The 226,281-nt window shown below is 53.2% G+C and carries 228 protein-coding genes, 3 tRNA genes, 2 other RNA genes, 6 pseudogenes and 1 other annotated feature (2 of these 240 only partly in view); of the genes and pseudogenes, 147 read left to right on the top strand and 92 right to left on the bottom strand.

What is annotated here, in order from left to right; genetic code table 11:
• Both ychF and pth read right to left on the bottom strand, forming a co-directional pair.
• Window positions 1-1,060 carry the 5' portion of a redox-regulated ATPase YchF gene (gene ychF, locus AC0TN7_RS09290; protein WP_020690896.1) on the bottom strand. It extends 32 nt beyond the left edge of the window, so 1,060 of the gene's 1,092 nt are visible here — the first part of the coding sequence; it begins with the start codon at window positions 1,058-1,060; the stop codon falls past the left edge of the window.
• Window positions 1,061-1,186: 126 nt separating this feature from the next.
• Complete coding sequence (gene pth, locus AC0TN7_RS09285; protein ID WP_473702096.1) at window positions 1,187-1,771, bottom strand: aminoacyl-tRNA hydrolase; 585 nt, start codon at window positions 1,769-1,771, stop codon at window positions 1,187-1,189.
• Between the two features lie 274 nt (window positions 1,772-2,045).
• On the opposite strand from pth, the gene ychH reads away from it, so the two are divergent.
• Together ychH and AC0TN7_RS09275 are read left to right on the top strand one after the other, a co-directional pair.
• Window positions 2,046-2,321, top strand: a complete 276-nt coding sequence (gene ychH / locus AC0TN7_RS09280; protein WP_024907062.1) for a stress-induced protein YchH — start codon at window positions 2,046-2,048, stop codon at window positions 2,319-2,321.
• A gap of 120 nt (window positions 2,322-2,441) precedes the next feature.
• Window positions 2,442-3,500, top strand: a complete 1,059-nt coding sequence (locus AC0TN7_RS09275) for a MerR family transcriptional regulator (RefSeq protein ID WP_024907063.1) — start codon at window positions 2,442-2,444, stop codon at window positions 3,498-3,500.
• Here AC0TN7_RS09275 and dauA read toward each other — a convergent pair.
• The 4 genes from dauA to lolB all read right to left on the bottom strand — a co-directional run bounded on the left by dauA (window position 3,486) and on the right by lolB (window position 7,840).
• Window positions 3,486-5,165: a C4-dicarboxylic acid transporter DauA gene (dauA, locus tag AC0TN7_RS09270; protein WP_024907064.1), complete on the bottom strand. Its 1,680-nt coding sequence runs from the start codon at window positions 5,163-5,165 to the stop codon at window positions 3,486-3,488. The two genes, AC0TN7_RS09275 and dauA, sit on opposite strands and share 15 nt — an antisense overlap.
• A gap of 124 nt (window positions 5,166-5,289) precedes the next feature.
• Window positions 5,290-6,237 (bottom strand): ribose-phosphate diphosphokinase, encoded by a 948-nt coding sequence (gene prs / locus AC0TN7_RS09265; RefSeq protein ID WP_003856663.1) that lies wholly within the window; start codon window positions 6,235-6,237, stop codon window positions 5,290-5,292.
• 125 nt (window positions 6,238-6,362) lie between these two features.
• Window positions 6,363-7,232 carry a 4-(cytidine 5'-diphospho)-2-C-methyl-D-erythritol kinase gene (gene ispE, locus AC0TN7_RS09260; RefSeq protein ID WP_463726781.1) on the bottom strand — a complete coding sequence of 290 codons (870 nt, stop codon included), beginning with the start codon at window positions 7,230-7,232 and terminating at the stop codon, window positions 6,363-6,365.
• The gene (lolB, locus tag AC0TN7_RS09255; RefSeq protein WP_024907066.1) at window positions 7,229-7,840 is read right to left on the bottom strand and encodes a lipoprotein insertase outer membrane protein LolB; all 612 of its coding nucleotides are present in this window, start codon (window positions 7,838-7,840) and stop codon (window positions 7,229-7,231) included. The genes ispE and lolB overlap by 4 nt, the downstream gene beginning before the upstream one ends.
• Window positions 7,841-8,166: 326 nt before the next feature.
• Between lolB and hemA the strand changes: the two genes are divergently transcribed.
• The 6 genes and pseudogenes from hemA (at window position 8,167) to kdsA (ending at window position 13,211) form a co-directional block, all read left to right on the top strand.
• On the top strand, window positions 8,167-9,423 hold the full coding sequence (gene hemA / locus AC0TN7_RS09250) for a glutamyl-tRNA reductase (protein WP_024907067.1): 1,257 nt from the start codon (window positions 8,167-8,169) through the stop codon (window positions 9,421-9,423).
• A gap of 41 nt (window positions 9,424-9,464) precedes the next feature.
• Window positions 9,465-10,547: a peptide chain release factor 1 gene (gene prfA, locus AC0TN7_RS09245; RefSeq protein WP_021240360.1), complete on the top strand. Its 1,083-nt coding sequence runs from the start codon at window positions 9,465-9,467 to the stop codon at window positions 10,545-10,547.
• Window positions 10,547-11,377 carry a peptide chain release factor N(5)-glutamine methyltransferase gene (prmC, locus tag AC0TN7_RS09240; RefSeq protein ID WP_267216338.1) on the top strand — a complete coding sequence of 277 codons (831 nt, stop codon included), beginning with the start codon at window positions 10,547-10,549 and terminating at the stop codon, window positions 11,375-11,377. Before prfA ends, prmC begins: the two co-directional genes overlap by 1 nt.
• 8 nt (window positions 11,378-11,385) lie before the next feature.
• Window positions 11,386-11,469, top strand: a pseudogene (locus AC0TN7_RS09235) (siroheme synthase); the annotation flags it as partial.
• Window positions 11,470-11,510: 41 nt separating this feature from the next.
• Complete coding sequence (sirB1, locus tag AC0TN7_RS09230; protein ID WP_032647631.1) at window positions 11,511-12,320, top strand: invasion regulator SirB1; 810 nt, start codon at window positions 11,511-11,513, stop codon at window positions 12,318-12,320.
• A gap of 36 nt (window positions 12,321-12,356) precedes the next feature.
• Complete coding sequence (gene kdsA / locus AC0TN7_RS09225; protein ID WP_024907070.1) at window positions 12,357-13,211, top strand: 3-deoxy-8-phosphooctulonate synthase; 855 nt, start codon at window positions 12,357-12,359, stop codon at window positions 13,209-13,211.
• A 94-nt stretch (window positions 13,212-13,305) separates the two neighbouring features.
• On the opposite strand, the gene chaA is transcribed toward kdsA, so the two are convergent.
• The gene (gene chaA, locus AC0TN7_RS09220; RefSeq protein ID WP_024907071.1) at window positions 13,306-14,406 is read right to left on the bottom strand and encodes a sodium-potassium/proton antiporter ChaA; all 1,101 of its coding nucleotides are present in this window, start codon (window positions 14,404-14,406) and stop codon (window positions 13,306-13,308) included.
• Between the two features lie 270 nt (window positions 14,407-14,676).
• Between chaA and chaB the strand changes: the two genes are divergently transcribed.
• Together chaB and AC0TN7_RS09210 are read left to right on the top strand one after the other, a co-directional pair.
• Window positions 14,677-14,907: a putative cation transport regulator ChaB gene (chaB, locus tag AC0TN7_RS09215; protein ID WP_024907072.1), complete on the top strand. Its 231-nt coding sequence runs from the start codon at window positions 14,677-14,679 to the stop codon at window positions 14,905-14,907.
• 177 nt (window positions 14,908-15,084) lie between these two features.
• Entirely contained in the window at window positions 15,085-15,780 is a 696-nt protein-coding gene (locus AC0TN7_RS09210; RefSeq protein ID WP_032647627.1) for a gamma-glutamylcyclotransferase, read from the top strand.
• A gap of 30 nt (window positions 15,781-15,810) precedes the next feature.
• Here AC0TN7_RS09210 and AC0TN7_RS09205 read toward each other — a convergent pair whose 3' ends face one another.
• From AC0TN7_RS09205 to AC0TN7_RS09195, 3 genes are all read right to left on the bottom strand, one after another.
• Complete coding sequence (locus tag AC0TN7_RS09205; RefSeq protein WP_024907074.1) at window positions 15,811-16,050, bottom strand: DUF1883 domain-containing protein; 240 nt, start codon at window positions 16,048-16,050, stop codon at window positions 15,811-15,813.
• Window positions 16,051-16,245: 195 nt separating this feature from the next.
• A complete protein-coding gene (locus AC0TN7_RS09200; RefSeq protein ID WP_048989615.1) occupies window positions 16,246-18,030 on the bottom strand; it encodes a methyl-accepting chemotaxis protein in 1,785 nt (594 codons plus the stop codon).
• Between the two features lie 106 nt (window positions 18,031-18,136).
• Window positions 18,137-18,490 (bottom strand): DsrE/DsrF/TusD sulfur relay family protein, encoded by a 354-nt coding sequence (locus AC0TN7_RS09195; RefSeq protein WP_008499522.1) that lies wholly within the window; start codon window positions 18,488-18,490, stop codon window positions 18,137-18,139.
• 72 nt (window positions 18,491-18,562) lie between these two features.
• On the opposite strand from AC0TN7_RS09195, the gene nasR reads away from it, so the two are divergent.
• From nasR to AC0TN7_RS09160, 7 genes are all read left to right on the top strand, one after another.
• A complete protein-coding gene (gene nasR / locus AC0TN7_RS09190) occupies window positions 18,563-19,747 on the top strand; it encodes a nitrate regulatory protein NasR (RefSeq protein ID WP_024907076.1) in 1,185 nt (394 codons plus the stop codon).
• Between the two features lie 228 nt (window positions 19,748-19,975).
• Window positions 19,976-21,223 carry a CmpA/NrtA family ABC transporter substrate-binding protein gene (locus tag AC0TN7_RS09185; RefSeq protein ID WP_024907077.1) on the top strand — a complete coding sequence of 416 codons (1,248 nt, stop codon included), beginning with the start codon at window positions 19,976-19,978 and terminating at the stop codon, window positions 21,221-21,223.
• A gap of 2 nt (window positions 21,224-21,225) precedes the next feature.
• Window positions 21,226-22,104 (top strand): nitrate ABC transporter permease, encoded by an 879-nt coding sequence (ntrB, locus tag AC0TN7_RS09180; protein ID WP_024907078.1) that lies wholly within the window; start codon window positions 21,226-21,228, stop codon window positions 22,102-22,104.
• A gap of 9 nt (window positions 22,105-22,113) precedes the next feature.
• On the top strand, window positions 22,114-22,902 hold the full coding sequence (locus AC0TN7_RS09175; protein WP_463726779.1) for an ABC transporter ATP-binding protein: 789 nt from the start codon (window positions 22,114-22,116) through the stop codon (window positions 22,900-22,902).
• Window positions 22,903-22,915: 13 nt separating this feature from the next.
• Window positions 22,916-26,902 (top strand): nitrite reductase large subunit NirB, encoded by a 3,987-nt coding sequence (gene nirB, locus AC0TN7_RS09170; RefSeq protein WP_080690913.1) that lies wholly within the window; start codon window positions 22,916-22,918, stop codon window positions 26,900-26,902.
• Window positions 26,899-29,424 carry a nitrate reductase gene (locus tag AC0TN7_RS09165; protein WP_024907081.1) on the top strand — a complete coding sequence of 842 codons (2,526 nt, stop codon included), beginning with the start codon at window positions 26,899-26,901 and terminating at the stop codon, window positions 29,422-29,424. Before nirB ends, AC0TN7_RS09165 begins: the two co-directional genes overlap by 4 nt.
• Before the next feature lie 47 nt (window positions 29,425-29,471).
• Entirely contained in the window at window positions 29,472-30,878 is a 1,407-nt protein-coding gene (locus tag AC0TN7_RS09160) for a YchO/YchP family invasin (RefSeq protein ID WP_050597743.1), read from the top strand.
• 3 nt (window positions 30,879-30,881) lie between these two features.
• On the opposite strand, the gene narL is transcribed toward AC0TN7_RS09160, so the two are convergent.
• Together narL and narX are read right to left on the bottom strand one after the other, a co-directional pair.
• Window positions 30,882-31,532 (bottom strand): two-component system response regulator NarL, encoded by a 651-nt coding sequence (narL, locus tag AC0TN7_RS09155; protein WP_008499531.1) that lies wholly within the window; start codon window positions 31,530-31,532, stop codon window positions 30,882-30,884.
• The gene (gene narX, locus AC0TN7_RS09150; protein ID WP_061714961.1) at window positions 31,525-33,321 is read right to left on the bottom strand and encodes a nitrate/nitrite two-component system sensor histidine kinase NarX; all 1,797 of its coding nucleotides are present in this window, start codon (window positions 33,319-33,321) and stop codon (window positions 31,525-31,527) included. Before narX ends, narL begins: the two co-directional genes overlap by 8 nt.
• A gap of 309 nt (window positions 33,322-33,630) precedes the next feature.
• On the opposite strand from narX, the gene AC0TN7_RS09145 reads away from it, so the two are divergent.
• The 5 genes from AC0TN7_RS09145 (at window position 33,631) to narI (ending at window position 42,068) form a co-directional block, all read left to right on the top strand.
• Window positions 33,631-35,028 carry a NarK family nitrate/nitrite MFS transporter gene (locus AC0TN7_RS09145; RefSeq protein WP_024907084.1) on the top strand — a complete coding sequence of 466 codons (1,398 nt, stop codon included), beginning with the start codon at window positions 33,631-33,633 and terminating at the stop codon, window positions 35,026-35,028.
• Between the two features lie 380 nt (window positions 35,029-35,408).
• Window positions 35,409-39,152, top strand: coding sequence for a nitrate reductase subunit alpha (locus tag AC0TN7_RS09140; RefSeq protein WP_208762983.1), 3,744 nt, complete (start codon window positions 35,409-35,411; stop codon window positions 39,150-39,152).
• Window positions 39,149-40,684, top strand: a complete 1,536-nt coding sequence (narH, locus tag AC0TN7_RS09135; RefSeq protein WP_024907086.1) for a nitrate reductase subunit beta — start codon at window positions 39,149-39,151, stop codon at window positions 40,682-40,684. Before AC0TN7_RS09140 ends, narH begins: the two co-directional genes overlap by 4 nt.
• Window positions 40,681-41,391: a nitrate reductase molybdenum cofactor assembly chaperone gene (narJ, locus tag AC0TN7_RS09130; protein WP_407858676.1), complete on the top strand. Its 711-nt coding sequence runs from the start codon at window positions 40,681-40,683 to the stop codon at window positions 41,389-41,391. Before narH ends, narJ begins: the two co-directional genes overlap by 4 nt.
• Complete coding sequence (narI, locus tag AC0TN7_RS09125) at window positions 41,391-42,068, top strand: respiratory nitrate reductase subunit gamma (RefSeq protein WP_023312107.1); 678 nt, start codon at window positions 41,391-41,393, stop codon at window positions 42,066-42,068. Before narJ ends, narI begins: the two co-directional genes overlap by 1 nt.
• Here the strand turns inward: narI and AC0TN7_RS09120 are convergent.
• The gene (locus AC0TN7_RS09120) at window positions 42,065-42,961 is read right to left on the bottom strand and encodes a DMT family transporter (protein WP_473702095.1); all 897 of its coding nucleotides are present in this window, start codon (window positions 42,959-42,961) and stop codon (window positions 42,065-42,067) included. The genes narI and AC0TN7_RS09120 overlap by 4 nt on opposite strands.
• Before the next feature lie 107 nt (window positions 42,962-43,068).
• On the opposite strand from AC0TN7_RS09120, the gene AC0TN7_RS09115 reads away from it, so the two are divergent.
• Window positions 43,069-43,512, top strand: coding sequence for an Lrp/AsnC family transcriptional regulator (locus AC0TN7_RS09115; protein WP_024907089.1), 444 nt, complete (start codon window positions 43,069-43,071; stop codon window positions 43,510-43,512).
• A gap of 76 nt (window positions 43,513-43,588) precedes the next feature.
• Here the strand turns inward: AC0TN7_RS09115 and AC0TN7_RS09110 are convergent.
• From AC0TN7_RS09110 to AC0TN7_RS09085, 6 genes are all read right to left on the bottom strand, one after another.
• Window positions 43,589-43,719, bottom strand: a non-coding RNA gene (locus AC0TN7_RS09110) — RtT sRNA.
• A gap of 45 nt (window positions 43,720-43,764) precedes the next feature.
• A non-coding RNA gene (locus AC0TN7_RS09105) (RtT sRNA) lies at window positions 43,765-43,895 on the bottom strand.
• A 45-nt stretch (window positions 43,896-43,940) separates the two neighbouring features.
• Window positions 43,941-44,025, bottom strand: a tRNA-Tyr gene (locus tag AC0TN7_RS09100).
• Window positions 44,026-44,060: 35 nt separating this feature from the next.
• Window positions 44,061-44,145: transfer RNA gene (locus AC0TN7_RS09095), tRNA-Tyr, on the bottom strand.
• Window positions 44,146-44,303: 158 nt separating this feature from the next.
• The gene (gene purU, locus AC0TN7_RS09090) at window positions 44,304-45,146 is read right to left on the bottom strand and encodes a formyltetrahydrofolate deformylase (RefSeq protein WP_023312104.1); all 843 of its coding nucleotides are present in this window, start codon (window positions 45,144-45,146) and stop codon (window positions 44,304-44,306) included.
• Window positions 45,147-45,192: 46 nt separating this feature from the next.
• Window positions 45,193-45,651, bottom strand: coding sequence for a YchJ family protein (locus tag AC0TN7_RS09085; protein ID WP_024907090.1), 459 nt, complete (start codon window positions 45,649-45,651; stop codon window positions 45,193-45,195).
• A gap of 114 nt (window positions 45,652-45,765) precedes the next feature.
• Between AC0TN7_RS09085 and rssA the strand changes: the two genes are divergently transcribed.
• The 3 genes from rssA (at window position 45,766) to galU (ending at window position 48,882) form a co-directional block, all read left to right on the top strand.
• Window positions 45,766-46,668, top strand: coding sequence for a patatin-like phospholipase RssA (gene rssA / locus AC0TN7_RS09080; RefSeq protein WP_032647607.1), 903 nt, complete (start codon window positions 45,766-45,768; stop codon window positions 46,666-46,668).
• 91 nt (window positions 46,669-46,759) lie between these two features.
• Entirely contained in the window at window positions 46,760-47,773 is a 1,014-nt protein-coding gene (gene rssB / locus AC0TN7_RS09075; RefSeq protein ID WP_473702094.1) for a two-component system response regulator RssB, read from the top strand.
• A gap of 200 nt (window positions 47,774-47,973) precedes the next feature.
• Window positions 47,974-48,882, top strand: a complete 909-nt coding sequence (gene galU, locus AC0TN7_RS09070) for a UTP--glucose-1-phosphate uridylyltransferase GalU (protein WP_008502780.1) — start codon at window positions 47,974-47,976, stop codon at window positions 48,880-48,882.
• 202 nt (window positions 48,883-49,084) lie between these two features.
• On the opposite strand, the gene hns is transcribed toward galU, so the two are convergent.
• Window positions 49,085-49,498, bottom strand: a complete 414-nt coding sequence (gene hns, locus AC0TN7_RS09065) for a histone-like nucleoid-structuring protein H-NS (RefSeq protein ID WP_008502781.1) — start codon at window positions 49,496-49,498, stop codon at window positions 49,085-49,087.
• A 550-nt stretch (window positions 49,499-50,048) separates the two neighbouring features.
• Here hns and tdk point away from each other — a divergent pair.
• A complete protein-coding gene (gene tdk / locus AC0TN7_RS09060; RefSeq protein ID WP_024907093.1) occupies window positions 50,049-50,663 on the top strand; it encodes a thymidine kinase in 615 nt (204 codons plus the stop codon).
• Window positions 50,664-50,727: 64 nt separating this feature from the next.
• Here tdk and adhE read toward each other — a convergent pair whose 3' ends face one another.
• Entirely contained in the window at window positions 50,728-53,406 is a 2,679-nt protein-coding gene (gene adhE / locus AC0TN7_RS09055; protein WP_032647603.1) for a bifunctional acetaldehyde-CoA/alcohol dehydrogenase, read from the bottom strand.
• A 477-nt stretch (window positions 53,407-53,883) separates the two neighbouring features.
• On the opposite strand from adhE, the gene AC0TN7_RS09050 reads away from it, so the two are divergent.
• From AC0TN7_RS09050 to AC0TN7_RS09020, 7 genes are all read left to right on the top strand, one after another.
• Window positions 53,884-54,531, top strand: coding sequence for a YchE family NAAT transporter (locus AC0TN7_RS09050; protein WP_021240330.1), 648 nt, complete (start codon window positions 53,884-53,886; stop codon window positions 54,529-54,531).
• Window positions 54,532-55,300: 769 nt separating this feature from the next.
• The gene (oppA, locus tag AC0TN7_RS09045; RefSeq protein WP_024907095.1) at window positions 55,301-56,932 is read left to right on the top strand and encodes an oligopeptide ABC transporter substrate-binding protein OppA; all 1,632 of its coding nucleotides are present in this window, start codon (window positions 55,301-55,303) and stop codon (window positions 56,930-56,932) included.
• An 84-nt stretch (window positions 56,933-57,016) separates the two neighbouring features.
• Window positions 57,017-57,937: an oligopeptide ABC transporter permease OppB gene (gene oppB, locus AC0TN7_RS09040; RefSeq protein WP_008502786.1), complete on the top strand. Its 921-nt coding sequence runs from the start codon at window positions 57,017-57,019 to the stop codon at window positions 57,935-57,937.
• A 12-nt stretch (window positions 57,938-57,949) separates the two neighbouring features.
• Window positions 57,950-58,858, top strand: coding sequence for an oligopeptide ABC transporter permease OppC (oppC, locus tag AC0TN7_RS09035; protein WP_023312096.1), 909 nt, complete (start codon window positions 57,950-57,952; stop codon window positions 58,856-58,858).
• Between the two features lie 11 nt (window positions 58,859-58,869).
• Window positions 58,870-59,883, top strand: coding sequence for an ABC transporter ATP-binding protein (oppD, locus tag AC0TN7_RS09030; RefSeq protein WP_045404931.1), 1,014 nt, complete (start codon window positions 58,870-58,872; stop codon window positions 59,881-59,883).
• Window positions 59,880-60,884, top strand: coding sequence for a murein tripeptide/oligopeptide ABC transporter ATP-binding protein OppF (gene oppF, locus AC0TN7_RS09025; RefSeq protein ID WP_048990744.1), 1,005 nt, complete (start codon window positions 59,880-59,882; stop codon window positions 60,882-60,884). Before oppD ends, oppF begins: the two co-directional genes overlap by 4 nt.
• 14 nt (window positions 60,885-60,898) lie before the next feature.
• A complete protein-coding gene (locus AC0TN7_RS09020; RefSeq protein WP_229226030.1) occupies window positions 60,899-61,768 on the top strand; it encodes an ion transporter in 870 nt (289 codons plus the stop codon).
• A gap of 31 nt (window positions 61,769-61,799) precedes the next feature.
• Here AC0TN7_RS09020 and AC0TN7_RS09015 read toward each other — a convergent pair whose 3' ends face one another.
• A complete protein-coding gene (locus tag AC0TN7_RS09015; RefSeq protein ID WP_006810881.1) occupies window positions 61,800-62,129 on the bottom strand; it encodes an HI1450 family dsDNA-mimic protein in 330 nt (109 codons plus the stop codon).
• 33 nt (window positions 62,130-62,162) lie between these two features.
• Complete coding sequence (cls, locus tag AC0TN7_RS09010) at window positions 62,163-63,623, bottom strand: cardiolipin synthase (RefSeq protein WP_008502791.1); 1,461 nt, start codon at window positions 63,621-63,623, stop codon at window positions 62,163-62,165.
• 157 nt (window positions 63,624-63,780) lie between these two features.
• On the opposite strand from cls, the gene AC0TN7_RS09005 reads away from it, so the two are divergent.
• Both AC0TN7_RS09005 and leuE read left to right on the top strand, forming a co-directional pair.
• Window positions 63,781-63,954 carry a YciY family protein gene (locus AC0TN7_RS09005; RefSeq protein WP_021240326.1) on the top strand — a complete coding sequence of 58 codons (174 nt, stop codon included), beginning with the start codon at window positions 63,781-63,783 and terminating at the stop codon, window positions 63,952-63,954.
• A gap of 111 nt (window positions 63,955-64,065) precedes the next feature.
• Window positions 64,066-64,701 carry a leucine efflux protein LeuE gene (gene leuE, locus AC0TN7_RS09000; protein ID WP_023312092.1) on the top strand — a complete coding sequence of 212 codons (636 nt, stop codon included), beginning with the start codon at window positions 64,066-64,068 and terminating at the stop codon, window positions 64,699-64,701.
• 109 nt (window positions 64,702-64,810) lie between these two features.
• Here leuE and AC0TN7_RS08995 read toward each other — a convergent pair whose 3' ends face one another.
• Complete coding sequence (locus AC0TN7_RS08995; protein ID WP_088208317.1) at window positions 64,811-65,821, bottom strand: phage integrase; 1,011 nt, start codon at window positions 65,819-65,821, stop codon at window positions 64,811-64,813.
• Between the two features lie 96 nt (window positions 65,822-65,917).
• Window positions 65,918-66,217: a helix-turn-helix domain-containing protein gene (locus AC0TN7_RS08990; protein WP_000106733.1), complete on the bottom strand. Its 300-nt coding sequence runs from the start codon at window positions 66,215-66,217 to the stop codon at window positions 65,918-65,920.
• A gap of 121 nt (window positions 66,218-66,338) precedes the next feature.
• Between AC0TN7_RS08990 and AC0TN7_RS08985 the strand changes: the two genes are divergently transcribed.
• From AC0TN7_RS08985 to AC0TN7_RS08945, 9 genes and pseudogenes are all read left to right on the top strand, one after another.
• A complete protein-coding gene (locus tag AC0TN7_RS08985) occupies window positions 66,339-66,614 on the top strand; it encodes a regulatory phage cox family protein (RefSeq protein WP_062728682.1) in 276 nt (91 codons plus the stop codon).
• A 166-nt stretch (window positions 66,615-66,780) separates the two neighbouring features.
• Window positions 66,781-67,281: a replication protein B gene (locus tag AC0TN7_RS08980; RefSeq protein ID WP_180256425.1), complete on the top strand. Its 501-nt coding sequence runs from the start codon at window positions 66,781-66,783 to the stop codon at window positions 67,279-67,281.
• 66 nt (window positions 67,282-67,347) lie between these two features.
• On the top strand, window positions 67,348-67,566 hold the full coding sequence (locus tag AC0TN7_RS08975) for a DUF2732 family protein (protein ID WP_049010660.1): 219 nt from the start codon (window positions 67,348-67,350) through the stop codon (window positions 67,564-67,566).
• 22 nt (window positions 67,567-67,588) lie between these two features.
• Window positions 67,589-67,870: a DUF5405 family protein gene (locus tag AC0TN7_RS08970; protein WP_088208319.1), complete on the top strand. Its 282-nt coding sequence runs from the start codon at window positions 67,589-67,591 to the stop codon at window positions 67,868-67,870.
• A complete protein-coding gene (locus AC0TN7_RS08965) occupies window positions 67,867-68,874 on the top strand; it encodes a phosphoadenosine phosphosulfate reductase domain-containing protein (protein ID WP_049010663.1) in 1,008 nt (335 codons plus the stop codon). The genes AC0TN7_RS08970 and AC0TN7_RS08965 overlap by 4 nt, the downstream gene beginning before the upstream one ends.
• Complete coding sequence (locus tag AC0TN7_RS08960) at window positions 68,871-71,153, top strand: replication endonuclease (protein WP_473702093.1); 2,283 nt, start codon at window positions 68,871-68,873, stop codon at window positions 71,151-71,153. Before AC0TN7_RS08965 ends, AC0TN7_RS08960 begins: the two co-directional genes overlap by 4 nt.
• A 187-nt stretch (window positions 71,154-71,340) precedes the next feature.
• A pseudogene (locus AC0TN7_RS08955) lies at window positions 71,341-71,579 on the top strand (hypothetical protein).
• A 172-nt stretch (window positions 71,580-71,751) separates the two neighbouring features.
• The gene (locus tag AC0TN7_RS08950; protein WP_473702092.1) at window positions 71,752-72,276 is read left to right on the top strand and encodes a hypothetical protein; all 525 of its coding nucleotides are present in this window, start codon (window positions 71,752-71,754) and stop codon (window positions 72,274-72,276) included.
• Window positions 72,273-72,632 carry a hypothetical protein gene (locus tag AC0TN7_RS08945; protein WP_473702091.1) on the top strand — a complete coding sequence of 120 codons (360 nt, stop codon included), beginning with the start codon at window positions 72,273-72,275 and terminating at the stop codon, window positions 72,630-72,632. Before AC0TN7_RS08950 ends, AC0TN7_RS08945 begins: the two co-directional genes overlap by 4 nt.
• Before the next feature lie 350 nt (window positions 72,633-72,982).
• On the opposite strand, the gene AC0TN7_RS08940 is transcribed toward AC0TN7_RS08945, so the two are convergent.
• Together AC0TN7_RS08940 and AC0TN7_RS08935 are read right to left on the bottom strand one after the other, a co-directional pair.
• Window positions 72,983-74,008: a phage portal protein gene (locus AC0TN7_RS08940; RefSeq protein WP_473702090.1), complete on the bottom strand. Its 1,026-nt coding sequence runs from the start codon at window positions 74,006-74,008 to the stop codon at window positions 72,983-72,985.
• A 1-nt stretch (window position 74,009) separates the two neighbouring features.
• Window positions 74,010-75,779: a terminase ATPase subunit family protein gene (locus AC0TN7_RS08935; RefSeq protein ID WP_473702089.1), complete on the bottom strand. Its 1,770-nt coding sequence runs from the start codon at window positions 75,777-75,779 to the stop codon at window positions 74,010-74,012.
• A 166-nt stretch (window positions 75,780-75,945) separates the two neighbouring features.
• Between AC0TN7_RS08935 and AC0TN7_RS08930 the strand changes: the two genes are divergently transcribed.
• From AC0TN7_RS08930 to AC0TN7_RS08880, 11 genes are all read left to right on the top strand, one after another.
• Window positions 75,946-76,800, top strand: a complete 855-nt coding sequence (locus AC0TN7_RS08930; RefSeq protein WP_473702088.1) for a GPO family capsid scaffolding protein — start codon at window positions 75,946-75,948, stop codon at window positions 76,798-76,800.
• 55 nt (window positions 76,801-76,855) lie between these two features.
• Window positions 76,856-77,923 carry a phage major capsid protein, P2 family gene (locus tag AC0TN7_RS08925; RefSeq protein ID WP_473702087.1) on the top strand — a complete coding sequence of 356 codons (1,068 nt, stop codon included), beginning with the start codon at window positions 76,856-76,858 and terminating at the stop codon, window positions 77,921-77,923.
• Between the two features lie 3 nt (window positions 77,924-77,926).
• Window positions 77,927-78,676 carry a phage terminase small subunit gene (locus AC0TN7_RS08920; RefSeq protein WP_213327780.1) on the top strand — a complete coding sequence of 250 codons (750 nt, stop codon included), beginning with the start codon at window positions 77,927-77,929 and terminating at the stop codon, window positions 78,674-78,676.
• Between the two features lie 99 nt (window positions 78,677-78,775).
• Entirely contained in the window at window positions 78,776-79,282 is a 507-nt protein-coding gene (locus AC0TN7_RS08915; RefSeq protein ID WP_048979843.1) for a head completion/stabilization protein, read from the top strand.
• On the top strand, window positions 79,282-79,485 hold the full coding sequence (locus tag AC0TN7_RS08910) for a tail protein X (RefSeq protein ID WP_023209074.1): 204 nt from the start codon (window positions 79,282-79,284) through the stop codon (window positions 79,483-79,485). Before AC0TN7_RS08915 ends, AC0TN7_RS08910 begins: the two co-directional genes overlap by 1 nt.
• The gene (locus AC0TN7_RS08905) at window positions 79,476-79,697 is read left to right on the top strand and encodes a hypothetical protein (protein ID WP_001354073.1); all 222 of its coding nucleotides are present in this window, start codon (window positions 79,476-79,478) and stop codon (window positions 79,695-79,697) included. The genes AC0TN7_RS08910 and AC0TN7_RS08905 overlap by 10 nt, the downstream gene beginning before the upstream one ends.
• Window positions 79,681-80,190: a lysozyme gene (locus AC0TN7_RS08900; protein WP_473702086.1), complete on the top strand. Its 510-nt coding sequence runs from the start codon at window positions 79,681-79,683 to the stop codon at window positions 80,188-80,190. Before AC0TN7_RS08905 ends, AC0TN7_RS08900 begins: the two co-directional genes overlap by 17 nt.
• Entirely contained in the window at window positions 80,187-80,612 is a 426-nt protein-coding gene (lysB, locus tag AC0TN7_RS08895) for an Rz-like lysis system protein LysB (RefSeq protein ID WP_473702085.1), read from the top strand. The genes AC0TN7_RS08900 and lysB overlap by 4 nt, the downstream gene beginning before the upstream one ends.
• Entirely contained in the window at window positions 80,500-80,745 is a 246-nt protein-coding gene (lysC, locus tag AC0TN7_RS08890; RefSeq protein WP_473702084.1) for an Rz1-like lysis system protein LysC, read from the top strand. The genes lysB and lysC overlap by 113 nt, the downstream gene beginning before the upstream one ends.
• Window positions 80,708-81,175: a phage tail protein gene (locus AC0TN7_RS08885; protein ID WP_473702083.1), complete on the top strand. Its 468-nt coding sequence runs from the start codon at window positions 80,708-80,710 to the stop codon at window positions 81,173-81,175. Before lysC ends, AC0TN7_RS08885 begins: the two co-directional genes overlap by 38 nt.
• Window positions 81,168-81,614: a phage virion morphogenesis protein gene (locus AC0TN7_RS08880; RefSeq protein WP_473702082.1), complete on the top strand. Its 447-nt coding sequence runs from the start codon at window positions 81,168-81,170 to the stop codon at window positions 81,612-81,614. Before AC0TN7_RS08885 ends, AC0TN7_RS08880 begins: the two co-directional genes overlap by 8 nt.
• Window positions 81,615-81,689: 75 nt before the next feature.
• On the opposite strand, the gene AC0TN7_RS08875 is transcribed toward AC0TN7_RS08880, so the two are convergent.
• Entirely contained in the window at window positions 81,690-83,423 is a 1,734-nt protein-coding gene (locus tag AC0TN7_RS08875) for a HEPN domain-containing protein (RefSeq protein WP_473702081.1), read from the bottom strand.
• 275 nt (window positions 83,424-83,698) lie between these two features.
• On the opposite strand from AC0TN7_RS08875, the gene AC0TN7_RS08870 reads away from it, so the two are divergent.
• The 14 genes from AC0TN7_RS08870 to AC0TN7_RS08805 all read left to right on the top strand — a co-directional run bounded on the left by AC0TN7_RS08870 (window position 83,699) and on the right by AC0TN7_RS08805 (window position 94,550).
• Window positions 83,699-84,340: a phage baseplate assembly protein V gene (locus AC0TN7_RS08870; protein WP_473702080.1), complete on the top strand. Its 642-nt coding sequence runs from the start codon at window positions 83,699-83,701 to the stop codon at window positions 84,338-84,340.
• Entirely contained in the window at window positions 84,337-84,687 is a 351-nt protein-coding gene (locus tag AC0TN7_RS08865) for a GPW/gp25 family protein (RefSeq protein ID WP_473702079.1), read from the top strand. Before AC0TN7_RS08870 ends, AC0TN7_RS08865 begins: the two co-directional genes overlap by 4 nt.
• Before the next feature lie 5 nt (window positions 84,688-84,692).
• Complete coding sequence (locus tag AC0TN7_RS08860) at window positions 84,693-85,601, top strand: baseplate assembly protein (protein WP_370976774.1); 909 nt, start codon at window positions 84,693-84,695, stop codon at window positions 85,599-85,601.
• On the top strand, window positions 85,594-86,202 hold the full coding sequence (locus AC0TN7_RS08855) for a phage tail protein I (protein ID WP_473702078.1): 609 nt from the start codon (window positions 85,594-85,596) through the stop codon (window positions 86,200-86,202). The genes AC0TN7_RS08860 and AC0TN7_RS08855 overlap by 8 nt, the downstream gene beginning before the upstream one ends.
• Window positions 86,199-87,203 (top strand): phage tail-collar fiber domain-containing protein, encoded by a 1,005-nt coding sequence (locus AC0TN7_RS08850; RefSeq protein ID WP_370976776.1) that lies wholly within the window; start codon window positions 86,199-86,201, stop codon window positions 87,201-87,203. Before AC0TN7_RS08855 ends, AC0TN7_RS08850 begins: the two co-directional genes overlap by 4 nt.
• Window positions 87,203-87,799 carry a tail fiber assembly protein gene (locus tag AC0TN7_RS08845; protein WP_370976777.1) on the top strand — a complete coding sequence of 199 codons (597 nt, stop codon included), beginning with the start codon at window positions 87,203-87,205 and terminating at the stop codon, window positions 87,797-87,799. The genes AC0TN7_RS08850 and AC0TN7_RS08845 overlap by 1 nt, the downstream gene beginning before the upstream one ends.
• Window positions 87,800-87,923: 124 nt before the next feature.
• Entirely contained in the window at window positions 87,924-89,117 is a 1,194-nt protein-coding gene (locus AC0TN7_RS08840) for a phage tail sheath protein (protein WP_370976778.1), read from the top strand.
• A gap of 12 nt (window positions 89,118-89,129) precedes the next feature.
• The gene (locus AC0TN7_RS08835) at window positions 89,130-89,648 is read left to right on the top strand and encodes a phage major tail tube protein (protein WP_370976779.1); all 519 of its coding nucleotides are present in this window, start codon (window positions 89,130-89,132) and stop codon (window positions 89,646-89,648) included.
• A gap of 60 nt (window positions 89,649-89,708) precedes the next feature.
• A complete protein-coding gene (locus tag AC0TN7_RS08830) occupies window positions 89,709-90,017 on the top strand; it encodes a phage tail assembly protein (protein ID WP_473702077.1) in 309 nt (102 codons plus the stop codon).
• A complete protein-coding gene (locus AC0TN7_RS08825; protein ID WP_240326290.1) occupies window positions 90,014-90,172 on the top strand; it encodes a GpE family phage tail protein in 159 nt (52 codons plus the stop codon). The genes AC0TN7_RS08830 and AC0TN7_RS08825 overlap by 4 nt, the downstream gene beginning before the upstream one ends.
• The gene (locus AC0TN7_RS08820) at window positions 90,162-92,609 is read left to right on the top strand and encodes a phage tail tape measure protein (RefSeq protein WP_473702076.1); all 2,448 of its coding nucleotides are present in this window, start codon (window positions 90,162-90,164) and stop codon (window positions 92,607-92,609) included. Before AC0TN7_RS08825 ends, AC0TN7_RS08820 begins: the two co-directional genes overlap by 11 nt.
• A gap of 12 nt (window positions 92,610-92,621) precedes the next feature.
• A complete protein-coding gene (locus AC0TN7_RS08815; protein WP_232945670.1) occupies window positions 92,622-93,086 on the top strand; it encodes a phage tail protein in 465 nt (154 codons plus the stop codon).
• Window positions 93,083-94,252, top strand: coding sequence for a phage late control D family protein (locus AC0TN7_RS08810; RefSeq protein WP_473702075.1), 1,170 nt, complete (start codon window positions 93,083-93,085; stop codon window positions 94,250-94,252). The genes AC0TN7_RS08815 and AC0TN7_RS08810 overlap by 4 nt, the downstream gene beginning before the upstream one ends.
• Window positions 94,253-94,328: 76 nt before the next feature.
• Window positions 94,329-94,550, top strand: a complete 222-nt coding sequence (locus AC0TN7_RS08805; RefSeq protein WP_370976783.1) for a DNA-binding transcriptional regulator — start codon at window positions 94,329-94,331, stop codon at window positions 94,548-94,550.
• Window positions 94,551-94,653: 103 nt separating this feature from the next.
• Here AC0TN7_RS08805 and AC0TN7_RS08800 read toward each other — a convergent pair whose 3' ends face one another.
• On the bottom strand, window positions 94,654-98,469 hold the full coding sequence (locus AC0TN7_RS08800; RefSeq protein WP_473702074.1) for a YobI family P-loop NTPase: 3,816 nt from the start codon (window positions 98,467-98,469) through the stop codon (window positions 94,654-94,656).
• Between the two features lie 500 nt (window positions 98,470-98,969).
• Between AC0TN7_RS08800 and AC0TN7_RS08795 the strand changes: the two genes are divergently transcribed.
• On the top strand, window positions 98,970-99,935 hold the full coding sequence (locus AC0TN7_RS08795; protein WP_473702073.1) for a bifunctional helix-turn-helix transcriptional regulator/GNAT family N-acetyltransferase: 966 nt from the start codon (window positions 98,970-98,972) through the stop codon (window positions 99,933-99,935).
• Window positions 99,936-99,964: 29 nt separating this feature from the next.
• Here the strand turns inward: AC0TN7_RS08795 and AC0TN7_RS08790 are convergent, their stop codons facing one another.
• Window positions 99,965-100,261, bottom strand: coding sequence for a YciI family protein (locus AC0TN7_RS08790; RefSeq protein ID WP_024907101.1), 297 nt, complete (start codon window positions 100,259-100,261; stop codon window positions 99,965-99,967).
• A gap of 220 nt (window positions 100,262-100,481) precedes the next feature.
• On the opposite strand from AC0TN7_RS08790, the gene tonB reads away from it, so the two are divergent.
• The gene (gene tonB / locus AC0TN7_RS08785; protein WP_024907102.1) at window positions 100,482-101,204 is read left to right on the top strand and encodes a TonB system transport protein TonB; all 723 of its coding nucleotides are present in this window, start codon (window positions 100,482-100,484) and stop codon (window positions 101,202-101,204) included.
• Between the two features lie 38 nt (window positions 101,205-101,242).
• Here tonB and yciA read toward each other — a convergent pair whose 3' ends face one another.
• The 4 genes from yciA to AC0TN7_RS08765 all read right to left on the bottom strand — a co-directional run bounded on the left by yciA (window position 101,243) and on the right by AC0TN7_RS08765 (window position 103,512).
• Window positions 101,243-101,638: an acyl-CoA thioester hydrolase YciA gene (gene yciA / locus AC0TN7_RS08780; RefSeq protein WP_008502796.1), complete on the bottom strand. Its 396-nt coding sequence runs from the start codon at window positions 101,636-101,638 to the stop codon at window positions 101,243-101,245.
• A gap of 104 nt (window positions 101,639-101,742) precedes the next feature.
• Window positions 101,743-102,282, bottom strand: coding sequence for a septation protein A (locus tag AC0TN7_RS08775; protein ID WP_473702072.1), 540 nt, complete (start codon window positions 102,280-102,282; stop codon window positions 101,743-101,745).
• A 56-nt stretch (window positions 102,283-102,338) separates the two neighbouring features.
• Window positions 102,339-103,082, bottom strand: a complete 744-nt coding sequence (locus tag AC0TN7_RS08770) for a YciC family protein (RefSeq protein ID WP_248271887.1) — start codon at window positions 103,080-103,082, stop codon at window positions 102,339-102,341.
• Between the two features lie 25 nt (window positions 103,083-103,107).
• Window positions 103,108-103,512 carry a YkgJ family cysteine cluster protein gene (locus tag AC0TN7_RS08765; RefSeq protein WP_032645143.1) on the bottom strand — a complete coding sequence of 135 codons (405 nt, stop codon included), beginning with the start codon at window positions 103,510-103,512 and terminating at the stop codon, window positions 103,108-103,110.
• Between the two features lie 281 nt (window positions 103,513-103,793).
• Between AC0TN7_RS08765 and ompW the strand changes: the two genes are divergently transcribed.
• A complete protein-coding gene (gene ompW / locus AC0TN7_RS08760) occupies window positions 103,794-104,426 on the top strand; it encodes an outer membrane protein OmpW (RefSeq protein ID WP_024907105.1) in 633 nt (210 codons plus the stop codon).
• 46 nt (window positions 104,427-104,472) lie between these two features.
• Here the strand turns inward: ompW and AC0TN7_RS08755 are convergent, their stop codons facing one another.
• The 3 genes from AC0TN7_RS08755 to yedE all read right to left on the bottom strand — a co-directional run bounded on the left by AC0TN7_RS08755 (window position 104,473) and on the right by yedE (window position 106,379).
• Window positions 104,473-104,811: a hypothetical protein gene (locus AC0TN7_RS08755; protein WP_063621876.1), complete on the bottom strand. Its 339-nt coding sequence runs from the start codon at window positions 104,809-104,811 to the stop codon at window positions 104,473-104,475.
• 126 nt (window positions 104,812-104,937) lie between these two features.
• Window positions 104,938-105,171, bottom strand: a complete 234-nt coding sequence (yedF, locus tag AC0TN7_RS08750) for a sulfurtransferase-like selenium metabolism protein YedF (RefSeq protein ID WP_003856774.1) — start codon at window positions 105,169-105,171, stop codon at window positions 104,938-104,940.
• A complete protein-coding gene (gene yedE, locus AC0TN7_RS08745) occupies window positions 105,168-106,379 on the bottom strand; it encodes a selenium metabolism membrane protein YedE/FdhT (RefSeq protein ID WP_473702071.1) in 1,212 nt (403 codons plus the stop codon). The genes yedF and yedE overlap by 4 nt, the downstream gene beginning before the upstream one ends.
• A gap of 249 nt (window positions 106,380-106,628) precedes the next feature.
• On the opposite strand from yedE, the gene AC0TN7_RS08740 reads away from it, so the two are divergent.
• On the top strand, window positions 106,629-107,045 hold the full coding sequence (locus tag AC0TN7_RS08740) for a hypothetical protein (RefSeq protein WP_048990757.1): 417 nt from the start codon (window positions 106,629-106,631) through the stop codon (window positions 107,043-107,045).
• 76 nt (window positions 107,046-107,121) lie between these two features.
• Here AC0TN7_RS08740 and AC0TN7_RS08735 read toward each other — a convergent pair whose 3' ends face one another.
• The 7 genes from AC0TN7_RS08735 to trpL all read right to left on the bottom strand — a co-directional run bounded on the left by AC0TN7_RS08735 (window position 107,122) and on the right by trpL (window position 114,885).
• Window positions 107,122-107,997, bottom strand: coding sequence for a GNAT family protein (locus tag AC0TN7_RS08735; protein ID WP_473702070.1), 876 nt, complete (start codon window positions 107,995-107,997; stop codon window positions 107,122-107,124).
• Between the two features lie 215 nt (window positions 107,998-108,212).
• On the bottom strand, window positions 108,213-109,022 hold the full coding sequence (gene trpA / locus AC0TN7_RS08730; protein ID WP_090416689.1) for a tryptophan synthase subunit alpha: 810 nt from the start codon (window positions 109,020-109,022) through the stop codon (window positions 108,213-108,215).
• On the bottom strand, window positions 109,022-110,215 hold the full coding sequence (gene trpB, locus AC0TN7_RS08725) for a tryptophan synthase subunit beta (RefSeq protein ID WP_208762974.1): 1,194 nt from the start codon (window positions 110,213-110,215) through the stop codon (window positions 109,022-109,024). The genes trpA and trpB overlap by 1 nt, the downstream gene beginning before the upstream one ends.
• Window positions 110,216-110,225: 10 nt before the next feature.
• Window positions 110,226-111,584 carry a bifunctional indole-3-glycerol-phosphate synthase TrpC/phosphoribosylanthranilate isomerase TrpF gene (gene trpCF, locus AC0TN7_RS08720; protein ID WP_473702069.1) on the bottom strand — a complete coding sequence of 453 codons (1,359 nt, stop codon included), beginning with the start codon at window positions 111,582-111,584 and terminating at the stop codon, window positions 110,226-110,228.
• Window positions 111,585-111,587: 3 nt separating this feature from the next.
• Window positions 111,588-113,183, bottom strand: coding sequence for a bifunctional anthranilate synthase glutamate amidotransferase component TrpG/anthranilate phosphoribosyltransferase TrpD (gene trpD, locus AC0TN7_RS08715; RefSeq protein WP_032647582.1), 1,596 nt, complete (start codon window positions 113,181-113,183; stop codon window positions 111,588-111,590).
• Window positions 113,183-114,745, bottom strand: a complete 1,563-nt coding sequence (locus tag AC0TN7_RS08710) for an anthranilate synthase component 1 (RefSeq protein ID WP_024907114.1) — start codon at window positions 114,743-114,745, stop codon at window positions 113,183-113,185. The genes trpD and AC0TN7_RS08710 overlap by 1 nt, the downstream gene beginning before the upstream one ends.
• A 25-nt stretch (window positions 114,746-114,770) precedes the next feature.
• Window positions 114,771-114,864: a sequence feature (Trp leader region), on the bottom strand.
• On the bottom strand, window positions 114,841-114,885 hold the full coding sequence (gene trpL, locus AC0TN7_RS08705; RefSeq protein WP_106993556.1) for a trp operon leader peptide: 45 nt from the start codon (window positions 114,883-114,885) through the stop codon (window positions 114,841-114,843). It overlaps the preceding feature by 24 nt.
• A 139-nt stretch (window positions 114,886-115,024) precedes the next feature.
• On the opposite strand from trpL, the gene rnm reads away from it, so the two are divergent.
• From rnm to rluB, 3 genes are all read left to right on the top strand, one after another.
• Window positions 115,025-115,906, top strand: coding sequence for an RNase RNM (rnm, locus tag AC0TN7_RS08700; RefSeq protein WP_024907115.1), 882 nt, complete (start codon window positions 115,025-115,027; stop codon window positions 115,904-115,906).
• Window positions 115,903-116,523, top strand: coding sequence for an L-threonylcarbamoyladenylate synthase (locus AC0TN7_RS08695; RefSeq protein ID WP_003856793.1), 621 nt, complete (start codon window positions 115,903-115,905; stop codon window positions 116,521-116,523). The genes rnm and AC0TN7_RS08695 overlap by 4 nt, the downstream gene beginning before the upstream one ends.
• A 96-nt stretch (window positions 116,524-116,619) precedes the next feature.
• Window positions 116,620-117,495 (top strand): 23S rRNA pseudouridine(2605) synthase RluB, encoded by an 876-nt coding sequence (gene rluB / locus AC0TN7_RS08690; protein WP_023312076.1) that lies wholly within the window; start codon window positions 116,620-116,622, stop codon window positions 117,493-117,495.
• 35 nt (window positions 117,496-117,530) lie between these two features.
• On the opposite strand, the gene cobO is transcribed toward rluB, so the two are convergent.
• A complete protein-coding gene (gene cobO / locus AC0TN7_RS08685; RefSeq protein ID WP_024907116.1) occupies window positions 117,531-118,121 on the bottom strand; it encodes a cob(I)yrinic acid a,c-diamide adenosyltransferase in 591 nt (196 codons plus the stop codon).
• Window positions 118,118-118,879: a YciK family oxidoreductase gene (locus tag AC0TN7_RS08680; RefSeq protein WP_473702068.1), complete on the bottom strand. Its 762-nt coding sequence runs from the start codon at window positions 118,877-118,879 to the stop codon at window positions 118,118-118,120. Before AC0TN7_RS08680 ends, cobO begins: the two co-directional genes overlap by 4 nt.
• 251 nt (window positions 118,880-119,130) lie before the next feature.
• Here AC0TN7_RS08680 and sohB point away from each other — a divergent pair, with 251 nt between their 5' ends.
• Window positions 119,131-120,177: a protease SohB gene (gene sohB / locus AC0TN7_RS08675; protein WP_024907118.1), complete on the top strand. Its 1,047-nt coding sequence runs from the start codon at window positions 119,131-119,133 to the stop codon at window positions 120,175-120,177.
• A gap of 34 nt (window positions 120,178-120,211) precedes the next feature.
• Here the strand turns inward: sohB and AC0TN7_RS08670 are convergent, their stop codons facing one another.
• A complete protein-coding gene (locus AC0TN7_RS08670) occupies window positions 120,212-120,463 on the bottom strand; it encodes a YciN family protein (RefSeq protein WP_023312072.1) in 252 nt (83 codons plus the stop codon).
• 399 nt (window positions 120,464-120,862) lie between these two features.
• Between AC0TN7_RS08670 and topA the strand changes: the two genes are divergently transcribed.
• The 6 genes from topA to acnA all read left to right on the top strand — a co-directional run bounded on the left by topA (window position 120,863) and on the right by acnA (window position 128,348).
• Window positions 120,863-123,460: a type I DNA topoisomerase gene (gene topA, locus AC0TN7_RS08665; RefSeq protein ID WP_024907119.1), complete on the top strand. Its 2,598-nt coding sequence runs from the start codon at window positions 120,863-120,865 to the stop codon at window positions 123,458-123,460.
• Between the two features lie 187 nt (window positions 123,461-123,647).
• Window positions 123,648-124,622 carry an HTH-type transcriptional regulator CysB gene (gene cysB, locus AC0TN7_RS08660; RefSeq protein WP_024907120.1) on the top strand — a complete coding sequence of 325 codons (975 nt, stop codon included), beginning with the start codon at window positions 123,648-123,650 and terminating at the stop codon, window positions 124,620-124,622.
• Window positions 124,623-124,960: 338 nt separating this feature from the next.
• Window positions 124,961-125,101, top strand: coding sequence for a YmiA family putative membrane protein (locus AC0TN7_RS08655; protein ID WP_213327741.1), 141 nt, complete (start codon window positions 124,961-124,963; stop codon window positions 125,099-125,101).
• Between the two features lie 2 nt (window positions 125,102-125,103).
• Entirely contained in the window at window positions 125,104-125,274 is a 171-nt protein-coding gene (locus AC0TN7_RS08650; RefSeq protein WP_048991908.1) for a hypothetical protein, read from the top strand.
• Between the two features lie 138 nt (window positions 125,275-125,412).
• On the top strand, window positions 125,413-125,511 hold the full coding sequence (gene ymiC / locus AC0TN7_RS08645; RefSeq protein ID WP_032623144.1) for a small membrane protein YmiC: 99 nt from the start codon (window positions 125,413-125,415) through the stop codon (window positions 125,509-125,511).
• Window positions 125,512-125,672: 161 nt separating this feature from the next.
• Window positions 125,673-128,348: an aconitate hydratase AcnA gene (gene acnA / locus AC0TN7_RS08640; RefSeq protein WP_473702067.1), complete on the top strand. Its 2,676-nt coding sequence runs from the start codon at window positions 125,673-125,675 to the stop codon at window positions 128,346-128,348.
• Window positions 128,349-128,383: 35 nt separating this feature from the next.
• Here acnA and ribA read toward each other — a convergent pair whose 3' ends face one another.
• Window positions 128,384-128,974, bottom strand: a complete 591-nt coding sequence (gene ribA / locus AC0TN7_RS08635; protein ID WP_008501210.1) for a GTP cyclohydrolase II — start codon at window positions 128,972-128,974, stop codon at window positions 128,384-128,386.
• A gap of 197 nt (window positions 128,975-129,171) precedes the next feature.
• Between ribA and pgpB the strand changes: the two genes are divergently transcribed.
• The 5 genes from pgpB to yciH all read left to right on the top strand — a co-directional run bounded on the left by pgpB (window position 129,172) and on the right by yciH (window position 132,821).
• Window positions 129,172-129,939, top strand: coding sequence for a phosphatidylglycerophosphatase B (gene pgpB, locus AC0TN7_RS08630; RefSeq protein WP_473702066.1), 768 nt, complete (start codon window positions 129,172-129,174; stop codon window positions 129,937-129,939).
• Between the two features lie 148 nt (window positions 129,940-130,087).
• Window positions 130,088-130,396: a LapA family protein gene (locus AC0TN7_RS08625; RefSeq protein ID WP_023312067.1), complete on the top strand. Its 309-nt coding sequence runs from the start codon at window positions 130,088-130,090 to the stop codon at window positions 130,394-130,396.
• Window positions 130,397-130,402: 6 nt separating this feature from the next.
• The gene (gene lapB, locus AC0TN7_RS08620; protein WP_023335944.1) at window positions 130,403-131,572 is read left to right on the top strand and encodes a lipopolysaccharide assembly protein LapB; all 1,170 of its coding nucleotides are present in this window, start codon (window positions 130,403-130,405) and stop codon (window positions 131,570-131,572) included.
• Between the two features lie 185 nt (window positions 131,573-131,757).
• Window positions 131,758-132,495: an orotidine-5'-phosphate decarboxylase gene (gene pyrF, locus AC0TN7_RS08615; RefSeq protein ID WP_473702065.1), complete on the top strand. Its 738-nt coding sequence runs from the start codon at window positions 131,758-131,760 to the stop codon at window positions 132,493-132,495.
• A complete protein-coding gene (gene yciH, locus AC0TN7_RS08610) occupies window positions 132,495-132,821 on the top strand; it encodes a stress response translation initiation inhibitor YciH (protein ID WP_045908885.1) in 327 nt (108 codons plus the stop codon). Before pyrF ends, yciH begins: the two co-directional genes overlap by 1 nt.
• A gap of 105 nt (window positions 132,822-132,926) precedes the next feature.
• On the opposite strand, the gene osmB is transcribed toward yciH, so the two are convergent.
• The 3 genes from osmB to AC0TN7_RS08595 all read right to left on the bottom strand — a co-directional run bounded on the left by osmB (window position 132,927) and on the right by AC0TN7_RS08595 (window position 134,387).
• Window positions 132,927-133,145 (bottom strand): osmotically-inducible lipoprotein OsmB, encoded by a 219-nt coding sequence (gene osmB, locus AC0TN7_RS08605; protein ID WP_008501216.1) that lies wholly within the window; start codon window positions 133,143-133,145, stop codon window positions 132,927-132,929.
• A 263-nt stretch (window positions 133,146-133,408) separates the two neighbouring features.
• Window positions 133,409-134,161 (bottom strand): DNA-binding transcriptional regulator YciT, encoded by a 753-nt coding sequence (gene yciT / locus AC0TN7_RS08600; protein ID WP_048991911.1) that lies wholly within the window; start codon window positions 134,159-134,161, stop codon window positions 133,409-133,411.
• Between the two features lie 43 nt (window positions 134,162-134,204).
• Window positions 134,205-134,387 (bottom strand): YciZ family protein, encoded by a 183-nt coding sequence (locus AC0TN7_RS08595; RefSeq protein ID WP_024907126.1) that lies wholly within the window; start codon window positions 134,385-134,387, stop codon window positions 134,205-134,207.
• 193 nt (window positions 134,388-134,580) lie between these two features.
• On the opposite strand from AC0TN7_RS08595, the gene AC0TN7_RS08590 reads away from it, so the two are divergent.
• Window positions 134,581-135,450 carry a crotonase/enoyl-CoA hydratase family protein gene (locus AC0TN7_RS08590; RefSeq protein WP_048991912.1) on the top strand — a complete coding sequence of 290 codons (870 nt, stop codon included), beginning with the start codon at window positions 134,581-134,583 and terminating at the stop codon, window positions 135,448-135,450.
• Here the strand turns inward: AC0TN7_RS08590 and pdeR are convergent.
• The 6 genes from pdeR to crrC form a co-directional block, all read right to left on the bottom strand.
• Window positions 135,447-137,438 carry a cyclic di-GMP phosphodiesterase gene (gene pdeR, locus AC0TN7_RS08585; RefSeq protein ID WP_048992047.1) on the bottom strand — a complete coding sequence of 664 codons (1,992 nt, stop codon included), beginning with the start codon at window positions 137,436-137,438 and terminating at the stop codon, window positions 135,447-135,449. The genes AC0TN7_RS08590 and pdeR overlap by 4 nt on opposite strands.
• Window positions 137,439-137,760: 322 nt before the next feature.
• Window positions 137,761-139,695 (bottom strand): exoribonuclease II, encoded by a 1,935-nt coding sequence (locus tag AC0TN7_RS08580; RefSeq protein WP_473702064.1) that lies wholly within the window; start codon window positions 139,693-139,695, stop codon window positions 137,761-137,763.
• 88 nt (window positions 139,696-139,783) lie between these two features.
• Window positions 139,784-140,770, bottom strand: a complete 987-nt coding sequence (locus AC0TN7_RS08575) for a CMD domain-containing protein (protein WP_048991915.1) — start codon at window positions 140,768-140,770, stop codon at window positions 139,784-139,786.
• 152 nt (window positions 140,771-140,922) lie between these two features.
• Window positions 140,923-141,711: an enoyl-ACP reductase FabI gene (fabI, locus tag AC0TN7_RS08570; protein ID WP_003856831.1), complete on the bottom strand. Its 789-nt coding sequence runs from the start codon at window positions 141,709-141,711 to the stop codon at window positions 140,923-140,925.
• A 270-nt stretch (window positions 141,712-141,981) separates the two neighbouring features.
• Entirely contained in the window at window positions 141,982-145,077 is a 3,096-nt protein-coding gene (locus tag AC0TN7_RS08565) for a multidrug efflux RND transporter permease subunit (protein ID WP_473702063.1), read from the bottom strand.
• A gap of 95 nt (window positions 145,078-145,172) precedes the next feature.
• Window positions 145,173-145,559 carry a colistin resistant protein CrrC gene (gene crrC / locus AC0TN7_RS08560; protein WP_473702104.1) on the bottom strand — a complete coding sequence of 129 codons (387 nt, stop codon included), beginning with the start codon at window positions 145,557-145,559 and terminating at the stop codon, window positions 145,173-145,175.
• 271 nt (window positions 145,560-145,830) lie between these two features.
• On the opposite strand from crrC, the gene AC0TN7_RS08555 reads away from it, so the two are divergent.
• Window positions 145,831-146,535: a response regulator gene (locus AC0TN7_RS08555; RefSeq protein ID WP_024907133.1), complete on the top strand. Its 705-nt coding sequence runs from the start codon at window positions 145,831-145,833 to the stop codon at window positions 146,533-146,535.
• Window positions 146,532-147,596 carry an ATP-binding protein gene (locus AC0TN7_RS08550; protein WP_248271896.1) on the top strand — a complete coding sequence of 355 codons (1,065 nt, stop codon included), beginning with the start codon at window positions 146,532-146,534 and terminating at the stop codon, window positions 147,594-147,596. Before AC0TN7_RS08555 ends, AC0TN7_RS08550 begins: the two co-directional genes overlap by 4 nt.
• Here AC0TN7_RS08550 and AC0TN7_RS08545 read toward each other — a convergent pair.
• The 10 genes and pseudogenes from AC0TN7_RS08545 to pspF form a co-directional block, all read right to left on the bottom strand.
• On the bottom strand, window positions 147,577-148,518 hold the full coding sequence (locus AC0TN7_RS08545; protein WP_473702062.1) for an ATP-grasp fold amidoligase family protein: 942 nt from the start codon (window positions 148,516-148,518) through the stop codon (window positions 147,577-147,579). The two genes, AC0TN7_RS08550 and AC0TN7_RS08545, sit on opposite strands and share 20 nt — an antisense overlap.
• Window positions 148,519-148,666: 148 nt before the next feature.
• On the bottom strand, window positions 148,667-149,473 hold the full coding sequence (sapF, locus tag AC0TN7_RS08540; RefSeq protein ID WP_023312051.1) for a putrescine export ABC transporter ATP-binding protein SapF: 807 nt from the start codon (window positions 149,471-149,473) through the stop codon (window positions 148,667-148,669).
• Between the two features lies 1 nt (window position 149,474).
• Window positions 149,475-150,467, bottom strand: a complete 993-nt coding sequence (sapD, locus tag AC0TN7_RS08535) for a putrescine export ABC transporter ATP-binding protein SapD (protein WP_008501228.1) — start codon at window positions 150,465-150,467, stop codon at window positions 149,475-149,477.
• Entirely contained in the window at window positions 150,467-151,357 is an 891-nt protein-coding gene (sapC, locus tag AC0TN7_RS08530) for a putrescine export ABC transporter permease SapC (protein ID WP_024907136.1), read from the bottom strand. The genes sapD and sapC overlap by 1 nt, the downstream gene beginning before the upstream one ends.
• Complete coding sequence (gene sapB, locus AC0TN7_RS08525) at window positions 151,344-152,309, bottom strand: putrescine export ABC transporter permease SapB (RefSeq protein WP_024907137.1); 966 nt, start codon at window positions 152,307-152,309, stop codon at window positions 151,344-151,346. Before sapB ends, sapC begins: the two co-directional genes overlap by 14 nt.
• Window positions 152,306-153,946, bottom strand: coding sequence for an ABC transporter substrate-binding protein SapA (gene sapA, locus AC0TN7_RS08520; protein WP_023312048.1), 1,641 nt, complete (start codon window positions 153,944-153,946; stop codon window positions 152,306-152,308). Before sapA ends, sapB begins: the two co-directional genes overlap by 4 nt.
• Before the next feature lie 66 nt (window positions 153,947-154,012).
• Window positions 154,013-154,210 (bottom strand): annotated as a pseudogene (locus AC0TN7_RS08515) (site-specific integrase); the annotation flags it as partial.
• Window positions 154,211-154,405: 195 nt separating this feature from the next.
• Window positions 154,406-154,621 (bottom strand): hypothetical protein, encoded by a 216-nt coding sequence (locus AC0TN7_RS08510; protein ID WP_024907139.1) that lies wholly within the window; start codon window positions 154,619-154,621, stop codon window positions 154,406-154,408.
• Entirely contained in the window at window positions 154,618-155,157 is a 540-nt protein-coding gene (locus AC0TN7_RS08505; RefSeq protein ID WP_370883573.1) for a DUF2778 domain-containing protein, read from the bottom strand. Before AC0TN7_RS08505 ends, AC0TN7_RS08510 begins: the two co-directional genes overlap by 4 nt.
• 206 nt (window positions 155,158-155,363) lie before the next feature.
• Entirely contained in the window at window positions 155,364-156,341 is a 978-nt protein-coding gene (pspF, locus tag AC0TN7_RS08500; RefSeq protein ID WP_024907141.1) for a phage shock protein operon transcriptional activator, read from the bottom strand.
• 166 nt (window positions 156,342-156,507) lie between these two features.
• Here pspF and pspA point away from each other — a divergent pair, with 166 nt between their 5' ends.
• From pspA to AC0TN7_RS08425, 15 genes are all read left to right on the top strand, one after another.
• Window positions 156,508-157,176, top strand: a complete 669-nt coding sequence (gene pspA, locus AC0TN7_RS08495; RefSeq protein WP_021240283.1) for a phage shock protein PspA — start codon at window positions 156,508-156,510, stop codon at window positions 157,174-157,176.
• A 49-nt stretch (window positions 157,177-157,225) separates the two neighbouring features.
• A complete protein-coding gene (pspB, locus tag AC0TN7_RS08490; protein ID WP_023312045.1) occupies window positions 157,226-157,450 on the top strand; it encodes an envelope stress response membrane protein PspB in 225 nt (74 codons plus the stop codon).
• The gene (pspC, locus tag AC0TN7_RS08485; protein ID WP_008501237.1) at window positions 157,450-157,809 is read left to right on the top strand and encodes an envelope stress response membrane protein PspC; all 360 of its coding nucleotides are present in this window, start codon (window positions 157,450-157,452) and stop codon (window positions 157,807-157,809) included. Before pspB ends, pspC begins: the two co-directional genes overlap by 1 nt.
• 12 nt (window positions 157,810-157,821) lie before the next feature.
• A complete protein-coding gene (pspD, locus tag AC0TN7_RS08480) occupies window positions 157,822-158,046 on the top strand; it encodes a phage shock protein PspD (protein WP_023312043.1) in 225 nt (74 codons plus the stop codon).
• A 197-nt stretch (window positions 158,047-158,243) separates the two neighbouring features.
• On the top strand, window positions 158,244-159,941 hold the full coding sequence (locus tag AC0TN7_RS08475) for a sugar phosphorylase (RefSeq protein ID WP_473702061.1): 1,698 nt from the start codon (window positions 158,244-158,246) through the stop codon (window positions 159,939-159,941).
• A gap of 14 nt (window positions 159,942-159,955) precedes the next feature.
• Complete coding sequence (locus AC0TN7_RS08470; RefSeq protein WP_061714987.1) at window positions 159,956-161,248, top strand: ABC transporter substrate-binding protein; 1,293 nt, start codon at window positions 159,956-159,958, stop codon at window positions 161,246-161,248.
• A gap of 22 nt (window positions 161,249-161,270) precedes the next feature.
• Window positions 161,271-162,152 (top strand): carbohydrate ABC transporter permease, encoded by an 882-nt coding sequence (locus AC0TN7_RS08465; RefSeq protein ID WP_022648300.1) that lies wholly within the window; start codon window positions 161,271-161,273, stop codon window positions 162,150-162,152.
• Window positions 162,139-162,981: a carbohydrate ABC transporter permease gene (locus AC0TN7_RS08460; protein ID WP_023335920.1), complete on the top strand. Its 843-nt coding sequence runs from the start codon at window positions 162,139-162,141 to the stop codon at window positions 162,979-162,981. The genes AC0TN7_RS08465 and AC0TN7_RS08460 overlap by 14 nt, the downstream gene beginning before the upstream one ends.
• A gap of 28 nt (window positions 162,982-163,009) precedes the next feature.
• On the top strand, window positions 163,010-164,062 hold the full coding sequence (locus AC0TN7_RS08455) for a zinc-dependent alcohol dehydrogenase (protein ID WP_024907144.1): 1,053 nt from the start codon (window positions 163,010-163,012) through the stop codon (window positions 164,060-164,062).
• A gap of 17 nt (window positions 164,063-164,079) precedes the next feature.
• Window positions 164,080-164,868 (top strand): sugar phosphate isomerase/epimerase family protein, encoded by a 789-nt coding sequence (locus AC0TN7_RS08450; RefSeq protein ID WP_024907145.1) that lies wholly within the window; start codon window positions 164,080-164,082, stop codon window positions 164,866-164,868.
• Between the two features lie 14 nt (window positions 164,869-164,882).
• On the top strand, window positions 164,883-165,938 hold the full coding sequence (locus AC0TN7_RS08445; RefSeq protein ID WP_473702103.1) for a Gfo/Idh/MocA family protein: 1,056 nt from the start codon (window positions 164,883-164,885) through the stop codon (window positions 165,936-165,938).
• A complete protein-coding gene (locus AC0TN7_RS08440; RefSeq protein WP_473702060.1) occupies window positions 165,932-168,211 on the top strand; it encodes a glycoside hydrolase family 65 protein in 2,280 nt (759 codons plus the stop codon). Before AC0TN7_RS08445 ends, AC0TN7_RS08440 begins: the two co-directional genes overlap by 7 nt.
• A complete protein-coding gene (gene pgmB, locus AC0TN7_RS08435) occupies window positions 168,201-168,866 on the top strand; it encodes a beta-phosphoglucomutase (RefSeq protein ID WP_024907148.1) in 666 nt (221 codons plus the stop codon). Before AC0TN7_RS08440 ends, pgmB begins: the two co-directional genes overlap by 11 nt.
• Before the next feature lie 13 nt (window positions 168,867-168,879).
• Window positions 168,880-169,962, top strand: a complete 1,083-nt coding sequence (locus AC0TN7_RS08430; protein WP_024907149.1) for an ABC transporter ATP-binding protein — start codon at window positions 168,880-168,882, stop codon at window positions 169,960-169,962.
• 66 nt (window positions 169,963-170,028) lie between these two features.
• Window positions 170,029-170,943, top strand: a complete 915-nt coding sequence (locus AC0TN7_RS08425; RefSeq protein ID WP_024907150.1) for an OmpG family monomeric porin — start codon at window positions 170,029-170,031, stop codon at window positions 170,941-170,943.
• 34 nt (window positions 170,944-170,977) lie between these two features.
• Here AC0TN7_RS08425 and AC0TN7_RS08420 read toward each other — a convergent pair whose 3' ends face one another.
• Entirely contained in the window at window positions 170,978-171,988 is a 1,011-nt protein-coding gene (locus AC0TN7_RS08420; protein WP_024907151.1) for a LacI family DNA-binding transcriptional regulator, read from the bottom strand.
• Between the two features lie 155 nt (window positions 171,989-172,143).
• Here AC0TN7_RS08420 and AC0TN7_RS08415 point away from each other — a divergent pair, with 155 nt between their 5' ends.
• The 3 genes from AC0TN7_RS08415 (at window position 172,144) to tyrR (ending at window position 176,244) form a co-directional block, all read left to right on the top strand.
• The gene (locus AC0TN7_RS08415) at window positions 172,144-173,541 is read left to right on the top strand and encodes a YcjX family GTP-binding protein (RefSeq protein ID WP_024907152.1); all 1,398 of its coding nucleotides are present in this window, start codon (window positions 172,144-172,146) and stop codon (window positions 173,539-173,541) included.
• On the top strand, window positions 173,538-174,590 hold the full coding sequence (locus tag AC0TN7_RS08410) for a YcjF family protein (RefSeq protein WP_024907153.1): 1,053 nt from the start codon (window positions 173,538-173,540) through the stop codon (window positions 174,588-174,590). The genes AC0TN7_RS08415 and AC0TN7_RS08410 overlap by 4 nt, the downstream gene beginning before the upstream one ends.
• A 112-nt stretch (window positions 174,591-174,702) precedes the next feature.
• Complete coding sequence (gene tyrR / locus AC0TN7_RS08405) at window positions 174,703-176,244, top strand: transcriptional regulator TyrR (RefSeq protein WP_148768895.1); 1,542 nt, start codon at window positions 174,703-174,705, stop codon at window positions 176,242-176,244.
• A gap of 37 nt (window positions 176,245-176,281) precedes the next feature.
• Here the strand turns inward: tyrR and AC0TN7_RS08400 are convergent, their stop codons facing one another.
• Window positions 176,282-177,490: an aldose 1-epimerase family protein gene (locus AC0TN7_RS08400; protein ID WP_473702059.1), complete on the bottom strand. Its 1,209-nt coding sequence runs from the start codon at window positions 177,488-177,490 to the stop codon at window positions 176,282-176,284.
• A 275-nt stretch (window positions 177,491-177,765) separates the two neighbouring features.
• Window positions 177,766-178,272, bottom strand: coding sequence for a thiol peroxidase (tpx, locus tag AC0TN7_RS08395; protein WP_023335907.1), 507 nt, complete (start codon window positions 178,270-178,272; stop codon window positions 177,766-177,768).
• A gap of 107 nt (window positions 178,273-178,379) precedes the next feature.
• Here tpx and ycjG point away from each other — a divergent pair, with 107 nt between their 5' ends.
• A complete protein-coding gene (gene ycjG / locus AC0TN7_RS08390; protein ID WP_473702058.1) occupies window positions 178,380-179,345 on the top strand; it encodes an L-Ala-D/L-Glu epimerase in 966 nt (321 codons plus the stop codon).
• On the opposite strand, the gene mpaA is transcribed toward ycjG, so the two are convergent.
• On the bottom strand, window positions 179,336-180,049 hold the full coding sequence (gene mpaA / locus AC0TN7_RS08385; RefSeq protein WP_473702057.1) for a murein tripeptide amidase MpaA: 714 nt from the start codon (window positions 180,047-180,049) through the stop codon (window positions 179,336-179,338). The two genes, ycjG and mpaA, sit on opposite strands and share 10 nt — an antisense overlap.
• A gap of 185 nt (window positions 180,050-180,234) precedes the next feature.
• On the opposite strand from mpaA, the gene AC0TN7_RS08380 reads away from it, so the two are divergent.
• From AC0TN7_RS08380 to AC0TN7_RS08370, 3 genes are all read left to right on the top strand, one after another.
• Window positions 180,235-181,851: a peptide ABC transporter substrate-binding protein gene (locus AC0TN7_RS08380; protein WP_473702056.1), complete on the top strand. Its 1,617-nt coding sequence runs from the start codon at window positions 180,235-180,237 to the stop codon at window positions 181,849-181,851.
• Between the two features lie 260 nt (window positions 181,852-182,111).
• On the top strand, window positions 182,112-184,529 hold the full coding sequence (locus AC0TN7_RS08375) for a glycogen/starch/alpha-glucan phosphorylase (protein WP_473702055.1): 2,418 nt from the start codon (window positions 182,112-182,114) through the stop codon (window positions 184,527-184,529).
• Between the two features lie 89 nt (window positions 184,530-184,618).
• Complete coding sequence (locus AC0TN7_RS08370) at window positions 184,619-184,957, top strand: STAS domain-containing protein (RefSeq protein WP_157189288.1); 339 nt, start codon at window positions 184,619-184,621, stop codon at window positions 184,955-184,957.
• Between the two features lie 133 nt (window positions 184,958-185,090).
• Here AC0TN7_RS08370 and AC0TN7_RS08365 read toward each other — a convergent pair whose 3' ends face one another.
• The 4 genes from AC0TN7_RS08365 to AC0TN7_RS08350 all read right to left on the bottom strand — a co-directional run bounded on the left by AC0TN7_RS08365 (window position 185,091) and on the right by AC0TN7_RS08350 (window position 189,544).
• Window positions 185,091-185,657, bottom strand: coding sequence for a DJ-1/PfpI family protein (locus AC0TN7_RS08365; RefSeq protein WP_061714998.1), 567 nt, complete (start codon window positions 185,655-185,657; stop codon window positions 185,091-185,093).
• Window positions 185,658-185,874: 217 nt separating this feature from the next.
• Window positions 185,875-186,015, bottom strand: coding sequence for an Ecr family regulatory small membrane protein (locus AC0TN7_RS08360; RefSeq protein ID WP_061715006.1), 141 nt, complete (start codon window positions 186,013-186,015; stop codon window positions 185,875-185,877).
• 74 nt (window positions 186,016-186,089) lie between these two features.
• Window positions 186,090-187,322 (bottom strand): diguanylate cyclase, encoded by a 1,233-nt coding sequence (locus AC0TN7_RS08355; RefSeq protein WP_473702054.1) that lies wholly within the window; start codon window positions 187,320-187,322, stop codon window positions 186,090-186,092.
• A 92-nt stretch (window positions 187,323-187,414) separates the two neighbouring features.
• On the bottom strand, window positions 187,415-189,544 hold the full coding sequence (locus AC0TN7_RS08350; RefSeq protein ID WP_473702053.1) for a putative bifunctional diguanylate cyclase/phosphodiesterase: 2,130 nt from the start codon (window positions 189,542-189,544) through the stop codon (window positions 187,415-187,417).
• Window positions 189,545-190,000: 456 nt separating this feature from the next.
• On the opposite strand from AC0TN7_RS08350, the gene AC0TN7_RS08345 reads away from it, so the two are divergent.
• From AC0TN7_RS08345 to dbpA, 4 genes are all read left to right on the top strand, one after another.
• The gene (locus AC0TN7_RS08345; protein ID WP_473702052.1) at window positions 190,001-191,143 is read left to right on the top strand and encodes a methyl-accepting chemotaxis protein; all 1,143 of its coding nucleotides are present in this window, start codon (window positions 190,001-190,003) and stop codon (window positions 191,141-191,143) included.
• Window positions 191,144-191,298: 155 nt separating this feature from the next.
• The gene (gene zntB / locus AC0TN7_RS08340) at window positions 191,299-192,282 is read left to right on the top strand and encodes a zinc transporter ZntB (protein WP_024907164.1); all 984 of its coding nucleotides are present in this window, start codon (window positions 191,299-191,301) and stop codon (window positions 192,280-192,282) included.
• A gap of 273 nt (window positions 192,283-192,555) precedes the next feature.
• Entirely contained in the window at window positions 192,556-192,738 is a 183-nt protein-coding gene (gene ynaL, locus AC0TN7_RS08335) for a proline-rich small protein YnaL (RefSeq protein ID WP_071787463.1), read from the top strand.
• A gap of 27 nt (window positions 192,739-192,765) precedes the next feature.
• Complete coding sequence (dbpA, locus tag AC0TN7_RS08330) at window positions 192,766-194,139, top strand: ATP-dependent RNA helicase DbpA (protein WP_473702051.1); 1,374 nt, start codon at window positions 192,766-192,768, stop codon at window positions 194,137-194,139.
• A gap of 42 nt (window positions 194,140-194,181) precedes the next feature.
• Here dbpA and ttcA read toward each other — a convergent pair whose 3' ends face one another.
• The 12 genes and pseudogenes from ttcA to AC0TN7_RS08270 all read right to left on the bottom strand — a co-directional run bounded on the left by ttcA (window position 194,182) and on the right by AC0TN7_RS08270 (window position 204,328).
• Window positions 194,182-195,117, bottom strand: coding sequence for a tRNA 2-thiocytidine(32) synthetase TtcA (gene ttcA / locus AC0TN7_RS08325; protein ID WP_473702050.1), 936 nt, complete (start codon window positions 195,115-195,117; stop codon window positions 194,182-194,184).
• Window positions 195,118-195,166: 49 nt separating this feature from the next.
• Window positions 195,167-196,405, bottom strand: a complete 1,239-nt coding sequence (locus AC0TN7_RS08320; RefSeq protein ID WP_196344575.1) for a site-specific integrase — start codon at window positions 196,403-196,405, stop codon at window positions 195,167-195,169.
• Between the two features lies 1 nt (window position 196,406).
• On the bottom strand, window positions 196,407-196,619 hold the full coding sequence (gene xisR, locus AC0TN7_RS08315; RefSeq protein ID WP_072060267.1) for an excisionase family protein: 213 nt from the start codon (window positions 196,617-196,619) through the stop codon (window positions 196,407-196,409).
• Window positions 196,620-196,683: 64 nt separating this feature from the next.
• Complete coding sequence (locus AC0TN7_RS08310; RefSeq protein WP_069719083.1) at window positions 196,684-196,926, bottom strand: DUF4060 family protein; 243 nt, start codon at window positions 196,924-196,926, stop codon at window positions 196,684-196,686.
• 38 nt (window positions 196,927-196,964) lie between these two features.
• Window positions 196,965-198,050, bottom strand: a pseudogene (locus tag AC0TN7_RS08305) (RecT family recombinase).
• 9 nt (window positions 198,051-198,059) lie between these two features.
• Entirely contained in the window at window positions 198,060-201,221 is a 3,162-nt protein-coding gene (locus AC0TN7_RS08300; RefSeq protein WP_473702049.1) for a RecE family exodeoxyribonuclease, read from the bottom strand.
• A 140-nt stretch (window positions 201,222-201,361) separates the two neighbouring features.
• Window positions 201,362-201,526, bottom strand: coding sequence for a YdaE family protein (locus tag AC0TN7_RS08295; protein ID WP_473702048.1), 165 nt, complete (start codon window positions 201,524-201,526; stop codon window positions 201,362-201,364).
• Window positions 201,519-201,674 (bottom strand): annotated as a pseudogene (locus tag AC0TN7_RS08290) (hypothetical protein); the annotation flags it as partial. The gene AC0TN7_RS08295 and the pseudogene AC0TN7_RS08290, both read right to left, overlap by 8 nt.
• 418 nt (window positions 201,675-202,092) lie before the next feature.
• Window positions 202,093-202,569, bottom strand: coding sequence for a hypothetical protein (locus tag AC0TN7_RS08285; RefSeq protein ID WP_473702047.1), 477 nt, complete (start codon window positions 202,567-202,569; stop codon window positions 202,093-202,095).
• Window positions 202,566-203,183 (bottom strand): type II toxin-antitoxin system MqsA family antitoxin, encoded by a 618-nt coding sequence (locus tag AC0TN7_RS08280; protein ID WP_072206778.1) that lies wholly within the window; start codon window positions 203,181-203,183, stop codon window positions 202,566-202,568. The genes AC0TN7_RS08285 and AC0TN7_RS08280 overlap by 4 nt, the downstream gene beginning before the upstream one ends.
• Entirely contained in the window at window positions 203,180-203,620 is a 441-nt protein-coding gene (locus tag AC0TN7_RS08275) for a hypothetical protein (protein ID WP_473702046.1), read from the bottom strand. Before AC0TN7_RS08275 ends, AC0TN7_RS08280 begins: the two co-directional genes overlap by 4 nt.
• Before the next feature lie 321 nt (window positions 203,621-203,941).
• Window positions 203,942-204,328, bottom strand: coding sequence for a helix-turn-helix domain-containing protein (locus AC0TN7_RS08270; protein WP_058674968.1), 387 nt, complete (start codon window positions 204,326-204,328; stop codon window positions 203,942-203,944).
• Between the two features lie 104 nt (window positions 204,329-204,432).
• On the opposite strand from AC0TN7_RS08270, the gene AC0TN7_RS08265 reads away from it, so the two are divergent.
• The 5 genes from AC0TN7_RS08265 to AC0TN7_RS08245 all read left to right on the top strand — a co-directional run bounded on the left by AC0TN7_RS08265 (window position 204,433) and on the right by AC0TN7_RS08245 (window position 207,410).
• A complete protein-coding gene (locus tag AC0TN7_RS08265) occupies window positions 204,433-204,660 on the top strand; it encodes a YdaS family helix-turn-helix protein (RefSeq protein WP_473702045.1) in 228 nt (75 codons plus the stop codon).
• Window positions 204,661-204,662: 2 nt separating this feature from the next.
• Complete coding sequence (locus AC0TN7_RS08260) at window positions 204,663-205,214, top strand: toxin YdaT family protein (RefSeq protein ID WP_473702044.1); 552 nt, start codon at window positions 204,663-204,665, stop codon at window positions 205,212-205,214.
• A gap of 84 nt (window positions 205,215-205,298) precedes the next feature.
• Window positions 205,299-206,216, top strand: coding sequence for a replication protein (locus AC0TN7_RS08255; protein WP_473702043.1), 918 nt, complete (start codon window positions 205,299-205,301; stop codon window positions 206,214-206,216).
• Window positions 206,213-206,899: a replication protein P gene (locus AC0TN7_RS08250; RefSeq protein WP_473702042.1), complete on the top strand. Its 687-nt coding sequence runs from the start codon at window positions 206,213-206,215 to the stop codon at window positions 206,897-206,899. Before AC0TN7_RS08255 ends, AC0TN7_RS08250 begins: the two co-directional genes overlap by 4 nt.
• 97 nt (window positions 206,900-206,996) lie before the next feature.
• Window positions 206,997-207,410: a hypothetical protein gene (locus tag AC0TN7_RS08245; RefSeq protein WP_473702041.1), complete on the top strand. Its 414-nt coding sequence runs from the start codon at window positions 206,997-206,999 to the stop codon at window positions 207,408-207,410.
• A 1,084-nt stretch (window positions 207,411-208,494) separates the two neighbouring features.
• On the opposite strand, the gene AC0TN7_RS08240 is transcribed toward AC0TN7_RS08245, so the two are convergent.
• Window positions 208,495-209,091, bottom strand: coding sequence for a class I SAM-dependent methyltransferase (locus tag AC0TN7_RS08240; RefSeq protein WP_473702040.1), 597 nt, complete (start codon window positions 209,089-209,091; stop codon window positions 208,495-208,497).
• The gene (locus AC0TN7_RS08235) at window positions 209,088-209,765 is read right to left on the bottom strand and encodes a hypothetical protein (RefSeq protein ID WP_473702039.1); all 678 of its coding nucleotides are present in this window, start codon (window positions 209,763-209,765) and stop codon (window positions 209,088-209,090) included. The genes AC0TN7_RS08240 and AC0TN7_RS08235 overlap by 4 nt, the downstream gene beginning before the upstream one ends.
• 89 nt (window positions 209,766-209,854) lie before the next feature.
• Between AC0TN7_RS08235 and AC0TN7_RS08230 the strand changes: the two genes are divergently transcribed.
• The 9 genes from AC0TN7_RS08230 (at window position 209,855) to AC0TN7_RS08190 (ending at window position 214,564) form a co-directional block, all read left to right on the top strand.
• Window positions 209,855-210,097, top strand: a complete 243-nt coding sequence (locus AC0TN7_RS08230; RefSeq protein WP_335264991.1) for an HTH-like domain-containing protein — start codon at window positions 209,855-209,857, stop codon at window positions 210,095-210,097.
• 18 nt (window positions 210,098-210,115) lie between these two features.
• The gene (locus AC0TN7_RS08225) at window positions 210,116-210,697 is read left to right on the top strand and encodes a hypothetical protein (RefSeq protein ID WP_473702038.1); all 582 of its coding nucleotides are present in this window, start codon (window positions 210,116-210,118) and stop codon (window positions 210,695-210,697) included.
• Window positions 210,698-210,737: 40 nt separating this feature from the next.
• Window positions 210,738-211,310 carry a hypothetical protein gene (locus AC0TN7_RS08220; protein WP_473702037.1) on the top strand — a complete coding sequence of 191 codons (573 nt, stop codon included), beginning with the start codon at window positions 210,738-210,740 and terminating at the stop codon, window positions 211,308-211,310.
• Window positions 211,311-211,843: 533 nt separating this feature from the next.
• Window positions 211,844-212,068, top strand: a complete 225-nt coding sequence (locus AC0TN7_RS08215) for a DinI-like family protein (protein WP_473702036.1) — start codon at window positions 211,844-211,846, stop codon at window positions 212,066-212,068.
• A gap of 388 nt (window positions 212,069-212,456) precedes the next feature.
• Window positions 212,457-213,059, top strand: coding sequence for a DUF1367 family protein (locus tag AC0TN7_RS08210; protein ID WP_473702035.1), 603 nt, complete (start codon window positions 212,457-212,459; stop codon window positions 213,057-213,059).
• Window positions 213,059-213,265 (top strand): hypothetical protein, encoded by a 207-nt coding sequence (locus AC0TN7_RS08205; protein WP_473702034.1) that lies wholly within the window; start codon window positions 213,059-213,061, stop codon window positions 213,263-213,265. The genes AC0TN7_RS08210 and AC0TN7_RS08205 overlap by 1 nt, the downstream gene beginning before the upstream one ends.
• 2 nt (window positions 213,266-213,267) lie before the next feature.
• Complete coding sequence (gene rusA, locus AC0TN7_RS08200; protein ID WP_473702033.1) at window positions 213,268-213,630, top strand: crossover junction endodeoxyribonuclease RusA; 363 nt, start codon at window positions 213,268-213,270, stop codon at window positions 213,628-213,630.
• Window positions 213,627-213,764 (top strand): YlcG family protein, encoded by a 138-nt coding sequence (locus tag AC0TN7_RS08195; protein ID WP_024907185.1) that lies wholly within the window; start codon window positions 213,627-213,629, stop codon window positions 213,762-213,764. The genes rusA and AC0TN7_RS08195 overlap by 4 nt, the downstream gene beginning before the upstream one ends.
• The gene (locus AC0TN7_RS08190) at window positions 213,761-214,564 is read left to right on the top strand and encodes an antitermination protein (protein WP_473702032.1); all 804 of its coding nucleotides are present in this window, start codon (window positions 213,761-213,763) and stop codon (window positions 214,562-214,564) included. Before AC0TN7_RS08195 ends, AC0TN7_RS08190 begins: the two co-directional genes overlap by 4 nt.
• Before the next feature lie 121 nt (window positions 214,565-214,685).
• Here the strand turns inward: AC0TN7_RS08190 and AC0TN7_RS08185 are convergent, their stop codons facing one another.
• On the bottom strand, window positions 214,686-215,117 hold the full coding sequence (locus AC0TN7_RS08185; RefSeq protein WP_024907187.1) for a DUF6367 family protein: 432 nt from the start codon (window positions 215,115-215,117) through the stop codon (window positions 214,686-214,688).
• Between the two features lie 408 nt (window positions 215,118-215,525).
• Between AC0TN7_RS08185 and AC0TN7_RS08180 the strand changes: the two genes are divergently transcribed.
• From AC0TN7_RS08180 to AC0TN7_RS08165, 4 genes are all read left to right on the top strand, one after another.
• Window positions 215,526-215,600 (top strand) — tRNA-Thr (locus AC0TN7_RS08180).
• A 525-nt stretch (window positions 215,601-216,125) separates the two neighbouring features.
• Window positions 216,126-216,395: a phage holin gene (locus tag AC0TN7_RS08175; RefSeq protein ID WP_024907253.1), complete on the top strand. Its 270-nt coding sequence runs from the start codon at window positions 216,126-216,128 to the stop codon at window positions 216,393-216,395.
• Window positions 216,367-216,870: a lysozyme gene (locus AC0TN7_RS08170; RefSeq protein WP_473702031.1), complete on the top strand. Its 504-nt coding sequence runs from the start codon at window positions 216,367-216,369 to the stop codon at window positions 216,868-216,870. Before AC0TN7_RS08175 ends, AC0TN7_RS08170 begins: the two co-directional genes overlap by 29 nt.
• The gene (locus AC0TN7_RS08165) at window positions 216,867-217,328 is read left to right on the top strand and encodes a lysis protein (RefSeq protein WP_473702030.1); all 462 of its coding nucleotides are present in this window, start codon (window positions 216,867-216,869) and stop codon (window positions 217,326-217,328) included. Before AC0TN7_RS08170 ends, AC0TN7_RS08165 begins: the two co-directional genes overlap by 4 nt.
• A 3-nt stretch (window positions 217,329-217,331) precedes the next feature.
• Here the strand turns inward: AC0TN7_RS08165 and AC0TN7_RS08160 are convergent, their stop codons facing one another.
• Window positions 217,332-217,613 carry a hypothetical protein gene (locus tag AC0TN7_RS08160; protein WP_024907190.1) on the bottom strand — a complete coding sequence of 94 codons (282 nt, stop codon included), beginning with the start codon at window positions 217,611-217,613 and terminating at the stop codon, window positions 217,332-217,334.
• Between the two features lie 54 nt (window positions 217,614-217,667).
• Between AC0TN7_RS08160 and AC0TN7_RS08155 the strand changes: the two are divergent.
• The 3 genes and pseudogenes from AC0TN7_RS08155 to AC0TN7_RS08145 form a co-directional block, all read left to right on the top strand.
• Window positions 217,668-218,087, top strand: a pseudogene (locus AC0TN7_RS08155) (terminase small subunit); the annotation flags it as partial.
• Window positions 218,088-218,408: 321 nt separating this feature from the next.
• Window positions 218,409-218,675, top strand: a complete 267-nt coding sequence (locus AC0TN7_RS08150) for a hypothetical protein (RefSeq protein ID WP_042678262.1) — start codon at window positions 218,409-218,411, stop codon at window positions 218,673-218,675.
• A gap of 82 nt (window positions 218,676-218,757) precedes the next feature.
• A complete protein-coding gene (locus tag AC0TN7_RS08145) occupies window positions 218,758-218,961 on the top strand; it encodes a hypothetical protein (RefSeq protein WP_048244212.1) in 204 nt (67 codons plus the stop codon).
• Window positions 218,962-218,980: 19 nt separating this feature from the next.
• On the opposite strand, the gene AC0TN7_RS08140 is transcribed toward AC0TN7_RS08145, so the two are convergent.
• Complete coding sequence (locus AC0TN7_RS08140) at window positions 218,981-219,343, bottom strand: hypothetical protein (RefSeq protein ID WP_473702029.1); 363 nt, start codon at window positions 219,341-219,343, stop codon at window positions 218,981-218,983.
• Between the two features lie 403 nt (window positions 219,344-219,746).
• On the opposite strand from AC0TN7_RS08140, the gene AC0TN7_RS08135 reads away from it, so the two are divergent.
• The 8 genes from AC0TN7_RS08135 to AC0TN7_RS08100 form a co-directional block, all read left to right on the top strand.
• On the top strand, window positions 219,747-219,992 hold the full coding sequence (locus AC0TN7_RS08135) for a hypothetical protein (RefSeq protein ID WP_473702028.1): 246 nt from the start codon (window positions 219,747-219,749) through the stop codon (window positions 219,990-219,992).
• Window positions 219,993-220,050: 58 nt separating this feature from the next.
• Entirely contained in the window at window positions 220,051-220,254 is a 204-nt protein-coding gene (locus tag AC0TN7_RS08130; RefSeq protein ID WP_014832159.1) for a hypothetical protein, read from the top strand.
• A 68-nt stretch (window positions 220,255-220,322) separates the two neighbouring features.
• Window positions 220,323-221,315: a terminase small subunit gene (locus AC0TN7_RS08125; RefSeq protein WP_473702027.1), complete on the top strand. Its 993-nt coding sequence runs from the start codon at window positions 220,323-220,325 to the stop codon at window positions 221,313-221,315.
• Window positions 221,293-222,600 (top strand): terminase large subunit domain-containing protein, encoded by a 1,308-nt coding sequence (locus tag AC0TN7_RS08120; protein ID WP_473702026.1) that lies wholly within the window; start codon window positions 221,293-221,295, stop codon window positions 222,598-222,600. Before AC0TN7_RS08125 ends, AC0TN7_RS08120 begins: the two co-directional genes overlap by 23 nt.
• Before the next feature lies 1 nt (window position 222,601).
• Window positions 222,602-223,990, top strand: coding sequence for a DUF4055 domain-containing protein (locus AC0TN7_RS08115; RefSeq protein WP_473702025.1), 1,389 nt, complete (start codon window positions 222,602-222,604; stop codon window positions 223,988-223,990).
• Window position 223,991: 1 nt separating this feature from the next.
• The gene (locus AC0TN7_RS08110) at window positions 223,992-225,089 is read left to right on the top strand and encodes a phage minor head protein (protein ID WP_473702024.1); all 1,098 of its coding nucleotides are present in this window, start codon (window positions 223,992-223,994) and stop codon (window positions 225,087-225,089) included.
• Between the two features lie 80 nt (window positions 225,090-225,169).
• Window positions 225,170-225,940: a hypothetical protein gene (locus AC0TN7_RS08105; RefSeq protein WP_118283747.1), complete on the top strand. Its 771-nt coding sequence runs from the start codon at window positions 225,170-225,172 to the stop codon at window positions 225,938-225,940.
• Window positions 225,941-225,951: 11 nt separating this feature from the next.
• On the top strand, window positions 225,952-226,281 hold the beginning of the coding sequence (locus AC0TN7_RS08100; RefSeq protein ID WP_038419633.1) for a major capsid protein. 624 nt of this gene lie beyond the right edge of the window; 330 of the gene's 954 nt are visible here — the first part of the coding sequence; its start codon is at window positions 225,952-225,954; its stop codon lies off the right edge, out of view.

The following is a 226,281-nucleotide window of genomic DNA, read 5'->3' as shown; positions in this document are numbered from 1 at the left end:
CATCTTTAACGATGTATTCTTTCCCTTCCGCACGCATCTTGCCGGCTTCCTTCGCGCCTTGCTCACCCTTGTAGGTGATGAAATCTTCAAACGCGATGGTCTGCGCACGAATAAAGCCTTTCTCGAAGTCGGTGTGGATTTTACCCGCAGCCTGAGGCGCAGTTGCACCCACTGGAATGGTCCAGGCACGCACTTCTTTCACGCCAGCGGTGAAGTAGGTCTGCAGGTTGAGCAGGGCATAACCAGCACGGATAACGCGATTCAGCCCGGGCTCTTCCAGGCCCAGTTCTGCCATAAACTCATCACGCTCTTCGTCATCCAGTTCGGCGATATCGGCTTCTACTGCGGCACAAACCGGAACCACGACAGAACCTTCTTTCTCGGCGATAGCACGCACCTGATCGAGGTACGGGTTATTTTCAAAACCGTCTTCGTTCACGTTGGCAATGTACATGGTTGGCTTCAGCGTCAGGAAGCTCAGGTAGCGGATGAGCTCTTTCTCGTCTTTGCTCAGATCCAGAGAACGCAGCATGCCCGCGTTTTCCAGCTGTGGCAGACATTTTTCCAGCACCGCCAACTCGGCTTTGGCATCTTTATCGCCACCTTTGGCTTTCTTGGAGATACGGTGGATCGCACGCTCGCAGGTATCAAGATCCGACAGCGCCAGCTCGGTGTTGATGACATCAATATCTTCAGCCGGGTTTACTTTACCCGCTACGTGAATGATGTTGTCGTTCTCGAAGCAGCGTACAACGTGGCCGATCGCTTCGGTCTCACGGATGTTGGTCAGGAACTGGTTACCCAGGCCTTCACCTTTGGATGCGCCTTTTACCAGGCCCGCGATGTCCACGAACTCCATGGTGGTCGGCAGAATACGCTGCGGCTTCACGATTTCCGCAAGCTGGTCCAGACGCGGGTCCGGCATTGGCACAACGCCGGTGTTAGGTTCGATGGTACAGAACGGGAAGTTCGCCGCTTCGATACCCGCTTTGGTAAGCGCGTTAAACAGGGTGGATTTGCCCACGTTTGGCAGACCGACGATACCGCATTTGAATCCCATTTCTAAATCACCTTAATATCTTGATAATCAATCCGTTAACGATAACCGATTGATGAAAAGTAAATAACTACGCCTATTATACACGTAACCCGCATGACGCGCGGTAAAAAAGCCGGAACGGGCAGATTATTGCGCTTTGAAAGCGTGTAAGCGGTTTGTCGCTTTGGTTAGCCCGTCTTTCAGCCAGATTTCGGTGCAGCGCGCCGCTTCGTCTACCGCTTCGTCAATCAGTTTCTGCTCAGAAACCGGGGGCTTACCAAGTACGAAACCGACAACTTTGTTTTTATCGCCCGGATGGCCGATTCCCACGCGCAAACGGTGGAAATTCGGGTTATTGCCCAGCTTGCTGATGATGTCTTTAAGACCGTTGTGGCCGCCGTGCCCGCCGCCCAGTTTGAATTTTGCTACGCCAGGCGGGAGATCCAGCTCATCGTGAGCCACCAGAATTTCATCCGGGTTGATGCGATAAAACGTTGCCATTGCCGCCACGGCTTTACCGCTCAGGTTCATAAAGGTGGTAGGCACCAGTAAACGAACATCCGCGCCAGCAAGGTTGATACGTGAGGTATATCCGAAGAATTTAGGTTCTTCACGCAGGGGAGCACGTAACCGCTCGGCCAGCAGATCGATATACCATGCCCCGGCATTGTGGCGGGTAGCCGCATATTCTGCGCCCGGGTTGGCGAGGCCGACAATCAGTTTAATCGTCACGATTCAATTCCTAATGGGTTCCAGATCTGGCGCGTAGTTTACTGTCTGGCGCGCCGCTTGACAAAATTCTGCGATCGTCGAAGCGAAATACGAATAATTTCTGATTTGAACAATTAGAATTTCAAGCTGTTCAAAGTGTTATTTGTAAACTTTTGTTTGGGAGTTATCTGTAATTGTGATCATTCACGCAACTCATAAAAGGGGCGTTGTCTATACTTTACACACAAGGATTAGGGGCTTTTCCCCTGACAACCCAAAGTTCCGGAGGTGACACATGAAACGCAAAAACGCTTCGTTACTCGGTAACGTGCTGATGGGGTTGGGGCTGTTCGTGATGGTAGCCGGCGTGGGTTATTCAATTTTAAACCAGCTGCCGCAGCTTGATCTTCCGCAATACTTTGCGCATGGCGCGATATTGAGCATCTTCATTGGTGCAGTGTTGTGGCTGGCGGGAGCACGCGTGAGTGGCCATGAGGAAGTGTGTGACAAATACTGGTGGGTGCGCCACTACGATAAACGCTGTCGTCGCGACCAGCATAAGCACAGCTGACGCTACGTTAAAGAATACCGAAACGGCTCCTGAGGGAGTCGTTTTTTTTGCATCAAGGGTTGACCCTCACGTAACGTAAGGCTCCAGAGTGATGCCACTGGCAAAGAAAAAGGAGCAGTTATGTTGATTCAGGTGGGGGAGCTGGCGAAACGTGCCGGGATCACCGTGCGGACATTGCACCACTATGAGCAAACAGGGTTGTTGCTGCCTTCTGCCAGAAGCGCGGCAGGTTATCGGCTTTACAACCTGGCGGATGTCCAGCGTCTGCACATGATTCAGGCGCTGGCAAAAGCGGGGCTGGAACTTGCTGAAATCAGGGATTTCCTGGAACAGGAGTCGCTGTCGTTAACCGAGTTACTCGATGCGCAAATCACGCTGCTGGATAAACAGCTGCGCAGCATACATACGCTGCGCGACCGGCTGGTGGAGCTGCGGACCGGGCTTCTCGACGATGCGACTCCGGATCTGGAATCCTGGCTACAGACTCTGGAGTTAATGAATATGTACGATCGCTGGTTTAGCAAAGAAGAGTTACAGCAGCTCCCGTTTGCGGTGCAGAAGGATGCGCTGGCGGCTATCTGGTCAGGGCTGGTTGCAGAGGCAAACACGCTGTTGAAACAGCACCTACCCTTTACGGACCCGCGGGCCATGGACCTGGCGACGCGCTGGATGGAACGCCTGGAGCAGGATACGGCGGGCAAGCCGGAATTTCTCACCCGGCTGAACGAAATGCATAGCGTTGAACCGCAGATGCAGGTGCAGACCGGTATCACGCCGGAGATGACGGATTACATCACGCGCGCGTTTGCGGAATCAAAGCTCAACATATGGGAGAAGTATCTCACTGCCGAAGAGATGGCCTTTACCCGGGCACACTACTTTGACCGCATGATGGAGTGGCCGCCGCTGGTGGCAAAACTGCATCAGGCGCAGCGGGAAAATATCGACCCCGCCTCTGACGATGCGCAAAAGCTGGCTGAAAACTGGCTGACATTGTTCCAGTCTTACGCGGGCACCAGCCCGGAGACTCAGCAAAAGTTTCGCACGGCCATGCAGCAGGAGCCGCATCTGATGAAAGGAACATGGATGACGCCTGCCGTGCTTGCTTGGCTCCAGCAGGCGATCGGGGTAATGATGCAAAGACGTTTCTCTGCATCAGGTGGCTCACAGATCCGCTAATGCGGCTTCACGGTTAGGATAAAAGGCAAGGCGGCCAGGGATCGGCTGCACGCCCGCCCGCGCCATGGTGCGCAGTGGCTGAAACTCCAGGTTACTCACCCGCAGTTCACAGCCTTCCGGCAGACGTGCAACAAAGCGCTGGAAGGCATCCAGGCCGCCTGCATCCAGCACCGGTACGGCATCCCACTTCAGCACCACAATCCGTTTACCCGCGATGCGGGACTCCAGATCGCTGAACAGACCTTCCGCCGCGGCGAAGAACAGCGGGCCAATCACGCGCAGAACCAGCACATCGTCAGGCACCTCCACGTTAACCGGGGAAAGGCGCGTCATCTGCGCAATGCGGCGCATAAATAGCAGAGAAGCCAGCACGATCCCGACGCTGATGGCGATAACCATATCGAACAGCACGGTCAGCGACATGCAGATCAGCATCACGATGATGTCGTCTTTCGGCGCGCGACGCAGCAGGTTCACCACCTTATGCGCCTCACTCATGTTCCAGGCCACCATCAGCAGCAGGGCGGCCATGGCGGAAAGCGGTAGCCAGGAGAGCAGCGGGGCGAGGATCAGCAGGGCGAGGATCACCAGCACGGAGTGGATAACCGCCGAAACGGGTGAGGTTGCCCCCGCGCGCACGTTTGCAGCTGAACGGGCGATGGCTGCCGTTGCGGTAATTCCGCCGAAGAACGGCGCGACAAGGTTGCCTAATCCCTGACCGACCAGCTCGCTGTTGGCTTTGTGTTTGGTGCCGGTCATCCCGTCCAGAACGACGGCACAGAGCAGGGATTCAATCGCCCCCAGCATCGCCATAGAGAACGCGGCGGGAAGCAGGGCGCGCAGGGAATCCCAGCTTAGGGTAAAGCTGGAGCCGGGCATGTCCCACGGCAGCACCAGCTGCGGCAACAGCTGCGGAATGCCGCTACCCTGTGAACCGTCCGCCAGAACATAGTGGAACTGCGAGCCGATAGTCGCGACGTGACCACCGAACATATTGACGATGGCCATCACCGCGCAGCCCAGCAGCAGCGCGGGCAGGTGGCCCGGCAGACGGATCCCCAGACGGGGCCAGACGATCAGCGTGCCCAGCGTCACAATCCCAATGGCGGCATCGCCCAGGTTGGCCGTCGGCAGCGCCATAAACAGGGCCCCCACTTTTTGCAGGTAGTGTTCCGGTACGTGGGGCATCTGCAGGCCGAGGAAATCCTTAATCTGCATGGTTCCGATGGTGATCCCAATCCCCGAAGTGAACCCCAGCGTCACGGAAAGGGGGATGTACTCGATCAGCCGCCCAAAGCGGGCCAGGCCAAACAGAATTAAAAAGACCCCGGACATCAGGGTGGCGACCAGCAGGCCTGCCAGACCAAACTGTTGCGAAACGGGGTAGAGGATCACCACAAAGGCGGCGGTCGGGCCGGAGACGCTAAAGCGAGAGCCGCCCGTCAGGGCAATGACTATCCCGGCAACGGCCGAGGTGTACAGACCGTACTGCGGCGCAACGCCGCTGCCAATCGCCAGCGCCATCGCCAGCGGGATGGCAATAATGCCTACGGTGATCCCGGCAATCAAGTCACGCACAAAGCGTGAGGAGGTGTACTTCTCTTTCCAGCAGGCGTCGATGAGGGCGCGAAAGGGCAGAACATGTGAGGAGGTTACGTTTTTCACAATTATCTATCATCCGTATGCGCATCATCTGTCATGTGAATGGCAGGTGAAGGAGGCATTAATCATACAAATAAAACTCAGAGACAAAAAAACCCGCCGCAGCGGGTTTTTCGGCCGTGTTCGATTAGTGTTCGAACATTGCTGAGATAGATTCTTCGTTGCTGATACGACGAATCGCTTCGGCCAGCATCCCGGACAGGGTCAGGGTACGCACGTTTGGCAGTGCCTTGATCTCGTCGCTCAGTGGGATGGTATCGCATACCACAACTTCGTCAATAACGGAGTTGCGCAGGTTGTTTACGGCATTGCCGGAGAAGATCGGGTGGGTCGCGTAAGCGAATACGCGCTTAGCACCACGCTCTTTCAGCGCTTCAGCCGCTTTACACAGCGTACCGCCGGTATCGATCATGTCGTCGACCAGCACGCAGTCGCGGCCAGCCACGTCACCGATGATGTGCATCACCTGAGAAACGTTAGCGCGCGGACGACGTTTGTCGATGATCGCCATGTCGGTATCGTTCAGCAGCTTAGCGATAGCACGGGCACGTACCACGCCGCCGATGTCCGGAGAAACCACGATTGGGTTATCCAGGTTCAGCTGCAGCATGTCTTCCAGCAGAATTGGGCTGCCGAATACGTTATCAACCGGGACGTCGAAGAAGCCCTGGATCTGCTCTGCGTGCAGGTCAACGGTCAGTACGCGGTCAACGCCGACGCTGGACAGGAAGTCAGCGACAACTTTAGCGGTAATTGGCACACGCGCGGAACGGACGCGACGGTCCTGGCGGGCATAACCGAAGTAAGGGATTACAGCAGTGATACGGCCTGCGGAAGCGCGACGCAGGGCGTCGACCATAACAACCAGTTCCATCAGGTTGTCGTTCGTTGGAGCACAGGTGGACTGGATGATGAAAATATCACCACCGCGTACATTTTCGTTAATTTGTACGCTGACTTCGCCGTCGCTAAAGCGACCTACGGCGGCGTCGCCGAGGGAAGTGTACAGGCGGTTGGCAATACGTTGTGCTAGTTCCGGGGTGGCGTTACCAGCAAAAAGCTTCATATCAGGCACGAGAAGAACCTCAGGCATGCGTCCAGTGGTGGATAGCGTTCGCCGCAAACTGTGCGGGCCAGGCGAAGGCTATCCAGGCGGTGTATTAAAGAGCGCGATGCAACGTCTGGAACAGGGTGACGTTGTCACCGAAACTCAGTCTGCGCCAGAATGGCCTGCTGTAGGGGGGAAATGTTCATCCCACGCGCTACAAAACCATGCAGCCAAACCGGCGCTTGCTCAAGCACCTGACGAGCGGCGGATTCGGTGTCAAATTCAGCAAAGACACAGGCCCCTGTACCAGTCAGGCGCGACGGCGCGTATTCTAACAGCCAGGAAAGCACCGCATCAACCTCGCGAAAACGTTTTCTTGCGATATCCTCGCAATCGTTGCTGAATTCACAATTTAATAACGTTTCTATTGACCGAACCGGGGTATTCCTTTTCAGGTCAGGATCTTTAAAGATGACCGGAGTCGGAATGCTCACGCCAGGGTGAGCAACCAGATACCATTTCTCCGGCGGTTCAGCCGGGGAGAGGATCTCACCCACGCCCTCAGCAAAGGCCGCATGACCGCGCACAAACACCGGGACATCCGCCCCCAGCGTCAAGCCCAGAGTTGCTAGTTCGTCCTTCGACAGCCCGCAGCCCCAGAGGTGGTTCAGCGCAACCAGCACGGTGGCGGCGTTAGATGAGCCGCCGCCCAGACCGCCGCCCATCGGCAGGCGCTTCTCGATACGGATATCCGCACCGCTTCCTGCGGGCAGACGGCCTGATTCCGCCGCGGCTTTCATCAGCAGACGCGCGGCGCGCACGATGAGGTTGTCCTCATGCGCCACGCCATCGACCGGCGTCAGGAGGCAAATCTGCCCGTCCTGACGCAGTTCAATGGAGATCGTGTCGCCATAGTCAATAAACTGAAACAGCGTCTGCAGGGTGTGATAGCCGTCAGCGCGCTGGCCGGTGATGTACAAGAACAGGTTCAGCTTTGCCGGAGAGGGCCATTGGGTCATCATTTAACGATCCAGTTGTCCATTTTCAGCTTGATACGCTGGCTGCCCTGGGTCAGCTCCATATTCGATGGCAGCGACGGTTTACTCTTACTGTCATAGGCGCTGTACACCACTTTCCAGGTTTTACCGTTTTGGGTGTAGTTCACCTGGCTCAGACGATACTGATCGTCCAGGGTGTAGTCGGTGGCGTCACCCGGCAGGCCGAGGATCCACTGGCGCAGGCTGTTGAGCGGGATAGGCATCCCGGTCAGCTTGCCAATCATCTCTTCGGCATCGGTCGCGGTGTAGTGCTGGCCTTTGTTATCGGTGATCTGCGCTTCGCCCGGTTTAGCGATAAGCTCCAGCTCGGTGCTGCCCAGCGGGTTCAGCAGCAGCAGGCGATAGTGGTCCTGACCCGTCTGCTGCCAGAAGAAGCGGGCATAAACTTTTTGTTCGTCAGATAGATAAGCGAACGCGCCGCGGGTCTGGTACTGGTTCAAATTACGGACGTCCTGCTGGTGCTGACGCCACTGCGGTGAATCAGGGCTTTTGCCCGGGCCTTTTGGCTGGGTGACGGTACACGCGGTCAGAACCAGTGCTGCCAGCGGCAGCAGGCGAATCAGTCGGGTCATAATAAGGACAAATCCTTGAGATACGTTGCAGTTATAACTGTTAATGCTAGCGTCGAAGGGGGCTACCGTCTACGTTCAAATTATCTCAAAGCGTTGTATCTACCCTAAATAATTCAAGCTGCATGAAGGCGGCAAGAGAGTGAATCCCCATGAGCATAGATAACTATGTGATTGGGGTGAAAGAGCGCAGCCAACGCGCATGCAGCTTGAAGTATGACGGGTATAAGCTATTACTCCGAAAGGGGGCTGTCTCTTTTATTGATCTCGCGCATCCTGTATGATGCGTTCTGCTAACCTTATTAACGCTGGTACTACTCCCGCTCAACATGACCCTATTAGCACTCGGCATCAACCACAAAACAGCCCCGGTTTCGCTGCGAGAACGCGTAACGTTTTCGCCAGATACGCTCGACCTTGCGCTGGACAGCCTGCTTGCACAGCCGATGGTGCAGGGTGGCGTGGTGCTCTCGACGTGCAACCGTACCGAGCTCTATTTAAGCGTGGAAGAGCAGGACAACCTGCATGAAGCGCTTATCCGCTGGCTATGCGATTACCACAACCTCAACGAAGACGAGCTGCGCAATAGCCTGTACTGGCATCAGGACAACGATGCGGTCAGCCATCTGATGCGCGTCGCCAGCGGGCTGGATTCGCTGGTGCTCGGCGAACCGCAGATCCTGGGGCAGGTGAAAAAAGCGTTTGCGGATTCGCAAAAAGGGCATCTGAAGGCCAGCGAGCTGGAGCGCATGTTCCAGAAGTCGTTCTCCGTGGCGAAGCGTGTGCGAACCGAAACCGACATTGGTGCCAGTGCGGTTTCCGTTGCTTTCGCGGCCTGCACCCTTGCGCGCCAAATCTTTGAATCCCTCTCCACCGTCACCGTGATGCTGGTGGGCGCGGGCGAAACCATCGAACTTGTGGCGCGCCATCTGCGCGAGCATAAAGTGAAAAAGATGATTATCGCTAACCGCACCCGCGAACGCGCGCAGGTGCTGGCGGATGAAGTGGGCGCAGAGGTGGTTGCCCTGAGCGACATCGATGAACGTCTGAAAGAGGCGGACATTATTATCAGCTCGACCGCCAGCCCGCTGCCGATTATCGGAAAAGGGATGGTGGAGCGTGCGCTGAAGTCCCGTCGTAATCAGCCGATGCTGCTGGTGGATATTGCCGTCCCGCGCGATGTTGAGCCGGAAGTGGGCAAGCTGCCTAACGCCTACCTCTACAGCGTGGATGACCTGCAAAGCATCATTTCGCACAACCTCGCCCAGCGTAAAGCGGCGGCGGTGCAGGCGGAAACCATTGTTGAGCAGGAAACCAGTGAGTTTATGGCCTGGCTGCGCGCGCAAAGCGTCAGCGAGACCATCCGCGAGTATCGCGGACAGGCGGAGCAGGTGCGTGACGACCTGACAGCCAAAGCGTTAGCGGCCCTTGAACAGGGCGGCGACGCACATGCAATTATGCAGGATCTGGCATGGAAACTGACCAACCGCCTGATCCATGCACCAACCAAATCTCTTCAGCAGGCCGCCCGTGACGGGGATGATGAACGCCTGACTATTCTGCGCAACAGCCTCGGGCTGGAATAGCGCCCTATACCCATTTTCTAAGACAAGGTGCACTTACGCCTATGAAGCCTTCTATCGTCGCTAAACTGGAAGCTCTGCACGAGCGCCATGAAGAAGTCCAGGCGCTGCTCGGCGATGCCGGGACCATTGCGGACCAGGAGCGTTTTCGCGCGCTCTCACGTGAATACGCGCAGTTAAGTGATGTTTCTAAATGCTTTACCGACTGGCGACAGGTTCAGGAAGATATCGAAACCGCGCAGATGATGCTCGACGATCCTGAAATGCGCGAGATGGCGCAGGAAGAGTTGCAGGATGCGAAAGCGCGTTCTGAGGAGATGGAGCAGCAGCTTCAGGTGCTTCTGCTGCCAAAAGATCCAGACGACGAGCGTAACGCGTTCGTGGAAGTCCGCGCCGGGACCGGCGGTGACGAAGCGGCACTGTTTGCCGGAGATCTGTTCCGCATGTACAGCCGCTACGCCGAGTCGCGTCGCTGGCGCGTGGAGATCATGAGCGCCAACGAAGGCGAACATGGTGGCTACAAAGAGGTTATCGCCAAGATCAGCGGCGACGGCGTGTACGGTCGTCTCAAGTTTGAATCCGGCGGTCACCGCGTGCAGCGCGTACCGGCCACCGAATCCCAGGGCCGTATCCACACCTCCGCCTGTACGGTGGCGGTGATGCCGGAGCTGCCGGAAGCGGAACTGCCGGACATCAATCCTGCGGACCTGCGTATAGATACTTTCCGCTCCTCTGGCGCGGGTGGTCAGCACGTTAACACCACCGACTCCGCCATTCGTATTACCCACCTGCCAACCGGCATCGTCGTCGAATGTCAGGACGAGCGTTCACAGCACAAAAACAAAGCCAAAGCGCTGTCCGTGCTGGGCGCGCGTATCCACGCGGCCGAAATGGCGAAACGCCAGCAGGCGGAAGCGTCTACGCGTCGTAACCTGCTGGGGAGCGGCGATCGCAGCGACCGTAACCGCACCTACAACTTCCCGCAGGGCCGTGTAACCGACCACCGCATCAACCTGACGCTGTACCGTCTGGACGAGGTGATGGAAGGGAAGCTGGACATGCTGATTGAGCCTATCGTGCAGGAATACCAGGCCGACCAGCTGGCGGCGCTGTCCGAGCAGGAATAATGGATTTTCAGCGCTGGTTACGTGAGGCGGCCGGTGAGCTTTCCGAAAGCGAAAGCCCGAAACGCGATGCCGAAATTTTGCTTGAGCATGTGACGGGTAAAGCCCGCACGTATCTGCTGGCTTTTGGTGAAACCGAACTGACCGCGGAGCAGGAAGCGCAGCTCGCCGCGCTGCTTGCCCGTCGTAAAACCGGCGAGCCGGTGGCGCACCTTGTCGGTGAACGTGAGTTCTGGTCGTTACCCCTGTACGTCTCGGCGGCGACGCTAATCCCGCGTCCGGACACCGAATGTCTGGTGGAGCAGGCGCTGGCGCGTTTACCGGCGGCGGCCTGCAGTATTCTCGATCTCGGGACGGGAACAGGTGCTATCGCGCTGGCGCTCGCCACCGAGCGGCCCGACTGCGCGGTGACGGCGGTGGATGTCATGCCCGACGCGGTGGCGCTGGCGCAGCGTAACGTGGAACGTCTCGGGGTCCGCAACGTGACGGTGCTGCAAAGCAGCTGGTTTTCCGCGCTGGAGAATCGCACATTTGCGATGATTGTCAGCAATCCTCCTTACATCGACGAACATGACCCGCACCTTGCGCAGGGAGATGTTCGCTTCGAACCGCTGACGGCGCTCGTGGCCGCCAACGCGGGATTAGCCGATCTTGATCACATTGTGACAACGTCACGGGAACATTTACTTCCCGGCGGCTGGCTGCTCGTGGAGCATGGCTGGACGCAGGGAGAAGCCGTGCGGGCACTGTTTACGCAAGCAGGTTATGACGCTGTCGAAACCTGCCGCGACTACGGCGGCAACGAACGCCTGACGCTGGGGCGGTGGTCTTGAGTTCCGGGTATCTGCCATTTACTGATAAAGGCGTAAGGCTGACTGAAAGGCAGTTTGGCGTTATCATCTACATCGTTTTGAGTTTTATCGCGCCTGAGCGTCATTGTTCGCTCAGGCGTTACTGGGGTAAGTCATGAGGTCCTTAGCCGATTTCGAATTTAATAAAGTGCCGCTTTGCGATGGCATGATCCTGATTTCAGAGATGATTCGCGACGATTTTACGTCGCAGTTTGTCTATGATGAGCTGGAGAATCTGGTCAGCCTGGCGCGTGAAGAGATTAATCAGGCTCGCCCGCAAGACTGGCAACTAGAGAAGCTGCTGGAGCTTTTCTACGGCGAATGGGGTTTCTGCGACACGCGGGGTGTGTATCGCCTGTCTGACGCATTATGGCTGGACCAGGTCTTAAAAAATCGTCAGGGCAGCGCCGTGGCGCTGGGGTCTATTTTACTATGGGTCGCACAGCGTCTGGATATTCCGCTAGTCCCGGTCATTTTCCCGACGCAGATGATCCTGCGTGCAGAGTGGCTGGACGGCGAAATGTGGCTCATTAATCCCTTCAACGGCGACACGCTGGATGAACATACGCTGGACGTGTGGCTGAAAGGCAATATCAGCCCGGTGGCCGAACTCTTCAACGAAGATCTCGACGAGGCGGACAACGCAGAGGTCATTCGCAAGCTGCTGGATACGCTGAAGTCTGCATTAATGGAAGAGCGTCAGATGGAGCTGGCCTTGCGCGCCAGTGAAGTACTGCTGCAGTTCAACCCGGAAGACCCGTACGAAATTCGCGATCGCGGGCTGATCTATGCCCAGCTCGACTGTGAGCACGTGGCGCTGAATGATTTGAATTATTTCGTCGAGCAGTGTCCGGAAGATCCTATTAGCGAAATGATTCGTGCGCAGATCAACGCGATCTCGCACAAGCAAATTACACTGCATTAATCTTAATTCCGATTCACACCTGAATAAGGCGATCCTATGAAACAAAAAGTGGTTAGCATTGGTGATATCAAGGTAGCAAACGACCTGCCGTTCGTCCTGTTTGGCGGCATGAACGTGCTGGAATCCCGCGATCTCGCCATGCGTATCTGCGAACACTACGTGACCGTGACCCAGAAGCTGGGCATCCCGTACGTGTTTAAAGCCTCTTTTGACAAAGCCAACCGCTCCTCCATCAACTCTTACCGCGGCCCGGGCCTGGAAGAGGGGATGAAGATTTTCCAGGAGCTGAAGCAGACCTTTGGCGTGAAAGTGATCACCGACGTGCATGAAGCCTCTCAGGCGCAGCCGGTGGCAGACGTGGTTGACGTGATCCAGCTCCCGGCATTCCTGGCTCGCCAGACTGATCTGGTGGCGGCGATGGCGAAAACCGGTGCCGTGATTAACGTGAAAAAACCGCAGTTCGTGAGCCCAGGTCAGATGGGTAACATCGTTGATAAGTTTATCGAAGGCGGTAACGATCAGGTGATCCTGTGTGACCGTGGCGCTAACTTCGGTTACGACAACCTGGTTGTCGACATGCTGGGCTTCAGCGTGATGAAAAATGTCTCCGGCCAGTCTCCGGTGATTTTCGACGTGACGCACGCTCTGCAGTGCCGCGACCCGTTCGGTGCTGCGTCCGGTGGCCGTCGTGCCCAGGTGACCGAACTGGCGCGTGCCGGTATGGCAACCGGTCTGGCAGGTCTGTTCATTGAAGCGCACCCGGATCCGGATAACGCAAAATGCGACGGCCCATCCGCGCTGCCGCTGGATAAGCTGGAGCCGTTCCTGAAACAGATCAAAGCGATTGACGATCTGGTGAAGAGTTTCGACGAGCTGGATACCAGCAACTAATAAAAAAACCCGCTTCGGCGGGTTTTTTTATGTTTTCTCCCTCTCCCTGTGGGAGAGGGTTGGGGTGAGGGCATCAGGCCGCACCGGATCAATCTTACGCAAAAATCGTCATTAAGTACGCAATAAACAACGCCATATGCGCCGCGCCGTTCAGCACGTTGGTACGCCCGGTGGAGAACGAAATCTGGCACAGCAGCAACGAGGCCACCATCACAATCATTTCCGGCGCACCCAGCGCAAACTGCAGCTCGTTGCCCGTCATAAAGGCAATCAGCGTCACCACCGGAACGGTAAGTGAAATGGTCGCCAGCACGGAACCGAAGAACAGGTTCATTGCGCGCTGCACCTGATTGTTTAAGACGGCTTTCAGCGCGCCCAGCCCTTCAGGAGACAGGATCAGCAGCGCCACCAGGAAGCCGGTAAACGCTACCGGCGCGTTCAGCTCGGTTAACAGCGTTTCCAGCGGGTTGGCGTTCATCTTGGTGACGGCAATCACCGCAATCAGATGTACGATCAGCCAAACCGTATGCCACGCGCTGCTGTGGGCCGACGGCTTACCGTGGTGCGGGTCATCGTCGTCGCTGTCGTCTTCATGCTCATACACAAACAGGCTCTGGTGCGTTTTGGTCTGAATCAGCAGGAACACGCCGTACATGGCGGCGGAAATCAGTGCGACCAGCAGTGCCTGACCGGTAGAGAAATTCGCGCCCGGCAGCGCCATCGGGAAGACCAGCACGATAATGGCCAGCGGGAAGAGGGCAATCAGATACTGTTTAATGCCGAACAGGTTCATATACTGGGTCGCGAACTTGCGCCCGCCCAGCAGCAGAGAGAAGCCCACCAGGCCGCCCGTCACAATCATAATGATAGAGTAGAGCGTGTCGCGCATCAGCGTCGGCGCGGCATCGCCGGTCGCCATGAGCGCGGAAATCAGGCTGACTTCGAGAATAACGACGGAAAGGCTGAGAATTAACGATCCGTACGGCTCGCCCAGACGGTGGGCCAGGACGTCCGCATGGCGAACGACGCTAAATGCGCTGGTTAAGATGCCGACCAGGGCAAGAATATTGATACCAACCACCACTGGCAGTGACTGACTGCTTCCCCAGAAGAGCAGCACAGCCAGTGCCAGAACCGGGAAAATGAGTGACGTCTCCTTGTGGCGGGTCTTTACCGCCTCGTGTGTTGCTGTCATGTGCTTCTCCATCAATGCAGGTGCTTGTAATTATAGATAGATTTTTGAGGTCATTAAACTAACAGATCTCTGTTAAATACCCTTTATTTTTTACTTAATTTTACCCTTTGTCATAAATTTAATACCTGACTCCTGTAATTGATGGTTTTCATATAATACTTATTAAATAACAATAAATTACATTTGGTTTGAATCCATAAATTAAGGCTGGGTGGCACGCTGCCATATCGTCGTCCACACTTATCTCTTTAAGCAAAAGAGAGGTGAGTGATGCCATATAAAACGAAACGCGAATTACCCGACAACGTGCAAAACGTGCTGCCCGCTCACGCGCAGGATATCTACAAAGAGGCGTTTAACAGCGCCTGGGAACAATACAAAGATAAGGACGATCGCCGGGATGATGCCAGCCGTGAAGAGACGGCACACAAAGTCGCCTGGTCCGCCGTAAAACATGAATATGAAAAAGGAGACGACGATAAATGGCATAAAAAGAAATAGCCGTGAAATAATTCGCTGCCTTCATTTTGACTTTTCAGGCGGTTGAACTGCCGTTGTATTGCAACTGGTCCGCTAATTGCTTATCGTTATTTAACTGCTGGCAAAATGACCAGCACATAATGCCGGGAAGGCGAATTACAGATGTCGCAAGGAAGCATGCAGTGGCGGAGGTGTAAAGTGTTAACGCGTGATTTCTTAATGAAGGCAGATTGTAAGACGGCATTTGGTGCTATTGAGGAATCGCTTCTCTGGTCAGCTGAACAACGTGCGGCGTCACTTGCTGCCACGCTTGCCTGCCGCCCGGATGATGGCCCGGTATGGATTTTTGGCTACGGTTCCCTGATGTGGAACCCGGCTCTGGAATTTGTCGAATCGGCAACGGGAACGCTGCCTGGCTGGCATCGCGCATTTTGCCTGCGTCTGACGGCCGGACGCGGCAGCGCGTGCCAGCCGGGACGTATGCTTGCACTGAAAGAGGGCGGACGCACCACGGGCGTGGCGTATCGCCTCCCGGATGCCTCGCTGGAAGAGGAGCTTACGCTGCTCTGGAAGCGCGAGATGATTACCGGCTGCTATATGCCGAGCTGGTGCAAGCTGGAGCTGGACGACGGACGCACCGTCAATGCGCTGGTGTTTATTATGGACCCGCGTCATCCGCTGTATGAAGCGGACACTCGCACGCAGGTCATCGCCCCGTTGATTGCTGCCGCCAGCGGACCGCTGGGGACCAATGCACAATATCTCTTCTCCCTGGATCAGGAGCTGACCCGCCTCGGCATGAAAGACGATTGTCTGAATGAGCTGGTGGTAAAGGTGAAGGCTCTGCTGGAAGGAAACCCGCTCAACGGCACGCTGCGACCGGGCTTTGCCTGATGATACGCCCGGCTCGCCGGGCGTTTATTATTATGCAGCCACGTAGCTGACGGAATGCTCCAGCGACTGGCTGTGGCTGTCGATCAGCACATCCCACGTGCCGGTATACGGTACGGTAAGCCACGCTTTATCATCCTGCACGGTGAGAATATCCGCCTGGGATTGTTTATGTGCTTTCGCACTCATCAGGTGAATACGACAGCGCTCTGAGCAACGCACCACTACCGTATCCCCGCCAAACAGTTTCAAACTTGTTTTTACCAGTGCCATTTTTTTACCCCGTCGATTTTGCCCATCCCGAGCGTGATATTGTTCACAAATTACTCATTGCATAACACCAAAGCGGGGGGCGAGGGATGATGATTTTGATCAAAAAATGGCATAACGTTTAAACAAAAATGACAAAATTCCTGAAAGCATTCAGCTGGCGCGGGTTTTACCCGGTAAACCCGCGCCGGAATAAAATTAAATGCGGAAATGGCCGGCGGTTTCAGCAAGGTCCCCAGCCTGGCTCTGCAGGGCACCCGCAGCGGCGGCGGATTCCACCACCAGCTCGGCGTTCTGCTGGACCATCCTGTCGAGATGGGTCACCGCATGATTGATCTCATGAATGCCTTTCATCTGCTCGCTGGTGGCGATGGAGATTTCGCGCATGATGCCGGAGACGCTGCCGATGCTGGAGCGGATCTCGTCCATGCTTTCCCCGGCCAGATGCACGTAGCGGGAGCCGGTGGCCACGCTGTCGGTGGTGGAATCGATGAGCGATTTGATCTCTTTCGCCGCCTGGGCGCTACGGCTCGCCAGGTTACGCACTTCGCCTGCCACCACGGCAAACCCGCGACCCTGCTCCCCGGCACGGGCCGCCTCGACGGAGGCGTTCAGCGCCAGAATGTTGGTCTGGAAAGCAATGCCGTCAATCACGCTGGTGATATCGCCAATTTTAGCCGACGCGACTTCGATGGACTGCATGGTGCTGATCGCCTGGGATACCACCTCGCCGCCGCGCGCAGCGGCCGCTGAGGCCTTGCTCGCCTGATCGTTCGCTTCTGCCGCCGACTCGTTCGACTGCGTCACGGAGGCGGTGATCTGCTCCACGGCGCTGGCCGTCTCGCGCAGGCTGGACGCCGCCTGCTCGGTACGTCCGGAGAGATCCTGGTTACCTGCAGCAATCTCCTGGGCGGCGTTTTTCACCGATTCACTGGCATCCCGGAGCTGCACCATCACCACCGACAGCTTATCGCTGAAGGCGTTAAAGGCCTGCGCAATCTGCGCGACTTCGTCCTCGCCGCTGTCCGGCAAACGCTGGGACAGATCGTTAGTCCCGTTGGCAATGTTGTGCATCGCGTCGCGAATGTCGGACAGACGCTTCAGCAGGCGGGCAATCAGGAGGTGAACAATGGCCGCGCTCAGCAGTGCCAGGATCACCAGCGAAATCGCCGATGCTTTAAGCAGGGAACGCATGCCGGAGGTGGCGTCGCCGTTGTCGAGGGCGACGACTAGCAGCCAGTTTGTGCCCGGCACGGCTGTCGCCACGAAGGTTTTTTCAGCATCGTTCAGCGTTCCGTCGACCGGATTACCGCTTTTCAGCGCAGCAAAATCGATGCCTTTGATGGTCTCAGCAAACGGTTTAAGCGTCAGAGCCGGATCGTTAGCGGCAATCACGCTGCCGTCACTGTTCAGAAGCAACCCGCTGCTGGCCGGGGTTGGATGGATCCCGCGTACGTTCGCCACCACGCTGTCCATGGCTACATCGCCTGCCACCACCGCTTTCAGTGTGCCATTCTCTTTCACCGGTACGGCGAAGGTCACCACCAGTTTACCGGTCCCCGCGTCAACGTAGGGCGCGGTGACAACCGGACCGTCCGTACTGACTACCTGCTGATACCACGGGCGAATGGTCGGGTCATAATCTGCCGGAACGCCCGCCGGTTCAGAGAATTTCGCCGTTTTGCTGGCGTAGCCGACATAAACGTTGGTGAATCCACCCGCCTGTGCAAGCTGTTTAAACACCGGAACCGGATCGTCACTCAGTGCGACGGTCTGCGCGGAGGCAATCACCGTCATCTTGCTTTTGACCCAGTCGGCAATCGCCATGTTATGGCTGGCGCTGGTGCTGGTCAGGATATCGCGCTGTGACTGCTGGTTATCCTGGCGTGTGACCTGGAAGTTAATAACGGTATTGAGGAGAAGGGCGACGACCAGACAGCCTGCCGTCGCCGCGATGATGCGTGCACGAATCGATCTGAACATAAGTGAAATACCTGCTGTGTTGTTTCCATGCCTATCGGCAACCCCGCAGGTAAACTTGATGCTGAAACCGCGTCCATAAGAAAATAATATTTTTACGGGTTTATTATTAAAAAGTTAATACTTTATCCGCGGACAGCGTCCACTCGGCCAGCTCAACCAGCGTACCAATTTCTACGCCATCAATCAGCGGCAGCCCGGTGATACCGCGCCCGTCGGTGCAGGTTTTGCACAGCTTCACCGGCACGTTTTGCGCGGTCAGGATCTCCAGCATCTGCTGAATGTTATAGCCCTCGGCCGGTTTTTGTCCCTTCAGCCCGGCGGTGACCGCGTCCGACATTAAAAAGAGGCGTAACGCGAGGTCACTCTCTTTTTCGCGCAGCGCAATGGCCAGGCGCAGGCTGTTAAAAAGCGATTCACTCCCGTAGGCCGCACCGTTGGCGACGATCACAATCTTCTGCATGTTGACTCCTGTTCTTATAAAGGCACGAATATTGCTTAATTTCCCGGAGTTTCGCTGTCCGGGAGAGTAAGCATGATATTAATGGCAGGCATTTCGCCAGGCGCTGCCGAATGGCTCACGCGCGCAAAGATGATGCGCCAGGAGCAGTTCAGCAAGCTGGCACAGCTGGGTGTGCTTGTGCACGGCATTAGCCAACTGGTGCACATGTTACAGTGCGAGCGCGGGGCGTCCAACGTCTGGCTCTGCTCACAGGGCAAGCTGTACGCCCCCGAATGCAAAGCCAGCCGGGCGCTGGTGGATGAAAACCTCGCTGCCCTTTACGGCATTCTTGAAACACAGTCGCCGATCCCAGGAAGTGCCGTCTGTGAACGCATCGGCGGCGCGCTCCTGAGCCTGGATACACTTCCCGCGCTGCGTGACGGTGTGATTCAGCAGACTGTAACGGCACCCCAGGCGATGGAACACTACTCCCGTATGCTTCGCCATCTGCTCAGTATCGTGCCGCAGCTTAATGACAGCATTGACGATCCGCAAATCGCAGGACGTTTTGTCGCGCTTTATAGCCTGATGCAGGGAAAAGAGCTGGCAGGACAGGAGCGGGCGCTGGGGGCGATTGGCTTCACGCAGGGTTTTTTCGATGATGTGACTCGTCAGAGGCTGGTTGACCGCATTGACGGGCAGCAGGCCTGCTTTGAGATCTTTCTCTCGCACAGCTCCGCTGACGTTCAGACCACCTTTTCAATGCACTGTCAGCCCGATCGTGAAACGGAGCAACTCCGGCGCGTGGCCTGTACCCGCCAGCCTGCCGCCGATAACGGCCTTACCGCACTGGCCTGGTTTGCTCTGCAAACCGCGCGCCTTGAGCATCTGCGCACGCTGGAGGAGACGATCATCGCCGATCTGATGGTCGCGGTGGACGAATGCATTCACCGTGACGATGAGTACGCGCTCCCCGGCGATGAACAGGATGATCCGCCGATCCGCTATCCGGAAAAACCGTTGCTTACCTTGGTTCGCCAGCAGGCGCGCGAGATAGAGCAGCTCTCACGTCAGCTTGCGTCGCTGCGCGATACGCTTGAAGAGCGCAAAATCATTGATAAAGCGAAGAGCGTGCTGATGACCCACCAGAATATGAGTGAGGAACAGGCCTGGACGGCGCTGCGCAAAATGGCGATGGACAAGAACCAAAGGATGGTGGATATCGCCCGCGCGCTGCTCATGGTGAAGAATGTATGGCAGGTAACACCAAAGGAGTAGCTGCACGGTCAGTGGGCATTTTATGCCTGTTTGCGGTGCGTAAAGGCGAGGGAGGAACGGTAAGCACCGCAAGAAACAGTGTGTTAAAACCTGGCATTCACTTTGCATTATCAGATTAACCATTTTTGACGATGCGCCAACGGCGGTGCATCCGTCTTCGGGATAAAGGCGTCCACTGGTGCTTCGGCACCGTGGGCGCTTTTTTTTGGTTTTTTTTCAGGAGTGGTCATGGCGGATTTGTCGAGACGGCGTTTTTTGCAGGCCAGCATGCTGGCGAGTGGTGCAATTCTGTTGCCGGGTGTCATGCAGGCCGCATGGGCGGCAGGCTCGGATAAACCGGAGCAGGAAACAGTGCGCATCGGGTTTATCCCACTGACCGACTGTGCCCCGGTGGTTATCGCTGCGCTGAAAGGGTTTGATAAAAAATACGGTATTACCATCCTGCCCACCAAAGAGGCGAGTTGGGCGGCGGTGCGCGACAAGCTGGTGGCGGGCGAACTCGATGCCGCGCACATTCTTTACGGCCTGCTGTACGGACTGGAGCTGGGCATCGCTGGCAAGCCACAGCAGATGGCTAACCTGATGACCCTCAACCAGAACGGCCAGGCGATTACGCTCTCCAGCGATTTGGCAGAGAAGGGCGTTCGTGACCTTGACGGGCTGAAAAAGCTGATTGGGCAGCAGGCGCCTGGCACCTATACCTTCGCGCACACCTTCCCGACCGGGACGCACGCCATGTGGCTCTACTACTGGCTGGCCAGCGCGGGCATTCACCCCTTTGACGACGTGCGTACGGTGGTGGTGCCGCCGCCGCAGATGGTGATGAACATGCGCATTGGCAACATGGTCGGCTTTTGCGTCGGCGAGCCGTGGAACGCGCGTGCCATCAACGACCGCATCGGTTTTACGGCCGCCACGTCGCAGTCTATCTGGGCCGACCATCCGGAAAAAATCCTCGGGACGCGTCGCGACTGGGTGGAGAAAAATCCGCACACCGCCCGGGCGCTGGTGAGCGCAGTGCTGGAGGCGGCACGCTGGATTGAGTCCTCCCCGGAAAACAAACGCGAAACCGCGCAGATCCTCTCCCGCCGGGCGTGGCTCAACTGCAAAGAGCAGTATCTCACCGGACGCATGCTCGGCGAGTACGACAACGGCCTGGGCCAGCGCTGGCAGGACGCGCACCCGATCCGCTTCTTCAACGAGGGGGCCGTCAGCTACCCGTATCACTCCGACGGCATGTGGTTCTTAACCCAGTTCCGCCGCTGGGGCTTGCTCAAAGCCGCCCCGGACTATACGGGCATCGCACAGCGCATTAACCAGACGGCGGTCTGGCAGGATGCCGCCACGGCGGTGGGGGGCATTACCACACCGACTTCACCACTACGCAGCAGCACATTGATGGACGGCACCGTCTGGAACGGTACCGACCCGGAAGAATACGCCAGCCGTTTCGCCATTCACCGTAAAGGGGCCTGATTATGCAGCATCTGCAAAAGACAAAATCACACGAGACGCCGGAGAGTGGAGAGGTGATTCTCCTGCCTCCGGTGCAGGTTCGCCGCCGTACGCCGACGTTTGCGCGTCGTATTAACGCGATCCTTCAGCGCATCATTCCGGCTTTTCTGGGGCTGGGACTGCTGGTGGTGCTCTGGCAACTGGCGGCGATTAACAGCAAAGGTTTCCCGACGCCGCTCAGCACGCTCGATTCCGCTATTACCCTGTTTGCCGATCCGTTTTATCGCGACGGGCCTAACGACATGGGCATCGGCTGGAACGTGCTCGCCTCATTACAGCGCGTGGCGGTGGGGTTTGGCCTGGCCGCGTTCGCCGGGATCCCGCTTGGTTTCCTGATTGGCCGCTTCACCTTTTTTTCGCGCATGTTCGGCCCGCTGATCGCGCTATTACGCCCGGTTAGCCCGCTGGCCTGGCTGCCCATCGGCCTGCTGCTGTTCCAGAAAGCGGAGCCCGCGTCGAGCTGGACCATTTTTATCTGCTCCATCTGGCCGATGGTGATCAACACCGCCGAAGGCGTGCGGTGTATTCCGCAGGACTACCTTAACGTCGCCCGGGTGCTGCAGCTTTCAGAGTGGACCATCATGCGCCGCATTCTCTTCCCGGCGGTGCTGCCCGCGGTGCTGACCGGGGTGCGCCTCTCTATTGGCATCGCCTGGCTGGTGATTGTCGCCGCCGAGATGCTGACCGGCGGTTTAGGGATCGGTTTCTGGATCTGGAACGAGTGGAACAATCTCAACGTCGAAAACATTCTCATCGCCATCGTCATCATTGGCGTGGTCGGGCTGCTGCTGGAGCAGGGGCTGATGCTGATCGCCCGTCGCTTTAGCTGGCAGGAAAAATAAGGAGCGAACATGAAACCATTAATCCAGGTCCAGGCCGTGAGCCAGCGTTTTTCCACCGCCAGCGGCGAATTTCTGGCGCTGCAGAACGTCTCCTTTGATATCCATGAGGGCGAAACCGTCAGCCTGATTGGGCACTCCGGCTGCGGTAAATCGACGCTGCTTAACCTTATCGCTGGGATCACGCTGCCGACGGAAGGCGGGCTGATTTGCGACAACCGCGAAATTGCCGGGCCGGGTCCGGAGCGCGCGGTGGTATTCCAGAACCATTCGCTGCTACCGTGGCTCACCTGCTTCGACAACGTGGCCCTGGCGGTAGATCACGTGTTTCGCCACAGCATGAGCAAGGCGGAGCGCCGGGAGTGGATTGAGCACAACCTCGACCGCGTGCAGATGGGGCACGCCCTGCACAAGCGCCCGGGGGAGATCTCCGGCGGCATGAAGCAGCGCGTCGGGATTGCCCGCGCGCTGGCGATGAAGCCGAAAGTCCTGCTGATGGATGAACCCTTCGGCGCGCTGGATGCGCTGACGCGCGCCCATCTGCAGGACTCGGTGATGCAGATCCAGCAGGCGCTGAACACCACAATCGTGCTGATTACCCACGACGTGGACGAGGCGGTGCTGCTCTCCGATCGCGTGCTGATGATGACCAACGGCCCGGCGGCGACCATCGGGGAGATCCTGCACGTTAACCTGCCGCGCCCGCGTAACCGGGTGCAGCTGGCTGACGACAGCCGCTATCACCACATGCGCCAGCAGATCCTGCATTTCCTCTATGAAAAGCAGCCGAAAGCGGCGTAGCGAGGGGGCTTTGATGCGACTGGTCATTATCGGAAATGGCATGGCGGCCACGCGGCTGATTGCCTCGCTCACCGGGCGTGCTGCCGATCGTTTCGCAATTACCGTCATCGGCGACGAGCCGGAGCATGCCTATAACCGCATCCAGCTTTCGCCGGTGCTGGGCGGTGAAAAAACGGCGGCGGGCATCAGTCTTCAGAATGACGACTGGTACCAGGAACGGGGCGTGACGGTGCTGCGGGGCGAAAAGGCGCTCGCCGTGAATGTGGACACGCGGGAAGTGCAAACCACCGTCCGCACGCTGGGCTGGGATGCGCTGGTGTTTGCCACCGGATCAACGCCCTTTGTTCCGCCAATTCCCGGCTGCGATGCGCCGCATGTCTTCACGTTCCGTACCCTTGAGGATATCCGGGCCATAGGGGCGATCGCCGGTCCGGTGGTAGTGCTGGGCGGCGGCGTGCTCGGGGTTGAGACGGCGGCAGCGCTGGCGCGCTCAGGGGACAACGTCATCCTTGTTCATCGCGGTCTGTGGCTGATGGAGCAGCAACTGGATGAGCAGGCGGGCGTGCTGCTGGAAGAGGCGCTGGCGGCGCGGGGCGTGCGCTGTGAGCTCGCCTCTGGCATCGCGGCGATTGACGGGAATAGCGTGACGCTGCTGAACGGACGCAGCATCACCGCCGCGCGCGTGGTGCTGGCGACGGGCGTGCAGCCTAACGTCGTACTGGCGCAGGCCAGCGGCATTCGCTGCGCGCGCGGCATCGTGGTGGATCACCAAATGCAAACCTCCGTGCCGGACGTCTACGCCATTGGCGAATGCTGTGAAATTGACGACCAGACGTTTGGCCTGGTCGCCCCCTGTCTGGCGCAGGCGGATATCCTCGCCGCACGGCTGGCCGGAGACGTCACCGCGCCATTTGCCCTGACCGACAACGGCATGCGCCTCAAGGTGACCGGCGTGGAGTTGTTCAGCCTTGGTCGCGTGGCAGAGCAGAAGGGCGATGTGGTCTGGAGCGCATGGGATCCGCTGACCCGTCACTATCGTCGTTTACTGATCCATCAGGGGGCGCTGGCTGGCGTGCTGCTGATGGGGGACTGCCGCAGCGCGGCGACATTTACCGAATTACTGGCAACGGCTGCGCCCGCGCACGCGGACTGGCTGTTCGATCGTTTCACTACGCAACCGCAGGTTGCAGGACAGCACGCTATGACAAAACCTACTCTGGTGGTGGTTGGGCACGGTATGGTCGGCCATCATTTCCTCGAAGATTGCGTGAACCGCAATCTGCATCAGCAGTATCAGATCGTTGTCTTTGGCGAGGAGCGCTATGCCGCCTACGACCGCGTGCATCTGTCGGAATATTTTGGCGGCCGTAGCGCGGCGTCGCTTTCGCTGGTGGAAGGGGATTTCTTTGCCGACAACGGCATTGAGCTGCGCCTGTCGCAGCAGATTGTCGCTATCGATCGTGACGCGCGCGTGGTGCGTACCGCCAGCGGGCATGAGATCCACTGGGATAAACTGGTGCTGGCGACCGGGTCCTATCCGTTTGTCCCACCGGTGTCGGGCCACGATCTACCGGGCTGTTTTGTTTATCGCACGCTTGACGATCTGGACAAGATTGCGGCGCATGCGGCGGGCTCACGCCGGGGTGTAGTGATTGGCGGCGGGCTGCTGGGGCTGGAGGCGGCGAATGCCCTGAAGCAGCTCGGGCTGGAAACTCACGTGGTGGAGTTTGCGCCCAATCTGATGGCGGTCCAGCTCGACAACGACGGCGCGGCGATGCTGCGCAAGAAAATTGAGGCGCTAGGCGTCGGCGTTCACACCAGTAAAGCGACAACGGAGATCGCCACGGCGGACGGCGGGCTGGTGTTGCGCTTTGCCGATGGCGAACAGCTTGAAACAGACATGGTGGTCTTTTCTGCAGGCATTCGTCCGCAGGACGCGCTGGCGCGCAGCAGCGGGCTGGCTATCGGCGAGCGCGGCGGGATCGGCATTGACGACCGCTGTCAGACCTCCGATCCGGACGTGCTGGCCATTGGTGAATGCGCCCTGTGGGAAGGGAAAATCTTCGGGCTGGTTGCGCCCGGCTACCAGATGGCGCGGGTGGCCGCCGCCGCGCTGGCGGGAGAGGAGAACCTCTTCGCCGGCGCGGATATGAGCACCAAACTCAAGCTGCTGGGCGTGGACGTGGCCTCTTTCGGCGATGCTCACGGGCGCACGCCGGGGGCGCTGAGTTACCAGTGGACGCACGGCCCGCAGCAAATCTACAAGAAAATCGTGGTCAGCCACGACGGCAAAACGCTGCTCGGCGGCGTGCTGGTGGGTGATGCCAGTGAATACGCCACGCTGGTACAGATGATGCTCAACGGGATAGCCCTGCCAAAAGAGCCGGAAACGCTGATATTACCCGCGTCTTCAGGCAGTGCGCCAAAAGCGCTCGGCGTGGCAGCGCTGCCGGAAAGCGCACAAATCTGTTCGTGTCATAACGTCAGCAAAGGCGATATCTGTCAGGCGGTAAGTGCGGGCGCAACGGATATCGGCGCGATTAAGCAGTGCACCAAAGCGGCGACCGGTTGTGGAGGATGTAGCGCACTGGTGAAGCAGGTGATGGAGTTCCAGCTGGCGGCGCAGGGCGTGGAGGTGAAAAAGGACATCTGCGAACACTTCCCGTACTCGCGTCAGGAGATTTACCACCTCGTGCGCGTCAACCATATCCGCACCTTTGACCAGCTCATTAGCCGCTACGGTCAGGGACACGGGTGCGAAATTTGTAAGCCACTGGTGGGGTCAGTGCTCGCCTCCTGCTGGAACGAGTATCTGCTGAAACCGGCACACCTGCCGCTGCAGGACACCAACGACCGCTACTTCGCCAATATCCAGAAGGACGGTACTTACTCCATCGTACCGCGCATGCCTGCGGGGGAAGTGACCGCCGACGGGCTGATCGCCATCGGCCAGATTGCGAAACGCTACAGACTGTACAGCAAAATCACCGGCGGCCAGCGTATCGATCTGTTTGGCGCCACGCTCGAACAACTGCCGGAGATCTGGCAGGCGCTGGTGGAAGCCGGATTTGAAACCGGGCACGCCTACGGCAAATCCCTGCGCACGGTGAAATCCTGCGTCGGGTCGACCTGGTGTCGCTACGGCGTGCAGGACTCCACCGGCCTCGCAGTCAGGCTCGAGCACCGTTACAAAGGCCTGCGCGCACCGCACAAAATCAAAATGGCGGTCTCAGGGTGTACCCGCGAATGCGCCGAGGCGCAGAGTAAAGACGTGGGGGTGATTGCCACCGATAAGGGGTGGAACCTCTACCTGTGCGGCAACGGCGGCATGAAGCCTCGCCATGCGGATCTCTTCGCCAGCGATCTCGATGATGACACGCTGATCCGCACCGTCGATCGATTCCTGATGTTCTACATCCGCACGGCGGATCGCCTACAGCGCACCAGCACCTGGATGGACAACCTGGAAGGCGGTCTCGACTACCTTCGGGAGGTGATCCTCAACGATAGCCTGGGCATCGCCCACGAGCTGGAGCAGGAGATGGCCCGGGTGGTGGAGACCTACCAGTGCGAATGGCAAACCACGCTTAACGATCCGAACCGTCTGGCGCTGTTCCGCACGACGGTGAACGACATCACAGCGGATCAAGGTAAACGCTGGCAGGAAATCTGTGGCATCGACGATATCCCCGAGCAGGCGGGCATTGGCGCGCGGCTTGGGCGTAAGCCGATTGCGTTGTTCCGATTTGGCAAAACCGTCTATGCCCTTGACGACCGGGAGCCTGGCAGCAGCGCGAACGTGCTTTCCCGAGGCATTCTTGGCGATGCGGCGGGGGAGCCGGTGGTGATCTCTCCGCTCTACAAGCAGCGTATTCGCCTGCGCGACGGCTGTCAGGTGGAGAACGGCGAACCCGCGGTGCGCGCCTGGCCGGTCAAAATTGAGAACGGCAAGGTGTGGGTCGGTAATGATGCCCTGGTAATGCGTGCGGAGGCCTCATGACGGAAACCCGGACAACGTGTCCCTACTGCGGGGTAGGCTGCGGCGTGGTCGCCCGCGTGGACGGTGAAACGGTCAGCGTTCGGGGGGATGAAACCCATCCTGCGAACTTTGGCCGCTTGTGCGTGAAAGGATCGGCCCTGGGGGAAACAATGGGGTTACAGGGGCGATTGCTGCGCCCCGTTGTTGACGGTGCTGAGGTGGCCTGGGCGCAGGCGCTGGGAGCGGCAGGCGAGCGCCTCCAGGACATTATCGACAAATGGGGGCCGCAGGCGGTGGCGTTTTACGCGTCCGGGCAATTGCTTACCGAGGATTATTACGCCGCCAATAAGCTGATGAAAGGGTTTATCGGCGCGGCGAACATTGATACCAACTCCCGGCTCTGCATGTCATCGGCGGTCGTTGGCTACAAGCGCGCCTTTGGTGAAGATGTCGTGCCGTGCAGCTACGAGGATGTGGAAAACAGCGATCTGGTGGTGCTGGTGGGCTCAAACGCGGCCTGGACGCATCCGGTGCTGTATCAGCGCCTGGTACAGGCAAAGCACAACAATCCGGAGATGAAAGTGGTGGTCATCGATCCGCGCAGAACCGCCTCCTGTGATATTGCTGACCTGCATCTGGCGCTCACTCCCGGCAGCGACGCCGGGCTGTTCGTCGGTCTGCTCAATGTGATTCAGGGAACGGACGCGTGGCCGATATCCCGCGTGGCGGCGTTTTGCGGCCTCTCGCCGCAGGATATTGGTACGTTTTACGACTGGTTTATGACGGCGCCCAGGGCCATCACGCTCTACACCATGGGAATCAACCAGTCCTCCAGCGGCAGCGACAAATGCAGCGCCATCATTAACGTGCACCTTGCCAGCGGGAAATTTAACCGTCCGGGCTGCGGCCCGTTTTCGCTGACCGGACAGCCAAACGCAATGGGCGGAAGAGAGGTGGGCGGGCTGGCAAATCAGCTGGCGGCGCACATGAACTTTGAGCCGGACGATCTCTCGCGGGTGGCGCGTTTCTGGGGAACGGAACGGCTTGCGCAGACGCCGGGCTTGATGGCGGTGGAGCTGTTTGACGCCATTGCCCGCGGCGAGGTGAAGGCGGTGTGGATCATGGGCACCAATCCTGCCGTCTCGCTGCCGGACAGCCACGCGGTGTGTCAGGCGCTGGGGCGCTGCCCGCTGGTCATTGTCTCTGAGGTGATGAACGATACCGACACCAGCCGGTTTGCCCATATTCGCTTTCCGGCGCTGGCCTGGGGAGAGAAGGACGGTACGGTAACCAATTCCGAGCGACGCATTTCGCGCCAGCGCGCGTTTCTGCCCGCGCCCGGTGAGGCAAAGCCGGACTGGTGGATCGTCGCGCAGGTGGCGAAACGGCTGGGGCACGGCGACGCCTTTGCCTGGCAGCATCCCCACGAGATTTTTTGCGAGCATGCGGCGCTGACGGCCTTTGAAAATGACGGCGCGCGGGCCTTAAACCTTCACGACCTGGCTACGTTAACCCGTGAGGAGTGGGAGCGGCTTGAGCCCTGGCAGTGGCCTGGGGGGGATTTTCCGTGCCGAAACATTGTTCCCGTTGACCCACAGTCGCACGGTGCGACGGTCAGCGCGTTGTACCCGCTGATTCTCAACTCCGGGCGCATCCGCGATCAGTGGCATACCATGACGCGAACAGGATATGTGGCCAGACTCATGCAGCATATCACCGAACCCTTTGTTGAGGTTTGCCCCGCAGACGCCGTTCGGTTTTCCCTGTGCGGCGGCCAGCTGGCGCGCATCAGTTCGCCGCGCGGCGTCATGGTAGCAAGAGTGCGCATCAGCGACGCTCAGCGTGAAGGGAACGCTTTTGCCCCGATGCACTGGAACGCTGAGTTTGCCCGCCAGGGAAAGGTGAATGCACTGGTGGAAGGGCGCTGCGATCCGGTTTCGGGGCAGCCGGAGAGTAAACAAACCGCCGTCAGAATCCAGCCCTGGCAGCCCGCCTGGCAGGGAGAACTCTATGCCCGCGAAGGACTGGAAATGCCCTCTCCGGTTTACTGGTGGCGTAAAGCTTCACGCCTGACGGTGGCGTGCGATAAACCGCTGCTGTCGTGGGTAATGGAATACGCCAGCGGCCGGGGCTGGCAACTGCAGGTTGCTCAGGCCGGTGAACGCAGCAGCGTGCTGGCCTGGTATGAAGGCCAGCTTATGCTGGGTTTCTGGGAAGGTACCGCGTTACCGGCGCTGGCGCATACGGTGATTGAAGCCGCTTTTCATTCACCACCCGTGCTGCCCGCAGAACGCCACGCCCTGTTGAACGGGCAGAGCGTCGGGAGGGCGACGGATCCGGGACGCATTATCTGTAGCTGTTTCAGCGTCGGGGAAGAGGCGATACGGGAGGCGATTGCCGGAGGGTGTGATTCCGTCACCGCGCTGGGGGCTAAGCTGCGCTGTGGTACGAACTGTGGTTCCTGCGTGCCGGAGCTGAAAGGGCTGTTTCAGGATAATCCTGAAATGTCCGCCAGGACTGCATTTCAGGGCTTATCGCGTTAACATAATAAGAGTTTATTCATAAACACAGGTTCTTATTGACGACGTTGATGGCTGTATCGTCCCGCATTCGTTTGCTGTTTTTACTCCCCCTTCTTACGGCCGGAGCCGTTCACGGTGCGCCGAATTCCTTTATGCATCAGGCGCAGCACCCCTTTGATAATAACGGGGACAGTCTGCCCGACCTCGGCATGGCGGCGCCCACCGGCGAAGGGGAAAAACATCTGGCCGAAATGGCGAAAGCCTTCGGTGAAGCCAGCATGACCGACAACGGTCTGACGACCGGCGAGCAGGCGCGTCAGTTTGCCTTTGGTCAGGTGCGCGACGCGGTAAGCGGGGAAGTGAACCAGCAGATTGAGTCCTGGCTGTCGCCCTGGGGAAACGCCAGCGTGAACCTGCTGGTGGATAACGACGGCAAATTTAACGGCAGCAGCGGGAGCTGGTTTATCCCGTGGAATGATACTAACCGCTACCTGAGCTGGAGCCAGCTTGGCCTGACGCAGCAGGCGGATGGCCTGGTCAGCAATGCCGGAATCGGTCAGCGCTGGGTCGCCGGGAAGTGGCTGCTGGGCTACAACACCTTTTACGATAATCTTCTGGATGAAAATTTGCAGCGTGCCGGGCTGGGGGCGGAAGCGTGGGGGGAAAATCTGCGTCTGTCAGCCAACTATTATCAGCCCCTGGCAGGATGGCGCGAGCGCTCCGATGTCCAGGAGCAGCGCATGGCGCGTGGATATGACGTCACCGCTAAAGCCTGGCTGCCCTGGTTCCATCATCTGAATACCAGCGTCAGCTTTGAGCAATATTTTGGCGATAACGTCGACCTCTTCAACAGCGGAACCGGCTATCACAATCCTGTGGCGGTGAATCTGGGGCTTAACTATACCCCCGTTCCGTTGGTGACGCTGACCGCCGGGCACAAGCAGGGCGAAAGCGGCGAGAGCCAGAATAACCTCGGGCTGAAGCTCAACTATCGCTTTGGCGTGCCGCTGGCTAAGCAGCTTTCCGCCGGTGAAGTCGCCGCCACGCGTTCCCTGCGCGGAAGCCGCTATGACTCGCCGGAGCGCACCAGCCTGCCGGTTATGGAGTTCCGCCAGCGGAAAACGCTGTCCGTGTGGCTGGCCACGCCGCCGTGGGATCTGAAAGGAGGCGAGACCGTTATGCTGAAGCTACAGGTTCGCAGCACGAACGGTATTCGTCAGATCCACTGGCAGGGGGATACGCAGGCATTGAGCCTGACGTCACCGGCGAAAAGCAACAGCAGCGACGGCTGGAGCGTGATTATCCCTGCCTGGGATGACCGGGAAGGGGCGACAAACCGCTGGCACCTGTCGGCGGTAGTGGAAGATGAGAAAGGCCAGCGCGTCTCGTCCAATGAGATCACGCTTGCCGTGGTGCAGCCGCTGGTCGCATTGCCTGACGACGATCCGCGCTGGAAGCTGCTGCCGGATGAGTAGTCCTTAAAAAATGCGTTCCTGATGCACCCATACGGCGGCTTCAACGCGGGATTTTAGCTTCATTTTCTTCAGCATATGCTTCACGTGTACTTTGACCGTGCTTTCGGTGATGTCCAGACGGCGGGCGATCATTTTGTTCGGCAGCCCCTGGGCGATAAGCTTGAGAATATCGCGCTCGCGCGGGGTTAACTGGCTGACGTCACGGTCAGAGGTGGCGCGGTTGGCGCGCAGGCTGGCGGCCAGGACCGGCGTTAAGGCTTCGCTGAGCACCATTTCGCCCGCCGCCGCCTGCTGTAGCGCCTTAAGCAAGTCTTCCGGCTCCATATCCTTCAGCAGATAGCCATCCGCCCCGCGCTTCAGCGCTGTGACTACGTCCTCCTCATGGTTTGACACGCTAAAGACGACGATGCGCCCGGAAAGCGATTTTTCCCGCAGCTTGTCGAGGGTCTCCAGACCGTTCATGCCCGGCATATTCAGATCGAGCAGGATCAGATCGGGATCGAGGGATTCGGCAAGCTCAATGCCCTGTTCACCGTTGCTGGCTTCGCCCACCACGGTGATATCGGGTGCCATGCTGACCAGCTGTTTCACGCCAGTACGCAGCATCGGATGGTCGTCGATCAACAGGATGGATGCCGGTTCCTGATTAGTCATGGGTTTCTCCTTGAGCAGTTGTGAGCGGTTTCTCGGGAATAAAGGTGACGACAACTTCCGTGCCGCCCGTCTCTCTCCGGCGAACCTGGCAATCACCGCGCAGGCTTTGGGCGCGGTCTCGCATAATAATTAAACCATAGTGGTTAGTGCGTTCGGCATTTTCCGGCACGCCGCGGCCGTTATCGTGAACCGTCAGTTTGACCTGATTATCGTGCTGGCTGACGGTGACCGTGACCGCCGTCGCGTCAGCGTGTTTAAGCACGTTGCTCAGCGCTTCGCGGGCGATCTGCAGTAGATGGATGGCCTGATGGGAGGGGACAAACCGCGGCGGCAGCTGGTAATCCAGCTTCACCGGGAACCCCAGCCGGGCGCTAAATTCGTGACAGCTGGCTTCCAGCGCCGGGCGCAGGCCCGGCTCGGTCAGCTGCAGGCGGAAGGTGGTCAGCAGCTCGCGCAGCTGCACCCAGGAGGTGTTCAACTCGTTGCGGATCTGGCTGAGCAGCTGCTTGTTGCTTTCGGGCATCTCCGCATCCTGCATCTGCAGGCAGCTCACCTGCATTTTCATACAGGAGAGCGACTGAGCGATAGAGTCGTGAAGCTCGCGGGCGATGGTCGCGCGCTCTTCCATGACGATCAGCTGCTGCTGCTTTTCCTGATGCCTGTCGAGCGCCAGCGTGGCCGTCAGCTGTTCAACCAGTGTATCCACCAGCTGCTGCTGGTCGTGGCTGAGGTGACGCCCGGCTGGCAGTGTTGCCAGCAGAATGCCGTACTGAGTGTGGCTGTCCGTCAGGCGCCACTTCAGGGTGGTGCCGCCGGTCGTCAGCGGCGGCAGGCCGCGAGGACAAAGATGGCAGCCTTTGTCATCGCAGGACATATCGGACTGGCAGGTGAATTCCTGGTGGTTATCTTCGTCTTCCATATCGTAGACCCGCAGCTCAAGGTCGTGAAGCAGGGTCAGATTTTGCAGGCCGTTCAGTACCGGCGAGAGACGTTCACATAGCGGTACCTGCATGTGCAGCCGACGGTTGGCCTGCCACAGGAAGGAGAGGATCTCGTTTTTCTGCTCCAGCCCGGCCGTTTTTTCCTGAACGCGCTGTTCCAGCACCGCGTAGCTCTCGGAGAGCTCTGCCGACATAGTATTAAGCGCCTGGCCGAGCATGGCCATCTCATTGCGCCCGCTGATGTGCGTGCGCTGGGTAAAGTCGCGTGCGGTGACCGCGCGGGCCATGGCCAGCAGCTGTTTCCATGGGTTCAGCAGCCGCGCGCGGAGCCAGACGATGGTGAAGATCAGCAGCAGCCCCATAAACAGCGCCATGGCCCGGTGCACCATTACCACCCGGTCGATGCGTAATTCGGTGGTCTGGTCGAAAGCGGAGACCAGCGCATCAATGCGGGAGACGAACCCCGCCACGTCCTGCGCAACGGTTTCCGTGCTGCGCGCCTGTTTTAGCCCGGGCTGCAGCTGGGTGTGCCAGTAGCCCTGAAGGGCGTTAAGCTGGGATTGCTGACCGGCGCGGATAGCGGCTTTTTCCAGCTCGGGGCTGAAGACCGTGCGCTCCATTTCATCAATCAGGGGACGATCGTCCTGCGTCAGGGGAACCGATGCCAGCAGGCGATAGCTCTGCATGCGTAGCGAGCCTGCCTCGTTGATGGCATGCGCATTACCCTGTACTCCCTGTACCAGCCAGCCGGAGATCGCCATGCCGGTCACACCGATGGCGGTGGACAGCAAAACGATCAGGGCGAGCTGATTCACGAGCGTCAGCGGAGATAAACATCTTTTTAACATAGAGGTGGCGTGCTCCTGACGTGGCCTGCTTGCAGGAATGGCGCTATTCTGGTGCATACCCTGGAGTATACCCATACCAATAAAGGATTACCCCTAAATTGCCAACGGAGTAGGGGGGAGGAGGTGGGGGTAGCCAGGAACCGTCAGCACCGTGAAAAACCACGTCTTTTTTACCGAATTAGCCTACTCACTAAGGGTGAGGCCTTATTTTTTGCCGCAAATCCTCCCACTTTTCCTTTGATTTATATCAACTTACTGCCGCTCTAAAACCCTAATGTTTGCAGCATCATTCGAGAATCAGAGGTGTCTATGAGTCACTCATCCGCTCCCGAAAGGGAAAATGGTGCCGTTATTACAGACTGGCGTCCAGAGGATCCGGCGTTCTGGCAACAGCGCGGCCATCGTGTAGCAAGCCGGAATCTGTGGATTTCCGTGCCGTGTCTGTTATTAGCGTTTTGCGTATGGATGTTGTTTAGCGCGGTGGCGGTCAACCTGCCGAAAGTGGGGTTTACGTTTACCACCGATCAGCTATTCATGCTGACCGCGCTGCCGTCGCTGTCAGGCGCGCTGCTGCGTGTGCCTTACGCGTTTATGGTGCCGGTGTTTGGCGGTCGTCGCTGGACGGCGTTCAGTACAGGCATCATGATCGTTCCTTGTGTCTGGCTCGGATTCGCGGTGCAGGATACCTCTACGCCATTTAGCGTATTCGTGATTATCTCCCTGCTGTGCGGTTTTGCGGGTGCAAACTTCGCCTCCAGCATGGCGAACATCAGCTTCTTCTTCCCGAAAGCGAAGCAGGGCGGCGCGCTGGGGATTAACGGCGGTCTGGGGAATATGGGCGTGAGCGTGATGCAGCTCATTGCCCCGCTGGCGATCTCGGTCTCCATTTTTGCAGCCTTTGGCGGCGGTGGCGTTGCGCAGGCGGATGGTTCTTCCCTCTATCTGCAAAACGCAGCCTGGATCTGGGTACCGTTCCTCGTGGTCTTCACCCTCGCAGCCTGGTTCTTTATGAATGACCTGTCCGCGTCGAAGGCGTCGCTGAGCGAACAGCTGCCGGTGCTGAAGCGTGGACACCTCTGGGTGATGGCGCTGCTGTATCTGGCCACCTTCGGTTCGTTTATCGGCTTCTCAGCGGGCTTCGCGATGCTGTCGAAAACGCAGTTCCCGGAGATTCAGATCCTGCACTTTGCCTTCTTCGGGCCGTTTATTGGTGCCCTGGCACGTTCGCTGGGCGGCATGGTGTCTGACCGCCTGGGCGGTACCCGCGTGACGCTGGTTAACTTTGTCGTGATGGCTGTCTTCTGTGCGCTGCTGTTCCTCACGCTGCCAGCCGACGGGCAGGGCGGTAACTTCATCGCCTTCTTCGGCGTGTTTATGGTGCTGTTCCTGACGGCCGGGCTGGGGAGTGCGTCCACCTTCCAGATGATCTCCGTGATCTTCCGTAAGCTGACCATGGACCGCGTAAAAGCACAGGGCGGGAGCGAAGAGCAGGCCATGCGCGAAGCGGCGACGGATACGGCTGCGGCGCTGGGCTTCATCTCTGCCATCGGCGCGATTGGCGGCTTCTTTATCCCGAAAGCGTTCGGTATCTCTCTTGACCTGACCGGCTCTCCGGCCGGTGCCATGAAAGTCTTCCTCGTCTTCTATATCGCCTGCGTCGTGATTACGTGGCTGGTATATGGCCGTAATACCAAGAAAAATAAGTAAGTATGATTATCCGTTTACGCGGCCTTCGGGCCGCGTTTTTTTTGGCGTCAAAATAGTTACAACATACTGGTTGCCATGCAGAGGAAATCCGCAGGCAGCACTGTGATCGCCATCGCTTTACAGGGCGCTCTACCCCTTAATACCTGAGAGGTTAAATTTTGCCTGGCGGTTTGTACGATAAAATAAAAATAACGATATATTTCATGTGGATATGAAGTTTCAAAAGATACCGCTTTGGTGGTATTCGGTGTAATTCCTCGCCTGAAAGTCCCTCCTCGTCTTGATCGTTATCAATTCTCCCCCTCTTTCAGGGCGTTACCTTCGCTGCAAATCAGCAATGTCGATTTAGAGAGCCACAGGCTCCACACAGGAGATACCCGATGAGCAAATTTTTGGACCGGTTTCGCTACTTCAAGCAGAAGGGTGAAACGTTTGCCGATGGGCACGGCCAGGTTCTGGATACCAACCGGGACTGGGAAGACGGTTACCGCCAGCGCTGGCAGCATGACAAAGTCGTCCGTTCGACCCACGGCGTGAACTGCACTGGCTCATGTAGCTGGAAGATTTTCGTTAAAAACGGTCTGGTGACCTGGGAAATGCAGCAGACCGACTATCCGCGCACCCGCCCGGATATGCCGAATCACGAACCGCGCGGCTGCCCGCGTGGCGCCAGCTACTCCTGGTATCTCTACAGCGCGAACCGTCTGAAATACCCCCTGATGCGCAAGCGCCTGATGAAAATGTGGCGTGAAGCGAAAGTGCAACACAGCGATCCGGTGGATGCCTGGGCCTCTATCATTGAAGACGCGGATAAAGCGAAAAGCTTCAAGCAGGCTCGCGGCCGCGGCGGCTTTGTGCGTTCCTCCTGGAAAGAGGTGAACGAGCTGATTGCCGCCTCCAACGTCTACACCGTGAAAACCTACGGTCCTGACCGCGTGGCGGGCTTCTCGCCGATCCCGGCGATGTCGATGGTCTCTTATGCCTCCGGCGCGCGCTATCTCTCCTTAATCGGTGGTACCTGCCTGAGCTTCTACGACTGGTACTGCGACCTGCCGCCGGCGTCTCCGCAGACCTGGGGCGAGCAGACCGACGTGCCGGAATCCGCGGACTGGTACAACTCCAGCTACATCATCGCCTGGGGCTCTAACGTGCCGCAGACCCGTACGCCGGACGCGCACTTCTTTACCGAAGTCCGTTATAAAGGCACCAAAACCGTGGCGGTCACCCCGGACTACGCCGAAATCGCCAAGCTGTGCGATCTGTGGCTGGCACCGAAGCAGGGTACCGATGCGGCGATGGCGATGGCGATGGGCCACGTCATGCTGCGCGAGTTCCATCTGGATAAACCAAGCCAGTACTTCACCGACTACGTCCGTCGCTACACCGACATGCCGATGCTGGTGATGCTCGAAGAGCGTGACGGCTACTACGCAGCAGGCCGTACGCTGCGCGCCGCCGATCTGGTGGACGCGCTGGGCCAGGAAAATAACCCAGAGTGGAAAACCGTTGCCTATAACAGCAACGGCGAGCTGGTGGCGCCAAACGGCTCTATCGGCTTCCGCTGGGGCGAGAAGGGCAAGTGGAACCTTGAGCAGCGTAACGGCACGACCGGTGAAGAGACGGAACTGCGCCTGAGCATGCTGGGTAGCCAGGACGAGATCGCCGAGGTGGGCTTCCCGTACTTCGGCGGTGAAGGTTCCGAGCACTTCAACAAGGTTGAACTGAAAAACGTACTGATGCACAAGCTGCCGGTGAAACGCCTGCAGCTGGCCGACGGGACTACCGCGCTGGTCACCACCGTCTATGACCTGACCATGGCGAACTACGGCCTGGAACGTGGTCTGGGCGATGAAAACTGCGCCACCGGCTATGACGATGTGAAAGCCTACACCCCGGCATGGGCAGAGCAAATCACCGGCGTTCCACGCGCGCAGATCGTGCGTATCGCCCGCGAGTTTGCGGATAACGCCGACAAGACCCACGGTCGCTCCATGATCATCGTCGGTGCGGGTCTGAACCACTGGTATCACCTCGATATGAACTACCGTGGCCTGATCAACATGCTGATCTTCTGCGGCTGCGTAGGTCAGAGCGGCGGCGGCTGGGCGCACTACGTGGGCCAGGAAAAACTGCGTCCGCAGACCGGCTGGCAGCCGCTGGCGTTTGCCCTCGACTGGCAGCGCCCGGCACGCCACATGAACAGCACTTCCTACTTCTATAACCACTCCAGCCAGTGGCGCTACGAGACGGTCACCGCGCAGGAGCTGCTGTCGCCGATGGCGGATAAATCCCGCTACAGCGGCCATCTGATTGACTTCAACGTGCGCGCCGAGCGCATGGGCTGGCTGCCGTCTGCGCCGCAGCTGGGTACTAACCCGCTGCGCATTGCGGAAGCGGCAAAGCAGGCAGGCATGTCACCGGTGGATTACACCGTGAAATCCCTGAAGGATGGCTCAATTCGCTTCGCGGCGGAACAGCCGGAGAACGGTAAAAACCATCCGCGTAACCTGTTTATCTGGCGCTCCAACCTGCTGGGCTCGTCCGGTAAAGGCCACGAGTACATGCTGAAATACCTGCTCGGTACCGAAAACGGTATCCAGGGGAAAGATCTCGGCAAGCAGGGCGGCGTGAAGCCGGAAGAGGTGGAGTGGAAAGACAACGGTCTCGACGGCAAGCTGGATCTGGTGGTCACCCTCGACTTCCGCCTGTCCAGCACCTGCCTCTACTCCGACATCGTGCTGCCTACCGCCACCTGGTACGAAAAAGACGACATGAATACCTCGGACATGCATCCGTTTATTCATCCGCTGTCTGCGGCCGTTGACCCGGCGTGGGAATCAAAAAGCGACTGGGAAATCTACAAAGACATCGCGAAGACATTCTCCGAAGTCTGCGTGGGGCACCTCGGCAAAGAGACCGACGTGGTGACGCTGCCAATCCAGCACGACTCCGCCGCCGAACTGGCGCAGCCGCTGGACGTGAAGGACTGGAAAAAAGGCGAGTGCGACCTGATCCCGGGCGTGACCGCGCCGCACATTATTCCGGTTGAACGCGACTACCCGGCAACCTACGAGCGCTTTACCTCTATCGGCCCACTGATGGAGAAGATCGGCAACGGCGGTAAAGGGATCGCCTGGAACACCCAGAGCGAAATGGATCTGCTGCGCAAGCTTAACTACACCAAAGCGGACGGTCCGGCCAAAGGCCAGCCAATGCTCAACACGGCGATTGATGCCGCAGAGATGATCCTGACCCTGGCCCCGGAAACCAACGGCCACGTCGCGGTGAAGGCCTGGGCGGCCCTGAGCGAGTTCACCGGTCGCGACCATACCCACCTGGCGACGAATAAAGAGGAAGAGAAAATTCGCTTCCGCGATATTCAGGCCCAGCCGCGCAAGATTATCTCCAGCCCGACCTGGTCAGGCCTGGAAGATGAGCATGTGTCCTATAACGCGGGCTACACCAACGTTCACGAGCTGATCCCATGGCGCACCCTGTCAGGCCGCCAGTCGCTGTATCAGGATCACCAGTGGATGCGCGACTTCGGTGAAAGCCTGCTGGTGTACCGTCCGCCAATCGACACCCGCTCCGTGAAAGCCGTGATGGGGGTGAAATCGAACGGTAACCCTGAGAAGGCGCTGAACTTCCTGACGCCGCACCAGAAGTGGGGTATTCACTCCACCTACAGCGACAACCTGCTGATGCTGACCCTGTCGCGCGGCGGTCCGATTGTCTGGATGAGCGAAACGGATGCCAAAGATCTGGGTATTGAAGATAACGACTGGATCGAAGTGTTCAACAGCAACGGTGCCCTGACGGCGCGTGCGGTGGTGAGCCAGCGCGTACCGGCCGGGATGACCATGATGTACCACGCGCAAGAACGTATCGTTAACCTGCCGGGGTCAGAGATCACCGAGCAGCGCGGCGGGATCCACAACTCCGTGACCCGCATTACGCCGAAGCCGACCCACATGATCGGTGGCTATGCGCAGCTGGCCTACGGCTTTAACTACTACGGCACCGTAGGATCGAACCGCGATGAGTTCGTGGTGGTACGTAAGATGAAGAATATTAACTGGTTAGACGGCGAAGGTAATGACCAGGTACAGGAGAGCGTAAAATGAAAATTCGTTCACAAGTCGGCATGGTGCTGAATCTGGATAAATGCATCGGCTGCCATACCTGCTCGGTCACCTGTAAAAACGTCTGGACCAGCCGTGAAGGTATGGAATACGCCTGGTTCAATAACGTGGAAAGCAAGCCGGGCACCGGCTTCCCGACCGACTGGGAAAACCAGGAGAAGTGGAAGGGCGGCTGGATCCGCAAAATCAACGGCAAGCTGCAGCCGCGTATGGGTAACCGCGCTTGGCTTCTGGGAAAAATCTTCGCTAACCCGCACCTGCCGGGCATCGACGATTACTACGAGCCGTTTGATTACGACTACCAGAACCTGCACAACGCGCCGGAAGGCAAACACCAGCCGATCGCCCGTCCTCGCTCGCTGATTACCGGCCAGCGCATGGACAAAATTACCAGCGGTCCAAACTGGGAAGAGATTCTGGGCGGCGAGTTCGAGAAACGCGCCAAAGACCAGAACTTCGAGAACATGCAGAAGGCGATGTACGGCCAGTTCGAAAATACCTTCATGATGTATCTGCCGCGCCTGTGCGAGCACTGCCTCAACCCGGCGTGCGTGGCGACCTGCCCGAGCGGCGCCATCTACAAGCGTGAAGAAGACGGCATCGTGCTGATCGACCAGGACAAGTGCCGCGGCTGGCGTATGTGCATCACCGGCTGTCCGTACAAAAAGATCTACTTCAACTGGAAGAGCGGCAAATCCGAGAAGTGCATCTTCTGCTATCCGCGTATTGAAGCCGGGATGCCAACCGTCTGCTCCGAAAGCTGCGTAGGCCGTATTCGCTACCTCGGCGTGCTGCTGTACGACGCAGACGCGATTGAAAACGCAGCCAGCACCGAGCACGAGAAAGATCTCTATCAGCGTCAGCTGGACGTGTTCCTCGATCCGAACGATCCGAAGGTCATTGAGCAGGCGCTGAAAGACGGCATCCCGCAGAGCGTGATTGACGCCGCGCAGCAGTCGCCGGTGTACAAAATGGCGATGGACTGGAAGCTGGCCCTGCCGCTGCATCCGGAATACCGCACTCTGCCGATGGTCTGGTACGTGCCGCCGCTGTCGCCGATTCAGTCTGCGGCTGACGCGGGTGAGCTGGGCAGCAACGGCATTCTGCCGGACGTGGAGAGCCTGCGTATCCCGGTTCAGTATCTGGCAAACCTGCTGACCGCAGGCGATACCCAGCCGGTCCTGCTGGCGCTGAAGCGTATGCTGGCGATGCGTCACTTCAAGCGTGCCGAAACCGTGGATGGCGTAACCGATACCCGCGCGCTGGAAGAGGTCGGTCTGACCGAAGCGCAGGCGCAGGAGATGTACCGCTATCTGGCGATCGCTAACTACGAAGACCGTTTCGTGGTGCCGAGCAGCCACCGTGAGCTGGCCCGCGAAGCCTTCCCGGAAAAAAATGGCTGTGGCTTTACCTTTGGCGACGGTTGCCACGGGTCAGACAGCAAATTCAATCTCTTCAACAGCCGCCGCATTGATGCCATGGATGTGACCAGCAAAACGGAGCCGCACCAATGATTGAACTCGTCATTGTTTCGCGTCTGCTCGAGTACCCGGATGCTGCGCTTGCGCAGCATCAGCAGGAACTCTTTGATGCACTCGCGTCATCTGAAAACCTGGATAAGGACGATGCCCAGAAGCTGGGTGTTTTCCTCCGCGACCTGCTTGCGCGCGACCTTCTGGATGCCCAGTCGGACTACAGCCAGCTGTTTGACCGTGGTCGTGCAACGTCCCTGCTGCTGTTTGAACACGTTCACGGTGAGTCCCGCGACCGCGGTCAGGCGATGGTGGATCTGATGGCCCAGTATGAACAGCACGGCCTGCAGCTCGACAGCCGCGAGCTGCCGGATCATCTGCCGCTGTATCTGGAGTACCTCGCGCAGCTGCCGAAAGAAGAGGCGCTGGGCGGTCTGCAGGACATCGCGCCGATCCTGGCGCTGCTCGGCGCGCGTCTTCAGCAGCGCGAGAGCCGCTATGCGGTTCTGTTCGATCTGCTGGTGAAGCTGGCCAACGCCGCGGTCGACCGTGAAAAAGTGGCGGAGAAAATTGCGGATGAAGCCCGCGATGATACGCCACAAGCGCTGGATGCGGTCTGGGAAGAAGAGCAGGTGAAATTCTTTGCTGACCAGAGCTGCGGCGAGTCTGAAATCTCCGCTCACCAGCGTCGTTTTGCCGGCGCGGTTGCCCCGCAATATTTGAATATCTCTAACGGAGGACGGCACTAATGCACTTCCTGAATATGTTCTTCTTTGACATTTACCCGTATATCGCGGGCACCGTGTTCCTGGTGGGAAGCTGGCTGCGTTATGACTACGGTCAGTACACCTGGCGTGCTGCCTCCAGCCAGATGCTGGATCGTAAGGGAATGCATGTGGGCTCTAACCTGTTCCACATCGGTATTCTGGGGATTTTTGCCGGTCACTTCCTGGGGATGCTGACGCCGCACTGGATGTATGAAGCGTGGCTACCGATTGAGGTGAAGCAGAAGATGGCGATGATCGCGGGCGGTGCCTGCGGGGTGATGACTCTGGTCGGTGGCCTGCTGCTGCTGAAACGTCGTCTGTTCAGCCCGCGCGTGCGTGCGACCACGACGGCAGCGGACATCCTGATCCTCTCCCTGCTGATGGTGCAGTGTGCGCTGGGTCTGTTGACCATTCCGTTCTCGGCGCAGCATATGGACGGGAGCGAAATGATGAAGCTGGTGGGCTGGGCGCAGTCCGTGGTGACCTTCCACGGCGGAGCCTCCGCGCACCTGGACGGCGTGGCGTTTATCTTCCGCGTTCACCTGGTGCTGGGGATGACGCTGTTTGTGCTGTTCCCGTTCTCCCGCCTGGTGCATATCTGGAGCGCGCCGGTGGAGTACCTGACGCGCAAATACCAGATAGTACGCGCCCGTCGCTAATTTACCGTTTTGATACCAACCCCGCACTCGCGGGGTTTTTTTTCGCCCCGGCCCAGGTTGTTCCCAGCGGCAGCAAACAGGATCAGCGCGCCGCCCGCCAGCTGCGTCAGGTTCAGCGCGTGTCCGAACACCAGATTATCAACAACAATTGCCACCACCGGATAGATAAACGACAGGGAGCCGGTAATGGGCGTAGGCAGCTTCTGAATCGCGCTGTAGAGCAGCTGGTACATAATGCCGGTATGGACAATGCCCAGCGTGAGCAGGATCGGCCAGGGGAAATCACCGGAAAATGACGGCAGGCTGGCAAACGGCAAAAGCATCACGACGCCCGTCAGCACCTGGATAAAGGCAATATGCTGCGGCGCAACGGATCTGAGTTTGCGGGCAATAATGGCCGTGACCGCATAGAAGAACGCTGCGGCCATCGCCAGACCGATTCCGGCGAGCCATTCACCGCCATGCGCGCCGGTCAGCTCGCTGGAGAGCAGTATCACCACGCCGCCAAAGGCGAGGAACAGCCAGCCCCATTTCACCAGGCTGACGCGTTCACCTAAAAACATTCCCATCAAGACCAGCATAAACGGCTGGGTGTTATAGACCACGGTCGAAAGGCCAATTGAGATCCGCTCATAGGCGGCGAAGAGCAGCAGCCAGTTCACCACTAATGCCACGCCGCCGAGAATAGCCAGCAGCAGCGTGGTGTGGGTGAGGGGACTGAAGGGTTTTTGACTTACCCGGATAAAAATAAAAAGCGCAATAGCACCGATAAGACAGCGCCAGAACACCACTTCCGTCACCGGCAGACCGGAGAGCAAAACAAACGCGCCGATAGAGCCGGAAATTAACATCGCCAGGCTCATTTGCCAGACGCCTTTATGTAAATCACGCATCATCCACCTCCTGATTAATGACGCTATTGTCGAAAATCGCTGTCGGGTTTTACAGGGGTGATATAAGGTTGAAAAGGTAAATGACTTTTTAAAATTAGGTGAAAAGAATGGAATGCCTTATCGATGATATCGACCGACAAATTTTAGCCTGTCTGGTTGAGGATGCGCGCATGTCGTTGAAGGTGCTCAGCGGCCGCATCGGTCTGACGTCCCCCAGCACGGCAGAACGCCTGAAGAGGCTGGAAGAACGCGGTGTGATTCAGGGTTATGGTGCGCGGGTGAATCTGGCGGCGCTGGGGTATACGCTGCAGGCGCTGGTGCGCGTGCGGCCTTTGCCGGGGCTGTTGCATAAGGTGGATAAGTACATTCAGGCGATGCCGGAGTGTATTGAGAGCGACAAAGTCACCGGGGAAGATTGCTTTGTGATTAGGCTGGTGGTGCGGTCAATCGAACAGCTTGATGCGCTGCTGGACGGCCTGGCAGAACATGCCCAGTGTAATACGTCGATTGTGAAGAGTTCGCCGGTGAAGCGCCGTTTGCCGCCGATGTAGGTTTCTGTCGCCGGGTGGCGGCTGCGCCTTACCCGGCCTACGAAGGCGGACTCGGTTTTTTATGTTGGGAAAGTGATGGTGGTGGGGGAAGGATTACTCGGCGCGTTGCGCCTCGCCCTTCGGGTCGTTGCCTGCGGCAACGCTTTCTCGCTACGCTCGAATCGAACCTTAGTCGAAGCTTCTCATCCTTCCCCGTTACGGAAATACATGATGCCTGGTGCGAACAGAAGGTTTAGCGTCGTTTGGAAGTGATGGTGGTGGGGGAAGGATGACTCGGCGCGTTGCGCCTCGCCCTTCGGGTCGTTGCCTTCGGCAACGCTTTCTCGCTGCGCTCGAATCGAACCTTAGTCGAAGCTTCTCATCCTTCCCCGTTACGGAAATACATGATGCCTGGTGCGAACAGAAGGTTTAGCGTCGTTTGGAAGTGATGGTGGTGGGGGAAGGATTCGAACCTTCGAAGTCGATGACGGCAGATTTACAGTCTGCTCCCTTTGGCCGCTCGGGAACCCCACCAGGGGCAATTCAAATTTTGAGGTCTTGCTGAGAGATGGTGGTGGGGGAAGGATTCGAACCTTCGAAGTCGATGACGGCAGATTTACAGTCTGCTCCCTTTGGCCGCTCGGGAACCCCACCACGGGGTAATGCTTTTTTACTGGCCTGCTTCCTGCTGGAAGCGGGGCGCATCATATCAAATGAGACGCCCCTGTAAAGCATTCCTTTAGGGAAATGAAGTCGTTTGCCTGCTTTTTATCCGTAAAGGCGCAAAGCTAATCAATTCATTTTCCGAAAGATTAAAGAATGATGGTCCTGTTGCCGTACACGAAGACCCGCTGCGCCAGCACCTGATACAGTGCACGACTCAACACATTCTTCTCAACGTCACGACCCGCACGCATCATGTCCTCAGCAGTGTAAGTGTGATCCACATGAATGACGTCCTGCATGATGATTGGACCTTCATCCAGGTTGTCATTCACGTAGTGCGCGGTCGCACCGATGATCTTCACGCCGCGCTCGTACGCCTGGTGGTAAGGACGCGCACCAATAAAGGCCGGCAGGAACGAGTGGTGAATGTTGATGATCTTGTTCGGGAAACGCGCTACGAAGGATGGCGTTAACACGCGCATGTATTTCGCCAGCACCACGTAGTCCGGGTTATGCGCTTCAATGGCCTGCGCCATCAGATCGTCGTGTTCTTCACGGGTATGGCCTTCGTGGCTCACCAGCTCGAACGGAATATCAAAACGCTCGACCAGCGTGCGCAGCGTCTCATGGTTGCCAATAACGGCAGCAATTTCAACGTCCAGACCGCCGTAGTTGGCTTTCATCAGCAGGTCGCCCAGACAATGTGCTTCTTTGGTCACCAGGATCACGATGCGGCGTCGACCCGCTGGGGTCAGTTCGCGCACGGAACCTTCCGGAAGCGCGCTGTCCAGATCGGCAAGCAGGGTGGTGTCGTTGAAAATACCTTCCAGCTCGGTACGCATAAAGAAGCGACCGGTACGGTGGTCAACGAACTCGTTGTTCTGCACGATATTCAGTTCATGCTTGTAGCAAATGTTGGTAATTCGTGCGATCAGTCCTTTTTGATCGGGACAGATGGTGCGCAGAACTTTACGTTGTAATGATTGCATCGCCGGGAAATCCTGTTTGTATTTGCGAAGTCTGGGTTGTCAGGCATTACTGCCCGCAACACTTTTTAAATTTTTTACCTGAACCACACGGGCAGGGATCGTTACGACCAAACTGTGGGCGCGTTCCGTCAATATAATACCATTGCCCGCTTTCCTTTAAGAACCGGGAACGCTCGATAATGGCACCCGGTTTATTATTCTCGCTAAAACGGGCAACAAAGCTGACGTAACCTTCGTCAACATGACTGCCTGTTGCGGATTCATAGACGGTAAGGCCGAGCCACTGCGTGTTCGCGAACCCGGCTTCGATGTCCTGTTTGAAATCGGCTGCGCGGCAGGATGGATGCCAGGTTTTAATCAGGTAGTCTGCGTCCTTGATCACAAAAGCAGTGTACCGTGAACGCATGAGGTGTGACGGGTCTGGTGCAACCTGATCGCCAGACAGATATCGCTGGCAACATAGGCTATACTCCAGAGCGCTACCACAGGGGCAGAGTTGAGACACGATTCTCTTCCTGGAACAAAAAATAAAGGCGTTAAACGCTTCGGGTAGCACTATGTTAACTGAGCTGTTGCGTTGACGCTATGTCAGGAATCCAGGGGAAGTAAAACAGGGCTAATGAGAAAGGTTAAAATTGGACTGGCGCTGGGCTCAGGTGCAGCCCGGGGGTGGTCACACATCGGCGTAATTAATGCCTTGAACAAGATGGGCATTGACATTGATATAGTCGCAGGGTGTTCAATAGGATCGCTTGTCGGCTCCGCTTACGCGTGCGGGAAGCTTCCGGAACTCGAGACGTGGGTGCGCTCCTTCAGCTACTGGGACGTGCTGCGTCTGATGGACCTCTCCTGGCAGCGTGGTGGGCTGCTGCGCGGCGAGCGCGTGTTTAACCAGTTCCGCCAGGTTATGCCTCTCGAAGACTTCACCGATTGTCAGATGCCTTTCGGCGCCGTCGCGACGAACCTCAGTACAGGACGCGAGCTCTGGCTCACCGAAGGGGATATCCATCTTGCCGTGCGTGCCTCCTGCAGTATGCCGGGGCTCATGGCGCCTGTCCCACACAACGGTTACTGGCTTGTGGACGGTGGCGTCGTTAACCCGGTTCCCATCTCTCTGACGCGCGCAATGGGGGCGGATATCGTGATTGCCGTCGACCTGCAGCACGACGCCCACCTGATGCAGCAGGATCTCATGCCGGTCAATCTCCAGAGCGAAGATGTTGAGGGCGAGAAACTGGCCTGGCATGAACGCCTGCGCGGAAGAATCGGGCGTATGGCCGCACGTCGCTCGGTTACCGCACCGACGGCGATAGAAATCATGACCACGTCAATTCAGGTACTCGAGAACCGCCTTAAACGTAACCGTATGGCAGGCGATCCTCCGGATATTCTTATTCAGCCGTACTGTCCGCAAATCTCTACCCTTGATTTCCATCGGGCTGAGGCCGCCATCGCAGCGGGCTCGTTAGCCGTCGAAAAGAAAATGGACGAATTGTTGCCTTTTGTGCAGACCGCACGTTAAGCACCTTTTTTTGACTACTTCAGCAAAATCCGACAGGCGATAGTGCCGATCGCATGCCACTATTTAGTTACTGTCAGCCAGGGGAGGAACCATGACGCAGCCATTGGCCGGAAAACACATTTTGATTGTTGAAGACGAGCCCGTTTTCCGATCGCTACTGGATTCGTGGTTATCCTCGCTGGGCGCAATGACGTCACTGGCTGAAGATGGCATCGACGCCCTGGAAAAAATGATTAGCATTACGCCCGATTTGATGATTTGCGACATTGCGATGCCGCGCATGAATGGACTGAAGCTGGTTGAACATCTGCGTAACGAAGGCAATCAGACGCCGATTCTGGTGATCTCTGCCACCGAGAACATGGCGGATATCGCCAAAGCATTACGTCTTGGGGTACAGGATATTCTGCTCAAACCAGTCAAGGATTTGCATAGATTGCGGGAAACGGTCTTAGCGTGCCTTTATCCGAATATGTTTAATTCCCGGGTAGAGGAAGAGGAGCGTCTTTTCAAGGACTGGGACGCTCTGGTGAGTAATCCGCCTGCTGCGGCGAAGCTGTTGCAAGAACTCCAGCCTCCCGTCCAGCAAACTATTTCACACTGCCGTGTAAATTATCGCCAGCTGGTGGCCGCTGATCAGCCAGGACTGGTGCTGGATATTGCACCACTGTCAGATTCCGACCTCGCGTTTTATTCTCTGGATGTCACCCGGGCGGGGGATAATGGTGTATTAGCGGCGTTACTTCTTCGTGCGCTATTTAATGGTTTGTTGCAGGAACAGTTATCCCATCAGGGACAACGGTTGCCGGAGTTAGGCAGTTTACTCAAACAGGTAAACCAGCTTTTTCGTCAGGCCAATTTGCCAGGACAGTTCCCGCTGCTGGTCGGCTATTACCACAGCGGCTTAAAGAACCTGATCCTCGTTTCAGCCGGTCTCAATGCATCAGTGAATACCGGTGAACACCATATTCAGGTGAGTAACGGTGTGCCGCTTGGGACATTGGGAACAGCGTATCTTAATCAAATTAGCCACCGCTGTTCCTCCTGGCAGTGCCAAATTTGGGGCGCCGGGGGACGGCTACGCTTAATGTTGTCCACGGAATAAGCAATTGGATCGTAATTTTAAGATTGCTTTACCTGTGTTTTGCGGGGAGTGCTACTATCGCTGCCCGGTTTCATGCGTATTTATCCTAATTGATCGGCAACGCGTTCTTTTCAGACCCGGACTGCGGGGCGAGGCTGATATACTCAACGCGTTATTTATTGCATAAAAGTTCAAAACTTGAACAGCTCAGGAGAATTTGAATGGCTGCCCTAAATTCGAAAGTCAGAAAGGCCGTTATCCCGGTAGCGGGATTGGGGACCAGGATGTTACCAGCAACTAAGGCGATTCCTAAAGAGATGTTGCCTCTGGTTGATAAGCCATTAATCCAGTATGTCGTTAATGAATGCATTGCAGCCGGCATCACTGAAATTGTGCTGGTTACGCATTCATCTAAAAACTCTATCGAAAACCATTTCGATACAAGCTTTGAACTTGAAGCCATGCTGGAAAAGCGTGTTAAGCGTCAGCTGTTAGAAGAAGTTCAGTCTATTTGCCCTCCACACGTTACCATTATGCAGGTTCGTCAGGGGCTGGCTAAAGGTCTGGGTCACGCTGTTATGTGCGCGCATCCTGTTGTCGGTGATGAGCCTGTAGCGGTAATTCTGCCTGACGTTATTCTGGACGAATACGAATCCGATCTTTCTCAGGATAACCTGGCTGAAATGATCAAACGTTTCGACGAAACCGGCAGCAGCCAGATTATGGTTGAGCCTGTTGAAGACGTAACGGCATACGGTGTGGTTGACTGCAAAGGCGTTAACCTTGAGCCGGGTGAAAGTGTGCCAATGGTTGGCGTCGTAGAGAAGCCTAAAGCCGATGTAGCCCCTTCAAACCTTGCTGTTGTAGGTCGCTATGTCCTGAGTGCTGAAATCTGGCCTCTGCTGGCTAAAACGCCTCCAGGAGCGGGTGACGAGATCCAGCTGACGGATGCCATCGATATGCTGATCGAGAAAGAGACCGTTGAGGCCTACCATATGAAAGGTAAGAGCCATGACTGCGGTAATAAGCTCGGTTATATGCAGGCGTTTGTTGAATATGGTATCCGCCACAATACCCTTGGCGAAGAATTTAAAACCTGGCTCAAAGAGAGCGTAGGTATTAAGAAATAAGCCACGGTTGTAAATGTTCGAAACCGGTGAGGCGCTGCCCACCGGTTTTTTTATGCCTATACCACTCCCGAAAACCTGTCTGAAAGTACAGTCGATAAAGTTGTTAAATAATGCTTTATGACAGAGTGTAAGAGGATGTTTGGGACAAATTTAGGTTAAAAAAAATCCCGCAATATGCGGGATTTCTCTGAATGTGCCGTGATTAATCCTTGATCAGGAAGTCATCCAGCTGTTTACCTTGCTCATCCATGGCTTTCTTGATAACAGCAGGAGTACGACCCTGGCCAGTCCAGGTTTTAGTTTCGCCGTTCTCGTCAACGTAGCTATATTTAGCAGGACGAGCAGCACGCTTGGCTTTGGTACCGGTTTTAGCCGCAGCCATGCTGTTCAGCAATTCATTTGGATCGATACCATCAGCAATCAGCATTTCACGATATTGCTGCAGTTTACGAGTACGCTCTTCGATTTCAGCAGCAGCAGCGCTTTCTTCTTCGCGACGTTCATTAACTACAACTTCTAATTTTTCCAGCATTTCTTCAAGCGTTTCGAGGGTGCATTCTCTTGCCTGCGCACGAAGAGTACGGATGTTGTTCAGAATTTTAAGTGCTTCGCTCATTGTAGTAATCTCAAACTTATAATGGGGGGGTGGTTTGTTGACCTAATAATAGAGCCATAAATTCATATGTGCAATAGCCAGGAATGTAAGGAATTCAAAAAATACTAAATCGTCTCACTATTATTAATTACGCTAACTTAAATTTCATCACCCGACAGTCTCGCTTGTTATCACATCAACCTGCTTTGTCCGGTTGATTGCCTCTTTTTTTTGTGACATTTACCGCAGGAATTATAGTTGCGGCGGATAAATATCAGCCTTTTGTATTAGTTCCCCCCCGTGATGTTAAGGCTGAAATAGTTAATAAATGGTGAATTTTAATGAACGGTGATTCCACTATAAAAACAAGTGTTATGTTGGGCTTAACATATAACATATTGGCCTGGATGCATGCGTTTACTTCATGTTTTAACGGATTATTTTCGAAAACAGAAGGTTCTGAACGCCGCGCTGAACTACATCCTCTGTGCGCTGTATCGCTGATGACCTGACAAAATATGGTACAATGACTCATCGGGAATATTACACATTGATTAGGGTTTTACGGCCAATGGCACAACTGTATTTCTACTATTCGGCGATGAATGCCGGTAAATCCACCGCGCTGCTGCAATCCTCGTACAATTACCAGGAGCGCGGGATGCGTACCGTTGTTTATACGGCTGAGATTGACGATCGCTTTGGGGCAGGGAAGGTGAGCTCCAGAATAGGACTCTCGTCACCTGCCAGGCTGTTTAACCCGAAAACCGATCTGTTTGAGGACATTCGCACGGAACATGCTGAGCGGCCTATTCACTGTGTCCTGGTCGATGAGAGCCAGTTTCTGACGCGTGAACAGGTTCACGCACTTTCCGAGGTGGTTGATGAGCTTGATATCCCCGTGCTGTGCTATGGGCTTCGTACGGATTTCCGCGGTGAGCTCTTTGCCGGGAGTCAGTATTTGCTCGCCTGGTCGGATAAACTCGTCGAATTAAAAACGATCTGCTTCTGCGGTCGCAAAGCCAGTATGGTGCTTCGTCTCGACCAGGCAGGAAAACCTTATGCAGATGGTGAGCAGGTGGTTATAGGCGGTAATGAACGCTATGTATCGGTCTGTCGTAAGCATTATAAAGAAGCGCTGTCTGTAGGCTCGCTGACGGCGATTCAGCACGACAACAGAAAATAACGTCAGCTTTGTTATTCAGACATAAAAAACCCGCCATAAAGGCGGGTTTTTCATTTGCTGTTAATTAAGCGCTTTTCTTCGCTTTCTTGTCAGCTTTGATGACCGGAACTTCTGTTTTCACAGCGGCAACGTCACCTTCTTTGAACTCACGACCGTAGAAGGTATCCAGCAGAATCTGTTTCAGCTCGGAGATCAGTGGGTAGCGCGGGTTAGCACCTGTACACTGGTCATCGAATGCATCTTCAGACAGCTTATCTACATGAGCGAGGAAGTCAGCTTCCTGTACGCCCGCTTCACGGATAGATTTAGGAATACCCAGCTCAGCTTTCAGACTTTCCAGCCATGCCAGCAGTTTCTCAATCTTCGCAGCAGTACGGTCGCCCGGTGCGCTCAGACCAAGGTGGTCTGCGATTTCAGCATAACGACGACGTGCTTGCGGACGGTCGTACTGGCTGAAAGCAGTCTGCTTGGTTGGGTTGTCGTTAGCGTTATAACGAATAACGTTGCTGATCAACAGGGCGTTCGCCAGACCGTGAGGAATGTGGAACTGTGAACCCAGCTTGTGCGCCATAGAGTGGCAAACACCCAGGAAGGCGTTCGCAAACGCGATACCGGCGATGGTTGCTGCACTGTGAACGCGTTCACGTGCTACCGGGTTTTTAGACCCTTCGTTATAGGACGCTGGCAGGTTTTCCTTCAGCAGTTTCAGAGCCTGCAGAGCCTGACCGTCAGAGAACTCAGACGCCAGTACAGAAACGTAAGCTTCCAGGGCGTGAGTTACCGCATCCAGACCACCGAACGCACACAGTGACTTCGGCATATCCATGACCAGGTTCGCATCGACGATAGCCATGTCTGGGGTCAGGGCATAGTCAGCCAGCGGGTATTTCTGACCTGTCGCATCGTCCGTTACTACCGCGAATGGCGTGACTTCTGAACCGGTACCGGAAGTGGTGGTGACCGCGATCATCTTCGCTTTTACGCCCATTTTCGGGAACTTGTAGATACGTTTACGGATGTCCATAAAGCGCAGCGCCAGTTCTTCGAAGTGGGTTTCAGGATGCTCGTACATAACCCACATGATCTTCGCGGCGTCCATTGGGGAACCACCACCCAGTGCGATAATCACATCTGGTTTGAAGGAGTTAGCCAGCTCAGCACCTTTACGCACAACGCTCAGGGTAGGGTCAGCTTCAACTTCAAAGAACACTTCAGTTTCAACGCCAGCCGCTTTCAGCACAGAGGTGATCTGGTCAGCGTAGCCGTTGTTAAACAGGAAACGGTCAGTCACGATGAGCGCACGTTTGTGGCCATCAGTAATCACTTCATCCAGCGCGATTGGCAGTGAGCCACGGCGGAAGTAGATAGATTTCGGAAGTTTGTGCCACAACATGTTTTCAGCTCGCTTAGCAACGGTTTTCTTGTTGATCAGGTGTTTTGGACCAACGTTTTCAGAGATGGAGTTACCACCCCAGGAACCACAACCCAGAGTCAGGGAAGGCGCGAGTTTGAAGTTGTACAGGTCACCGATACCACCCTGAGAAGCAGGGGTGTTAATCAGAATACGGGCAGTTTTCATCATCTGACCGAAGTGAGCAACACGCTCTGGCTGGTTATCCTGGTCAGTGTACAGACAAGAGGTGTGACCGATACCACCCATGGCAACCAGTTTCTCGGCTTTTTCTACCGCGTCTTCGAAATCTTTCGCACGGTACATTGCAAGCGTTGGAGACAGTTTTTCATGTGCAAACGGCTCGCTTTCGTCGACAACTTTTACTTCACCGATCAGGATTTTAGTTGTTGCCGGAACGGTAAAGCCTGCGAGTTCAGCAATCTTGTACGCTGGCTGACCCACGATAGCGGCGTTCAGCGCGCCATTTTTCAGGATGATGTCCTGAACTGCTTTCAACTCTTTGCCCTGCAGCAGGTAGCCGCCGTGGCTGGCGAAACGTTCGCGAACGGCGTCGTACACGGAGTCAACAACAACAACAGACTGTTCAGATGCACAGATCACACCGTTATCGAAGGTTTTAGACATCAGTACAGACGCAACGGCACGTTTGATGTCAGCGGTTTCGTCGATAACAACAGGGGTGTTACCGGCGCCCACACCGATGGCTGGTTTACCGGAGCTGTATGCCGCTTTAACCATGCCAGGACCACCGGTCGCCAGGATCAGGTTAATGTCCGGGTGATGCATCAGGGCGTTAGAGAGCTCAACGGAAGGTTGGTCGATCCAGCCGATCAGATCTTTTGGTGCGCCAGCAGCGATCGCCGCCTGCAGGACAATATCCGCAGCTTTGTTGGTCGCGTCTTTCGCACGTGGGTGTGGAGAGAAGATGATTGCGTTACGGGTCTTCAGGCTAATCAGCGATTTGAAGATAGCGGTAGACGTTGGGTTAGTGGTCGGAACAATACCGCAGATGATGCCGATAGGTTCAGCGATGGTGATAGTACCGAAGGTGTCGTCTTCGGACAGCACGCCACAGGTTTTCTCATCTTTATAGGCGTTATAGATATACTCGGAAGCGAAGTGGTTTTTAATCACTTTATCTTCCACGATACCCATGCCGGATTCGGCAACGGCCATTTTAGCGAGAGGGATTCGAGCATCTGCAGCAGCCAGTGCGGCCGCGCGGAAGATTTTATCAACCTGTTCTTGGGTGAAATTGGCATATTCACGCTGGGCTTTTTTAACGCGCTCGACGAGGGCGTTCAGTTCAGCGATATTAGTAACAGCCATAATGCTCTCCTGATAATGTTTAAACTCTTTTAGTAAACCAGCGCTCGATACGTCACACAGTATAGACAGAGCCGATACGACTTGCGTAACACAAAGTAAAACAAAGAGTTACTTTCTGCGTCAGCACACTAATTTACTAAAAGAGCCTTACCTTGGCATCATCCCTTTTGTCAGGTGACCTCCCTGGGGGTGTAACCAAGATTACTCACTTCTGAGTACGGAAATCATGATCTGTGTCAATTTCCCCCCAAGCTGATACCTTTCAGCAGGGTTATTTCGTGCTGATTTTTCCAGTGTTAAATAATTACGTAAGTATTGGAAGCGGCGCTATCATTGATTATACATATGTTTAACATCCTGAAATGATAACGTTTTGGCACAGATTTCGAGTGAAGTATGCTAATAAAAAGGGTATCTTCAGCGCGATTTCTCATGACGAATTGCCAGTCCAGGGCATGTGTATAAGCGGAGCAAAACGTGATCCAAACGCTCTTTGATTTTCCAACGTACTTTAAATTTTTTATTGGTTTGTTTGCCCTGGTCAACCCGGTGGGGATCATTCCTGTCTTCATTAGTATGACGAGTTACCAGACGGCGGCGGCCAGGAACAAGACCAACCTGACCGCTAACCTGTCAGTGGCGATCATATTGCTCACCTCTCTTTTTCTGGGTGACGCCATTCTCCAGCTCTTCGGGATTTCGATCGACTCTTTCCGCATTGCGGGTGGGATCCTGGTGGTGACCATCGCCATGTCCATGATCAGCGGTAAGCTGGGCGAGGATAAGCAGAATAAACAAGAGAAGTCAGAAACCGCTATCCGCGAAAGCATTGGCGTAGTGCCGCTGGCCTTACCGCTGATGGCCGGTCCTGGTGCCATCAGTTCAACCATTGTCTGGGGGACGCGCTATCATAGCCTGATGCACCTGATTGGTTTTTCAGTGGCTATTGCCATTTTTGCGCTCTGCTGTTGGGGCGTGTTCCGCATGGCACCGTGGCTGGTGCGCTTGCTGGGTCAGACGGGCATTAACGTCATAACGCGTATCATGGGCCTGCTGCTGATGGCGTTAGGGATTGAATTTATCGTTACGGGTATTAAAAGCATTTTCCCCGGTTTGCTGCACTGATATTGCATATGAAAGAACGGAGCCACGGCTCCGTTTTTTTACGTCATTATCAGTAAATCCTATAACTAAAGTTGAAATGCTCACATATCATAATAAATTCTACTAATAATGTTCATTGCTTGTATTTCAACAAGTTATTAATTCCACTCAAACCCGCCTGCGCAGAAAATCTTCGATCGCTCTGTTATTTTACTCACATGATACTCTGGGGCTTGCTGAGAGATAACCGAAATGATATTAGTAATTTCAACATTCCCCTAGATGAATGTGCTAAATAATAACCAGTTGTTAAATTTTTGTACAAAGTCACTCGATGATAGCGCAGCGACGCGCTTTGAGAGAAAGTTTTCTCTATCCTATTGAATGTCATGTTGTTTTGCTGATGTTCAATGTCCGGCAGGGCTGCCCTCAACGATGCGGTACTCACCGTAAAAGAGAATTGCTTAACAAATTTGCAAAATGTATTGGCGCACGTTTACGCCATTTGATACTTTCCGGCCTAATATTTTGCAGCATAAAACAAGCAGATGAGAATTATTTTCATATGGTTCTCTTCTCAGATATCCAACGCAGGTCTCAAACAGGGTGGCCTGTAAAGAATCGACGCAAGACGGCCATACGAGCGGTCAGTAATAAAAAAGTCGGTGATAGCAAGCAGTAAAAGAAGAACCTGACAGCAGCAAAAAAAACTCCTGCGCTGTACAGGCCCCAACAGGGGATTACACAGCTGGCGAAGGCCAGTCATTATAATGAGTGGAGTACCAACACAATGTCCATCATCACAAAAAAAAATCTGGTAGCGGCGGGGATTTTAACTGCGCTAATCGCGGGCAACGCTGCAATGGCTGCGGACGTTCCTGCAGGTGTTCAACTGGCTGAGAAGCAAACGCTGGTGCGTAACAACGGTGCGGAAGTTCAGTCTCTTGACCCGCACAAAATTGAAGGTGTTCCTGAGTCTAACGTTAACCGCGACCTGTTCGAAGGCCTGCTGGTGACAGACGTAGACGGCCACCCGGCGCCGGGTGTAGCCGAAAAATGGGAAAACAAAGATTTCAAAGTCTGGACCTTCCATCTGCGTAAAGATGCGAAATGGTCCGACGGTACACCGGTCACGGCCGAAGATTTCGTTTATAGCTGGCAGCGTCTGGCGAACCCAACAACCGCTTCTCCGTATGCGAGCTACCTGCAATATGGCCACATCGCCAATATTGATGACATCATCGCGGGTAAAAAACCTGTTACCGACCTGGGCGTAAAAGCGATTGATGCGAATACCTTTGAAGTGACGTTGAGCGAACCTGTTCCGTACTTCTATAAGCTGCTGGTTCACCCGTCCGTCTCCCCGGTACCAAAATCCGCCGTGGAAAAATTTGGTGAAAAATGGACGCAGCCTGCCAATATCGTGACCAACGGTGCCTATAAGCTGAAAGACTGGGTGGTCAACGAGCGTATGGTGCTTGAGCGTAACCCGCAATACTGGGACAATGCGAAAACCGTCATTAATCAGGTTACCTACCTGCCAATTTCGTCCGAAGTGACTGACGTTAACCGCTACCGCAGCGGTGAAATCGACATGACCTATAACAACATGCCGATTGAACTGTTCCAGAAACTGAAAAAAGAGATCCCTAAAGAAGTTCACGTCGACCCGTACCTGTGCACCTACTACTATGAAATCAATAACCAGAAAGCACCGTTCACCGACGTACGTGTACGTACCGCGCTGAAGCTGGCTCTGGATCGCGATATCATCGTAAACAAAGTGAAAAACCAGGGCGATCTGCCGGCATACAGCTATACCCCTCCATACACCGATGGCGCAAAACTGACCGAGCCAGACTGGTTCAAACAGACGCAGGAACAGCGTAACGCAGAAGCGAAGAAACTGCTGGCCGAAGCGGGCTATACCGCAGATAAGCCGCTGACCTTCAGCCTGTTGTACAACACCTCCGATCTGCACAAAAAACTGGCTATCGCCGTCGCTTCGATCTGGAAGAAAAACCTGGGCGCGAACGTGAAGCTGGAGAACCAGGAGTGGAAAACCTTCCTCGACAGCCGTCATCAGGGCACCTTTGATGTGGCACGTGCTGGCTGGTGTGCGGACTATAACGAACCGACCTCCTTCCTGAATACCATGCTGAGCGACAGCTCGAACAACACCGCGCACTATAAGAGCCCGGCGTTCGACAAGCTGATTGGCGACACGCTGAAAACCACTGACGAAGCACAGCGTACAGAACTGTACTCTAAGGCCGAGCAGCAGCTGGATAAAGATTCCGCGATCGTTCCGGTTTACTACTACGTTAACGCCCGTCTGGTGAAACCATGGGTAGGTGGGTATACCGGTAAAGACCCGATGGATAATATCTACGTTAAAAACTTGTATATTATCAAGCATTAATGGCAATGAGTGGGGCGGGCGTGCTCGCCCCACGGTGTCTAACCAACGTCACATAATATAGGCACACGCCAGAAGGTACGGGCAATGTTGAAATTTATCCTACGTCGCTGTCTTGAAGCGATTCCAACGCTATTTATTCTCATCACGATTTCCTTCTTCATGATGCGCCTTGCGCCGGGAAGTCCATTTACCGGTGAGCGTACGCTGCCGCCAGAAGTCATGGCGAATATCGAAGCGAAATACCACTTAAACGATCCTATCTCCACCCAGTATTTCAATTATCTGAAGCAGCTGGCTCACGGTGATTTTGGACCGTCATTTAAATATAAAGACTATTCCGTTAACGATCTGGTGGCGTCCAGCTTCCCGGTTTCGGCTAAGTTGGGGGCTGCGGCATTCATTCTGGCCATCGTTTTCGGGGTCACCGCAGGCGTTATCGCCGCGCTCAGACAAAATACCAAATGGGATTATGCCGTAATGGGGGTGGCAATGACCGGGGTAGTAATACCCAGCTTCGTTGTCGCGCCATTACTGGTGATGATATTTGCCATCACGCTGAAGTGGCTGCCGGGCGGCGGCTGGAACGGCGGGGCATTGAAGTTCATGATTTTGCCGATGGTGGCATTATCTCTGGCGTACATTGCCAGTATCGCGCGTATTACCCGTGGTTCAATGATCGAAGTGCTGCACTCAAACTTCATTCGTACCGCGCGCGCTAAAGGGCTGCCGATGCGTCGGATTATCTTCCGCCACGCGCTCAAACCGGCGCTGTTGCCCGTGCTCTCCTACATGGGACCGGCATTTGTCGGGATCATTACCGGCTCTATGGTTATCGAAACAATCTACGGCCTGCCGGGCATTGGTCAGCTGTTCGTTAACGGCGCGCTTAACCGCGATTATTCGCTGGTACTGAGCCTGACCATTCTCGTCGGTGCGCTGACCATTCTCTTTAACGCTATCGTCGATGTGCTGTACGCCGTCATCGACCCGAAAATCCGTTACTAACTGGAGCACGCCATGATGTTGAGTAAGAAAAACAGCGAGGCGCTGGAAAACTTCAGTGAAAAACTGGAAGTAGAAGGTCGTAGCCTCTGGCAGGACGCGCGCCGTCGCTTTATGCACAACCGCGCGGCGGTTGCCAGTCTGGTTGTTCTGGTGATTATCGCGCTGTTTGTGACCCTGGCGCCGATGCTGTCGCAATTTACCTATTTCGACACCGACTGGGGCATGATGTCCAGCGCGCCGGATATGGAGTCTGGCCACTATTTCGGCACGGACTCCTCAGGACGCGATCTGCTGGTGCGTGTCGCTATCGGTGGCCGTATCTCGCTGATGGTCGGGATTGCTGCCGCGCTGGTGGCGGTGATCGTGGGTACGCTCTACGGCTCACTGTCCGGCTACCTTGGCGGCAAAATAGACTCGGTAATGATGCGTCTGCTGGAAATCCTGAACTCCTTCCCGTTTATGTTCTTCGTCATCCTGCTGGTGACCTTCTTCGGTCAGAATATTTTGCTGATCTTCGTGGCCATCGGGATGGTTTCCTGGCTGGATATGGCGCGTATTGTCCGCGGCCAGACCCTGAGCCTCAAACGCAAAGAGTTTATCGAAGCCGCGCAGGTCGGCGGTGTCTCTACCGGGAATATCGTGGTTCGCCATATCGTTCCTAACGTGCTGGGCGTGGTGGTGGTCTATGCCTCACTGCTGGTGCCAAGCATGATCCTGTTTGAATCTTTCCTGAGCTTCCTCGGTCTGGGTACGCAAGAGCCGCTCAGCAGCTGGGGCGCGCTGCTGAGTGACGGTGCAAACTCAATGGAAGTGTCTCCGTGGCTGCTGTTATACCCGGCGGGTTTCCTGGTCGTTACCCTGTTTTGTTTTAACTTTATCGGCGATGGCCTGCGTGATGCCCTCGACCCGAAAGACCGTTAAGGAGCGCCGTCATGACAATTATTGAAACGGCAACCGCGCCACAGGCGCAGCAGCGGAGCGACCTTCTGCTGGACGTAAAAGATCTTCGCGTCACCTTTAAGACCCCGGACGGGGATGTGACCGCCGTGAACGATCTCAACTTCAACCTGCGCGCGGGCGAAACGCTCGGCATCGTGGGGGAATCCGGATCCGGGAAGTCCCAGACCGCCTTTGCGCTAATGGGCCTGCTGGCCGCTAACGGTGTGATTGGCGGTTCCGCGAAATTCAACGGTCGTGAAATCCTCAACCTGCCGGAGCACGAGCTCAACAAGCTGCGCGCCGAGCAGATCTCGATGATTTTCCAGGATCCGATGACCTCGCTGAACCCGTACATGCGCGTTGGTGAGCAGCTGATGGAAGTCCTGATGCTACACAAAGGCCTGGGTAAAGCCGAAGCCTTTGAAGAGTCGGTCAAAATGCTCGATGCGGTGAAAATGCCGGAGGCGCGCAAGCGCATGCGCATGTTCCCGCACGAGTTTTCTGGCGGTATGCGCCAGCGCGTGATGATTGCGATGGCGCTGCTGTGTCGGCCAAAACTGCTGATTGCCGACGAACCGACCACCGCGCTGGATGTTACCGTTCAGGCACAAATCATGACCCTGCTGAACGAGCTGAAGCGTGAGTTCAACACGGCGATTATCATGATCACCCACGACCTGGGCGTGGTGGCGGGCATCTGTGACAAAGTGCTGGTGATGTATGCCGGTCGTACCATGGAATACGGCAAAGCGCGCGATGTCTTCTATCAGCCTGCGCACCCGTACTCGATTGGCCTGCTGAACGCGGTACCGCGCCTCGATGCGGAAGGGGAATCCCTGCTCACCATTCCGGGCAACCCGCCAAACCTGCTGCGCCTGCCGAAAGGCTGTCCGTTCCAGCCGCGCTGTCCGCACGCGATGGAAATCTGCAACAGCGCTCCGCCGCTGGAAGAGTTTGCACCAGGCCGTCTGCGCGCCTGCTTTAAGCCGCAGGAGGAGCTGGTATGAACGCTTTAGATGAAAAACGCAATGTGCTGCTCGAGATTGCTGACCTTAAGGTGCATTTCGACATCAAAGACGGCAAACAGTGGTTCTGGCAGCCGTCGAAGACCCTGAAAGCGGTGGACGGCGTCACGCTGCGCCTGTATGAAGGGGAAACCCTGGGCGTGGTGGGCGAGTCCGGCTGCGGTAAATCGACCTTTGCGCGCGCCATTATCGGTCTGGTGAAAGCCACCGACGGTAAAGTGGCCTGGCTGGGTAAAGACCTGCTGGGCATGAAGCCCGACGAGTGGCGCGAGGTGCGCAGCGATATCCAGATGATTTTCCAGGATCCGCTGGCGTCACTTAATCCGCGTATGACCATCGGTGAGATTATTGCCGAGCCGCTGCGGACCTATCATCCGAAGATGTCCCGTCAGGAAGTGCGCGATCGCGTTAAGGCGATGATGCTGAAAGTCGGGCTGTTGCCTAACCTCATCAACCGCTATCCGCACGAGTTCTCAGGCGGCCAGTGTCAGCGTATTGGTATTGCGCGCGCCCTGATCCTCGAACCGAAGCTGATTATCTGTGATGAGCCGGTTTCCGCACTGGACGTGTCCATTCAGGCGCAGGTGGTTAACCTGCTGCAGAAGCTACAGCGCGAAATGGGGCTGTCGCTGATCTTCATCGCGCATGACCTGGCCGTGGTGAAACACATCTCTGACCGCGTGCTGGTGATGTATCTGGGTCACGCCGTGGAGCTGGGCACCTATGACGAGGTGTACCACAACCCGCTGCACCCTTACACCAAAGCGCTGATGTCGGCAGTGCCGATCCCCGATCCCGATCTGGAAAAGAATAAGACCATCCAGCTTCTGGAAGGGGAATTGCCTTCACCGATTAACCCGCCGTCGGGCTGCGTCTTCCGCACGCGCTGCCCAATGGCCGGGCCGGAATGTGCGAAAACGCGACCGGTTCTGGAAGGCAGTTTCCGACATGCGGTTTCCTGCCTGAAAGTAGACCCGTTATAATCGTAAGGGCTGACATGATGTCAGCCCTTATATTTTGCGAGGTCACTGTGTCGCGTTTATTCACGTCAGCCCGTCGGCGGCTTTATCATGTTTTATTCGATCCTGAAACGGTATCCGGGCGACGCTTCGAAGGTCTTTGTGGGTTATTTGCGCTCCTCAGCGTGGTGGTCATTTTTATTGAATCGGGCGCCGGGACGCAATACCACCTGACGTTTGACGAATGGCATGTCTTTGTCTGGCTTGAGCTGGCGATTACCCTGGTTTTTACCGCTGAATATCTGCTCAGAGTAATTGCGTGGCCCAACCCGGCCCGATATGTTTTCAGCTTCTGGGGATTTATTGATTTAGCCACTATTCTGCCGCTCTACGTCATGTGGCTGTGGCCGGAAATCAGCCTGAGTTATGTCTTTGCCTGGCGGGCGATGCGCGTGATTCGGGTATTACGTATTCTGAAATTACTGCGTTTTATGCCCTCACTGCGCGTGTTCTGGAGCGCAATTGTCAGCGCGCGGCATCAGCTTATTCTCTTCTACTCGTTTATTGCCATCGTCATGATCGTTTTTGGCGCGCTGATGTATCTGATAGAGGGGCCGAAATATGGCTTTACGACGCTCAATGCGTCCGTTTATTGGGCGATAGTAACCGTGACGACCGTGGGGTACGGTGATATCACGCCCCATACGCCGCTGGGCCGCATTGTGGCCTCAGTGCTGATTTTGATTGGCTATTCGGTCATTGCTATTCCGACCGGGCTGATTACCACGCACATGAGCAGCGCATTTCAGAGCCGCAAGCAGCAGCGCAAATGTCCGGCATGTCACCAGGGTGAACATGACCTTAACGCGCGGTTTTGTAACCGCTGCGGAAATGCGTTGCCGGAGTAAATAAAAAAGGCTGCAATCGCAGCCTTTTTTATTATTCGCGCCAGAGAATATGACACAGCTTGTGGTCTTTCTCTCGACAGAGCAGGACGCGGGCGAAAATATCGTTAATCTCGCCACCGTCTTCATCGGCCAACCCGATGACCACTTCGGCAAAGAAGTCAGGATTCAGATCGAAATCCACATGTTCAGCCCAGTCTTCTGAAGGGTCGAACAGTTCGGCACCGCCGCGCTCTTCGAACTGCAGATTAAAGAGGATCACGTCTGCGGGATCGAGGTTATCAACCGCCAGTTCGAGAAAAATGTCATAGGCCTGCTCGAGCGTTTCGTCTTCGGTCAGGCGATTGTTCAGATCCATTTCCATGATGACTACCTGTTTAACATCGTTGGGCACGTTTTACAGCAACGGACTAAAGAAGTAAAACAGTCGTTCGGCAATTCTCTGCCACAGCGGACGTTTTACCCACAGTCTGGCATCCAGCAGCCGCGAGCGGGAGATATAATCATCCTGCACCGCGGCGAGATCGCCACCAAAGCCGGCATCATCAATAACCAGAGTGATTTCAAAGTTGAGCCACAGGCTGCGCATATCCAGATTGACCGTTCCCACCAGGCTCAACTCGCCGTCGACAAGCACGCTTTTGGTGTGGAGCAATCCACCTTCAAACTGGTAGATCTTCACCCCTGCGGCCAGCAGTTCGCTAAAGAAGGCCCGGCTGGCCCAGCCCACCAAAAGGGAGTCATTTTTGCGCGGCAATATAATGCTCACATCGACGCCGCGCTGCGCCGCGGTACAGATCGCGTGAAGGAGGTCATCGCTGGGAACAAAGTAGGGCGTCGTCATGATCAGGTATTCACGCGCCGAGTACGTTGCCGTCAGCAGCGCCTGATGAATCAAATCCTCCGGGAAGCCCGGCCCGGAAGCAATGGTATGAATAGTGTGACCGCTGGCCTCTTCAAACGGCATAATATTGCCGTCCGGCGGTGGCGGCAGAATGCGTTTGCCGGTTTCTATCTCCCAGTCGCAGGAGTAAACGATGCCCATCGAGGTGGCAATCGGCCCCTCCATTCGCGCCATCAAATCCACCCACTGGCCTACGCCCGAGTCCTGCTTGAAGAAGCGCGGATCAACCATGTTCATGCTGCCGGTGTAGGCAATATAGTTATCGATCATGATCATCTTACGATGCTGGCGGAGATCCATCCGGCGCAGAAACACGCGCAGGAGATTGACCTTCAGCGCCTCGACCACCTCGATCCCCGCATTACGCATCATGCCCGCCCAGGGGCTACGGAAAAATGCCACGCTGCCTGCGGAGTCAAGCATCAGACGGCAGTGAATGCCGCGTCGCGCCGCGGCCATCAGCGATTCAGCGACCTGGTCAGCCATCCCGCCGGGCTGCCAGATATAAAAAACCATCTCGATATTATGACGCGCCAGCTGGATATCGCGGATTAATGCCTGCATGACGTCGTCGGACGAGGTCAGCAGCTGGAGCTGATTGCCCTTAACGCCACCAATCCCCTGACGGCGCTCGCACAGCTTAAACAGCGATGATGCGACGCTACTGTTCTCCTCGGCAAAGATATGTTTGCAGGCTTTAAGGTCGTTCAGCCACTTTGCGGTTGAGGGCCACATGGCACGGGCCCGCTCTGCGCGGCGTTTACCCAAGTGAAGCTCACCGAAAGAGAGATAGGCTATAATTCCCACCAGCGGGAGGATGTAGATTATCAGAAGCCAGGCCATGGCAGAGGGAACGGCTCTGCGCTTCATCAGGATGCGTAATGTCACACCTGCGATTAACAGCCAGTATCCCAAAATGACCAGCCAACTCACCACGGTGTAGAAGGTTGTCATAGGTAAAAAAATCCTTTTGAAAGCGTATTGTTATGAGTGTACGCATCAGGATTCATCTGGCAAATAAAACGCCAGGTAAAAGCGCTGGTTTGCCGCAGGGTTGGGTTTATAATGGCCTTTCTTTTAGAGAAAAAGTGTTAGAGAAAGAGTTGTAGACATGAAGCGCAGTAGAACAGAAGTAGGGCGCTGGCGCATGTTGCGACAGGTGAGTCGTCGCAAGGCTCGTTGGCTGGAAGCACAATCCCGCCGCAATATGCGTATTCACGCCATCAGAAAATGTGGAATGACCCGGCATCGCAACGCGTTGCTGTTCGCAGTCCAGGATATCTGAGTACCATGAGGGCACCGTAATGGTGCCCGCTGATTTTGTAGCGTCTGATTTTTAGGAGTAGCGTATTTGCAGCGCTATTCCTGCTGTATTGAGCAAAAGGAGGGAGAAGAAGTGTTTGCGGAGTTTGGCGTACTGAATTTCTGGACGTATGTTGTAGGCGCATTTTTTATCGTGCTGGTACCGGGGCCGAATACCCTGTTTGTGCTCAAAACCGGGATTGGTCACGGCGTTAAAAAAGGGTATCTCGCCGCCACAGGCGTGTTTATCGGTGATGCGGTTCTGATGTTTCTGGCCTGGGCGGGTGTCGCAGCATTAATCCAGACCACGCCGGTGCTGTTTAACATCGTGCGCTATCTCGGAGCCTTCTATCTGCTGTGGCTGGGGGGCAAAATGCTCTGGTCGGTGGTGAACCGTCAGAAAAACGCGCATGAGAGCGGCCCCGAACCTGCCAGTATGATCATGAAACGTTCGCTGGTATTGAGCCTGACCAATCCAAAAGCGATTCTGTTCTACGTATCGTTCTTCGTTCAGTTTATTGACGTGAACGCACAGAGCACCGGCACCTCTTTCCTTATCCTCGCGACGACGCTTGAGTTGATAAGCTTCATGTACATGAGCTTCCTGATCTTCTCCGGTGCGTTTGTCACGCGTTATCTCAAAACGAAAAAGAAACTGGCAAAGCTGGGAAACGGGCTGATAGGGCTGCTGTTTGTCGGGTTTGCGGCGAGGTTAGCGTCGTTGCATTGATTGATGAAAGGCTCCTGCGGGAGCCTTTTTAATGTCTGGCGTAGCTGGAAAGCCGCGCCAGACAAGGCTTCACGTTTTACTACTAGCAGCCAAAAGCCATAAAAAGCGGCTAGGGTGTGGACACATTGTGGACACTCTTACCACCATTAGCACCCTTCAGCGGGTTAAGCGAAATCGCGTCCTGCAGATACTGAGGAGCGAAGTGCGCATAGACCATTGTCTGCGCAATTTTCGTATGACCTAAGATCCTCTGCAGTGTGATGATATTGCCCCCGTTAATCATAAAGTGCGTGGCGAAAGAGTGTCGTAGAGCATGTGTTGCTTGCCCCGCCGGTAAGTCGGGCTTAACTTCTTTGAGGATTCGCCTGAATTCAGCATAACTGGCGTCAGGAAACAGAAAACCTCGTGTTTTGCCTACAACATAAGCCGCAACGTCATCAGAGATCGGGACCGTGCGGGGTGTGTTGGTTTTCGTCTTAACGAAAGACACCCGGTTATGAATCACGTTCTCCGCCTTCAACCGCGCAGCTTCTCCCCATCTTGCCCCGGTACTCAAACACAAAACCGCAATTTTACGATTATCACCTGAGAGCGCAGCAAGTAAGGCGTCAATTTCCTCAAGAGTGAGATAGCCCGTTTCGGCAGTCTGCTCTTTCAGTTTTTTGAATCCCCTGAATGGATGCTCACCGTTATACAGTTCTGACTCAATCAGGGTTGTGAACATTCCACCTAGTGTGATCAGGTCACGGTTGATGGTAGTTGGCTTAATACCTTCACCCCGACGTTGAGCACAATATTGCGTTATCAGGCTCTTGGTGATCTGGAAAGCGCACGGGTTTCCGGTCATCGTTTCGAAACGCTCAATTTTCCTGAGATACGATTGACCGTGCTCCTCATGTTTACCTTTCAGCTTCCACCACAACTCTTTCAGTTCTGACAATTGGCGTTTGTCCGTTGGTTTTGAGAGCCATTCCTTTGAGTGATGGTTATATTGAGTGTGCTTTTCAAAAGCCATCGCCTCGCTTTTCTTGTCGAACTTCCGACGGATGCGTTTTCCGTTACGCCCGCTCGGTCTAATGTCCACTTCATATCGACCATCATCGAGCTTTTTAACAGACATAAAGCCTCCCGATGATGTAACTGCGTACTTCAATTTCCTGATTTAAATAGCAAAAACTCACTGTGCATTTGCTGCACAAAAAAGCGCCGTAAATGGTTAGCCAGTTTTCTGGTCTGAGTGGGGTGACGTTGTTGTCTGCTGCCCAAAGTGCGCGAGAGCCGGTGCAATTTGCCCAGCTTCAGGTGCTATTTGGTCAGTCATAAACCATAAGGTGTACTTGGTGAAACGAGGATGTTGAAGGATTCTCATTATGGGCTCGACACCCGGTTTTTTATCCCCAGCTTCGTATCCACAAAATGAACCATATGCTATTCCGGTTAACTCACTGATTTCCTTTCTATTTAATCGTTCTGACTCCCTGATGAGTTTGATTTTTTCATTTATCGGGGTTGACATGAATCCTCCATACGATGATTATTCCCTTATAAGGAAATAAATTCCTTATTAGTGGGTTTTGGCTATAGGCAATTAAAGCCCTTTATGAGCAATTAAATGCACTAAAGGAGAATCGTAACAGATGAACAACCAGCTTGTAAGTAGCACGGATGCGGTCCCGTATCAGGAGTTTGCCCGTCTTATTGGAAAAACTCCTGCAGCGGTTAAAGGTATGATTGAGAAGGGCAAGTTACCTGTTGTTGAGATGACCGATCCGCAGTCGACGAGTGGGCGTGCAGGGGAATATTGGGTTTATCTTCCAGCGTGGAATAAGGGCATGAAGATGGCCTATGACAGCCGCCCGAAGGAAATTAGAGACGGTTGGCTGATGTGGCTCGGATTAGGGGAGCCAGTATGAATAATGAACCTCGCTGTATTGCACAGTTGCTTCGAAGAGAAAGCCCTAAACCTACCAACTTCACTATCACTCACGGTCGCGGACGCAAGGGCATCATCATCCGAACCCGTAAGACGGGTGTTATCGAGAAGCTTCGCCGCCTGGTCAAAAAGAGAGGGCTGTGGTTATGACGGTCATGACACTTGATGTGATCCAGAAGCAACCAACAGCACTTCGCGGTCTGGTCTGCAAGTATCTGGCTCAGCCTCGCTGGCAAGACACTTGCGATTTTTACAATCAGATGATGGAGCGGGAGCGTCTTACGGTTTGTTTCCACGCTCAATTAAAACAGCGTCACTCTGTCATGCGCTTAGAGGAAATGACCGAAGCCGATCGTGAGCGTCTTGTTTGCGCGCTTGATGAATTGAGAAATGCATTCACCCGGTATCGCCAACTTGGCACCTCAAAAGCAACTTTCATCAGCCGCCTGACTGTAAGCCAAAGACGCTCATTGTTTCTTCATGCGGGACTGACAGAGCAGGAATTTATGATGCCGCACTGGCGTTTGAATGAGGAGGACTGTTATTGGCGTGACAAACTTTTCCGCGCTTTGCGAGAGTTGTTCAGCCTTTTTGAGTACGCACCAACCATTTTAACCTCAGTAAAACCTGAGCAGTATTTACATTAATTAATCTGGATTCGTTTTATTACGCGCCTTACAGCGTGGGGACTCCTCTTGTCCGGAGATAGGCAAATGCAAAAACAAAATACAGCGCAGCGGGGAATGTATTCGGCACATCTGGCGCAGGCAGTAAGCGAGGCACAGCGCGACACGGCGACCCGCTTCTCTTCGCAGTTTGACGGACTTATCGCGTACATCAGTAAGTCAGAACTTAATCGCACCGAGATTATCGAGTTATTAGGCCAGGAGTCGGAAAAGTTACACAACTCAATTTTCGGTAGAGCTGGCTAATCACTTTTAACAGGAAGCAAAAATGAGCATACGCATCGAGATTAATAACCAATACGTCATCACTAGTGACCGCTATCAATTCATTTTGCAGGAAAAAAAGACCGCTACATCCGGGAAGAATGAAGGTAAGGAATGGTTGGACGTTGTGGGTTACTACCCAACTGTCCCTAAACTCGTTTCAGGTCTGATTCTCCACGATATTTTGACAGGTGAAGCGAGCAGCTTTGCAGAATTGGGCTATCAAATCGAACGCATTGGTCAAGAGTGCAGCGCTTGCTTTTCTAAAGGGAACACTCGCAAATGACGATTGATGCTCGATGCTTAGCTGATAACACAATCAACATAGTCACAGTTTCTGGCGGGAAAGATAGTTTAGCTGATTGGCTCTTAGCAATAGAGAACGGCATTCCTTTTCGTGTTGTGTTTGCCGATACCGGCCATGAACACCCTCAGACGATGGATTATCTTGATTATCTGGAGAATCGCCTTGGGAATATTATTCGTGTAAAGGCTGATTTCTCTAAACGCATACAGGGGAAGCGGGATTTTATAGCTGAGCGATGGCCTGTTTCTCTTGTCGAAGAGTGCGGTTTCACTAGGGATGAAGCTGCGTTTCGTATTCAACGCGCATTGTCATTACTTCAACCAACTGGAATTCCTTTCTTAGATTTGGCTATGTGGAAAGGTCGATTTCCCTCCACAAAAGCAAAATTTTGCACGTTCGAACTGAAACACGAGCCTGTCAAAACCCAGGTTGTCGGGCCCGCGCTTAATGATTTCGATGAGGTGGTTATGTGGCAAGGAGTGCGGGCTCAGGAGTCGCCTGCGCGAGCTGCTTTGTCTGAATGGGAAGAGGATGCAGACAATACACCGGGTTTGCATGTTTATCGCCCGATCCTTCAATGGAAGCATGAGGAGGTTTTTGCCATCGCAAAACGCCACGGCATCAAACCTAATCCTCTTTATTTGCAAGGATGTGGGCGAGTCGGGTGTATGCCTTGCGTCAATGTCAGGAAATCTGAACTTGCAGAAATTTTCGCAAGATGGCCTGAAGAAATCGCCCGTGTGTCGGAGTGGGAACGGCTCGTTGCGGAATGCTCCCGTAGGGGCAATGCTGTTTTCTTCCCTTCAACTCAAGATCCGAAGCGAGCGGAGAAGCGAATTAATGTTGTAACTGTCGATGGTTACGGCATACAGACATACCGTGACTGGGCAATGACTACCCACGGAGGAACTCAATTTGATCTATTGGGTGCATCAAATGACTTAAGCGTATGCAGTAGCATTTATGCGGGCGTGTGTGAGTGAGCAGCCCATGTAAAGGGCGCATCGCTCCCTCGCCACCAACGCCTTTCTCGAAGCACACCGACGATACATTCGTCGGTGCTTATCCCTGGAATGCCCCACGCTCTGCAATCGGCCGCGACAGACCCCTTACACGTGGCGAATTCCGTCAGGTGCAAGGTGTTTTAGGTAAAGTTAATCGCCTGCCATATGTCTTAAAAACGTTGTTTAACTCGCGGTATGACTTCATCCGTCGTACTAAAAGCCCACTTCATGGTCTCTATTTCCTCAAGAACACCGTTGAGCAAAGGGTGGGGCCGCGTCTTGAGCGAGTCAATCAGTTAAACGGAATGAACGAGACTGCATCTCTTCTCTTTTTAAGCGAGCGCGAAAACTATTCACGTTTAGCGGGTATGAGTGACAAAGAGCTCAAAAAATTTGCTGCCCGTATCGCTTCGCAGCTCTATGTTGCTTATGAGGAACTTAGCGATGCATGGGCAGATGCTCACGGCGGTAAAGAAACCCTTTTCACCGATGAAGCGCAGGCGCACTTATATGGTCACGTTGCCGGTGCAGCTCGTGCATTCAACATCACCCCAATGTTCTGGAAGAAATACCGTAAAGGGCAAATCACGATCCGCCAGGCATTTTCCACTATCGCTCGTCTGATTAACGATGAATGGTGGATTAACCAGTTTAAGGGGCAGCGTATGCGCTGGCACGAGGCCTTGCTGATTGCCGCCGGTGAGGTGAACAAAGACCGCTCCCCATACGCTAGTAAAACGGCGATCCGCGATGTGCATTCTCGCCGTCAGGCTAATCTCGAATACTTGAAGTCGTGCGAGCTGGAAAACAAAGTCACAGGTGAGCGCATCGATCTCATCAGCAAAGTCATGGGAAGTATTTCAAACCCCGAAATCCGTCGTATGGAACTGATGAATACTATCGCAGGTATTGAGCGCTATGCGGCCGGTCAGGGTGACGTCGGGATGTTTATCACCATCACCACGCCGTCGAAGTATCACCCGACACGTCAGGTTGGAAAGGGCGACAAAAAGACGGTGCAGCTTAATCACGGATGGAATGAAACCGCCTTTACGCCTAAGGATGGACAGCGGTATTTATGCAGAATCTGGAGCCTGATGCGCACAGCTTTTAAAGATAACGATCTGCAGGTCTACGGGATGCGCGTGGTTGAGCCGCATCATGACGGAACACCACACTGGCACATGATGCTTTTTTGCAAACCAGAGCAACGCAAAAACATTACCGAAATCATGCGTCGTTATGCCTTAAAAGAGGATGGCGATGAAAAGGGCGCTACAGCACGGCGCTTTGAAGCGAAGCACCTCAATCGAGGTGGTGCAGCTGGTTACATCGCAAAGTACATTGCGAAGAATATTGATGGTTACGCGCTCGATGGTCAGATCGATCACGACACCGGCAAGCCTCTCACCGATACAGCAGCAGCTGTAACCGCATGGGCGTCAACATGGCGCATCCCGCAATTTAAATCTATTGGCCTGCCGACGATGGGAGCATATCGAGAGCTGCGCAAACTGCCCAGTGGTGTGAGTATCGCTGATGAATTTGATGAGCGTGTCGAGGCGGCCAGAGCTGCAGCTGATGAAGGTGAGTTTGACCTGTATATCGCAGCGCAGGGTGGGGCGAATGTTCCACGTGATAGCCAGACCGTCCGTGTGGCTCGTAACGTGACTGACGAGGTCAATGCCTTCGAAGAGGATATAGAGAGAGTCGTGGGCATCTACGCCCCACACTTAGGCTCTGAGCTGGTTCATGTAACCCGGACAGCCGAATGGCGCATCGTTCCTAAGCTTTTGGCCGTTGAGCCTTTGACTTTAAAAAGCGGCATTGCCGCGCCTCGGAGTCCTGTCAATAACTGTGGGCTGTCTACCAACGAAGCCGACACGGATATGACGCCTACACCGTCTGAGCAAGCCGCAGCGGTGTTAAATCTCATTGATGGCGGGGTTATCGCATGGGATGACCCCGAAGTCGTGACGGCGCTCAGAGGTACGTTAAAACACGACGCCCCGCGCCTAAATCGCCAGCAAAGAAGCGGCGAGCCATTAAAACCACATCAGGTAGCGCCATCAGGGCGAATGACGAAGGCCGAACGGGCGCAGATTCCGCGCATCCGCTTCGATCTGGCGCAACAGGGCATCACGCCGCAGCGCTGGGAACTTCAGGCGCTGGCACGTGGCGCAACCGTGACATTTGACGGGCAAAAATTCTCTTATCCGGTCGCTGATGAGTGGCCGGGATTCTCACCAAGCATGTAAAGGTGATTTAAAAGGCTGATTTTGCTTCCACAAAACGAACTGCAAGCTTTGATGATTGGCATAAGCAACTGATGGATTATGCGGAACTGCGCGACGGTAGCGCTTCAGATGCTGAAGCATGGCGCGAAGATTATGAGTCTGGTCGCAGTGTTGCGGATACATGGCATGATGCGTGGGGGGATGACTGATGCATTCATTACCAGTTATGCGCCCGGTGCCGCTGTTGCATTCGCGCAAGAGTCTCCGGCTGATGGCTGTTGTTCAGCGTCTGCAACAAATTATGGTTAATGAGAATCTGACACCCTCTGAGCTGGTCGGGGCGCCGAAATCGTAAGAGATAATTACAGCAGGATTGTCGAAATCAATAATCCCAAAACTGACACATTTCCAGCGGCACGCGGGTCGTTCAATTCGCCACCGCGTTGACCATAAGAAACGTCGCCAGTGCTGAAACTTGCTTTCGGTGCTGCCGGGGTTGAACAACGAGAAATTGAGGCGTTATATTGTAAGTTAGCTATTTTTGTGATTGCTAATTTATGCAATACTTTCCACATGTTAGCTATAGGGTGCTAATCGTAGGCAGGATTAATTAATTGAGGTGAGTATGTTTCTTTCGCGGAATGACGTTTTATCAGTAATTTCTATAGAAAAAGGTTTCGAGATAATTAAAAATCATGAAAGAACAGATGGTGCATTGTTGGTTAAATGGAAGGGGTCGACTTTTTACATTACATTTAACAATAAGTTGGTTAAGAAGTTAAATAGCGATAATGAAGATGATGTTATCTATAGTTCCGTTGCCTCTGATTTTACAGTGACTTTTGCTACGAAATTAAATGTCAGCAATGTTGAGGCTTTTTCTAAGTATAAAATTATTAATTACGCAAATATGCATTCTGACTTGGGTGCTGTGTATGTATATCGCGAGGATGCTGATCTGGTCGAAATACCTATTAGGCACTCGGTGTTTGTTAAGGAAGTCGGCTCATCACACATTACTGGTACTGTGATGAAAATGATTTTAACAGGGGTTGTGGCTATGAGTGAATTGGATAAGATGGTTTCTGAGTATAATGCTGACCCGGATAGATTTTTAACGGAGTGTGGAGGCATTCGCGCATGAAAAAACATACGCTGAATGTGTTTTTGCTGACTTTGTTTTTTAACATAGTGGTTTCTTTTTTTATTGGTGTTAAGTATAAGTCTGCATTAGATTCGTTTCTTTCTCCAGCAATATATTACCAGTCGGTTGTTTTTATTTCCTTGACGCTGCCATTAATCATTTCAGCTGGTTATGGGTTGCTTCTTAAATATATAGTAATGTGGCGTTTGTATAGATTTAAAAAGAAAAAGATAGACTTTTCAAAACTTGATGATGAGACCAAGGAAATGTATCAGGCGATCATTGATGAGGATTTGCCCACGAAAGCTCAGGTTAAGGATATGTACCAAGCTTTGAATGAACAATTTAAATCTTAAATACATGGATTTACTCTTAGTCTTTTTGAGTATTGCAGTAGTGCATGCATAAGGTGCATGGTTTTGCATGTGTCAAATTTGCCTACTCTTGTCGCGCCCAGCCAACGCTGACGCGGTCTGACGGTGGTCGTGCAACTGCATCAAAAGTGACCCCTGAAGCGGGCAGGCGAGGCGGGGATAGCACTGCGCGCCAGACGTGGTGACAGGTTTTATTTTACGCGTCTGTGCGCGTCGTGGTGGCGCGCTGAGATGTGAAGTCGGTCAAGGTCATGTCGGGGCGCTTGCGTCGCGTGTGCGGCGTCTGGCTTGCTCTGAGGATGTGCCGCCCGGAGGCGGCATTTTGGGCGGGTTTAGTCGGTCTCGATGCTGTAATCCTTAAAGCGGATCACCTCCATTCCTAACCAATCGTTTATCTCTTTGAAACGCTCCTGCAGCGGCGTCAGCTCGTTACGCACAAACACCCGTGCCACCTTCTCGATATCGCCCATCGAGCCGATATTTTCAGGCTTGCCGCCCATGAGCTGGAACGGCACGCGGTGCGCATCGAGCAGGTCAGCGGCGCTCACCTTCTTGATGTTAAAAAAATCATCCTTCGTGGCGACTTCACTCAACGGCACGATCTTGATGCCATCCGGCTTTCCGTTCGGGGCGTAGAAAAACAGGTTTTTAAAATTCCCGAGTCCTTTCGAGTCGCGCATCGCGGAGCGCAGTGCCTCAACGTCGGTACTGCTCTGCGCCGCGTCGGTCACGTACATGATGTAGCCCGCGTGTGCGCCGTTCTGGTAATACTTGCGACGAAACAGCGTGGCGGATTCATTCAGCCAGGCAGAATTGAGCGCGCTCAGGTATTCCGGCATCCCGTAGAGCTCCTGATTGATATCAGGCTCAAGCAGATGAAACACCGAACCTGGGGCGAACTGGTGCGGGTGGGTAAAGCTCGACACGTACCAGTAAACGCCATCCTCGACACCACGGCGGGTGTATTTGGCCGGGGAGGTTTCCAGTTTAAAGAGCTGGCCGGTCACGCTCATGCGCTTTTCGAGATAGCCGTTGGCAAACACCAGATAATCAAGCACAAGGCGGCTGAAGTCCTGACGAGACAGCAACGGGTGCGGGATAAAGGTACTGGTCAGAATGTTGCGCTTTACGTAAATCGGGGAGCTGTGGTGCACGGCGGCGCGCAGGCTTTTTGCCAGCCCGGAGAAGTTGACCGGCGGCTCGTACCACTTGCCGTTATTGATGCACTCGACATAGTCGAGGATGTCGCGACGATCCAGAACGGGTGACGGCTCACCAAAGGTGAACGCCTCCATTTTCTGCGGGGCGCTGGCGGTCATGCTGGTCTGTTTTGGCTGTTTCTTTTGGCGTTTTTTCATCTTAGTTAATATCCAGAATTGAACTTGATTGCATACCGCTACCGGCGGAAAGCGGCTCGTTTAGCAGGGCGTGCATGGTCGCCCATGCGATATCCGCGTGGCTGGCTTCCTCGCTGCGGCTGGCTTCGTAGGTGGCGCTGCGGCCACTGCTGGTCATGGTTTTGCGGATAGCCATAAATGACTGCGTGATGTCGGTCGCCCCAGCGTCATATTCCAGACACCCGCGCCTGATGGTGTCTTTTGCTTTCAGCACCATTGCGGTTTTCATTTCCGGCGTGTAGCGGATGGCGCGCGCCGCCGGGAAGAATGAGCGCACGAGCTGGTAAACACCCTGGCCGATGCCGGTCGCATCGATGCCGATGTAGTCGACGGTGTATTTCTCGGTCAGCGCCCGGATGGCCTCGGCCTGTGCGGCAAAGTCCATGCCTTTCCACTGATGACGCTCAAGGATGCGGAACTTGCCACCGGCAACCAGCGGCGGAGCCAGTACCGCGCACCCGGCGCTGTCGCCGGTGTGTGACGGATCATAGCCAATCCAGACAGGACGCCAGTTAAACGGACGGTCAGCGAACGGCTCGAAGTCCTCCCATTCTTCCATCGCATCGACCATGCAGCGCTGCAGCTCCTCGAACGGGAATACCGATGCCTTATCGTCAACGAACTCGCACATAAACAGGTTACGGAAGTCATCCGCGCTGTTTTCCTGCTTAAGCTGGTCGAGGTTAAACAAGGTGCAGCCACCGGCGAGCGCGTCCTCAATGGTGACGATCTGCCGCCACTGGCCGTCACCGCACAGCATGCCACCGGCGAGCGCCTGATGACTGATATCGATGTCGACACGTTCGTCGCGGTTGCTGCGGCCACGGTTAAACAGCTCGCCTGACCAGAACGGGTACGCGCCGTGCGCCAGCGTCGACGGCGTCGAAAAATAGGTGGTGCGCAGGTGCGACTGCGAGGCCATGCCCGAGGCGACTTTGCGCAGCTTCTGGAAATTGGGGATCCAGAAAATTTCATCGACATACAGGTCGCCGTTGTGGCTCTGCGCGGTGTTGGAATTGGTCCCGAGAAAAATCAGCTCAGCGCCATTGTTGCCGATGACGATCGGGTCGCCTGACAGGTCGACGTCAACCAGACGGGCAAAGGCGATGATGTACTTACGGAACACGTAAGCCTGCGTTTTACTGGCCGATAAAAATATCTGGTTTTGCCCGGTTTTGAGCGCACGCAGGAGGGACTCGCGCGCAAAGTAGAACGTCGCGCCAATCTGTCGCGATTTCAGGATGTGGCGGATGCGGTGCTCTAACCCCGCTTTATGCCAGCGGAGCTGATAGTCAAACGACTGGTCGAAGAAAATCTCCTCCAGCTTCCCGATAGCCTCCTCGCTGAAATAATTTCGTTTCGGCTTTTTGCGATCCCCTTTGTTGCGGCTGGCGATATTGGGGTTTAAATCCACCTCGTTTCCGGTCTGGCCGTAGCGGTTAACGCGCGCGAGCCGCTCCATCTGGCGCGACAAAAAATCCGCGACTTTGAAGTCATGCGCGGTCAGGTCTGGCTTAGCGTAGAGCTGGATAAGCCGCGCCTCTAATGTCGATTCCACGCGGTTAATCGGCGCGGTTTCTTCCCATCCATCTCGCTGTTTCCAGCTCTGCACGGTCGGGCGCTTGAGCTGCAGCATGTCGCAGATTTGCGGCACGGCGAACCCCTGCCAGTACAACAGCCGCGCCTGTCGTCGCGGGTCATTTAACAGAGAAAGGTCAGTTGAAATGGTCATGCTTGCCTCGTTTTTGGTGTGACGTGGCAAGGCTAAGGAAATAGGGGGTTATTCGCGCTAAGTGCCTGTTGTATCAGATCTAACAGAAGCGCAAGCGGTGGCTGATACGGGTCAGAGTCGGGAAACTAAACCCGACCCGAAAACCCAACATCAGGACACCTGAACAATGGCAAAGAAAGTTTCTAAATGGTTTCGCATCGGCGTCGAGGGTGACACCTGCGATGGCCGCGTCATCAGCGGCGATGACATTCAGGATATGGCCGACACGTTCGACCCCCGCGTCTACGGCTGCCGCATTAACCTCGAACATATCCGGGGGCTGATGCCTGACAGTCCGTTTAAACGCTATGGCGATGTAACCGAGCTTAAGGCGGAGATTATCAGTGATGACTCTGTCCTCAACGGCAAAAAGGCGCTGTTTGCCAAAATTGCCCCGCTTGACGAGCTGGTCAGCATGGTGCGTGCCGGGCAGAAGGTTTACACCTCCATGGAGATCCGCCCGAACTTCTCGAACAGCGGCAAGTGCTACCTCATCGGGCTGGCCGTCACCGATGACCCGGCAAGCCTCGGCACGGAATACCTCGAATTCTGCAGCCGCGCCGCGCAGAACCCGCTCGCCGGTAAAAAAGACCAGCCGGACGACGTTTTCTCTGTGGCCTCACTGGCTGCGCTGGAGTTTGAGGACGTTCCCGACACCATGTTCAACAACCTGACCGATAAGGTTAAAGCCATTTTTGGCCGTAAGCAGGCCAGCGATGACGCCAGTTTCGCCGATGTACATGAGGCGGTGACCACCGTTACCGAGCAGGTACAAACCAATCTCAACGCCACCGACCAGCGCGTCACCGAGCTGGAGACCGCTTTTGCGCTGCTTAAGCAGGACGTGACCAGCAAAGTTGATGAAAACGCGCAGGCGTTTACCTCCCTGAAAAGCTCCCTCGATAACACCGAAAGCCAGCGCCAGCCTCGCCGCGAGCTTTCAAAAGGCGGTACGGGCGACGAGCTGCTGACCAACTGCTGATAACGCGCCGGGCGCGTTGCCCGGCCTGAACCCTTTTACCCGAACAGGAAAAACCATGCGTAAATATACCCGCTTCAAATTTAATGCCTACCTGTCCCGCGTCGCGGAGCTGAACGGTATTTCCACCGATGACGTGGCGAAGAAATTCACCGTCGAGCCGTCGGTCACGCAAACCCTGATGACCACCCTGCAGATGTCATCCGCGTTTCTGACCAAAATCAACATCGTGCCGGTCGACGAGCTGAAAGGCGAAAAAGTCGGCGTCGGCGTTAACGGTACGATTGCGAGCACCGCCGACACCGCCGGTGATGATGAGCGTAAGACCGCTGACTTTACCGCGCTGGAGTCCAATAAATACGAGTGCGACCAGATTAACTTTGACTTCCATATCCGCTACAAACAGCTCGACCTGTGGGCGCGATTCCAGGACTTCCAGACCCGTATCCGTGACGCCATCATCAAACGTCAGTCCCTCGATTTCATCATGGCCGGTTTCAACGGCATTGAGCGCGCGGCGACCTCCGACCGTAAAAAAAATCCACTGCTGCAGGACGTGGCGATCGGCTGGCTGCAGAAGTACCGCAATGAAGCGCCAGCGCGCGTGATGTCAAAAATCACCGACGAAGACGGTGCGGTGATTTCTGAAGTGATCCGCGTGGGTAAAAACGGCGACTATGCGAACCTCGACGCGCTGGTTATGGATGCCACCGGCAACCTGATTGACGAGATTTACCAGGATGACCCGGAGCTGGTTGTCATCACCGGGCGTAAGCTGATGGCGGATAAATATTTCCCGATCGTCAACAAAGAGCAGGCAAACACCGAGTCGCTGGCCGCTGACATCATCATCAGCCAGAAACGCATCGGCAACCTGCCAGCCGTGCGCGTGCCTTACTTCCCGGCAGATGCGCTGATGGTGACGCGTCTCGACAACCTGTCTGTCTACTTCATGGATGACGCGCACCGTCGCAGCATCATCGAAAACCCTAAGAAAGACCGCGTCGAAAACTACGAGTCAATGAATATCGACTACGTGGTCGAGGCTTACGCCGCCGGTTGCCTGATTGAAAACATCAAGCTCGGTGACTTCACCGCACCTGCAGCACCGGAAAGCGGAGAGTAAGCCATGACGAGTCCCGCAGCGCGTCACATGATGCGGGTCTCGGCCTCTGAAACAGCGCAGCGGGCTGCCGTCCCGCTGCGCAATGCAACTGCCTATGAGCAGATGCTCGTTAAGCTGGCCGCAGACAACCGCACGTTAAAACAAATCAGCTCCAAAGAGCGCAAAGCCGCGAAAAAGCGCGAGCTGCTGCCGTTCTACCTGCCGTGGGTCGCTGGCGTCCTCGCAAACGGCAAAGGCACACAGGATGACATCATCATGACGGTGATGCTCTGGCGTCTCGATGCTGACGATATCGCCGGGGCGCTGGAAATCGCCCGTTACGCCATGACCTACGGCCTCACCATGCCGGTCGGTCGCCGTCCGACGCCGTGCCTGCTGGCCGAAGAAGTGGCACTGGCCGCGCAGCGCCTGCTCACGGCAAAACAGCCGGTCAGTCTGGCGAACCTGCTCGACACTATCGCGCTGACTGAACGCTCGGATATGCCCGATATCGTGCGTGCGAAGCTGCACAAAATCACCGGCTACGTGCTGCGTGATGCGGAGCAACTACCGGAGGCGCTGGCGCACCTGCAGCGTGCGATCCAGTTAGAGAGCACCATCGGTGTTCGAAAAGACATTGAGCAGCTAGAGCGCCAGCTCAGGCCAAAACCCGAACCGGCACCGAAAACGACTAAACCGCGCACGCGCAAGCCTGCCGCCAAACCAGCGGCACGGCGCGGGCGTCCACCAAAGGCGGCAAAAGCCGCAGGTTAAACGAGCGCTCCCCGAGCCGGGCGGCACGCCGGTCAATGCGGGTATTTATTGCCCTGACTGCGACCGGCGTCCACCGCCCACCCATTACCCGAGGTTGTCATGACGACGCTGATTATTGAGCCAAAAAAAGAGCCGCAGGATGTGCCGGGCGTGGTGATACCGCCACCGGGCGTGAGCGAGCCGGTAATCAAAAACACCCCGTTTTTTCCTGACGTTGATCCGAAGCGCGTGCGGGAAGAAATGCGTTTAGAGCAGACCGTTTCCCCCGTGCGCCTGCGCCGGGCGATTAAGACCGCCATTGCGGAGACTAACGCGGAGCTGAGCGACTGGCGCGAAAGTCAGCTCGATGCCGGTTACGCCACGCTGGCGGATGTCCCGACGGACAAACTCGACGGCGAGAGCGTGCGCGTTTTCCACTATTTCAACGCCGTGTGCTCGATGACGACGGCCACGCTTTATGAGCGTTTTCGCGGCGTGGATGCGACCGCCAAAGGGGACAAAAAAGCCGACAGCATCGACAGCACTATCGATGAAATGTGGCGGGACATGCGCTGGTCTGTCGCGCGCATCCAGGACAAAGCGCGCTGCATTGTGGGGCAAATCTGATGAAAGCGTATGCGCTGCAGGGCGACACCCTCGACGCGATTTGCGCCCGGTACTACGGGCGCACTGAGGGCGTGGTCGAAACCGTCTTAGAGGCTAATCCCGGCCTGTCTGAGCTCGGTGTGATCCTGCCGCACGGCACGGCAATAGAGCTGCCCGAGACCGAGAGCGCGGCCAGAACCGAAACGGTGAATCTATGGGACTGAGTATGGAAAAAATCACCACGTTTATTGCCTACTGGCTGGCCGTGGGGCTGGCGTATGTCGGGGCAATGTCCCCCGAAAAGATGGCGTTATACGTGGGCGGCGGATGCGCCATTTTTACTGCGCTGACGAACTACTGGTTTAAGCGCAAAACGTACCTCTATCTGACATCGCTCGGACTCGATAAAGGGGCTATTCGTGAAATCAATCGTTAAAAAATGCAGTGTGGCCGCCGTGCTGGCGCTGGCAGCGCTGATGCCTGACTTTCGTCTGCTTAACACCTCGCCCGGGGGGCTGGCGGTGATTGCCGACCTCGAAGGTTGTCGCCTTACGCCTTACCAGTGCAGCGCGGGAGTGTGGACGTCGGGCATCGGCCACACTGCAGGCGTCGTGCCGAAGGGAGAAATCACCGAACGGCAGGCGGCGGCGAACCTTGTCGCGGATGTGCTGAACGTCGAGAAACATCTGGCCGTATGCGCGCCGGTGAAAATGCCGCAGCACGTTTACGACGCGCTGGTCAGTTTCTCATTCAACGTGGGAACCGGCGCGGCCTGCCGGTCGACGCTTGTCTCGTTTATCAAACGCCAGCAATGGCCGCAGGCGTGCGACCAGCTCACCAGCTGGGTTTATGTGAATGGCGAAATTAACAAGGGGCTGGAAAACCGCCGCGCGCGCGAGCGTGCCTACTGCCTCAGGGGGATTCAATGAAAGTGATGTTGTTTTTACTGGCCGCGCTTATTGCGGTTGTGCTCTGGCAGCGTCATGAAAACGGCAACCTGACGCGCTCGTTTGAACGGGCGAACAGGGTCGCCACGGAACAAAAAACCGCGATCGGAATGCTGAAAAATCAGCTTTCCGTTTCGCAGGGAATTGCCAGGCGAAATGAAACCGCGCAGGTCAGTCTACGCGGCGAACTGCTGGCCGCCGGTGCAATGGCCGTGCGGCGTGAAGAAACCATTACGAGGCTGATAAATGAGAATGAAACCCTACGCCGCTGGTACAGCGCTGAGCTGCCTGATGTTGTGCGTCGGCTGCACACCCGCGCCGGTTGCGCCTCCGCCGGTCATTGTTTACAGCGCCTGCCCGACGGTGAGCTATTGCCCGATGCCGGGAAGCGACCCGGCCACTAATGGCGACCTGAGCGCCGATATTCGCAGGCTTGAGCACGCGCTCGCCGCCTGCGCGCTGCAGGTTGAAACCGTCAAAGACTGTCAGGATAAACTCGATGAAGAAAGCACGCAGCCTGCGCGAAGCGCTGATTAAAGCCGTCCCGCAGCTTGAAACAAACCCCGAAATGATGCGTATCTTTGCCGATGAGGGGAATATCGATGCGCGTCTCGCGGCCTCGCTGTCGCACGAGAAAATTTATACCCTGAATGTGATCGTGTGTGACTTTGTGGGCGACCCTGACCTGATTTTCGTGCCGGTGGCCGCATGGCTCAGGGAAAACCAGCCGGATATCTGCACGCTCGATGACGACCGCAAAAAGGGCTACCGTTTCCAGATGGATTTGAACGACGGGGACAGCGTCGATATCAGTATCAGCCTGCAGCTCACCGAGCGAACCCTCATCAAAGAGGAGAACGGCGCGCTGCACGTGAGCTATGCCCCTGAGCCTCCGCTGCCGGAACCCGTAACCCCACCAAAAGAGCTCTATCTTGACGGGGAGTTGGCGAGTAAATGGGATGAGTGAATTTAAGCCCTTTGATGACAGGCTCAATGGTCTGATCGCTGCCCTGTCACCTGCAGCGCGCCGGAAGCTGGCCGGAGAGATTGCAAAGGAGATGCGCAAGTCGCAACAGCAACGCATCAAACAGCAAAAAGCCCCGGACGGCTCACCGTATCAGGCGCGAAAGCGTCAGCCTTTAAGGGCTAAGAGCGGGAGGATTAAACGGGCAATGTTCCAGAAACTCCGTACAAGCCGCTACATGAAAGCCACTGGACGTGAAAACAGCGCGGTGGTGGAATTTACCGGCAAAGTACAGCGTATAGCGCAGATACACCAGTACGGACTAAAAGACAGACCAACCACACATGGTAAGGAGGTTCAGTACGCGGAACGTCCGTTACTTGGTTTCAGTTTTGAAGATGAAATACTCATTCGAGATTTGGTAATTAATAGCTTTAATTAACAATGTTATTACTTGAAGTGGGTGTTTGAATATATTGCAAACACCCATTTGCTATGATGTTCCTTGTGATGTTGTCTATTTTTTAAATGATATCCAAGGTGAGTTATAAGCAATTATCGTTTTATCTTTATACTTGCAATAGAGCTTGCCGATAATTTCAAGGCAAAATATGCCATCCAAATGGTAGTTTTCATATATATAATTGCAAAAACTCTCTGTAGAGAACGAACGGCCTCTTGAATTTCTAAAATATTCCATTCTGTCAATCAACTCCGGATCGAAAAAACTAAGGCTGTTTGTTTTTTTATTTTCTAAGACTGGAAAGTCAAAGGCAAATACATTACTCATTTTTGAAAAGGTATCGTAATCAACATCGATCACCTTGCCTTCTCCTATGTAAATATCCAATTTCATCTCATCGAGAAGAGCATTCATTTTTATATTGTTATGTGAGGCTGATATCATTTTTGCAAAATGCTTTTCCGTGATGCCTAACTTTTTAAATGCTAAACATGTAAGTAGTAATGCTAATTTGTTTAGCAAAATATTTATCTTGCTGGGGGAGTTGTCCTTTCCTTTATCTGATGTGAACTCTATAGGTATGCCATGTGCAGCAGCATCTCTAATTTTTTTTATTGTGACGAAGTCCTGCTCTGTGAAGTTTATAATCTCCAATAAATCATTATTGATGGTTTTTAAAGCGTATTGATATCGCTCTTGAAAATTTGGCGTGATGGTGTTTTTGAAGTTTATTATATGCTTGCTGAGTGAGTCTAGTATTATCTTGTTAGTGGGGTTATTTAGATCCAAAAGTTTTGCTTTTTCATCTAGCAAAGAAATTAGATCTTTTTTTATCTCTTTCATTTTGGATGGGGGGATTCTAACTTTTGCATTGCTATCAACTAGTTGTTGGCTGTAAATATCTAAAATGCTTGCGAGTCCCAGTATTTTATATTCCCAGTAACCATTGTAAGAATGCATGCTAACGAGTCTAGTCCATACATTTTGAAATTCAGGTGAATTTTCATCTGAAAAATAATTTTTAAAAATTAAAGCCCACTGTTCATTGGTTATGTTTAATGGGTGGGTTATTAATGCCTTGGCTTGATAGGTTATATTGTTAGCATCTGAATATCGATATGGGAAATAAAAAGGAGAGTAAATGTTATTCTCGCTACCTAGTGAAACGTATTTAATGGAGAGGCCCGCACCCAAGATTAGTGAGAAAAAATTAACCATCCGTATTGATAGTTTCTGTGCTTCTTCAAGGGAGAGTGTACCATTATTTTTTTCAATGCAAACTGTTGAATCCTCAGATATTGTGGTGTCATTTTCATTATGGGAGATAGCAAAGTTGTGGGAGATAGTTAGTTCGTACTCTGCATCATTATGTTTGAATTTTGCATTAAGAAATTCACTTTTTATTTTCTTGCTCAGCCTGTCGTTTTCTGCATGAAATCCATTTGGACCATTAAAGAAAGTAAATAGACCTGGTATGGATATGTATATTTTGGAATACGAGTGATGAGTATTGTTTTTAATGATGAATTTAGGGTATATGCAGTTGGAATGTATGCTGCATGAGTGCAGGAGGAAGACATCATTTTTGTGAGAGCAGCTTATCACTGATTCGGTGCCTTTAAAGCTCTTGGTTCTTTTTAATTCAAGCATTCCTGGGAAATCAAAGCTTAAAAAAGGTACGGCGTTGCTCTTTATAATAAATACACCTTTGGTGATGAAGTTATCATCAATGTAAACATCAACATCTAGTTCTATGTTTTCAGAAAAATGTAATTCATCATTTTGCATGCAAATGTCCTTGTAAGTTTAAATATTGGCAAGATTTGATAATACTTGTTACCAATTAAAGAAGGGTTGAATGTATCAATATTAACGAATGATCTTTTAAAAGATCAAGATGAGTTTTTACTGGGTGAGATATCGACATTGGAAAAATTGCAACGCTTTAGTAAAAATTTCGGATTTGACTTTTTTAGGGGGGGGAGTGATGGCGCTTCGTTGTAGGAGCGTTCAAAGAACTCTTGTACGTAGTCAGAATTCCTGCTCTTCGTCATCATTTCCCCATGAATAATCTAAATTCTCTGCAGGAAATCGCTCGCGCGATCCGCAACCTTATCCGCACTGGCGTCGTCACCGACGTCGACCACGACGAGGGGCTTTGTCGTGTCCAGACCGGTGGCATGGAAACCACCTGGCTGAACTGGCTTACCTGTCGCGCCGCTCGCTCGCGAGTATGGTGGGCTCCGTCTGTTGGCGAGCAGGTGCTTTTGCTGGCGATCGGGGGGGAACTCGATACGGCCTTTGTGCTGCCCGGCATTTTCTCTGATGACAATCCCGCGCCGTCTGCCTCCCCTGATGCGCTTCATGTGTCTTTTCCTGACGGAGCGGTAATTGAATACGAGCCCGAAAACGGTGCGCTCACCGTGTCAGGCATCAAAACCGCTGACGTCATTGCGTCGGATTCCATTACTGCCACCGTACCGGTAGTGCTGGTGAAAGCCTCTACCCGCATCACGCTCGATACGCCGGAGGTGGTATGCACCAACAAGCTGACGACCGGCACGCTCGAAGTGCTGAAAGGCGGGACGATGAGCGGGAACATTGAGCACACCGGCGGGACGCTGACCTCAAACGGCGTGCAGGTGGATAACCACGCACACGGCAACGTACAGAGCGGCGGAAGCTGGACTAAGGGGACGCAATGACGGTGCGTTATCTGGGAATGAACAGCCAGACCGGCCTCAGTGTCTCTGAGGTTGAGCATATCCGGCAAAGCGTGCGCGACATTCTGGTCACGCCGGTAGGCTCGCGTGTCATGCGTCGTGAATACGGCTCGCTCCTGTCGCAGATGATTGACCAGCCGCAGACCCCGGCGCTGCGCCTGCAGATTATGGCCGCGTGCTATTCCGCGATCCAGAAGTGGGAGCCACGCGTAGACCTCTCGACCATTACCTTTGAACGGTCGGAGACCGACGGCGGGCTGTATGTCGACATCACCGGCACCCGTTCGACCGGCGGCCAGTCATTTTCCATCACCATTCCACTGAGCTAATCACTATGGCAACCGTTGACCTGAATCAGTTACCCGTTCCCGATGTGGTGGAAGAACTGGACTTTGAAACCATTCTTGCCGAACGCATTGCGACGCTAATTTCGCTTTATCCCGAAAATCAGCAGGAGGCTATCGCCCGGACGCTGGCACTTGAGTCAGAGCCGATTGTGAAGCTGCTGCAGGAAAACGCCTACCGTGAAGTTATCTGGCGTCAGCGTGTGAATGAAGCCGCGCAGGCGGTAACGCTGGCCTATTCAACCGGTCGCGACCTCGACGTCGTGGCCGGAAACAATAATACCGAACGCCTGACCATCACCCCGGCGGATGACACCACCATCCCACCGACGCCTGCCGTTATGGAATCAGATGCTGACCTGCGATTGCGCGCACAACAGGCTTTTGAAGGATTAAGCGTGGCGGGTCCGGTTGGCGCATATGAGTATCACGGCCGCAGCGCTGACGGACGGGTCGCCGACGTGTCGGTCGAAAGCCCGTCGCCCGCCTGCGTGACGATTACCGTGTTATCCCGTGAGGGTGACGGCACCGCGAGCCCTGAGTTACTGACAATCGTTGAAAAAGCACTGAACGCCGAAGATGTGCGACCGGTGGCTGACCGTGTGACCGTTCAGTCAGCCGAGATTGTGCCGTACCAGATTGACGCGACGCTCTACGTTTACCCCGGTCCCGAATCTGAGCCCATCAGGCAGGCATCAGAGCAGAAGCTGCAGAGCTATATCAGCACGCAGCACCGCCTCGGGCGTGATATCCGCCTGTCAGCCATTTATGCGGTGCTGCATGTTGAGGGGGTGCAGCGTGTCGAGCTGGCATCACCGCAGGCCGACATTGTGCTGAGTAAGTCGCAGGCGTCGAACTGTACCGAGTACCAGATAACTATCGGGGGCTCGGATGAGTGACCGGCTGTTACCCGTTGGCTCGTCGCAGCTGGAGGTCGCCGCCGCTGCCGCGCTCGCTGACATTCAGCGCGTGCCGGTACCGTTGCGCACCCTGTGGAACTGGCGCACCTGCCCGGTAAACCTGCTGCCGTATCTGGCGTGGGCGCTGTCGGTCGACCGGTGGGATGAGAAGTGGCCGGAGGCGACAAAGCGCAGCGTCTGCGCGTCGTCGTTTTTCGTCCATCAGCACAAAGGCACCATCAGCGCATTGCGTCGGGTGGTCGAGCCGCTCGGCTTTCTGATTGAGGTGCGCGAGTGGTGGCAGCTCAACGAGGAGCCTGGCACTTTCCGCCTCGTTGTCGGCGTACTCGACAGCGGCATCACTGACGAAATGTATCAGGAGCTCGAGCGCCTGATTGAAGATGCCAAACCGGCAAGCCGCCACCTGACGGGGCTTGCTATCAGCCTGAGTGCGACCGGCGAGCTGTACATCGGCGCGGGATGCTACGACGGCGACGCGCTCACCGTTTACCCCTACACCCCCGAGGAAATTGTCGTCGGCGGTGAATATTACCCGGCCTCGGCCATCCATTTGATTGATAACCTGAGAGTGAACGCATGACCGCAAAATATTTTGCCATTCTGACCAATCAGGGCGCGGCGCGGCTGGCGAACGCGGCGGCACTCGGTACCAGACTAAACCTGACGCAGATGGCCGTCGGCGATGCGAATGGTACGCTGCCGACCCCGGACCCGTCGCAGACGAAGCTCATTAACCAGAAGCGCATCGCGCCGCTGAACCTGCTGAACGTTGACCCGGCCAATACCAGCCAGATTATCGCGGAACAGATTATTCCGGAGAATGAGGGCGGTTTCTGGATCCGCGAGATTGGCCTCTACGATGATGAGGGGATTCTGATTGCCGTGGCAAACTGCCCGGAGACCTACAAGCCGCAGCTGCAGGAGGGGAGCGGCCGCACGCAGACCATTCGCATGATTCTGATTGTGTCGAGCACGTCGGCGATTACCCTGAAAATCGACCCGTCGGTAGTGCTGGCAACGCGCCAGTATGTCGAGGACAAGGCTATCGAGGTGAAAGCCTATGCCGATAATCTGCTGGCCGCACACCTCGCCGCTGCAGACCCGCACACGCAATACCTCAAAACGGCGGATATTGATAAATACATTCCGGTTGGTTTTCCGCTGCCGTGGCCGCAGGCAACACCGCCGGAGGGCTGGCTGAAATGCAACGGTGCGGCTTTCGATAAGGCGAAATATCCAAAGCTGGGCGTCATTTACCCTTCAGGAAACCTGCCTGATTTGCGCGGTGAGTTTCTGCGAGGCTGGGATGACGGGCGCGGCGTTGATGCCGGAAGGTCGTTGTTAAGCAGTCAGGGAGACGCCATCAGAAATATTACCGGCTCAATAACTGACATTCGATTTAATGTTTCTGCCGCAACAACGGGTGTATTCGTAAATACGACCAATGGCCCGGCGTCAGAAGATGCTGCCGGTGGTGGTTCAGCAAGGAATGTTAACTTTGACGCGTCGAGAGTCGTACCTACCGCCTCGGAAAACCGACCGCGCAATATTGCATTTAACTACATCGTGAGGGCGGCATAATGGCGAAAGCAACACTGAACAAACAAGGCATTACCACTAAAGCCGGTGACATGACCGTTTATAACTATGACGGTGAAACTCGCGAATATCTGGCTTCGTCTGTCGAGTTTCTGGCCGTGGGCGTGGGTATTCCTGCTAATTCCTGCACCGATGCACCGGTCGAAAAAAAGGAGGGTTTCGCGGTGTGCCGCGCGGCCAGCCTTGACGGGTGGGAGTACGTCGCAGACCACCGCGGTGAGACGGTTTATGACACGAAAACCGGTCAGCCAGTCAAAATTACCGCGCCCGGTGACTATGCCGTCGGCGTAACTACGATTGCACCGTCGACCCCCTATGACCGCTGGAACGGTAGCGAATGGGTCACGGATAAGAACGCGCAGAAAAGCGGTCAGGTTAAGGAGGCAGAACAGAAAAAATCCGCGCTGCTGTCAGAGGCGCAAAGCGCTATCAGCCTGTGGCAAACCGAGCTGCAGCTCGGCATTATCAGCGATGATGACAAGGCCAGCCTGATTATATGGATGAAATACATTCAGTCGCTGAACGCGATCGACACCTCTGCGGCACCGGATATTGAGTGGCCGGAAAGACCAGAATAAACGAAGCCCTCCACCCGGAGGGCTTTTTTGTATGTTGTGTTATCCCTCCACCAACGGCATTGCATCGCGCCTGCGCGACACACAACAGAAAATAGTCGCACCCCTTAACCACGGAGTTAAACAGATGGGCGACTATCATCACGGCGTCGAGGTCATCGAGATTAACGATGGCACGCGCACCATTTCCACCGTCTCGACGGCCATCATCGGCATGGTCTGCACGGCCAGCGATGCTGACGACAAGACGTTTCCCCTTAACGAGCCGGTGCTGATTACCAGCGTGCAAACGGCTATCGGTAAAGCCGGTAAAAAAGGCACGCTGTCAAAATCCCTGCAGGCCATCGCCGACCAGTGCAAGCCAGTCATTGTGGTGGTGCGAGTTCCCGAAGGTACCGACGAACCGTCAGACCCGGAAGCAGCGCAGAAAGAAACCATTTCCAACATCATCGGCACGACCGACGAAAACGGCAAATACACCGGGCTGAAAGCGCTGTTAACGGCGAAAACCGTCACCGGCGTTAAGCCGCGCATTCTCGGCGTGCCGGGGCTGGACACGCAGGAAGTGGCGACTGCACTTGCGTCGACCTGCCAGAGCCTGCGCGCGTTTGGCTATGTTAGCGCGTGGGGCTGCAAGACCATTTCCGACGCCATCAAATACCGTGAGAACTTCAGCCAGCGCGAGCTCATGGTCATTCATCCTGATTTTCTGGCATGGGACACCACGGCGAACGAAACGGATATTGCATGGGCGACCGCCCGCGCGCTCGGCCTGCGCGCCAGAATCGACCAGGAGACCGGCTGGCACAAAACGCTGTCCAACGTCGGCGTGAATGGCGTCACCGGCGTCAGCGCCTCGGTCTCATGGGATTTGCAGGAGCAGGCTACCGACGCCAACCTGCTGAATCAGGCCGGGGTGACAACGCTCATTCGCAACGACGGCTTTAAATTTTGGGGCAACCGCACATGCTCTGACGATCCGTTATTCGTGTTTGAAAACTACACCCGCACGGCGCAGGTGCTGGCCGACACGATGGCGGAGGCGCACGCGTGGGCGATGGATAAGCCCGTTTCCGCAACGCTCATCCGCGACATCGTCGCCGGTATCAATGCCAAATTCCGCGAGCTGAAAAATAACGGCTATATCGTTGACGGCTCCTGCTGGTACGACCCGGAGTCAAACAGCGTGGAAACCCTCAAAGCCGGGAAACTGTATATCGATTACGACTACACCCCCGTCCCGCCGCTGGAAAACCTGACCCTGCGCCAGCGCATCACCGATACCTATCTGGCAGACCTGTCAGACTCGGTCAACAGCTAAGGAGCTCAGAGTATGGCGTTACCACGCAAACTTAAATACCTGAATATGTTTAACGACGGTCTCAGCTACATGGGCGTCGTTGAATCCGTCACCCTGCCAAAGCTGACCCGAAAGCTTGAAAAATATCGCGGCGGCGGGATGCCGGGCTCGGTGTCGGTTGACCTCGGCCTCGACGACGACGCGCTGTCGCTTGAGTGGACGCTGGGCGGCCTGCCTGACGTCGAACTGTGGGCGCAGTACGCGTCACCGGGCGCGGATAGCGTGCCGCTGCGCTTCACCGGCTCATTCCAGCGCGATGACACCGGCGCAATTTCCGCCGTTGAGGTGGTCATGCGTGGCCGTCACAAGGAGTACGACGGCGGCGAGAACAAACAGGGCGAAAGCGGCACGACCAAAATCGCGACCGAGTGCGCGTACTACCAGCTCACGATCGACGGCAAAGAGGTCATCGAGATTGACGTCGTCAACATGGTGATGAAAGTCGACGGCGTCGACCGTCTCGCTGAGCACCGCCGGGCGATTGGCCTGTAACCCGTCAACCGGTCAGCCAGGCTGGCCGGTCACTTACTCACATTCAAAGAGAGCGACATCATGGAAAACATCAACGAAACCGCCACCACCGAAACCGAAAACCCAAACATTGTGATCCTCGATAATCCTGTCATGCGCGGTGAGCAGAAAATCGAACAGGTGACCGTGACTAAACCTAACGCGGGAACCCTGCGCGGTGTGAGTCTGGCCTCGCTGGCAAACTCTGACGTCGATGCGCTGATTAAGGTGCTGCCGCGCATGACGTACCCGTCGCTGACCGAGCCCGAGGTCATGCGTCTGGAAGCGTCAGACCTGATTTTGTTCGCCGGTAAGGTGGTCGGTTTTTTGTCGCCATCTTCGGCTCGCTGACCTTCCCGGACAACCTTTCGGTCGATGACCTGATGGCGGATATCGCGGTGATATTTCACTGGCCGCCATCAGAGCTAAATTCCCTGAGCGTGACCGAGCTCATCACATGGCGCGAAAAGGCGCTGCAGCGAAGCGGACACCACCATGAGCAATAACGTCAGGATTGAGGTACTGCTGAACGCAGTAGACCGGGCAAGCCGACCGCTCAAAGCTATCCAGACTGCCAGCAAGACCCTTGCTGGCGATATCCGCACTTCTCAAAACAGCCTGCGCGATCTGAATGCGCAGGCTGGCCGAATTGACGGATTCAGGAAAGCGAGCGCACAGCTTGCCGTGACAGGCCAGTCGCTTAACAAGGCGAAACAGGAAGCCGCCGCGCTGGCCGTCCAGTTTAAAAACACGCAGAACCCGACAATCGCGCAGGCGCGCGCGATGGAGGCGGCCAGGAAATCCGCCGCTGACCTGCAGCTCAAATACAACAGCCTCAGGCAGTCGGTACAGCGCCAGCGCACCGAGCTCGCGCAGGCCGGTATTAATACCCGTACTCTCTCGGCGGATGAGCGCCGCCTGAAAACCAGCATCAGTGAGACGACCGCTCAGCTTAACCGGCAGCGCGAGGCACTGGCGCGGGTCAGTCAACAGCAGGCGCGACTCAGTCGCGTTAAAGAGCGTTATCAGACCGGAAAATCCCTTGCCGGAGGCGCTGCAGCGGCAGGCGCGGCGGGCGTCGGTATCGCCACGGCGGGAACGATCGCCGGAGTGAAATTACTCACACCCGGTTATGACTTTGCACAGAAAAACTCTGAGCTGCAGGCCGTGCTCGGGGTCGATAAACAGTCACCCGAAATGGAGGCGCTGCGCAAACAGGCGCGCCAGCTCGGGGACAATACCGCTGCGTCTGCAGATGATGCGGCCAGCGCGCAGATTATCATTGCGAAAAGCGGCGGGGATGCCGCAGCGATTCAGGCGGCGACGCCGGTCACGCTGAATATGGCGCTGTCTAACCGTCGCTCGATGGAAGAAAACGCCGCGCTGCTGACGGGTATGAAATCCGCGTTTCAGATGTCAAACGACCAGATCGCCCACATTGGCGACGTGTTGTCGATGACCATGAACAAAACGGCCGCTGACTTTGACGGGCTGAGCGACGCGCTGACGTATGCCGCGCCGGTGGCAAAAAATGCCGGGGTCAGCATCGAGCAGACCGCCGCAATGGTCGGCGCGCTCCATGACGCCAAAATCACCGGCTCGATGGCGGGGACGGGCAGCCGTGCCGTCCTGAGTCGCCTGCAGGCTCCGACCGGTAAGGCATACGAGGCTATCAAAGAGCTCGGCGTTAAAACGTCTGACAGCAAGGGCAACACGCGCCCGATATTCGCCATTCTGAAAGAAATGCAGCGCAGTTTTGAGAAAAACAATCTCGGAACCAGCCAGAAAGGCGAGTACATGAAAACCATCTTTGGTGAGGAAGCCAGCTCGGCGGCGGCGGTACTGATGACCGCGGCCTCAAGCGGCAAGCTCGACCAGCTCACGGCGGCGTTTAAAGCCTCGGACGGGAAAACCGCTGAACTGGTCAAAATCATGCAGGACAACCTCGGAGGCGACTTCAAAGAATTCCAGTCAGCTTATGAGGCCGTCGGTACTGACCTGTTTGACCAGCAGGAGGGCTCACTGCGTAAGCTCACGCAGACCGCCACGAAATATGTGTTAAAGCTCGACGGCTGGATCCAGAAAAATCAGGGGCTGGCGCAGACCATCGGCATTATCGCAGGCGGCGTACTGGCAATAATTGGCATCGTCGGGGCAATTGGTCTCGTTGCCTGGCCGGTTATTACCGGCATTAATATGTTAATAGCCGGTGCATCGCTGCTCGGAACGATTTTCTCGGTGGTGGGCGGTGCCATTATGGCCGTGCTCGGGGCGCTTACCTGGCCGATAGTGGCTATTGGCGTTGCCATCGTCGCCGGTGCGCTGCTTATCCGCAAATACTGGGAGCCAATCAGGGCGTTTTTCTCGGGTGTAATGGAGGGGCTAAAGCAGGCTTTTGCCCCTGTAACGGAATTATTCGAACCGTTAAAGCCGGTTTTTGACTGGCTGGGTGACAAACTGAAAGCGGCGTGGCAGTGGTTTAAAGACCTGATAGCACCGGTTAAGTCGACGCAGGAGACGCTCGACAGCTGCAAAAATGCGGGTGTGATGTTCGGTAAGATGCTGGCCGAAGCGCTGATGTTACCGCTCAAAAGCTTTAATACATTGCGCACCGGCGTTAACTGGCTGCTGGAAAAGCTCGGGGTTATCAATAAAGAATCGAGCGACCTTGACCAGAAGGCCGCTAAAGCCAGTGCCGCCACCGGCTCGCAAAATGGGTCTTATATTCCGGCAACCTCAGCATATGGCGGTTATCAGGCATATCAGCCGGTAACGGCACCCACGGGTAAGACTTACGTCGACCAAAGCAAGCCTGAATACAACATTAATCTAAATGGTGGCATCGCGCCGGGCAGCGACCTTGACCGGCAACTCCGCGAGGCTGTCGATAAATTCGACCGTGAAAACCGTGCGCGTCAGCGCTCAAGTATGCGCCATGACTGAGGGGGATAAAGTATGTTAATGGTTTTAGGTTTGTTTGTGTTTGAGCGCCGTACGCTGCCCTATCAGTCCATGCAGTATTCGAAGGATTACCGCTGGGCGTCAAACGACCGTATCGGCAAGCCACCGGCTTACCAGTATCTCGGGGAAGGGGAAACCACGCGCACGCTGTCGGGCGTGCTCTATCCCGAAATTACCGGCGGACGTCTGTCACTGACCGCCATCGAGCTGATGGCAGACGAGGGGCGAGCGTGGCCGCTGATTGACGGAACGGGCATGATCCACGGCATGTATGTCATCGACAAAGTGACGCACACGCACACCGAGCTATTCAGCGACGGAGCGGCGAGAAAAATCGAGTTTAGCCTGTCCCTTAAGCGGGTCGATAAATCGCTGGCGGCCATTTATGGCGACCTGAAAACGCAGGCCGACAATCTGGTCACGTCTGCCGGTAACTGGCTGGGAGGACTGGCGGGATGATTACGGGTATGAATATTCAGGCCGGGGCGAAGATAGCTCCGGCGTTTATGCTCAAGCTGGATAACGAGGATATCACGCAGGATTTTAGTGACCGCCTAATCAGCCTGACCATGACCGATAATCGCGGATTCGAGGCCGACCAGCTCGATATCGAGCTTGATGACACTGACGGCCAGATAGCTTTGCCACCGCGCGGCGCAACGTTGACGCTGTGGTTAGGCTGGCAGGGTTCCGCGCTGATTAAAAAAGGGACGTTCACGGTCGACGAAATCGAGCACAGGGGCGCGCCTGATACGCTCACCATCCGGGGGCGCAGCGCCGATTTTCGCGGGACGCTGAACTCGCGCCGGGAACAGTCATGGCATGACACCACGCTCGGGCAAATTGTGGAGACGATTGCGGCACGCAATAAGCTGACGGCCAGCGTGGCCGACACGCTTAAAGCCGTCGCCGTGCCTCACATTGACCAGTCGCAGGAATCCGACGCGGTGTTTCTGTCCCGCCTGGCTGACCGGAACGGTGCGGCGGTTTCGGTAAAAGCGGGGAAACTGTTATTCCTGAAAGCGGGGAACGGTAAGACGGCCAGCGGAAAGCCAATTCCGCAGATGACGCTTGAGCGCGGGGACGGCGATCGTCATCAGTTTGCCATTGCTGACCGGGAAGCCTACACCGGCGTGTCGGCAAAATGGCTGCACACCAAAGACCCGAAGCCGCAGAAACAAAAGGTAAAGCTCCAGCGCAAACCGAAAGAGCAGCACCTCCGCGCGCTGCAGCACCCGAAAGCGACCAAAGCCCCGACAAAGGTCAAAACCCAAAAAGAGCAGGAAGCGCGCGAGGGTGAGTATATGGCCGGTGAATCTGACAACGTACTGGAGCTCACGACCATCTACGCGACAAAGGCGCAGGCCATGCGCGCTGCTCAGGCAAAGTGGGACAAGCTGCAGCGCGGCGTTGCGGAGTTTTCAATCTCGCTGGCAATTGGCCGGGCGGATTTATTTCCTGAAACGCCAGTCGCGGTAAAAGGCTTTAAGCGCGTTATAGACGAGCAGGCGTGGATAATCAGCCGGGTGGTGCATAACCTCAACGGGAACGGCTACACGACGGGCTTAGAGCTTGAGGTTAAGGTTTCGGATGTGGAGTATGAAAGCGAAGATGTAATGCAATAAAATTTGTTTATGTATTTGATGTATAAGACTTTAATTGTTAAGATCGATGCGTCAATAACGCTCTGGGGTGCTCTCCATGTTTCACTGTCCAAAATGCCATTACGCCGCTCACACTCGCACTAGTCGCTATTTTTCCGATACAACAAAAGAGCGTTATCACCAGTGCCAGAACATCAACTGCAGTTGCACCTTTGTGACTACCGAAACCCTTTCGCGTTTTATCGTTTCACCAGGTGAAGTTTTGCCAGCGCCGCCGCATCCTACCACGTCAGGTCAACATCAGATCCAATGGATGTGATCAACTAGAGGGCTCCGCAAATGCGGGGCTCTCTATTATTTAATACTATTGTAGTCTAATACGCTTGGCTCTAATGAATTTTTAGGTCTGCTTGTATATTTTATTAGCTAATATCATCTTTTTCTCGTGTAATTGTAACAGTAATTTTACTGTCATCACGTTTCTCAAAGTCCTTAATGATGCCTGCATCACGGGAATATTCAAGGATGAGATATACGAGATCATCATTATTGGCTGTGATAATTGCTTGAGTACGTTTGATGAATACATTAGATAAATCAGCCTCATTAATCTTATGGCATATATCGGCAATGCTAGGTTTATTACGGTAGCCGCGGGAAATCATTCTGGCGAGAAGTATTGCATTAAGATTTAAATTATTACTTAATTTGATTGACAGTAATGATACAGAATTAGGTAAGTTAATTTTAGAAATATCCAAGTCAAGGTAATATTCAGAATATTGAAGGACTAACTGCGCCTTAATATCATCATTAAATAAGTCACTAAGCATTAAAGAATCAAGGGTTTTATCGAAAGAGGATTTGTTTTTCCCTAGGTAAAAATCGCTATTGGATAGAAAAATATCTTTATGTTGGCTGAACAATAGGACTAAATACTCAGTCAGTTTTTCGTCAGGCTCGATGTATATTGACTCTATAATTCGATATGATTCATTAGAAAGTATAATCTTGCCAAGTTTAACAAGCCTACCGAAGTTACGAACACTCAGTTGATCGTCAATCTGTTCAATATTGATTTCAATGGAGGATAGGAGAGTTTCATAAGTATTATCATCGAATAAATCATTGCAGATTATTTTTTTATATAATGGAACATAGTCTTCTACATCAATTGATGGTTTGCTAAGTTTTGCTAAATCCAAAGCATGATTTGTCAACCAATCATGCAAAATAGCCGCGTTACAGTCAATAGATATGTAATCCATTAGTGCTGACCAGCTTGGAATGACGCGGTCATACTGATAGAAAAGGTCCTCAAAAGAAATTAACTCATTACCATCATTAAATGTTGATTCGGATGTCAGTCCAGTGAGTTCGGAAAGAGTGAAATCCATGATTTTAACAATTTTCTCTTTTGATTCATCACTTAATTCATTTCTCGCGAGCATTTCTTTAATGTAATGACTGGGTTCATCGGCATAGACGAATACATTTTGGACAAAAGTATTGATGTTAGCTGTATAATATTTAAATGGGGCGCTTAATTTATACTGTGTTATAATACTCCATGGTTTTTTCTGAGCGTATTCAGGATTAATGGTTTCGTCAGAATGTACATAAGAGTATAGAACTACACCTACGTTTTCTTTAGTTATTTGATAGAGGTTATTTTCAGCAATGAAACTTATAGCTGAAAATTCATTAGGTGTTTTTGGAGTGAATAATTCATTGTAACATACGTTAACTTTTAGGATGTTGGTAAGAAATGCAGGTAAATTATCATCTTTGATGTGGTGAATGATTTTACTACCTATGAAATGAAGATAGTTTCTGAATTCTTCTTTTTCTTCATATTTCTCTGGTGACGTGCAGGAAAGCACGGTGATTGATATGTTAGTATTATAAGGTGATTCTCTATTCGTTTTTAATGCTATTAGCATACGTTCCAGATAACCACTGATCTTTAATGCTCTGATAACAAAAGCTTCGAAAGTTGAGTAGGTAACAAACTTAATGCTAAGTATTTCAAAAGCATTGTAAATGTACTGATCTGATTTTCTAAAAAGCGATGCTACCATTCCCGTAAGATATCTGCTGTTTATATCAATGATGTGGGTTAATAATTGGTAGTGCAGTGCGCCATCGGAGTAAATTCTTTTTTGTTCTGCCAGTTCTAAAATAACCTTTTCAGCATCATCTATGTAAAAATCTTGATTGGATTTTTCAAATTCTAAACCCTGACCTATGGCTTTGATGAAGTCATTGTCGTTCACCGTCATTGATCCTTCATGAAAAATAGAGCGATATGACATAAAATCTTGCATTAATAATCCACCAGAGAGCAGAACATACAAGGCATCTAATCCACCATATTGCATATCAGTCCGCAATATATGAAGTTGCTGCTTTGACACATAATCATGCATTTCCATCTCATCAAGATATTGCTTTGCAGTAACTTCAAATTTTTCACGACCACTGGACTTAATTAATTCATCAAGAGGTATGGCATTTCTGGATCTTATTGTGTTTTCTAAATCACGTATTTCGCGATTTACAAGCTGGAATGTTTTTGTTTTATCTTGACCAACTAATTTGACCCTATCATAGTAACTCGATAAAAGAATGTTTGTGGCCTCTGCTGTTAGAGAGGAAAACTGATCATTACCATATTGATTTGTATATCCAACATAAAGTGTTTTATTTCCAGAGAATGTTTCTAGGAAGTATTCTTCATTTTTAACCAGTTCAGCACTGTCGCAAAGCGTAAATCGATTATTGTTGTTTTTATATGCAATGAAAACTTTTCCCCAGAGTAATTCTGGGATAAGTTTTATAAGAATATCTTTTCGAATATCATAAGGCGTATTGGCAATATCCTCTTCAAGCTTGATGGATGTTTCAAAAAGTTCTTCAAGTCTCTCATCAAGAGATTCAAAATATTCAGCATGCAGCCTTTGAGTGCGATAATTATGGATGAACAGATAAAGCAATCCGGTTTTTTTATCAGCAAGATGATAATCTAAAGTGTAAATGTTTTTATAAAAGACAAGTGCAAAAAGTTTTATGGTGTTTTTAGAGTTGTCAACTATTTTACTGAATGTGTTGAATTCATTTATTATATTAAGTAAGCTTCGCATATCGTTGATGTAGGGGGCAATGCTTTTCAGATGCTTATCGCTTGATTTATCAAGAGACGGAGTTTTGTTTTTGAGTAGCGTAAAAGCATTTCTGCTATCCATAAATGGCACGATAGGTAGGATAAAATCAAAGAATTTTGTTCTACCATCGGCATTCATGAACATATCGTCTCTAACAGCATAGATGAACCTAACTGGTTTTTTATTTGAAAGATTATTGTTGATAATCTTATTTATTTCACGGAGTTTAACGAATATCTCTGGTGTTCCAAGTCGGTCAAGATCTTCAAATACAACGATTTTATATGGGCGGCGTGAAAAAAAATAAACAATTTCATCTAGGCAGTTGTTTAACAAAGATGAAGATTCTTTATCGTTAAATTCCATACCTCCGCTAAGAAAGGCAATTTTACCTAGTCTGATTTTCTTATCAAATATACCAACTCGTGATGCAGTTTGTGTGAGGAAAAAAAGTGAAATGAATGCGAGTATAGTCAACGCTAGAACTCTTGCGATTGCATTTTCATGCAATATATTGGTCCATTCTTGAGGGAGTTTAAACCATTCTGAAACCCTCTCAAAAAATAGAATTCCCAGAAAAGCGGTTGTGGGTATAGCAATTTTTATCAATGAAAAATATGTTTTCAGGGTATGAAATAAACTCCTATTTAATATTCTATCTATCTTTGAGTCTGGGAGTTTATCTCTATTTTCTTTATATAGAATTTGCTGCAAGATACTGAGTTCGACTTCCTGATTAGTAAGGGAAGTGTTTTTGTCATTTTCCATCATATCGAACCCTGCCAAAGATACATTCATGTACTTTTCACTGCAGTGATATTTCATAAATGAGGATACAACCGTACTTTTTCCTGCGCCATAGTTACCCGTGATGGCAATATTTCTAACTTCTTTTTTGGACAATGCAAACTTTAATGCTCTGAAATACTCCTGCATATTCTCATTATTGATGCATTTAGGTGCCAAGGTATCGTAGGTGCTAGATGCATCTAATGATGGATTTCGGGATTGTGCCTTTATCAGCAGTGTTTCAATACTTTTACAAAGTTCTATTGCTTTACCTAACACGTCCATTCAATTACTCCGTAACACTGTAAGAGCAGGTGAGCTGTACCAATGTGGCCAGCCAATAGGGGTTATCCGTTTGGTACATCGTACCGCTTCTTTTGGGATTGTGCATGATTTCTGTCAGAGTATGGCTGTGAGTACCTACCGATTTTATCTGTAGATGAAAGACAGAGATTTGAGTGCAGATCGCTTATTGGTTTGACTTCATCGCGATGGGTTAAGGAACAAAGCAGAACTGACACAATGTTCAAACAATTTACCAAAGTGTAAACCGGCGTTGGCCGTTGTTTAAAGCTCTCCAGCCCTTTAAAAGTACAATAAACTAAAGCCCCAGAGTATGGGGCTTTAGTGATGATGTGGTCAATCTGTGGACATGAACTGAAATAAATCCTTTTTTTTCAGTGTGTTGATGTGGTTATAAAAGCTCCTGCGGGAGCCTTTTTTATTCTGTTTGACAATCCCTCATCATTTAGTTGTATAGTACAACTAAATGATGAGGACAGAACATGCACAGCGAAACCCCGGTAGTCAGCGTTATTCGACGTTCCTCGCGCCTCATGGTGCGAGAGTTAGGTTTTATGGGTTCTACCCTGGCCTCAACGAGCTACTCACCTTCGGCCGTCCATACCCTGGTCGAAATCGCCTTACGCAAACAGATGACGGCGAGTCAGCTGGTGCAACTGCTGGGCCTGGAAAAGTCCAGCGTCAGCCGGATGCTGTCTCGCCTGATTGCCGCGGGCGAACTCGAGGAAGTTATTTCTACTGAGGACGCGAGAGCAAAGAGCCTCAGGCTGACCGAGAAAGGGCATGAGACGGTCAGTAAAATTAATACCTTCAGCAATGAGCGCGTGGTCTCAGCAATAAAATGTCTTGCTCCTGCCCAGCAGCAGACCATTTCGGAGGGGCTCACCCTTTATGCCAATGCGCTGCAGGCATGCCGTGAGTCGGGCAACGAGACGCACCCTGACGAGCTTACGATAGTGCAGGGGTATATCCCCGGCATGATTGGCCGTATAGCGGAAATGCACGGGAGTTATTACGCTCGTGAACATCATTTTGGACGCTTTTTTGAGGCCAAAGTGGCGACAGGACTCGCAGAATTTAGTGAACGGTTGGATAAGCCGTGCAACCAGATCTGGCTGGCGATGATGAACGGCAGGATAGCGGGGTCAGTGGCGATAGATGGCGAGGATCTGGCGCCGGGTGAAGCCCATCTTCGCTGGTTTATTCTTGACGATGGCTGTCGGGGACACGGCGTGGGGAAAAAACTGCTGAATGAAGCGATGCGGTTCTGCGATAGCGCCGGTTTTTCAGCCGTGCACCTCTGGACATTCAATAAGCTGACCGCCGCCCGGCGTCTGTACGAGTCGTTTGGGTTTACGCTGGTAAAAGAGTGGGAAGGGGACCAGTGGGGAAGCCTGATTACAGAGCAGCAGTTTACCCGGTATAAAGACGCACAACCGGGGCTATAAAAAAGGCTCCTTGCGGAGCCGCTTTGGTATCAGAACACTTTCTTATACGGTCGAACCGTCACCTTCGCATATACACCTGCCGCAACATACGGATCTGCGTCAGCCCAGGCCTGAGCGGCTTCCTGGGATTCAAACTCAGCAATAACCGTAGAGCCGGCAAAACCGGCGGCGCCCGGATCGTTACTGTCTACTGCAGGCATAGGGCCGGCGGTCAGTAATCGACCTTCATCCTGAAGCAACTGCAAACGTGCCAGATGCGCAGGGCGCACAGCCTGGCGTTTTTCGAGCGAATCAGCAACATCTTCAGAGTAAATCACGTAAAACACGGCGAAGCTCCTTAACCGGTAAAAGTGTCAGTTACGTTATGTGAAAGGGCAAACGACTGCAATGTAAAATAAAAACAATGTTAATACCCTGATCTGAATGCGCCTTTTTTGGCCTCTCATGCGCTAAAGTTGCGTCAGAACAAAGTGTCTTATTGAATATGATTGCTATTTGCATTTAAAATCAGTGTTCGGTTTTTTAACGTTGATGACTATGACTTCGATGACCCTTGATTTACCTCGCCGCTTTCCCTGGCCGACGCTGCTTTCTGTCGTGATTCACGGTGCCGTTGTGGCGGGTCTGCTGTATACCTCGGTTCATCAGGTTATTGAAATGCCAGCGCCCGCGCAGCCGATTTCGGTGACGATGGTCTCGCCAGCGGATCTTGAACCGCCGCAGGTTGCCCCTCCGCCGCCACAGCCGGTGGCTGAACCGGAGCCAGAACCCGAGCCTGTTCCGGCGCCACCGAAGGAAGCCCCGGTGGTGATCCACAAGCCTGAACCGAAGCCAAAACCTAAGCCGAAGCCAAAACCGGTGAAGAAGGTCGAGGAGCGTCCAAAACGCGAGGAACGTCCGGTTGAACCGCGCGCGACCCAGCCGGTAGAAAATGCAGCGCCTTCACGTCCGGTGATGAACAATACGGCAACGACTTCAAAGCCAACGGTTACCGCACCGGCGGGCCCGCGAGCCGTAAGCCGCAATCAGCCTCAGTATCCGGCGCGAGCTCAGGCCTTGCGTATTGAAGGCCGCGTACGGGTGAAATTTGATGTCACTGCGGATGGCCGCGTGGATAACGTGGAAATCTTGTCTGCTCAGCCTTCTAATATGTTTGAGCGCGAAGTGAAATCTGCCATGCGCAGATGGCGCTATGAGCCAGGCAAGCCGGGCAGCGGATTGATTGTTAATATCGTTTTCCGCCTGAACGGCGGGGCGCAGATGGAATAAAAAAAGCCTCCGAAAGGAGGCTTTTTTTTGCCTGTCGATCAGGCTTGTGGAAGTTGACGAGGTTTACCCTCGCTGTCCACTGCGACATAAATAAACAGCGCTTCAGTGGCCTTATAACGCTGCCCAATCGGCTCAGAAGAGACTTTCTTCACCCAGACTTCGATGTTGATGGAAATGGAGGTATTGCCGCGTTTCACGCAGCGCGCGTAGCAGCAAACCACATCCCCTACCGCAACCGGGCGCAGGAAGGTCATGCCGTCCACCCGCACCGTCACCACGCGCCCGTGGGCGATCTCTTTTGCCAGAATTGCGCCGCCCATATCCATCTGCGACATCAGCCAGCCGCCAAAAATATCGCCATTGGCATTGGTGTCAGCGGGCATTGCCAGTGTGCGTAAAACCAGTTCGCCCTGAGGGGCGTTAGTTGTTGTCATTGTTTTAACTCGTAACGGAAGACTTCAGGCGGGATGCTACTATGATTTCAAAGCGGAGAGAATAGACCAGAACGCCTGTCGTTGACGTTCTGGTCAGTCATTAATCAGTGCTTGTCGTCCTGCGGCATGTGGCGATAGATATATACGCCGCTTAACAGCGTGAAGATAAGCGTCAGCGCAGTCAGACCAAAGACCTTAAAGTTGACCCAGATATCCTGCGGCAGCCAGAAGGCGATATAGATATTAGCGAGACCACAGAGAATAAAGAAGATTGCCCAGGCGATATTCAGACGGGACCAGACGTGTTGAGGCAGCGTCAGCTCTTTGCCCAGCATGCGCTGGATCAGCGGCTTTTTCATCACCCACTGGCTGATTAACAATGCGCCCGCAAACAGCGCGTAAATGACGGTCACTTTCCACTTAATAAATTCATCATTGTGGAAGAACAGGGTAAGCCCGCCGAAAACGGCGACCAGGACGAAGGTAACCAGCGCCATTTTTTCGACTTTACGATAGCGAACCCAGCTGTAAATCAGTACGACGGCGGTCGCAACGATCAGCGCAGTGGTGGCGGCATAAATATCGTACAGCTTATAAAAAGCAAAAAAGACCACGAGCGGTAAAAAATCAAGAAACTGCTTCATTCTGTGATTCCATCTTCTGAGCGGGGCGGGAGACAGCGATGCCCCCCGCCTCGGGATTACTGACGAATTAACATATACAGGCGGAACAGATAGACGAGCAGTACCGCTGAAATGAGATTGCTCAGCGTATTCGCCACCACGGCGCCAACATTAGGCGTTAAAACCGCAAAATTCGGCGCAAACAGTAACAGCAGCGTTTTGGCCAGCAGCCAGCCAATCACGGCGGGCGCCACCAGACGCATATTAGCCCATGCCAGTCTGATGCTGTTGCGCATCGCGGTAAAAATACCCATCTTATCCTGCACGACCATCACCGGGGCAAATGAGAGCACGATAGCCAGTAATACCCCCGGCACCACGACCAGCATAATCCCCATCTGCACCAGCAGGGTGGTCAAAAAGATCAGGATAAACAGCTTAGGTAAGACCGGCGCGCTGGCACCAATCGCCCGTAAGGCGCTGACCCGGTGACCCGCCGATACCAGCTGAATCATCAGCAAAACGCCTCCTGCCAGAATTGCATTACCAATCAGGCCTGAGAACGTGGACGCGGCAGAAGCGCGCAGCAGAATTTGCTGCTGCTCCGGCGTCATGTTTTGCACCAGCTCAAACAACCCCACGCTACCCGCAAGATGGTCGCCCTGGCTCAGGCTGGCAATCTGTTCTTCACTCGGTGAGAAGGCATGGCCCAGCACCACCGTGATAAAGGCACATAGCAACGCGATCAGTAAAAAGGTTATGAACTGATTGCGGAAAAAGTTTCCCGTGTCACGGTAGACAGACTTCGCCGTGATAGACATGCACTCTCCTTGAGTATTGCAGGTGTTAATTAGCCGGCAATTGTACACCGGATGCACCTGCTGTGGCAGCATCAAGGCTTGTATGGAAAAGCATATCTTTGTAAAGCGGCGGTAATCCAACGCGGGCGCGGGCGCGGTTACAGGCTTCGTTGACCTGCCCATCTTCCCCCGACATGGCAAATTCCCGGCACGGGCTGGGGCGATCCTCATAGATAGAACACCGGGTAGAGACCCCAGGCTCGCCTTGTAGCGCGACGCAGCGGACCTGCTTTTGGTTTGTGCCGCTCATGCAGCGCAGAAAGGGGGTTAACGGCTCAGTAAGATGAACCGGAACGGCACCGCCGCCATCGCTGGCTTCGGCCCAGTAGAAAGAGACTCGAAAATACGCACAACAGGCTCCGCACGTCATGCACGGGTTAATATCACTCATGGCACACCTGCAAATGAAGAACGCATCAAATCAACTTGTGAAGCGATAAATTATCCAGCCGCCAGAGGAAGAGCAAGAGGGGGAAAAGGGAAAATTTTGTAACCGTGAAATGCCAAAAATTGACATGGAAACAACTTATTGGTTTTGGATGCGTAACAAAAAATTAATCCAGATCAATGAATGTTAAGTTACTGGTTTTAATGTGATCTGTGGCAGATCACTTATTACCCTTTTGTGAGTATATTCTCACCCGCGATTAAAACCACAACGATGGAGCGGATATGAAAAAATTAGCGGTGGCAGCCCTTGTATTAAGCAGTCTCTCTGGCGGCGCGTATGCGCATGAAGCAGGCGAATTCTTTATTCGTGCCGGTTCGGCTACGGTTCGCCCAACTGAAGGATCGGATAACGTGCTGGGTATGGGCGGTTTTAGCGTCAGTAATAACACCCAGTTAGGTTTAACGTTCACCTATATGGCGACGGATAATGTTGGTGTTGAGCTTCTGGCAGCAACGCCGTTCCGTCATCGCGTGGGTCTCGGGCCGACCGGTGATATCGCCACGGTTCACCATTTACCGCCAACGCTGATGGCGCAATGGTACTTTGGTGACTCAAGCAGCAAGGTGCGCCCTTATATTGGCGCCGGTGTGAACTACACCACCTTCTTTGATGAGAAATTCAACGATACCGGTAAAGAGGCGGGTCTGACGGATCTCAGCCTGAAAGATTCGTGGGGCATGGCGGGACAGGTCGGTCTGGATTACCTGATTAACCGCGACTGGCTGATCAACGCCTCGGTCTGGTACATGGATATTGATACGGACGTACGCTTCAAGGCGGGCGGTCAGCAGCAAAGTATCAATACTCGGCTGGATCCGTGGGTGTTCATGTTCTCTGCGGGTTATCGTTTCTGATCCGCCGTCAAACTGGCCACAGGGTGGCCAGTTTGATTTGCTCACTTCAAAACGACGGATAAACCGGCCGCTCATCAAGCTTTACGCAATGCCTCAGGATCGTTTCCCCATCATATAAATAGCTGAAAGCGTCGCTCGACAGGGAATGGAAGAGAATATCGCCGTTGGCAAACGGGATAATTTCGGTATCACCCGCACGTTTGTGCCCCGCGCCGGTTTCAAAATGACCGTGCCATCGTTCCTGGGTGTGGTCATAAACGTGAAGAATAACTTCGACAAGTCCTCTTTGCGGACAATTAAGGCGCAGGAAGGTAGAAGAGAAATTCAGGGACAGTGCATGGAAGGGAATCAATAAGGCGAAAACCAGTAAAGCTCGTAAATACATCAAACCGCGAAAACCTCCTTCAAAAGGGAAATGAGATTTTACTTAAGTCGAAAACTGCGTTTTTGCGGTGGATCAAGATGTCTTATAATTCAATACGATAAAGGCCCCTTACGAGGCCCTTAGCGATCATTTTTGAATCAGATAGCGAATGGTGGGGCCATCCTGCTGGATATCCAGCACCGTATAACCGTGGTTTTTCGCATCCAGCGGTATGTTGTTGATGGACTGCGGGCAGTCGCTGACCACCTCCAGAATTTCACCTTTCTTAAGCTGCGGTAGTGCTTCAAGCGTAGCAACCGCCGGATAAGGACAGGGCTCACCGACCATATCCAGACGGTAATCAGGCACGATCTCTTTCATGCGGCGTTCTCCTGCGTTTCAGGTTTGACAGTGGCACGGCGGAAGAAGCGTTTCTCCTGTGCGACGACCAGTAAAAAAGCGACCAGCAGCAGGGCGTAGGTGACCAACAGGCCGCCGAGAGGCCCGAAGGTATTCAGCAGGTTGACCTTGTCCCAGCTGGTGGCCAGGACGGGAGACAAGTCATCCCAGTAATACGCCAGGATCGTAGAACCAATCACATTTCCCAGACCCACCCACCAGTAATGCACCTGGCCTTCGACGGCGCGATACATCCAGCCGGTTTCACACCCGCCAGCCAGCACGATCCCGAAGCCGAACAGCAGGCCGCCAATGACCGCGTTAGGACCGGCCCACATGATTTTTGGTTCGACGCCCAGTTGAACATAGCTGAAGATGCCGATGGCGCTGACCGCCATCCCGGCGATAATCGCCTTCGCCATCATCGTGCGCCCGGTGATCCACATATCGCGAAACGCGGAGGTGAAGCAGATCTGCGCGCGTTCAATGAGCAGACCAAAACCCACACCGAACAGCATCGCCAGACCGAGTTTGGGCTGGTTCAGAGCGGTGCAGAGCGCCCATGCGATCATGGCGAAAAAGACCAGCATTCCGAGGCGGAAACGGTGGCGTGCCTGAGAGGGCTTCTGGATTAACGGAGACGCTGCGCTGACTTTTACCATTTTCACTGGAATGCGAAACAGCGGCAGTAGAGTGAATTTTGCGCCAAAGTAAGAGCCAATGGCCGTGGCGACAGCAAAGAACCAGGCGTGAAGAGAAAACTGAGGGATCCCGGTAAAGAAGGCGGCAAGGTTGCACCCCATCGCCAGGCGCGCGCCGAATCCGGCAATTATGCCGCCGATAATCGCCTGCAGAATGCGGATCCGGCTTTTGGGCATACGCAACTTAACGTTGTTTGCCCACAGCGCCGCCGCGAAACAGCCGCCGAACATGCCGATGATCATCATCCCGTCGATGCGGGTGAGCGGCGTACCGTCCAGATGAATGAGTTTAAAGTAGCCCCACTCTTCGGCATGTACGCCAGCGAGTTGCAGCAGTTGGCCACCCCAGCGGGTGAACTCGCCGGTTACGGCCCAGAAGGTACCGGTAATGCCAAAATAATAAGTAGAGAGAATGCCTGCCGCGATAACGGCCGGAACAGGTGACCAGAACTTAACCAGGTAAGTCTGTTTGAAGAATTGCCATGACATGAAGAAGCCTCTGAACTCAGAAGGAATATGTGGAATTAACGGACTGGAATATATAACTTTTTTCCTTACTCTAAAACCTCGCTGATGCCTTTCTCTAAAATACCTCCCTTTTTCATGACTTTTATCACTAAACCGAGCGGCTTATTCAGCCACGCCTGGCTTCAGGATGCGACAGCACAGGCGTTGAATAAATATTTAAATAGTTAATGTTATGTTAAGGCATGCTAAAGCTCGATGCAGGCGTTTTCAATGGCGAAAACTGATTCTATAACCACTGATGAATTCATGGCCATTCATCAGAAGTTGTACCGAATTTCAAAGACGTGGGGAGATTTATGGTTGACGTTATTTTTTTTACGTACTGAAAGCTGCCGGGTTGTAAACATAAAATACAGTGATATTAACGATGATCTGTTGTATCTCGCGGCAACACCAAAATTTGAGTCGCGGACAGTGAGACTGTGCAAGATACTGCGGCAATTATTTAATAAAAGAAAGCTAGCTAACCCCCTGGACATCTATGTTTTTCAGAGTAAATCAAATCGCGTAAAAGGCGTTGCAAAGCCAGTAACAACGGTGGCGATGAATATAGCACTTAAAGAGGCCGCAAGAGAAATTGCAAACAAAAATGTCACCATGAAAAGTGCTCAGCAGATAATGGACTAAGAAGTTTGCAAAGATCCGAGTGGCAGTAGTCTTATTTTTTATAAGACGTACAGCTAAGGTACGTCATAAAATTTCATCAAAATACACGTCTCAGAGGAATGATATTACACCACTGTTTTTTATACTCCATTCCGGCGAAGTTTTTTCCCAATGAGAATATGATTTGTTTCTCATCCCGCTCACACAGCTCTCGGGCGCGATTATAATTTTCCCAGAGCAAGACGCTCCCCGCACCAATGTCATTATATTGGGGATCATATCCACCATTGATGTCATCGAAATAGATCCATTCGGGGCATTCAGTTTTGAATATTAAATCAATTGCTATGATTTTTTTATTGAAAGCGAGCGCGGAGCCAAAAACCATATGCCTCAGATTTTCAATAGCATCCAGCAGGTTCTCTCTTGGATAGGGTGATATCTTACCGCGCCAGCGAGCATTAAATAAGTTTATGTAACTGTCGCAAATTTCCACTGCAGAAAGAGTATTCACATCCAGTATTTCCCCTCCAAGCTTGAGGAAACGATTCCTTTCGCCATTTCTTTTCTTAATCGTTTTTGGAGAAAATACAGATTTCATATGACATATCTTATCATTCAGCATTTTACTGCTGAATGAATTGATGAACGCGTTTTTCTGTAATGGCGAAAGTTTTTTTGTCCTGACGGGAAGGAAAAATTTTGAATGAGGTGCGCTGGGTAATATTATATCCTCAAAAACAAACGGGTGTGATTTTGAATAGAGATTCAGGGATCCACTGATGGAGTAAGTTGATGAGACAATAATACCATCTTTTTTTCTACAGAAAAAACGAATGTCTTTTTTTCGTTTGTTTGCCAGGTAAGTTAGCACATCCGGGTGTGTGCATACACTTCCGCCATAAACAGAATAAGCCTGACGATAAATACTCAGGTCACACTCTTCCCATCCACAAATTAAACTTCTTAACATTTTGACCAAATATTTTTTGCAATAACAGATATACGCATACTTTATACATTCTTTGCAGTATGTAAATCGACAAAGAGATATTGTTGACTACTTGTTTAGTGAAGGGGTGAATTAAGTATTAGTGTGCTATTTATTGCAACTGATATGAATGCTGGAAATGAAGAGAGTGTGTAAAAAAAGAGGACCGTCTGGCTGGGATGCCAGACGGTCGAAGGTTAGGCTTTACGCGTCGCCGCTTTCATTGCAGTCACAAACGCTTTCAGCTCGACCAGCATCTGCTCTGGCTTGTCCACGTTCTTTTCGATGATCTTCACAATCGCAGAGCCGGAGATGGCACCTGCTGCTTTCGCCTCAATCGCTGCGGTGACCTGATCCGGGGATGAAATCCCGAAACCCTGCAGCGGAGGCGCGGCATGGTACTCGGCCAGCTTCTCCACCAGGTGATGCAGCGGCAGCGCGGCTTTATTCTCGGCACCGGTCACGCCTGCGCGGGAGAGCAGGTAGGTATACCCGCGTCCGTAAGAGGCTATCTGGCGCAGCAGTTCGTCATCAGCGTTCGGTGGACAGATGAAAATCGGGGCGACGTTGTGGCGCATTGCCGCCTGACGGAATGGCGCAGACTCCTCAACCGGCACGTCGGCGACCAGAACGGAGTCGACGCCCACGCGTGCGCACTCGGCGTAAAACTCATCGATACCGCGGTTGAATACCAGGTTGGCGTACATCAGCAGGCCAATCGGGATAGTGGGGTGCTTCTGACGGATCGCCGCCAGCATCTCGAAGCACTGGGTCGGCGTGACGCCCGAGGCAAACGCGCGCAGCGTCGCATTCTGAATGGTCGGGCCATCCGCCAGCGGGTCAGAGAACGGGATGCCCAGCTCCAGCGCATCGGCACCGGCTTCAATCAGGGTGTCGATGATCTTCAGCGACTGTTCAGGGCCAGGGTCGCCCAGGGTGACGAAGGGAACGAACGCGCCTTCCTGGCGGGATTTCAGTTCTGCAAATACGTTATCGTAGCGTTCCATCAGATTTCCCCTCGTGCTTTCAGAATATCGTGAACGGTGAAGATATCTTTGTCACCGCGACCGGAAAGGTTCACCACCAGCAGCTGTTCTTTTTCCGGATTGTCTTTCATCATTTTCAGCGCATGGGCCAGAGCGTGTGAAGACTCCAGCGCCGGGATGATCCCTTCGCTGCGGCACAGCGTTTTAAACGCCTCCAGCGCTTCGTCATCGGTAATGGAGACATAGTCCGCACGACCGGTGCTGTTCAGGTAGGCGTGCTGTGGTCCTACGGACGGGAAATCGAGGCCGGCAGAAATAGAGTAAGACTCTTCAATCTGGCCTTCATCGGTCTGCATCATCGGGGATTTCATGCCGAAGTAGATCCCCACGCGGCCATGCTTCAGCGGCGCGCCGTGTTCACCCGATTCAATGCCGTGACCCGCAGGCTCGACGCCAATCAGACCCACGCTGGTGTCGTCGATAAAGTCTGCGAACATGCCGATAGCGTTAGATCCGCCGCCGACGCAGGCGATTACCGCATCCGGCAGGCGACCCTCTTTTTCGCGGATCTGCGCTTTGGTCTCTTCCCCGATCATGCGCTGGAATTCACGCACGATGGTCGGGAACGGGTGCGGGCCCGCCGCGGTACCGAGCATATAGTGCGCGGTTTCGTAGCTGCCAGACCAGTCGCGCAGCGCTTCGTTACAGGCATCCTTCAGGGTCGCGGAGCCGCTGTGCACCGGGATCACTTCCGCACCCATCAGCCGCATACGGAAAACGTTCGGAGACTGACGCTCAACGTCTTTTGCCCCCATATAGATGCGGCATTTCAGGCCGAGCAGGGCGCTGGCGAGCGCCGAGGCCACGCCGTGCTGGCCTGCGCCGGTTTCGGCGATGATTTCGGTTTTACCCATACGCTTCGCGAGCAGCGCCTGGCCCAGCACCTGGTTAGTCTTATGCGCGCCGCCGTGCAGCAGGTCTTCACGCTTCAGATACAGCGTGGTTTTCGTGCCTTCCGTCAGGTTGCGGCATTTGGTCAGGGCCGTTGGGCGGCCTGCATAGTTTTTCAGCAGGTCGGTAAATTCCGCCTGAAACGCCGGATCCTTCTGCGCGCTCACAAACGCTTCTTCCAGCTGGCGCAGCGCGGGCATCAGGATTTGCGGGACGTACATCCCGCCGAACTCACCAAAATACGGGTTAAGTAATGTCGTCATCTTCTCTTCCTTAATATGCACGCAGAGTTTTAAAAACCGAGGCCAGTTTGCTGGCATCTTTAATACCCGGCTGGGACTCTACGCCTGAATTGAAATCGAGGCCTGCGCAGCCGGTTTTCGCGGCTTCTACACAGTTGTCCGGGCTTAATCCGCCCGCCAGCAGAACGTTGTCCAGCTTTTCGCCGTTCAGCAGAGACCAGTCAAAACGCTGGCCGGTTCCGCCCAGGCCGTTATCGAGGACGTATTTATCCACGTGGTTCAGGTTACGCGGGGGCAACGTATCGTCAACGCGTTGCGCTTTCCAGATCTGTACCTGCGGTGCCAGCGTGGTGCGCAGGGCATCGATGTAGGCCTGATCTTCATCGCCGTGAAGCTGCACCGCGCTCAGGGATAACGCGTCGGCTTTTGCCGCAACGTCTGCAATATCTGCGTTGCGGAACACGCCCACGTAGCTGAGTGGTGCCGCGGCGATGACCTTACGCGCCTGCTCTTCGCTGACCGCGCGAGGAGAGGAATCCACAAAAATCAGCCCGCCATAAATCGCTCCGGCTTCATACGCGGCCTGGGCGTCCTGTTCGCGGGTTAAGCCGCAGACTTTGTTTTCACCCAGCAGCACGCGACGTACTGCCGCATTGAGATCGTCATGTTCCATCATGGCGGAGCCAATCAGGAAACCGTTGGCGAAGTGGCTCAGCTCGCGCACCTGGGCGTAGCTGTTAATGCCGGATTCGCTGATGACCGTGACGCCAGCGCCCAGACGCGGCGCCAGCTGGCGCGTGCGGTTCAGGTCAATGGACAGGTCACGCAGATCGCGGTTGTTAATGCCAACCACTTTGGCTTCCAGCGCAATCGCGCGTTCCAGCTCTTCTTCATTACTCACTTCGGTCAGCACGCCCATGTTCAGGCTGTGCGCCACGGCGGAAAGCTGGCGATACTGCTCGTCGTCAAGTACCGAGAGCATTAGCAGGCAGGCGTCGGCCTGGTAAAAGCGTGCCAGCCAGATCTGATACGGATCGATAATAAAGTCTTTGCACAGGATCGGCTGCGGCGCGATGCCGCTGACGATCGGCAGAAAATGGAAGCTGCCCTGGAAATATTTCTCATCCGTCAGCACGGAGATGGCTGACGCATGATGCTTATAAATACCGGCAATACGTGCCGGGTCGAAATCGTCACGAATAACGCCTTTTGACGGGGAGGCTTTTTTGCACTCAAGAATAAACGCGGTGCGCGCACCCTGCAGGGCATCATAGAAACGACGTTGGCTTGGTACGACGTCGTTCTGGAAACTGGCAAGCGGCTGCTGTTGCTTGCGGGCTTCCACCCAGATGGCCTTATCGGCAACGATTTTCGCTAAAACGGTCTGCATTCTTTACCCTCTTGCCGCAAGTGCGGTAACGCGATCGTAAGCTGCACCGGAGCGCAGTACATCCAGAACTTTTTGAACGTTGGCCTTCAGGTCTTCCTCACCGTGCAAACGCATCAGCATGGCGACGTTGGCAGCAACGGCGGCCTCATGAGCGACCTCTCCCTTACCTTGTAATAAGCGCGTCAGAATGTCACGGTTTTCTTCCGGCGTACCGCCGGCCAGCGCTTCCTGGTGATACGGGGTTAAACCAAAGTCAGCGGCTTCCAGTTGGTAGCTCAGGATTTCACCGTCGCGCAGTTCGGCTACCAGCGTTGGCGCATGCAGTGACACCTCGTCCATTCCACCGCTGTGCACCACGGCGGCACGCTGGTAACCCAGCACGCGCAGCGTCTCGGCAATCGGCAGTACCAGTTCCGGACTGTAGACACCGATCAGCGCCAGCGGCGGGTGCGCCGGGTTGATCAGCGGGCCGAGCACGTTAAACAGCGTGCGGGTTTTAAGCTGCTGACGAACCGGCATCGCGTGGCGGAAACCGGTGTGATACTTCGGCGCAAACAGGAAGCAGACGCCCAGGTCATCCAGCGCTTCACGGGAACGCTCGGCGTTCATATCGAGATTAATACCGAATGCGGCGAGCAAATCGGAAGAACCAGACCGGCTGGAAACGCTGCGGTTACCGTGTTTTGCGACCTTTAAACCACACGCCGCAGCCACGAAGGCGCTGGCGGTGGAGATATTGATGCTGTTACTGCCGTCTCCCCCGGTGCCAACAATATCGGCAAACTGATAGTCCGGGCGCGGGAACGGGGCGGCATTTTCCAGCAGGGCCGTAGCGGCACCGGCGATCTCCTGCGGGCTTTCGCCGCGGACTTTCATGCTCACCAGCGCGGCCGCCAGCTGTTCAGGCTTCAGCTCGCCGCGAACCACGGCGGAGAAGAGCTGGTGGCTCTCCTGCTGGCTCAGGGTCTGCGCCTGGTACAGTTTTTCCAGAATCGGCTGCAGGGTATTGGTCTGCTCCAGCTTCTGTAACGCCCAGTCGAGCGTCTGCTCCAGCAGGCGGGCGCCGTGGGAGGTCAGGATCGATTCCGGGTGGAACTGCAGGCCGCAGACGCGATCCGCATCGTGACGTACCGCCATCACCATCCCTTCAAACGAGGCGTTAATGGTCAGCCCGGCGGGAATATTGCTGCCAACCAGCGAGTGATAGCGCGCGACCGGAAGCGGGTTCGGCAGCCCGGCAAACATTGCCTGGCCGTCATGTTCAATGCTGGACGCTTTACCGTGCAGGATCTCACCCGCCTGGCCGACGTATCCGCCGTAGGCTTCAACGATCGCCTGATGGCCGAGGCAGATGCCGATAATCGGCAGCTTGCCGCGCATGCGGGTCAGCAGCTCCGGCATACAGCCTGCTTCGCTCGGTGCGCCTGGCCCGGGGGAGAGCATCAGCACCGGGTTTTGCATGGTTGCCAGACGGTCAATCAGGGTCTGCGCCGGGACGTGGTTGCGGTAGATAACAACGTTGTGGCCATTCGCACGCAGCTGATCTGCCAGGTTATAGGTAAAGGAGTCGATATTATCGAGCAGCAGAATGTCAGCCATCAGAAAATCTCCTGTGCATGATGTGCGGTAGCAATGGCGCGAAGGACCGCACGGGCTTTGCTGCGCGTTTCGTCAGCTTCAGACTGCGGAACAGAATCAAGAACAATTCCGGCACCCGCCTGGACGGTGGCAATGCCGTCTTCGACATAGGCGGAGCGGATCACGATGCAGGTATCGAGGTCACCGTGGGCCGTGAAGTAGCCCACAGCGCCGCCGTAGCTGCCGCGACGGCGTCCTTCGGCCGCGGCAATCAGCTGCATGGCGCGCACTTTCGGCGCACCGCTCAGGGTGCCCATGTTCATGCAGGCGCGGTAGGCGTGCAGCACGTCGAGGTCGTGGCGCAGCTCGCCAACCACGCGAGAGACCAGGTGCATCACGAACGAATAGCGGTCGACTTTAGTCAGGTCCGCCACGTAGCGGCTGCCCGGGGTGCAAATACGAGCCAGATCGTTACGCGCCAGGTCAACCAGCATCAGGTGCTCGGAGAGCTCTTTATGATCGGTACGCATTTCCAGTTCGATACGGCTGTCCAAATCGCGATCCAGGGAGCCATCGGCGCGACGTCCACGCGGACGGGTTCCGGCAATCGGGTAGATCTCAATCTGGCGGCTGGTGGCGTCATATTTCAGCGAGCTTTCCGGCGAGGCGCCGAACAGCGTGAAGTCGTTGTCCTGCATAAAGAACATGTATGGGCTTGGGTTGCTCTTTTTCAGCACGTCGTAGGCGGCGAGCGGCGACGGGCAGGGCAGAGAGAAGCGACGGGACGGTACCACCTGGAAAATTTCCCCGGCGCGAATCGCCTTTTGCATCTGGCGAACCACGGCGCCGTACTGATCGTCAGTCTGGTTCACATCGCAGGTCATTTTTTCAACCCGCTGCACCGGAAGTTCAGGGGGCGCTTCCGTCATCTGCTGCTGGAGCTGCGCGATGCGGTGCTCAAGACGGTTTTTCTCAGCTGTCGAAGGCGTGAACAGGCTGGCCTGGATACGGGTGTATTGTTTCTGATGGTCGATCACCAGCAGGGTTTCAGCCAGATAGAAACAATAGTCCGGGCAGCGATTACCCTGCTCGGTTTCCGGCAAATCTTCAAATCCGGCGACCAGGTCATAAGCAAACAGCCCACCAAAGAACATCGCCTCACGCTCGTCTTCCGGCACAGTAACCAGGTTCTGCAGCAGGCGGAAGGCATCGAAAACGGACAGGGAGCAGAGGCGCGCGTCTTCGTCCAGCAGTTGGCTCACCGGCGGGAAATGCAGAATACGCATTTCTGGATGACGTTCGTTTTCAATGCCTGAAGGCAGGGCGGCATCCAGCAGCGGCAGCAGCGATGCGCCGTTGTCTGACAGTGCCTTAATTGTGACAGTGTCACCTAAAGCGGTAATGCGCAGCGCGCTGTCGATCAGCAGCAGGCTCTTGAGATCGTCTTTGCTGTCGATGTCTGCAGATTCCAGCAGCAGCGTTGCCGGACGTGCCCCGCACACCTGATGAAACAGCGCGGTGGGGTTGTGGCGATAGGCCGCCTCGCAGGTCAGCAATTCGAGATGAGGTTTGGCTGTTTGCATGTTGGTGTTCTCATTTATTCTGTTCAAAAAAAAGCCCGCTGAGTAGCGGGCGGGTATCTGTTTGCATTTCGCAGACGCGTGACACTGCCCGATGATCAGGAAGTACGCCACCAACCGTGCAGAGTGAAATGTGCTGTCATTTTCAGATACCTTTCTCTTGTGAACTTGCGTACTAGTTAACTAGTTCGATGGCGTGTTGTCAACCCTTGATTTCAGAATTTCGCGTGAAGTCGGTATCATGGGGTTTTCGGATGTCTCCAACCTGTTATGGGAAGTGCTTTGAGCGATACCACCTACGCCATTATTTATGATTTACACAGCCATACTCAGGCCTCTGATGGCCTGCTGACACCCGAAGCCCTGGTTCATCGTGCCGTTGAAATGCGCGTCGGTACGCTGGCGATAACCGATCACGATACGACAGATGCTATTCCGGCGGCGCGCGCTGAGATCGCCCGCAGCGGGATGGCGCTAAATCTGGTGTCCGGCGTTGAGATTTCGACCGTCTGGGAAAACCATGAGATTCATATCGTTGGCCTGAACATCGATATAGACCATCCGGCACTTATTGCCTTTTTGCAAGAACAAAAAACGCGCCGCAACCAGCGCGCAGAGATGATCGGCGAGCGTCTGGAAAAGGCGCATATTCCGGGCGCGCTGGAAGGTGCGCAAAAGCTGGCGAACGGCGGGGCAGTCACCCGCGGTCATTTCGCCCGTTTTCTGGTAGAAGCAGGCAAAGCGACGACCATGGCGGATGTTTTTAAAAAGTATCTGGCGCGCGGGAAAACCGGATACGTTCCGCCACAGTGGTGTACAATAAAACAAGCTATTGATGTGATTCATCATTCTGGCGGTAAGGCCGTGCTGGCACATCCGGGGCGGTATAATCTTTCTGCTAAATGGCTGAAAAGACTGCTGGCACACTTTGCCGAATGCGGTGGCGAGGCGATGGAAGTCGCCCAATGTCAGCAGGCGCCCAACGAACGCGCGCAGCTCGCGACCTATGCCCGCCAGTTCGGCCTGCTTGGGTCACAGGGATCTGATTTCCATCAGCCCTGCGCCTGGATCGAGCTGGGGCGCAAGCTCTGGCTGCCCGCTGGCGTTGAGCCGGTCTGGCATCTCTGGGAACAGCCGCAGCAAATTGAAGAGAGGGAAGTATGAGTCAGTTTTTCTATATCCATCCGGATAACCCGCAGCCACGTCTGATCAACCAGGCCGTGGAGATCGTCCGCAAAGGCGGCGTGATTGTCTATCCGACCGATTCAGGCTACGCGCTGGGCTGCAAAATTGAAGATAAAGGGGCGATGGAACGCATTTGTCGTATTCGCCAGCTGCCGGACGGCCATAACTTTACCCTGATGTGCCGCGATCTCTCTGAGCTGTCGACCTATGCGTATGTCGATAACGTGGCGTTTCGCCTGATTAAGAACAACACGCCGGGCAACTACACCTTCATCCTGAAAGGGACGAAAGAGGTGCCGCGCCGCCTGCTGCAGGAAAAGCGTAAGACTATCGGCATGCGCGTGCCGTCGAACCCGATTGCGCAGGCGCTGCTGGAAACCCTCGGCGAGCCGATGCTCTCTACCTCGCTAATGCTGCCAGGAAGTGAATTTACCGAGTCCGATCCGGAAGAGATCAAAGATCGTCTGGAGAAGGTAGTCGAGCTGATTATTCACGGCGGCTATCTCGGCCAGCAGCCGACCACCGTGGTCGACTTAACCGAAGATGCACCGGAAGTGATTCGTGAGGGCGTGGGCGATGTAAAGCCTTTCTTGTAATGGTATAAGCAGATATACTACGCGGCCATCAAAGCAGGGCTCAGCCCTCTTTTGACCTGATTCGACGCCTGTGAAGGCGACACCTGAGGAAGCTCAATGAGCGAGAAGTTACAGAAAGTGCTGGCGCGTGCCGGCCACGGCTCACGCCGTGAAATCGAAGCCATTATTGAAGCGGGTCGCGTGAGTGTGGACGGTAAAATCGCCACGCTGGGTGACCGCGTTGAAATCGTACCGGGGCTGAAGATCCGCATCGACGGTCATCTTATCTCCGTGAAAGAGTCCGCTGAACAAATCTGTCGCGTGCTGGCTTACTACAAGCCGGAAGGCGAGCTGTGCACCCGCAACGACCCGGAAGGTCGTCCGACGGTGTTTGACCGTCTGCCTAAACTGCGCGGTGCTCGCTGGATTGCCGTTGGTCGTCTGGACGTGAACACCTGCGGTCTGCTGCTGTTTACCACCGATGGTGAACTGGCAAACCGTCTGATGCACCCAAGCCGTGAAGTGGAACGTGAATACGCGGTGCGCGTATTTGGCCAGGTTGATGAGAATAAACTGCGCGATCTGTCGCGTGGCGTTCAGCTGGAAGACGGTCCAGCGGCGTTCAAAACCATCAAATTTACCGGTGGGGAAGGCATCAACCAGTGGTACAACGTGACCCTGACCGAAGGCCGCAACCGCGAGGTGCGTCGTCTCTGGGAAGCGGTAGGCGTACAGGTTAGCCGTCTTATCCGTGTCCGTTACGGCGATATCCTGCTGCCGAAAGGTCTGCCACGCGGTGGTTATACCGAACTGGATCTGACCCAAACCAACTATCTGCGCGAGCTGGTCGGCCTGACGCCGGAAACCACCTCAAAAGTGGCGGTAGAAAAAGATCGTCGTCGCATGAAGGCGAATCAGATCCGTCGCGCGGTGAAGCGCCACAGCCAGGTGAGCAGCAGTCGCCGCTCCGGCAGCCGTAATAACAACGGTTAATGTAAAAGCCCGGTGAATGCACCGGGCTTTTTTCTTTAGTAATCAACGCCAATTTGCGCTTTGATGCCCGCATCAAACGCATGTTTGACCGGACGCAGCTCGCTGACGGTATCGGCCATCTCCAGAATATCCCGATGACATCCGCGCCCCGTGACGATAACCGTCTGGTGTACAGGACGGTTCTTCAGAGCATCCAGCACGGCCTCCAGCGGCAGGTAGTCGTAGGCGACCATATAGGTTATCTCATCCAGCAGAACCATATTCAGCGAAGGATCTGCCAGCATTCTCTTTGCATGCTCCCAGACGGCGAGACAGGCGGCGGTATCCGTTTCCCGGTTCTGGGTATTCCACGTAAACCCGGTTGCCATTACCTGAAACTCGACGCCGTGAGGCTCCAGCAAATTGCGCTCGCCGTTGGGCCATGTGCCTTTAATAAACTGGATCACGCCCACTTTTTGCCCGTGTCCGACGGCGCGTGTCGCCGTACCGAATGCGGCGGTGGTTTTCCCCTTGCCGTTGCCGGTAAAGACAATGACGATCCCACGTTCGTCCTGTGCCGCCGCGACGCGCGCATCGACCTGTTCTTTCAGACGCTGCTGGCGCTGCTGATGACGTTCTTCACTCATTGCGAAATTCCTGGTTTACGGCCCGGCTGGGCGTCAAAGGTCATCCCGGTTTTGCGGCGGCTGTCGTCGCCCATCAGCCAGAGATAGAGCGGCATAATGTCTGCCGGGGTTTTCAGCTTCTGCGGATCTTCGCTCGGGAACGCACTGGCGCGCATTTTGGTGCGCGTACCGCCCGGGTTGATGCAGTTTACGCGCAGATGGCGGCTCTGGTACTCCTCCGCCAGCACCTGCATCATGCCTTCGGTCGCGAATTTTGATACGGCATAGGCTCCCCAGTTCGCGCGTCCCTCACGGCCAACGCTGGAGGAGGTGAACACCAGTGAACCTGAATCCGATTTGAGTAATAAAGGAAGCAGTGCCTGGGTCAGGAAAAACGTCCCGTTGACGTTGACCTGCATCACCTGCAGCCAGATATCAGGATCCTGTTCATCCATCGGACGCACTTCGCCTAACAAACCGGCGTTATGCAGTACGCCGTCGAGTCTCGGATAGTGGGCGCTGATGCGCTGGGCTAATTCCTGGCATACTTCGGGCGTGCAGGTCAGTAAATCGAGTGTATACCACGGGGCCGGCGTGCCGCATACAGCCTCAATCTCCTGAGCGACGTTTTTCAGTTTTTCTTCGTTGCGCCCGATCAGAATGACGTTCGCGCCGTATTCGGCGTATGTCAGGGCCGCCTCGCGGCCAATCCCGTCGCTGGCACCGGTGACAAGAATAATCCGGTTTTGCAGCAGATTTTTTTGCGGTTGATAATGCACGGTGACTCCTCAGGCGACCGATGATGCAATGGCGCCTTTATGATGACTTTTCGGCTTTATGCCCGAATTAGCCTAATAATTCAATCAGTCTACAGGACGCATTACTGTAAAATTAACAATTTGCAAATATTTAAACGTCAGTGCGGGGATTCCTGAAGGCGGCTCGCAGAGGTAATGTCTCGAGCGAGACGCATGGGCAGGGCTGATGTACACTGCCGTGAAAGATTCGTGGTTAAATCAAGGTGGAACGCGTGGAATTACTTTCTCAATATGGGTTGTTTTTGGCCAAAATCGCGACGGTGGTGATTGCCATTGCGGTGGTTGCCGTTCTGATTGTCAACCTGACGCAGCGCAAGCGTCAGCGAGGGGAGTTACGCATCACCCGCCTGAGCGAGCAATACAAAGAGATGCAGGAAGATATGTCTCTGGCGCTGCTTGATAGTCATCAACAGAAACTCTGGCTGAAAGCGCAGAAGAAAAAGCATAAACAGGAAGCCAAAGCGGCAAAGGCAAAAGCGAAGCTCAATGCGCCGCAGGATAAGGCCACGCCACGTGTCTATGTGCTCGATTTTAAAGGCAGTATGGATGCGCATGAGGTTTCTTCTCTGCGGGAGGAAGTGACTGCCGTTCTGGCCGTGGCGACACCGCAGGATCAGGTTGTCGTGCGTCTTGAAAGCCCGGGCGGGGTGGTTCACGGTTACGGACTGGCCGCCTCACAGTTGCAGCGCCTGCGTGAAAAACAGATCCCGCTGACCGTGGCCGTGGATAAAGTGGCGGCCAGCGGAGGCTACATGATGGCCTGCGTGGCGGACAAAATTGTGGCCGCACCGTTCTCTATCATTGGCTCGATCGGCGTGGTCGCGCAAATTCCGAACTTTAACCGCTTCCTGAAAAATAAAGAGATTGATATCGAACTTCACACGGCGGGTCAGTATAAACGTACCCTGACGCTGCTGGGAGAAAACACGGAAGAAGGGCGTCAAAAGTTCCGTGAAGATCTCAACGAAACGCATCACCTCTTTAAAGACTTTGTGCATCGTATGCGCCCGACGCTCGATATTGAACAAGTTGCGACAGGCGAGCACTGGTACGGCGTCCAGGCGCAGGAGAAAGGGCTGGTGGATGAAGTCGGAACCAGCGACGATCTGCTGCTTAACCTGATGGAAGGCCGGGAACTGGTGGGCGTGCGCTTTACCCAGCGTAAGCGACTTCTTGACCGCTTTACCAACAGTGCGGCAGAAAGCGCGGACCGCCTGCTGCTGCGCTGGCTACAGCGCGGACAAAAACCGCTGCTGTAAACAAAAACGCGAGGCACATGCCTCGCGTTTTGCGTTAATCGACCAGGTGATATTTCTCGGAAAGCGTATGCGCCAGGTATTTAAACATGTTAAACACGGCGGTGCTTTTCGGGGTCGGCAACCCCTGTTCGTCAAGGAAGTATTCGCCGCTGAAAATCAGCACGCCATTACGCTGCTCTACGCCGGTGGCTTCAATGCCCGCCAGCGTATCTTCGTGGTCACGGATAAGCTTGTTTGCTTCGATAAGCAGAGAGGCTCGGTCAATAGGTTGGGTCGTATTCTGCATAATCCACTCCTTAAACAGTGACAATAGTCTACGCCGAGGGCGCTTTGGGGGCAAATTTTCCCTGTAATGTGAGGGGATAAGGTACAGGGACCTGGCTGGCGGGATTTGCTTTTGCATGCTAATAAAGTTGCGTAACGAATTTTATCAGGTAGAGTGTGCGCTTTCGTCATTCTGGCAACAGAATTGCTTGACATTCAACCGGGAATTCGTCACGAATTACACGAGATGTGAGAAAAATACCCGAGAACTCAATCACCTGGGCGTCTTTTCTTTAACGCCCGGTAAGACAAAGGGGTTGATATCTCCTGACGCAGTCGCAATATCATTGGCTCGTCGTCAGCGGAAGGGAAATCAACGTGCGGCGTATTCCTGGAAGAATTAAATTAGGTAAAGGTGAATATGGGTAAAGCTCTCGTCATCGTTGAGTCCCCGGCAAAAGCCAAAACGATCAATAAGTATCTGGGTAATGACTACGTGGTTAAGTCCAGCGTGGGTCATATCCGCGATTTGCCGACCAGTGGCTCAGCCAGCAAAAAGAGCGCAGACTCTACCTCCACCAAAGGGGCTAAAAAGCCTAAAAAGGATGAACGTAGCGCGCTTGTCAACCGCATGGGTGTTAACCCATGGCATAACTGGGACGCACAATATGAAGTGCTGCCCGGGAAAGAAAAAGTCGTTAACGAGCTGAAGCAGCTGGCTGAAAAAGCAGACCACATCTATCTCGCAACCGACCTTGACCGCGAAGGGGAAGCCATTGCGTGGCACCTGCGGGAAGTGATTGGTGGTGATGACAAACGCTACAGTCGTGTAGTGTTTAACGAAATTACGAAGAATGCGATTCGTCAGGCGTTTGAGAAGCCGGGCGAACTGAATATTGACCGTGTAAACGCACAGCAGGCACGTCGCTTTATGGACCGCGTTGTGGGCTACATGGTTTCTCCACTGCTGTGGAAGAAGATTGCCCGTGGCCTGTCAGCAGGGCGTGTGCAATCCGTCGCCGTGCGTCTGGTCGTTGAGCGTGAGCGCGAGATTAAAGCCTTCGTGCCGGAAGAGTTCTGGGAAGTTGACGCCAATGTGACCACGCCGGGCGGTGACGCTCTGCCGCTGCAGGTCAGCCATCAGAACGATAAGCCTTTCCGTCCAGAAAACCGCGACCAGACCATGGCCGCCGTAGCGCTGCTGGAAAAAGCACGCTACCAGGTGCTGGAACGTGAAGACAAACCGACCAGCAGCAAGCCGGGTGCGCCGTTTATTACCTCAACGCTGCAACAGGCTGCAAGCACGCGTCTGGGTTACGGCGTGAAGAAGACCATGATGATGGCTCAGCGCCTGTATGAAGCGGGCTACATCACCTACATGCGTACCGACTCAACCAACCTGAGCCAGGACGCGGTCAACATGGTGCGCGGCTACATCAGCGACAACTTCGGTAAGAAATACCTGCCGGAAAGCGCTAACCAGTTCGCCAGCAAAGAGAACTCTCAGGAAGCACACGAAGCGATTCGTCCTTCTGATGTCTCTGTGTTAGCGGAATCACTGAAAGACATGGAAGCCGACGCGCAGAAGCTGTATCAGCTGATCTGGCGCCAGTTCGTGGCGTGCCAGATGACCCCGGCACAGTATGACTCCACCACGCTGACCGTTGGTGCGGGTGATTTCCGTCTCAAAGCGCGTGGCCGTATCCTGCGTTTCGACGGCTGGACGAAAGTGATGCCTGCGCTGCGTAAAGGTGATGAAGACCGAACGCTGCCGGCAGTGAACAAAGGGGATGAGCTCTCGCTGGTTGATCTCGTGCCAGCCCAGCACTTCACCAAGCCGCCTGCGCGCTTCAGTGAAGCGTCCCTGGTGAAAGAGCTGGAAAAACGCGGTATTGGCCGTCCGTCGACCTATGCGTCCATCATCTCTACGATTCAGGACCGTGGTTACGTACGCGCTGAAAACCGTCGTTTCTATGCGGAAAAAATGGGTGAGATCGTCACCGATCGTCTGGAAGCTAACTTCCGCGAGTTGATGAACTACGATTTTACCGCGCAAATGGAAGACAGCCTCGACCAGGTTGCCAGCCATCAGGCGGAATGGAAAAAGGTCCTCGACAGCTTCTTCAGCGACTTTACCGACCAGCTTGAGAAAGCGGAGAAGGATCCTGAAGAGGGTGGCATGCTGCCTAACCAGATGGTTCTGACCAGCATCGACTGCCCAACCTGTGGTCGCAAGATGGGGATCCGTACTGCCACGACGGGCGTGTTCCTTGGCTGCTCCGGCTACGCGCTGTCGCCAAAAGAGCGCTGCAAAACCACCATCAACCTGGTGCCTGAGAACGAAGTTCTCAACGTGCTGGAAGGTGACGATGCGGAAACTAACGCTCTGCGTGCCAAACGCCGCTGCAAAAAATGCGGCACGGCAATGGACAGCTACCTGATCGATCCAAAACGTAAGCTGCACGTCTGCGGTAATAACCCAACGTGTGACGGGTATGAGATCGAAGAGGGCGAGTTCCGCATTAAAGGCTATGACGGCCCGATTGTAGAGTGCGAGAAGTGTGGCTCTGAAATGCACCTGAAAATGGGGCGTTTCGGTAAGTACATGGCCTGTACCAACGACGAGTGTAAAAACACGCGTAAAATTCTGCGTAATGGTGAAGTGGCTCCGCCGAAGGAAGATCCGGTTCCGCTGCCAGAACTGCCGTGCGAGAAATCTGACGCGTACTTTGTGCTGCGTGACGGCGCTGCGGGTGTCTTCCTGGCCGCCAACACCTTCCCGAAATCGCGTGAAACGCGCGCGCCGCTGGTGGAAGAGCTGCATCGCTTCCGCGATCGTCTGCCTGAGAAACTGCGTTATCTGGCCGATGCGCCACAGCAGGATCCGGAAGGCAACAAAACCGTGGTACGGTTTAGCCGTAAAACCAAGCAGCAGTATGTTGCGGCCGAGAAAGAGGGTAAAGCGACCGGATGGTCAGCTTTCTTTGTCGATGGCAAATGGGTTGAAGGCAAGAAATAATCTTCCCTTACCGTAACTTACCTGTAAAAGGGCCGGATTTCCGGCCCTTTTTTATTGCCTTGTTATTATTTTTTGTTCCGTACTATACAGTCAGGCTATAAATGATATAGTGGTTATAGTTAACCTGTTTCTTATTATTAAATCGTCTTAAGCGATTGACCGCATGCGCTAAATCGGATGGTCTGGCATGAAATTACAGCAGCTTCGTTATATCGTTGAGGTGGTGAATCATAACCTTAACGTCTCTTCTACCGCCGAGGGGTTGTATACCTCGCAACCGGGCATCAGCAAACAAGTTCGTATGCTGGAGGATGAGTTAGGTATCCAGATATTTGCCCGCAGCGGTAAGCATCTCACTCAGGTGACGCCTGCGGGGCAGGAAATCATCCGCATTGCGCGGGAAGTCCTCTCTAAAGTCGATGCGATTAAGTCAGTGGCAGGGGAACACACCTGGCCGGATAAAGGTTCGCTGTATATTGCCACGACGCATACCCAGGCGCGCTATGCGCTTCCCGGTGTCATCAAAGGCTTTATCGAGCGTTATCCCCGCGTCTCTTTGCATATGCACCAGGGCTCGCCAACGCAAATTGCTGAAGCCGTTTCCAAGGGTAATGCAGACTTTGCCATCGCCACCGAAGCGCTTCACCTCTATGACGATCTGGTCATGCTTCCATGCTACCACTGGAACCGTTCTATTGTGGTGACCCCGGATCATCCCCTGGCGGGTAAAGGGTCGGTCTCTATCGAAGAGCTGGCCCAGTATCCATTGGTGACGTATACGTTTGGTTTTACCGGCCGCTCCGAGCTTGATACGGCCTTTAACCGGGCAGGGCTAACGCCGCGCATTGTCTTTACCGCGACGGACGCCGACGTGATTAAGACCTATGTGCGGCTTGGTCTGGGGGTGGGCGTCATTGCCAGCATGGCGGTGGATCCGGTGTCAGACCCTGACCTGGTGCGTCTTGATGCGCACGATGTTTTCAGTCATAGCACCACAAAGATTGGATTCCGTCGCAGCACCTTCCTGCGCAGCTATATGTATGATTTTATTCAGCGCTTTGCCCCTCATTTAACGCGTGATGTGGTTGATACCGCCGTTGCATTACGCTCAAATGAAGATATTGAAGAGATGTTTAAAGACATCAAACTCCCCGAAAAATAATCACACCCGGTATCTTTCCCTTAGGGAAAGATACCGAAATAACGCCTCAAAGCTAAATTAGAATTATCATCATCTACGTATCCCCTGTCATATAATGTCATTATCCATTTAGTCCGTAAGGTTATAATGTCGTGAATTGGCGACAAAAGTAGAAACTAATTTACGCCTTCGCAAATTTTTCTTTTCAATTATTTATTTCTGGTCAAAAGATTGAATATTTCATACCTCCCGGTGCGTAAATTCACTGGCTTTTCGGCTAAAGTTTCTTTAGGATTTATCTCAACAGATGATTAATTGTACCAATTGTTTGGTCCTAAATGATAAGCGATGTCGATTGTATGAGGTTAGCAATGCCTTCAGGAAGTGAAGAACCGCAAAGGGATCCTGCGCTCAAGCGTAAAGCCTGGCTGGCGGTCTTTCTCGTCTCTACCCTGTTTTGGGTGGTGGTTGCTCTCCTGGCCTGGAAATATTGGGGTTAAATATGGCAGTGACGGTACGTACAGCTTCGGTAAAACAGATGTGTCAGCATCGTGACAATGGCCACAGAGGGCGTAAAGCACCTGCGACTGTTGTACCCGCGACCTGGAAACTGACGCCGCAGCAGCAAGCGTTTATTGATGTGTTCGCAGAAGACGAACCCAAAAAACAATAATTTAGTTAATTGCGTAATGATGCAAATAGTCTGAATATCGACTCTGCACTTTTGTACTCTTTAATAAATACACATCAGCAATATAGCACTGAGGTCAAACCTCGGAACGTTTTATAAATAATGCCTGGTGTCCCTATGATGAATAACATGACGTCTCACAAATACTGGTCATGGATCGGCGTTTTTACCGTGTCGATTCTGTTCTGGAGTCAGCTCATCTGGTTGGCCCTCCACTAAATTGTAAAACCTCGCTACGGCGGGGTTTTTTGTTTTCCTGTTCTGGACCAATCCTAAATTTATCAATTTGGGTTGTTATCAAAACGTTACGACATCTTTGTGTTATCTTTAATTACGGCCCTGATGATTGTCAGGGCATCTCTGTGATTAAGGAGGAGCTTATGTCGTTAACCCTACGCGAAGCCAGTAAGGACACATTACAGGCAGAAAACAAAACCTGGCATTACTACAGCCTGCCGCTGGCTGCCAGAACGCTTGGGGACATTTCGCGTTTACCCAAGTCATTGAAAGTTTTACTGGAAAATCTATTGCGCTGGCAGGACGGTGACTCTGTCACCCTCGATGATATCCAGGCGCTGGCAGGGTGGCTTGAAAAAGCCCATGCCGACAGAGAAATCGCCTACCGCCCGGCAAGGGTGCTGATGCAGGACTTTACCGGCGTTCCTGCCGTCGTTGATTTGGCCGCGATGCGCGAAGCCGTTAAGCGTCTGGGCGGAGATACGGCAAAAGTGAATCCGCTTTCCCCCGTTGACCTCGTCATTGACCACTCCGTAACCGTCGATCGCTTTGGTGATGACGACGCCTTTGGCGAGAATGTGCGTCTGGAGATGGAGCGTAACCACGAGCGCTACGTGTTCCTGAAGTGGGGGCAGCAGGCGTTCAGCCGGTTTAGCGTGGTCCCGCCAGGTACCGGTATTTGTCACCAGGTTAACCTTGAATATCTGGGTAAAGCCGTCTGGAGCGAATTGCAGGATAAAGAGTGGGTCGCCTATCCGGACACGCTGGTGGGCACGGACTCCCATACCACCATGATCAACGGTCTGGGCGTGCTGGGCTGGGGCGTCGGGGGTATCGAAGCGGAAGCGGCCATGCTCGGCCAGCCGGTGTCCATGCTTATCCCGGATGTGGTGGGCTTCAAGCTCACCGGCAGGCTGTCTGAAGGCATTACCGCCACCGATCTGGTGCTTACCGTCACCCAGATGCTGCGTAAGCATGGTGTGGTAGGCAAGTTTGTCGAATTCTACGGGGACGGACTGGATTCACTGCCGCTGGCCGACCGCGCCACCATTGCCAATATGGCGCCGGAATACGGTGCAACCTGCGGCTTTTTCCCTATTGATGATGTGACGCTGGAATACATGCGTCTTAGCGGACGTAGCGAAGAGCAGGTCGCGCTGGTGGAAGCGTACACCAAAGCGCAGGGCATGTGGCGCAATCCGGGCGATGAGCCTGTTTTCACCAGCACGCTTGCACTCGATATGGGAAGCGTCGAAGCGAGCCTCGCAGGGCCGAAACGCCCGCAGGACAGGGTTGCGCTGAGTGACGTGCCAAAAGCCTTTGCCGCCAGCAATGCGCTGGAAGTAAACGTGGCGCAGAAGGACCATCGTCCCGTCGACTATGTTCTGAACGGACATCAGTATCAGCTTCCGGATGGTGCGGTGGTGATTGCCGCCATTACCTCGTGCACCAACACGTCCAACCCCAGCGTATTGATGGCAGCCGGTCTGCTGGCTAAAAAGGCGGTAGAGCTTGGGCTAAAACCTCAGCCATGGGTCAAGGCCTCGCTGGCACCAGGTTCCAAAGTGGTTTCGGATTACCTGGCTCAGGCCAAACTGACGCCGTACCTTGACGAGCTGGGCTTTAACCTCGTGGGCTACGGCTGTACGACCTGTATTGGTAACTCTGGTCCACTGCCTGAACCCATTGAAACGGCGATTAAGCAGGGTGACCTGACGGTAGGCGCGGTCCTGTCCGGCAACCGAAACTTTGAAGGGCGTATTCACCCGCTGGTGAAAACCAACTGGCTCGCCTCGCCGCCGCTGGTGGTCGCTTATGCCCTGGCAGGGAACATGAATATCAACCTGGTGACCGATCCGATTGGCCACGATCGCAAGAATGATCCTGTCTACCTGAAAGATATCTGGCCATCTTCGCGAGAAATCGCGCTGGCCGTTGAGAAGGTCTCTACCGAGATGTTCCGCAAAGAGTACGCGGAAGTCTTTGAAGGCACGCCGGAATGGAAAGCCATCAACGTTATTGGCTCAGATACCTATGACTGGCAGGATGACTCGACCTATATTCGTCTGTCGCCGTTCTTTGATGAGATGCAGGCCGAGCCGGCGCCGCTTAAGGATATCCACGGCGCGCGCATTCTGGCGATGCTGGGGGATTCTGTCACGACGGACCACATCTCACCGGCGGGGAGTATCAAAGCCGATAGCCCGGCGGGTCGTTATCTGCAAAGCCGGGGCGTCGAACGCCGTGATTTTAACTCCTACGGATCGCGCCGCGGTAATCATGAAGTCATGATGCGCGGAACGTTTGCCAACATCCGCATTCGTAACGAAATGGTACCGGGCGTGGAAGGAGGCATGACGCGCCATCTGCCGGGGACGGAAGTGGTGTCGATTTATGATGCGGCGGTCAAATATCAACAGGCAGGTACGCCGCTGGCGGTGATTGCCGGGAAAGAGTACGGTTCCGGCTCCAGCCGCGACTGGGCGGCGAAAGGTCCGCGTCTGCTTGGCGTTCGCGTGGTTATCGCCGAATCGTTCGAACGTATTCACCGCTCGAATCTGATCGGTATGGGGATCCTGCCGCTTGAGTTCCCGCAGGGCGTCACGCGTAAAACGCTGGGCCTGACCGGGGAAGAGCAGATTGACATTAGCGGCCTGCAAAACCTGCAGCCGGGTAAAACGGTGCCGGTAACGTTAACGCGGGCAGATGGCAAAACCGAGGTGCTGGATTGCCGGTGTCGTATTGATACGGCAACCGAGCTGACCTACTACCAGAACGACGGCATTTTACATTATGTGATTCGTAAGATGCTGGATTGATGAATGAGCCCGGCACGCGTGCCGGGCTTTTAGCATCACTCTTTCAGCAGATGGCCCATTTTGGCAGCTTTAGTATCAAGGTAGTGGGCGTTTTTCGGGTTACGGCCGACAATCAGCGGTACACGCTCGACGATGTTGATCCCCGCTTCGGTCAGGATCTCCACTTTTTTCGGGTTATTGGTCAGCAGACGAACTTCGTCCACGCCCAGCAGCTTGAACATATCGGCGCACAAGGTGAAGTCGCGTTCGTCAGCGGCGAAGCCGAGCTGATGGTTTGCTTCCACCGTATCGTAGCCCTGGTCCTGAAGCGCGTAAGCGCGGATTTTATTCAGCAGACCAATATTACGACCTTCCTGACGGTGATAAAGCAGCACGCCGCGGCCTTCTTCTGCAATATGAGACAGGGCGGCTTCCAGCTGGAAACCACAATCACAGCGCAGGCTGAACAGCGCGTCGCCGGTAAGACACTCTGAATGGACGCGGGACAGCACCGGCGTCTGCCCTGAAATATCGCCATACACCAGCGCGACATGATCCTGTCCGGTTGCCAGTTCTTCAAAACCCACCATCAGGAAATCGCCCCATGGGGTTGGCAGTTTGGCTTCTGCCACACGTTTAAGCTGCATGTGATTCTCCAGAGTAGGCTGACACGTTTCGTGCCTTTGCCCTGTTTTGCTTTCTGTATCAGTTCATTTTGCCACAAGCTCAGCAGGTTCGCCTAATAGGCACCATGCTATATGAACGTTAAACGCACGATCCGACATATCCACCCATCGAATGAATTTCAGTTATGATTGTGAGGCTTAGCGAAAAAGGAGAAGACATGCTTTCAATCGCCAGACGTACGGCAGCAGGCGCGGCCATTTTACTGATTATGCCCCTGGCCGTATGGCTCTCAGGCTGGATGTGGCAGCCGGGGCAGAATGCCACGTGGCTGAAAACGTTATACTGGATAACGGAAACGGTCACCCAGCCGTGGGGAATTATTACCCATGTCCTACTCTGCGCCTGGTTTCTGTGGTGCCTGCGCTTTCGTTTGCGTGCGGCGCTGATGCTTTTTGCGATCCTCGGAGGCGCTATCCTTGTTGGTCAGGGCGTGAAGTCCTGGGTAAAAGATCGCGTTCAGGAACCGCGTCCTTTTGTCGTCTGGCTGGAAAAAACGCATCATGTTCCGGTGGATGAGTTCTACAATTTAAAGCGTAAAGATCGCGGAACCCTGGTGAAAGAACAGCTTGCGGAACAGCAGGATATCCCGAAATTCTTGCGTAAACACTGGCAGAAAGAGACGGGATTCGCGTTTCCTTCCGGTCACACCATGTTTGCGGCCAGCTGGGCGTTACTGGGGGTGGGGCTGCTGTGGCCAAGGCGTCGAACGGTCACGCTGGTGATTTTACTGGTCTGGGCGACAGGGGTTATGGGCAGCCGCTTACTGCTGGGGATGCACTGGCCGCAGGACCTGGTCGTTGCCACGCTTATCTCATGGCTGCTGGTGACGCTGGCGACCTGGCTCGCTGAACGATTCTGCGGCCCGCTTACACCACCGCCAGAAGAGAAAGAAGAAATAGCCGAAAGGGACCAAACGGACGCCTGACGGTTGATAAACCGTATTATGCCCATAGATACATGACTGGCGCGTCACTTTTTCCGTTTCGCGCCCGTCGCTAAAATGGTAGTTTATAAGGCTGATTGCGGTGAGTTGAACACACTTTATTCGCTTGAACCACATAACGGGAAGTAATGTGAAATATTTACTCATTTTCTTACTGGTATTGGCGATTTTTGTCATTTCAGTCACGTTGGGTGCACAAAACGATCAGCAGGTGACGTTTAACTATCTGCTGGCTCAGGGTGAGTATCGCGTCTCGAGCCTGCTGGCGGTCTTATTTGCTGCCGGCTTTGCTATTGGCTGGCTGGTTTGCGGTCTGTTCTGGTTGAAAGTCCGTGTTTCTCTTGCGCGCGCTGAACGTAAAATTAAGCGACTCGAAAATAACATTGCCCCTGCGTCTGACATCCCGGAAAGCTCTGGTGTGCCGGTCGTGAAGGAATAATCGACTATGCTGGAGTTGTTGTTTCTGCTTTTGCCTGTAGCCGCAGCCTATGGCTGGTATATGGGCCGCAGAAGTGCGCAACAAACAAAACAGGATGAGGCCAACCGGCTCTCCCGCGACTACGTTGCGGGGGTGAACTTCCTCCTGAGTAATCAGCAGGACAAAGCGGTAGACCTGTTCCTCGATATGCTGAAAGAGGATACAGGGACGGTTGAAGCGCATCTCACCCTGGGTAACCTGTTCCGCTCGCGCGGCGAGGTCGATCGCGCCATTCGTATTCACCAGACCCTGATGGAAAGCGCCTCGCTGACCTACGATCAACGTCTCCTTGCGGTGCAACAGCTGGGGCGTGATTACATGGCCGCGGGGTTGTACGATCGCGCAGAAGATATGTTCGCGCAGCTGGTGGATGAAACAGATTTCCGCATCGGCGCGCTGCAGCAGCTCCTGCAGATTTATCAGGCCACCAGCGACTGGCAAAAAGCCATTGATACGGCTGAACGCCTGGTGAAGCTGGGTAAAGATAAGCAGCGCGTTGAGATAGCCCATTTCTACTGTGAGCTTGCGCTTCAGCAGATGGGTAACGACGACATGGATAAAGCCATGGCGCTGCTGAAGAAAGGCGCCGCCGCGGACCGCAACAGCGCGCGAATCTCCATCATGATGGGACGCGTCTTTATGGCGAATGGCGACTATGCCAAAGCCGTTGAAAGCCTGCTGCGGGTTATCGACCAGGATAAAGAGCTGGTCAGTGAAACGCTGGAAATGCTGCAAACCTGCTATCAACAGCTGGACAAGCAGGAAGAGTGGGTGGCATTCCTGCGTCGCTGCGTGGAAGAAAATACCGGTGCCACCGCTGAACTGATGCTCTCAGACGTTGTTGAGCAGTATGAGGGAAGCGACACCGCGCAGGTGTATATTACGCGCCAGCTGCAGCGTCATCCGACCATGCGGGTGTTCCATAAGCTGATGGATTACCACCTGAACGATGCTGAAGAAGGGCGCGCCAAAGAGAGCCTGATGGTCCTGCGCGACATGGTTGGCGAGCAGGTGCGCAGCAAGCCGCGCTATCGTTGCCAGAAGTGTGGTTTTACCGCGTATACGCTCTACTGGCACTGTCCTTCCTGCCGTGCCTGGTCCACCATCAAGCCCATTCGTGGCCTGGACGGGCAGTGATTTTTTAAAACGCCCCATTTTAGTTACAACATACTGATGGTTTTTACCGTATCCTTTACTCCGTGCGGTTTGCCGGCCTGGCAGGCGCGTAAAAGGATCCTGTCAATTTGCGGCGTCGGCAGGTAGAATGCTGGCCGTTTATCTGTTCCGCGCCGCTGCGCGCCCATAGACGAAAAGGGCTGGTCATGACGTCTGTTACACCCTCCACTTCCCGCGTAATTACGGATTCTCCTGTTGTTGTTGCGCTTGATTACAATAAGCGTGACGCTGCACTGGCGTTTGTCGACGGTATCGACCCTCGCGACTGCCGTTTGAAAGTTGGCAAAGAGATGTTCACGCTGTTTGGACCGCAAATCGTTCGCGATCTGCAACAGCGCGGCTTTGACGTTTTCCTCGACCTCAAATTCCATGATATTCCGAATACTACGGCCCACGCCGTTGCCGCAGCCGCAGAGCTGGGCGTATGGATGGTCAACGTCCATGCGTCGGGTGGGGCAAGAATGATGACCGCCGCCCGTGAGGCGCTCCTGCCGTTCGGTAAAGATGCGCCGCTGTTGATCGCAGTCACCGTGCTGACCAGTATGGACGAAAGTGATTTACGCGACCTTGGCGTGACGTTGTCACCTGTGGAACATGCCGAACGTCTCGCGCGTCTGACGCAGCAGTGTGGCCTGGATGGCGTCGTCTGCTCCGCGCAGGAAGCGGTACGTTTCAAATCAACGCTGGGCCGGGATTTTAAACTGGTCACGCCGGGGATCCGCCCTGCAGGCAGCGACGTGGGCGATCAGCGCCGCATTATGACGCCTGAGCAGGCGCTGGCGGCGGGCGTAGACTATATGGTTATCGGGCGTCCGGTGACGCAGTCTGTAAACCCGGCTGAGACGCTTAAGGCTATCAATGCATCGCTGAACAAGGGGGCGTAATGACCGATTCCAACAGCCGTCTGGTCTACTCAACCGATTCCGGGCGGATAGACGAACCGAAAGCCAAAGTGGAACGTCCTAAGGGGGACGGCATCGTTCGGATCCAGCGCCAGACCAGCGGACGTAAGGGGAAAGGGGTCTGCCTTATCTCAGGCATTGATCTGGATGATGCAGAACTGACTAAGCTGGCTGCCGAGCTGAAAAAGAAATGTGGCTGCGGCGGTGCCGTAAAGGACGGGGTTATTGAAATCCAGGGTGATAAACGTGATTTAATAAAATCACTGCTGGAAGCCAAAGGCATGAAAGTTAAACTGGCAGGCGGTTAAAATAAATGAGCCACGGCAGATGCCGTGGCTCGTGTTATATACGTGCGTATGTCAGACCTGAAATGCGTTTAAATACCGCAATATCGAGGAAGGCTTAGATAATAATTATTTGCCAACCTGGTGACCGATAATACCACCGACAGCAGCGCCACCTAATGTACCCAGCGTACTACCATCCGTTAATACTGCACCACCGAGAGCACCGGCACCGGCACCAATAGCGGTGTTACGGTCACGTTTAGACCAGTTAGAGCATGCGCTCAGGGACATTGCTACAGTGATTGCCAGAACAGCGGCGGCTAATTTTTTGCTGGTTAAGGTCATAATACTTTCTCCTGAATTATCGATTCACGGAAAGATGTACACGTTAAGTATAGACGAATCGAATACTTAATTCTGTTCTCCGTGAAAGCTGGTCGCGCAGGCGTTACGTAATCACGCAGGTGATAGTCACTTCCTGTTATATCGCTAACATTAATTTTACGACTTTAAGGCGGGTTAAACAGGTAAAAACTCTTAAAGCAGGGTTAAGAATCATCTCAGAGAAAGAAGGGCGTATGCGCCCGAAATTCGGGCGCGGAGGGAACTCAGGCGGTTGTTTTAATAATATTGACGATCAGTCCGTCATCTTCCAGTTTATTACGGTGCGCGTCGCTCAATCTTTCGTCGGTAATCACGCGGCTAAAGCGTGAAGCGGGGCCCATCGTATACGGGTGAACGGCGCCAAATTTAGAGCTGTCGGTGAGCACAATGGCTTCACACTCTTTTTCCAGCACCGCATTCACAACGTCAGAGCGCATCATATCCCGACCGGTGAAACCTGTCTCCGGTTGCCAGCCGTCAATCCCAATAAAGGCCTTGCTGAAATGAACCTGCTGGACATACTGACGGGTCAGCGGGCCTACCATGCTTTCGCTTTTTTTCTGATAAATACCCCCGAGCAGAATCACCTCGCAGCGCGTCTCTTTGAGCAAATGCGCGATATAGCTGCTGACGGTGATGATAGTAACGTCTTTTTGATCGGCAAGCGTGCGTGCCAGAAGAGCATTACTGCTGCCGTTTTCAATAAAAACGGTCTCGCCGTTGTTCACCAGGGACGCGGCAAATTCCGCCAGTTCACGTTTGAGCGCGTAGTTATTCATCATGCGCGTCTCAACGTCATCACTGTCCAGCGGGACAGCATATCCGTGCGCGCGACGCAGGTAGCTCTGTTTTTCCAGCAGATTAAGATCCTGACGGATTGTGACTTCAGACACGCCGGTGGTTTTAGCGAGATCGACTACGCTTACGCGTCCCTGATCGATGACCATCTGCAAAATGAGTTGTTGTCGGGAATTCATAGCATCCATTTAATAAAGCGAAACGAGGTCGGAGACGGTGGGGTTAAACTTCCCACGGCGCTTTTGGCTGTCTGTTTTCAGGCGCGTTGTCAGCACCATTCTGAGCAAGAAGTTCAGACTTCAGGATCTCGAGATTACGGATAGCAGAGTGATAATCGCCCGCCACCAGGATATCCAGCACGGTATCAATTCGTTGTGCTACAGCTTGTGCGTCAATAGTAGACATAATCTCACCCCAGGCGCGAAAAGTTAATATTTTCAATGATGCAGAAATTAGGATCAAAAGAGAAGGGAAAAAATGCAATAACTAAATTACATAAACGTAAGTGATAAATTTATTCCCCCTCATGCAGTGGGCTTATTGAGTGGATTAGTCTAAAACGGCGCGCAAGGCGCTTTTTTATAAGAGGAATTAGACTATGACAGTTATCAATCAGCCTACCTGCACACTGTTTACCGATACTGAACGGTTCACGCAGCTGTCAGGGTATTACGAAGCGGAGCGTCACACCGTCTGGATGATGTTGCGGGCCCAGCCACGGCCTTGTTTTAACCATGCGTTAATTGAGGAGATCATGAACTTCTCATGGCTGGTTCGCCAGTCTGGCTTTGCGGTTGATTTTTGGGTAACCGGTTCGCTGGTTCCCGATATGTACAATGTGGGCGGTGATTTACAGTTCTTCGTCGAGTGCATTCAGAACGGACGTCGGGAGGCGTTACGGGCGTACGCTCGCGCCTGCGTTGATTGCGTCCATGCGGCCTCACGGGGGTTTGATTCAGGGGCCATCTCTCTGGCGATGGTCGAAGGCAGTGCGTTAGGGGGCGGGTTTGAGGCCGCTCTGGCGCACCATTTCGTCCTGGCTCAGCGCGATGCCCGTCTGGGTTTTCCGGAGATTGCCTTCAACCTGTTTCCGGGTATGGGGGGATATTCCCTGGTTGCACGCCGTTCTGGCATGAAGCTGGCGGAGGAACTCATCTATAAAGGGGAATCCCATACGGCTGAATGGTATGAACAGCACGGGCTGGTGGATGTCCTGTTTGAACCCGGACAAAGCTATGTCTCCACCCGAACCTTCATCGATACGCTGCGGCCAAAACTGAATGGCGTAAGGGCGATGCTGCGCGCCCGTACGCGCGTTCTGCAATTGCCCCGCAGTGAACTGATGGATATTACGGAAGACTGGGTTGACGCCGCTTTCTGCCTTGAGCCGAAAGATATCGCCTACATGGAGCGTCTGGTCACGCTGCAAAACCGCCATCACGCGGCGGGATTGCGTAAAGCCAGTTAACGTTGATTTCGCGCTTGATATCGTTTTAGCCATCGCTCGAATGCGGCAGCGGGCATCGGCTTAGCAAACAGAAAACCCTGCCGTTCGTTGACGCCGTTCTTGGTGAGAAAGGCGTCTTCTTTTGCGCTTTCCACACCTTCGGCAATCACCTGCAGATTTAATGCCTGCGCCACCGCGACGATAGCGCGCACCAGAGACTGGGAAATGGACTGCTTATGAATATCCCTGACAAACGATTGATCGAGTTTAATGGCATCGATAGGGAAGCGGGCCAGTTGAGAAAGGGAAGAGTAGCCGGTGCCAAAATCATCCAGATGAATTTGCGCCCCTAGTCGGCTGAATTGCTGGATCACGGACAGCGCCAGCTCTTCGTTCTCGATAAGACAGCTTTCGGTTAATTCGACATCGACAGGGCAGTATTCAAAATTCAGATCCTTCAGCGCCTGCTTTAAGTCACTGAAAATAGTCTGGTCGGCCAGCTGGCGTGCAGAGACGTTCACCGCCACGCGCAGGTTTATTCCCTTATCACGCCATTTCGCCACCTGGCGAACCACATCGAGCATCACCCAGCGGCCCAGCGGCACAATCAACCCCGACTCCTCGGCATAAGAGATAAACTCCAGCGGCGGGATCAAACCCCGTTCTGGTGATTGCCAGCGGACCAGCGCTTCAAGGCTTCTGACTTCCCCGCGCCAGGTGATTTTCGGCTGATAGTGAATCAGGAGCTGATCGTTATCCAGCGCCTTACGCAGGTTGGTATCCAGCCAGAGATACTCAAACACGCGCTGGTTCATCTCGGGCGAGAAGACGCAGAACTTGCCCCGGCCGTTCTCTTTGGCGGTGTACATGGCGGTATCGGCGTTACGAATGACGCTTTCCCGGTCGTTGCCATGCTGAGGGGCGAGGGCGATGCCCAGGGAGCAGCCGGTATAAATCTCAATCAAACCGATGCGGAACGGCTGGCGCAGACGGGTTAAAATGCGCGATGCCATCGCCTCCAGAGAGCCCTGAGAGGTATTGGTGGCCATGACGATAAACTCATCACCGCCAAGTCGCGCCAGCACCTGTTCCTCATCCAGACAGCTCAAAATGGCGAGGGCAACGGCCTGTAACAGCTGATCGCCAAACATATGCCCGTAAGCGTCGTTGACCTTTTTAAAATTATCCAGATCGAGATACACCACGCCCACCTGCGTGTCCCCGCGGTTGGCGATGGCGTCAGAAATCAGGTCGTGGATCGCATTACGGTTTGGCAAGCCGGTGATGGTATCGGTATTGGCCAGCACGCGCAGCCGCTCCTGAGCGCGGCGCTCCTCGGTAATATCGGTACCGGAACAGATAAGGAAAATTTCATTTTTACCGCTGCCGCTGTGTACGAATTTGTTTCTGAACAGAAACAGCCGTTGCCCTTTACGCGTTTTGATCCAGCGTTCGACTTCGTATGAGCTGCCGTTGCGAAAAAAACCGGTAATATTGCGCTTTGAAGCTGCCGCTTCGCTGCGGCTCATAAACAGCTTAAAGACGTTCTGGCCAATGACTTCATGTTCTTTCAGGCCGGTGTACTCTTCGCTAAGCCGATTAAAACGCTGGATATTGCCGTGCCGATCGAGAATAACAATGACGGAGTTAGCCTCTGAGACAACCTGTTCCGCGAAAGAGAGCCCCTGAGCCAGATCGCGTGCCACGGAGGGGGTATCGTTCCAGGCAGAAGCGGTTCCGGCCCACTCGTTACGGGTAATTTTACGGCCCACAAGATGGACCGGAACATCTTCCCCGTAGAGGGAGAGCGACATTGAAATGCTGGAGGTAATAACGGTTAAATGACGGATGAGATCGGCCTGTTCATCGTCCAGCGCTACGACCTGAGTGACATCGGCATTTTCGCTGGTGGAAAGGTGCAGAGCGTTGCTGTCAGCTGACAAGCGCCACCACGGGCTGTGAGTCCCCATGTAGCGAAACAGCAAATTCGGCTCCAGATCGTCCATCATGTTTTCTCCCGCAGCTTTCATTAGCGCACAAATTATTCATTTGCAGTCGACTTTTCCGTTGAGGAACAGCGGCAAAACCGAAGTGAACTTATTGTTTTTCCCTAATTTCTTATAATAAAACGAGTCAGGCTAAAAAGGATACTGAGCGTATAAAAATTCACGTAACCGAATATAACAACACTCTTTTACTGTAGATAATTATGGCGAATTTGGGCGAAGGGAGACTGAAAATAGTAAGGAAAAATAATGATTTTGTGGCGGGGATAAACAGAAAAATTGCCGGCCTTTCCCCGAAGGAAAGGACCGACAATTGAACCGGTTATCAGGCGACAGGACGCGCGATAATACTGCGGGTTTCCATGCGAACTTCGGCGATAGTAACGTCAATCACGTCGGTGACCTTGTAAACTGTTTCACCTTTAATTTGCACGGTACCGTTTTCCTGACTACAGACCATTTCGTCACGAACCGCATGCAGGAACGGCGCAGGAATAAACGCGACAGCACCGTTATCGACCAGGCGGACGCGCATCCCCCCGCGGCTGATATCGATGATCTCTGCGGCGAAACGGGTATCCGTCCCGGCTTTATCCTGCAGGAAGCGTGCGTACAGCCAGTCTCCAACGTCACGTTCCGCCATGCGATTCAGACGGCGGCGATCGGCCATCTGCAGCGTGGTGTCCTCCTGAGGACGAGCAACGGTTTCGCCTTTGATAATCGCTTTCAGCAGACGGTGGTTAACCATATCGCCATACTTACGGATTGGCGATGTCCAGGTGGCGTATGCTTCGAGGCCAAGACCAAAGTGCGGGCCAGGCTCGGTACTGATTTCCGCGAATGACTGGAAGCGACGAATGCGGCTGTCCAGGAAGCCCGACGGCTGCGCGTCCAGTTCGCGGCGAAGCTTGCAGAAGCCCGGCAGGGTCAGCACTTCTTCCGGATCAACATGCACATCGTGATTCTTCAGCAGGGCCGCCAGCGCTTCGGTGTTCGCAGGATCAAACCCGGTGTGGACGTTGTAAATGCCAAAGCCCAGCCTGTCGCGCAACACGCGTGCGGCGCAGATGTTGGCGGAAATCATCGCTTCTTCAACAATGCGGTTCGCAATGCGTCGCGGTTCGGCCACGATATCCAGCACTTCGCCTTTCTCACCCAGAACAAAGCGATAATCCGGGCGATCTTTGAACACCAGCGCATGGGTTTGACGCCACTCGCTGCGGTTGAGACAGATGCGATGCAGCAGACGGATCTGCGCGGCAATGGCGTCTGATTCAGGTTTCCAGCTACCGGTATTTTCAAGCCAGTCGGACACGTTATCGTAGGCCAGCTTGGCTTTCGATTCGATAGTGGCAGCAAAGAACTCGATATCGTCTTCAATCGCGCCATCCGCAGCAATGGTCATGCGGCAGGCAAGGACCGGGCGCACTTCATTTGGACGCAGCGAGCAGAGATCGTCTGACAATTCGCGCGGCAGCATCGGAATGTTGAAGCCCGGCAGGTAGTTGGTGAAGGCGCGGATTTTCGCCGCGTCATCCAGCTTGCTGCCTTCAACAATCCAGGCGGTGGGATCGGCAATGGCGACGGTCAGGTGCAGTTTGCCGTCGGCGCTCTCTTCAGCGTAGAGCGCATCGTCCATATCTTCGGTGCTGGCGCTGTCGATGGTGACAAAATCCAGCGCGGTGAGATCGCGGCGCGTCAGACCTTCGTCCTGCATCTCGGTCGCTACGCCGTTCGGCGCTTCTTTTTCAAGATTGTGGCGTGCCAGCGTGACCCACCATGGCACGAAATGGTCGGCGCCAAAGGTGATGAATTGGGTCAACTCAGCATAAAAACCGCGATCGCCTTTCAGAGGATGACGGCGCATTTCCGCTACGGCCCAGTCACCTTCTTTAAAATCATGCTCAACGCCACGGGCGGCGCGGCAGGGAATGGCATCTTTCAGCAGGGGATGATCCGGCACGATAGAAAGCCGATCGTCTTTTCGCTGCACCTTACCCACAAAACGGGTCAGGAACGGTTCGATCAGTTCTTCTGGTTCAGCGGACTCGCGATCCTTCTCGGTATGAATGACGGCCATGACGCGATCGCCATGCATCACTTTCTTCATCTGCGGTGGCGGAATGAAGTAGCTTTTCTGCGCGTCAACTTCAAGGAAGCCAAAGCCCTTTTCCGTGGCTTTTACGACCCCTTCTGCACGCGGCGTCTGGGAATGCAGTTGCTGTTTAAGCTGCGCTAGCAGCGGGTTGTCCTGAAACATAATGTTCTATTTTCGTAGCCATTGAGCGGCTGACAGTTTTACGCGATTCTCACTGTCTCAGCAAGCGGTCTTTGGGTAATGAGTGTGGTTATTCCTCTTTACCAAACGCTACTTTCAGACGATTGAGCCAGCCATCAAACGCACTTTGGGTAAGCAGCGTGATGGCATATTCGCCCTGGAGTCCTTGATCCGTGAGCGGGGTAAACTGCGCGGCGCTGAAGCGGTCCGGAGAGCGGGTCAGCAGTTCGACCGCCGCCGAAAGTGCGGGTGACGTCTGCGGGATCTCTGCGCGGCTGTTTAACAGGATCTCTCCGGTCAGGTCGAGCAGCGACGGCTCATGGCAAAGCACCGGCGTCAGCGCCTCCAGCGCGGGTTCGGCCTGCCAGCGAGACAGCGACTCAAGTTGATGCGCACTCGCATAGCGCAGCTCCACGACGGGCAAAAGCGGCACCCATGCATTGTGGCTCGCGGGAAGCGTGTGCGGCTGAATATGATGCCCCGGCAACCAGCGAACAGGATGCCCCAACAGGGCCTGAAAAATCGCGACCACGCGCGCCTGAAACCCGATAAACCCGATAATCTGGTTTATCACCACGATGTCGTACGTGGACAGGCCCACCTCATCAAGCTGGTTCTGCGCTTTATCATCAATGACATCAGGAGAGCTGGCGAGCTGGCGGGCATACTGCGTAATTTGCGCCAGGCGGCGGTTGCTTTCGCGCGAGGAGTCCGGACCGGGAAGCGGGGCGAGGAGGGCGGCATAATGGTTACAGAGCCGCTGAACGCCGCAGGCCTGTGCGACCGTTAGCGCGGTACTGAGCCGATCGTAAGCGCTGAGCGTATGCAGGCGGTTCACGGGAATCGAGAGCGGAAACAGCTGGTGGCATAAGGCTCTGGCAGGGGTAAGCCAGCCAGAACAGGCGGCGACAATCTTATCAGGCAAGGCTAAATCGAGCAAAAAACGATCGTCGACGTTAGCGGCTTCGGGCACCAGGGGCAGAACATCCGTCTGCGCGTGGTTTGACTGGGTTTCGTGATACCAGTGGCCTTTGCCGGAAAAACGGCGTTGTTCCATGTGCGTTCCTTGATCTCAAAATGGCGATCAATATCCTGGCGTAAGGCAGATAAAGGGAAAAATATTGTTAGGTGATAACAAATAGCAGAACGGAATAACGAAGGGATGGTGCGGGGGGAAACTCTCTTCCCGGGCGGGAAGAGAGTCACAGCTTATTTAATTTCCAGCTCGTTCATTGCAGCGATGTTGAAGCCGCCGTCAACGTGAACCACTTCGCCGGAGATACCAGCGGAAAGGTCAGAGCACAGGAATGCTGCAGAGTTACCCACATCTTCAATGGTAACGGTACGACGAATCGGGGTAACCGCTTCGCAGTGTGCCAGCATTTTACGGAAATCTTTAATACCGGAAGCGGCCAGGGTGCGGATAGGACCTGCAGAGATGGCGTTAACGCGCACGCCTTCAGGACCCATTGCGTTCGCCATGTAGCGTACGTTCGCTTCCAGAGACGCTTTAGCCAGACCCATAACGTTGTAGTTAGGGATAGCACGTTCAGCGCCCAGGTAGGACAGGGTCAGCAGGGCTGCGCCCGGGTTCAGCATCGCGCGGCAGGATTTCGCCATCGCAACGAAGCTGTAGGAGCTGATGTCGTGCGCGATTTTGAAGCCATCACGGGTAACCGCGTTCACGTAGTCGCCGTCCAGCTGGTCGCCAGGAGCGAAGCCGATGGAGTGAACGAAACCGTCGAATTTAGGCCATGCTTTTGCCAGTTCAGCAAACATGCCGTCGATGCTTTCGTCTTGTGCAACGTCACATTCCAGAACAATGCTGGAACCCAGCTGCGCGGCAAACTCTTCAACACGGCCTTTCAGCTTGTCGTTCTGGTAGGTGAACGCCAGCTCAGCGCCTTCGCGATGCATTGCCTGTGCGATGCCGTATGCGATGGACAGTTTGCTGGCAACGCCAGTCACCAGAATGCGCTTACCGGAAAGAAAACCCATAGCTTTAATCCTTATATTCATTGCTAATTTTGCCTTGTAATTCATAGCGTTACAGGCAGTATTTCAAAATCATTCGAAATTAGCTCGAAATTATAGCCCACTCACAGCCCCTTGTGTCACGATATTTCTCGCACTTCTCCGAAGACGCCTGCCCCGAAGAATGCACCGCGGACTCGCGGGGGCTCAAAATTTCAGCATTCGTCCAGTATATCACCCGGCAACAGCTTCGCCTCATCCAACCAGAGAGGCAGCGTGATTCCACCAGGGTATTTACGCTTTCCTGATGTTGTCGACGAAACGCGCAATGACGATAAAGAAAACCGGTACGAAGAAGATCGCGAGAAGCGTACCGCTAATCATGCCGCCAAATACGCCGGTACCGATGGCATGCTGCGTACTGTCGCTCGCCCCCCTGGCCAGCATCAACGGAACAACCCCTAAGCTGAAGGCTAACGATGTCATCAGAATCGGACGCAGGCGCTGGCTGGCGGCATGAATGGTTGCCGCCAGCAGGGGCTGCCCCTGGCGATGGAGCTGCCTGGCAAATTCAACAATCAGAATGGCGTTCTTGGCCGACAGGCCGATAAGCGTAATCAGGCCGACCTTAAAGAAAACGTCATTCGTCATGCCGGCAACAAACACTGCTATCACCGCGCCGATAAGACCCAACGGAACGACCAGCATGACCGCAAAAGGAATAGACCAGCTCTCATACAGGGCGGCGAGCACCATAAACACGACCAGTATCGACAGGACAATAAGGCCCGGAAGCTGAGATTCCGATTTTCTCTCCTGCAATGCACTCCCGGCCCACTCGCCCGCCATGCCCTGAGGTAACTCTCTGGACAAACTCTCCATAACCTTCATTGCGGTGCCGCTGGATACTCCTGACGCCGCATTTCCGGTAATGCGAAGAGCAGAATAACCCTGATAGCGCGTCAACTGCTGCGGCGCAACGTTCCAGGAGATCGTCACGAACGTTGATAACGGCACCATCTCACCCATCCGGTTTTTCACTGATAGTTTCAGTATCTGCTCAGGCTGCATTCGGTAGGGCGCATCGGCCTGAATAATCACCTGTTGAACGCGGCCGTTGTTCGTATAGTCGTTGACGTAATTTGAGCCCAGGGTGACGGAGAGCGTCTGGTTGATTTCATCAAATGAGACGCCCATCGCTTCCGCTTTTTCCCGGTCAACCTGGAGCGCAAGGCTGGTTCCTTCCGGCAGACCGTCTATATAGATGTCACTCAGTTCAGGACGCTGATTGGCTTGCAGGACCAGCGCGTCGGCAGCGCGCTTTAACGCCTCGTAGCCCAGTCCTGCTCTGTCTTGCACGTACCAGGTGAACCCCGAGGAGGTGCCCATATCCGAAATGGCCGGCGGGAGCAGGCTCATCGTGACGGCATCAGTAACGTTCGCCATGCTGTCCTGTATATGGTCGGCTTCATCCTGGGCCGTCGAGCCCTGCCGGTTTTTCCAGTCCTTCAGCGTGGTGAAGGCCATAGCCGAATTCGGTCCTGAACCTGAAAATCCAAACCCCAGGATCATAATGTTGCTTTCAATATCCGGCCGGGCCGCAATTTTCTCTTCAAACTTTTTAACCACGTTAAGGGTGCGCTGCATCGTGGCATCTGAAGGCAGCTGGATTGAAGACATAAAGTAGCCCTGATCTTCGTCCGGCAGAAAGGACGACGGTAACGAAGACAAACCCAAAAACAGCGCAGCACAAAGCGCAACGTACAGGAGCAGCATACGCCCGGTTCGCTTCAGAACGGCACCCAGCCCGGCTTCGTAACAGGTGGTAAGCCTATGAAAGCGCGCATTAAACCCTGCCGCGAACCGCCCACCTCCGCTCTTTTCTCCCTGATGCGGCTTGAGTAGCGTAGCGCACAGGGCAGGCGTCAGCGTCAGGGCAAGAAACGCGGACAGCAGTATGGAGACTGCCATGGAAATACAAAATTGCCGGTAGATAATCCCGACGGATCCTTCAGCAAACCCCATGGGGATAAAGACGGCGGTCAGCACCAGCGTGATCCCGATAATCGCCGGGGTGATCTCCTGCATGGCTTGCCGGGTAGCGTCCCGTGGGGACAGACTTTTTTCCTCCATCAGTCGTTCAACGTTCTCCACAACCACAATGGCATCATCAACGATAATCCCTATCGCCAGCACCATGCCGAACATCGTCAGAATATTGATGGAGTATCCGCTCAATAACATCACCGTGAAGGTACCAAGAAGTGCGACGGGAGCAACAATCGCCGGGATAAGCGTACAGCGTATCTTGTGCAGAAACAGCAGCATAACCAGAAAGACGAGGACCATCGCTTCCACAAATGTCTGAACAACCTTCACGATAGAAAGTTTCACAAACGGCGCGGTATCGAAAGGAACCGTAAACACCATTCCGTCGGGTAACACCCGGGAAAGCTCGTCGATGCGCGCACGCACGCCTGAAGCGGTACTCATTGCATTGGCGCCTGGCGACAGCTGGATTGCCGCCGCCGTCGAGGGCACGCCATTTTCACGGATACCAAAAGCGTAGCTTTGCAGGCCGGATTCAATCCGCGCAATGTCGGATAATTTCAGGCGGGCGCCGGATGCGTTAGATTTCAGGGTGATATTCCTGAACGCCTCGACCGAGGAGAGCTGTCCCTTTACGGTGATGGGATACGTTACCCCTTGTCCTTCAGATGCGGGCTCATCTCCCGTTTTGCCGGGCGAAACCAGGGCATTTTGCTGGCCAACAGCAGTAAGCACATCGCTCACCGAAAGGCCGTAGCTGTGGAGCTTCATTGGATCCAGCCAGATACGCAGCGCTTTTTCGCCGCCAAACAGCTGGACTTTCCCTACGCCGGGCACGCGACGAAGCTCGTCACTGACGTTTCGGGCAAAATAGTCGCTTAAGTCGGCTTCCTCGAATTGACCGTTGGTGGACTTCAGCCCCACCATCATTAAAAATCCAGAATTAGCGGCCTCGACGTTAATGCCATTTTGTCTTACCGCCTGAGGAAGACGAGGCTCGACGATCTTAATCTGATTCTGTAGATCCATCTGTGCCAGCTTGATGTCCGTGCCGGGTTTAAACGTGACGGTAATCGATGCCGAGCCGGTTGTGTCACTGGATGATTCGAAATAGAGCAAATTATCGACTCCAGAGATTTCTCGCTCGATTAACGACACCACCGACGTATTCATGATATCGGGGCTGGCCCCCGGGTAACTGACGGAAATGATGATACCTGGCGGTGCCACCGCCGGATACTGCGCAACCGGCAAACGAGGAATAGACAGGAGACCCGTCAGGACGATAAACAGCGCCACTACCCAGGCGAAAATGGGACGTTCGATAAAAAAATGAGGCATTGAGTTATTTTTGTGCAAAAGAGTGAGATAGAGACTCTACCGCGCACCTGTTTAGCGGAAGTGGGCGGTTTATGGAGGCCGTGTGGATCAAGGGCTCAAATCATTCTCATAATGAGGTACAGCGGTGATCCGCCAAAAAAAATGATCAAATAACATTCGTAATAAAAGACCAGATCCTCGATATCGGGCATCGCGTTTAACAGCACGGTGAACGTAATAATGAGATAAACAAAAATCACCATCAGCCAGAAGGCGACGACAAATAGCTCAGTTAGCGCACCAGCTTTATTTTGGATGATCAGTGAGACCACCGACAACGCGATGCAGCCATAGATAATAGGGGAAGAGAGCAGCGTCGAGGAGACTTTTTCATCCACTCTGTGTACCAGCACCAGCCAGGTATAAAGTAATCCCCACGACAGCAGGAGAAACAGGGAATATATGCCCAGTTTTTTAGGAGAGAAATATTTTGAAAGTTCCATGTTCATTATTGCAGCCAACTTCATAAAATCTTTAAGAAACAGTGGTAATTTGCAGCGCGCAATGCACAACGCGTTATGCCTCAATAGCGATTTTGAACGGACATTGTCGAGTCTTTATTGACTGAATGTGTAGGCTGTGTGGAGAAATAACCGGGCATTTAAATCAACCGGGAAATTTTCGTAACTACGGCACTTTTTCCCGGAGGCTGTGTCTTATTGTGCTAAAGATATCTGATAGCGTGCTTAAAGGGATTTCACCCGCGGAGATAATATGAACAAAAATACGCTGATCCTGGTTGTTGAAGATGAAGACGAAATCGCCGATATACTGATGAGCTACTTAGAGCGTTCGGGAATGAAAACGCTGAGGGCCAGGCAGGGCGAGCAGGCGATAACGCTTAATCGCCTCCATAAACCGGATCTCATCTTGCTGGACATTCACCTGCCCGTGTGTGACGGCTGGAGCGTGCTTACTACGCTTCGCCATGAAAGTGCTGTCCCCGTCATTATGGTTTCCGCTCTCGATCAGGACGTCGATAAGCTTATGGGTCTGAGGCTCGGGGCGGATGATTACGTAATCAAACCCTTTAACCCCTCTGAGGTTGTCGCACGGGTTGAGGCGGTGCTGCGCAGGACAAAACCTGCGCTTCAGCAGGCGGGTTCCCTGCCGCTCAGAACGCCCTTTATTACGGTCTATCCGGATGATTTCTACGTGGAAGTCACCGTGGGCGAAGAGGTTATCTCCCCGGTATTAACGACGACCGAATTTAAATTACTTACCTGGCTGGTGCGTTATCCGCGAAAGGTCTGTTCCCGTGAAGAGTTACTCAACGCGTGTCTGCCGGAAGGCGATACGCTCGACAGAACGGTCGATAGCCATATGAGCAAGTTGCGTAAAAAACTGGAGCTTGCCGGTCTTTACGGTGTTCCCGAGAGCATCAGAGGCATGGGCTACCGGCTTGGGGAAAAGAAATGAATAAAGAGTCTGTCCTGAGTCGTCAGATCTTAACGTATATGCTGTTGCTGACGTTTACGATAATTGCCATCGCCATCCTGGGCTCCTGGTTTTTTTACTCCTTTATTCTGGATCACCTCCCGGGCGGCCCTGCTGCAGGCGATGATGAACAGATGACGATGTGGGACTGGGCATGGATTGGGACCGCGACGACGATCAGCCTGATTATTGCCCTCTTTTTCACGGTCAAACTGTCATCGCGAATACTCACCCCGCTAAACGCGGTCGCGTCCAGCCTGAAAAAGATTTCTCAGGGCGATCTGGATGCCCGGGCATTCTGTGCCAGTTCCAGGCTGGGTGAGATCAATCACCTTGTGACGGATTTCAATGAAATGGCGGAAAAATTACAGACGCTGGATATTCAGAGGAAATCCTGGAATGCGGCTATTGCGCATGAGCTGAGAACCCCGGTCACGATCTTACGCGGAAGGCTTCAGGGGTTGGTTGACGGTGTTTTTACCCCGGACCCGGTGCTGTTTAATAATCTTCTCAAACAGACGGAAGGGTTAACCCGCCTGATTGAAGATCTCCGGGTTGTCAGTTCGGATGGCGGGGCGGGATACACGCTATACCAGTCCAGAACGGATTTAAAAGGAACAATACAGGACGCGCTCGATACCTTCATGCCCGAGTTCAGCCGTAAGGCATTTACCGTCAATACAGAACTGAGGGATCAGCAATGCGTATTCGATCCGTTACGCATCAATCAGTGTCTGACCGTTTTATTTGACAATGCCTTACACTATTCAACCTCGCGCAAACTCATCGTGAAAAATGGCGTTTCTGATAAAGGCAATTATATCCTTATTCAGGACGGGGGGCCGGGCATCCCCAGGGAGTTTCATGATTTCTTATTTCAGCCGTTTCAGCGCGATAATGGCGCCCGGCAGTTGAACCCGGAAGGCTGTGGTTTGGGCTTGTCGGTAGTAAAAGCCATCATGCTGGCGCATGGTGGCGATGTTACCTATACCTTATCGACGCAAAGCCACTCGATATTTAAACTTACCTGGCCCGACTCGTGAGTTTCAGCGGCAGGTCAAATGCACCTGCCGGCGATAAATGCCATATTTTTCCTAACTTAGCATCCCATTCCTGCGGGGTAATCGTCAGTTTACCGCGTCTCGGGCTTAAGGTTATTTCACTGAAATAGATGTCTTCTTTTTTTAGCATGAGGTCAACGCGGCAGTAGTCAATGCCATCCGCCAGCTCCTGGGATGCCAGCAACGCTTGTCGGAACAAGACCGGTTCGTCTGGATTTACTGAAGTATTCGGATACTCCATCTGGAAGGGTTGTAAGTTCCAGTGCCTGTCGTAAACGTTGATAAAACCGTTGCCGTTATCATCCGTAAAATCCGCTTCAACATAGTGGGCGACGCCATGAAAGCAATGGATCCTCAGCATTTCGGGCGTCGTATTCCTGTCAGCATCATCGAAGAGATCGACGAATGGCTCGCAAAGTATACTCGGCGTAATGTTTTTGTACTGCCACTCACGCGTGGTGTAGTACAAATTTTTCTTTAACGCGAGGCTCAGTTTTTTACGCGCTTTCTTGTCGTTATATTGCGCTTTGTTCGTACATATTATTGTGCTGCCACTATCATGGTTGCACTTAAGGACGAATTTGTCAGGGAGCACGGAAAAATCAATCTGCGACGCCCTGGTATAAACGCCAATTAATGGCACCGTTTTCACGCGCTTTGTTCTGGAGGAAACGTATGCCCGAACGGCGAGTTTATCGGCAAGCATCGTGTAGAGGTTATTATGGTCATAGACCAGACGATGACATATTTTTTCACTCAACGTCGTGGGTGATTGAATGTCAGGTTTTGTCCCGGATGTTTTCTCGAGCCTCACAGTATGAAAGTACAGGTCCGTCATTAAGAATGAACGGCATTTTCTGATGAGATACTCGGTATATTTGAGAACGTAAGTGGCGTTGTTCATTTCTTCTCCTCCGTAATGTCCGGATATTCTGGAGAAGAACTGTTGATTGATATTGCTTAAAAGATGGAGCAGGGATGGAGACGAAAATTAAAAGGATTAAATAGCGTGTAAAGGCTATTTAATCCTTATTGAGCGGTGCAACGTTTGTTTACCGGTCTTTGCGCCATGCATCGGCGGTTAATGCTTCACCGAAATGACCGGCTATCAGTCGTTTTGTCAGCTCATGAAGCGGGGAGGCCATCACATCCGCCGTGCTGCCGCGCTCGACCACTTCTCCCTGGTGCATGACCATCACCTGATCGCTGATATGCTTCATCATTCCCAGATGTTGGGTGACATAGATATACGAGATCCCCTGTTTTTCCTGCAATTCCAGCATCAGGTTAATCAGCTGAGAGCGCATCGACATGTCCAGCGAGGCAAGCGCTTCATCAGCAATGATCACTTTTGGCCGCAATATCAACGCACGCGCCAGACCCAGACGCTGTTTCTGGCCGGGGGCCAGCATATGCGGGTAGTAGCTTTCGTGATCCGGTAACAGCCCAACCATGCGCAGAGTTTCAAACACGCGCTTACGGCGCGCCTCTGGCTCCAGGTCGGTGTTCAGACGCAGCGGAAAATCGAGGATCTGCGAAATGCGCTGGCGTGGATTAAGCGAGGTAGACGGATCCTGGAAGATCATGCGGATGCGCTGGCTGCGGAAAGAGTAATCCCCGAACGTCAGAGGATGATCGTCAATCAACACTTCGCCTGCAGTCGGTTCAACCATGCCGGCGAGCATTTTTGCCAGGGTGGATTTCCCGGAACCGTTTTCGCCAATAATCGCCAGCGTCTGTTTTTCACGCAGCGTAAAGCTCAGCGGTTTCACCGCGTCGACAGTTTGGCGATGAAACAGCCCCGTGCGGTAGCGAAAGGTCTTACTCAGGTTGCGGACTTCCAGTAAGGTTTCGACCATTTCACTCTCTCTCCATGTTCAGCGGGAAATGACAGGCGTAAAGATGATTTTTCGCCCCGGTCAGGCGTGGCGTCTCGATACATTTACGCTGAGCATAGGGACACCGCGGCCCCAGACGACAGCCTATCGGCAGGGATTCCAGCAGCGGAATCGCCCCCGGCAGGGTATTCAGGCGGCTTTTATGCGGCATTGCGCTGCCAAAATCCGGAATCGCACGGATAAGCGCCTGCGTATACGGATGATGCGGCGCGGTGATCAGGTCTTCACTCGGCGCGGTTTCGACCGTTTGCCCGCAGTACATCACGTCAATTTTATCCGCCCATTTGCTGAGCATTTGCAGGTCATGGCTGATCAGCAAAATGGTGGTGTTGTTATTCTGGTTGAGACGCGACAGCAGGCGGAAGATTTGCGCCTGCGTGGTGGGTTCCATCGCGTTGGTGGGCTCATCCGCAATCAGCAAACGCGGCTGATTAGCCAGCGCGATGGCAATCATCACTTTCTGACATTCGCCGTCGGTCAGCTCATAAGGGAAGCTGCGCATCGCATCTTTGTGATCTTTGATCCCGACGCGGTGTAAAAGCTCGATGGCGCGACGCTTGCGCCAGCCAACGCGCTGCCACCAGCGGCCTTTATAGGTCCAGCCGGGGATGTTCTGCATCAGCTGTTTGCCCACGCGTTCGGACGGGTCGAGACAGGACTGCGGCTCCTGGAAAATCATCGAGACGTTATGCCCGACCAGCTTACGCCGCTCGCGGGGGGAGAGGCGCAGCAGATCGATATCATCAAAACGCATACGGTCTGCCGTCACGCGCCAGTTGTCTTTCGCCACGCCACAGATGGCTTTGGCGATCAGGCTTTTGCCTGAGCCGGATTCACCCACCAGCCCGCGAATTTCACCCTCCGCGAGGGTGATGCTGATGCGATCGACGGCTTTAACCCAGCCTTCACCGGTTTTGAATTCAATGGTGAGGTTGCGAATATCAAGAAGCGGCATTATTGCACCCCCGCATTAATCGCACGGCGAATACCGTCGCCCAGCAGGTTGATGAGCAGCACGCTCACCATAATGGCCGCACCCGGCAGCATAACCGTCCACGGTGCCACGTAAATTAACTCCAGCGCGTCACCGAGCATCGCACCCCATTCGGGCGACGGCAGCTGCGCGCCGAGGTCGAGGAAGCCGAGCGCCGCGATGTCCAGGATCGCCATCGACAGGGCGCGGGTGATCTCAGTGACCAGTCCGGCGGCGATGTTAGGCAGCACGGCAAACCACAGAATGTTGAAGGTCGTCGCACCGTCCAGACGGGCTGCGACGACATACTCTTTTTCCAGTTCATCATGCACCATGCTGTAAACCGAGCGCACGATGCGGGGCAGGATAGCCAGCCAGACGGCGAACATGGCATGCGACAGATGCGGACCGGCAAAGGCAACCACAATGATCGCCAGCAGCAGGGACGGAATCGACAGTAACGTATCCAGAATGTGGTTAAGCACCGCCGAGCGCAGGCCATGCGTGGATCCTGCAAAAATACCGAGCGCCAGCCCGCAGATCGTTGCCGCGAGCGTCACCACAAATGCGCCGCCAACCGTCGGGGCTGCACCGCTCAGCAGGCGGCTCAACACGTCACGTCCGAGGTCGTCCGTTCCCAGGAAGAAAGAGACTTCACCGTAGCGCGACCAGGACGGTGGCAGAAGCTGATAGCCAAGGAACTGCTGGTCAATGCCGTACGGTGCAAACCACGCGCCAAAGACGCACAGCAACACCAGACCGGCACAGCCATAAAGGCCGATCATCGCCGTGGTGTCACCATAGAATTTACGCCACACGGTACGCAGCACGCCGGGCGTGCGCTTTTCACTGTATACGCTATCGTAAGGCATACCATTCCTTATGCTTCAATGGGTTAGCCATAGCACCCAGAATATCGGACAACACGTTGACAATAATCACCAGCGAACCAATCACCATCACACCCGCAGAAATAGCGGCGTAGTCCTGCTGGCGGATGGCGTTAATCAGCCATCGCCCAAGGCCTGGCCAGCTAAAGACCATCTCGGTGATCATGGCCAGCGTCAGCATGGTGGAAAACTGTAATCCCAGACGCGGAATAACCGGCGGTAGCGCGTTGTGCAGGACGTTGCGGCGCAGTATGGTCAGGCGTGACAACCCGCGCGTGGCGGCGGCTTTGACATAGTTCTGGTCAAATACCTCAATGGTGCTGAGGCGCATCAGGCGGATCACTTCGGTTGTCGGCGCAACCGCCAGCGTCAGCACCGGCAGTACCATATGGCGCAGGGCGCTGACGATCATCTCGTGGCGCCATACCGAATCGGACAGCCACGCGTCAATAATGGCAAAACCCGTCACCGTTTTAACCGTATAGAGCAGGTCAAAACGCCCCGAAACCGGCAGCCAGCCCATCGTCAGCGAGAAGAAGAGCGTCAGCAGCAGCGCCAGCCAGAATACCGGGATGGAGAAGCCGAACAGGGCGAGGGCGCTGATAAACTTATCCTGCCATTTATTGCGGTAGATCCCGGCCAGCATGCCCACGGGAATGCCAACCATCAGGGCAAAGCCGAAGGCCAGAATGCACAGCTCCATCGTGGCCGGGAACACCTCTTTCAACTGCTGGGAAATCAGCTGCCCGTTAATGCTGGACACGCCGAAATCCCAGTGCAGCAGCCCGTTAAACCAGAAGAGCCAGGCATCCCACAGCGACGACCCCTGAAGCGGGGCATGGGGCGTGAAATAGCTCAGGCTGAAGCCGACAAAGTTCAGGAAAAAGAGCGTCACCAGCAGCAAAAGGAGCCGACGTAAGGTAAAAATAATCATGGTTTTTTCACCTCTTGTTCTTTTTCACGCGACACGCCGGCGAACGAGGCGTTGCCGAACGGGCTCAGTACCAGGCCTTTAATATCATAACGATAGGCCTGAAGACGCAGGGAAGAGGCCAGCGGCAGCACCGGCAGTTCCTGGGCGAGGATCTTCTGCGCTTCATCATAGGCGTCAATACGTGAGGCCAGCTGCTGGGAAGCCAGCGCTTTTTGCAGCACGGCGTCAAACTCCCGGTTACACCAGTGGGCGTAGTTGGTCTGCGAGTTTATCGCCGCACAGCTCAGTAGCGGCCGGAAGAAGCTGTCCGGATCGTTACTGTCGGTCGCCCAGCCGGTCAGGGTTAAATCATGATTCATGTCCATCAGGCGCGCCTCCTGGAAACGGCCCTCAACCGGTACAATGATCACTTTCACGCCCACCTGCGCCATATCTGCCTGCAGCAGTTCGGCGGTCTTGAGCGGGCTGGGGTTCCACGCCTGGGAACTGGTGGGCACCCAAAGCTGCAGCGTCAGGTTTTCTGCCCCCAGCGCTTTCAGCTGTTCACGCGCTTTTGCCGGATTGTATTCCGTAATTTTAGCTTCACCGTCATAGGCCCACGAGGCGCGCGGTAAAATTGAGGCGGCGGTTTCCGCCGTGCCGTAGTAGATCGACTGCATCAGGCGCTGGTTGTTAATGGCCAGCGCCAGAGCGTGCCGAACGGCAGGGTTATTCAACGGCGGTTTATCTGTGTTAAAGGCCAGATACGCGATGTTCATCCCCGGGCGTAGCGTCAGACGCAGGCGCGGATCGTCGCGCAAAATCGTGAGCTGGCTGGCCGCGGGCCAGGCAAGGACGTCACATTCCCCGGTGAGCAATTTCGACAGACGTCCCGTTCCGCCAGAGCCGAGATCCACCACCACCTGCGGCATCAGCGGCGTACCGCGCCAGAAGTGTTCATGGCGCTGCAGACGAATATATTGACCGGCGCGATATTCGGCCAGCTGGAACGGACCGGTGCCAACCGGCTGGCGATCGAGCAGTTCCTGACGATCTTTTTTCGTCAGGTTCGCCGCGTATTCTGCCGACATGACGGATGCATAGTGGGTTGCCAGGTGCCAGAGGAAGGAGGCATCCGGGCGCGTCAGCGTGAATTCAACCGTGCGGTTGTCCAGTTTGCGCACGCTTTTCACGGTGTCGGCAAACTGCAGGCTGTCGAAATAGGGGAAATTGCTGCCGTTAACGTTATGCCACGGGTGGTTGCGGTTAAAGATACGCTGGAAGGTGAAGACCACGTCATCTGCGTTCAGCTTGCGCGTGGGGGTAAACCACGGTGTGCGTTGAAACGCGACGTCATCGCGCAGGTGAAAACGGTAGGTAGCGCCGTTATCCAGCACTTCCCAGCTTTCCGCAAGCTCAGGCACCAGACGGTAGGTGTACGGGTCAACATCAAGCAGACGATCGTAAAGCTGCGCGGCAAGGGTATCCACAATCAGGCCGCTGCCCGCTTTTTGCGGGTTGAAGGTATCCACCTGGCCGCTTACGCAATAGACGAAGCCGCTGTCACGAATGTCAGGCTGCGGCGTTAGCCCGGGCGCGGCAAAGGCCAGGCTGCTAAACAGACCAAGTGCAAAAAAGGACGATAAAACCAGACGCATAATTTTTAAGGTATTATATATGAAGTGGCTATCCTACTAATTTTAAACGACATTATCCAGTGTCGTTTAAGCCTGAGGGCATAATGGGGGCAGTAACGTTTGCAGTCGGTCACTCAGCGTCACAACCAGATGCACGTTCATACCTGCAATCCACTTTGAATATACCTCATGGACTATCTTAGCATTTTCGTGGCGCATCTGACTCGCTATAAACGAAGGATTCGCTCCGGCGGATAGCATCAAGCTTGTGAATGTATGCCGCGAATGACAGGAAGACATGTTGTCGCTATCAGATCTGGGATCATACTTTCTGAAGAAAAATAGCTGGTAAAATGCGGCCGTTTATCACCAGATCTGAGAGCAGATCAAGTACGGGTAAGGCAATGGCATACGCACAGTCTAAATAGCATAGAGTAAAAATGCTCACTTTGTTGTTACGTGCGTACCTGCCACCCTGGTTCATTTTTTCAGCACTTTCATAAGCATCATCAGTACAAACGCTATCATTGCAGACAGGCCAAACTTGATCAGAATTGCTGTGAAATCATAGTTATTCATGGCTTCTTCACCATCGCCTGATATCTGGATATGTTGCATGAAAACATCATTAATCCAGCTGTCCGGTAAGAGGATAAAACAGGCAATAAGTAAAACAACGAATTTTATGATTTTCATCTCACACCACATTTACTGAAGTCAGGTACACCACGAACATCAATACGTCCGTAAGCCATCAATCCTTTACCGCCGGGTACAATCACTTTTTTCCGGTTGAGTAACGCATTCCGTAAAATCTGGAAGTCGGCCGCTCTGTAAAGGGTGATACAGCCCCACGACACACCAGAACCATCGGTGTTGAGAGGATGAAGTCTGAAACTCCCGCGTCTCGCCCCATTAACATAGACGTAATCGCTCATGGTTTGTGCGCTATACAAACCGAACCATTCAGAGTGATGGTTTTTGTACAGGTGTACCATATCGATAAATTCTGCTCTGACCTGGTTAACAAAACTGCCAGCGGGGCGGTCAACAATCCAGTAAGTACCCGGCGGTATAGCGGCTTTTTCGATATCTGAACAGTTTGGATTGTTTATATACCGTTCAATTCCTGACAGTACGTCAAACGATCCAATACCGTAACAATCCAGCTTGAGCGTTTTCCCATCTGGCGACAGCCGACCATAATCCATCATGCAAATCTGCAAGCTCATACTCCCGTTGCGATTGTCATTTTGCAGAAATGATAATCGATAATAAATGGCTGGTTAACCTACTAAATTTTCATTACAGGCAGGTTAGTGATTAAGCATGTTTGGTAGTAACGGGGTGAGGATGCCAGCAGAGTGCTGTAAACCTTATGAAGAATATCAATCAGACCATGCTCCGTAAAAATCTCTGCGGTTAAGTGCTGATATTGTCAGCGCATTTGATGCTTTTTAAGCAATGCCCTTAACTGATGGTAGGTCAGACCCAGTAGTTCAGCCGCCCGTTTCTGGTTGTATTTCGCCATCTTTAGGCTTTGCTCCAGCAGCTGTTTCTCCTGGTCGTGCTGGAACTGGCGTAAATCAAGGGGGAGAGTAGGGTGATCGCCTGAAGACGTTGGCACGGTCAGAGACGGTACGCTGCGTTGAAAAGGGTCGATAATGATGTTGTCCAGCTCGGTCTCGCTGCTGCCGTGGCGATAGACGGAACGCTCCACGACGTTTTTCAGTTCGCGGATATTTCCCGGCCAGTGGTAAGCAAGCAGCGTCTCCTGTGCATAATCGCTGAAGCCGGGGAACAGCGGCAGTCCGAGCTCGCGGCACATCTGAATCGCAAACTGGTCTGCCAGCAGCATGATGTCGCTTTTGCGCTCGCGCAGCGGAGGAAGCTGAACGACGTCAAAGGCCAGGCGGTCAAGCAGGTCGGCACGGAATTTCTCCTCCGCCACCATCTCCGGCAGGTTGGCGTTCGTGGCGCACACCAGGCGCACGTTGACCTGCAGCGGCTGGCTACCGCCGACGCGCTCCAGCTCGCCGTATTCAATCACGCGCAGCAGTTTTTCCTGCACCAGCATGGGCGCGGTGGCCAGCTCATCAAGAAACAGCGTACCGCCGTCGGCGCGCTCAAAGCGTCCGGGATGGCGCTTCTGGGCACCGGTAAACGCGCCCGCTTCATGGCCGAAGAGCTCGGTATCGAGCAGGTTTTCATTCAGCGCCGCGCAGTTAAGGGAAATGAAGGGGCCGTCCCAGCGCCCGGATAAATAGTGCAGACGGTTAGCTATCAATTCCTTTCCCGTTCCGCGTTCACCGATGATCAGTACCGGTTTGTTGAGCGGCGCCAGGCGAGAAACCTGTTCCAGCACTTCCAGAAAACTGTTTGCTTCGCCGAGTAAATTGTCTTTGTATCCAGGCATGATGAAATTAACCACTCCTTAGCGATATTCACCAGGCAAGAATAGTTCTTTACTGCATGAAAATCAATCAGTCTCAGTAAAATCAATAAGATAAAAAGTTGGCATGATGTTTGTATTATCTGTACAGCAGGGCATAGCCCGATAACAGAACTATGAGGATTTAATTATGGGTATTTTTTCTCGTTTTGCCGACATCGTGAACGCCAACATCAACTCACTGCTTGAGAAGGCGGAAGATCCGCAGAAGCTGGTTCGCCTGATGATTCAGGAGATGGAAGACACGCTGGTTGAAGTGCGTTCTACCTCCGCCCGTGCGCTGGCGGAGAAAAAACAGCTTACGCGTCGTATTGAACAAGCTACCGCTCAGCTGAACGAATGGCAGGAAAAAGCGGAACTCGCGCTGCGTAAAGATAAAGAGGATCTGGCTCGTGCGGCGCTGATCGAAAAACAGAAGCTGGCAGAGCTGGTCGCGACGCTCGAGCATGAAGTGACGCTGGTGGATGACACGCTCACCCGTATGAAGAAAGAGATTGGTGAGCTTGAAAACAAGCTGAGCGAAACCCGCGCGCGTCAGCAGGCGCTGACCCTGCGTCACCAGGCGGCAAGCTCTTCCCGCGACGTGCGTCGCCAGCTGGACAGCGGTAAGCTTGATGAAGCGATGGCGCGTTTTGAATCGTTTGAACGTCGTATCGACCAGATGGAAGCGGAAGCCGAAAGCCACGGCATCGGTAAGCAGAAGTCGCTGGATCAACAGTTCGCCGACCTGAAGGCCGATGATGAAATCAGCGAGCAGCTGGCGGCACTGAAAGCCAAAATGAAGCAAGACAACCAATAATAATTCCTGCGGCACCTGAGCGTGCCGCATCGTAAGACAAGGAGTACACATGAGCGCGCTTTTTCTGGCCATTCCCCTGACAATTTTCGTGCTGTTCGTTTTGCCGATTTGGCTATGGCTGCACTACAGCAACCGTTCTTCACGGGGCGAACTTTCCCAGAGTGAACAACAGCGTCTGGTTCAGCTCTCCGATGAGGCGAACAAAATGCGCGAACGCATTCAGGCGCTGGAAGCCATCCTGGATGCTGAACATCCAAACTGGAGGGACCGTTAATGTCTGGACTGAATCTGAACAAAAAGTTGTGGCGTATTCCGCAGCAGGGCATGGTGCGCGGCGTTTGTGCCGGGCTGGCTCATTATCTTGATGTCCCGGTAAAACTGGTGCGCGTGGTCACGGTGCTATCGATCTTCTTCGGACTGGCGTTTATTACCCTGGTGGCATATATCGTCCTGTCGTTTGTCCTTGACCCGATGCCGGAAGGAGAACTGGCTGCGGAAGGTGCCCCCACCAGCAGCGATCTTCTCAATGCGGTTGATGCGCAACTCGCCGCCGGTGAGAAGCGGCTACGGGAAATGGAACGCTATGTCACGTCGGATACCTTTACGCTGAGAAGTCGTTTTCGTCAGCTTTAAGAGAGAGATGAGATGAAACAACACTGGCAACAGGCCGGTCAGAAGGTAAAACCCGGCCTGAAAATCGCAGGTAAACTGGTCCTGCTGACCGCGTTACGGTTCGGACCGGCAGGTGTGGCGGGGTGGGCAATAAAATCCGTTGCCCGCAAGCCGGTCAGAATGGTGCTGGCCGTGGCGCTCGAACCGCTGTTGCAAAAGGTGGCAAAACGGCTTTCTCGCCGCTACTTATCCCAATAACCCCCGCTGGCGTTAGCCCTTTCCCTTCCGGGAGAGGGACTGACGACGGTTAACCGCATTTTCTCTTTTTCCCGTGCTTTCTTTGCGGCAGCTCACAATATTACGCTGAGCTGCTTTGCAATCACCTTTTTCCTCTTCCAGGTCCGTTGACAGATATTTTTCATGGGAGTAGATTGCCACTTCGTGGGACCGCTACCATGGAAAATGAAATGAAGGCAAAAATTAAAGAACTCATTAATCTTGTTTATGGTGTAACGTTTTCTGAAGCCCAGTTTAAGGTGCTGATGGAAAATATTGGAAAGGCCGCTTCTGTTATTACAGAGAAGCGTAAAACGGGATGGGATGAAAAAGATGTTGTTCTGATTACCTATGCCGATCAGTTTTCAGCGAAAGGGGAGAAGGCGCTGCCGGTTTTTACACGTTTTTATAACAAATGGCTTTCCCAATCTTTTTCTCATGTCCATCTTTTGCCTTTTTATCCATGGTCTTCGGACGACGGATTTTCTGTTATTGATTATCATGAGGTTGCGCCTGAAACGGGTACGTGGCGAGATGTAGCTGAATTAAAACAGTCCACCAGCTTAATGTTCGATTTCGTCTGCAACCACATGTCATCCAAAAGTAAATGGTTCTCTAATTATCTGAAGCAAACGCCTGGCTATGATGATTTCTTTATTTCTGTCGATCCTGAAACAGATTTATCCGCGGTGACGCGTCCGCGTGCCTTACCGCTTCTTACGCCTTTCACGCTGCATGATGGCAGCGTGCGACACCTGTGGACCACCTTCAGCGAGGAGCAGGTTGATCTTAACTTTGCCTCTCCGCAGGTGCTGATCGCGATGGTGGACGTGTTGCTGCATTACCTGATTGAAGGGGCGCGATACATTCGTCTGGATGCTGTGGGCTTCATGTGGAAAATACCCGGAACAAACTGCATCCACCTTGAGCAAACCCACCAGCTTATCCAGCTTTTCCGCGCTATCACTGAAGCTGTCGCCCCGGGGACGGTGATTATCACCGAGACGAACGTTCCGCATAAAGATAACGTCGCTTACTTCGGTGACGGTGAAAATGAAGCGCAGATGGTTTATCAGTTCTCTTTGCCGCCGCTGGTATTGCATGCGGTGCATTGTCAGGACGTCCGGACGCTGAGCCAGTGGGCAGCGTCGCTGAGGCTGCCTTCGACGAAAACCACCTGGTTTAACTTCCTGGCCTCGCATGATGGGATTGGTCTGAATCCGTTGCGCGGAATTTTACCTGAGTCGGAAATCCTCTCTCTTGTGGAGAAACTCCAAGCTGATGGGGCGTTGGTTAACTGGAAAAATAACCCGGATGGTACACGCAGTCCTTATGAAATTAATGTGACCTATCTGGATGCATTAAGTACACGTGACAGTCTTGATAGCCATCGGATTGCCCGGTTTATTCTGGCGCATGCCGTCCTCTTAAGTTTCCCCGGCGTGCCCGCGGTTTATATCCAGAGTATTCTCGGCTCGCGTAATGATTATGCAGGTGTTGAACGTCTGGGATACAACCGCGCGATAAATCGTGAAAAATACATTGCAGGACAAATTGATAGCGTGCTTGAAGATAAAAATAGCCTGCGCTCTCAGGTCTATTGCGCATTAAGCCAGTTAATCGCGCTGCGTCGGGCGGAAAAAGCATTCCATCCTGACAGTGAAGCTTATTTTAGTGCGTCAGGTGAGCATGTATTAAAAATCGTTCGCGTGGCGGGTTGTGGCGAAAAAATAACGGCGCTGTTTAATTTCAGCGATGGCATTCAAACGGTGGAGTCCGATATTCAATCCGGAACGGAGTTGATTGCCGGAAAAAATATTACAGATAAAACGCTGACCCTATATCCATGGCAGGTGTTGTGGATTAAAGAAAACTAAAAAGGACCTTAAAAATGAAAATGCCCAGAATTGTGCTGATATCAGCACTGGTTTCGTGCGCCCTGTTATCAGGCTGCAAGGATGACAAAAAGTCTGCTGTCACCATTGAGTTTATGCACTCATCTGTCGAGCAGGAGCGTCAGGCGGTTATCACGAAGCTGATCGAAAAATTTGAGAAAGAGAACCCCGGCATCACGGTGAAACAGGTGCCGGTAGAAGAGGATGCCTACAACACCAAGGTTATTACGCTCGCCAGAACGGGCGCACTGCCTGAGGTAATTGAAGTCAGTCATGACTACGCGAAAGTCATGGACAAGGAACAGCTGCTGGATCGCAAAGCTATTGGTGAAGCCATTAAAGCGGTAGGCGAGAACACCTTCTATGACGGCATCTTGCGTGTTGTGCGTACGGAAGATGGTTCTGCCTGGACGGGGGTGCCAGTCAGTGCCTGGCTATCCGGCGTCTGGTATCACAAAGATGTGCTTGCTGCAGCGGGTATCCAGGAGCCGCATAACTGGGAACAGCTGCTAAAAGCCAGCCAGAGCCTTAACGACCCGGCCAAAAAACATTACGGCATTGCGCTGCCCACCGCGGAAAGCGTGATGACAGAGCAGGCATTCTCCCAGTTTGCGCTTTCCGGCGGCGCGAACGTTTTTGATGCCAAAGGGAACGTCGACATCGATACCCCTGAAATGGCAAAGGCCCTGGCGTTTTATAAAGCCCTGGCCGCGACCACCATGCCGGGTTCAAACGACGTCATGGAGATCAAAGATGCCTTCATGAACGGTTCTGCGCCGATGGCGGTTTATTCCACCTACATCCTGCCGGCGGTATTCCAGGATGGAAACCCTGCCAACCTGGGCTTCGTCGTCCCAACAGAAACATCTTCTGCAGTTTACGGCATGGTCACGTCGCTGACGATTACCACCGGTCAAACCGAAGATGAAACTCAGGCGGCTGAAAAGTTTGTGACCTGGATGGAACAGGCTCAAAACGCAACCGACTGGGTCATGATGTCGCCTGGCGCGGCACTGCCGGTGAACAAGCTGGTGGTGGGTACTGATACCTGGAAAAACAACGATGTAATTAAAGCGTTTGGGCAACTGCCTTACGAACTGATTGCACAGTTCCCAAATGTGCAGGTGTTTGGTGCCGTGGGCGACAAAAACTTCACCCGCATGGGCGATGTAACCGGGTCCGGCATTATCAGTTCTATGGTGCATAACGTCACGGTAGGTAAACAAGATCTCAGCAACACGCTTAGTGACAGCCAGAAGCGACTGACTGATCTGATTTCACAACGATAGGAGCGCTCTGCGGAAGGAAATTATGAAGACGTTGTTTTCTGGTCGTTCAGATATGCCTTTCGCCATGCTGCTGTTGGCCCCCAGCCTGATTTTGCTGGGGGGCCTGGTGGCCTGGCCAATGATTTCCAATATTGAAATCAGTTTCTTACGTCTGCCGCTGAACCCGCGTATAGATGCGGTGTTCGTCGGGCTCGATAACTACATCCGCATTCTCGGGGATGCTGCTTTCTGGCACTCGCTGTGGATGACCTTCTGGTACACCGCGCTGGTGGTGATTGGCAGCACGGGGCTGGGGCTGGCTGTTGCGATCTTCTTTAATCGTGAATTCCGTATGCGGAAAACGGCGCGTTCACTGGTAATTCTGTCCTACGTTACGCCGTCCATTTCGCTGGTGTTTGCATGGAAATACATGTTCAACAACGGCTACGGCATTGTGAACTATCTGGGCGTTGACCTGCTGCATCTGTATGACCAGGCGCCGCTGTGGTTCGACAATCCTGGCAGCAGTTTTGTACTGGTGGTGCTGTTCGCCATCTGGCGTTACTTCCCGTACGCGTTCATTTCGTTCCTGGCGATTTTGCAGACCATTGATAAGTCGCTGTATGAAGCGGCGGAAATGGACGGCGCGAATGCCTGGCAGCGTTTTCGAATCGTTACGCTACCAGCGATTATGCCGGTGCTGGCAACGGTGGTGACGCTGCGCACTATCTGGATGTTCTACATGTTTGCGGATGTCTACCTGTTGACGACCAAGGTCGATATTTTGGGCGTCTACCTCTACAAAACGGCATTCGCTTTCAATGATTTGGGTAAAGCAGCGGCGATTTCCGTCGTGCTGTTCGTGATCATCTTCGCGGTGATTCTGCTGACCAGAAAAAGGGTAAACCTCAATGGCAACAAATAAACGCGTACTGAGCCGCATTGGTTTTTATCTGGGGCTGGCGGTGTTTCTGGTCATCACGCTGTTCCCGTTTTTCGTGATGCTAATGACGTCATTTAAGAGTGCGAAAGAGGCGATATCGCTTAACCCGACCATATTGCCGCAGGCGTGGACGCTGCAGCATTACGTCGACATCTTTAACCCGCTGATTTTCCCGTTTGTGGACTATTTCAAAAACAGCATGGTGGTGTCGTTGACCTCATCGGTGATTGCCGTGTTTCTCGGCACGCTGGGGGCCTACGCCTTGTCAAAACTGCGTTTTAAGGGCCGCACGACGATCAATGCGAGTTTTTACACCGTCTACATGTTCTCCGGGATATTGCTGGTGGTGCCGTTGTTCAAAATCATCACTGCCCTTGGGATCTACGACACCGAGCTGGCGCTGATTATCACCATGGTGACCCAAACGTTACCGACCGCGGTGTTCATGCTGCGCAGCTATTTCGACACCATCCCGGACGAAATCGAAGAAGCCGCGATGATGGACGGCCTGAACCGCCTGCAAATCATCTTCCGCATCACCGTGCCGCTGGCGATTTCCGGGCTCGTGTCGGTGTTTGTCTACTGCTTCATGGTGGCGTGGAACGACTACCTGTTTGCGTCCATTTTCCTGTCCAGCGCCAGCAATTTCACCTTGCCGGTCGGGCTGAACACGCTCTTTAGCACGCCAGATTATATCTGGGGTCGCATGATGGCGGCATCGCTGGTGACGGCGCTTCCGGTGGTCATCATGTACGCCCTGTCTGAACGTTTTATTAAAAGTGGTTTGACCGCCGGTGGCGTGAAGGGCTGAGGCGGCCAATTTTAACAAGGAGTCAGTCATGAAAAAATTAGTTGCGACAGCGCCTCGTGTGGCGGCGCTGGTGGAATATGAAGATCGTCCGGTTGCGGTTCATGAAGTGAAAATTCGCGCTCGCTTTGGCGCGCCGAAACACGGTACCGAAGTGGTGGATTTCCGCGCCGCCAGTCCGTTTATCGATGAAGAGTTCAACGCGGAGTGGCAGATGTTTACCCCGCGTGACGAGGGTTCTGCCCGCGGGATCGAATTCGGTAAGTTCCAGCTGGGCAACATGATTGTTGGCGACATTATCGAATGCGGTGATGACGTCACTGAATATCAGATCGGCGACAGCGTCTGCTGCTACGCACCGCTGCAGGAAACGGTGATCGTTAACGCGGTGAACAACTACAAGCTGCGCAAAATGCCGCAGGGTGCCTCCTGGAAAAACGCCGTTTGCTACGATCCGGCGCAGTTCGCCATGAGCGGCGTGCGTGATGCCAACGTGCGGGTCGGCGATTTTGTAGTCGTGGTGGGGCTGGGGGCGATTGGGCAGATTGCTGTCCAGCTGGCCAAAAAAGCCGGGGCGTCCGTCGTTATCGGTGTCGATCCTATTGAACACCGCTGCGAGATCGCCCGTCGTCATGGGGCCGACCACTGTCTGAACCCAATCGGCACTGATGTCGGTCTGGAAATTAAAAAGCTGACCGGGAAGCAGGGCGCGGACGTGATCATCGAAACCAGCGGCTATGCAGATGCACTGCAGTCCGCGCTGCGCGGACTTGCCTATGGCGGCACCATCTCCTATGTAGCCTTCGCAAAACCGTTCGCGGAAGGCTTTAACCTTGGCCGCGAAGCGCATTTCAACAACGCGAAGATTGTCTTCTCCCGCGCCTGCAGCGAACCCAACCCGGACTACCCGCGCTGGAGCCGTAAACGTATTGAAGAGACATGCTGGGAACTGCTGATGAACGGCTATCTGAATTGTGAGGAACTGATCGACCCGGTCGTGACCTTCACCACCAGCCCGGAAAGCTATATGACGTATGTCGATCAGCACCCGGAACTCAGTATCAAAATGGGCGTCACTTTTTAAGCTAAGGAGAGCAAATCATGAAAATCGCAACACAAAACCAGGCCTTTTTCCCGACCAATATCATGGAAAAATTCGAGTACATCAAAGCGATGGGTTTTGATGGCTATGAAATTGATGGCCGACTGCTGGTAGAAAACCTCGCCGAGGTAAAAGCGGCCATCAAAGCCACCGGTCTGCCGGTGACGACGGCCTGCGGTGGATACGATGGCTGGATTGGCGACTTCATCGAAGAACGTCGTCTGAACGGGTTAAAGCAGATTGAACGCATTCTGGAAGTGCTGGCTGAGGTGGGCGGCAAGGGCATTATCGTGCCTGCTGCCTGGGGAATGTTTACCTTCCGCCTCCCGCCAATGACCTCCCCACGCAGCCTGGAAGGAGACCGCAACGCGGTAAGCGCCTCCTTGCGCTGGCTGGATGAGGTCGCGGCGCGCACAGGGACGACCGTCTACCTGGAGCCGCTGAACCGCTATCAGGATCATATGATCAACACCCTTGCTGATGCGCGTCGCTATATCGAAGAGAACGGCCTGAAGCACGTGCAGATCATCGGCGATTTCTATCATATGAACATCGAAGAAGACTCGCTGACGGATGCGCTGCATCAGCACCGCGATCTGCTGGGCCATGTGCACATCGCAGATAATCACCGCTATCAGCCGGGCAGCGGCAGCCTCGATTTTGCCAGCCTGTTCGATCAGCTGCGTGCGGATAATTACCAGGGTTACGTGGTGTATGAGTGCCGTGTCCGCGCCGAGGATCCGGCGCAGGCTTATCAGGACTCCCTCACTTATTTGCGTGAATGCTAAGGATGACGAGCGTGATGAGTGCTTCTTCACCTTTGCCTCTGCGCGTCGCCATTATTGGCGCCGGGCAGGTCGCGGACAAAGTGCATGCCTCGAATTACGCCACGCGCAGTGATGTTCAGATGGTGGCTGTCATGGACAGCCATCCTGAACAGGCTCGGGCGTTTGCGGAACGTCATAGTATTCCCTCGGTATGGCAGGATACGCGAGAGATGCTCGAGGCGGTTAAGCCGGATGCGGTGAGCGTCTGTTCGCCTAACCGGTTCCATTTCGAGCACGTCATGGCCGCGCTGGAAGCGGGCTGCCACGTGATGTGTGAAAAACCACCTGCTATGACGCCGCAGGAGGCCGATAGGATGCGCATGGCCGCGCGCAAGGCGGGAAAAGTGCTGGCGTATGATTTTCACCATCGTTTTGCTCTCGATACGCAACTGCTGCGTGAGGCTGTGATGAAGGGGGCGCTGGGGGAAATTTATTACACCACGGCCCAGGCGCTACGCCGCTGCGGGGTTCCAGGCTGGGGCGTCTTTACCAACAAAGCGCTACAGGGCGGTGGGCCTCTGATTGATATCGGTATCCATATGCTCGATGCCGCAATGTACGTGTTGGGGTTCCCGGCGGTAAAAAAGGTGACCGCACACAGCTTCCAGAAGCTGGGAAACCGTAAAAGCAGCGGCCAGTTTGGCGAGTGGGATCCCACGCAGTTTACCGTTGAGGACGCCCTGTTTGGCACGATTGAGTTCTACAACGGTGGCATTCTGCGTCTGGACACATCGTTTGCGCTCAATATCCGGGATCAATCGATCATGAACGTCGCATTCTGCGGCGAAAAGGCGGGCGCTACGCTGTTCCCAGCGCACATCTACAACGATGAAGGCGGTGCTTTAGTCACCCTCGCGCAGCGTGAAGAGGCTGACGACCAGCGTCATATGCGCAGTATGGATGCCTTCGTACGCCATGTGCTGGGAGAGCCCGTCACGATAGCTGATGCGGAGCAGGGGCTGGTTATTCAGCAGCTTGTCGCCGCGTTGTATGAATCAGCAGAAACAGGGGAAAGCGTGACCTTATGCTAAACGTTTCTGTATTAACCGACCCGGGCTTTTGTCCACACAGCCTGAATAAATACGCCTCCATCATGGCCTGCGGTAATGGCTACATGGGGATCCGCGCTGCGCATGAAGAAGATTACACCCAGCAAACCCGGGGCATGTATCTTGCGGGTCTCTATCATCAGGCGGGTCGTAACGAGACCACTGAGCTGATCAATCTGCCGGATATCACCGGTATTGACGTTGAGCTGGATGGCGTCAATTTCACGCTCCTGTCAGGTGAAATCCTTGAGTGGCAGCGCGAGCTGGCGTTTGCCAGTGGCGAACTTCGTCGTAGCGTGGTCTGGCGCTCGCCCGACGGAAAGCGCTATCGCCTGGAGAGTCGTCGTTTTGTCTCTCTGGATCAGCTGCCGCTTGTGGCCATGCAGCTTTCGATCACACCGCTTGATGATGTCACGCAGGCCGTGCTGAAAACCGGCATTGATGCAACGCAAACGAACAGCGGCAGACAGCATCTGGATGAAATGTCGGTCAGAGTGTTTGACCAGCAATACATGCAGGGCGTGTATGAAACGCAGGACCGTGCGTCAGAAGTTGTTGTTTCGGCGTTTTGTCAGCTCTCTGCGAAGAGCGACAGCTGCTTCACCGCCAAAAATCGTCGTCTCAGCGTTCATCATTCGCTGACGATTGCGAAGGGTGACACTGTCACGTTAGAAAAGATCGTCTGGGTGACGCATCGCGGTGATAAAGCACTGTCGCAGGCCTCTTTCGCTCGCAACGCGCTGGCCGATCTTAAGGTCTGTGCGGCAAGAGGCTACGACGCGTTGCTTGAGAGTTCGTCGTATGCCTGGGAAGAGGTCTGGCGTGACGCTCGGGTGGAAGTGGACTCTACGGAGTATCAGGATCAGATGGCGCTGGATTACGCCGTCTGGCATTTGACGACCATGACACCTGCCCATGATGAGCGAAGCAGTATCGCCGCCAAAGGGCTGACGGGTGAGGGGTATAAAGGCCACGTCTTCTGGGATACCGAAATTTTCCTGCTGCCTTTCCATCTCTTCACGCGGCCCCGAACCGCCCGCAGCCTGTTGCGCTATCGTTGGCTGAACCTGGCCGGGGCGCGGGAAAAAGCCCGTCGCAACGGCTGGCCAGGCGCGCTGTTCCCATGGGAGAGCGCCGCGAGCGGCAAAGAGGAGACGCCGGAGTTCGCGGCTATCAACATCCGAACCGGCACGCGCCAGAAGGTGGCCTCTGCGCTGGCGGAACACCACATCGTGGCTGATATTGCCTGGGCCGTCGTCGCTTACTGGCAGGCGACACACGATGATGCCTTTATGCGAAATGAAGGCCTGACGCTGCTGATGGAAACCGCTGCGTTCTGGATGGGCCGCGCAACGGAAATCAATGGTCGTCTCGAAATCCATGACGTCATCGGACCGGACGAATACACCGAGCATGTGAACAACAACGCTTATACCAACTATCTGGCCTGGCACAACGTCGCCTGCGCTCGCCAGTTTATAGCGATGTTTGGGCGCGAGGATGAAGGTTTTACGCAGAATGCTTCACGGTTCCTGGCGCGCTTATGGCTACCAGAGGCTGACGCGGACGGTGTGATCCCCCAGGATGATACCTTCATGGCAAAACCTGCCATCGATCTGAGCCGCTACAAAGCCAAAGCGGGTAAGCAGACCATTCTGCTCGATTATTCCCGCGCGGAAGTGAACGAGATGCAGATTCTTAAGCAGGCCGATGTGGTGATGCTTAATTATCTACTGCCGGAGCGGTTTACCCCGCAGCAGTGTGCCGCCAATCTGGCGTTCTACGAACCCCGCACAATCCATGACTCTTCGCTGAGCAAGGCCATCCACGGCATTGTGACCGCCCGCTGTGGCGATACTGAAGGGGCCTACGCCTTCTGGCGCGCTGGCGTGGCTATCGATCTGGGCGACGATCCGCACAGCAGTGACGACGGCATTCATGCCGCGGCCACGGGTGCTATCTGGTCCGGCGTCATTCAGGGCTTTGCCGGCATGCAGATAGTGGAAGGGGAGCTGCACCTTGCGCCCAGGTTGCCAGCCCACTGGCGAAGACTTGCTTTCCCCCTGCGCTGGCGGAACACCACGCTGCGCTTTACGTACGAAAACGAGGTTTTAACCATTGAAGCTTCGGCACCTGTCACGCTGACGCTGTGGGGCAAAACGCTACAGGTATCGGGGCATAAAGTTTGTGCCTGTAAGGACTTTCTTACATCTGTGAATGGGACCGCTACCACGGAGGTGCACCATGACGCTTAAGGCTGTTGTATTCGATCTGGACGGTGTGATCACCGATACCGCACACCTCCATTTTTTGGCCTGGCGTGCAGTGGCGGAGGAAATCGGCATCACCATCGATGAAGTATTTAACGAACAACTGAAGGGTATTAGCCGCATGGATTCCCTTCAGCGCATCCTGAAGCATGGCGGGAAAGAGGGGACGTATAGCGATGAGCAGTGCCTCGCGCTGGCGACGAAGAAAAACGCGCTCTATGTCCAGTCTCTGGCGTCACTGACGGAAGATTCACTGCTTCCCGGTATTCGCGACGTGCTGGCGGATATCCGTGCGGCGAACGTCAAAATTGGGCTCGCCTCCGTTTCCCTGAATGCCCCTGGCATCTTGCGCGCCCTGGGCATTCAGCACGCTTTTGATTTTTGCGCCGATGCTTCCCTCATTATCTGTTCGAAGCCTGACCCGGAGATCTTCCTCGCCGCCTGTGCTGGCCTGAATGTGCGTCCTGAAGAGGCCATGGGTATCGAAGATGCACCTGCAGGCGTTGAGGCGATCAACGCGGCGGGAATGCTATCGGTTGGGATTGGATCTGGCCTGGACCATGCGGGATTACAACTTCATTCAACGCGGGAACTGACCTGGAAATGTCTGACCGAGTTTTGGGCATCCCGGACGTATTGATAAGGAATTAACAATGGCTCAACTGTCTCTGAAACACATTCAGAAAATCTACGATAACCAGGTCCACGTGGTTAAGGATTTCAATCTCGAAATCGAAGATAAGGAGTTCATCGTCTTCGTCGGGCCTTCGGGCTGCGGTAAATCCACGACGCTGCGTATGATTGCCGGTCTGGAGGAGATCAGCGCGGGTGAACTGGTCATTGACGGCGTTTGCATGAACGACGTGCCCGCCAAGTCTCGCGATATCGCGATGGTGTTCCAGAACTATGCGCTTTACCCGCATATGACGGTCTACGACAACATGGCGTTTGGCCTGAAGATGCAGAAAATCGCCCCGGCGGTTATCGAAGAGCGCGTTCACTGGGCGGCACAGATCCTCGGCTTACGGGAGTACCTCAAGCGTAAACCCGGTGCGCTGTCCGGCGGCCAGCGTCAGCGCGTGGCGTTGGGTAGGGCAATCGTGCGCGAAGCGGGCGTGTTCCTGATGGATGAACCGCTTTCCAACCTCGATGCCAAGCTTCGCGTGCAGATGCGGGCTGAAATCAGCAAGCTGCACCAGAAGCTTAATACCACCATGATTTATGTAACCCACGATCAGACGGAAGCCATGACGATGGCAACCCGCATCGTGATCTTAAAAGACGGCATTATTCAGCAGGTCGGTGCCCCGAAGCAGGTGTACAACGAACCGGCGAACATGTTTGTCGCAGGGTTTATTGGCTCGCCAGCCATGAACTTCATTCGCGGCGCTATCGATGACCGCTATTTCGTCACGGAAACGCTGCGTCTGGCGATCCCGGAAGACACGCTCGCTTCACTGAATGCCGCAGGGTATCAGCGCAAAGCCGTAGTCTTTGGCATCCGCCCGGAAGATATTCTCACTCTGCAGAGCCGCGGTGAAAACATCGCGGCGAAAGTTAGCGTCGCCGAACTGACCGGCGCGGAGTTCATGCTCTATGCCACCGTTGGCGGCCATGAACTGGTGGTTCGCGCAGGCGCCGCGAATGACTATGCCGCTGGGGATAATATCGACATCCAGTTCGATATGAGTAAGTGCCATTTCTTCGACGCTGAAACCGAAGCGGCTATTAGATAAGAAAGGTGTTTGCCGGAAATGCAAATTTCCGGTTTTTTTGTTTGTAAATTATAAAGGGAATATTTAATGGGTACTCTACTAAGAAGTGCTGCGCTCGTTCTGTGCGCAGGGGTTAGCTGCGCACAAGCATCAGAAACAGCTAAACAGTGGGAATTTAATATTGGCGCGATGTATGAAATAGAAAACGTTGAAGGTCAGGCCGACGATAAAGATGGATTATATGAACCCTCCGTGTGGTTTAATGCAACCTGGGATGCGTGGACTATTTCTCTGGCGATGTATCAGGAGGGGCCGGTTGATTACAGCAGTATGACCCGTGGAACCTATTTTGACCGTCCTGAATTTGAATTACGCTATCGCTTTATCGGAACCGATGATTTTACTTTCGGTCTGACCGGTGGTTTCCGAAATTATAGTTATCATTTTAAAGATGAACACGGTGCCAAAGACGGCAGCGCGAATATGCAGCGCTACAAAATTCAGCCTGACTGGGACATTAAATTAACCGATGACTGGCGCTTTAGCGGCTGGTTTGCCATGTATCAGTTTGCCAATGATCTGGAAAAAACCGGCTATGCTGACAGCCGCGTCGAAACCGAAACGGGCTTTACATGGACCATTAACGAAACCTTTGCGGCTAAAGTGAATTACTATTTAGAGCGCGGCTTCAATATGGACAGTACCCGTAATAACGGTGAATTCTCCACCCAGGAAATTCGCGCCTATCTGCCTATTTCATTGGGCCAGACGACCCTAACGCCTTACACGCGACTGGGACTTGATCGCTGGACGAACTGGGACTGGCAGGACGATCCTGAGCGTGAAGGGCATAATTTCAACCGACTGGGTATGCAGTACGCCTATGACTTCAACAACGGTTTATCCATGACGCTGGAATACGCCTATGAGTGGGAAAATCATGACGAGGGTGAAAACGACCGCTTCCACTATGCGGGGGTTGGCGTAAACTACGCGTTCTGACCGACGGCATGCCAGGGGCACTAAGCCCCTGGTTTTAGCGAAGGGAAGCAGCCAACAAAAAGTGGGTATCAACCAGCACTTTTTGCGGGGCGGGCTGACCGGCAATACGCCTGAAAAGAAGATCGCAGCTCTCTTCCCCCAGTTTTCGTGTGGGGATATCAAAGCCGCCAGGTGCGGGCGTTAAAATGAGAGACAGCATCGGGTCGCTGTATCCGGCTATCACCACCTGTTCCGGGATCATCAGATTCAACTCATCCGCCGCACGATAGAGGCTGAGCAACTTCATGCTGTCGGTCGCAAATACCGCATCAGGCGGCGTGGGTGACGACAACAGTTCCAGAGCCGCCGCGAGCGCACTCTCATGGGTATAACCGCCATCCCTGATCCAGTCCGGGTTAATGGCAATACGGTGCTTTTCCAGACTGGCTTTATAACCCGCCAGACGATCGATCGAAACATGATAATCAAGCGGCGCATGCAGACAGGCAATTTTTTGCCGACCGTTTTTTATAAAGGTTTCGGTCAGCGTGGCGCTGTCATGAAAATTATCCGTGTCGACGGAATAAATATTCTGATACTCACCTTCCACTTTGCCGATAACTACTACCGGTACGCCATATGCATCCAGCGTGGTGAAAAAGGATTCATTTGCGGGTGAACTCAGCATAATGATCCCTTTGATCATTTTCTGTTTTATTTTACTTACACATTTCAGCAGATCGTCTTCGCTGCTTTTTGAGGTTTGCAAAATAACATCAAACCCTTCTTCTTCCGCTTTAGCCGTAATGGCATGAAGGACATCGGAGAAAAAGGGATTACCGGCAGTGGTTTTGGTTGAACGGGTCGAAATAACCATAATGGCATCGAAGCCTGAAGAGGTCAGGGCGCGAGCCAGTTTGTTGGGTTGATAATTTAATTCGTCAATCGCCTTCAGCACTTTGTCACGTGCTTCGGGAGAAATATTCGTTTGTTTATTCAGAACGCGGGAAACGGTTGATTTCGATACGCCCGCAACCCGTGCGATATCATAGATGGTGGGTGACATACACCTTACTCACTCCGGACTGACAGCAATGCCGTTCATCTTACTGGAGAGAAAACGGCAATAGCAATAAATAAGAATTGATAATCAACGATCTGCCCCCATTTATTGTATTCTGAAGCCATGCATTCAAGGCTTCCAGGCAACGAAGGACGGCGATGAAGCGACTTAAGAACGAAATCAATTCACTGGTGAACCGTGGCGTTGACCGTCATCTGCGTCTGGCCGTGACGGGGCTGAGCCGCAGCGGTAAGACGGCGTTTATCACCGCGATGGTAAACCAGCTCCTGAACCTGCACGCCGGGGCGCGTCTGCCGTTGCTTAGCGCGGTGCGGGAAGAACGCCTGCTGGGCGTGAAGCGCGTCCCACAGCGGGATTTTGGTATTCCACGTTTTACCTATGACGAAGGGCTGGCGCAGCTCTATGGCGATCCGCCCACCTGGCCGACGCCGACGCGAGGGGTCAGTGAAATTCGCCTCGCGCTGCGTTTTCGCTCGAATGAATCCCTGATGCGCCACTTCAAGGATACCTCCACGCTGTACCTGGAAATCGTCGATTACCCCGGCGAATGGCTGCTCGACCTGCCGATGCTGGCGCAGGATTACCTTAGCTGGTCCCGCCAGATGACGGGCCTGTTGCAGGGGCAGCGCGCCGGGTGGTCGGCCAAATGGCGACAGCTGTGCGAAGGTCTGGACCCGCTTGCCCCGGCCGATGAAAACCGTCTGGCGGCCATTGCCGACGCCTGGACGGCGTATTTGCACCAGTGCAAGCAGGAAGGGTTACACTTCATTCAGCCGGGGCGATTTGTTCTGCCGGGTGATTTAGCGGGCGCGCCTGCGCTTCAGTTTTTCCCCTGGCCGGATGTGGACGGGGTGGGCGAATCGACGCTGGCGCAGGCGGATAAGCACACTAACGCCGGGATGCTGCGTGAGCGTTACCATTACTACTGTGAAAAAGTGGTCAAGGGATTCTATAAAAACCACTTTTTGCGATTTGACCGCCAGATTGTGCTGGTGGATTGTCTGCAGCCGCTTAACAGCGGGCCACAGGCCTTCAACGATATGCGCCTTGCGCTGACGCAGCTGATGCAAAGTTTTCACTACGGGCAGCGGACGCTGTTTCGCCGTCTGTTCTCACCGGTAATCGATAAACTGCTCTTTGCGGCCACGAAGGCCGATCACGTCACGGTCGACCAGCATGCCAATATGGTGTCGCTGCTGCAGCAGCTGGTGCAGGACGCCTGGCAAAACGCCGCCTTCGAAGGGATCGGCATGGATTGCCTTGGTCTCGCGTCCGTGCAGGCGACGCAAAGCGGGCTGATTGACCTTAACGGTGAGAAAATACCGGCATTACGCGGGAACCGGCTCAGCGACGGTGAACCGCTTACCGTGTATCCGGGCGAAGTGCCTGCGCGGCTGCCGGGTCAGGCCTTCTGGCAGAACCAGGGCTTCCAGTTTGAAGCCTTCCGCCCGCAGGCAATGAGCGTCGACAGGCCATTACCACACATCCGTCTGGATGCGGCGCTGGAGTTTTTGATTGGAGATAAATTGCGATGACGGAACCGTTAAAACCGCGCATAGACTTTACCGGAACGCTTGAGAAGGATCCTCAGGAGGCGTTCAAAACCTCGCAGACGTTCAGCGGCACGCAGGCGGATAACTTTGCCCCGGCCCTGACTGAGGAGCCTGGCGTCGAAGAAGGACCGGCGGAGGCGGTTGTGGAAGCTGCTCTGCGTCCAAAACGCAGTCTGTGGCGCAAGATGGTCACCGCCGGTCTGGCGCTGTTTGGCGTAAGCGTGGTTGGGCAGGGCGTGCAGTGGACGATGAATGCCTGGCATACTCAGGACTGGGTCGCGCTGGGCGGATGTGCCGCGGGCGCGCTGATTGTGGGGGCGGGCATCGGGTCGGTTGCCACCGAGTGGCGTCGGCTCTGGCGTTTGCGCCAGCGCGCGCACGAGCGTGATGAAGCGCGGGATCTGCTACACAGCCACGGCACCGGGAAAGGTCGCGCGTTCTGTGAAAAGCTGGCCAGCCAGGCCGGCATCGATCAGTCGCATCCGGCGCTTCAGCGCTGGTATGCCGCCATCCATGAAACCCAGAATGACCGGGAAGTGGTGACGCTCTACTCCCATATGGTTCAGCCGGTGCTGGATGCCCAGGCGCGACGCGAGATCAGCCGCTCTGCGGCGGAATCTACCCTGATGATTGCCGTCAGCCCGCTGGCGCTGGTCGATATGGCCTTTATCGCCTGGCGCAACCTGCGCCTGATCAACCGTATTGCGAACCTTTACGGCATAGAGCTGGGTTATTACAGTCGGCTGAGACTGTTCAAACTGGTCCTGCTCAATATCGCGTTTGCCGGAGCGAGTGAACTGGTGCGCGAAGTGGGCATGGACTGGATGTCGCAGGATCTGGCGGCGCGTCTTTCTGCCCGTGCCGCTCAGGGTATCGGCGCGGGTTTATTGACGGCGCGTTTGGGGATTAAAGCGATGGAGGTCTGCCGTCCGCTGCCGTGGATTGATGGCGATAAGCCCCGGCTGGGGGATTTCAGGCGTGAGCTGATCGGCCAGCTCAAAGAGACGCTCAATAAAAAACCGACTCCGTGAGGTTTTGTTCACTAATCGTGCTGGCTGTCAATATTTGTTGACAGCCATCTTCCGGATCACCGTGTTCTGACATATCATTTTACTGTTATTGGCTTAAAACGGTGAATTTCCCATGCGTCTTGAAGTCTTCTGTGAAGACCGTCTCGGTCTGACCCGCGAATTACTCGATCTTCTTGTTTTACGTAGCATTGATTTACGTGGCATTGAGATCGATCCTGTCGGGCGAATTTACCTCAATTTTGCCGAAATTGAATTTAATACCTTCAGCAGCCTGATGGCGGAAATCCGCCGTATCGCTGGCGTTACGGATGTACGCACCATTCCCTGGATGCCCTCTGAGCGTGAGCACCTGGCCCTGAGCGCGCTGCTGGAAGCCATGCCCGAGCCGTTCCTCTCCCTGGATTTGAAGAGCAAAGTTGAGCGCGTTAACCACGCGAGCTGCCAGCTGTTCGCGCAGAGCCAGGAGAAGCTCAGCAATCATAACGCCGCGCAGCTGATCCCCGGCTTTAACTTCCAGCGCTGGCTGGACAGCAATCCGCAGAACACGCTTAGTGAGCATGTGGTGATTAACGGACAGAATTTCCTGATGGAGATCACGCCGGTCTATCTGAAAGGGGAAGGGAATACTCGCGTGTTGACCGGGGCAGTGATCATGCTGCGCTCGACGTTACGCATGGGTCGCCAGCTGCAAAACCTCTCCAGTCAGGACGTTGGCGCATTCAGCCAGATTATCGCCGTCAGCCCGAAAATGCGCCATGTGGTTGATCAGGCGCGTAAGCTTGCAAGCCTGACCGCGCCGCTGCTGATTACCGGGGATACCGGCACCGGGAAAGACCTGCTGGCTCACGCCGTGCATCAGGCGAGTCCGCGTGCAGCCAAGCCCTATCTGGCACTTAACTGCGCCTCTATTCCGGAAGATGCCGTTGAAAGCGAGCTGTTTGGTCACGCGCCGGAAGGCAAGAAAGGGTTCTTCGAGCAGGCTAACGGCGGCTCGGTGCTGCTGGACGAAATCGGCGAAATGTCGCCGCGTATGCAGGCTAAGCTGCTGCGTTTCCTGAACGACGGAACGTTCCGCCGCGTCGGTGAGGATCACGAAGTGCATGTGGACGTGCGCGTCATTTGCGCCACCCAGAAAAACCTGGTTGAACTGGTGCAAAAGGGGATCTTCCGCGAAGATCTCTATTACCGCCTCAACGTCCTGACGCTGAATATTCCGCCGCTGCGCGATTGCCCCCAGGACATCATGCCGCTTACGGAGCTGTTCGTCGCCCGCTTTGCCGACGAGCAGGGGGTGCCGCGTCCGAAGCTGTCTGCCGATCTTGGCACGGTGCTCATGCGCTACGGCTGGCCGGGCAACATTCGTCAGCTCAAAAACGCCGTATATCGCGCGCTGACCCAGCTTGAAGGGTATGAGCTGCGTCCGCAGGATATCCTGCTGCCGGATTACGACGCCGGAACGGTATCGGTAGGCGAAGAGGCGATGGAAGGGTCGCTGGACGACATCACCAGCCGTTTCGAGCGTTCTGTGCTGACGCAGCTGTACCGCAGCTATCCCAGCACCCGCAAGCTGGCAAAACGTCTTGGCGTCTCGCACACCGCAATCGCGAATAAGCTGCGTGAGTACGGTTTGAATCATAAGAAAGGTGACGAATAACAAAAAAGCCTCTGCAAAGAGGCTTTTTACTTTACGTTTATTCCTTCGCCATCGGCGTGTTAACGATTTCTGTTTTTGTCTCTCCCTGTATCGACGCAATCCTGCTTTCGACGTCTTTCACCTGCTTCGGGCTGTGCAGCAGGGTATAGGTCAGATCGAACTGCGCGCTGGCGCCTGGCTCCAGCTGCTTAACCCGCTTCTGCTCGCGTTCAATCGTCACGGGGTAGGCGTAGCTGGTACCCGGTTCGATGCCCGTGACATAACCCTGCTTCAGCGTGTCGGTATTTTTCCATAAGGTCAGCACGGGCAGCTGGCGCGTATCAAACTGGATTGATGCGCCTTTATCTCCGGCTTTATTGACCACTGCCGCGAGCGTTTCGTGGTTGTTGTCTGCGAGCGGTTTAATGTTAAAGACCATCTCATCAAAGCCCTTTGTCGGCCCGGCGTAGGTTTGCCAGTCGTTAACGCCCGCTTTGGCGTAGTCATTGAACGGGCTCACGCTCACCGCAGGCGCAAGGAATCGGGCGCCTTCTTCGAGGATTGGCGTGCCGAAGTTGCTGTGATAGATGATTTGGTAATCATGAGGGTAATCTGCATGGTTGGTCAGAACATCATGCAGGCTGAACTGGTTGGTTCCGGGGACGTAGCGCAGTTCGGTCATGGTTTGCAGATCCGCTTTTTTAAACGTGCTCTCTTTGATCAAACCCCGAACGCGGATCTCATGCGGAGCGGCATCCGCAACCTCGACCTCTACCTGCGATACCGGTGTATTACCGGCTCTGCCATGCAGGGTGTAAATTTGCCCGTCCGCGGTGACCGGGTGCCCTGTCCACTCATAGCCACAGCGCACCATCATCTCGTTGAAACCATCCAGCCAGCCGAGACCGTTGCGGCTTTCAAGATTGATATAAGCCGGATTAACGACCTCTTTGACGGGGGAATTCCAACCCAGTCTGGTGCCAAAGCCTTCTACGTGCAGAAGGTTCATCCCGCGGGTCGGGCTCAGGGTGATAGTGAGGCCATCTTTGCTGCTAATAATGATGACTTTGCTGCCTTCCTGCTTACCGCCATGTAAGACTTTTTGCTCAATGCTGAACGTTTGATTCTTAACTTTCAGCTCGTCACTGGAAATCTTCCAGTTTCCTTTCTCTACGCTGCTTTCAGCGCTTGTCAGCACCCAGGTTTTAGCCGCAGCATGACCAGAAATCAGGACCGCAAGGAGCGTAAAAGCGAATTTAATCTTCATATATTATCCTTTTTGCTGAAACGATTATTTTCTTTCGTAAGCAAATCTAATGTTTAGACAAAAAGGGAAATGTGATGTGCTTCACTGGGGATGAAAATAGGGAATTTTAACGATTATTATGCGTTATTGATCACGCTCATGTTACATATTGCCTAAGTTATTGCATGATTAATGTGACTTACGAGCATTTAAGCTTTAACGATTCAGCTTTGAAGTACTAAAAAACCCCGCCGCAGCGAGGTTGAGAATAAGTTGTATAGAATGCTAAGGACTTATTATGCTTTCAGCACGTCCAGCGCGGCAGTGTAGTCCGGCTCGGTGGTGATTTCGTTAACCAGTTCGCTGAAGACGACGGTGTCGTTTTCATCCAGAACCAGTACAGCACGTGCTGCCAGACCCTTCAGTGGGCCTTCAGCAATGCTGACGCCATATTTCTCGAGGAAATCTGCGCTGCGCAGGGTGGAGAGGGTAATAACGTTGCTCAGGCCTTCGGCACCGCAGAAACGGGACTGGGCGAACGGCAGGTCAGCGGAAATGCACAGCACAACGGTGTTGTCCATTTCAGTCGCCAGCTGGTTGAATTTACGCACGGATGCGGCACAAACGCCGGTATCAATGCTTGGGAAAATGTTCAGTACTTTGCGTTTGCCCGCAAACTGAGCCAGTGTGACGTCAGACAGATCTTTAGCCACCAGAGTAAAAGCCTGCGCTTTGCTGCCAGCCTGCGGAATGGAACCTGCTACAGCAACCGGGTTGCCCTGGAAATGAACGAGTTGTGACATAGATATCTTCCTGTTTACATATAGTTAACGTCGGGGCTAGTGTATGCCATCAGCGGATAACACGGCAAACCAAATTTTTCGCCTTACCGGGCCGCAAGGAGTCAGTGATGAGAAGCGTTAAGGTCTATGAAGAAGCCTGGCCATTGCATACCCCGTTTGTGATCTCTCGCGGCAGCCGAAGTGAAGCCAGCGTGGTCGTAGTTGAAATCGAAGAAGAGGGTATGAAAGGCGTCGGGGAATGTACGCCTTACCCGCGCTACGGAGAAAGTCCTGCGTCGGTGATGGCGCAGATCATGACCCTGGTGCCTGACCTGCAAAAAGGGCTCACGCGCGAGGCGTTACAGCAGCGTTTACCCGCCGGGGCGGCGCGCAACGCCATCGACTGTGCGCTCTGGAGCCTTGAAGCCGCTAAGCAGCAAAAATCGCTGACGTCCTTGCTGGGTGTGGTGCTACCGGAGACCGTCGTGACGGCGCAAACGGTCGTGATTGGTGAGCCGGAGCAAATGGCCGCCAGCGCGAAAGCGCTCTATGACGCCGGGGCCACGCTGTTAAAAGTGAAGCTCGACGATCGTCTGATCAGCGAGCGGATGGTCGCTATTCGCTCGGCGGTGCCCTCAGCCACGCTGATTGTGGACGCCAACGAGTCGTGGCATCCCGAGGGGCTGGCCGCGCGATGCCAGCTGCTGGCCGATCTGGGCGTAGCGATGCTGGAGCAGCCTCTGCCGGTAAAAGAGGATGCAGCGCTGAAGAATTTTATCCATCCGTTGCCCGTGTGCGCGGATGAAAGCTGCCACACCCGCGAGAATTTGAGCGAGCTTAAGGGCCGCTATGAGATGGTCAATATCAAGCTCGACAAAGCAGGCGGACTGACAGAAGCCCTGGCCCTTGCAGCGGAAGCCCGGGCGCAGGGGTTCGACCTGATGCTGGGGTGTATGCTTTGCACCTCCCGGGCGATCGGCGCGGCGCTTCCACTGGTCAATCAGGTTCGTTTCGCCGATCTGGATGGCCCGACGTGGCTGGCGGTTGACGTTTCACCGGCCCTTAAATTTACCAGCGGCGTGCTTCATCTCTGAGGCTGCCAGCGCAGAAGGTCCATCATCGCTTTTAGGTAAATCTCGCTGGCTTCGTCGGAGGATATCGGCGGGAATTCAGCGGTGATGCAGGGCAGGCTCAAATCGGCACACCAGCTTCCGAATGATCCGGGTGTTTCATACCCCACGCTGGTGACGAGCGGCAGGGCGAAAGCCTGTGCCAGCCACTCGCCCAGGTCGGAGTGACGCGGATCTTCAATGCAGGCCAGCGGATCGTGGAAGGAGACCACCCACGCGGGGTGGATCTTATGGATAAGCTGGCACAGCGCCTGCGTTTCTGGCTCCGAGCCGGGCTTGTCTCCCGTCAGCAGCACCACGTCCCGCTCCTCGGCTGAGCTGTTCCAGCGATACACCGTTTCTCCGGCGCGCCAGTTTGCCGCCGGGAAATTACGGTTCAGGTCGACTCCCCTCGCATTTGCCCGTAATCCAAGCTGGCAGCCATCCGGATTCACGGCAAGAATCACATGATGGCGTCGTAATGAGGGCGTCAGCGTCCGCAGCGCGCACGAGAGCGTGACGACAGACGAGTTCTCATCACCGTGCGTGCCGGCAATGATCAAACCGCTGTCGCGTTCGGCATCGGGTGCCGGGAACCAGATCAGCGATGCGCCTAAAAATGAGCGGCCATATTGTTCCGCGCCCGGAGGAAAGGCGCCGCGTTCCGCGCGTGGTCGGGTGGTTGCCATACGAAATCCTGATAAAAAAGTCTCTACTGGCAGTGTTGTGCAAAAGCCGCTGTTAATCAAATAGTTTCCGTAACGGCTGAGAATTGCCTTAAATCACTATTCAGGCGTAAGTTATTTGCATTTCTTATTGTCGAAACAAATAATTACGCATCTGCTTGTTACCTGAATTTATTAAAGGGGATCTTATGAAGCATCCTGTTTCGCGTCTTTTTACCGCACTGTGTCTGTGCGGGCTCTCTACACTCTCATACGCTGCTGATGTGCCGCAGGGCACGGTACTGGCGCAAAAACAGGAGCTGGTCAGGCATATTAAAGACGAACCTGCCTCGCTCGATCCGGCAAAAGCGGTGGGGTTGCCCGAGATTCAGGTGATTCGCGATCTTTTCGAAGGGCTGGTGAATCAGAACGAGAAAGGGGAACTCACTCCGGGCGTGGCGACGCGCTGGCAGAGCAACGATAACCGTATCTGGACGTTCACACTGCGTGACAACGCGAAATGGTCTGACGGTACGCCCGTCACTGCGCAGGATTTTGTCTACAGCTGGCAGCGTCTGGTTGACCCGAAAACCACGTCTCCGTTTGCCTGGTTTGCGGCGCTGGCGGGTATCAACAACGCGCAGGCCATTATCGATGGTAAAGCGGCGCCTGACACCCTGGGCGTGACGGCGGTGGATGCCAGAACCTTACGCGTCCAGCTGGACAAACCGCTACCGTGGTTCAGCAACCTGACGGCAAACTTCGCCTTCTATCCGGTACAAAAAGCGAACGTTGAAAGCGGTAAAGAGTGGACGCGTCCGGGTGCCCTGGTGGGCAATGGCGCATACGTCCTGAACGACCGCGTGGTGAATGAAAAACTGGTTGTCGTTCCGAATACCCACTACTGGGACAATGCGAAAACTGTCCTGCAAAAAGTGACCTTCATTCCGATCAATCAGGAATCATCCGCCACCAAACGCTATCTGGCGGGGGATATTGATATCACCGAATCGTTCCCGAAAAACATGTATCAGAAGCTCCTGAAGGACATTCCGGGACAGGTGTATACGCCGCCTCAGCTCGGAACCTATTACTACGCGTTTAACACGCAAAAGGGCCCGACGGCCGATGCACGGGTTCGTCTTGCCCTGAGCATGACCATCGATCGCCGCATTATGGCGGAGAAGGTATTAGGTACCGGTGAGAAGCCGGCCTGGCATTTCACGCCTGACGTGACGGCGGGCTTCACGCCTGAACCTTCACCGTTCGAGCAGATGTCGCAGCAGGAGCTGAATGCTCAGGCGAAAACCTTGCTCCAGGCCGCAGGCTACGGTCCTCAGCGTCCGCTGAAGTTGACCCTGCTGTACAACACCTCGGAAAACCACCAGAAAATCGCCATTGCGGTGGCGTCAATGTGGAAGAAAAATCTCGGTGTGGACGTCAAGCTGCAAAACCAGGAGTGGAAAACCTATATCGACAGCCGTAATACCGGTAATTTTGATGTGATCCGCGCGTCATGGGTAGGCGATTACAACGAGCCATCGACCTTCCTGTCCCTGCTGACCTCAACCCACAGCGGCAATATCTCGCGTTTCAATGAGCCAGCCTACGATAAAATTATCCATCAGGCGACGCTGGAAACCACGGCGAAAGCGCGTAATACGGACTACAACATGGCGGAGAAAATCCTCATGGAGAAAGCGCCCATCGCGCCAATTTATCAGTACACCAATGGTCGTCTGATTAAGCCCTGGGTGAAGGGCTACCCCATCAAAAACCCGGAAGACGTGGCGTATAGCCGGACAATGTATATTGAGAAACACTGACGCCCAGGACTTAACTACTACAAAATCCAGAACTGGCGCGGAGTTTAGCGCCAGTTGCTCCTTCTGATCCTCTCCCGCCACAGCAGAAAATAGCACTTTCCTGACGATACTCGCGCTGATATTTATCATGCGATTCAAAAAACACAATACGTAATTGTGGGTAAAAATTGCATGTGTTGAAAATCGCCATCTACACTTGAACAAAATAATATCTTGTGTTCTGCATATTAAAAACATGCAGTAACTCCAGTGAGGTCAATATGTCTTTCACTAACAGAGAGTTGCGTGAACTTGTCGAAACACAATTAAAATATACGTTATGCGTTAGCCTGGACAAGGCTACCAACGGCGATATATTCAATGCTGTGGCGCTGGCAGTGCGGTATTTTCAGCAAAATCGCTTTCTCGATAGTCAGGCCCGGCAGCGCGCTGAAAAGAAAAAACGCGTTTATTATCTCTCAATGGAATTTTTACTCGGGCAGTCATTGCGTAACAACCTGATGAATATGAATTTGCTAGATGATATGCGTAAGGTTGTCAATGAACTCGGATTTGATTTTGATAATATTTTTGATGAAGAACCCGATGCGGCACTTGGGAACGGGGGGTTAGGGCGCCTGGCCGCCTGCTTCATCGATTCTATGGCTACGTTAGATATTGCTGCTTCAGGGCATGGTATCAAATACGAATATGGTTTATTCAGGCAGACGTTTGAGAATGGTCAGCAAGTCGAGCATCCAGATGACTGGCATTCCATGCATTCCCCCTGGCTAGTTGAACACCATAGTCAGGCTATGCTGATCCCCATTGGTGGTTTCATTGAACATTCAGATGATGTTAATGGTAATTACAATCCAATGTGGATGGGATGGAATACAATAGTAGGCATTCCTAATGATTATTTCGTTTCTGGTTACAGAGGTAACACCACTAATAAACTTCGTTTATACAGTGCCGTAGCTTCTAACTCTTTCAATATTCATATTTTCAATCATGGCGATTATATAAAAGCAGTTAGTGAAAAAATAGCTTCTGAAAATATCTCAAAAATACTCTATCCTTCTGATGAAATTCTCTCAGGTAAGGAGCTCAGACTTACTCAGGAGTATTTTCTTGTGGCATGTACTTTGCGTGATATTTTTCGTGAATATACTGAAATTGAAACGGATATTTCTTTATTGCCGAAGCATGTTGCTATCCAGCTTAATGATACGCATCCCGCGCTGGCTGTTGTCGAGTTGATGCGAATACTTGTAGATGAACATAACCTTCCCTGGCACCAGGCCTGGGATATCACCCAAAGAACTTGTGCATACACGAACCACACGCTGATGCCTGAGGCCCTGGAAACCTGGCCAGTGGCGTTGTTTGAAAAACTGTTGCCGCGGCACTTGCAGATTATTTTTGAGATTAACCACCGTTTTCTTGAGGATGTCGCCTCCCGTTGGCCCGACAAACCGCATTTGTTGACCTCCTTGTCTCTGTTTTCGGGGGACAACGAGAAAAGTATCAGGATGGCAAATTTGGCCATCGTCGGGAGTCATTGTGTAAATGGGGTGGCGATGCTCCATTCCGAGCTTATCAAAACGCACCTGGTTCCCGATTTTTATTTTATTACGCCAGATAAATTCATTAATCAGACCAACGGCATTACGCCGCGCAGATGGTTGCAGCAGGCTAACCCAAATCTTGCCGCGTTTCTGAATCAGCAATTGGGTACCCGATGGCCGACGGATTTACATATGCTTCGACAGCTGGAGAAGCATGCGGATGATACGGGGGTGATCGATCATATCCGCGGCATTAAATTCAAAAATAAATCCGCGCTGAGCCAGATTGTTTCACAACGTTATGGGATTATGTTGGACCCTATGGCAATGTTTGATTGTCAGGTAAAACGCATTCACGAATACAAGCGCCAGCTTCTGAATATTCTTCACGTCATTTCTCTCTATATTGATATTAAAGAGAATGGGAGAACCATAGCGCCTAAGGTGCATCTTTTTGCAGGTAAAGCGGCACCCGGTTATCGAATGGCAAAGCTTATTATTCAGTTAATTAATGCTGTTGCGAATAAAATCAACAGCGATGCGCGTATTGCCGGACAGCTGAAAGTCATTTTTCTTGAGGATTACAAAGTCTCCTTAGCCGAAAGCATAATACCGGCAACAGACCTGTCTGAACAGATATCCACAGCAGGTACGGAGGCATCTGGAACCAGTAATATGAAGTTCGCGCTGAATGGTGCGTTAACAATGGGTACGTATGATGGTGCCAACATAGAAATTCTTAATGCTGTTGGGGTAGAAAACTTCTATCTTTTCGGCGCGACGGCTGAAGAAATCAATGAAATGCGTTCAAATGGCGATAATAATCGTTTCTATCGTCAGAGCGATCCTCGAATGATGCGTATAGTGGATACGCTTATTTCTGGCGAATTTACCGCCGATCGTGAAATTTTTGCACAGCTACACCATATGTTGACAACAGCCGATCATTATTGTCATCTGCTGGATTTTGACAGCTACAGTCAAACCCAACGTCAGGCAATGGCGGATTTTGAACATCCGCGCCAGTGGCATCGAAAAGCGTTGCTAAATATTAGCCGAATGGGGGAGTTTTCGAGTGACAGAACCATTCAGGGATATGCAAGGGATATTTGGGGAATAAATTGCTGAGGGTCATGCTTCCGGTTGCCTTCCGGGAGCGATGCCGGTGCACTAAGATCTGCATTCGGGAACACGTTACGCCTGATGTGAGGGTGATTATGAACTTTGAAATACAGAGTGAAAATGACGTACAGATTGTCGTTCCGCTGGTTCGCAGGCTGGATGCTTCTGTCGAGCAGACCTTTAAGCAGCAGGTGCTGGAGGTGATTGAAAAAAGCAATAAAAAGATATTGCTGGATTTCAGCCACGTAGATTTTATTGACAGCAGCTGTCTCGGCGCGCTGGTATCCATACTCAAGAGTTTAAACGGCAAGGGTGAGCTGGTGCTGTGTTCGCTTAACAGCAATACACACGATCTCTTTAAGCTGACCAGGATGGATCGTATTTTTTCTATTAAGGCCAATCGGCAGGATGCCCTGCAGGTGTTGATGGGCTAATATCACAGCGCTTTTCGGGGAGAAAGCGGGATTTGCCAACGGTTAAAACGAGAACTGACGCATTCTCGCGCCAGTCCTGAAAACATGGCTCCGCTCCACCCGCACGGTATTCGCTCGGGCTGATACCGGCGCGCTATTGTGCTAATAACGCACTAAACTTCGCCAGCCACTGCGGATGCGCGGGCCAGGCGGGAGCCGTCACCAGGTTGCCGTCTACGTGGGCCTGATCGATGCCGATAGTGGCGTAGTGTCCTCCGGCGAGGCGCACCTCAGGCGCGCAGGCCGGGTAGGCGCTACAGGTTCGTCCTTTCAGGATGCCCGCGGCAGCGAGCAGCTGCGGGCCGTGGCACACTGCCGCAATCGGCTTACGCGCGGCGTCAAATGCCTGCACCAGCTTTAACACGTCCTCATTTAGCCGCAGATACTCGGGCGCTCTCCCGCCGGGGATGAGCAGCGCGTCGTAATCCTGTTCCTTGACGGTGGAAAAGTCGGCGTTGAGGGTAAAGCGGTGACCGGGTTTTTCGCTATAGGTCTGGGCGCCGTCGAAATCATGGATTGCCGTCATGATGTAGTCGCCCTTTGGTTTGTTGGGACAGACTGCATCTACTTGATGGCCAATCATCTGCAAAGCCTGAAAAGGCACCATGGTCTCGTAATCTTCGGCGTAGTCGCCAACCAGCATCAGGATCTTCTTGCTCATCATTCCTCACCTTTTTCAATAAAGATGATTAAGATATAGCCTGGCGTGGCTGAATTGCCGGAAATAAAAAAGCCCGTCAGAGCACGGGCAACATAAGCAAATGAATAAGTGATTCGTTATCAACGTTGTTGGAGGATAACGCCGCGTATTTTACGCGGCTGTAAGGGAAGCAGATACCTGACATATTCGGTAGGTGAAACAAGCGATTAAACGTGCGTTACGGTGCGTCGAAGGTCGGGTAAAGGCTATTTTCAAGGAATTCGACGAGATACCAGACCTCACCGCTAAAAATAAACCAGAAGCCAAATATAATAAGGAGTAAAATAATTAAGGTGAGTATTATTTCTGTTTTTCCCATTGCAGCTTTAACCCACCTGAAGCTAATTGATTCGAGGTGGGCATTGTAGCGGGGCTTTACTGGATACTCCAGTTTCATGCAGCAAGGACTTTATTGCGTCCGTCATTTTTAGCGCGATACAGGGCATCGTCCACACGCTTAAACAGCTCATCAATACTCTCCCCCTGATCGTGCCGCGCCACGCCAATGCTGACGGTAAACCGCGGTAAGCCCGGAATCGTAATGCGGGCTACGGCTGCACGGATCGACTCGGCAATCTGCAACGCGGTGTCGAGAGAAGTGCGCGGCAGCAGAATAACGAACTCTTCGCCACCCCAGCGGAACACCATGTCGCCCTCCCGACTACAGGCTTCGAGCGTTCGCGAGAGGGCGATAAGCACCTCATCACCTTTCAGATGACCGAACAGATCGTTAATATTTTTGAAATGGTCGGTATCCACCAGCAGCAGGCTAAATTGCTGTTGCGCAGGAAGATAATTGAGGTTGTTTTGATCGGTAATGGCATAGAACTGGCGCCGGTTGAGTAGCCCGGTCATGGAGTCACGTAACGCCGCATGCTCCAGCTCCTGCTCCAGCCTTTTCTGCTCGGTGATATCGTGAATGATGCACAGCATCAGCTTGTCGCCGTAGATCTCAATGGGCCCGGCATACGTCTGAACGTGGCGGGTGGATCCATCGGCCAGGCGGTGAACAAAATTGAGCGGCTTATGACCACCGGGCAGCGCGGCAATCGCCGTCATAATGGGCATCACATCCCGCCCCAGGGTATTAATTTCCCAGGTATGCTTACTGCACATGTCGTCGTGTGAATAGCCATAAAAATTGAGTGCGGCCAGATTCGCATCGACGATTTGACCATCGCGGGCAGGATCGATCAGCAGCATCGGGGCGCTGTTGGTCAGAAAAAAGCGCGCGTAAAATCCCTGTTTTTTCCGCCGGTAGGTGGCGGAACGGCTGGCCTTCAATCCTGAGAGTAATTGTGGTGAGGTCCCCTCGAAAACAATCACGTCCCCCCAGGGGGCGTAGTGGGCAAGCGAGAGACGACAGCTTAACGGCGTATCCTGGCCATCCCAGCTGATTGTCCAGATTTCGACGATCTCCTGATCTGTTTTCAGTTCAGGTACATACATCGACAGGAGGAGTTGCGCATTCGCAGAATAGGTGCCTTTGCGCAGGTCATCGAGCGTTTTATCCCCCATGACCTGCGTTGCGGCCACATTCGCAAAAATGATCTGTTCCGACACGGGTGAAATGAGCCACACGGGTGTTTTAATTACATTCAACGCATCAAAACAAGGTTGCGACATAGGCATTTCCTGTTCATTGGCACACTGTGGCTGACATGTATGACAGAATTGACTCGCGTGTACTGCTTTGAAACATACTCCACTTCATCCCGTCAGGCATGATTTTTTTGTGAAGCAAATGCGTTTTCCGAATGAATTTTACCAATTGGTATAATTTGTTTGTCGGAGTTTATCTGCAGCAGCAGCCACGGTACCTGTTCGGCAGGTAAGGGGCGGGAGAAAAGGTACCCCTGCAGATAATCGCAGCCGAGACGGGTGAGGACCGCCTGCTGTTCTTCCGTTTCGATCCCTTCTGCCACCACATTCATTTCCATGGTCCGGGCGATACTGATGATGGTTTCAACCAGCTTGTAGCTTTTTTCATTTTCCAGCATCGAGGTTACGAAGCTTCTGTCGATCTTAAGTTCTTTAGCCGGAAGCACGCTCAGCATCAGCAGGTTGGAATAGCCCGTACCGAAATCATCAATCGAGACGGTGATCCCTGCGTGATTAAACGTATTGAGCAACTCAATGCTGCGGTCGAGATTTTTAAGCGCGGTGCTCTCCGTTACCTCAAGGATCAGCCGGGACGGAGACAGGTTATATTTTTCCAGCATCGACGAGATGATAGGGAAAATGTCCGGCTGTTCGAACTGGACGGGGGATAGGTTGAGCGACAACGTCCACTGGCTGAACCCTTGTTCAGTCCAGAAATGCAGCTGCCGGCATGCCGCTTCAATGGCCCAGTTGCCCACCGGGATAATTAAGCCGGTTTGTTCGAGCGAGGGGATAAACAGACCAGGCAGCACAACGCCTTGCTCAGGATGCCGCCATCGCAGAAGGGCTTCAAAACCATGAATGGTTTTCTCTCCCGCATGCCAGGTGGGCTGGTACCACAGTTCAAACTGATCGCGTTCAAGCGCCTGAGAAAGTTCCTGCAGGAAACCGGGTTTCGCTGGGATCGCTGTTGACATCTCGGACTGATAAATCGCCCAGCCGTTGCGCCCATCGTCTTTGACATGATGTAAGGCTGCATCCGCCTTAAGTTTGAGCTCGTGCAGCGTTTCGCCATCCTGAGGATAGAGGCTGACGCCCGCGCTGATCGTCGTGCTCAACGTATGTCCGCAAACAGACAGAGGGCGTCGTACATCCCCGAGCAGTGAAGTGAGCAGGGCGTTGAGCTTGTCGTCATCACATTCCGGCACCAGCAGGATAAAGGCGTCTCCTCCCAGTCTTGCCAGGGTCATCTCACGCGTGAGTCGGGCCGTGATGCGCTGTGCGACGGTGATCAATAACTCATCGCCGACGCTGTGACCCCAGGTATCGTTGACGCGTTTGAAATGATCGACGTTCAGGAAAATGACGGCAAATTGCCTGTTACTCAGCAACGCGCTGCGCAGGCAGTCCTGCATGCGGAGATCCATCTGGTGGCGATTCGCGAGTCCGGTGAGCGCGTCAAAGCGCGCCTGTAGCTCAAGCTGCCGATTGAGCTGCCGCAGATTGTCCGTCAGCCGGCCGGTGCGTCGGTGAGAATCGACAAGGGAAATAATTAACATCACGCCAAGCAGGCAGAGCGTGGTGACCGAAACCCAGATGGATAACCCCAGTTCGCCGATCCCGCCGGGGAGGGTATGCGACATTTCCGGGTAATGCGCGGCACTCATGCCGGTATAGTGCATCGCACAAATGGCGGCGGCCATGACCAGGGCCGCGAGAAGACGATCGATAAAGACGCCTTTGTGTTTATCTCGCAGACGGAAAGCCAGCCGCAGCGCCGTGCCGGAAGCCACCACGGCAATGACCACGGACAACCCCACAATACGGCGATCCCAGATGATGCTGCCATCCAGCATCAGGGCCGCCATACCGATATAGTGCATGGATACTACGCCTGCGCTCAGGATCGCGGTGGCAACGATGGGGCGAAAAAGAGACCGTTTTTTTCCCGCGACGGCAATATCAAGGGCCGTGGTCGACGCAATAACCGCGACGCCTAGCGATGCAAGGGTTAACCAGAGGTCGTAGCTCATCATCATGGGCATTTGCATCGACAGCATGCCGATAAAGTGCATCGACCAAATGCCAATGCCCAGCGTAACCCCACCGGCAATGCGCCAGAACAGGGCAGCCTTTCGGCTGGAAAGGGGGATCTTTCCGGCGCTGTCCAGCGCCACAAAGGAGGCGATAAACGCCACCAGATAAGAGATAGCGATTAACACAGGGTCCCACGATATATTGAGCATTATGCAATCCCACGCCTGAGAGGGTTACCGATTTCGCCTGCCGGGTACATCTTTATCGGGCAACGAACATGCGCATTCAAACCATATTAGTTATTTATCGTGAAAAATGACCAGTCATATTAATACTCTAAAACTTATTAAGAATATAAAATATATTCCATTGTTAATGTATTAAGCATTGCTAAACAAAAACGAATAAAAGTAGCAAAGCTCCTTAAATATGAGGGCGATCGTATCGTCTCACCGCGGGCGATACTATCGCTTAAGATGGCGAGAGACCAGTATCACAGCATCCTGCGCAGAACATTTTCACTAATACACTCTTTTTGTCTGACTTAAGACAAATCTCAGGATGCTAACGGCGAAAAAACAAACCCGTGAAGTTTGCGAGGAAAAACGTCTGAGCCAATGCTATAAGTCTTAATGCCGACCAAAATATAAAACGTGGGTATTATCATGCTAAAAAATATTAGTGTCAGGACCTTTATTATTGGGTTCCTTTTATCTCTTTTTTTGGTGAATGCAGGTGTCGTTGTTCTATTTTCCAGCAATCCTTCTCTCTTTATTTCGCTTAATGTCATCAACTTCATTGCGCTATTTTTGCTCTGGGTCTATATGACGAAGTATCTTGTGACGCCGATCAATACGGTGAAGAAGAGTATTGAAGAGGTGACAGCAGGTAATCTTGGTGTCTCTATCCCTGAATTTGGCAATAACTGTGCCGGCCGACTCATCCCGGGGATAAACAGCCTCTCCGGCAACATTGCGACGCTGGTGCGCGAGATCAGGGCGTCGTCGCAGACCGCGATGACCTTATCGGATCAACTCTCGGCACGTAGCGCTCAGCTTTCGGTGAAAACCGAGCAGCAGTCTGCGTCTTTAGTGCAAACCGCAGCCAGCATGGAGCAAATGGCGGCGAGTACCAAAAACAATGCCGATAACACCCGCCTTGCGAGCGAACAGGCTAATGTGGCGACGCTGCAGGCGCGCAAGGGCGGGGAGCTGATGGGGCAGGTCGCCAACAATATGCAGTCCATTACCGAATGCGCCCAGCAGATGACGGAGATTATTTCGTTGATTGACGGCATTGCGTTCCAGACCAGTATTCTGGCGCTCAACGCGGCCGTTGAGGCGGCAAGGGCAGGCGATCATGGAAAAGGTTTTTCTGTCGTTGCGGAAGAGGTAAGAAACCTGGCACACCGCAGCGCAGAGGCCGCGAAGAATATCAAAGCGCTGATTGAAGTCACCAGCAGTAACGTCACGCAGGGCGCTACCGTTGTGTCGCAGGCAGAGAAGAATATGCATGAAATCGTGACGGGCTCGGGGAATGTCAGTCGCTTAATGGACGATATTTCCGCGTCGACATCAGAGCAGGAAAAAGGCATTTCTCAGATCACGCTGGCGCTTTCGGAGCTGGAGCGGGTCACGCAAAGCAACGTGGCGATGGCTGAGGAACTCAACGGTTCCTCTGATGTACTGCGCAATCAGGTCATTGAGCTGCAGGCCCGCACGCGTAATTTCAGACTTGACCAAGGCTCTTCTTCCTCATTACCAGGCGGCTCGCCATCCTTCCTCCAGCGGCCAGAGCACTCACTCTGACTGAATCTCAAAGCCTGGCATGCCAGGCTTTTTTTATGCCTCTGGCCAGTATGTACATTTCCTGAGCGATATCAGCGCGATGGGAGACATAGTTGTTGCTTAACCCCTGATGGAAGCTAGACTGACACCAAAAGAGCTAAAAAGGTGGAGGCGCTGTGGAAAGCATTAAAGGATCTGAACTTAACGTTCCTGACGCAGTTTTTGCGTGGGTGCTGGACGGCCGCGGCGGTGCGCGACCGCTGGAAGATAATGATGTGATCGACAGTGCGCATCCCTGCTGGCTACATCTGAACTATACCCACCCGGACAGCGCTGACTGGCTCGCTTCGACCCCGCTCTTGCCTAATAACGTGCGCGATGCGCTGGCGGGTGAAAGCCTGCGGCCGCGCGTGAGCCGAATGGGGGACGGTACGCTGATCACCTTGCGCTGCATTAACGGCAGCACGGATGAACGTCCGGATCAGCTGGTTGCGATGCGGGTATATATGGACGATGGACTGATTGTCTCCACCCGACAGCGTAAAGTCCTGGCGCTGGATGACATCGTAAACGATCTGAAAGAGGGCACCGGGCCGATCGACTGCGGCAGCTGGCTGGTGGACGTCTGTGACGCGCTTACCGATCACGCGAGCGAATTTATCGAAGAACTGCACGACAAAATCATCGACCTGGAAGATAACCTGCTCGATCAGCAGATCCCGCCGCGCGGTTTTCTGGCCCTGTTGCGTAAGCAGCTAATTGTGATGCGCCGCTATATGACGCCGCAGCGCGACGTGTACGCGCGTCTGGCCAGCGAAAGACTCGCCTGGATGAATGACGATCAGCGACGCAGAATGCAGGATATTGCCGACAGGCTGGGGCGCGGGCTGGACGAGATTGATTCCTGTATTGCCAGAACGGCGGTGATGGCGGACGAGATCGCGCAGGTGATGCAGGAGTCGCTGGCGAGAAGAACCTACACGATGTCCCTGATGGCGATGGTCTTTTTGCCCAGCACGTTTCTTACCGGGCTGTTTGGCGTAAACCTGGGCGGTATCCCGGGCAATGCCTATCGCTATGGTTTTACCGCGTTTTGCGTCATGTTAGTTGTTTTGATAGGCGGTGTTGCATGGTGGTTGCATCGTAGTAAATGGCTGTAAATTTACGCTTTTTCCAGCTTTTACCGGGATCAAAACGCTCTTTTAATTGAGCGAAGTCAATAAACATCTACCCCGTAAGGTGCAATATTACTCCCGCAGGTGAATGCAACGTCAAGCGATGGGCGTTGCGCTCCATATTGTCTTACTTCCTTTTTTGAATTACTGCATAGCACAATTGATTCGTACGACGCCGACTTCATAGTCGGCTTTTTTTTGCCTCCTGATTCTCAACGTCTACCCTAAAAGGGACGACAGTAAATTCTGGAGGGAATGATGAGCATCCTGAACGCTCTGCTACTGCAACAATCGCGTCAATCCGATCCTATCCCCAGCGATCCGGTGCCCATGCCCGATCCCATCCCGCGCCCGCAGCCGATGCCCGACCCGCCGCCCGATGAAGAACCGATTAAATTGTCGCATCGAACCGCGAGATCTGCGAGGATACGCGCCATCTGACCGCAAAGATGACCACGAGAGACTATTGTGACCGCTTTTTCTACCCTGAATGTTTTGCCCACTGCCCAGCTCGATAACCTCAACGAGCTGGGATACCTCACGATGACGCCTGTTCAGGCGGCCGCGTTGCCTGCCATCCTCGAGGGCCGTGACGTGCGCGTACAGGCGAAAACGGGCAGCGGGAAAACGGCGGCATTTGGCCTCGGCCTGTTGCAGCATATCGATGCGGCGCTTTTTCAGACCCAGTCTCTGGTGCTGTGCCCGACCCGCGAACTGGCAGATCAGGTTGCGGATGAACTGCGTCGCCTGGCGCGTTTCCTGCCCAATACCAAGATTTTAACCCTCTGCGGCGGACAGCCGTTCGGCGCGCAGCGTGATTCACTCCAGCATGCGCCGCACATTATTGTCGCCACGCCTGGCCGCCTGCTCGATCATCTGCAAAAAGGCACCGTCTCGCTGGATGCGCTACAAACGCTGGTGATGGATGAGGCAGACCGGATGCTGGATATGGGCTTCAGCGATGCGATTGACGAGGTGATCCGTTTCGCACCTGCCGATCGCCAGACGCTGCTGTTCTCCGCAACCTGGCCGGACGCTATCGCCGCCATCAGTGGCCGCGTGCAGAAAAATCCACTCACCATTGAAATCGACAGCGTAGATGCGCTGCCCGCTATCGAACAGCAGTTCTTTGAAACCTCGCAGCAGGGGAAAATTCCGCTCCTGCAGAAGTTGCTAAGCCAGCATCAGCCGGCCTCCTGCGTGGTGTTCTGTAATACCAAAAAAGACTGTCAGTCGGTCTGTGATACCCTCAATGCCGCCGGGCAGAGCGCACTGTCGCTGCATGGCGATCTGGAACAGCGCGATCGCGATCAGACGCTGGTTCGATTCGCTAACGGCAGCGCCCGTGTTCTTGTCGCAACCGACGTCGCTGCGCGCGGTCTGGATATTAAATCCCTTGAGCTGGTGGTGAACTTTGAGCTGGCGTGGGATCCCGAAGTGCACGTGCACCGTATTGGCCGTACCGCACGTGCAGGAAACAGCGGTCTGGCGATCAGCCTCTGCGCACCGGAAGAGGCGCAGCGCGCCAATATTCTCTCTGAGATGCTGCAGATGAAGCTGAACTGGATGAATGCCCCTGCTGGCGTCAGCCTGGTGCCGCTGGAAGCCGAAATGGCGACGCTTTGCATTGATGGCGGTAAAAAAGCCAAGATGCGTCCAGGTGACGTATTAGGCGCGCTGACCGGAGATGTGGGACTGGACGGAGCGGATATCGGTAAGATTGCGGTTCATCCGGCGCATGTTTACGTAGCGGTTCGCCAGGCGGTGGCCCATAAGGCATGGAAGCAGCTGCAGAACGGGAAAATTAAGGGTAAAACCTGTCGCGTACGTCTGCTGAAATAAAGCATCAAGCGTCTCAGAAGATGTTTCTGAGACGCTAATCGCTTACTTCACTTCAAGCACGTTCAGACGCAACTCTTCAAACTGATTGTCATCTTCTTCCGGCTGCCAGCCGGCTGGCTGCATGGGAATATCTTCCCGGTCAAACGCCAGATCGCCGCCATTCACCACGTCTGAGTCATGGTTAATACCTTTGAAGTCGAACAGTTCTACATCCGCGAGATGGGAAGGGACAACGTTCTGCATCGCGCTAAACATGGTTTCGATACGACCCGGATAACGCTTATCCCAGTCGCGCAGCATGTCGCCAATCACCTGACGCTGCAGGTTCGGCTGAGAGCCGCAAAGGTTACATGGAATGATCGGGAACCCTTTAGCCTGAGAAAAACGCTCAATGTCTTTTTCACGACAGTAGGCAAGCGGGCGGATCACAATGTGTTTACCGTCATCGCTCATCAGTTTAGGCGGCATGCCTTTCATTTTGCCGCCGTAGAACATATTGAGGAACAGCGTTTGCAGGATATCGTCGCGGTGATGGCCCAGCGCAATTTTGGTCGCGCCCAGCTCCGTCGCGGTACGATACAGAATGCCGCGGCGCAGGCGAGAGCACAGAGAGCAGGTGGTTTTCCCTTCCGGGATTTTCTCTTTCACAATACCGTAGGTATTTTCTTCGACGATTTTGTACTCAACGCCCAGCTTGTCGAGGTATTCCGGCAGAATGTGCTCCGGGAAACCCGGTTGCTTCTGATCAAGGTTGACCGCCACCAGGGAAAATTTCACCGGCGCACTTTGCTGAAGATTACGCAGGATCTCCAGCATGGTGTAGCTGTCTTTACCCCCTGACAGGCAAACCATGATGCGGTCGCCTTCTTCAATCATGTTGAAGTCTGCAATGGCTTCGCCCACGTTACGGCGCAGTCGCTTTTGCAGTTTGTTCAGGTTGTATTGCTCTTTCTTTGTATTTGATTGATTTTCTTGCATTAATTACTACCTTCGGAGCCGATAGGGGCATAATAGGGGCAAAAATTTTTCAGCGTGCCAGCTTATCGTTAAGCATCAGCACCTGTTCGCCATTCATTTCTTCAATCCACGCACCGTAGACTTCATAAACCATTTGCGCGTTTTCATGCCCCATCTGGCTGGCTATGAAAGACGGGTTAGCGCCGGCAGATAAAAGCCAGCAGGCAAAAGTATGCCGCGTATGGTACGGATTCCGGCGGCGAATACCAGCACGTTTTACAGCTGCGTTGAATCTCGCACCGATGCTCGATAAAGAGTAGTAGGCTTTCTGTTCTCCTTTGCGCATCCGGGGTATGAAAACGAATCGCAGGCTTTGATGTTCCACTGCGCCATACTCGCGATGATTAAAGACAATTTCGGTTTTAGGCTGTAGCGCTGTCAGCTTGCGCTGTGCTTTCAAGGCTTCAAGTGCCGGCTCTAATAGGGTAATAACCCGGTTACCTGCTTCGGTTTTTGGTGGGCCGAACATGCCCAACGCATTGAGATTGCGCTGTATATGAGCCGTACCTTTTTCCCAGTCGATATCTTCCCAGGCAAGAGCTGCGAGCTCTCCATGACGGACTCCGGTATAAACTGCGAATGTCCACATATTGAGGCTTTGGCCACGCTCGGATTCCGCAAGCAAACTAAACTCCTGCTTCGTTAAAGGATCCGGTTTTACTTTCCCTTTGTGTAGTTTCTTGATGCCTTCAAAGGGTTTGCCACTGATAAAGCCTGATTTGTGTGCAAACCGAAGCAGGGAGCACAGTAGCGATATATAGTTGTTCACGGTACGCACAGTGCGTCCCTGTTTATTGCTTCTGGGATTTGCCAGGTAAAGTGTCTCACCGTTCAACAGCTCCTTCCTGTATTTCAGAATGTCGCTGTGGCGTATAGTTGAAACAGGCGTATCTCCGTTGATGATGTGCATTAACGTACCGAGTTGTGAACGCGTCTTACGCATCGTGTTCGCGCTAATTTCGGTTTCTTTAATGCTCGTCCACAGTTCACACAGCTCTGAAAAGGTTTGAACTGAAACTGTGGTTACGGTTTTTTTTGCTCTGGACGATGAAGGAAAGCGCTGGTGGTAATCAAACTCTCCAAGGTTGATTTCGCTAACGATCACAGCCCGAAGATTCCCGGCTTTTTTGATGTTCGCCGGGGTGTTAATCCAACCTTTGAGAATTTCGCGGCAACGCTTTCCCCGGTACATAAACCAGATACAAATCTTATTGTTTCTGATTTCGACACCTGTAGGCAAAGCTGCCATCTTACGCATCCCTTATTAACTGATTAATTCTCGGATAGTTATACCAGGTTGTGCCACGCAAGGTTTTTTCTCCAGAAGGAGAAACCCGTTTAAAATGGATACCTTCCACCCAACAGCCTTGGCGATACTTCTCAATCTGTCGTTCGGTCAGGCCTGTTTTTTCTGTGAGCCTTGCGCCAACAACCCATTCTTCGTTAAAAATTACCTGCGACATCGTTCACCTCAGGTAACCGGCATGAGTATAGATATGCCGGTCTGTAGTCGTTGATATTTCAGTTTCAGTTTGCCTGGCCGGGCAGGGAACGCAGTCGGCGCATGCCGGTCATTGCTGTGGCCACGTAGCTTGCCTTGCGGTTGACCACTTCAACCCAGACCTTCACACCTTCCACTCTCACCGTATAAGTCTCTTTCATCTTGCTGCGCCCATAGTCACCGTATCTTTGCTGGTGGGTTGCGAGTGCGATTTCACATGCCTGGCGAGCCAAAGGGGATTGCTTACTGCCTCGATTAATCAGTCGCATTTCTTCTCCTTGAGGGAGGGTTTCCCCTCCCGATCTCGTTAGTCCACGTATTCCGGTTTCATATCCGCCAGGGTGATGCTGAACTGACCATGCAGTTCGTCGCCCAGATGGCGTTTCGACGATGCAAGAACGCGCTCTACTTCTGCGAACCGCGCAGCTGCATCGGGATCATCTGATGGTGGCAAGGAATTGATGGCTGCTTCGACTTTGTTCCGTGCATCAACCAGGTAATAACGCTTCACGGCCTTGTTTTTCAGCTCAGTGAACAGGGCAGAACCCAGCGTTGCTTTCACGGTTTCAATATCTGCGCGCAGAGCTTTAGCGCTATCCACATCCTGAGCCGCCTCGATGCGGTCACGAAAATCATCAGCAAGTGCATCGATGTTTTGAGCTGATTCCTGAGCCGTTTGAGTGGTAGTGACGTTGTCACCTGAAATGTCTGCAAGGCTTACGTGCTGCGCCGGTGCGGGATTTACCTCTCGTTCTTCACGGCGATCATCCAGTTCATCCGGGGTATAAACGCCCAGAATCACATCCGGGCAGAACAGTCTCGCCCAGCGCTTGACGGCCAGGTATGCCAGCTGCTGGCGTGGGTCGTCAGCCCACAGGGTAGAGTTTCGGGTTCGGGCCTGAGCAAGCAGCAAATCGAGTTCCCTTGGCTGATCTTCACCTTACAGGGTTGCGCGGATAATAATGCCGATCCCGGCTTCGTCAGCCAGGGTCCAGCCCGGGACGCGGTACTCGCCTTTGTCGCCTTTACGGATATGGAATTTTCCAACTACCTTTTCCCATGGCCCGTACCATTCATATTCAAAGCGGCTGGCCAGCACGCCGCTGCGCGAAATGACTGCATTAACCAGCTGCGCTTCATACCCGAGCACACCGTTAATCAGGTGCGTCTTTTGGGCCACGGCGAAGGGATTCATCTGCCACTGTGCCGCTTGCATCGCTACAGCCATGCAGTCGGCCTGGTTGCCCTGCAGATGTTTAGGAACAGTGGCAGTGCCCTGGGCCATAATCTGCGCGAACGTGCTGATGGCGTTCAGATACTGGGAATCGAACAAAGCCACGTTGGAGTTAATAACGGTGTTCTGGTCAGCAACGGTAACGTTAGTGTTATGCATAAATCCCCCTTAAGCCTGAGCGCGCAGCGCTTCGAGGCGGCGCAGGTCGAAGTCGTTCAGTTCATCGGTGTAATCGGTAGTGATCGGCGCTGGCCATTCGCCCGTGTCGAATCCGGTTGCGATGGCGCGCATCGTTTTGCGGTACTCGAGCATGCCCAGTTCAAGCAGTTCGGTGGACGCCTCGATGATGGCGATCCAGTGGTAGTTCTCGTCTTTGTTGACGAAAATCCAGAAGAACTGATCCAGCGCCGCGGTCTCGCAATACATAGCCGCACTGAGGTGGTAGTCCCGATCAATGATTTCCCGGTGCAGCCTGGCGCGTAGGCTTTCTTGCTTCACGTTCCACATGCTGATGGTTTTCAGGTCCGCACCGATGCGCACGCCGTCCAGTTCAATTTCAAGGTCCGGACGTACACGCACTTCCAATCCGGTTTCGTCGTCAAAGCCGAAGTAACTCACTTCAACGGAGCGGCTTGGATGTGTCAGCAGCATGCCCGCGGTCGGGTGCGCCAGTAGTGCGGACTGAATTGCTCGCGCGGTGGCCAACTGCTGGCGGGTAACCAAAATCTTTTCGCCAGGGTTGTCGCGCCAGGTATCCAGCAGCTCGTCTGCGAACACGGCATCGGGCTTAACCGACTTAACTGCCTGGATCATGTCTGCCTTGGTGCTGGACACTTTCAGCGGCGTCGGTTTCTGCGCTTCCTGTGCGACCAGATCAGGATTGATGATCGCTAATTGCTCGAGTAGCGCATCACGGCTGCCGCTGGTTTTAACCGGCGTCTGCAGAGTGGCGTTGTACTCTTTAATGCATGCCTTCATTGCCGTTGCTGTCTGCTTCTGGCCTTCTTCAATACGCTGGTACTCAGCAGGGAGAGCCATATAGCTTTGAGCCGTTTCTTCCAGACTGGCGCCAAGCGGCACTGGAGCGGGAAGGGACGCGTTATGTTCTTCAAGTAACGCTTTAATCTCGTCAGCGCTTAGCAGCGCCGGCAGGCTGGCGTTGTACGCTTCGATGAACTCGCGCAGAGTTGCGGTGGTGGTGAAAGCACCCTCTGGGATCTCAGGTTCTACGCTGAATTCTGCTTCGAGGTTTTCCGGCTGCAGTGCAAGGGCGTGCACCAGATTTCCCATGTCCAGCACTTTAGATGCTGTACGCGGGATAGTTTTAGCCACATGGCGCGCGTTGAAGTACATCAGGCTGACGCGGGCATCTTTCACCTGGGTTGAGCTAATGCCGTTCGCTGCGTGATAAACGTCATTCGGTAGGCCTTCGTATCGGCCAGGTTCGAAGTCTGCAGGGAACTCCACTTCTGGGTTCGATTCCTGAACGTCAATTGTTGTTTCCTGCAACTGGTCTGCTTCTACGGAATCTGTCTGCGAATTAGCTGCATCAGTGCTTTCGCCCGGTGGTACCGAACCAACATCTTCGTCTTTCTCTGGCTTAGCCGTTTCCATCTGCACATCGATGGTGGTCTCCGCTGTGTTTTCCGTTTTTTCGACTTCATTTGAGGTGGTATTGATGACTGGATCGGTATTTCCACCCATCAGGCCTTCGATGGAGAACATGCCGCTGCCGAGATTTGCAACCTCCGGTTGTTCAACTTGGGCTTCGGTCTCAACAGCAGGAGCTGGTAACGGCAGTAACTCCACAGCAGAGTTAAACTCAGCCGTCATGGTTTTATCCACAAACTCAAGATGAGCCGCTGGCGTGTGGTGGATGTTCTCTGGTGCGATACGGATCAGATTGAAGATTGCCGCACGGTTCACCGCCAGTACGCCGGGCTGATTACGCAGGATGGCGCTCCATGATTTCCATGGTTCTTCTTTCTTAGCCACGATTTCTTTGGCGCGACGTAAAATGCTTGAGGGGATTTCAAAGTGATGGAAATCCATAGGCAGCAGGGCACAGGCGATCTCAAGATCGAGAGTGTCCAGAGTATGGTGCGCGCCTTCGCCGCGATCCGTCATATAGCCACCGTCTGCATTGGTCCCAGAATCAGTGCGCTGAACATTACTGATACGATTACCGACTGCCCACTCGCGAACGAGAATGCCGCGATCGATATAATCAGTCGCAGCCCAGATTCTGGTGAATCGGAGAACCAAAGCGAGTTCGTGGCGCTTCTCCTGGCAGAATACCTTGCGAATGGCGTCGGTATAGCGCCAAAGGTCTTTGGTATCGTAACCCTTCACCTCTTCGCAGTTTTCTGCCGCCAGCAGCAGGTTCTGGACGTAACCGTTGTCAGTGTCCATTTCCAGCGCGCTGATACCTTCGTATTCTTCGCGGGTTAAGTGGTGGCGCAGTTCGTCGGCGGTGAACTGGGCGAGCAGCTGCTTGCGAAACGGCATACGAACGACTGGATAACGTGTGGTTTCGTCATCATTCTCGTCAATCTGGATACCATTATCAGGTTCTAAATCCTGACCGGTTCTAACACCGGTCTCGCTGGTGATTTCTGATTTGAGAAGTGTAAGCTTTCCGCTTCTCCACTCTCTAACTAACTCGTTGCGGTCACCTGCATCTACTCTCAACCAGTCGGCCATGAAAGCAGCGATAATTTCAGTTTCGTGCGCTTCATCTGTCGTGAAGACCTGCTTTATCGCCTGAACGAGTTTCCACTCAGCGTTCAGGCTGAGCTCGGCAATTTCAGGGATGTCGTTCTTCGCCAGCAGCAGGTTCTGGAGATAAGTGTTGCCTTCATCCAGTGACATTTCGCTGGCAGCCAACTGCTGCTCTTTAGTTATATGTGACTGGTATTTGTCGCTGGTCAAATGGATGGCATAGCGGACCGCTGGAGTGCGGTTTTCAAGCGGGACACTCTCGACGATAGTTCCGACTTTAACGGTCGTTTCCGGTGCGGCAGAGTTGTCCATGGCCCCAGCAGACTCAGCACCAGCCTTTGGTAGCCAAGTGCGTCCATCGTCCTGGAGTTCGTAGCGTTTGCACCAGGTGTAATCCACGGTGCTTTCTTCCGGGAGGTCGTCGAAGACGGGGAAATCGGTGCGAACCGGTTTGACGTAATCCTTACCGCGGCCGGTTTCAATACCGGCATCTTCCAGCTCAACATCGAGCTGCAGGTTGGCACGGGCTTCTGATTTCGCAGTGAACCAAATCACTGCGTCTTCTTTGCCAGATTTCTGCGTAGCCTTAACTACATAGAAAAATTCCATGTGAGATCCTCTTTTTTGGATGTAAGATCCCCGGGCCAGAGATAGCGCCCATTGGGTGAACTTTGGTTTTTTAAGTAGTTTTCCGGTGTAACTTTGGTCGGGAGCACCGGACGTACGGGCCGCCTTGCGCGGCTTTTACGTTATGCCTCGTGGGCCATCTGGTCGTACGAAGCACAACGTTCAGAGCAGTCTTCTTTTTCTTTGCGCGCCAGTTGCGCGCCGTTGCTATAGAGAAGGGTACTTTTGACTACTTCCTCCGGTTTAACCGGATTGCCGCAGTACCCGCATTTCGTTGAGTTACACATCTGGATTCCCCTTTTGCGCCAGCAGGTAGCATAAGCGGCGAAGTATCACTTCGAAGAAGTTCAGCTTTACAGCCTGCTGCCGTCCTGGTTTGCGTGCGAAATCAATCATTCTCACCCTCGTTTGCCTTATCGCCGGCCAGCGGAACGTTTACACCTGATGCGCGTTAATCTCCATCTTAGAGGACAGTTTTTAACTACCTTCTTAACTTCGAATGAAGTGTTTTGCGTAGAATCATATTAAGTCTAAGGCTTAATTGTTGTCAAGCCTAAGGCGAAACTTGATGTAAGCTTAAGCCTTAAATGTGATTGCACTTGAAGATTTTGATAGAAAATTGATCTGGAAATTAGGGGGGAGTCAAAGGGAAATGGCAACTATGAAGGTTAATTCGAACTGACAATCAATGAGGTATTATGATGAAAAGAGCTAACGATTGTTGTACTATCTTAAGGGGGGGTTATTAACCACTATGCATGTTTTCTGCATGGTAAGACAAATTGTTGTACAGTAGATAAGTAATAGATTGAATCAATAAGTCACATAAAAACCCGGCATAAGCCGGGGGTTTTTAAAGTTCGCGTTTAGAGGTAATTTTCAGTGGCACATTTTTCTGGGCTGGCGGAAGTTGAAGGGGGCTCAAGCCCGCTTTAGAACATAGCGATGCTACGTGTTCTTTCCAATATGGCCAAACTGCATTATTTATCAGGTCATCGCCACTAAATGCTTCTAATTCATGAACTTCCACTGGCGAGTCGGCATCAAACACCGCGTCATGCTCTGCCTCAATTTCAAAAAGTACCTTGCCTGAATCTTGCATGTTGGCTTGTAGCGCTCGAATACCACATTGCAATCTGAATAGACATGCATATCGTTTGACCTTTGCGAAGGTATCATCTTCATACTCTTGCGCGACTTGCACGCTAATAACTTGATTAAACGACTGAATTGTAAGTTCCATTCCATCCAATTTGAATATGTTTATATCCTTATCGAATGAAAGTGAAGACTTACGCAAAAACACATCCTTAACTTCTCTTTGAATCATAATTTGCTACCAGCTAAATGACCTTCAATGACTTCCCAATGAACATTTTTAGACGAAGATTCAGTGATAAAGTTTGATACTTTAACTTTATCTACCCTTTGGCTTCTAATGTGAGAATTGATTGATAATCTAGAGACAACATATGTTGAAATCTCGTCTAAGACCCTGAGTTTCGGTGGGTTGTGTTCAATTGTTACAATGCTGGGACAACCATTTGAAAGAAAATCAAATGCAGCAGGAACTGCATAAGCGGTACGAATCAGTTTATCCATAGCAACTGACTGGGTTACGTCGCCATTCTCATATTTTGTGAACGCGTTTTTCCCTCCCCCGAAAACTTTCGAAGCTGCCGCTTGTGTTAACCGTAGGTCGTCCCTTATCGCCTTTATCTGACAGCCAGTCAATAAACCATCTGCCTCACGATAAAAATCAGTCATCTGGCGCTTATTGAATGTAGCTTGTTGATCTGTAAGAGTTTCAGAACCACAAGAGTCACAAACAGATGCATGAAATGGAACTTCTTTTCTAAATCCTTCAAATTCTCGGAGGATGGATCTGCTAGTTTCATGCAACCTTTCATCCCCGCAGATTGGGCAGAGAGAATAACGTTTCATGATAAATCCTTCGTATTAATAGAATCATGTAGGGAAATGACGGCAACCGTATTTCCAGTCTCTAATATGCATACTTTCACATACATCAAGACAGTAGATACTTCTCGTAAACTTGGTATGTATAGCTGTGCAGGAACAATGTAAGCATCACAAGCAAAAATTCCCCTAGGAGCATTGCCCATACACCACTGAGAATTAACGTATTTCCCTGCGGTTAGGGCCAGCTTGACATATGTTCTAACTTCACCAAGTTCAACGCGATGTATCGCCAAAAAATCATTCGTTCTAGCTGTGACTGTCCTGACCTGACAATTGTCTAGAACGTCAATCAGTTCCGGATAGAGAGGGCCACCATTCTCGATGAACCTTTCTTCTCCTTCCCTAAGAGCCTCTTTTGGAGCTCCAGTTTTGTATAGACTAAATACCTTGATTACCATTATGGTAAGTCCAACGTCATTATGTCAACTTCTAAAAGTATTGTTTTTGTATAGTGTTGTAACTGTGACATATCGAAAATCCGTTAAAATTCAATGGATTGATTTACAGGTTTACATGTCTATAAACAAGGACGTCCCTTTGATTGGCACGCGCATGCCATGAATGCCCATAAAGGGCACATCAATAGTGTGTCTGGCAAGGATGATACCGTGTAGAAAACTTCGGCAACTCAAACTTCTGAACAGCCCTTCAGTAAACCTTGCAGAATTATAGGAACATTCCCGCGCACTGCTCACTTTACAAGCGAAGTTGTATTTCCGCTAGTCTAGGTCTCCTTTGATGCGCCTATTCATGTATTTTTCGTAGAGTTGATCCAATTCTTTCAGACGGAGAGCAAAGATTCGAAGCATGTTCTGCTGCTCTTCTTCCGGTAGTTGCCGGTATAGTTCAAGGATCCGTTGTTCATCAGGTTTTAGTCCATCTTTTTCATCAACATCTTCCCCTAACAGCCATGGTAAGGATACGCCAGCTGCGTCTGCTACTGCTAATGCAGATTTCTTGCTTATCACCCCTTTCTTGAACCATCCGTTTACGGATTGTGGGGTAACCCCTGCAACTCTGGCCATATCAGATTTGGTCATACCCCGACCATTCAATTCTGTAAGGCGCTCTACAAGTATTGGATTAAGTACAGTTTTCTCTTTCATAGTTTGAAGAATAAGCCTTTTGCTTAAACTTGAAAATTCGCTCAGGGCTTGACTTAAAATTAAGCCTGAGGCTTAATTTAATCTCATTCAACTTGGAGATATCCATGAACGGATTAGATAAAGCTATAAATTTCGCAGGTACAGCTTCAAAGCTTGCAGCCATGCTAGGCATAAAACCAATGTCGGTTAGTCGCTGGAAAAATAGGTATCAAGGGACAGTTCCTGCTGAACGGGTACTACCCATATACATACTCACTGGTGTAACCCCTCACGAATTACGCCCTGACCTCTATCCAAATCCCACAGACGGTATACCTAAACAGGAGCCTTAACAATGCAAACTGTTTCATTTCAACAGAGTAGCAGAGCTTCCTCTAATCGACTGATATTCCCGTGTCATCAAAGTGAATCAGCAACGCAGGATATTGAGCATCGCGATATCTGCTCTGCGGTCCGGGCTTGGGCTGCATCAGAAGGGCGAGTATGTGTTGCACTTCAAATCCAAGAAGCGGCAGAAAAACTTCAGCTTAATGGCGTGGACTTCTCAGGCCAGGCCGATGTCTGGAACGTGAAGTTGTTCCGCTGGCTCGACAACAAAGAAGACTCCGCATCGTACCGAAAGAACATCGAACAGCTGGTGCCAGCGATCCTGTCTGTATTACCACTTAAATACCGCGACCGCGTCGTAAAGAACGACTCGTTTGCGTTTCGCATGGCCAGGTTGGAAAAAGAGGTGAGTGAGGCGAAGCAAGCTCTGATGCTCGATGCACCGAAGAAGGAAAAACTGAAGGAGTTAGGCGAGGGGATTTTTGAGATGTTCCGTGTCGATCCGGACCTTACGGCACCGCTGCTGGCGATGGTCACAACCATGTTGGGGGCAATGTGAAGACTTCAAAAAAGGCGAAAGCCGCGGTGCTCGAACACCAACGGCTTTCTGGTGCAAAAACGGAGTGTAATTGCGGAGCTAAGTATGTCAAACACAGCTGAAATTATCAATTTCCCCCACAGAACCGAACAACCGGGAGGTCGTATGGCCGACCTGTCGAACGGGTATACCAAGGTCGCTAACGAGATCCAGCAGCTTAAGCCTCGCCTGAGAATGTCAGGCCGGGAGTGGCAATGTTTTGAGGCGGTGATCTGGCTTACCTACGGCTGGAACAAGAAACAGGACCGCGTTACGAACACGGTTATCGCTGAGCTTACAGGGTTGAGTGATTCCCACGTTTCTGATGCGCTCAAGTCACTCGCAGAACGCAAAATTATCTTCAGTCAAAAGCAGGGCGTGATGAAAACGGTCGGTATAAATACTGACCTTTCAGCCTGGATTTTAGACAAACCGAAAACGGGAAAAGTCTTCCCGAAATCGGGAAAAGTGTTACCGAAAACGGGAAAAACCTTCCCGGAAACGGTAGACACCCAAGACTATAACAAGAACAATAATAAAATATCCTCGTCTCGGAATTCTGAGGAATCCCGAAACCAGAAAACTCAAAAGTTTCTCTCTCGCCATCCAGAAGCTGCCGACGGGATATACACCCCGGCAGGTAAATCATGGGGATCCGCTGACGACCTCAAGGCCGCTCGGTGGATTTACGACAGGCTTCTCACCGTCAACGCATCGCTGTCTGAACCAAACTGGGCTGAATGGGCAAACACCGTCAGGCTGATGCGTGTCCAGGACAGGCGTACTCACTACGAAATCTGCGATTTGTTCCAGTGGGCTAACCGGGACGAGTTCTGGAAAGACAACATCTTGAGCCCCTCGGGTCTGCGCAAGCAGTGGGATCAGCTCACCACCAAACGGCTGCGCGCAACCGGAACGGCAAAGCTATCCCGGGGCGGCATCGACCTGCATAACACCGATTGGATTGACGGGGTGCTGGAATGAAAAACCTAGCCGAGAGCATTCGCGATTTTGACCGGGAACAGGCTTGCCGGGTAGCGCACAACATGCCTGAGCAGTACACCGAACGCGAACAAACGCAGCAGGTAGCTCAGATTATCAACGGGCTGTTCGTACAGCTGGCGGCCGCGTTCCCGGCAAGCCTGGTGAATCGCAGCCAGGAAGACGTGAACGAGATCCGCCGGCAATGGGTGCTGGCCTTTAAAGAAAACGGGATCACAACCATGGAGCAGGTCGAAGCCGGCATGCGCATGGTACGCCGACAGGAGCGTCCATTTCTGCCTTCGCCAGGCCAGTTCATCAAGTGGTGCAGGGAAGGGCGCTGCGTGCTGGGGATCACCACTGCTGACGTCATGGCTGAATACTGGAAGTGGAGGAATCTGGTTTATCGGTACCCGAGCAGCGAGCTATATCCGTGGCCAAAGGCGGTTTATTACCACATTTGCCTTGAACTGCGGCGCCGTGGAACAAATGGTCAGTTGAGTCTTAAAGAACTCGAGCGTGAAGCCAGTGACATTCTGGATGTGTGGGAAAAGCGGGTGCTGGCCGGAAAGCCGATTCCGCCTGTTCGTCGAGCGTTGGCAGCACCAGTAGTGCCTATGGGGCCGACGCCAGCGGAAATTTTGAAAGCCAAATACAAGAGAATTAAAGCTGGTGAAAGGGCATGACTAGATTTCCCCTGAAGGACTCATTCTTTCTCTTTCTTCCTTACCGTCGTAGGAGCATACTTAATAACTTGAGCTTCCCATAGCTACAGGAATAATAATGAGTATTGTGCGACGTGAAGTATATTTGGTCTTGAAACAGCTATCTGATGGTCGGTTGTTCTATGTCGAAGGAATGAGAAGTGCCCGACGTTATTTTTTTGATGACCATGTCCAGGTACTCACAACCTTGGGTGGTTCAACGAGCTTTATTGAGTTCGAACCTGGTGGACGGCCTATGCAACTTTTCCATATGCCAGATGAGGAAGGTGTTCAATGGCAGGGTGTATTGAATGATTTCGGTTGCTTACCTGAGTTCGGTAAACCTGAACTTGAGTACGTGATATTTTTGGGAGCTTTTTCAAATGATCGCGAACGTACTATTGAACTTATGAGTATGGGAATGACTCATGCTTGGGAAATCATCAATGGCAAATGTGAATTGCGCGAAGGCGAGTTTGAAGAAGAATGGTAAATGACACTTAGGTATTCCTTGAACTCAGGACGGTCTACGATAAACTTAGAGACTTCCATAGCCAGTTCATGTCAAGCCAATTCTACATGATTAGCATGCAGGAGCCATAGTTTGCTAGCGAAGTACAGTGAGACTATCGAGCAAATCCGGGAGCATTTCGACCGCTAGGGTTACAACTGGCTGGTGCGAAACGTCAGTTAAAATCTGGGAGCGTTGGCACACTCCTACACTGTATTGATTTTTTTTATTTCTGGCAGTTTTTTCGTCAACCTAGTTCCATAGAGGGGACCGTGAGAAAGCCATACCAGCCATACGACCTCGAAATTCCTAATGATTTCAAAACAGCAGCAGTCATGGAACGTGACAGAATAAACTTTGAGTCTCCTAATAAATGGTTATACGTGGGAGCTGACTGTAGAAACCTCAACTTTGCAAAAATAGGGATTACTATGAACGATCTGAGATCCCGCTCATACAGTTCCGCTAATCCCAACTATTACTTATTTTGTGCCTTTCAGTGCCAGCAAAGCACAACGAAAGAACAACTCGAAAGTATTGAACAGTGTGCTCTAATCTATCTTGACGATGTGTTCCGATACGATAACGGCTTGACAAAACGGGCGTGTCACTTTGAGTCAGGATATCTGTCTGAATGCTATTACGATGTCGATTTTGAGGATTTTTTTGTACGCCTGCACGATTACCTACTGGATAATCATGTAAGGTATTTTCAGACGGCTTCTTTAGATGAGGAAGGTTTTGATGACTCGTATGCGCTAGCATGGCAATTCAACCCTCGCTTGGCACACAATGTCAAAATGAGTTGGATCAAAAGGATCCTACGGTGGTAATTAGCTACCCTGAAAGATGTAAGAGGTGACGTAATGTTTAATAAAGCCTGTGTTCGCTAAAATTTAAAACATATTTAGGGCTATATTTACCACTAATGAAGTAGTTCTGCTCAGTCCTCTATTTATTGATGAATCCACCTTTTGGTATCACAATGAAAATACCGGAGTAATTTAACTCCGGTGAATAAGAATATATTTAGTAAGCCCTTGCTGAACTTTATCAACAATAACATTTAACGCTTAGAAAGAACCACAATTTGCCATGTAACATTATTACGATTGAGACCGTCTTCTTTGATAGGATTTACAAACTCAATATAAAAACCTGCTTCTTTAGCCTTTAATATTGCTTCTTCAGTGCTAATTTCGTAGATGACACGCTCAGGTTCTGCGGGACCGAGACGTAAAGTGATGATCATTTTTCCATGTGCATTTAATAAATTATAAGCAGTGTGCAATGCTTGAGTTCTGTCTTCAGGTGGTAAATGCATCCATACGGCACTCATCAATATGAAGTCAAATTTCTTATTGCTGGTGCTCACTTTTTTTAGATAGGGTAAGCTGTCATCAATCCAAGTGATATCAAGATCTTTATGGTAATTCTTAGCTAGTGCTCTGAACTCGACGCTAGGCTCTACGGCAGTAACCTTTAGTCCTCGTTTAGCAAGTGCGGCGGAATCACGGCCCGATCCGGCTCCAATGTCCAGGCATGACTCACCTGAAGAAGGGATAAACTCAGCAACATCGCTAAAAATTTCATCAAAGCTCATCCCTATGTAGGATTCGAAGAAGCTAGATGCTTTGTCGTTGTATTGTTGCCAGCTAGTCATAACTTATCCTCTTTTTTCTCTACTACTATAATATCATTAGTTTTAACATTTTTTATCTCATAGTGCTGCTTTTTTTCCTGCTTATCAAGGAATGAGCTAGGATTGACTGCACCATAAATACTAATGATTGCACAAAGAAATAATACTGTTGACCAACATCCAATTACAGTATAATTCCCTTGAGATTGTATACTGATTTTCTTAAAGCAAAACTCAAAAAAACGAGACATTAAACTTGGTGTTGGTTTAGCATTGAAACGTTCTAGATTTATTTTTGTTTGATGTCGTCTAAACTCTTGTGGATAAAATTCATCTGCAAGTTTATCCATTACAAATGGTAAAAATTGGTTCTCCACATTATTTTGAAATCTTATTTTAAGATCTAATAATCCTCGTAGACGATATAAGGTGATTACAGATAATATATCAAAAAAGGTGATCATGAAAAATATCAACCTTGCAGCCAAATCACTTACTAATGTAGTGCCATACCACAGACCACCATTGATAACAATGACTAAACTTGGCACTTGCCACATTAGCTGGTTTAGAGCACGCATGTGCTGCCCAGCCTCTAAATATGATATTTCTTGTATTCTCTGCTGCCATTTTATTAGCTCAATTTTACTTAGATTCTGGTTTTCATCACTTGGAGTCTGCGGTGCGTCTGACATGTTTATTCTCAATTTGTAGTTTGCATTACAGGGATGTATTATAGCATGTATGTCTATAAAATTTCATAATTGCACAACCGGAATGATTTATGACCCATGAACAGAAGATCTATGCATCCATTACAAAAGCGCGCCAGTTAGCGCCAAGTGGCCACAAAACGTCAGAACTTCATTTGCAGCTCCTCAAGCATGCCCTAGACCTATATCATGTCGATCGAAAAGTGATTTGTGAAGAGCTTCACATTGGTCAGTCATATACTGCAGAAATCGGGAAAATGCGTAACATTGTGGATAGGCTTGTCGCTGCTGGATTGGACTTAAGTAAAATTTAATTTTTGAGGTTCAATAATATGGAGGCGTGGATTGGAGGAATGATCGGAGCTGTTGTTGGTGTTTCAGTGGGGCATGTTGTTAATCATCTTCTATCAGTCCATAAGCAAAATAAGCAAGAAACTCCAGAGAAAGCGTTCATTTGCATTGAACTAATTTTCCATCTGGAATCATATGTTCATGCTTGTTTGGGCGTAGTTAATGATTATTCTGGGCAATTTCCCGTATCGCAAGGTTTGACAGAAACAATGAAAGAACCCACGATATTTGATTATTCGCTAATAAAGGGAAACTGGAAAGCTATCGAACCCAAAATGATGTTTGACATATGTAGTCTTAGCCCGATGCATAAACTAAGTTTGCAACGGCTTGAAGGTGCTTATGAAAATTGTCGTCACAGTGGTGAATGCAATTATTTTATTGTTAGGCAAAAGGAATATTCTTTATTAGGAGCGGCCGCTATGGATTTAGCTTGTAATCTAAGAATAATTTCTTCTTTGCCAGTTAATGAATATCTTACTGAAGCTTGCTACAACATGTATAAGATTGCTGGTCTTTATAAAGAAGAACTTAATTCATATAAAATCCCAATCGGTTTTTAAGTTCATAGGTGATATTGTTTATTTTTTTCGGAGGAAAGTTATGGAACAATCATTTTTAGCTTTAGTGATTGCTGCATTGGCAGTAATTGGTACTGTAGTAAGCTTGGTTATCTCAAAAGAACAGAAAACATCTGAATTTAGGCAGGCATGGATAACAGAGTTGAGAACATCTCTTGTTAAACTTCTTGCGACATATGAAGTTCTTAAGAAAGATTCTGTGGCTGATGTTAATGACATAAAAGAAGCTTTGAAGAAAATTAATGCTACTTCCTCAGAAATTTATCTAAGATTGAATCATGGTATGCCATCGGAGGAAGAGAAGAAATTACGAGAGATTATAACAAGTCTTAATGTACAAGTATCCGCAGGGACTAACAGTGCAGATTTAAAGTTATATTTTGATGCTTATACTAATGCTTCGCATGCTGTATTAAAAAAAGAATGGGAACGAGTTAAGAAGGGTGAGTTTGGTTATCGTTTCTTTAAGTTTTTTAGTATCATATTTATGTTTTTTTTCTTGATATTATGTGGGATTTTTCTATGGCATCACTATCCGCAGATTTGGGGTTATCTGATTGGGAGCGATACAGTTGTGTTAACACTATCTAAATAATTGGTGATATTATTTTATGGTGCTTTCATGTGTTGTTTATTGATATTTTAACAATCTATTTTTAGGTTTGTTTGTTATTAAAGCACCATGATTTTCTTCAAGTCTTAACAATTTCAAGGACATATATGATTTAAAAATAAGCACTACAATCATGTTCAAATAACACGCAAGGATTCCATCTCCGGCAACGTTCATGATAAGAGTAATCCCAAGCTGATAAATCAAGATTGGGTTAATTCCTTAGCTCAGATCAAGCGAAAATATGACTCAACATTTTGTGGGCGCTTCTTCGTGAAGTTCCTCTCATTTAAAATTCCGGACTGACGTCGGTGATGCAATCTTATCGAATTTACGTATAAAACTAGGCTGAGAATTTCTTATGCAGGTCGTAAGCTAACAAATAATCAGCGGTAATCAGCCTGCAAAAGTAGTTCTTTTTTCATGCATTTTGTTTCATTAGAGCGTTGCAAAATCCGTGAGATACGTTTATAAATGCACTGTACATGCATACAGTAATTCATTGCGGAGGGAAAATGAAAATCGAGCTAACCATTGAACGCATGAAGAAACTTCCTGATGGAGCTATACCTGCGCTCGAGTCAGAACTGCTCAAAAGACTCAGCAAACAGTTTGATGATTGCCAGCTTACGATTAGGCGTGCCAGTAATGATGGGTTGATTGTTTTCGGAGGCGACAAGAAAGAGGTCGAACTTATCCTGCAGGAGACCTGGGAAAGCGCGAATGAGTGTTTTTATTAATCGCGTAAATTTCATTGGAGCAGTTTCAAAGAGTATCGCTGTTTGCGTTCCCCTGGCTGTTCCCGATTACTGTTTACCGCGTCATTAAGTCGCTCAGGGGGAAATAGTGTGTAGTGCAGATGCCTTTAATGCAGATGATCAATGGTACGACGTGGTCAGAAGGGCCGATAAAGCAGTTATCTATAGCTTCCCGGCGGAAGGGAGATATCTGGTTTATCGTGTAAATGGAATAGTTTCATTACGACCTTTACTCGAAGAGGAAGAAATCTTTACTCTCAACGGGTTTATGCATTTTGCAAAACGGCTTGGGTACCGAATTACACCACCGTCTGATATTATTCTTTCATAGGCCTGAACAACCTATACCTGATGCGCCACGGAGAGAACCATGGCGCTAGAATTACAACTTATCAAACACCACTCAGGAATACTGATCCCGGCCACACCCGAGACCAGCGATATCCTGCAATCAAAAACCCGGCTCGGCGATGTTCTTGTTGCCGAGTTCAGGCGGGTACGAAACCCGGCATTTCACCGGCGCTTTTTCGCGCTTCTTAATCTCGGTTTTGAATACTGGGAACCAACCGGCGGGGCTATCTCTAGCAACGAGCGGAAGCTGATCACCGGCTACGCAAAATTCCTGGCTTCTTATGGCGGGAATGAGGGCGCGCTGATCGATGCTGCTGAGCAGTATCTTGAGCAGGTTGCTTACCGGCGCGTCACGAATGGCATCAGCCTGTGCAAATCCTTCGATGCTTACCGCTCCTTGGTGATCGTCGAAGCAGGGCACTTTGATGCCATTCAGCTGCCAGACGGAACACTCAAAAAGCATCCTCGCAGCATCTCGTTTGCCAACATGGACGAGCTCGAGTTTCAACAACTCTATAAAGCTGCGCTCGATGTTCTTTGGCGCTGGGTCCTGTCCCGTTCATTCCGCAGTCGTGATGAGGCAGAAAATGTCGCCGCTCAGCTACTTGGCTTTGCGGGGTAATGGGGATGAAGCATACCTGGTTCCACCACACCGATTGCAGCACCGAACAGGCCGACGAACTGGTTAAGCGTTACAAAGCGCGTGGTGTTCGAGTTGAGCGCAGCCTTAACCCGGATTACGTGACCTGGACTGTCAGTGCATTCTTGCCGACCTCAAATACACCAGCGCGCCCGGACAGCCGCTGGCGAAACCGGATGTGGGGGTGAACGTGAAGACATATCAAATCACTTTGCCCTGGCCGCCGAGCAACAACCGGTATTACCGGCACAACCGCGGGCGTACGCACATTAGCGCGGAAGGGCAGGCGTACCGCGACAGTGTCGCCAGAATCATCAAAGACTCAATGCTGGATATCGGCCTGACCACGCCCGTGAAAATCCGTATCGAGTGCCATATGCCGGATCGCCGCCGCCGGGACCTGGACAACCTGCAGAAGGCCGCCTTCGACGCGCTAACGAAATCCGGGTTCTGGCTCGATGACCAGCAGGTCGATTACTACAGCGTGAAGAGAATGCCGATCGTTAAAGGCGGAAAACTCGAACTGACCATCACCGAAATGGAGGCAGCATGAAGCCCGAAACGATCGAGATACTCCGCGCGCACTGGCAGCGCCTCCGGATTTACCGCTACTGGGGATCGGTGCTGGTGGATTATCGCATCTTCCGTAATTACATCAGAATTGAATCGAAGCAGAGGGGCACATGAAACTAGAATCATCATTAAAACACTTTAGCCCTCAGGGAATGCACATCAGCGATAGTGTAAAAAGTACTTCTCCGGATCGTCTCAACGGCACCGATATAATGGTGGCTATTGGTACCACCATCAGTCGTGCGCGATTCGGTTTGGCTGCCTTCTTCGGAAAGGCTGGCATCAGCAAAACGGATGAACAGCTCGCAATTCAGGCTCTGGCGCGATATGCGATGGATGCTGCACCAAAGAATGTTCGCAAAGCAGCTGGTGGACAGTTTGGATGGTGCATGCAGATGTTGGCGCAATTTGCCTTTGCTGATTATTCCCATTCGGCGGCTACCAGCGTGACGTGTCACAGCTGCAGTGGTACCGGGTTTATATCCGGGAATGAGGATGTGGTTAAACATCCTGGTATTTTCGACGCCGACGGTGCCGAAGTGGTGGCCCCGAAGATTAAAAATGAGCTGGTGAAAAGGGTTTGCGGAACATGCGGAGGAAAGAAAGTGATCCTTGCCCGGTGCAGGTGTGGTGGTAAAGGCGAAGTGTTGGACCGCAAAGCGACTAAAGACCGCGGCGCGCCGGTGTTCAAAACCTGCGAGCGCTGCAGCGGAAATGGATTTTCTGGGGTGCCGTCTACTGCAGCCTATAAAGTGATACTGAAGCGAGTCCCGGATCTGCACGTCAGAACGTGGACCCGTAACTGGAAACCGTTTCTGGAGGTGCTTATCGATGTCTGCTACAGAGAAGAACAAAAAGCAGACTCGGCGTTTCAGGATGCAACGAGCTTTCGAGGTGATGTGGACAAAATTTAGCATATTAGCCACTTTAAGCTTGATTTTGTCCGAAGTTGTCATGTATGCTTTCGATTATGGTATGTTGCGCCTGTATGAAATAAAATAATAAAGCCCTGCCATTGAGGCGGGGCTTTTTGCTTTAAGAGTTGTAATCGATAGTTATTGATTTGATTGCAGTATCATTTGCAATGGCATAAGCCAAAAGAACAATTAAGTTATTGTATATCTCATCAATAACATTCTTTTGCTGGAGGTTGAATTTCACGCCTGAAGCAGGTTCCAACATTCTGCTGGCTAGCTCTTTTGCGTGTCTGAAACCTTCGATATTCTCATCGAAGTTTCTCTTATCATGTCTTGAGCCGTCTATGTTCCATGACACCTCTTTATGTGGTTTATTTTTTTTCCAGATGTGAATATGCCTTTTAGTTGATGCTCCATCATTCTGCGGGTCAATTCGATAACAAAAACCTGTCTTAGAATCATACTTTGTTATGGCATGCAACACTGGGTGAAACCAAGCAGGCATAACAATAGTGATAACTAAATGTCCATCTTCATTAACTTCTTTCATCAATCATCTCCATGACTGTAGATATCAGAGCATGTTATCGGACCATATCATCGGACTATATCATTTTTTTATTAGGTATTTATTAGTGAATGAATCGTAATTTGAATACCGCCACTAAATAACTTTTTATAGAGCCGGGATTTTGTTGTTTCTGGAGAATGAGAAAATGCCATGCCACTAAACGGTTAGACCGCAGCCGATAGGCAACGCAGCAGTTATGATGCTGCCCCGAGTCTCCACGTAGAGAGTCAGCTTTGCATCTGGTGATGGTTAATAAGCAAAGAAGCACCGGTGTCGCCGCGTGACAGCCAATCATGCACTGGTAAGAGCTAACGGGGAGCAGAGACGAACCGGGGTGACGAACTCAAAGGCATGGGCGAGGTCACTGCGAAAGTGTAGCAAGAATTCGCTGGTTTAGCTCAGATGGTAGAGCACCTACCTTGTAAGCAGGATGTCGGCGGTTCGATTCCGTCAATCGCACCACATACCCGAGTGAAGATCCTGCTGGTCACGCGGCGGCGTCCGCTCCACGAATCAGAGCATAAAACCGAATCCCCTATTTTTGGAGTGTTCGCCCGTGCATTGTGGTCAATTATAGCCGTGCGATTATCTTCATATTCCCGCCTTGAGCGGGTTTTTATTGCTTAAAATTCATACTTTCTATATCGTTATAGATGTCACATGGTGTGACTTACAAACATACGGAAGGTGTAATATGAACTGTAAAGAATCTGCATGTATCAACGTCAAGGCGTACTACAGAAATTCATACGCAGGCACTGTTAGGGTTCCTGAAGATACCAAGTATATTAATTTGGTTACCGGCTGGGAGTTGCCGATCGTTGAGGTATGCAGATCACCTCAAGCGTTTGCGGTCTTCATAGAACCGCGACACAACAATCGCCATACCTCAATGTGGTGACTAAACCTAAAAATTCTTAAGGCTGCCAGCGGGCGGCCTTTTTTTTACCCCACACAGCGCCATCCGTAATCAACGGAGGTGAGGTTATGACCAGAATGAGCACCATTTATAGCAGACTCTCTTACGGCACCGGGACCGCTTTGACGGGCTGTGGTGTCTCCGCGAAGGCTTACGCCGGCACAGCAAAAACAGAGGTTTGGATCTTGGCCGACAAAATTGCAGGGATGACCCTGAGCGACTGGGCAATCATTGTCGGTATTGCATGCACCGTTATCACCTGTGGCGTGAACTGGTATTACCGACGGAAAGAACGGGAGGACAGGCTAAATGGCTATGCCACTAAGGCTGAAGAATAGCGTTATCGCAGCTATACCATTAGGGGCCATAGGCATTGCTTCCGCTCTTATTACTGGCCCAACTGGTAATGATGGACTTGAAGGTGTCCGATATAACCCTTATCAGGATGTCGTAGGTGTCTGGACTGTATGTTACGGTCATACAGGAAAAGACGTCATGCTCGGCAAGACTTACACCGAGACAGAGTGTCGTGCGCTTCTCAATAAAGACCTGAACACCGTCGCCCACAAGATTGACCCGTACATCCTGAAGCCAATTCCCGAAACTATGCGCGGTGCGCTTTACTCGTTCGTCTATAACGTTGGCGCCGGAAATTTCAAGACATCGAGCTTGTTGCGAAAAATTAACCTGGGCGACCAGAAAGGCGCATGCGATCAGCTGCAGCGCTGGACGTATGCCGGTGGCAAACAGTGGAAGGGGCTGATCACCCGGCGCGAGATTGAGCGTGAAGTCTGCGAGTGGGGCCAAAAATGAGCCGATTAACCGCAATCATCTGCGCTGTCGTTATCTGCCTGCTGGTTTCCATGGCCTTGGCGCTTAACCACTACCGTAGCAACGCCATCATCTATAAAGGGCAGCGCGATAAGGCTACTGAACAGCTCAGCCTTGCGAACGCCGCCATCAAAGACATGCAGACCCGGCAGCGAGATGTCGCTACGCTGGATGCTAAATACACGAAGGAATTAGCTGATGAGAAAAAGAAGCTTTATGATCTTCAGCGTTGCATTAGCAATGGTAAGTGCGGGCTGCACGTCAATGCCAGATGTCCCGCGCCAGGAGAGGCCAGCACCACCGGCCTGGATGATGCAGTCAGCCCCCGACTTACTGACACCTCTGAACGGGATTATTTCACCCTCAGAGATCGAATAGAGACCAGCGTGAAAATGATTGCTGGGCTGCAGGACTACATCAGGCAGCAGTGCTTGCAGTAAGTTTTAACCGTGGATTTTTTTCATGAAGGTGACCCAATCAGAAAATGCCAGCGAGCTGAGCTGATAGTTCTCGACATTTTGATCTTCGGAAATAGGCAACTGACACTTGTAAATTACAGTGATTTCATTCTCATTGTCATTACACGTAGGGAGATAGCCTATAATGACATTTACCCCACAGCTTCCAGGAGTGGACTCTCCATTCGTGTTGTGAACCTTTGTCCATTTATCCTTCGAACTAATCCATGAACCAATTAACTCTACTTGCTCAGAAAATTTTTGCATTTGATCCTCTTAAAAAAACAATCAAAACTAATTCATTTATCTACAGGCATTTAAATAGCACACAACGACGAACAAGAAATGTTCTGTCGCGAGTACCTCATCGATTTAAACGCCACGCAAGCGGCTATTCGGGCGGGGTACAGCGCTAAGACAGCTAACCGCACTGCGTCCGAAAACCTGTCAAAACCTGACAGCCAGTCCAGAATTGCCGAACTTAAAGCGCAACGCAATGATCTGGTTGGTATAAATGCGATATACGTCCTGTATTGTCTTGTTGAGATTGATCGGATGGATGTACTGGACATCCTGACCTCGGCCGGGGAGCTAAAATCGGTGTATCCGTGACCGAAGGTCTGGAGAACAACGCTATCCGGACTGGATGTCGTCGAGATGTCAGCCGAGGGAACCACCGCCGCGCAGCTCAAGAATTTTAAGCGGCTAGGTATGGGGAAGGAATTTGATTCGCTCGGGAAGTGGCGGTACAGAAGTAGCAGAGGGCCACGCAAAGAAACGAAAGAGAAACCGGGCTGTTAACCATATGCCTGGCGGCGATGTTGTTCGTGAGCTGCGGGACAACTGGACCCGTAAGGGTTGAGGTAGTGGACACGGCTTGCGACTAGGTTAAACCCATCTTTTGAACGGATCGCGACTGGGATATGCTGGACAGGCAGACGAAGAAAGACATCCTGGCGCATAACAAAGCTTGGAAAGGAACTGTCAACAGTTTAAGTAACCCTTTATTTAATCTCAATTATTTTATACCTTTATTCTCCTCAGATATTCAGGAGAAAAAACATGCCACAAGGTAGTAGATATTCAAAGATCATTCCGGCCGTTGGTAACTGGTATCTTTTCGTTCAAGGTAAGGAAGAGCTGAAAACATCAGACGCAATCTATCCGATAGCTGCGTGGGCTGAAAGTGATGATGGTAAAATCGTCGGCCTGTCTAATGTTGGCAAGTACCAACCAGCAGAACTATATAGCCCCCCTCCTGGTTTTACCTGCTACTACTTGCGAGAAGAAGAGTTGACGAAAGAGCAAAGAGATCTCATCGGGCGTTAGGCGAGTACAGTTAGGCATTACAGCAGGCATTCACTGAGTGCCTCTGAAAATGCACAATAACTCCTCGTCATATGGAGGGGTTATGGAAGAGAAAGAGCAGTGGTTTTTTTCATGGAATGCTTACGATGCAACCACATGGGAGCACTTACCGGCGTATTCATATGGTGAAGTCTACAGTTGCGATGGTGGACAATCCTCAGGTGAAATATTCGAGTCCTTAATGGCTGAAAAACAGAGGCTGCGAGAAAACCTCTGGATACAGTGCGTAGCATTCAACAAAGTTTAACCGCCTCAGGGCGGTTTTTTTATTCCCATATGAATCGTGTCGTTTGTGGGGTGAAAGTTATGGTGGCTTGGTTCCAGTTTTTTCCAGCAAGAATTTTCTCTATGCAGTGTGTGGCGTAAAGGCCATCTGGTGGAGTGAAAGATATATAGTCGCTTTCGCTGGTTAACTTGAAGTCATGTATAGCTGCGATTGCTGTACGTTCGTTATAGTCAATGCTCCGAAAACAGGTAATCCTCGCTTCGTAAAACGTGTCGGGTAAACCCTCTAGCATGCATCCAGTGGCCCATTGCAAAAGCTGTTCATCTGAATACTCCGGCTGAATGGTGGGAGCTTCCTGCTGCTTACTTATGAGCCGCTTAAATGTATTGAGAAAGGAAAACATGTCACCTCCATGGTTTTTTTCAAGGTTAGCATAGTATTGCAATACACCCGGAGGGATCCATCGTTAGGGTAACATCCATGATAAGGGATAGAGACAATGATAACCCCACCTTAGGATAAGCCCATTAAACACCAAAGCGGATAGTCCGTAGCCGAAAGGCAATGCAGCAGTCATTAAGCTGCCCCGAGTCGCTTAATGGCGAGTAGGTATAGCAGACCGATGTGAGGGTAAATAAGGGAACATGCTCCGGTAAAGCAGCGCGAACGCCATACGTACACCGGTTGTAAGCGGCGATAAAGCGACAGCAACTCAAAGGCATGAGCGTGGCCACTGCGAGAGTGTGGCTGGCATTACAGCAGGCATTCACTGAGTGCCTGTGATAATGCTCAACATAGGAGGGATTATGGCAAAGCTAACTGTTACGTTGACGCGTCTTGAAGAGTGGAAAGACGGGATGGTTTACGGGACGGATGTAACTTTTAAGGCTATTCAATCAGGGGGTGTGCTGATTGAAGACAACGTATCGGGTAAGTGTACTGCTCCTTACTGCCGCAGCTATGATGTTGAGGCTGGGGCTGGTGATATTGTTATTGAGCACAACCGATCAGACCTTCACCATCTGAGTATTACTGCAAGTCTTGACGGCTAACATTTATTTCATCGCCTGCTTTTAATAGTATGCCTCTGGGTACCCAAAGGAGACATATATGTTTGTTGCAGAAGGATTGAAAGCTGATATTGATAATGACGGCTGGGTTAAAGGCTGGGGGGTAATTCGTAATGCTCCATGGCACCTTGCAGGTGTTTATGCGACGAAAGATGTTGCAGAGACAAAAGCAGGGATGTTGGGTGATGGTTATGAGGCTCGCTACGGCTCCCACAGGCTTGGGAGCGACGACTTTATCTCCTAGCCCGCATCGGTAAGCATAATACTTTGAGCCACTGGCATCCGCTGGTGGCTTTTTTATTGGAGTAAGCAATGGCAAAACCGGACTGGGGCGAGCTTCAGCAACGGTTCCTGTCCGAACATGCCGCAACCGGCGTATCACCAAAGGAATGGTGTGAAGCGCAGGGACTGAATTACGCTACCGCCCGTCGATATATCAAAAAACCTACTGCGCAAACTTCACAAAAACCTGCGCAGAAAAAAATGCGCACTGCGCAGAAAGATAAAAGCGCAAATGAGCTGATGGATGATGATGGACTCACCGCTCAGCAGCGCATATTTGTCGCGGAGTACCTTAAAGACAACAATGCCACCGCTGCCGCTGCACGTGCTGGTTATAGTGACCCAAACTACGGTCGTCAGCTCATAGCGAATCCTAACGTTGCGCAGGCCATTGCGCAGCAGCAAAAGGCCTCCATTGCGCGCACGCTCGGCAGTGCCGATGAGGTTCTCGCGCAGATGTGGCAGCTCGCCACCTTCGATGCAAACCAGCTATCACAATACCGCCGCGGCGCATGCCGTTATTGCTGGGGCTTCGGTTACCACTACCAGTGGCGCGATGCAGTTGAGTTTGATGAGGAAACGGCAAAAGTCGAGGGGCGGGAAGGTGCCAGGCTGCCGCAGGATACTGGCGGCTATGGTTACGACCACAATCGAGAACCAAACCCCGAATGCCCGCGCTGTAATGGTGACGGCATTGGCCAGCCTTACTTCCCTGATACACGCAAACTCCCGGCCGTTTCCAGGCTCGCATACTCCGGCGTAAAGGTCGGCAAAAATGGCGTCGAAATCACAGCAATAAGCCGCGAGCGGATGTTCGAAGCGGTCATGAAGCGCCTCGGCCTGGCGGATAGCGAATTCGCGCAGCGACTGCAGCAGATTGAAATCGAGCGCCGGCAGCTGGAGATTGAGAAACTCCGTAAAGAGCTGGCCGGTGATGGTGAGGACGATGAACCAACCCCAGTTCAAATCAATATCAACGTAGTGGATGCGAGGGCAGACGATGGGGATCAGCCCGACACTTAACATCCCTCAGGCGCGCTTCCTCGCAATGCAACACAAGTTCAAAGCCTACGTTGCTGGGTTCGGTTCCGGTAAGACATGGGTGGGTTGTGGCGGTATCTGTAAGGGCATGTGGGAGCACCCTAAAATCAACCAGGGCTATTTCGCGCCAACATATCCGCAGATCCGTGACATCTTCTACCCGACGATTGAAGAGGTTGCCTTCGACTGGGGGCTGAGCGTCAAAATCAACGAGGGGAACAAAGAGGTTCACTTCTACGAGGGGCGGCGCTACCGCGGAACAACCATCTGCCGCTCGATGGAGAAGCCCGGCTCGATAGTCGGTTTCAAAATCGGTAACGCGATGGTGGATGAGCTGGATGTCATGGCGGCAGCCAAAGCGCAACAAGCCTGGCGAAAAATCATCGCTCGTATGCGTTACAAGGTTGATGGGCTACGTAATGGCATTGATGTAACGACGACGCCAGAAGGGTTCAAGTTCGTCTACCAGCAGTTCGTGAAGGCGGTGCGTGAAAAACCAGAGCTTGCGGCGCTCTATGGACTGATTCAGGCCAGCACGTTCGACAATGCGAAGAATCTGCCGCCTGATTACATCCCATCGCTGCTGAGCTCTTACCCTGACGAACTGATTCAGGCATATCTTCGCGGCAAGTTCACCAACCTCAACAGCGGGACCATTTACCACACGTTCAACCGTAAGCTGAATAACTGTTCTGACGAGATTCAGGACGGGGATTCGCTGTTTATCGGTATGGACTTCAACGTTGGGAAAATGGCCGCGATTGTTCACGTTAAGCGTAACGGCCTGCCGCGCGCGGTTCGTGAGCTGGTGAAGGTCTACGATACTCCGGCGATGATTAAGCGTATCCAGGAAGAGTTCTGGCGCTACGAGGATGGTCGCTACGTTAAAAACCGGGAGATTTACATCTATCCGGATGCATCAGGGGATTCACGCAAATCCCAGAACGCAAGCAAGACCGATATCGCTCAGCTCAACGATGCAGGATTCAGCGTCATTGTTGATGATGCCAACCCGCCGGTTAAAGACCGCATCAACTCGATGAATGCCATGTTCTGTAACGCCAACGGCGAGCGCCGCTATCTGGTGAACGTCCAGAACTGCCCGGTTTATACCGAGAGCCTTGAGCAGCAAATCTGGGCGGCAAATGGCGAACCGGACAAATCAGCAGATAACGATCACCCCAATGATGCTGGTGGGTACTTCATCGTGAAGGATTACCCGATCGTGAAACCGGCATACTCAATCACCATGGACACCACTTTCTGATATGGCAAACGACGACATCACCTGGGTTCGACCAGAACACCGGGCGGCTTCTGCTGCCTGGCGGAAATACAGGGACTTTTGCAAAGGAGCTGAGGCCGTAAAGGCAGCGGGTAATAAGTACCTGCCTTATCTCGACCCAACTGATAAATCCACACGCAATCGCAAGCGCAATGAGGACTATCTGAGCCGCGCGGTGTTCTATGCCATTGCCGGTAATACGAAAATCGGCATGCTTGGGATGGCTTATCGCAAGGACCCCACGTTTAACGGTCCTGAAAAGCTGAAATACCTGTTAAACAATGCTGACGGGGCCGGTACCAGCATCTACCAGCAGTCGCAGCTGGTGGCCGAGAACGTGCTGGAAGTTGCGCGTGAGGGGCTTTATGTCGATTACGCTGAAGCCTCCGATGAAGCGATCATCCTCCGCTATCCGGCAGAGAACATCATTAACTGGCGAACAAAGCGTATTAACGGGCGCGATCAGTTGGTGCTGGTGGTCCTGCGCGAATGCGTAGAAGAGCCGGATGGTTACGCTTACAAGGATGAAATCCAGTACCGTGAGCTGGCGCTGCAGGAAGGGAAGTTTATCTGTCGGGTATGGCGCCGGGCTGGTGGCACTGCAAGCGGAACCTACACCGTTGACAGTGAGTACCACCCTAAGCCGAAAGGAAAGGACTACTGGGACGAAATCCCATTCACATTCGTCGGGGCCCAGAACAACGATCCCACCATTGATGATTCACCGCTGGCTGCGCTAGTGGAGATAAACCACGGTCATTATCGTAACAGTGCCGACTATGAGGACAGTGTGTGGTTCTGTGGCCAGGTGCAGCCGTACATGACTGGGCTCGATACCAACTGGCGAGACCACCTCGAGAAGAAGGGCGTGAAAATTGGTTCCCGATCACCGCTTTTGCTTCCTAAAGAAGGCTCGTTTGGCTATGCCCAGGCGCAGCCGAACATGCTGGCTAAAGAGGCCATGGACAGTAAGCGCGATTACATGGTGCAGTTGGGCGCCCGACTGATTGAGCAGAACGCCACAGCGAAGACTGCGACGCAGGCGAGCGGTGAGCAAACATCCTCAACATCAGTGCTCGGTATCTGTGTTTCAAACGTTTCTGAGGCCTATACGCTGGCGCTTGGCTGGTGTGCGAAATACCTCGGCATCAAGGGCGAAACGACGAGTTACACCATCAATCAGGAGTTCATAGCGAAGGTCGCGGAGACTGGCATGGTAACGGCAATCGTCTACGCTTGGCAGTCCGGTGCGTTGCGCGATAGCGATATGATTCGCGCACTGCAGAAGCTTGATCTCATTGACCCGGCTGACAGCCCGGACGAGGTTATTGATGCGCTTCGCAATCAGGCACCAACGTTGACGGGAGGCTGATATGCCCACCATTAACGAAAGCCTACGAGATGAATCAATCGCACATTCCGTCTGGTTAAGCCGCTACGCCACTGGCGTGGCAAACCGAATGGTGAAGTTGCTTAACGAGACGGACGCGGATCTTTCAGCGCGGCTACTGGATGCGCTGGACAGATTGCCGCCGGAGAGCTTCACCGTTAGCCGTCTGGAGAGTTTACTGGGCAGCGTGCGCGAGCTTAACCATCAGGCCGTAGCCACCATGCATGCAGGGCTCGAGAGTGAGCTGGTGGCGCTGGCAAAGAACGAAGCCAGTTATCAGCTGAGCCTGTTCGATTCCCTTTTGCCATCACAGGTCCTGTCTCACTATCCGTTGCAGGGCATCACCGCCGATATGGTGTATGCCGCGGCGATGGCGCAACCCTTTCAGGGGCGGCTGCTGAGTGAGTGGGCGGATAATCTGGAATCGGACAGGCTGGCTCGTATCGTGAACGCTGTTCGCAGGGGTTATCTTGCTGGCGACACGGTAGAAACTATCGCGCGCAATGTTCGTGGCCACGCCAACAAAGACTATCGCGACGGGGCGCTGCAGATGAGCAGGGCAAATGCCGCCAGCATCGCTAAAACAGCCGTGAATCATCTGGCTGCCACAGCACGCAACAGCTTCACCAGTGCCAACAGCGACATCGTGAAAGGTAAACAGTGGCTGTCTACGCTGGACAATAAAACCAGCCACGACTGCATTATTCGTGACCTGCTGCGCTACACCCTGGATAACAAACCGGTCGGGCATAAGGTGCCTTACCTGCAGGGGCCCGGGAAAATTCATTTTTGCTGTCGTTCTACCGAAACCCTGATCCTCAAGTCGTGGCGCGAACTTGGCATCGATATCGACGAGATGGACGAGGGGACTCGTGCCAGCATGGATGGACAGGTGCCGGGGAAAACCTCGTATCTGGAATGGCTAGCGCGCCAGTCGGCACAACGCCAGGATCAGGTTCTGGGTGCCGAGCGTGGCCGTTTGTTCCGTGCGGGTGAAATCGACCTGGCTGATATGTTCACTGACAAAGGCGAGTGGATTTCCCTGGAACGTCTGAAGCAGTTATCTGGCACTGACAACTAACAACCATTTCTAACTTCACGCCCTGGCATCCGCTGGGGCTTTTTTATGGGCGAGGCCCGGCAAAATCCCGAGGGGAAATTATGTTAATTCGAAACATGCTTCTGAAATATTACGCACCAGAAAGCGGCGGTGAGGGCGGCGGTGGCGGTGGTATCGAAATCACGCCTGAAATCCAGAAGCTGATTGATGAGCGCGTGACCAGCGAAGTCACCGGCCTCAAAACGAAAAATAGCGAACTGCTGGGCACCATTAAACAGCAGAAAGAAAACCTGTCCCGCTTTGAAGGTATCGATCCAGACGCTGTGCGCGGCATTCTCCAGCGTTTTTCCGACGACGAAGAGGCAAAGCTGATTGCCGCCGGAAAAATCGATGAGGTGCTCGATAAGCGCACCGAGCGTCTGCGTGCTGACGTTGATAAGCAGATTAAAGCCGCAAATGAACGCGCGGACAAAGCCGAAGCGTTCTCCAACAAATTCCGGGATCGAGTTCTGGGGGATGCAATCCGTGCAGCAGCCTCAAAAGCTGGCGCGCTGCCGGAAGCATCCGACGATCTGATTCTGCGTGCCAAAGGCACATTCCAGCTCAACGACGAAGGCGAGGCCGTAGCAGTTGATGCAAATGGCGATGTTCTGTTCGGTAAAGACGGCAAAACTCCACTAAGCCCGCTTGAGTGGGCGGAGTCTCTTAAGGAGACGGCTCCGCATCTTTTCCCACGCGCAGAAGGCACCGGCGCGGGCGGACACAAACCAAACGGCGGTGGCAGCCTGAAACGTTCCGAAATGAGCGCCAGCGACAAAGCGGACTACATCCGCAAGCATGGCCAGCAGGCCTTCCTCAAACTTCCGAAATAAGGGATTAACCCATGCCTACCACTGTTAATAGTGACCTGATCATTTATGACGATCTGGCGCAGACCGCTTTCCTCGAGCGCCGCCAGGACAACCTGGCAATTTTCAACGCGTCCTCCAACGGAGCGATCCTCCTGGATAACGAGCTGATTGAAGGCGACTTCCGCAAGCGTGCCTTCTACAAGGTTGGCGGCTCAATCGAATCGCGTGACGTTAACTCCACCGAAAAAGTGACGGGTAAGAAGATTGGCGCCGGTGAAGCGGTATCCGTCAAAGCACCGTGGAAATATGGTCCATACGAAACTACTGAAGAAGCGTTCAAACGCCGCGGCCGCTCTGTTGAT

The sequence above is a fragment of the Enterobacter sp. PL_is511 genome, assembly GCF_055816065.1.
This window is presented reverse-complemented; position numbering and strand designations above follow the sequence as displayed.

Excerpts from the sequence above, each read along its gene's own strand:
- ychH (WP_024907062.1), top strand. The coding sequence starts at position 2,046 with ATGAAACGCAAAAACGCTTCGTTACTCGGTAACGTGCTGATGGGGTTG.
- AC0TN7_RS09275 (WP_024907063.1), top strand. The coding sequence starts at position 2,442 with ATGTTGATTCAGGTGGGGGAGCTGGCGAAACGTGCCGGGATCACCGTG.
- ispE (WP_463726781.1), bottom strand. The coding sequence starts at position 7,232 with ATGATGACCCAATGGCCCTCTCCGGCAAAGCTGAACCTGTTCTTGTAC.
- lolB (WP_024907066.1), bottom strand. The coding sequence starts at position 7,840 with ATGACCCGACTGATTCGCCTGCTGCCGCTGGCAGCACTGGTTCTGACC.
- hemA (WP_024907067.1), top strand. The coding sequence starts at position 8,167 with ATGACCCTATTAGCACTCGGCATCAACCACAAAACAGCCCCGGTTTCG.
- prfA (WP_021240360.1), top strand. The coding sequence starts at position 9,465 with ATGAAGCCTTCTATCGTCGCTAAACTGGAAGCTCTGCACGAGCGCCAT.
- prmC (WP_267216338.1), top strand. The coding sequence starts at position 10,547 with ATGGATTTTCAGCGCTGGTTACGTGAGGCGGCCGGTGAGCTTTCCGAA.
- sirB1 (WP_032647631.1), top strand. The coding sequence starts at position 11,511 with ATGAGGTCCTTAGCCGATTTCGAATTTAATAAAGTGCCGCTTTGCGAT.
- kdsA (WP_024907070.1), top strand. The coding sequence starts at position 12,357 with ATGAAACAAAAAGTGGTTAGCATTGGTGATATCAAGGTAGCAAACGAC.
- chaA (WP_024907071.1), bottom strand. The coding sequence starts at position 14,406 with ATGACAGCAACACACGAGGCGGTAAAGACCCGCCACAAGGAGACGTCA.
- chaB (WP_024907072.1), top strand. The coding sequence starts at position 14,677 with ATGCCATATAAAACGAAACGCGAATTACCCGACAACGTGCAAAACGTG.
- AC0TN7_RS09205 (WP_024907074.1), bottom strand. The coding sequence starts at position 16,050 with ATGGCACTGGTAAAAACAAGTTTGAAACTGTTTGGCGGGGATACGGTA.
- AC0TN7_RS09200 (WP_048989615.1), bottom strand. The coding sequence starts at position 18,030 with ATGTTCAGATCGATTCGTGCACGCATCATCGCGGCGACGGCAGGCTGT.
- AC0TN7_RS09195 (WP_008499522.1), bottom strand. The coding sequence starts at position 18,490 with ATGCAGAAGATTGTGATCGTCGCCAACGGTGCGGCCTACGGGAGTGAA.
- nasR (WP_024907076.1), top strand. The coding sequence starts at position 18,563 with ATGATATTAATGGCAGGCATTTCGCCAGGCGCTGCCGAATGGCTCACG.
- AC0TN7_RS09185 (WP_024907077.1), top strand. The coding sequence starts at position 19,976 with ATGGCGGATTTGTCGAGACGGCGTTTTTTGCAGGCCAGCATGCTGGCG.
- ntrB (WP_024907078.1), top strand. The coding sequence starts at position 21,226 with ATGCAGCATCTGCAAAAGACAAAATCACACGAGACGCCGGAGAGTGGA.
- AC0TN7_RS09175 (WP_463726779.1), top strand. The coding sequence starts at position 22,114 with ATGAAACCATTAATCCAGGTCCAGGCCGTGAGCCAGCGTTTTTCCACC.
- nirB (WP_080690913.1), top strand. The coding sequence starts at position 22,916 with ATGCGACTGGTCATTATCGGAAATGGCATGGCGGCCACGCGGCTGATT.
- AC0TN7_RS09165 (WP_024907081.1), top strand. The coding sequence starts at position 26,899 with ATGACGGAAACCCGGACAACGTGTCCCTACTGCGGGGTAGGCTGCGGC.
- AC0TN7_RS09160 (WP_050597743.1), top strand. The coding sequence starts at position 29,472 with ATGGCTGTATCGTCCCGCATTCGTTTGCTGTTTTTACTCCCCCTTCTT.
- narL (WP_008499531.1), bottom strand. The coding sequence starts at position 31,532 with ATGACTAATCAGGAACCGGCATCCATCCTGTTGATCGACGACCATCCG.
- narX (WP_061714961.1), bottom strand. The coding sequence starts at position 33,321 with ATGTTAAAAAGATGTTTATCTCCGCTGACGCTCGTGAATCAGCTCGCC.
- AC0TN7_RS09145 (WP_024907084.1), top strand. The coding sequence starts at position 33,631 with ATGAGTCACTCATCCGCTCCCGAAAGGGAAAATGGTGCCGTTATTACA.
- AC0TN7_RS09140 (WP_208762983.1), top strand. The coding sequence starts at position 35,409 with ATGAGCAAATTTTTGGACCGGTTTCGCTACTTCAAGCAGAAGGGTGAA.
- narH (WP_024907086.1), top strand. The coding sequence starts at position 39,149 with ATGAAAATTCGTTCACAAGTCGGCATGGTGCTGAATCTGGATAAATGC.
- narJ (WP_407858676.1), top strand. The coding sequence starts at position 40,681 with ATGATTGAACTCGTCATTGTTTCGCGTCTGCTCGAGTACCCGGATGCT.
- narI (WP_023312107.1), top strand. The coding sequence starts at position 41,391 with ATGCACTTCCTGAATATGTTCTTCTTTGACATTTACCCGTATATCGCG.
- AC0TN7_RS09120 (WP_473702095.1), bottom strand. The coding sequence starts at position 42,961 with ATGCGTGATTTACATAAAGGCGTCTGGCAAATGAGCCTGGCGATGTTA.
- AC0TN7_RS09115 (WP_024907089.1), top strand. The coding sequence starts at position 43,069 with ATGGAATGCCTTATCGATGATATCGACCGACAAATTTTAGCCTGTCTG.
- purU (WP_023312104.1), bottom strand. The coding sequence starts at position 45,146 with ATGCAATCATTACAACGTAAAGTTCTGCGCACCATCTGTCCCGATCAA.
- rssA (WP_032647607.1), top strand. The coding sequence starts at position 45,766 with ATGAGAAAGGTTAAAATTGGACTGGCGCTGGGCTCAGGTGCAGCCCGG.
- rssB (WP_473702094.1), top strand. The coding sequence starts at position 46,760 with ATGACGCAGCCATTGGCCGGAAAACACATTTTGATTGTTGAAGACGAG.
- galU (WP_008502780.1), top strand. The coding sequence starts at position 47,974 with ATGGCTGCCCTAAATTCGAAAGTCAGAAAGGCCGTTATCCCGGTAGCG.
- hns (WP_008502781.1), bottom strand. The coding sequence starts at position 49,498 with ATGAGCGAAGCACTTAAAATTCTGAACAACATCCGTACTCTTCGTGCG.
- tdk (WP_024907093.1), top strand. The coding sequence starts at position 50,049 with ATGGCACAACTGTATTTCTACTATTCGGCGATGAATGCCGGTAAATCC.
- adhE (WP_032647603.1), bottom strand. The coding sequence starts at position 53,406 with ATGGCTGTTACTAATATCGCTGAACTGAACGCCCTCGTCGAGCGCGTT.
- oppA (WP_024907095.1), top strand. The coding sequence starts at position 55,301 with ATGTCCATCATCACAAAAAAAAATCTGGTAGCGGCGGGGATTTTAACT.
- oppB (WP_008502786.1), top strand. The coding sequence starts at position 57,017 with ATGTTGAAATTTATCCTACGTCGCTGTCTTGAAGCGATTCCAACGCTA.
- oppC (WP_023312096.1), top strand. The coding sequence starts at position 57,950 with ATGATGTTGAGTAAGAAAAACAGCGAGGCGCTGGAAAACTTCAGTGAA.
- oppD (WP_045404931.1), top strand. The coding sequence starts at position 58,870 with ATGACAATTATTGAAACGGCAACCGCGCCACAGGCGCAGCAGCGGAGC.
- oppF (WP_048990744.1), top strand. The coding sequence starts at position 59,880 with ATGAACGCTTTAGATGAAAAACGCAATGTGCTGCTCGAGATTGCTGAC.
- AC0TN7_RS09020 (WP_229226030.1), top strand. The coding sequence starts at position 60,899 with ATGATGTCAGCCCTTATATTTTGCGAGGTCACTGTGTCGCGTTTATTC.
- AC0TN7_RS09015 (WP_006810881.1), bottom strand. The coding sequence starts at position 62,129 with ATGGAAATGGATCTGAACAATCGCCTGACCGAAGACGAAACGCTCGAG.
- cls (WP_008502791.1), bottom strand. The coding sequence starts at position 63,623 with ATGACAACCTTCTACACCGTGGTGAGTTGGCTGGTCATTTTGGGATAC.
- AC0TN7_RS09005 (WP_021240326.1), top strand. The coding sequence starts at position 63,781 with ATGAAGCGCAGTAGAACAGAAGTAGGGCGCTGGCGCATGTTGCGACAG.
- AC0TN7_RS08995 (WP_088208317.1), bottom strand. The coding sequence starts at position 65,821 with ATGTCTGTTAAAAAGCTCGATGATGGTCGATATGAAGTGGACATTAGA.
- AC0TN7_RS08990 (WP_000106733.1), bottom strand. The coding sequence starts at position 66,217 with ATGTCAACCCCGATAAATGAAAAAATCAAACTCATCAGGGAGTCAGAA.
- AC0TN7_RS08985 (WP_062728682.1), top strand. The coding sequence starts at position 66,339 with ATGAACAACCAGCTTGTAAGTAGCACGGATGCGGTCCCGTATCAGGAG.
- AC0TN7_RS08980 (WP_180256425.1), top strand. The coding sequence starts at position 66,781 with ATGACGGTCATGACACTTGATGTGATCCAGAAGCAACCAACAGCACTT.
- AC0TN7_RS08975 (WP_049010660.1), top strand. The coding sequence starts at position 67,348 with ATGCAAAAACAAAATACAGCGCAGCGGGGAATGTATTCGGCACATCTG.
- AC0TN7_RS08970 (WP_088208319.1), top strand. The coding sequence starts at position 67,589 with ATGAGCATACGCATCGAGATTAATAACCAATACGTCATCACTAGTGAC.
- AC0TN7_RS08965 (WP_049010663.1), top strand. The coding sequence starts at position 67,867 with ATGACGATTGATGCTCGATGCTTAGCTGATAACACAATCAACATAGTC.
- AC0TN7_RS08945 (WP_473702091.1), top strand. The coding sequence starts at position 72,273 with ATGAAAAAACATACGCTGAATGTGTTTTTGCTGACTTTGTTTTTTAAC.
- AC0TN7_RS08940 (WP_473702090.1), bottom strand. The coding sequence starts at position 74,008 with ATGAAAAAACGCCAAAAGAAACAGCCAAAACAGACCAGCATGACCGCC.
- AC0TN7_RS08935 (WP_473702089.1), bottom strand. The coding sequence starts at position 75,779 with ATGACCATTTCAACTGACCTTTCTCTGTTAAATGACCCGCGACGACAG.
- AC0TN7_RS08930 (WP_473702088.1), top strand. The coding sequence starts at position 75,946 with ATGGCAAAGAAAGTTTCTAAATGGTTTCGCATCGGCGTCGAGGGTGAC.
- AC0TN7_RS08925 (WP_473702087.1), top strand. The coding sequence starts at position 76,856 with ATGCGTAAATATACCCGCTTCAAATTTAATGCCTACCTGTCCCGCGTC.
- AC0TN7_RS08920 (WP_213327780.1), top strand. The coding sequence starts at position 77,927 with ATGACGAGTCCCGCAGCGCGTCACATGATGCGGGTCTCGGCCTCTGAA.
- AC0TN7_RS08915 (WP_048979843.1), top strand. The coding sequence starts at position 78,776 with ATGACGACGCTGATTATTGAGCCAAAAAAAGAGCCGCAGGATGTGCCG.
- AC0TN7_RS08910 (WP_023209074.1), top strand. The coding sequence starts at position 79,282 with ATGAAAGCGTATGCGCTGCAGGGCGACACCCTCGACGCGATTTGCGCC.
- AC0TN7_RS08905 (WP_001354073.1), top strand. The coding sequence starts at position 79,476 with ATGGGACTGAGTATGGAAAAAATCACCACGTTTATTGCCTACTGGCTG.
- lysB (WP_473702085.1), top strand. The coding sequence starts at position 80,187 with ATGAAAGTGATGTTGTTTTTACTGGCCGCGCTTATTGCGGTTGTGCTC.
- lysC (WP_473702084.1), top strand. The coding sequence starts at position 80,500 with ATGTTGTGCGTCGGCTGCACACCCGCGCCGGTTGCGCCTCCGCCGGTC.
- AC0TN7_RS08885 (WP_473702083.1), top strand. The coding sequence starts at position 80,708 with ATGAAGAAAGCACGCAGCCTGCGCGAAGCGCTGATTAAAGCCGTCCCG.
- AC0TN7_RS08880 (WP_473702082.1), top strand. The coding sequence starts at position 81,168 with ATGAGTGAATTTAAGCCCTTTGATGACAGGCTCAATGGTCTGATCGCT.
- AC0TN7_RS08875 (WP_473702081.1), bottom strand. The coding sequence starts at position 83,423 with ATGCAAAATGATGAATTACATTTTTCTGAAAACATAGAACTAGATGTT.
- AC0TN7_RS08870 (WP_473702080.1), top strand. The coding sequence starts at position 83,699 with ATGAATAATCTAAATTCTCTGCAGGAAATCGCTCGCGCGATCCGCAAC.
- AC0TN7_RS08865 (WP_473702079.1), top strand. The coding sequence starts at position 84,337 with ATGACGGTGCGTTATCTGGGAATGAACAGCCAGACCGGCCTCAGTGTC.
- AC0TN7_RS08860 (WP_370976774.1), top strand. The coding sequence starts at position 84,693 with ATGGCAACCGTTGACCTGAATCAGTTACCCGTTCCCGATGTGGTGGAA.
- AC0TN7_RS08855 (WP_473702078.1), top strand. The coding sequence starts at position 85,594 with ATGAGTGACCGGCTGTTACCCGTTGGCTCGTCGCAGCTGGAGGTCGCC.
- AC0TN7_RS08850 (WP_370976776.1), top strand. The coding sequence starts at position 86,199 with ATGACCGCAAAATATTTTGCCATTCTGACCAATCAGGGCGCGGCGCGG.
- AC0TN7_RS08845 (WP_370976777.1), top strand. The coding sequence starts at position 87,203 with ATGGCGAAAGCAACACTGAACAAACAAGGCATTACCACTAAAGCCGGT.
- AC0TN7_RS08840 (WP_370976778.1), top strand. The coding sequence starts at position 87,924 with ATGGGCGACTATCATCACGGCGTCGAGGTCATCGAGATTAACGATGGC.
- AC0TN7_RS08835 (WP_370976779.1), top strand. The coding sequence starts at position 89,130 with ATGGCGTTACCACGCAAACTTAAATACCTGAATATGTTTAACGACGGT.
- AC0TN7_RS08830 (WP_473702077.1), top strand. The coding sequence starts at position 89,709 with ATGGAAAACATCAACGAAACCGCCACCACCGAAACCGAAAACCCAAAC.
- AC0TN7_RS08820 (WP_473702076.1), top strand. The coding sequence starts at position 90,162 with ATGAGCAATAACGTCAGGATTGAGGTACTGCTGAACGCAGTAGACCGG.
- AC0TN7_RS08815 (WP_232945670.1), top strand. The coding sequence starts at position 92,622 with ATGTTAATGGTTTTAGGTTTGTTTGTGTTTGAGCGCCGTACGCTGCCC.
- AC0TN7_RS08810 (WP_473702075.1), top strand. The coding sequence starts at position 93,083 with ATGATTACGGGTATGAATATTCAGGCCGGGGCGAAGATAGCTCCGGCG.
- AC0TN7_RS08805 (WP_370976783.1), top strand. The coding sequence starts at position 94,329 with ATGTTTCACTGTCCAAAATGCCATTACGCCGCTCACACTCGCACTAGT.
- AC0TN7_RS08800 (WP_473702074.1), bottom strand. The coding sequence starts at position 98,469 with ATGGACGTGTTAGGTAAAGCAATAGAACTTTGTAAAAGTATTGAAACA.
- AC0TN7_RS08795 (WP_473702073.1), top strand. The coding sequence starts at position 98,970 with ATGCACAGCGAAACCCCGGTAGTCAGCGTTATTCGACGTTCCTCGCGC.
- tonB (WP_024907102.1), top strand. The coding sequence starts at position 100,482 with ATGACCCTTGATTTACCTCGCCGCTTTCCCTGGCCGACGCTGCTTTCT.
- yciA (WP_008502796.1), bottom strand. The coding sequence starts at position 101,638 with ATGACAACAACTAACGCCCCTCAGGGCGAACTGGTTTTACGCACACTG.
- AC0TN7_RS08775 (WP_473702072.1), bottom strand. The coding sequence starts at position 102,282 with ATGAAGCAGTTTCTTGATTTTTTACCGCTCGTGGTCTTTTTTGCTTTT.
- AC0TN7_RS08770 (WP_248271887.1), bottom strand. The coding sequence starts at position 103,082 with ATGTCTATCACGGCGAAGTCTGTCTACCGTGACACGGGAAACTTTTTC.
- AC0TN7_RS08765 (WP_032645143.1), bottom strand. The coding sequence starts at position 103,512 with ATGAGTGATATTAACCCGTGCATGACGTGCGGAGCCTGTTGTGCGTAT.
- ompW (WP_024907105.1), top strand. The coding sequence starts at position 103,794 with ATGAAAAAATTAGCGGTGGCAGCCCTTGTATTAAGCAGTCTCTCTGGC.
- AC0TN7_RS08755 (WP_063621876.1), bottom strand. The coding sequence starts at position 104,811 with ATGTATTTACGAGCTTTACTGGTTTTCGCCTTATTGATTCCCTTCCAT.
- yedF (WP_003856774.1), bottom strand. The coding sequence starts at position 105,171 with ATGAAAGAGATCGTGCCTGATTACCGTCTGGATATGGTCGGTGAGCCC.
- yedE (WP_473702071.1), bottom strand. The coding sequence starts at position 106,379 with ATGTCATGGCAATTCTTCAAACAGACTTACCTGGTTAAGTTCTGGTCA.
- AC0TN7_RS08740 (WP_048990757.1), top strand. The coding sequence starts at position 106,629 with ATGGCGAAAACTGATTCTATAACCACTGATGAATTCATGGCCATTCAT.
- AC0TN7_RS08735 (WP_473702070.1), bottom strand. The coding sequence starts at position 107,997 with ATGTTAAGAAGTTTAATTTGTGGATGGGAAGAGTGTGACCTGAGTATT.
- trpA (WP_090416689.1), bottom strand. The coding sequence starts at position 109,022 with ATGGAACGCTACGATAACGTATTTGCAGAACTGAAATCCCGCCAGGAA.
- trpB (WP_208762974.1), bottom strand. The coding sequence starts at position 110,215 with ATGACGACATTACTTAACCCGTATTTTGGTGAGTTCGGCGGGATGTAC.
- trpCF (WP_473702069.1), bottom strand. The coding sequence starts at position 111,584 with ATGCAGACCGTTTTAGCGAAAATCGTTGCCGATAAGGCCATCTGGGTG.
- trpD (WP_032647582.1), bottom strand. The coding sequence starts at position 113,183 with ATGGCTGACATTCTGCTGCTCGATAATATCGACTCCTTTACCTATAAC.
- AC0TN7_RS08710 (WP_024907114.1), bottom strand. The coding sequence starts at position 114,745 with ATGCAAACAGCCAAACCTCATCTCGAATTGCTGACCTGCGAGGCGGCC.
- AC0TN7_RS08695 (WP_003856793.1), top strand. The coding sequence starts at position 115,903 with ATGAGTCAGTTTTTCTATATCCATCCGGATAACCCGCAGCCACGTCTG.
- rluB (WP_023312076.1), top strand. The coding sequence starts at position 116,620 with ATGAGCGAGAAGTTACAGAAAGTGCTGGCGCGTGCCGGCCACGGCTCA.
- cobO (WP_024907116.1), bottom strand. The coding sequence starts at position 118,121 with ATGAGTGAAGAACGTCATCAGCAGCGCCAGCAGCGTCTGAAAGAACAG.
- AC0TN7_RS08670 (WP_023312072.1), bottom strand. The coding sequence starts at position 120,463 with ATGCAGAATACGACCCAACCTATTGACCGAGCCTCTCTGCTTATCGAA.
- topA (WP_024907119.1), top strand. The coding sequence starts at position 120,863 with ATGGGTAAAGCTCTCGTCATCGTTGAGTCCCCGGCAAAAGCCAAAACG.
- cysB (WP_024907120.1), top strand. The coding sequence starts at position 123,648 with ATGAAATTACAGCAGCTTCGTTATATCGTTGAGGTGGTGAATCATAAC.
- AC0TN7_RS08655 (WP_213327741.1), top strand. The coding sequence starts at position 124,961 with ATGAGGTTAGCAATGCCTTCAGGAAGTGAAGAACCGCAAAGGGATCCT.
- AC0TN7_RS08650 (WP_048991908.1), top strand. The coding sequence starts at position 125,104 with ATGGCAGTGACGGTACGTACAGCTTCGGTAAAACAGATGTGTCAGCAT.
- ymiC (WP_032623144.1), top strand. The coding sequence starts at position 125,413 with ATGAATAACATGACGTCTCACAAATACTGGTCATGGATCGGCGTTTTT.
- acnA (WP_473702067.1), top strand. The coding sequence starts at position 125,673 with ATGTCGTTAACCCTACGCGAAGCCAGTAAGGACACATTACAGGCAGAA.
- ribA (WP_008501210.1), bottom strand. The coding sequence starts at position 128,974 with ATGCAGCTTAAACGTGTGGCAGAAGCCAAACTGCCAACCCCATGGGGC.
- pgpB (WP_473702066.1), top strand. The coding sequence starts at position 129,172 with ATGCTTTCAATCGCCAGACGTACGGCAGCAGGCGCGGCCATTTTACTG.
- lapB (WP_023335944.1), top strand. The coding sequence starts at position 130,403 with ATGCTGGAGTTGTTGTTTCTGCTTTTGCCTGTAGCCGCAGCCTATGGC.
- pyrF (WP_473702065.1), top strand. The coding sequence starts at position 131,758 with ATGACGTCTGTTACACCCTCCACTTCCCGCGTAATTACGGATTCTCCT.
- yciH (WP_045908885.1), top strand. The coding sequence starts at position 132,495 with ATGACCGATTCCAACAGCCGTCTGGTCTACTCAACCGATTCCGGGCGG.
- osmB (WP_008501216.1), bottom strand. The coding sequence starts at position 133,145 with ATGACCTTAACCAGCAAAAAATTAGCCGCCGCTGTTCTGGCAATCACT.
- yciT (WP_048991911.1), bottom strand. The coding sequence starts at position 134,161 with ATGAATTCCCGACAACAACTCATTTTGCAGATGGTCATCGATCAGGGA.
- AC0TN7_RS08595 (WP_024907126.1), bottom strand. The coding sequence starts at position 134,387 with ATGTCTACTATTGACGCACAAGCTGTAGCACAACGAATTGATACCGTG.
- AC0TN7_RS08590 (WP_048991912.1), top strand. The coding sequence starts at position 134,581 with ATGACAGTTATCAATCAGCCTACCTGCACACTGTTTACCGATACTGAA.
- pdeR (WP_048992047.1), bottom strand. The coding sequence starts at position 137,438 with ATGATGGACGATCTGGAGCCGAATTTGCTGTTTCGCTACATGGGGACT.
- AC0TN7_RS08580 (WP_473702064.1), bottom strand. The coding sequence starts at position 139,695 with ATGTTTCAGGACAACCCGCTGCTAGCGCAGCTTAAACAGCAACTGCAT.
- AC0TN7_RS08575 (WP_048991915.1), bottom strand. The coding sequence starts at position 140,770 with ATGGAACAACGCCGTTTTTCCGGCAAAGGCCACTGGTATCACGAAACC.
- fabI (WP_003856831.1), bottom strand. The coding sequence starts at position 141,711 with ATGGGTTTTCTTTCCGGTAAGCGCATTCTGGTGACTGGCGTTGCCAGC.
- AC0TN7_RS08565 (WP_473702063.1), bottom strand. The coding sequence starts at position 145,077 with ATGCCTCATTTTTTTATCGAACGTCCCATTTTCGCCTGGGTAGTGGCG.
- crrC (WP_473702104.1), bottom strand. The coding sequence starts at position 145,559 with ATGGAACTTTCAAAATATTTCTCTCCTAAAAAACTGGGCATATATTCC.
- AC0TN7_RS08555 (WP_024907133.1), top strand. The coding sequence starts at position 145,831 with ATGAACAAAAATACGCTGATCCTGGTTGTTGAAGATGAAGACGAAATC.
- AC0TN7_RS08550 (WP_248271896.1), top strand. The coding sequence starts at position 146,532 with ATGAATAAAGAGTCTGTCCTGAGTCGTCAGATCTTAACGTATATGCTG.
- AC0TN7_RS08545 (WP_473702062.1), bottom strand. The coding sequence starts at position 148,518 with ATGAACAACGCCACTTACGTTCTCAAATATACCGAGTATCTCATCAGA.
- sapF (WP_023312051.1), bottom strand. The coding sequence starts at position 149,473 with ATGGTCGAAACCTTACTGGAAGTCCGCAACCTGAGTAAGACCTTTCGC.
- sapD (WP_008501228.1), bottom strand. The coding sequence starts at position 150,467 with ATGCCGCTTCTTGATATTCGCAACCTCACCATTGAATTCAAAACCGGT.
- sapC (WP_024907136.1), bottom strand. The coding sequence starts at position 151,357 with ATGCCTTACGATAGCGTATACAGTGAAAAGCGCACGCCCGGCGTGCTG.
- sapB (WP_024907137.1), bottom strand. The coding sequence starts at position 152,309 with ATGATTATTTTTACCTTACGTCGGCTCCTTTTGCTGCTGGTGACGCTC.
- sapA (WP_023312048.1), bottom strand. The coding sequence starts at position 153,946 with ATGCGTCTGGTTTTATCGTCCTTTTTTGCACTTGGTCTGTTTAGCAGC.
- AC0TN7_RS08510 (WP_024907139.1), bottom strand. The coding sequence starts at position 154,621 with ATGAAAATCATAAAATTCGTTGTTTTACTTATTGCCTGTTTTATCCTC.
- AC0TN7_RS08505 (WP_370883573.1), bottom strand. The coding sequence starts at position 155,157 with ATGAGCTTGCAGATTTGCATGATGGATTATGGTCGGCTGTCGCCAGAT.
- pspF (WP_024907141.1), bottom strand. The coding sequence starts at position 156,341 with ATGCCTGGATACAAAGACAATTTACTCGGCGAAGCAAACAGTTTTCTG.
- pspA (WP_021240283.1), top strand. The coding sequence starts at position 156,508 with ATGGGTATTTTTTCTCGTTTTGCCGACATCGTGAACGCCAACATCAAC.
- pspB (WP_023312045.1), top strand. The coding sequence starts at position 157,226 with ATGAGCGCGCTTTTTCTGGCCATTCCCCTGACAATTTTCGTGCTGTTC.
- pspC (WP_008501237.1), top strand. The coding sequence starts at position 157,450 with ATGTCTGGACTGAATCTGAACAAAAAGTTGTGGCGTATTCCGCAGCAG.
- pspD (WP_023312043.1), top strand. The coding sequence starts at position 157,822 with ATGAAACAACACTGGCAACAGGCCGGTCAGAAGGTAAAACCCGGCCTG.
- AC0TN7_RS08475 (WP_473702061.1), top strand. The coding sequence starts at position 158,244 with ATGGAAAATGAAATGAAGGCAAAAATTAAAGAACTCATTAATCTTGTT.
- AC0TN7_RS08470 (WP_061714987.1), top strand. The coding sequence starts at position 159,956 with ATGAAAATGCCCAGAATTGTGCTGATATCAGCACTGGTTTCGTGCGCC.
- AC0TN7_RS08465 (WP_022648300.1), top strand. The coding sequence starts at position 161,271 with ATGAAGACGTTGTTTTCTGGTCGTTCAGATATGCCTTTCGCCATGCTG.
- AC0TN7_RS08460 (WP_023335920.1), top strand. The coding sequence starts at position 162,139 with ATGGCAACAAATAAACGCGTACTGAGCCGCATTGGTTTTTATCTGGGG.
- AC0TN7_RS08455 (WP_024907144.1), top strand. The coding sequence starts at position 163,010 with ATGAAAAAATTAGTTGCGACAGCGCCTCGTGTGGCGGCGCTGGTGGAA.
- AC0TN7_RS08450 (WP_024907145.1), top strand. The coding sequence starts at position 164,080 with ATGAAAATCGCAACACAAAACCAGGCCTTTTTCCCGACCAATATCATG.
- AC0TN7_RS08445 (WP_473702103.1), top strand. The coding sequence starts at position 164,883 with ATGAGTGCTTCTTCACCTTTGCCTCTGCGCGTCGCCATTATTGGCGCC.
- AC0TN7_RS08440 (WP_473702060.1), top strand. The coding sequence starts at position 165,932 with ATGCTAAACGTTTCTGTATTAACCGACCCGGGCTTTTGTCCACACAGC.
- pgmB (WP_024907148.1), top strand. The coding sequence starts at position 168,201 with ATGACGCTTAAGGCTGTTGTATTCGATCTGGACGGTGTGATCACCGAT.
- AC0TN7_RS08430 (WP_024907149.1), top strand. The coding sequence starts at position 168,880 with ATGGCTCAACTGTCTCTGAAACACATTCAGAAAATCTACGATAACCAG.
- AC0TN7_RS08425 (WP_024907150.1), top strand. The coding sequence starts at position 170,029 with ATGGGTACTCTACTAAGAAGTGCTGCGCTCGTTCTGTGCGCAGGGGTT.
- AC0TN7_RS08420 (WP_024907151.1), bottom strand. The coding sequence starts at position 171,988 with ATGTCACCCACCATCTATGATATCGCACGGGTTGCGGGCGTATCGAAA.
- AC0TN7_RS08415 (WP_024907152.1), top strand. The coding sequence starts at position 172,144 with ATGAAGCGACTTAAGAACGAAATCAATTCACTGGTGAACCGTGGCGTT.
- AC0TN7_RS08410 (WP_024907153.1), top strand. The coding sequence starts at position 173,538 with ATGACGGAACCGTTAAAACCGCGCATAGACTTTACCGGAACGCTTGAG.
- tyrR (WP_148768895.1), top strand. The coding sequence starts at position 174,703 with ATGCGTCTTGAAGTCTTCTGTGAAGACCGTCTCGGTCTGACCCGCGAA.
- AC0TN7_RS08400 (WP_473702059.1), bottom strand. The coding sequence starts at position 177,490 with ATGAAGATTAAATTCGCTTTTACGCTCCTTGCGGTCCTGATTTCTGGT.
- tpx (WP_023335907.1), bottom strand. The coding sequence starts at position 178,272 with ATGTCACAACTCGTTCATTTCCAGGGCAACCCGGTTGCTGTAGCAGGT.
- ycjG (WP_473702058.1), top strand. The coding sequence starts at position 178,380 with ATGAGAAGCGTTAAGGTCTATGAAGAAGCCTGGCCATTGCATACCCCG.
- mpaA (WP_473702057.1), bottom strand. The coding sequence starts at position 180,049 with ATGGCAACCACCCGACCACGCGCGGAACGCGGCGCCTTTCCTCCGGGC.
- AC0TN7_RS08380 (WP_473702056.1), top strand. The coding sequence starts at position 180,235 with ATGAAGCATCCTGTTTCGCGTCTTTTTACCGCACTGTGTCTGTGCGGG.
- AC0TN7_RS08375 (WP_473702055.1), top strand. The coding sequence starts at position 182,112 with ATGTCTTTCACTAACAGAGAGTTGCGTGAACTTGTCGAAACACAATTA.
- AC0TN7_RS08370 (WP_157189288.1), top strand. The coding sequence starts at position 184,619 with ATGAACTTTGAAATACAGAGTGAAAATGACGTACAGATTGTCGTTCCG.
- AC0TN7_RS08365 (WP_061714998.1), bottom strand. The coding sequence starts at position 185,657 with ATGAGCAAGAAGATCCTGATGCTGGTTGGCGACTACGCCGAAGATTAC.
- AC0TN7_RS08360 (WP_061715006.1), bottom strand. The coding sequence starts at position 186,015 with ATGGGAAAAACAGAAATAATACTCACCTTAATTATTTTACTCCTTATT.
- AC0TN7_RS08355 (WP_473702054.1), bottom strand. The coding sequence starts at position 187,322 with ATGTCGCAACCTTGTTTTGATGCGTTGAATGTAATTAAAACACCCGTG.
- AC0TN7_RS08350 (WP_473702053.1), bottom strand. The coding sequence starts at position 189,544 with ATGCTCAATATATCGTGGGACCCTGTGTTAATCGCTATCTCTTATCTG.
- AC0TN7_RS08345 (WP_473702052.1), top strand. The coding sequence starts at position 190,001 with ATGCTAAAAAATATTAGTGTCAGGACCTTTATTATTGGGTTCCTTTTA.
- ynaL (WP_071787463.1), top strand. The coding sequence starts at position 192,556 with ATGAGCATCCTGAACGCTCTGCTACTGCAACAATCGCGTCAATCCGAT.
- ttcA (WP_473702050.1), bottom strand. The coding sequence starts at position 195,117 with ATGCAAGAAAATCAATCAAATACAAAGAAAGAGCAATACAACCTGAAC.
- AC0TN7_RS08320 (WP_196344575.1), bottom strand. The coding sequence starts at position 196,405 with ATGGCAGCTTTGCCTACAGGTGTCGAAATCAGAAACAATAAGATTTGT.
- xisR (WP_072060267.1), bottom strand. The coding sequence starts at position 196,619 with ATGTCGCAGGTAATTTTTAACGAAGAATGGGTTGTTGGCGCAAGGCTC.
- AC0TN7_RS08310 (WP_069719083.1), bottom strand. The coding sequence starts at position 196,926 with ATGCGACTGATTAATCGAGGCAGTAAGCAATCCCCTTTGGCTCGCCAG.
- AC0TN7_RS08300 (WP_473702049.1), bottom strand. The coding sequence starts at position 201,221 with ATGGAATTTTTCTATGTAGTTAAGGCTACGCAGAAATCTGGCAAAGAA.
- AC0TN7_RS08295 (WP_473702048.1), bottom strand. The coding sequence starts at position 201,526 with ATGTGTAACTCAACGAAATGCGGGTACTGCGGCAATCCGGTTAAACCG.
- AC0TN7_RS08285 (WP_473702047.1), bottom strand. The coding sequence starts at position 202,569 with ATGATTCAAAGAGAAGTTAAGGATGTGTTTTTGCGTAAGTCTTCACTT.
- AC0TN7_RS08280 (WP_072206778.1), bottom strand. The coding sequence starts at position 203,183 with ATGAAACGTTATTCTCTCTGCCCAATCTGCGGGGATGAAAGGTTGCAT.
- AC0TN7_RS08275 (WP_473702046.1), bottom strand. The coding sequence starts at position 203,620 with ATGGTAATCAAGGTATTTAGTCTATACAAAACTGGAGCTCCAAAAGAG.
- AC0TN7_RS08270 (WP_058674968.1), bottom strand. The coding sequence starts at position 204,328 with ATGAAAGAGAAAACTGTACTTAATCCAATACTTGTAGAGCGCCTTACA.
- AC0TN7_RS08265 (WP_473702045.1), top strand. The coding sequence starts at position 204,433 with ATGAACGGATTAGATAAAGCTATAAATTTCGCAGGTACAGCTTCAAAG.
- AC0TN7_RS08260 (WP_473702044.1), top strand. The coding sequence starts at position 204,663 with ATGCAAACTGTTTCATTTCAACAGAGTAGCAGAGCTTCCTCTAATCGA.
- AC0TN7_RS08255 (WP_473702043.1), top strand. The coding sequence starts at position 205,299 with ATGTCAAACACAGCTGAAATTATCAATTTCCCCCACAGAACCGAACAA.
- AC0TN7_RS08250 (WP_473702042.1), top strand. The coding sequence starts at position 206,213 with ATGAAAAACCTAGCCGAGAGCATTCGCGATTTTGACCGGGAACAGGCT.
- AC0TN7_RS08245 (WP_473702041.1), top strand. The coding sequence starts at position 206,997 with ATGAGTATTGTGCGACGTGAAGTATATTTGGTCTTGAAACAGCTATCT.
- AC0TN7_RS08240 (WP_473702040.1), bottom strand. The coding sequence starts at position 209,091 with ATGACTAGCTGGCAACAATACAACGACAAAGCATCTAGCTTCTTCGAA.
- AC0TN7_RS08235 (WP_473702039.1), bottom strand. The coding sequence starts at position 209,765 with ATGTCAGACGCACCGCAGACTCCAAGTGATGAAAACCAGAATCTAAGT.
- AC0TN7_RS08230 (WP_335264991.1), top strand. The coding sequence starts at position 209,855 with ATGACCCATGAACAGAAGATCTATGCATCCATTACAAAAGCGCGCCAG.
- AC0TN7_RS08225 (WP_473702038.1), top strand. The coding sequence starts at position 210,116 with ATGGAGGCGTGGATTGGAGGAATGATCGGAGCTGTTGTTGGTGTTTCA.
- AC0TN7_RS08220 (WP_473702037.1), top strand. The coding sequence starts at position 210,738 with ATGGAACAATCATTTTTAGCTTTAGTGATTGCTGCATTGGCAGTAATT.
- AC0TN7_RS08215 (WP_473702036.1), top strand. The coding sequence starts at position 211,844 with ATGAAAATCGAGCTAACCATTGAACGCATGAAGAAACTTCCTGATGGA.
- AC0TN7_RS08210 (WP_473702035.1), top strand. The coding sequence starts at position 212,457 with ATGGCGCTAGAATTACAACTTATCAAACACCACTCAGGAATACTGATC.
- AC0TN7_RS08205 (WP_473702034.1), top strand. The coding sequence starts at position 213,059 with ATGGGGATGAAGCATACCTGGTTCCACCACACCGATTGCAGCACCGAA.
- AC0TN7_RS08195 (WP_024907185.1), top strand. The coding sequence starts at position 213,627 with ATGAAGCCCGAAACGATCGAGATACTCCGCGCGCACTGGCAGCGCCTC.
- AC0TN7_RS08190 (WP_473702032.1), top strand. The coding sequence starts at position 213,761 with ATGAAACTAGAATCATCATTAAAACACTTTAGCCCTCAGGGAATGCAC.
- AC0TN7_RS08185 (WP_024907187.1), bottom strand. The coding sequence starts at position 215,117 with ATGAAAGAAGTTAATGAAGATGGACATTTAGTTATCACTATTGTTATG.
- AC0TN7_RS08175 (WP_024907253.1), top strand. The coding sequence starts at position 216,126 with ATGACCAGAATGAGCACCATTTATAGCAGACTCTCTTACGGCACCGGG.
- AC0TN7_RS08170 (WP_473702031.1), top strand. The coding sequence starts at position 216,367 with ATGGCTATGCCACTAAGGCTGAAGAATAGCGTTATCGCAGCTATACCA.
- AC0TN7_RS08165 (WP_473702030.1), top strand. The coding sequence starts at position 216,867 with ATGAGCCGATTAACCGCAATCATCTGCGCTGTCGTTATCTGCCTGCTG.
- AC0TN7_RS08160 (WP_024907190.1), bottom strand. The coding sequence starts at position 217,613 with ATGCAAAAATTTTCTGAGCAAGTAGAGTTAATTGGTTCATGGATTAGT.
- AC0TN7_RS08150 (WP_042678262.1), top strand. The coding sequence starts at position 218,409 with ATGCCACAAGGTAGTAGATATTCAAAGATCATTCCGGCCGTTGGTAAC.
- AC0TN7_RS08145 (WP_048244212.1), top strand. The coding sequence starts at position 218,758 with ATGGAAGAGAAAGAGCAGTGGTTTTTTTCATGGAATGCTTACGATGCA.
- AC0TN7_RS08140 (WP_473702029.1), bottom strand. The coding sequence starts at position 219,343 with ATGTTTTCCTTTCTCAATACATTTAAGCGGCTCATAAGTAAGCAGCAG.
- AC0TN7_RS08135 (WP_473702028.1), top strand. The coding sequence starts at position 219,747 with ATGGCAAAGCTAACTGTTACGTTGACGCGTCTTGAAGAGTGGAAAGAC.
- AC0TN7_RS08130 (WP_014832159.1), top strand. The coding sequence starts at position 220,051 with ATGTTTGTTGCAGAAGGATTGAAAGCTGATATTGATAATGACGGCTGG.
- AC0TN7_RS08125 (WP_473702027.1), top strand. The coding sequence starts at position 220,323 with ATGGCAAAACCGGACTGGGGCGAGCTTCAGCAACGGTTCCTGTCCGAA.
- AC0TN7_RS08120 (WP_473702026.1), top strand. The coding sequence starts at position 221,293 with ATGGGGATCAGCCCGACACTTAACATCCCTCAGGCGCGCTTCCTCGCA.
- AC0TN7_RS08115 (WP_473702025.1), top strand. The coding sequence starts at position 222,602 with ATGGCAAACGACGACATCACCTGGGTTCGACCAGAACACCGGGCGGCT.
- AC0TN7_RS08110 (WP_473702024.1), top strand. The coding sequence starts at position 223,992 with ATGCCCACCATTAACGAAAGCCTACGAGATGAATCAATCGCACATTCC.
- AC0TN7_RS08105 (WP_118283747.1), top strand. The coding sequence starts at position 225,170 with ATGTTAATTCGAAACATGCTTCTGAAATATTACGCACCAGAAAGCGGC.